The organism is Paenibacillus sp. FSL R5-0908 (genome assembly GCF_038006245.1).
Classification (GTDB): Bacteria; Bacillota; Bacilli; order Paenibacillales; family Paenibacillaceae; genus Paenibacillus_AQ; species Paenibacillus_AQ odorifer.
The window spans coordinates 691555-922240 of record NZ_JBBOUV010000001.1 but is presented as its reverse complement, the minus strand read 5'-3'; the positions used below and the strand labels follow the sequence as shown (position 1 = coordinate 922240).

Here is a 230686-nt window from a genome sequence, read left to right as displayed (position 1 = left end):
ATAAAGATATAATCCGCGTCTAAATCAGACAGCATCTCCAGCGAAATATCAGCGGACATTTCACCTTCTACCAGAGCACTTTGAGCAAAGCCTAGCTCACTCAGCACATAACCCCCGTAATGGAAGTTGCCCACTAAAAAGATTGCACGGGCATTCGCATTAATATAAATTGCTTTTTTACCGGCAGATACGCTGGCTAACTGTGCTTTAGTTGCTTCCAGCTTTGTATTGTAAGCAGCAATAGCTTCTGTTGCTTTATCCTCTAATCCTAGCAATTTCGCAATCGTTTCTGTGGCTTCCACTACATTGCCCAGTGCATTCTTAAACACGTAAGTTGGAGCAATTTGCGAGTAGTTTTCATAAACACCATTTTGTGCATAAAAAGCAGTGGGGAATATAATTAATTCCGGTTCCAAATCTACTACAGATTCTGGAGAGGGAACACCATTAGCGAAGCTGATTTCTTTTACACCACTTAACGTATCCTGTAGATACTGCTGCGGTCTTTCACCCGTGGACCATTGGGCTACTGGGGTTACACCAAGCGTAACTAAGTAATCCTCTAAACCAGGGGCATACACCTTTTGTACAGTCCCCGGAATATTTACTGTATTGCCTACTTGGTCAGTTACTACAAACGCTTCTCTAGCCGCTGCTTCCGTTTCTTGTACAGCTGGTTCATCCGTTGCAGTTGCACTCGTTTCACTGGTTGTTACTGGAGTATCTGTTGCTTGCTGATTCGCTGTATTATTGCCCCCGCAAGCTGTCAGTAGAATGGATAATAAAGCAACCATTACAACATAACTTATTGTTTTTGTATTAAACCCCTTCATGATAGACCTTCCCTCTTTCCTATATTCTCAATAATAATCATTCTCAGTATTGAGTGTATAAGAGATAGGGCGCATTGACCATGTAACATCTTATGATTAGACATGTACATTTTCAAGGTATCATCATTACTGCAACTTCCTCTAGCATCCGCTTTAAAGCTACAGGCGAATATTCAAACCAAGGATCGGAGTGAATAACATAGATTTGTTGCTGCTTAATAGCCTCTAACTGTCTGAACCCAACCTCTCTCTGCAAATGATGCCATGTTGCTCGTGACTCATCATCGGGGCAGATAATCGTAAACAGCTTATCTACCTTCAATCTACTTAACTCTTCAAAAGTAATCTCTGCATTATATAGACCGGGCTGCTCATAACTAGATTCTGCTCCCAAATCCTGAAAAAAAAGATGCTGAATGCCTGTATTACAATAAGCAAAGATTTGCTGCTGATAGATACGTATAACTAGAACTCTGGGTGGTTTAGTGGGCCAGTCTAACCTGCGCCGAACGTCTTCCAATCTTGCCCTATACTGCGTGATCCACTGTTTCGCTTCTTCTTGTTTATTTAGTCGGGCAGCAAGTTCAGTTAAGGCTACTAAACAATCTTGCTTATCATCCAGCCAATAGATTGGAAAATGATTCTCTATCTGTTTTACCTGCTCTGACGACAAATCTTTTGGAGAAATAAGCAGATCAATTGGCAAATGCAATAGCTCATTGGGGCTGCAATAATTTTTGTTTTGGGTCAAGGTTACCTTATGCTCGATTTCTTGCGCCCACAAATTATAGTAGTACGGTGTCCATTTTGCACTTAAGGGTGCAGCAAACGGGATGATTCCTGCCGCATGTAAATACCCCATCATATTCCCAGTTACAACACCGATATTTGATTTTTGCTGGCTGGAATACATCGTTGGGGAGATCCCTTCGACCTTTTTGAACACTCGGCTAAAATAAAACTCATCACTATATCCAACCGCTTCTGCTATAAACTTCAAGCGAACGTCTTCTTTTTGCAATAATTGTTTAGCCTTTTGAATCCGCAGCTGAGTAACATACTCCATTGGACTTTGTATATATTCCTGTTTAAACGCCGAGGAAAAATAACTGGAACTAAGACCAGAAAGATTAGCTAAATGTGCTAAAGACAGGTGCTTCGTGAAATTCTCTTCTATATATTTTCTAACCTCGCTTAAATCCGTCTTTTGCGATTGTTTTTGCATGCTGTCACCTCTTTACTGCTTATATAAATGCACTTAACTCTTTATTCATTCATTAATTGATAATCATTATCAATTATACTTTTGTTTTTGGGGGGTGGCAATGGTTGGGGAACGTTCTATAAAAGTGTGCTCAAAAAAGAAGACGCTCAGGGGACGAATCCCCTCGCGTCTTCTGTGTGTAACTATAGGCTGCTGCTGCCCGGAGTAAGTCTTTTATTTTGAATCTACAGCCGGAGCCGGAGCTGCAACCGCTGCTCCATTCTTTTGCAAGTTCTCCTTCACTTCACCTTGCTCTAAAGGCTGAACAGGCGCACCAATGTTAAAGCTATCAATGATTTTCCCTAGTGTAGCTTGATCAAAATCTACTTGGGAATACAACTCTACTGTATAGCCGTCCTCTTCCCAAATCACAATTCCATTTGCAAAATAAACTTTAGTCCCGTTGATTACTTCTGTCTTCACTTCTTCTGTAGTGCTGATCCCATTGTCGCCGCCCTTGGAAATTAGGAAATTAACAGCTTTATCCCCGGAATTATACTGCACTTCAACCATGCTGGTCCCCTGAAGAACACAATTCACAAACTCATAGTCTCCCATCCAGTCGGGTGCCGGGAAGTTCATGCCAAGTGCTGCACGGGCTTCATCCAGATTTAACTTAGCTGCAACCGGCAATTCAATGACCGCATTCTCCCCGCCTTGGGCATCTTCAGATGGAGTCATTGACTGTGCAGCCGATGGGATTTCCTTATCGTATTGTGTGATTTCGAGATTTCCCACTTCAAACTTTGCCATGATCGACTGGAACATGTCCTGTGCATAGGAGGTTGCAGAGAAAGCTCCACCCAAACAAATTACTGCACTGCCAATCACTATTGCATTTCTCCATCTGCTTTTTTTCATCGTTATCCCGTCCTTTATCTCTGATTGGGGGTTAAGAGCCCCATGGTCCAATTTGTATATCAAGCGGTTATAGATTCTTTCTTTGGCGGTAGTGCTGCCCTGTTCGGCATTCTCAAGCCGTTCTATGGTCTTGCTGAATTTGGTGAGATCATCTTTCTTATTCATTTTTGAACCCTCCTGCCTTTAAGGAAATATGCAGTTTTTTCAAGCTTCTATATACTACGACACCGATATTGGACTCACTAACGCCCATGATCTGTGCAATTTCGGAATTTTTCAGCCCAGCCCCATATTTCATTGCAATGATATTGCGTTCTTTCTCACGCAGCTTGGAGAGCGCCTTGAATAGTGCCTGATTATTATCCTCACGGATCGCCAGCTCCTCAGGAGACGGCTTGGGAAATATAAGCTCCAGCAACGAATCCAGTGAGGTATAGCTTCTTTTCTTCTGCGCCCGAAAGTAGTCCGTCACAGCATTTCTTACAATGGCAAACAGCCACACCTCAAAATTCGATTTTTCTTGTGAAAAACTATAATACTTACACATCACAGTCTCAAACACCTGACTGCATATGTCCTCTGCCGCGTGGTGGTTGTTAATTCGATAACAGATATATTTGTAAACACGTTGGTAGTACGTATCATACATCCGGGTAAATTCCTCTTTGGACATGATAGCTTCACGTGATCTTTCGGTATTCATGTAACGATCCACTTTACCCTGGATAACCTCCATCTCCACCCTCCTTCCACCTCACCTTCATCGAAAAGCTAAACAAATTGCGCAATTTGTTGTGAAGAAACTTACATATGTTAATACGGAGAAAAGAGCGGAGCATTAACAAAATGTTTTGATATAATCGTGGGATGGCAAGAAACCATCATATAACTTATAGTTCACCAAATGGAGACTGGGGACCTTTTTCAACGTTCGTTCATGAGATTAACAATCACAACACAAAAAACGCAACCCCGAAAGGCTGCGTTAATGTTAACCCCTAACTTCCTGTTCTCCCTAGTCTAATTAGTTATTTTTGCAGGTGCAAGCTTTAGTAATTCCACGGTTAGCCGCTGCTCCGCTTCCTCATCAATACGATACCCAGCAGCTTCTAAACGTTCAATTTGCCGATCCAAGAAATAAACCGTATTTAAAATCTCAGTAGCACCCAGTACAGATAAGACGGGTTTTAATGCATATTCAATCGCTAGAAGATGGCCTAACGAACCCCCAATAGCAATAGGTACAATTCGCTTACCAACCAGCGCTTTTTGCGGAAGGAGATCTAAATAGGTCTTCAAGATTCCCGTATAGGAGGCTTTATAGATAGGCGTTAATACGGCGACAATATCCGCTTCTTCCACTAGCGCATTAGCCCTCAGAATCTCCTCACTGACGAAATTGGCCGTAAGCAAATCGTCCGCTGGTAACTCATGTACATAGATCGAATGATGCCAAATCCCCTCTTGCGTTAGAAATCTTTCAACCTGCTGATGAATAGCAGTTAATCGAGATTTTCTAGTATTTCCTCCATTAATAATGACTGCTTTGCTCATTACACATTCCCTCCTGTACTCGCACCGGTTAGTGCTTTTTCAAGTGTTGTTACAACAGGTACAGATAGCCCTAAATTTCCTCGAAGCGTATAACTCTCATATTCAGTACGGAATAAGCCTCTACGCTGTAATTCAGGAATCACTAATTCAACAATATCGTTAAAGCCCTCCGGGAAATGGGGAGGCATCACATTAAATCCATCTGCACCATCGTTTAAGAACCATTCTTCTAATTGATCTACGATTTGTTCAGGGGTTCCAACGATTTCCCGGTGTCCGCGTGCTCCAGCGATGCGCTCATAGATTGCACGAATAGATTGCAGATTCTCACGTTTGGCGATATCACGAATAATGTTGTAGCGGATCCGCGGATTGGTGTCATCTTCAATTGAACTGAATTCCGGAAGTGGTTCTTCGACATCATACCCTGACAGATCAATATTAGTGAAAGACGACAAATACGATAGTCCTACTTCAGGTAAAATATAGCTGTTTAATTGCTGCTGCTTCAGCAAAGCTTCTTCCTCTGTTTTCGCTACAGTAATAAACACACCCGGCATAATTTTCAAGTCCTCCGGTTTACGTCCATATTTAGCCAACCGCCCTTTCACATCACGATAAAAGGTTTGCGCTTCTTCAAGCGTCTGCCATGCTGTAAAAATAACCTCTGCGGTCTTCGCGGCTAACTCTTTTCCAGATTCAGACGATCCGGCCTGAACAATAACGGGATGCCCTTGTGGTGTAGTTGATGAATCCAGTGAACCCTGTACCTTAAACCAAGCTCCCTGATGATCAACAGGATGTACCTTTTCTACATCTAAATACCGACCTTGCTCCTTGTCGATAACAAGCGCCTCAGACTCAATGGACAACCAGAGTTGTTTAACAACCTCCACAAATTCCTCAGCACGTTCATAGCGGGACGCATGCTGCAAATGTTTATCCTTACCAAACAGGAGAGCTTCACCCTCATTGGCAGATGTTACTACATTCCAGGCGGCACGCCCCTTGGACAAATGATCAATCGCTGCGAATTTACGCGCTACATGGTATGGATCGTTATAGGTAGTAGTCAAGGTCGCCGTTAGCCCGATATGCTTAGTCACTGCTGCAAGTGCTGAGATAATAATAACGGGATCTAGCTTTAATGATGATTGTGCATTTCCGGATAGCTTTTGACCTAATACATCTGCAAAAAATATCATATCGAACTTGCCGCGCTCAGCCGTTTGTGCAATCTCCGTTAAATACTCCAAATCAAATGCCCGACTTGCCCCTGAAGAAGGATGACGCCAGCTTGCTACATGATGACCAGGTAGATTAATGAATGCCCCTAATTTCATTTGTTTTTTTGTCATGTTAACCTCTCCCTATTGTTTGATTTTCTATTAAGGAAATCCGTACACAAAGGCGGACGCTCACGCTCCTACAGTTCCAAACTTCCCCTCCGCCACTCTCCCTTTTTAGATTGTTGTAGATTCAACTCATATAAAAAATTATTTAGCAAATGGATTAAATTCGTTCGTATATAACTCTTCCGGTTTCACTTGGCCTTCTTTTAGCTCCCCATTTGCCACAAGCCAATCAATCCAGACATCGTATTCCGAGGGTGTAATCACGCCGCCTTTTTCAGAGATGCCCGTACTCTTCCAAAACTTAAGATTATCCGTGGTTTCCTTTCGTTCACGCTTATTAATAATTTCCTCGAATCGTTTAATTACTTCCTCCCTAGGTGTCGTTCGGGCCCATTCAATGGCTTTTGCAACTCCATCTACAAATTGCCTGACGGTATTCGGATTATCCTTGATATACTGATCTGTAAAGAAATAATCACCCGCAGTAAACTCTGTGCCAAACACATCAATATCCTTAAAAATTTCTGCGACCCCACCTGTTGTTAAAGCCCGATCCCGGGCAATCCCGCTTAACATAACCACATCGATCTGATGATTTCGCAGAATCTGTTCTGCACTAGAACTTGGAACTGTCACTAAGGTTACTTGTTCAATTTCCTTTTCGGTCAAGTTGCCTTGGCGTAAATAATCTTTAATGACGAATTCCGAATGGGCACCAAGAATATTCACCCCTACTTTTTTACCAATAAAATCTTTAGCCGACTTTATAGCTCCCCCCTCGAGGGCATATGCACCTACATACGTATTTTTATCACTGCCGTAGGAGCCAATGACGGACTTTATTTTTACATTCTTGGCGTAGGATTTAATAATGGCTCCATTGAATGCTGCACCAAAGTCAATTTGTTTCGTCGCGGTTAATTGAATACTTTCCGGACCACCCACGCTGTCACCTATAGACTCTAACTTCAAATCTCCTAGGTAACCTAAATCGGCGGCCAGCTCTGGGAAAGAGACACTTCCAGGTGCAGACTGATATTGCAGGATCTGATCTTCTCCACTTTTGGCGGAGGACTTCCCCTCTGAGCAGCCAGATAAAATACCACTAACCAAGCCTACAAGTATAAGCAGTGCTACTGTTTTGTTCATCTCGCTTCTCCTTTTCCAAATGAATTGTATTTTTCTGAGCTACAGTTCCAAACTTCCCCTCGCCACTCTTCCTTTTTAGATTGTTTTAAGTACAATTAATATATAATTAATTCAATTTGTTTAGTTGGTATTATTCCAAAAAAATATCATTCAAAATCATCCTTCTATTCATTCACCGGTTGCTTCCATTTAGAAAATTTACGCTCGAGCATGGTCAAGCCTTGGTTGATTAGCAAACCCAACAAAGCAATGGTTAATATACCGGCGTACATTTGAGGGATCTGAAAGTTATATTGAGAATAAGTGATTAAATAGCCTAAGCCTTCTTTTGCACCTACCATTTCTGCCGCAATCAATACTAATATCGCCCCTGTTCCTGCCATTCGAATCCCTGTAAAAATAGTTGGCACGGATGCCGGCAAAATCACCTTTAGAAATAACTTAACCGACTTAATATTCATGGATTTGGCCGCTTTTATAAGCAAGGGATCAACGTTACCTACAGCAGCAATCGTATTTAGAAGAATAGGCCATGTACAAGCAAATAGGACGATCGTAATCTTGGAGGTTTCACCAATCCCTAACAGCAGCATAAATACCGGGAGTAAAGCGAGCGCAGCCGTATTTCGGAACAATTCCAACACTGGATTTAATAGCTCCCTAGCTAAGGGATACCAGCCAATTAATAAACCTAACGGGATCGCAATCACTAACGCTAATGCAAATCCACTGAACGAGCGAATGATACTCGCTAAGAAATGAGTGAATAGCTCACCTGAAGCTATCAAATTCCATAAGGCGGTGATTACCTCAGAAATAGGTGGGAAAAATGCTGCGTCAACTAAGCCCGCCCGTGGTGCGACTTCCCATAGTAAGAACAATAAGACTAAGACAATGGACTGTTTGAACACCTTAAGCACGCCGGAAAAAGAAATAGGATTTCGTTTCTTAAGCTGTAACGTTGAATGAACAGACTTAACGGATTCGATGGGAATCCCCCCCCTTTATAGATTAAATATATGCACCTTTGTATTCAGGCTCATGCAAATAACCCCATACCTCATGTCGAGCCTTCACAAAATCAGGATGTGAGCGAATATCCGCATCTTCCAATCGTGATGTTAGCGGAATATCTACAATCTTCCTCACCGTCCCGGGTCCTGGTGTCAGGACGACTACCCGCTCTCCAAGATAAACGGCCTCATCAATACCATGCGTAATAAAAATGATGGTTTTTTGGGTCTTCTGCCAAATCCGTAAAAGCTCACTTTGCAGAGATTCACGTGTTTGGGCGTCCAGTGCGGCAAAAGGCTCATCCATTAACAAGACATCTGGGTTAAAGGCAAGACTCCTGGCAATGGCTACACGCTGCTTCATCCCCCCGGAAAGCTCATGTGGATAACGGTCTCCGAAATCACTAAGCCCAACTAACGAAAGAAAATGCCCAACCTGTTCGCTACGTTCATGCTTCGGAATCCCCTTTGCTTCTAACCCAAACTCAATATTGCCACGCGCGGTCTTCCAAGGAAATAAAGCATACTGCTGAAACACAATACCTCGATCAAGCCCTGGACCTGTTATTGGGTGACCATCTATTAAAATGCGACCCTGTGTGGGGGATGATAAACCACTAATCAAATCAAGCAAAGTTGACTTACCGCACCCGCTTGGCCCCACTATCGTTATGAACTCACCTTTTCTTACGGAAAAGTCCAACTCTTTTACCGCTGTGAATTGCTGCGTTCCCTCCTTTTGCTTAGAATCTCGGACACTGAACGTTTTGGTGACACTCTCAAATCTGATTTTTTCAGCAGCAGCCATTGACTTCACCTCTTTTAATTATTAATACGGGAAAGTGATTGTTCGCCAAAAAGGCTCAGATGACAACGACTAGCGTTTGTCCCCTGAGCCTCTGGTTGAACCAGTCAGCATATTCCGTTTCGTACTCACGATCGCTAAAATTTAAACATCAATAATTTTTATTAATCTGATGGGATTACTATATTTTAATCCGCTGGGGTTGTCAACAATAAATTCATAATTATGGAATTCATTAGACAAACCTTACTTCATGTTCACTAACCTTAAATATTCCGAACTTCAACAACCTTTCCCAAGTCCACATACTGCTCATGATCCAACTTCACCTTCACTCTGCCCTTTCGGCGCTTCTCACGCCATTCACGAAGCTCTTCCTCCGTTTCTAGACGGAGCTCAGCGATCTCCAAAGCCCGGTCCAGGATGTACTTGCTCGTATAAAGCACCGTGTAGATCCCTTGTCCTCCTAGTGTGATAGGCACATTTAAACTCTTCCATTCCTCAACCGTAAATCGTACATACAGATCTTCTTCAGTACCTGGGCGACAAGGAACCTCTTTAATCTCATTACGCCGCAGCACCTTCCAATCCGCTACTTTCCCTACCCAGTGAATCCCCGTTTTTGCAGGATCAATGAACTTTTTACGGGATTGGCACATCGCTACGTATTCAATTTGCGTTAGGATCTTCTGATTTGCAAGATTCCTTAACGGCATATGATAAAAAGCTTTCTGCAGCGCCACTTCCACTTGTTCGGGTCCCCGGACAGAACCAACAAGCACATTTTTGCCCGCAAGCTGGTTGGCATAGTATTCTTTCGTGCCGCGCGGACGAGTCGAGCGTTCATAAGCTTTTTCCGGACTATCCTGAATAATCTCATCCAAGAATCGCTCCACCAGGCTTGTAGAATTCGGTAGGAATGGCAAAGCGCCAATATTCAATAGCTCGATGCTCTTGTAGAATCGGTGGGTCTTATACCGCTCCTCATCCGGGTAGGGGAATAACACATAGGCGCCAAACATACTTCGCTCATATTCTCCCGATCCCTTCTCCTGATACACAATGGCATCCCGATAACGGTGCATGGTGTTGATGTCATCCTCTTCAGGCCCAGGCTGCCTATAAGTGCGGTGATAGGAAGTCCCTTCATAAGCCGGATTTAAGCGATATTTCGCATCAAAAACATACTTATACTCTTTGATTTTGCCAGCATCCTTCTTCTTCAGTGTCAGCACATTATCCGGACGCTGGCTGAGCGTCGGGGTCCTATCCGAGCTAGGAATCGCATTATAATACAGGATGAACTGCTCTCCGTTAACTGGATTCACGTACACCATCTTAGCGCTCTGTGAGCGGTCAAGTGTAACAAAAATACCATTCCGATTCACCTTAATAATATCCTGCTTCACCAGCTTATACTTCTGACCCAGAAGCTGATTCAACTTGAGGAAGCACCAGTATTCATAGAGCTGCGCGACATCCTTCATAGACAGGCGCAGCAGATCACCTTGGATCGACAAGCCTTTGAGCAGCATGAGATAACAGCGATAGACTTCGCGGTATCCAGGGGCCATCTGCAGCACCAGTGTAACGGACATCTGCCTCAGTACTCCAACCTCACGCAAAAAATCCATCTTGAGCACCCGCTCTAGTTGAGTGAGCATGGTGTCTAACCTTTTTATAAGTAATGGATCTGGAGTTCGGTTTTTAATCTTCCAGCGACCCTTGAGCTCTTTCAGCTTTCCATGAATACGTTCCAGCATCCAGCGGATGAACCGGTTCTCAGTAGGATCATAGGCGAGGCGTCTTCGTGTCTCCATTAAATGTGTGGCTGTGTAATTTTGGCTGCCGATGGTCAAGAATCCATGGTTCATGTCTTCTCTTAATCGTTCGGGATGCTTCGCGAGCTCGCGGATGTTCTCTCTTCCGGCCTTTTTGACCCGATTAGCATCCACTAATCGGCGGTCCTGGAGCAGAGCGTAATGGGGATTCTTGTTAATCCGCTCAACCGCATCCAGAAGCTGTCTAAATACATGCTGAAGTATGGTAAAAAACTCCGTCAGGCTCTGATGCTGCGTCTCCCGCAAGCCTGTTAGTTGGTAGGTTTTGCGCAAAAAATCAAAGGCCAAATTATAAATCTGCTCATTCACTTCATTTAAGATATTCTGGTAATCCATCTTGTAATCCATTTTAGAGGGGAAGATCTCCATCTCTACCCGCAGCAAAGCCTGTCCCGAACTGCGGATCTCCCATTCCGTCAAACCGACCTCATTCCCAAAGTTCAGCACACCCGCAAGAATAGACTCACCTAGGGGCTTAATTGCCTGCCGAAGCAGCACATTGTCATGATAAAAAGAGAGGTTAGCAGCGGTCTTCCTCTGAATCACCAGCTCATACGACTGTGTCTCATAAAAACAAGGAAAGACCGACTGCCCCGGCTGCCAGTCCACCATCCCGTGGACTTCAGGGGAGAACACTTTAATCTGAACATTACCAAGCCGTTCGGAGCAAACAAGCCCAAGCTGCGCATTCACCCACTCCTGACTAGAAGAACGATGAAGCTGCAAGGTCTCCACAGTAGGATGATAAGGCCGTCCTTGCAGAAAAAGCGTAAAAAGCTCCGTTTCTACACGGAGCAATTCTACCGTCTGATTAAGAGAGCCAGTAAGAGGTAAATCCATCTTCCTCTAACCTCCTAAGCATAAAAGCCAATTTACGCGCACTTTGTGGATGTTTAGCCGTAGGTGGAGTTTGTCCAGCAGCCCATCTCATATACAGCGGAGTAGCATCATTGTCCATAAGATCTTCAATATTTACCGTCACACCAGATCCGGTACCAAGAGCCCCTTTCATCAATTTCAATAATACCCGGCGAACCGAAGAATGACTTCCTTGAATACGTGGTAGTATCTTTTGCAGCAGTTGCCAGTCAAAAGCTTCTTCCTCACTCATCAGCTTGTACCGTTCGTTATAGATCATATAGAAGCAAATCGCATCCCGTACCCGAAAACCTACATGAGCGTGGATATCCTCAAGCAAAGCATTGATCTTAACCAATCTCTCTGTCGTCCGTACAACAAGCTCTTTGTTGGTATCATAGGCATCCACTAGCTGCAAATAATCGGAACGTAGAAAAAGATGATTCAGTTCGGTAGCGTCAGAGCTATCACTATTCTCTACCTGCTCACCCAAATCCGGATACTGCTGCAGATTGATGTAATTGAATTCTAGTGTGTTGGCTCGGTCTAGTACCTTTTTGCTAAAAGGATGTGTCGTTTCGTCCATGTTCACAGTCCCAATTAAGAACACATTCTCCGGGATACCCAGGCTGCCAAACTTCACTTGATCCTCAGACGTATCCAGCATGTTAGAAGATATGAGATCCTGTGTCTGGATCTTTCCCTCCTGCCATTCCTGTGTTTCCAGCACACTTAGCAGGTCACTGAAATAATGCTCTACCCGCGCCAGATTCATCTCATCCATGCAGATAAAATATGGCTTATGCCCATTCTCCGGCTTCCGCGCCTCTACTAATACTTCCGTGAGCGGACCCGGTTTGAACCTGCCCGAAAGATCCTTGTACCCCAGCAGATCCGCAGGATCACTCCAATCCGGCCGCACTGGGATCAAGGTAAACTGGCCGTTATTCCCCGTTGCACCAAGAGCCTCTGCAAACAGCTTCACCAACCGAGTCTTCCCTGTTCCCGATATTCCTGCCAGGATGACAAAAGGCTTAGTCTTTAGCGAGAGGTAAAAGTTTTCAATAAGGTGCTCAGGGAAGAAGAAACCTTTGCGACGGATGTGGGATTGGATTTGGTGGAGGATACCTGTTACTTGTTCATCCTGTAAGGGCGCCGCTTCTTGCGTCACTACTTCCACTTCCTCATTATCAGCTACATTACCTGTAGAAGTCACAGTGTCCACATATAGACGGTAATCTTCCATCACATTCTCGAGATCTTGGATTAGTTGCTCGTCATTCGGAACGGCTCCTCTTTCATACTTGATGTAAGCGATAGTAGACACCTGATAATCTTGACCTAGACCACTATCTACCAGGTGTATATTATCATCCTTATTCATATGGTTCAGTGAAAGGAGCCCTTGTATGTCTTGTGTTCGAGATCGCAGATAGGCATAACCTTCTCTTCGCCCCTTCTCTTGAATAGGCGCCGTCACTCCTTGATTAAAAGTAAGATAGACAGCACTCATATCCTCAGCAAACAGATACACAACATACTCCCCACGCTGAGTCGTTTCCGTGATCCGCTTATCCAGTATTGCAAGCCAAGGAACTGTTGCCCAATTCCCTTGACCAACAGAACCTTGAATTTTATATTGATCATCTAAGAATGGTAACGCTTTGAGCTCAGAAGGAAGTGTCTGACGAAATAACGTACCTAGTGCATGACTTGCAAAGGTTTCTTTTTTGGCAGAAGTGTACTCCGCCATGATCTTCTCCAGATAACCTTGCAAAGAGAAATGCTGCAAAGCGGCATTATAAGACTGGAGTTCGTCATTAGCTAGTCTCTCTAATTGCGATAGCTCCTCTTCCCCTAGCTGTCTTTGAATCTGGCTATGAAAACCTATGGTTTTATCCTCCGAGTTCACAAACAAAATATGCGAGAGCGCATTAATTGGACTGTTAATAATATCTTTCAGCTGGCTTTTGGGTGCATCACTCCATAGTTCTCGACCTGGTGGCAGATCTACCCGGTTTCCACTATCCTGTTCAGCTATAAAGTAGTTAAGAAACCGCTGCTTCACGTGATCATACGATACGCGCTCCTGATGAAAGGCTCGCAGCTCTTCGATCAAGGATAGGATCAGGACCATCTTGTATGATTTTTGCTTACGCTTGAAAATCTGCGTGACTAATTCCGGTAATGGCATGTTGACCTCCAAGACTAGTTAACGATTTCTAGTAGTCATATTTTTTTACATGAAGTTTGCGAATCTTTGAGTCTGTAATATTTGCTTGGCTCAGTTGGTCATAGATCGATTCAACCTGTAATTGAGGCCTTAATATAGCCATAGTTTTGCTTTAGTGGATTATACATCTTGTAACGGTTACCCACTAACCATTGTTGATCCGTCCGCTTACCTTTAATTTCTCCATTGTAGTTTTTCGTCTTTCAATGACAAATAAGCAATACGTAGTCATCTGGATTTACAATATATTTGGTAATTCGACAATATGGGAATGTATTCCTTCCAATCATGCATATAAGAAAAAGGACTGTCGCATGGACAGCCCCAACATATAGTTAACGTATACCTTGTAATTCCGTCTTAATCCGAAAGAACAGAAGGAGCAAATGCATTAGCAAGCTGCATGCCATCCTTAAGTCCCTGTAGATATAAAAGTTCATAAACAACAGATTGCTTTAAAGAAACTTTATCCTCCCAATTTTCAAACTCTGGCTTACGTGCAATATCCATGGAGACAAATAACGCTTAGAAGGCCTTGCTCTTCTTCAAAAGAATGTCTATATAGAAAAACATTCAAATTTATAACGGCCAATATATTTTTCTTAACGGTATTAATGTCCGTGTCTCTGAATCAAATTGATCATAGTATTGTGTTACTAACTCCGCGAGCAGATCCAAGTCTATTAACGATAAAGGAATATTCGATCTTTCCGCTTCATATTTTGCTTCCTTTGTGAATCCACCACTAGATACATAAATTCCCCGATCTCCTACTCTTAATCCTCCGGTAAAACTACGTATTTGATTAGATCCCATACTGCCAGAACGGTGCTTTACTTCCACTATAATTCTGGGTTCTTCAAGCCCTAGACCATCTGGGGATGCAAAAATATCTCTTCCCCGGTCCGGCCCTTTGGGTGATATTCGTGTCTTGTAGCCCATTCCTCTAAGGATGCCCGCAACAAGTTCCTGCATTTGCTCCCAGTCTAACTTAGCAATCTTATCTTTGATAAATTCATTGGACTTCTCAATGACGTCTTCCTTAATTAGCTCTAATTCTTCGGCTTCTTCCTCCGTCTCAGCTTGCACAGACTCTATGGGTTGACTTGGTTGATTACCATCGGTCTGTCCGATTACCATTTGTTTGAGCAATTCCTTCTGAACATCATTCGGGATAGATATAATAGTCATTATGGAACCAAGCGTATTCCGGGCGCTTGCCGTCAAAACATCTCTAGATACAGTCCCCTCCCAATCTATTCTGCGAATATGAGGCTTATCCGTAATATAATTTGGCTTAAATTCATAATTCGACTTGATTCTTCCTATGTAATAGAGTCGCTCTTCAGGATTATATGTGATTACTTGGTCGTCTATTTTAAATTCACTTACAAAACGAAAAATCTGACCAGCAGTAATATTGATCTTACCCTCTTTATATCCAGGATACCGTACCTTCAAAAGCCTCTTCATCTCTTGCAGTGTATTTACCCCACCGATATCTCCCAATGGAGCCCAACCAATCGCTACAGCTTGCTTATCTTTAAATTCATTAATAAGATATGCCCTTTCTCCTGCTCGAACAAGCCACATACTTTTCATAGTGGACCTCCCTTTATTCTCTGTACATGAAGTTTGCGAATCTCGGAATCGGTAACATTAGCCTGAGCCAAACGATCATATATATTTTGGACCTGCGCCGCAGAAATAGGAGGTTCAGGGGTTCCCGTTTTTAAACTAATCAACTTCCTAGAGATAAACTCACTTAGTTCCACATCATAGACAACCAGTTCGTCCGAGTGGATTTTCCGAAGATCCGGATCAATACTGAACCGACATCTCATAGTGAATGAAATCATAGAGATAAATTTCGCTGCAGCTATATCTTGTATCAGGCTCTCGATGGCCTTGATATGTCCATAGTTTTGCTTCAGCGGATTATACATCTTGTAACGGTTGCTCACTGACCATTGTTGATCCGTTCGCCCACCTTTAATTTCCCCATTGTAGTTTTTCGTCTCAATGACAAATAAGCAATACGGGGAAATAACGATATGATCAATCTGGGTGTAACCTGTTCGAGACTTGGGATTAGGGAGCATTAGATCGCTTAACGATTTACACTCCTTAGGTAACTGGTCGAGTTGAATATTGATTTTATGCTCACCTAACTCTCCAATTCGTGTGGAAGCAACCTTCGGTTTCGACTTGGGAGTTTGTGCCTTACGCACTGCCTGTGGTGGCTTAGTGTCGGATTTTTTAAAGAGAGACAATAGCGCTTTAAACATAGCAAAACCTCGTCTGATATAGATTTACAATATGTATGGTTATTCGACAATATGGGAAGATATCCCTTCATTCAAATCATGAATGGAGGTCTGCCCTCTTTTTAGATGAACAGCATCTAAAAAAACACAAATTCCAAATATATATATAGAAAAAAAGACTGTCGCATTGACAGTCCGAAGATAAGATATGCATATATCCCATATATCCCCTTTGGTTCCGATACCTATGTGCTTCTCCGCTACCCGCAGGACATGTCTTAGTCCGAGAGAACTGAAGGGGCAGTAAGGGCATGTGCAAGCTGCATGCCATCCTTTAGTCCTTGAAGATATAGACGTTCATAAAGAACGGCTTGCTTCGATTGAAGCTTATCCTCCCAGTGCTCAAACTCTGGCATACGTGCAAAGTCCATGGAGTCAAACAACGCTTGAAAAGCTTTGCGCTCTTCTTCAAAAACATATCTAGGTTCGGATTGATGTTCAATCTGTGCGGTCACCTCATCCAATCGACCTTGAATCGTCTGTAAAAACCATGCCGGAAAGCCCACCATATCCCCTCCAAGATAGAAACTCAAACGAAACGACACTGTATGTCCGTTTTTTTCTTGGTACATCCGATTAATGAGTTCGTCAACCTTACGACTCTGAGCCTGAACCGCTTCATTGCTGCTTAACGGAATTCCCTGCTCCAGTGATTGCAGTCCGAGTTCATTCAGCTTGCGCTTTTCCTCCTCATATTTGCACATCAGATGTTGCATTGCACCCCCACCTTCCGGGAAAAGCTACATCTGTAGACGATGTATGGAAATTTTAATGCGTTTATCGGTTTATTTCATTTTAATTCGATATTCGCATTAAAACAATACTTACCTCGCATACAATTTGGTTAAATTGTGAGGTGAGACCAAAATGAGGCATCGCAAAGAGCCCCCGGGTGACAAAAATATCATTGGAACCCGAGTTGTAGCTATTCGAAAAGCTAAGCGTATGAAGCAAAAGGATTTTCTTGCCAGGTTGCAAACCTTCGGTTTAGACATCAGTCCAACCAGTTTATCGCGATTGGAAGGTCAATATAGACTTGTGCAGGATTATGAGGTGGTTGCCATTGCGAAAGCATTGGAGGTTTCTGTTGGAGAGTTGTTGGGGGAAGGTTAGTGAAGTGATAGTGGGAGATAACTCTCTGTTTTTGGAATAGATCGTTATTTTCATTTAAATAGATACTACATAGATCTGCAAATTTTTTATGCAGAATCCCTGAAGGGATTTATTATTCAGATTTAGACACGTACCTACGACGTCCAATAAAATGGAGACCTGAGGCAATATCTGACCCCCAGATTTTATCCTTCGGTCCGCTTTCAGGTGTCATTCATCGTGCTATGTAGACATCAAATAATACATAGCTAAAACAACGATATACAAACCTATCGCACGGAATTTATTCCATAGATTCAGATTAAAAGACAATCAGTAATCTGCAATTTGCAGAAACTGATCGTCTCTCTTGTCTTACGGTCCTCCTTCTCTAAATTCATACAAAAACCGAGAAAGGACACTTTATTTAAAATTGTCGATTTCTCGGTTATAGTATATTCATTCGTTATTTTAATTAGTTAGGTTGCTCTTCCATCGCTCGAATGGATTCATCCACCTTTACCATCATGGAACATTCGACTCTTTTGCGGAAGACGTCACAGCTGAAGTCATAGGTTCCGACCAAGGAACCCGTCGCGTGCAGTGCATTGGCAGGACAACCACCGCTGCAGTAGAGTTTAGCCCAGCAGTCTTTGCATTCCGGCTTCGAGTAGCAGTTGCTCTCTTTAAATTGACATTGCAGCTCTGGCTTTGTGATGCCATCCCAGAGGTTCCCCATGCTATACTCTTCATCCCCTACGAACTGGTGGCAAGGAAAAAGCTCTCCCCAAGGGGTGACAGCAAGATATTCCGTTCCTGAACCACAGCCAGTGATTCTCTTCTGGATGCAAGGTCCTTCCGAGAGGTCAAGCATGTAATGATAAAAGGTAAACCCCTTGCCTTGTTCACCGCGTCCGATCATTTCCTTAGCGAGAATTTCGTACTGGTTATATATCTCCGGGAGGTCCTCCTCGGTAAGTGCATAGGGTTCCCTTGGATCACAGATGACCGGTTCCATCGAGATTTTGTCAAAACCAAGATCTGCGATATGAAATATATCATTGGTGAAATCGACATTGTTACGAGTGTAAGTTCCCCGTACATAGTACTCTTGGTCCCCGCGCTTACGAACGAATTCCTTGAACTTCGGAAGAATATGATCGTAGCTGCCTTTTCCGTTAACCGTTTGGCGAAGTCGGTCATGAACCTCTTTTCTTCCATCCAGGCTTAATACGACATTGTACATTTCCTGATTTAAAAACTCAGTGACCTCATCGTTCAGCAGCATCCCGTTCGTCGTAAAGGTGAAGCGGAACTTCTTTTTGTATTCTTGTTCTTTGCTTCTTGCATAAGCTACGATCTGTTTAACTACTTTCCAGGCCAAAAGCGGCTCCCCGCCGAAAAAGTCGATGTCCAGGTTGCGATGATGACCCGAATTTTCAAGCAGGTAATCGATAGCTTTTTGTCCAACCTCATAGCTCATGATTGCTCGATCTCCGTTGTATTTCCCTTGGCTAGCGAAGCAATAATCGCATGACAAATTACAGGTATGCGCAACATTGAGGCAGAGTGCCTTAACATAAGTTTTTCGTTTTTTTAAATCAAGCGAGAGGTTCTCATACTCATCTTTTGTAAAGAGCTGTCCCTCATTTATAAGCGCCTCGATATCCACGATGGTTTCTCGAATTTCACTCTCAGAAATGCTGGAATCGTGCTTATATTTCTCTAACATCATTGTCACGATTTGATCGACAGAAGTTTTCTCATAATCCGCTATAATTTCATATGCTAGGTCATCAACAACATGCACCGAGCCACTATAGGTATCGAGCACGATATTGTATCCGTTTAGTTTATATTGATGAATCATACTTACTAATCAAGCTCCTTTTGCACACAAGTAGAAACGGCTTTGCCTTCCTTTAGAGGTAGCATCCATTTCTTAAAAATAGCCGCCCATCAGCAGAGCAATGGGCGGTAAAATTCCGAATCCTATCTGTTCATTGCATTTTCACACTTCTGGTTTGCAACGCCGCAGGAAGTTTTACAAGCGGACTGGCAAGAGGTCTGGCATGCGCCGCATCCACCGTGTTTTGCGGTATCCATCAGTTTGCGGGTGCTTAAGGTTACGATTCTTTTCACGTTAAATAACTCCTTCTGTAATTTCTTGTGATCACTTTCACTTAATTTCCATGGAACATCGTAGCAACATCACGCAAGTACGTCTATGATGCCCGTCACCTAACAGAGTAGAGAGGGCTTAAACATAAGTATCAACGTTAATTTTCGTGCAGTCTTTCATGCTTGTGATCGTAGGATGCGGTAGCAGGAACCAGAGTCAGGGCAATACTAAAAAAGTGAAACAAAAAAAGAGACGGCAATGATGCCATCTCTTTAACAACGATTTTTTCTCATACTTGTCCGTAAAGTCCAATAAATATAAGGATCTCATAGCACTGTATCCTTCCTTACCAGTAGAGCGACACTCTCCACATGCGTGGGTAGACAGTGTGAACAAACTTATATGAGGAGCCCTAAGACACTCTTGACAGTTTATCTGCTCTTGAATATTCAATGAAGTTATTTATTTTATAATGTACTACGCCTTAGTTCATAAAAATATTGCACAATCGGATGCTTTAACTTCATCTTCTCGCTCATGTTTAAAATCCAACCGTATTGATAGAAAGCAACTCCGAGCATAGCATCTATGGCGTGCTACAGAGGGACGAGAATAGCCCTCCTATCCATAACCGAACGGATGCTTTTTGTACTCTAAGGGGCTTGAACCGACTCTATTTTTGAACACACGACTAAAATAGTACTGGCTCTTATACCCTACCTTCACGGCCAGATCCCCGATTTTGATATTCGGCATTACGTCATCCAGAATCTCCTTCGCCTTCGATATCCGAAGCTCGGTGACATAGTCAAGGAATGAAGCACCGATTTCTTGCTTCATACGCTTGCTAAGATAGGTTTGGTTGATATGAAATAGCGCTGCTACTCGAGTAATAGACAGCTCCGGATCCTGATAATGACTGTCAATATACTCGGTCACTTTTTGGATAAGCACTGTTCCATCCCCTGTATACCCGGGAAACTCCCGCTCCTTATCCACCCTGTCTTCATGTGAATGCAAAGGATATTTTACCTGAAGATGCTCATCGATCCGATGAAGCAGCTTGTTCAGATCACTCTTCGGCACAGGTTTCAATACATAATCGAATGCTTGCAGTTGCACGGCTTGACGCGCATATTCAAAGTTATCGTACCCGCTGATGATGACAACCAGAACCGACGGGCAGCGTTCGCGCAATATATTCATCAGATCGAGCCCATTCATATTCGGCATGTTGATGTCCACAAGACATACATGTGGTGGGGCTTCCTCCACCATATTCAATGCTTCGTTTGCACTTTTCGCTTCTCCTGCAACCTCAAAAAGATACGGACTCTCCTCAATGTATTGTCGCAAGCCTTTGCGAATGATCGTTTCATCATCGACGATGACAATCTTCCACATCTTCATTCCACTCCCCGTCCAAAGGTATTCGAATGACCATAACGGTAATGCCATCTTCGCTCTTCACTGCAAGGCCATATGGCACCCCGTAAGCTAGTCGAATGCGATGGTTTACACTGTATAGCCCAAAGCCTGTGGCAGAACGATCATATGTATCATCAAGAAGGGCTTGATTCATCTGTTCAAGCTTCTCTTCCGGAATCATAACCCCATTATTTTCAACCTTAATGACCAAATAATCGGCCTGTTTATATGCTGTAATCGAAATTTTGCACTTTTGATCCCCAAGTGGCTTAATCCCGTGATAAATCGCATTTTCCACCAAAGGCTGCAGCATGAAGCGAACGACTTGGCACTGAGCAAGCTTTTCATCATATCGAAGCTCGTAGTCCAGAATCTCCTCATATCGCACACCTTGAATATGAAGATAACTCTCGACATGGTACAACTCCTGATCAAGCAGAATGTAGGGACTGCCTGTGCCAAGCCCTAATCGGAAATACGCGCTAAGCGCTTCCACCATCTCCACCACATTGTCTGCTCCATGTTCCGTTGCCATCCACTGGATCGTATCCAATGTGTTGTATAAAAAGTGCGGCTTGATCTGCTCATGAATCAGTCTGAGTTCCATCTCCTTTCGGTCCTGCTCCACAGCGTATAATTGAACAAGCATGTCATTGAAGCTTCGTCCAAGATCGCCGATCTCATCCGAGCGCGTAACATCTGCTCGTATGGTTTGGTTGCCGTTCTGCACATTTTCCATTACCTGGCGAAGCGACTGAATTGGACGAATAATGGAAGAAGCAAGCAGTACCAGAAATACGATAAGCGCACTACCGATAAGAACGCCTACCAGCAATGCAGTCCGCTGGGTTTTGATCACCGCTAACGATAGAGTTGAATTCGGTACTTTGAGTACTAACTTCCAGCCTTCTACATTTTGAATTGGAGCCTCAAATACACTCATGTTCTTCTTATCTGCTGCATCCTCCGCTCCTTCTCCTTCACCCAGCTCTCTGCAATCGACGATAAGCTGGCCTGACTGGTCATATAGCATTACATCTTGAGCAATCTCCTTCATCTTCTTGACGGAGACGGCTGCGGCAATATAAGCTACCTCATCATTCACCGATGGATTCACGCGATAAAGAATGACGACGATTTCGGCTGCATTCGCTTTGGATACGATCGGATTGCTCACCACATAATTGGTATCCGAATTCAGCAGTTTTAGATAGTAGGGTCGGTTTAGTATCGAAAAAGGCTTGTCCTTTGCTGACCAGGAATTTCCGTGAATATCCACCACGCGTATGGATTCGTACTCTACTTGCTTCTTCGCCTCGAACTTATCGATCTCTTGCAGCAATTCATCTCGTGTCCACTGATGGTCCGAAGCTAGAGAAGCAAGCATGTCTATCTCTCCAATGCGCTGATTAAACCAATAATCAATCTGGTCGCTGCGTGCAGTAACCACTTGCTGCGTTAAGTTCTTATTCAAAGGGACAACCGTATGGTTCATCTCCAAATATATTGTTACAAGCAATGCAACGAACAGCAGCAAGAAGCAGCCTCCTGCGATTAACGTGATTTTTAAGTGAATTGATTTCATTGTAATCATAGCCCTTCACAATATCCGTCTCTTACATGCCCGAAAAAGACAAAAAAACACTAATCTGTGCAAATACATAATGCTGTACTAAATCTATAATAGGTCTTGTGCATATTTTCACATGAAATAACATTCATGTCTAGGCTAGAGATAAAGGATTTGCCTAGCAAATCTTCCTCTCCCTAGGGTATGTAACCAATTCACAACAGAATGAAGGAGATATTATGCGAACTCACACGAAAAAGCTGTTATCTATTCTACTAGTCCTCAGTCTTATGTTCACGCTTGCTGCTTGCGGCAGTAAAGATGCAGAGCCCGCTTCAGATGCAAACGGAGTTCAAGTCTTTGAAGGAGTTGGGCAAGGTAAACATGGCGATATTAAAGTACAAGTCTCCTTACTAGATAACAAGATCACTGACATTAAAGTCACAGAGCATAAGGAAAATGAAGTACTTGCAGAACCTGTTTATACGCAGCTCAAGCAAGATGTCATGGCAACTAACAGCGCAAAAGTTGATGCCATTAGCGGATCTACAGTTACAAGCAAAGGATATCTCGAAGCCATTCAAGATGCAATTACGAAGTCTGGACTTACCCTTGTCGCTGGCGCTGCAGTCAGTGGAAGCAAAGACAAAGAAGAAGTCGAGCAAACCTATGATGTTGTCGTCATCGGTGCCGGGGGTGCTGGCTTTAGTGCGGCTATCGAAGCGAAGAGCGCTGGAGCTAATGTAGTTCTGCTCGAGAAAATGCCAGCTGTTGGCGGCAACACATTGATCTCCGGTGGTGAGATGAATGCGCCGGACAACTGGGTTGAACGTGCTCTTGGCATCACTGATGACACGGCTGACTTGTTCTATGATGATACGATGAAAGGCGGAGACAACCTCGGGGATCCAAAGATGGTTCGTATACTTGCCGACAATGCTCTAGCATCTGCCGAATGGCTGCGCGATGATATCAAGGTAGAGTTCTTACCTGATCATCTGTTCCAATTTGGAGGCCATTCCAGAAAACGTGCGTTGATTCCTGTAGGTCATACAGGTGTTGAATTGATTACTAAGTTAAAAGCCAAAACAGACGCTGATCAAATCACGATCAAAACGAATATGAAAGCCGAAACCTTGCTGAAGGACGAAAGCGGCAAAATAACAGGTGTAACTGCGACTTCGGGTACTGGCGACAAGATCACATTCCATGCGAACAAAGGCGTCATCATCGCTACCGGTGGTTTTGGATCCAATGTAGAGATGCGTAAGAAGTATAACCCTACAATGGATGAAAAATATATGACTACCGATACACCAGGATCTACAGGTGACGGTATCGTTATGGCAGAAACGATTGGCGCCAAACTGACAAACATGGAGAGTATTCAAACGTATCCAATCTGTAATCCTGAGACAGGTGTTATTTCCCTGGTTGCAGACTCCCGCTTCGATGGTGCGATTCTGATTAACCAAGAAGGCAAGCGCTTCGTTGAGGAATTAGAACGTCGAGACGTTATTTCTAAAGCAATTCTTGCCCAAACGGGTGGATATACGTATCAATTATGGAATCAAGGCATTGAGGATATTGGTAAAACGATCGAAGTTCATCAAGACGAATACGATCAACTCGTTAAACAAGGCTTGCTCTTTAAAGCCGATACGATTGAAGAGGCGGCTGATTTTTTCAAAATTGACGTGAACACTTTGAAAGAAACGATTAATAAAGTAAATGATTATGCGAAAACAGGTAAAGACCTTGATTTCAAACATCGCGGAGGATTGAAATCTCTTGAAAAAGGTCCTTACTACATCGAAAAAGCTGTACCCTCCGTTCACCATACAATGGGCGGCTTGGTGATCGACGAGAAGACTCGCGTATTGAATGAAAAAGGCGAGGTCATCCCTGGGCTGTTCGCTGCAGGTGAAGTAACAGGGGTCATTCATGGTGCAAACCGTCTTGGCGGTAATGCCATCGCTGATATCTTCACATTCGGCCGGATTGCAGGCAAACAAGTTGTAGCAGAGTAATCTTATTTTTTGTGTAACTGCTCTATTAATAAGGTAGACTTAAAAACGTGCAAGATAACTTGTAGAGTGCCGGTTGACTGCTAACTTTCAAGCTGCGCTCTATGACATAGCAAACCGCCCTGTCAGCAACATTGCGAACAGGGCGGTTTATTTATGTATTCGTGTCATCGTCATGAAAAAATAAGCACTGTGACTAAAAGTGTGACCACGAAGATCTTCACGATTTTTTTTATAGCGGAGCCTAGGGGCTACGCTCGTCAATTGCTACAGTATGTTCTATTATTAACGAAATAAAGTAACTTTCCAAAAAACATATTCCTCAAATGATAATATCTTGACTTGCATTACAAGTAACAATTGGATAGTATTTAATAGGTAGCTTGCAATACAAGCTACCTATTTATTTACTCAGTACCTTGTTGAACAATATAGCTAGAGGCTACGATTGGAGGAATGCTCGTGTTCACTCAAATGGTTAGAGGGGTGCTTGAGGGATGTCTTCTTGCAATCATTGATGAAGAGGAAACGTACGGATATGAAATTATGGAAAAGCTTGCTCTTAGTGGCTTCGTGTTCGCAAAGGAAGGGAGCATCTATCCCCTCTTACTTCGTCTGGAGAAAGAAAATTTTGTAGCAAGTACACTACGTCCCTCTGCATCGGGGCCTAACCGCAAATACTATCGCCTAACCCTAAAAGGAGAACAGCAGCTTCAATTATTCCGTGGAAATTGGAACGAACTAAGTAATGCGGTAAACAGTATTATAAAAAAAGAGGATGGTGCTAAATGCTGAACGAAAAAAATAAATCCCTCTTAAACGAAATGAGATTCTACATTCAGAGCAACTCTGCCGTATCGGATACCAGCGCTAGTGAGATCCTCATGGAACTCGAAGATCATTTATTAACGGCTCAGCGGGAGGGGAAATCATTCGAACAAGTATTTGGCCAAGATCCCAAGTCCTTTTGTAATGAGATCATTCAGGAGCTTCCCAAATCATCGAAATGGGAACAAATAAAAACAATTGCACCTATGGTCCCTTTGCTTCTTATTTGGCGTTTTCTAAACGGTTTCAGCGGAGACCTCACGATTCCGCTATACGAGAATATCGTATATCTAGCACTCTCACTAGCCCTGTCCTATGTTTTATTTACCATTCTTCGTGCTGGCTCTTTCTCCTCAAAGCACAAATCCTTCTGGATGATTTACGGACTAGGAATGGTCATTATACTCGTATATGTTGGATTCTTTCTTGTGTCCGATCGTATTCTGCCTGCTAGACCACATCTCGTTCTTCATGATGGCGCTGCTTATATTACTGCTACGGTCAGCCTTGTTATCATTCTCTATTCGTTATTTGGTACATTTGTGAAAAAGAAACGTTGACCGACACAATAAAGCAAAGAGTGCTACTTCGCTAGTTAGAACGAGAACACACTCATCTGTTAATCATTAAGATCAATGAGAAAAATAATTAGAATTGTAGGTAATTATATGTTCCCAAGTATCTTTGAAACTATGTTATATCTATTACTAGGTTGTATTATTTATATGGTTGGCGTCTTAACTGGAAGATGGAGTAGTAAATTTGGTTATGCAAGTGAAATTACCGGAGCTATTTTAGCAATTGGATTTATCTTCTATCAACAGGGCTTTCCAGAAGGTTTCATTTATTTTGCGTTTGTTTCGGCTGGGTACTTATCGATGTCTCTTTTAATGACGGGTCAAGGGAAGTTTGGAGAGTTAAAGGAAGAAGTCATCCAACTAGAAGTCGAGGAAATAGGAATTATTCGAAATAATCAACGGATACTTGGGGAATTGGGAATTTCAATCCTTGTATTTACTGGTGCCTTCTTATATTTGATATATGGACCCGAAAATAGCCCATTAAAATACTTAATTGTATACGGGCTGCTCATTGCTATTACCGAAATGATCAAACGTCTTGTGATCTATTTTACAACTAGCCTGTATTTTTCTAAACAACAAGGCAACTTATATATCATTTCCCGCTTGGACTCAAGAAAATTTTCAATCAAAGATATACAGGAGATAACTATCGAATCAACAGTAGACCTGTTAAAACTTCATCCATATCTTACCCTGTTCACATCAAATACCGACTTTACAACTAGCTTTAACAAAGTATTACGACTTCAATTACCAGGAGAAACAATATACCTGACAATTAAAGAAACAGAAAAGTGGAAAACTGAATTGGGAACGGGAACCAAATTTGAAAATACTATTGAAAATGAGCTTTACATTCTGCCATTTTATCATAAAAGGAATATCAAACGGCTTCTTGGCAAGTTCTATTTTGCTATAACAGTAAAGGGGGTATCCGCTTATACTGGGATGATATTGCTCCTATATTACTTTAGAACTCCTGCGTGGTTGATGGTTAGTATAGCGATTGTTTATTGGTTATTTAATATATATATATCTGATCGTGTACTAAAGGTTGCCATGGATGCTAAACTTGCAACCGATCCTGAAGTGATATCAGTAGCTGAAAAGGTATTTGCTAAAGCTAATATTCCAAACGTGAAAGTTTATGAGACTGATTCCGCACAATACAATGGACTAGCAACAGGTATGAATATTGGACGGTCAATGGTAACTTTAACAACCGCTACATTAAAATTGCCCATAGATGCTATTGAAGGGATATTAGCCCACGAAGCAGTTCATGTAAAGAAGAGAGATATCCTGTTTGGGCAACTGTATAGAGTTCTATTAATGTTAATTGTGGTTGTTGCACTTTTATTTATCTTCAAACAAATTTCTGATGTTGAAGCTTTTGCTATTCCTTTATTTTTTTTAGTTTGGTTACTCGTAATTCTATTTCCAGTATTTCAATCATTCTGTTCTCAATTGATGGAAGTGAGGGCAGATCATCTAGGCGCTTCATTTCTTGATGGAGGAACGCTGCAAATGGCTAATAGCTTAGCGACTCTTGCTACTTCCCAAGATGAAGCGAACAAGAAAACAGCAGAGTATAGTATAAAGAAAAATGATCTGAAAGAAATAAAGTCATCTCTTGCAAGGTCGCCTAGGTTCTTAAGGTTCTTGGAATTTCAAATGATGGATCATCCACCTATGTACTGGCGAGTATATACATTAAGAGTTTATGGTCATAAATGGGGAAAAGAAATTCGTAGACGTTGGTGGATCGACCGATTTAAGGAATCATTTACAAAGTGATCAATGTTCTACACAATGGACGATGCCTCGAATGACCCATATCGAAATTCAAGGCGGAGTTAACGAAATTCGCCATGCTAGACGTAAGCAACGAGGAAATCCTGAGTACCCATTCAATTTCATATGTATGCTCACCAAAGTATTCATGAAAAACAATATGACAAATAACCTTCCATTATCCTTTAATACGACAAGGAAATTTCTGGCTTCTTTATAAATTCTTTGACTGTCTCTTCGTCAAAAACCCCTTCAGGTATATATTTCATGACACTAATATTCGAATTATATTCAAGCACTGTAGGCCAATCCTTACATTCAAAACTTCGAATTATCAATCTATCCGTCATCACATGCATTGTTTTCACTCCAACCTTTATTGCACTATTCTACCTGTTCTTCAAAAAAATGAGCAACATAGTTTAACAGAACTAAAATAAACAAGATCCACCTTGCATTACACTTGGAGGATCTTGTTTGTTATTTACTCAGTCTTGTTCTTAAAATCCCCGTCTCAATTCGTCTCTAACACGAGCGAACTTTAACTTTACATCATCAAGCCACTTGGGTGCATCCACGACCTCGGAGCCTTCCAACGACCATAACAATTTCGAGAACCTATATAACTTCATTAGCCTTTGAAAATACGAAAACTGGTTAATATCCTCATTGTTCAGCGGAAATACTGAACTGTAACCTTTAAGAAACGATTTCACTTGAGAGTGAACCAAATTCATATCATCTCCAAGAAAATCATCAAGTGCAGTTACAATGTCGAGAGCGTACCAACTATAAACAGCATCATCAAAATCAATAACACTGAACACACGATTATTCTCTTCATAAAATATGTTGTCCAGTTGAAAATCATAATGGATTATTCCATAATTGGTGTTTGAAATAGGGAATGATTGAAGCCGTTCAGTAAGTATATCAAGTTCCTCAATTGCTTCTTTTTCATCTGGGTAGGCTTGTAACATAACATCAATCTTCCATAGTATATCCTGCCAATTGAATCGCTTCGTACTAACAGGCTCGTACACCTTCGATAATTGATGCAAAGAAGCAAGTGACCGTCCCCAGTCCTCGCACTGCACCTCGGTTATGTTCTCATCCAATGTGTTGCCATGGGCTGAACTAAACACAACTGCAAAATATGTTCCTTCTGACTTCAGTACTGTTTCAATATACTTTCCGTTTACTGAAAGAATAGGAGAAACACAAGGGTAATCATTAGATTTCAAATATTCCATGAATTCAAGCTCTGCTGTAATTTGTTCGATAGAACTTTCTTGATCATAGCTGAACCGCAAAAAATATTTCTCCTGCTTATTCTCGAAAGCATATACGAAGTTGGAACTGGCACGCCAGAATGTTAATGTACCTTCGTCATGCTCCCAATTTTGAATAAGACTTTTTGCAACGGCATCTGAAGCTAAACCTCTAACCATGTTACTTAACTTCATCATTTCGATGTTTTCCTCCCGTTATTTATGAGAGGACTAAACTCCATTAAGAGGCAAGCCCTCTCATAAACATACAATTTTGATTATCCTTCCTTATCAAAACACGTCACCCCTTCCATCATTTTCGGTAAGAAATAACTTCCACCAATAGGTTATCATAAAATATAACCGCTGTATGGTAAAAAATTACTTTAAGTGATTTCTCCAGCGGTGCATCCATCCTGCATTAAATGTACTGACAAGCACTCCTGTCTTATTGATTTTATGTTATATGCTGACGCATCAACATGGGTTTGTTTTTTAATATGGCGGTTTGAGTTAGGCTTACGGATCGATGCTCCCCTGCCACATTTTCATATATAAATAAAAAAGAGTAGGGATTTCTCCCCACCCTTTGCTATATCTACCAATACACCTCAACTATTAGTCTTTCCTGACCAACACTGCCACCGACTCCACATGCACCGTATGCGGGAACATATCCACCGGAGTTACCTCCACTGTCTTGTATCCGCCATCTTCGAGCACCCGCAAGTCTCTTGCTAGTGTCGATGGATTACACGACACATACACCACACGCTCCGGCTTCATTGCAAGGATCGTTTCAAGTAACCGCGGGTCGCAGCCCTTCCGAGGTGGATCGACCACGATAACATCCGCCGTAATCCCTTGCTCTTTCCAATTCGGAATGACATCTTCAGAGGCACCAACCTCGAACACTACATTCTTCATCTCATTTAACTTCGCATTCGCCCGGGCATCCTCAATAGCTTCCGGTACAATCTCCACACCATATACCTTAGCTGCATGCTGCGCCAGGAAGAGGGAGATCGTACCGATGCCGCAATAGGCATCGATAACCGTTTCATTGCCAGTCAGTCCGGCATATTCAACGGTTTTACCGTACAGCACTTCGGTCTGTGCCGGGTTCACTTGATAGAACGAACGCGCTGAGATAGCGAACTGTACATCGCCGATGTAGTCATAGATAACATCTCTGCCCCACAGGACGCGGGTTTCGCCACCGAAGATGACATTCGTACGCTGAGTGTTGACGTTCTGGCAGATGCTGACTACATCCGGTAGCTGTTCGCGGATGCTGCCGATCCAGGCGTCCAGGTGTGGGATGTCGCGGCCGTTGGTTACAAGAACGACCATCATTTCACCGGTGCGAAAAGCTTTCTTCACGACGACATGGCGCAGCAGGCCGCGGCCGGTTTCTTCACTATAAGCAGAGATGCCAAGTTCTCTGCCGATATCTTTCACCTTGCGCACAACGTCATCATTATCTTCATGCTGAATCAAGCAGGTTTCCATATCGATGATACGGTGACTTCCGCGTGCGTAGAAGCCGCCCACAAGGCCGCCTTCTGTTACGCCAATCGGCACCTGAGCCTTGTTGCGATAGCGCCAAGGCTCGTCCATGCCGAGTGTAGGGCGGACAAAAATCCCATCCGAGTGAGCCACTCCAGCGCCATCAGTCGTACCATCCGCGATGCCAACATCGTTGGCACTGTCCGTCTGACTTCTACCAGCTTCATTCTCTTTGCTCTTTCCGCTGTTCCCGCCACCAGCCACCCGAAGCTTCCCAATCCGCTCCAGGTTGTCCACCACCAGCTGCCGTTTCCACGCCAGCTGAGCAGTGTAGTCCATATGCTGCAGCTGGCAGCCGCCGCATTGGTCATAGATCTCGCAAGGCGCCGCGATGCGGGCGCTGCTCGCTTCTACTATATTCAGCAGTTTGGCGTAGCCATACTGCTTTTTGGTCTTGAGCACCCTTGCCCGGACTTTCTCTCCGGGAAGGGCTCCCTGCACAAAAAGGGTAAAGCCTTCTACGCGGCCTACCCCTTCACCTTCATGGGTCATGCCGATAATATCGAGCATAACCTCATCATTTTTATTCACAGGCAGTCCGGCGACAGGCGCCTTGCCGGCTGGGCGGCTGGTGCTGCGTCCACTGCGGTGTTTACTCATTATTTATTGTTCACTTCTTTCATTATCATCACTGTATAATCCCACTCTTACTTTTAAACAACCCTAATTATTCTGAGCAAAAATCCGCAGATGCTGCGGCAAAATCCGAAAACGACCCGGCAGCTCTCCGCCAAGTTCTCCATCCAAGTTCAATTGGACATGCCCTGGAGAAATTACATCCATTGCATCCGTACGGAAATACACAACCTTTTTATCCTGCAAATGCTCGCCACGAAGGGCCAATCTAACCAAACGGACAAACTCTGCCAGGTTGCATTTTTTAACCGCAATAACATCTAACAGACCGTCATCGATTCGAGCGCCGGGAGCAAGCTTTTCAAAGCCGCCGACAGAATTCGTATTTGCAATCAGGAACAGCATGAACTCATCATGAATAACCTCCTGCCCATTGGCACGAATGATTAGTTCCTGAGGAGATAGGCTGACCATTTTTTCAATACCTTTTAAATAGTACGCAAGCTGTCCTATCATGGTCTTCAGCTTACTGGGAACTTCATAGGTCAGTTCGGTTAGACTGCCACCGCCTGCTATATTAATGAAATAACGATCATTGGCTTTACCGATATCAATCGGACGCGACTCTTGACGAAGGATCAAATCAACGGAATCTTCCCAATTCTTCGGAATCCCCATCGCACGTGCAAAATCATTGGTAGTCCCAAGTGGCAATACGCCAAGCGGGGGGAGATTAGGTTTCTCCGCCATACCATTGATAACCTCATTTAAAGTGCCATCCCCACCGGCTGCTATGATTAGATCATAACCGCGCTCTACTGCATCCGCAGCAGCTAACATAGCATCGCCTTCTCCGGTCGTTGCATGGCAGGAGGCTTCAATGCCACCCGTATCCAGCCGGTCCAAAATGTCGGCGAGCCGCTTCTTCATTTCTTCCCGTCCAGAAGTGGGATTATAAATCAATCTCGCAGTTTTCATTACCGGAACGCCACCTGTTTTTTATAATAGAATAACCTAATTGATTATACCTAATTCGGACCACTACAATCAATGTCAGAGGACATTAATCGTAAATATTCCATTATACAACAATTCACGACACCTTATTAGGCAAAAACAACTATATATATGTCTATGCAGCAAATCCCGTATTATCCACGGAAATGGGCACTATTTTTCATGATTAAGTGGACTAAAAAGGAAGCTTTTTAACTCTTTTTTCGAATCTGTTCGAGGAGTGTCTCTACCTGTCTCTCAATCCAATGCGGAAGAAGCGGATGCGGCAAAAGCGTCTGGCCAGAATACTTATAGGTTAACCCTTTAAGTCTGTTCGGAACCACATGTTTAGTGAAATAACCTTCACTCAAAAAAAGCGGCGCCACCAACACCTCGTGACCCTGCTCCTGCCAATACTCCACTTTGCTTCTTACACTGTCCGGATTCAGCAGACCGTAATCGGCCGCCGCTACGCCGCTCACCTCACGTACACGTCCTGCCAGTGAAGAGATGCCCTGCTGCCAACGCTGGCGGAAGCCCTCATAGATGCTGCCATGACCCACCAACAGAATTGTCTCACGTTCAGGTTTCGTAGACAGCTTACGAAGCTTGTCCCAGATCATCACAGCGATGTCCGGGTCATCGTCGACAGGATAACCATAGTGAACCTTAGCCTTCACGTGGAACGGCTCTAAATCGGTCTCACGTTCAGGTTCAGGTTTAGCCCCAAGTGCATATTCTATTTCATCGACATGTGTGCTTCCCGAGGAAACGAACAATGGGATCACAATTATATCTGTGACCCCTGCATGTTCCAGTTCATTTATTCCATCTTGAATCAGACGGCCCTCTACCAGCTCTAAAAAAGAGACCACCACTGGCATCTCTTCATCTAGCGATAATTCGCTTACGGCCTCTTCCACGATCGACACCCAAACCTCGTCGCGGGAGCCGTGACTGATAATAAGTACGCCCGGTACCATAAATTAGCGTCCCAAACGTTCCAGCGTTAATTTATAACCATCATTTCCGTAGTTCAAGCAACGTTTTACACGGGAAATAGTAGCTGTACTTGCTCCTGTCTCTGCTTCGATCTGATTGTAGGTCGAGCCTTTGCCGAGCATACGCGCTACTTCCAGTCGTTGCGACAGCGATTGAATCTCGTTCACGGTGCACAAGTCATCAAAGAAAACATAACATTCTTCCATATTCTTTAATGTTAAAATGGCTTCAAATAATTGGTCTATACTTTTATCATTTAACTTCTTAAGTTGCATCAATTTTTCATCCCCTAAAAGTTCTATCAGCATTAGTTTCTCTGATTAAGCTCCGTACAAAACTAGCTCCGGAAACATCAACCTAATGTCACTATCCTGCCTTTACTATATTGCACTGGAGCGCATTTTTCAAGCATTAACGATTTCACGCTGTAAAGAACGAAAATGATGGACAAACGTCCACCCCACGCGCACACCATTTATGTACCCCAATACAAGTATTTTTCTCTACATAAGAATTATCGCCTACACTATAGTACTACAAAAGCGCCGAAAATCAAGCTCGTACACGGTTTCTTCACTACTTTAACCTGTTTATAGGCATACGCCCTTTTCCGCTCCTATCCCTATTACCCGGGCATTCGTCTATACCGTATGTTCGCCCATGACATACAGTATAGCAGACCACTAACAAAGGAATGTGATATTATGCCTGATCATTACTATAATCATTCCCGCCGGAATCAGCGTTCACTGAGCGATTCGTATAATGCCTCTGCCTACCCCGGCCTCAGTTCATATGCGCCCTCAGCTCTCCCCGGTGAGACCGGAATCCTTCCTGCTTTAGGAGCAGAAGCTGCCACCGAAACTGCGCTAGCGCTCCCTGCAGCTGAAGCTGCAACAAAAGCAAGCGGCGGGCTTGCCGGGCTGCTCAGCGGCTTAGGAGGCGGTGGCGGAATTGGTGGGAATATGGAGCAAATCAAAGGCATCATCGATCGTATGGGCGGCATTGACGGGATCGTAAACTCTATGGGTAAAGTACAAAAGGTGATGTCCGGCTTCCAGCAGATGGCTCCAATGGTTAAGCTGTTCATGGGTAGCTTCGGTAAAAACAAAGGCGCAGCAGGCGCACTAGCCGCCGAAGAGGATGCCGCCCTGTACAGTCCTAATCGCCGCAAAAAAAAGCGTTCCACCTCACCCCGTCGCAAATCTACTACAACTACTCGCCGGCGCTCTACTTCTTCCACCGGAAAACGTCGCCGCAAATAGCGGTGACGTTTTCTAGCTATGCACCAGAAAAACAGCAATTCTCGCGGGAAAGAGATTTGCTGTTGGCGCTTTCTGCTCTATTCTTACTTAAACCAGCCACTCCGTCGGAACCATCGGAACATCCCAAAACCAACTACCAGCATAAACAGCAGCACACCAAAATAACCATACTTCCACTCTAGTTCAGGCATCTTCACAAAGTTCATCCCGTAGATCCCGGCGATAAGCGTCAGCGGCATGAATACGGTCGTGATTACCGTTAGTGTTTTCATAATCGAATTCATCCGGTTGGAATTGAGTGAAATGTAGCTGTCACGCAAATCCGCGGTCATTTCCCGATCAGCCTCAATCATATCGGAGAGCTTTAGCAGATGATCATAAATGTCGCCAAAATAAATCCGTTCCTCGCCGTTGCTCTGAACATGCTGTGAATTCACGATCCGGTACATCAAATCGCGCATTGGCACAATCGTCCGCCGCATTTTGAGCAGCCTTCCGCGCACGCCAAACACTTGGCTCATCAGTTCCTCAACCGACTCACTGCTGCCGCTACTCTCCAGATCCGCAAGCTCGTCCTCTAAACTGTAGAGACATGGAAAATACTTGTCCACCAGCTTGTCCATCACCGTATAGGCAGCTGCCATCGGCCCACCCGACCAGCCTTTTCGACTATGTATTTCGCTCTTCACTTGTTCCCACGCTTCATTCATCTCTGCTTTTTCCTGATGGTGATAGGAGACAAGAAAGTTCGAGCTTAAAAATAGGTCAACCTCCTCAGCATCCAACGTCCGCTCATTCAGCGCATGCAGCACAAAAAACTGCACATTCTCATAATGATCCAGCTTCGGCCGCTGCAATACATGCATACAATCTTCTATCGCCAAGGGGTGAAAATGAAAATATTGATCCAGCAAAAGCGTTTCTTCTGGCGTAGGCGTAGCAAAATCTGCCCATATCCAAGCATAATCCTCCAGCCGGATATTTTGCAGAGGGATCTCTGTCAGCACCTCACCTTTATGTGTGACAACAAGTGTACGTATCATAAATGTTCCTCCGCTTCATCTTCTTCCACGCCTCTATTGTACAGCAAGAAGACAAGTCTTCCAAAAAGCAAAAAACATAGCCAACAGCACCGCTCAAGCTAGACTAAAAAACATTTGGTGCTTCGTCGTTCGTTAATGCTCGATTCATTTGTGTAAGGGTGGGGGCTGGGGGCGAGCTATCCTTATTCTCTGCTGTCGGTATCGGGTTTATGAGTGAGACAAATTCATAGCTGTGAATTACTATCGCTATTTTTACTAATTAGTTGGTGAAAAAGTGCTCCTTTGGGATGGTAAACAACTCTTCGATCGTAAGCAGACTGGCCTTGATTTCGCAAAAGATTGAGTCCATCGCCTAGCGTTCATTTACCGTAAGTAACATATGGTTTACTTTGGGCTGGTAGTGATTTGTGGGATTGGGATGCAATCCTTGCATCGGAACTGTGAAGTTCCGGGCAGGAATTGTGAATATAGTGATGCTCATGGACGGCAGAAAAGCAGGGAGAAAGGAAGAGGTTGGGTTGGGTTGGGTTGGGTTGGGTTGGGTTGGGTTGGGTTGGGTTGGGTTGGGTTGGGTTGGGTTGGGTTGGGTTGGGTTGGGTTGGGTTGGGTTGGGTTGGGTTGGGTTGGGTTGGGTTGGGTTGGGTTGGGTTGGGTTGGGTTGGGTTGCGTTACGATGGACTGGATTAAGGTGCGTAGGGTTCCGTTGAAATGTGTTACGCGGGGCTGGACTGAGTTAATTTGGGCTGCGTTGAGTTAGTTGGATCTAGGTTACTTTACAATGGACTGGATTTAGGTGCGCAGGGTTCCGTTGAAATGTGTTACGTTGGACTGTGCTGATTTAATTTGTGCTAGGTTACGTTACGATGAACTGGATTTAGGTGCGCAGGGTTCCGTTGAAATGTGTTACGTGGGGCTAGGCTGAGTTAATTTGGGCTAGGTTACTTTGTGCAGAGTTGGACTTCGGTGCGCTGGATTTTTGCTGAAATAAGGTAAGTTGGACTGGGCTGAGTTAATTTGGGCTAGGTTACGTTACGATGAACTGGACTTCGGTGCGCTGGGTTCCCTTGAAATGTTTTACGTTGGTCTGCTCCACCTTCATACAAGTCAGGTTTCGTCATTCTAAGACATATATGCCCTTCCTTATACTTCTTCGACGCTATTCCACGAATTGTAAGGCATTTATGCCTTTCTTTCTGCTTCTTCGACGAAGTGTCTCCAATTCTAGGGCAGTTATGCTCTTCTTTTTGTCCACCACCCTCGAATTTCGTAAATTCAGCGGGATTTATACCGTACATTTTCGCTCCAACGCCAAACTCCATCATTTCTACGGGATTTATACCGTTCTTTCTCCCTCCATCACCAAACTCCGTCATTTCTACGGGATTTATACCTTACATTCTCCCTCCATCACCAAACTTCGTCATTTCTACGGGATTTATACCGTTCTTTCTCCCTCCAACGCCAAACTTCGTCACTTCTACGGGATTTATACCGTACATTCCCCTCTAACGCCAAACTCCGTCATTTCTACGGGATTTATACCGTACATTCCCCATCCAGCGCCAAACTTCGTCACTTCTACGGGATTTATACCGTACATTCCCCCTCCAACGCCAAACTTCGTCATTTCTACGGGATTTATACCGTACATTTTCGCTCCAACGCCAAACTTCGTCATTTCTACGGGATTTATACCTTACATTCTCCCTCCAACGCCAAACTTCGTCACTTCTACGGGATTTATACCGTTCTTTCTCCCTCCATCACCAAACTCCGTCATTTCTACGGGATTTATACCGTACATTCTCCCTCCGACGCCAAACTCCGTCATTTCTGCGGGATTTATACCGTATATTCCTCCCCCTCGCCGAATTCCACCATTTCTACGGGATTTATACCGTATATTCTTCATTCTCCTCATGTCCACATAACAAAAAAAGATGTCCGCAGCCCAATGGCTAACTGACATCTTTATTAAAGGGTGTTTAAAAAATGATTTTGAAAATCAGACCTGCTAATACCGCACTGATTGGAATCGTGATGAACCAAGTGACCACAATACGTCCGGCTACTCCCCATTTCACTGCAGAGAAACGTTTGGCAGAGCCAACCCCGAGGATCGCTGATGTGATCGCATGCGTTGAGCTTACTGGCAAATGCAGCAGCGTTGCTGAGAAAATAACAGATGCCGCGGAAATATCAGCCGCGAAACCGTTAATAGGTTCGATTTTGAAAATCTTCGTGCCCATAGTCTTAATAATTTTCCAACCGCCAATGGAGGTACCGAGCGCCATAGCCGTAGCTGCAGCTATCTTAACCCACAAAGGGATAACATCCATAGTTTCTTGACGTCCTGAGGTAACGAGTGCAAAAGTAATGATCCCCATCGCTTTTTGCGCATCATTTGTACCATGTGTGAACGACTGTAACGCTGCCGTAAGGACCTGCATAGAGCGGAAACCCTTGTTGACCGTATGTGGACTACGCTTAGCAAAGATCCATTTCAGGATGGTCATGATAATATAACCGATAACAAACGCAATGATTGGGGAGAAAATCAGTCCTTCGACAATTTCCACAAACCCGCCCCAATTGATGTGTGCTGAGCCTGCTCCCACGTATACTGCACCCGCTAAAGCGCCGATCAGTGCATGAGACGATGAGGATGGAATCCCGAGCCACCAAGTAATCAAATTCCAAATAATCGAAGCAATCAGCGTGGCTATTATGATATCCAACCCATTTTCAAGCAAGGTCGGGTCGGTGATACTTCCGCCGATTTTTTTGGCCACACCTGTAAACATCAAGGCCCCAACAAAGTTCATCAGTGCTGCCATAATAATTGCTGTTCGCGGTTTTAAGGCACGTGTTGAGACAGAGGTAGCAATTGCGTTGGCCGTATCATGGAATCCATTGATAAAGTCAAACGCAAGCGCGAGAAATATAACAATTCCAAGAATCCATATAGATGTTTCCATATTCTAGTACCCCTTATGAGTTGCGCATGATGATCGATTCCAACATGTTGGCTACATCTTCACATTTGTCTGTAGTGGTCTCGAGCCGCTCATACAGTTCCTTGCGTTTAATCAGCTCAATCGGGTCTTTTACAGTTTCGAACAGGACCTTAGTACAAATACGAAGCACTTCGTCCCCTTGATTCTCAAGGTCATTCAGACGGATTGTATATTCACGGATCGCCAACAATTTCTTCTGGGAGAGCAAATGAACTGCTTTTTGGATTTCATAAGCACACTGACGAAGGATTTCGGCGAATTGTACAATGTATTCATCCGGGTCAAGAAGGTTGTACATATAGAAACGTGAGGCGGATGCCTCCAGACCATCGATGACATCATCCATGCTTGTGATCAAGTCCATAATGTCGTCACGTTCAAGCGGCGTAATAAACGTCTTGTTCAATTCTTTGATGACGGTGTGCGTGTAAGTATCACATTGGGATTCGTACTTTTTCATCTCTGCAGCGAAATTATCGACATTATTCCGGAGATCAGTGATATTCTGAGCAAAATAATCTGCAGCTTGGACAATAGTATCGGCCATATTTTCCAGCGTCTCAAAGAATATGTCCTTTTTTCTCAACTTCATTGTTTTAAACCCCTTTACATAAAATTACCGTGAATACAGAGCCATTCATATGTAAAAAGCATGAAAATGAATGACAACCCTTGTTATCTTATCATATCCGTACAAGGTATAGAAGCTATAGAAATGAACTTTTTTACACTCTATTAACACATACCCATTATTCCGAACACAAATCTGTATAACACTGGATATTCCGACTTTCTTATGTTGTACCATCCGCCCCGCCATATACCACATGACTGCTAAATGAAGGCGCATTAGGGACCACCAAAATATGGGTAATTCCTGGATACATCAGCTCTTCTTTTCCATCCCTCACAAAGCGGATCACATCCCCTGGTTCACGCGACCATCTGCCTTTGGTGACCTGTCCCCGCTGAAAAAGCAACGCTTCCCCGCCAAGCTCCACATCAATCTGAAGTCTTCCGACATCATCAAGCACTTTATGATCGGCTCCAATAACCATCACATTGGCCGCTTCCACCGGATTATCGTTATTTAGATCCAAATGAGGTTTGTCATTCACATAACGCTGATAGGTCTGACGTTTAGGATCATATTTATAGTCAACTTTATAACTTTTGAGCAGATAGTTTATGCTAAATTCAGCGGCTTTCTCTCCGTCTGCCGGTATGTAGTCTGGATTATTAAAAAGATACCCGGGCACCTTCACACTTTGCGCAAACCCAAGCTTTTCGGCACCTTCCCGCAGTTTGGCTGCGTTGCTGTACAGGTTATGAGGTGCTTTTCGCGCTTTATCCCGCCAAAAATAAGCTCCGGCACGGCCGATCTCGTCCATATCTTCTTTTTTCTCTTTTTGCAAAATGGCATACGCCGCCGGACTCCCTCCTGCATGCACCGTCACACCACCGTAGCTCTCGCCAATATCCAGCAAATAGGGGCGGATGCTGCGAATCGGTCCGATTTTCACCACACCTGTATGGCTCTGAAAAATACCAATCAACCGCGTAATGCCACCTTCGGCGAGAATCTCAAACAAAATATCTGCTTCACTAACCCCCGATTGCGGCCGGGCGGCAGGAGCATTATTTATCATTACGGCCAAGGGACGTGGAAGACTGTCTTCAGAAACTGGAAGACCTGTTAATCCGGATACGAGCTCAGCAGCGGGATCAATAGTAGGTGAGGGTTGAATCGTTTCGATAGGTGTGGGCTCTGCGGTAGGCTGCTGTGTCGGGGTGATCTCATTATTTGCACTCTGTGTTCCGCAAGCGGAGAGCAATAGGGTGATCAGTACAATGGCAGATAACAGACGGGAAGAAGAGCAATTTACTTTCATAAGCTTGTAGTTCCTCCTAAACGTTTTATGAAACTCACTGATTCCTTCCATTTAATCACAGTCAGTCCCATTTGTCTTGATCACCTTCTCCCTTTTTTCATAGCAAGCATAAGGAAATTTTATAGCATGGAATAGATAAATTCTTATATTAAAAAAAGGGTACAGCCATTGCGGCTGCACCCTGCGGGTCTCTTATTCATTCAGTTAGTCTAGCTTCCAGCAATTCAGACTTAATGTCCCATACTGATAAGCCTGAAAAATCCGCTCTGCCTTCCTGCTGCCATCCGCTGTTCCCATCGCGTAAAAGAGAGGTGCAAAATGCTCTCTTCCATAAGAAGGAACCGCATCGCGTACATGTGGAGCTTTTTTCTCATACGCAAAAAGTGAAGGCAAATCCCAGACTTCTAGTCCCTTGGCAATCCAGGCATCGAATTCAAGTGCCCAATCCTCAGGCTGCTCACTTTCACTTAGCATCCGCAAATTGTGAACAAGTCCACCGCTTCCAATCAGCAGTATGCCTTCGTCACGAAGCGGTGCTAACATCCGCCCGATATTGTACTGCTCCTTGGGAGAGCGCAGGGAATCGACGGATAAAGCAACTACCGGAATGTCGGCGTTGGGGAACATTTTTTTCAGTATCACCCAGACTCCATGATCGAGTCCTCGCCCCAGAACGGGCTGATGTGATAGATTGTTATCCTTGAAGAGCTCAGAAATCCGTCTTGTTAGGGCCGGATCGCCCGGGGCCGGATAGGTCAGCGTGTAAACTTCTTCAGGGAATCCGTAGAAGTCATGCTGTGTCTCGTGCAGTTCATCAACGGTAAGTAGCTGTTCAGGGCTATCCCAATGCGCTGAGAAAACTACTATACCGCGTGGCGCTTCAAGTTCTTGACCAAGCCGCTCCAGAAAACGGGTATACTCGTTATCCTCCAGTGCGAGGAGCGGAGAACCGTGCGCAATAAAAAATGACGGTAATTTCATAGGATGCCAACCTCCATAACCCAGTATATGGTGTGCATCTTTATTTTACCGCTTATTGCAAGTTAATGCGAATAAAAACCTTCTCCTAAATCATCCAATTCTGCCACTCTGTCTGCAGATGCTCTTGTTCATTCATCCATTCTATAGTCCGCTTAAGCAGCTGCTGCTGCGCCGGTCCAGAAGAAAAGGTGTGATCCCCTTGAAAAATGATCTCTTTATCGCACCGTCCTTCCGGACGTGTCCAGAACAGCTTCTGATAAAGAAAAGCGTAATCCACCGGAATGACATCATCAGAGGTGCCATGAATAACGAGTACATCGCCGCTAAATTTGCTCGCTTCTTGGAAGGGCTGAAAAGCCGCCAAAGAATTAAAATATACCGGCGTAAACGAGTAGCCCACATAATCGGCTGATCCATTCTTCACAGCACGATCATAAGCCTCCCGCCCTACAATTTTCACAATATCATTGAAAGGATAACCAACAGAGGCCCATAACACGAGATTCTTCACGCGGCGATCGCGAATACTTGTCAGCAGCGCCACCGCGCCACCCAGGCTATGGCCAATCAGCGTCACGCGCTGTGGGTCCACATCAGCAGAGCTAATTCCGTAATCCAGCACTGCTCTAGTCTGAGCGATCATCGATTCCATGTCTTCGCCGCCATAATTCCCGCTGCTCTCGCCGCAGCCCACATAATCAAAACGAATAACCATATATCCCTCTTGTGCCAGCTCACGAGCCGCCTTCACAAAAATCCGGTCTACACCAATCCGATTCCCCACAAATCCGTGGCAGATCACGGCTAATGGCAGTCTATCCTTGCAACGCGAAGAGGTTCCCTTCTCTTTGTTCGGGTAATGTATGCTCGCCGTCAATTCTTCTCCGTTATGCCGGATTACAATATTCCGTTCCATTGCCGCATCCTCCTATAATTATATTTATCATTTAATTTATTTTAATTTATTAGAATTCCGATTAACTTAGTATGAATTATAATCTAATTATAAAGATTTCGTTCATATTGTCAACAGCAAGGGGACAATTCTTAATAAACGCACGGAGTATTGGGCATTAGAGTCTGCACGACAAACAGGGTATCCTGTAAGTCATGAGGATGCTCTGGGGCACCCACGTCGAGTGGATTGGAACCGCCAATCGCGGGATTCAGCAGCTCTATCGGACTCGGCGGTTCCTTCGGACTCAGTAGCTTCATCGGACTCAGCAGCTCCTCCGGATTCAGTAGCTCTATCGGACTCACCTGCTTCATCGGATTCAGCAGCTCCTTCGGATTCAGTAGCTCTATCGGACTCACCTGCTCCATCGGACTCAGTAGCTTCATCGGACTCACCCGCTCCATCGAACTCAGTAGGTTCATCGGACTCAGCGGCTCCTTCGAATTCAGCAGTTCCAGCGGACTCAGTAGCTTCATCGAATTCTGCGGCTCTATCGGACTCAGAAGACCCTATTCGCAGTTTCAGCACACTTTTTGAATTCTATCGGACCCTATAGTCGCTATCACCCTGAAAAACAGCAAATACAAGCTTCTTTTCGAGCAATAGCGTCACTGGAGTCCGAAACTGTGCTGAAAAGGCGATAATTTGGCAAATAACGTCATCTGAGTCCGAAAGATGGTGGATGCTACGAAACCGGGGGTTCCGGGTTCCGGGTTCCGGGGTTCCGGGTTCCGGGGTTCCGGGTTCCGGGGTTCCGGGTTCCGGGGTTCCGGGGTTCCGGGTTCCGGGGTTCCGGGTTCCGGGGGTGCTTGGCTTTGGCTTTGGCTTTGGCTTCAGGTCGTGCGGCACCTACCATTCCCCAAATCCCCACCAAAAAACAAAAAGCAGCGATCCCCAGATCGGAGGATAGCTGCTCTGTTGTTTTTTCGAGATGAATGACCAGGGTTGTTAATCAATCGTAGCTGTCGTTAAACATCTCATGGGTTTCATGGCTGCCTTCCCAATCCTTAAGTAAGCCCTCGGGAGCATCTTCTGCGGAATCCCACATGCTGAATCCATCGGAGCCGCCCCAATCCCCCATTGAATTATTGGGCGTAGGCTCGAAACCGTTGCCCATGGATCTTCCCTGTTCTTTCTTGTTCTCATGTTCCATAAAGCTCCCAACCTTTCCCAATGCTATATTGATCAAGCAACAACATTATCAGTGTTCACTCTTCTAAAAGGATTATGCATATCGCCATAGAAATGGTTGTCCTTGCGTAGACCTGTCATGCAAACGTATACTCTAGGTTAAAGACTATACCGATTAACAACACTGGAGGTTTACATCCAAATTATGAAAGTGAAAGATATGATTAAGGAAAATAACGCCCTGCGTGAGCAGTTGACGCCCTTCAATCGCTCCTATTTAGAAGATATGATCCTTGCAATGCGGGCCAGTCGAATTGAACCCCTGCGCGGAGAGGAACTTTTGCTGGATGCGGCCAAGCTGCTGTTGAAGGAACAACGTAAAGGGAAAAATGCCAAGCAGGTTTTTGGCGAGAATCCGCACGATTATTTTAAAGAAATCATAGACAGTGTTCCCGGGCGCCCGGTGCGCAGTAAATGGAACTATTACTTGATGATTCCCTGCGCAGCTCTGACCTGTCTTTTTGGGATATTGGCAATCGGTGGACTCTTCTTCCAATGGACTGACGATTCACCTGGAATGTTCGGACAGATCAGCCTTTTCACCCTGCTCGCTGTGGGAGTAGGATCCATTATCTTAATTGAACTCATTATGAAATGGATGTCTTCCTTGTCGGAAAGCGATGCACCCAGTGCCAAGCCTTTTGATATAAAAAGCCTTGGCATCTATATTGGCATCGCAGTAGCTGCTGTATTTATCGGCATGTTCCTCGATCGGTTATTTCCGGTCATTACAATATCCCCGTGGGTAAGCTTAATTCTGTGCATCATTGGGGGGTTGGGACTGAAATTTATATTTTTCAAAAAATAAATACCTAGGCTAAAAACTTTATTCCATCCGATAGATAGGGGGAAACTTCCATGATTAAGAAGCATCATATTCTCTACTCCGTTCTAGCTATAGCCTTAGGGCTAGGCATATTGCCCAGTGCTATTCACGCCGAAGGTGCTACCAGCCCTGCTGGGGAAGGCGCTAAGGCAATTCCTCAAGCAGCTAGCAATAATCATGCAGAGGCTGTCTATAAAGCTGCATTACCGCTATTATCTACCTCTGACAAGTTACCCGAAGCCATAAAATATTTGAACTCCAATATGTATGCAGTAGGGTCGTATCGTGCAACAGTGCTGACCCTGAAGCTTGAGAATCTGCATAAAGCTGCACTGCAAGCCTGGGAAAGTAAATTCAGTACCAGCACTGTCCAGCGGAAGCTCACCGCCATTTATAAAGCAGGCGCCAGCATGTCTTCTCTTGCTGCTATTACTGATGATCTCCAGCTGCGTACACTGCTGAAAAGTGCCAGCGAAAGCGGATATAAGCTGGAGACAGCAGAGGGTACTTTTTTCCCGGTGATCGATTATGGGGCTTACCGCAAGTACAAGCTATACGTTACCAATGATATCAGCGCTTATATTACCATTATGGCCACCGAATCGGACCTGCCCTCTTCCAAGGACAACGGGCTAGTTATCGCCTGGACTGAGGTAGCAGCCAGAGCTTTATCTCAAGAGCAATTCATTCAAAATCATCCGAAATCAAACCGAATTTCTGCTGTAAAAGCCTTGTACACTATGTATGTGAATAATACGTTTTACGGCCAGAATAACACTCCTCTCTTCCATTATGACAATCTGGAAATGGATTTGGAGGCGCAAAAGGCTTACTCCAGTATTCTGACCAAAAATAATGACAACAGCCCATTTCTACAAAAGCTGGATAGCTTCATGAAATTAATGAAAGACAATAGCTATAAATTGACCGATGAGGTCGAGCAATATCGTAAGACTTCATTACCTCTCTAATAAAGAAATCACAAAAGCCCGTCCCTGAAATGAATAGGGACGGGCTTGTTTATGTTTATTAACGTGATTATTAAGTGGATAAGAGAATTAAATAAGGATGTTAAAGAGATTAGAATCCTTATTGATCTCTACATAATCGACGCCCTTCTGCTGCATCCGTTCGATGAGAGGTTCGTAGGCATCCGTTGACAATAATTCAATGCCCACAAGCGCGGGACCATTTTCTTTATCATGCTTCTTGATATACTCGAAACGGGTAATATCATCGTGAGGTCCAAGGATTTCTCCCAAGAACTCACGCAGCGCACCTGCCCGTTGCGGGAAGTTCACCATGAAATAGTGTTTTAAGCCTTCATAAATCAATGAACGCTCTTTGATCTCCTGCATCCGGTCAATATCGTTGTTGCCGCCGCTTATGATACAGACAACTGTTTTGCCGCGGATTTGATCACGATATTGATCAAGCGCTGCGATAGGCAGCGAACCTGCTGGCTCAACCACTATGGCATTCTCGTTATATAGTTCCAGAATCGTGGTACAAGCTTTACCTTCAGGCACCATTACGATGTCATCCAGATGACGGGAGCAAATATCATATGTCAGGCCACCAACACGTTTTACAGCCGCTCCGTCCACGAACTTATTAATTTCCTTCAGAGTAACCACTTCTCCAAGCTTGATCGCTTCCGTCATAGAAGCGGCTCCGAGTGGCTCCACACCAATCAACTTGGTAGAAGGACTAACTGTCTTCACATAGGTGGCTATACCCGCTGCCAGGCCGCCTCCACCAATGGTTACGAACATAAAGTCTGCAGGGTTGTCCAGACTCTCCATCACTTCCATTGCAATGGTGCCGTTGCCCGCAATGATTCGTGGCTCATCAAAGGGATGGATCAACGTCATCCCATGATCTATACAAGCTTGCAGTGCTTCATCATAAGCGTCATCAAAGGTATCGCCCTTCAGAATGACCTCAACAAACTCACCACCGAACCGCCGTACCTGCTTAACCTTCTGGTTAGGCGTAGTGCTTGGCATATAGACCTTGCCTTTAATTCCAAGCGCCTTACAGGAATAGGCTACGCCTTGTGCATGGTTGCCCGCACTTGCACAGACAATGCCTTTTGCTCTATCTTCTGCTGACAAACTACGAATCATATTATAAGCTCCGCGGATTTTGAAAGAACGTACAATCTGCAAATCCTCGCGCTTCAAATACACATCACAATCATACTTGGCTGACAGTACAGCATCACGTTGTAGGGGTGTCCGGATTATGACTTCACGCAGTACGTGATGAGCCCGCACAATATCTTCCATTCCTACGATTCGGTCTTCCTCTTCTCTCATAACCCTCTCGCCTCACTATCTATCTGTTATTCTACTTCTTGTAACATACTCTCCCGAGGACATTTTTTCAAGCATCCTAATCAGTGATAAAGAAAAAGAGACTAAAGGAACCCTATAGTCTCTTACTAATATTTGCTATCCCTACGTTATGAAACCTACTAGTCCTGTTGCTTCAGCATCCACTTCACCAGGTCTGGTAAGCTTGTCCACAAACGTGAATGTACAATAACATATTCGATAGCCTCGTTAGCGTCACCCACACCTACAAAATCAGGCAGGTTATGCGGCAATCTTTTGATACCTAACAGATAATCTGGCACATGCTTGTTCACATTCTTCGCAACGCGGTAAAGCATTTTGAGCTGGGAAGTGATCCCGTTCTTCTTATATTCTAAAACCATACGGTCATATGCTACTGTTGCAGCTGCATCCTTGCCGAACTTCTCCAGTACCTTCTCGGTCTTCTTAAGCTTATTAGTGTAAAGGTACGTTGCCGTTAGAAGGTAACGTGCACCTGTGTTATCTTCTGGGTTCAATTCTAGAATGTGCTCCAGCGTCTTTTGTGCTTCTTCTGCATTTCCGCTAAACCAGCAGGAGTCAGCGTAGCTTTTGCAGATTCGAATGTACGAACGCGTCTCGTAAAGACCCCAGAAATGTCCTTTGTTCTCAATGAAAAAGGCTTCTCCAAGCTCACGCGCACCCGCTTCCATCCCTGCTTTCAGATAAGCACGGGCATCTGCTTCATTCTCGGCTTCCTCAGCCAAAATGAGATAAGCGTCCGGACTGTCCGGATAAACTTCCAATGCTGCTTCTGCTAGCTGGATCCGACGATTGGATGCTTTAGTTTCCATTGCTTTTTGCAGCAAAGCCTGTTCCTGATCCTTCGGAGTGCCTGAAACGTTGAGCAAAAGTAATTCTTCCTCTGCCCCGCCCATGCCGTACTGTTCGATATAATTAAGCATCTCTTTAACTTTTCTGGAGATGGTAGGTGCAGTAACCTCATGTTTGATCGCTAGATCAGCTTGAGTTTGAAGGAAACCATATTCCTCAGACAAGATAAATTCGATAGCCGCGCAGAAGGAGCCCATTTTCTTCACTGCAGGCTTGATGTGACGGGAATAACCATTCCATAAAACCAGACCTTCCCAGATTAGCTCCCGGTCATAGCTGTCTCTCATGGTCTCAATAAGGTGCATAGCCAATTGTTCATGTGCTGGATGCTCCCATTTCAGATCACGTGACACCTTTTTTTTGAGCGTAGTTAGGGTAAGTTTAGCTTCAGAAATGGCTGCCGCTTCTGGTTTGTCGGCCACAGCCACAGTAGCAGCGGATTCTTCCGTTGTTACCAGTCGCATGATGGATTCCACAGCAGAAGTTTCTTTCCCTAGGCAGCATTTCTTATATTTTTTCCCGCTTCCGCAAGGACACATATCATTTCTTCCAATCTTACTCAAAACGAATTCCCCCTTAAATCTGTGAGTAGCCATTCGCCATAAGCGTATCGCTAGTATGCACTATAAGTATCAACATTTTCAGGCACGAGGCATCCTTTATAAGGTTACTGCACAAAGTCTGAAGGACTCCGATTTAAAAGGGCCTTCCCATGATCGGAAAGGCCCTTATCTGTATATATCCGCACATTTTCCCCCGTACGTGTAGTATTATAGCACTTCTTCTATCACTTGTCAGTCCTTTTTTAGGACTTAAAGCGCAAAAAATTGCTAGATACAGTGCTTTATCCTTATACCAGAGCCTTCATAGCGATGTCGCTGCGATTCTGTTTCCCGGAAAAAGAGATTCCTTCAGCCCTAGCATAGGCCGCTGAACGAGCTTCGGCAATCGTAGCACCCAGGCCTACCACGCCTAAGACCCGTCCGCCGTTCGTTACCCAGCTGCCATCTGCCCCCCGTGCTGTACCGGCATGAAAGATCAGCCCTCCTTGGCTGTCCTCAAGCCCTTCAATCGGCACTCCTTTAGGATAAGAGCCTGGATATCCTCCAGAAGCGAGAACCACGCACACCGCTGCTTCGTCGCTCCACTCAATATCGATATCCGCAAGTCTGCCCTCGGTTACTGCCAAAAAGATTTCTAACAAGTCGCTCTTCAATCTAGGCAGCACGACCTGTGTCTCCGGATCCCCAAACCGGGCATTAAATTCGATGGTCTTTGGTTTACCTTCTGGAGAAATCATCAGCCCTGCGAACAAAACGCCGCTAAACGAACGGCCTTCAGCTACCATAGCCTTTGCTGTTGGCTTAATGATGGTCTCAATCGCTTCTTGGATAATCGCCTCGTCGATATGCGGCAGAGGCGAATAGGTGCCCATTCCACCGGTATTAGGACCTTTATCTCCATCGTAAGCGGGCTTATGATCTTGAGCGGCAGCCATCGGACGCACTGTCTCTCCATCAACAAAAGCCAAAATCGACATTTCCTGACCCGCCAGGAACTCTTCAATGACAACCTGAGCGCCAGCTTCACCAAACACTTTGGTTACCATAATATCAGCTAGTGCCTGCTCGGCCTCTTCCCGTGAATAGGCAACGGTCACGCCTTTTCCTGCGGCAAGCCCATCTGCCTTGATTACGATCGGCAGCGGTTGCTCGCGTAAGTAAGCCAATGCAGCTTCATAGTCATCAAATTTTTCATAGGCTGCTGTCGGAATATTATATTTGTGCAAAAGATCCTTCATAAAGGTTTTGCTGCCTTCGATCTCAGCTGCATTCTTGCGCGGACCAAACACAGGAATAGCCTGTGCTTCAAAAGCATCCACAATGCCCCCTGCTAACGGATCATCCGGTCCGATTACGACAAGGCCAACTTCCTTCTCTTTGGCAAAAGCCGTCAGACGGTCGAACTCAAACACACCGATAGGCACACATTCTGCTAGCTGCGCGATCCCGGCGTTGCCGGGTGCGCAATAGATTTTACCAACCTTGGGGCTTTGGGACAGGCTCCAAATAATCGCATGCTCCCGGCCGCCGCCGCCAACCACTAAAATATCCATTAGAATAAAATCCTCCCAGCGTTCTAGTGTTTGAAATGACGGACGCCTGTGAAGACCATAGCAATTCCATACTCATTCGCGACCTTGATCGATTCTTCGTCTTTAATGGAGCCGCCTGGCTGAATAACTGCGGTAATGCCTGCTTTGGCTGCCATTTCAAGCGTATCTCCCATTGGGAAGAAGGCGTCAGAGGCAAGAACTGATCCTTTGGACTTCTCGCCAGCTTGTTCAATCGCAATTTTTGCAGCGCCAACGCGGTTCATTTGCCCTGCACCTACGCCAACTGTCATATCATCCGCAGCTAATACAATCGCATTAGATTTCACATGCTTAACTACCTTCCAGCCAAACAACAGCTGTTTCAATTCTTCTTCGGTTGGCTTACGGTCCGTAACAACTTGCAGATCATCCGGGTTCACAGAATGCACATCGCTCTCCTGTACAACCATTCCTCCATCAATAGAGGTAACTACGAAGCTGCTCTTACGCGCGCTAGCCGTGCTGAGATTGCCGATTTTGAGCAGACGCAGGTTCTTTTTCTTCGTAAGGATTTCCAGTGCTTCTTCCGTAAAGCCTGGCGCCAATACGATTTCGAGGAAAATCTCTTTCAGCAGATTAGCAGTGTCCGCGTCGATAATCCGGTTAGCGGCTACTATTCCGCCAAAGATAGAGGTTGGGTCTGCGTTGTAAGCTTTTTGATAAGCTTCGTATACACTTTCACCGACACCTACACCACAAGGATTCATATGTTTAATGGCTACGACAGCAGGTTCTTCAAATTCTTTCACGATTTGCAGCGCTGCGTTAGCATCGTTGATATTGTTGTAGGATAATTCTTTGCCATGCAATTGCTCAGCTGCTGTAAGAGTATCCCCCGCAGCCAAAGGCTTGCGATAGAATGCCGCTTTTTGATGCGGATTCTCGCCATAGCGCAGATCCTGAATTTTCTCATAAGTCACGGTGTAGCGCTCAGGAAGCGGTTCGCCAGTAACATTAGCCAAATAATCGGAAATTAAGGCATCGTAAGCCGCCGTATGACGGAACACTTTTGCCGCAAGACGTTTGCGTGTTTCCAGCGTTGTATCTCCACCTGCGCGAACCTCTTCAAGCACTGTAGCATAGTCGTTAGCATCTACCACTACACTTACAAAAGCATGGTTCTTCGCCGCAGAACGCAGCATCGTCGGTCCGCCGATATCGATATTCTCGATGGCTTCTTCATACGATACATCCGGTTTAGCAATGGTTTCCGCGAACGGATACAGATTTACTACTACCAGATCAATGTAGTCCAGACCAAGCTCTTTCATTTGACGCGTGTGTTCCTCATTGTCACGAACCGCTAGCAATCCGCTGTGTACAGCCGGGTGCAAGGTTTTGACACGTCCATCCATGATTTCCGGGAATCCTGTAACATCGGAAATACCGATGACTGGAACACCTTCCTTAGCCAAAAGCGTGCTTGTTCCACCAGTGGAAATAATCTCTACGCCTAATGCAGACAACTCGCGGCAAAAATCCACGATACCTTGTTTATCCGATACGCTAACTAGCGCTCTTTTGATACTCACTTTGAATAGTCCTCCTTCGGGTTGTACGTGCGATTTAATGTGATGACATCTAACAGCTTGGGAAAATACTATAAGAAAGAATCTGACTCTATTACCTACTACACGACACATAATGCCGCTTATGCAATATTTCCCGAGAAATACCCTGAAATCTCTCCGCCTGTCACCAAATGTCGATCCAAAACTTCGAATGGCTACAGTGTGGCTTACTTTTCGCGGATAATCGTCTTTCTTCCACTCAGTTCCACTTTCCCGCTGGCAAAAGCGCCAACCACTTCAGGATACAACTCATACTCAACCTTATGAATCCGTTCCGCCAATGAATCCGCCGTGTCGTTATCCAACACAACTACGCTACGCTGAGCAATAACTGGCCCGGTATCCATACCTCCATCGACAAAATGCACAGTGACTCCCGTCAGCTTCACGCCATAATCCAGCGCTTGTCCGATCGCATCCTTTCCAGCAAAAGCAGGCAGCAGCGATGGGTGAATGTTAATAATCCGACCCGCATACGGCGTTAAAAGCACTGGTGTAATGAGGCGCATATACCCTGCCAGCACAACCAGCCCGATTTCCCGCCGCTGAAGCTCTGCGACAATCTCTGCTTCGTAGAGCTCACGGCTGGCGAAGTCTTTTGGCCGCAGCAAGAGGGCGGGAATTCCCGCATCCTCCGCACGTTGTGCTACAGGCGCTTCCGGCTTGTCCGAGACAAGCAATTCAATCCTGCCGTCTCCAAGCAAGCCTGCTCTCTGTGCCTCGATCAGTGCTGCAAAATTGCTGCCCTGCCCCGAAGCAAAAACAGCGATTCGACTTGATTGCATCACACTTCAGCTCCAGTAAAGGTTACTTTGCGTTCCCCTTCTGTTACTTTACCAATGATATACGCCTCTTCTCCGCTAGCTTTAAGCAGTTCAAGAGCGCGTTCTCCATCAGCAGCGCTAACTACCAGAACAAGACCAATTCCCATATTAAAAGTAGTGAACATATCACGGTTGCTCACGTTTCCTTTGTCCTGCATCAATCCGAAGATTGGCAGAATCGGCCATGATCCGTAATTGATCTCCACGTCTACATTATCAGGCAATACGCGTGGGATATTCTCAATGAATCCGCCACCCGTAATATGAGCCATACCTTTTACCGGAAGCTGCTCCAGCAGTGCCAGCAAAGGCTTCACATAAATCTTAGTTGGTGCAAGGAGTACATCCGCCAGCGGAGCGCCAAGCTCAGGAAGCACGTCATTCAGGCCATAACCCTCTTGCTCAAGCAAAAGCTTACGCACCAGCGAGAAGCCATTGCTGTGCACACCACTGGAAGCCAGACCAATCACTGTGTCTCCAGCAGCGATGTTAGCGCCTGTTACCAGCTTCGCTTTATCAGCTACGCCCACTGTGAATCCAGCGATATCATATTCACCTGCTGAATACATACCCGGCATCTCAGCCGTTTCGCCGCCAATCAGTGCACAACCCGCTTGGTGACAGCCTTCAGCGATTCCAGCTACGATAGCCTCGATTTTCTCCGGCACCACTTTGTCGCAAGCCAGATAGTCGAGGAAAAAGAGTGGCTCTGCGCCTTGCACTACGATGTCGTTCACGCACATAGCTACAGCATCGATGCCAATCGTGTCATGGCGATCCGCCGCGAATGCGATTTTGAGCTTTGTGCCTACACCATCGGTTCCCGATACAAGCACTGGCTCTTCATATTTATCTTTATTGAGGCCAAACAGCGCTCCGAACCCACCAAGATCCGTCATTACTTCTGGACGGTAAGTACGTTTTACGTGCTTTTTCATGCGTTCTACCGCTTCATTACCAGCCGCAATATCCACTCCGGCGTTTTTATAAGCTTCCGACACTATTGGACACCTCATCTTTTAATAGTTTAGAGCGCGTTTGGGCGCATTCGGCTTTTGGGTGGTTGCAGGGGAGTTATTGCGAGGAATGTTTGGACTTCCGATCGCTGTTATGCTCGAATTCCTTTGAATTTTTTACCGCTGAGCGGTAGAAATTCGAGCATAAGCGTATGCTTACGAAGCGAGCTTTCCCTCGGAAAGCTTTCGGGCGAACGCTAACGCTTCTACAGTTCCAAACTTCCTCTCCACAACTCCCTCCAACCACCGGTTTGTCCCTACTGCAAGCCGCAGTGCGCGCCTTGCATACGGACCTCAAGACCTCAGTGCATGAGCTGCGCCATGCACCTTCTTAAGCGAGACAAGCTGCCCTCATATTTGTGAAGCAAACAGAGGGAAGCTTGGCGAGCCAGTCCCGGCGGCGGATACAGCCGGGGGGCGGAGCGCCGTAAAGCGTGTCCCGTCCGTGCGCAGCACACAGGGACAAAGCGAGCACTCGTACCCAAGTCTTCTTAGCAAGTTATAATCCAACTCCTACCGCCGAGCTTTCGGGTGGCCGGAGGGCAGAGCCCTTCGGAATCCCCCTTTGTAAGGGGGGCTTAGGGGGATGTCAACACGAGCAGCCATCTTTCTCTGCCCCGCCAAAATCCACCTGCGTCGGGTAATCATTATCAAAGCAAGAAAGGCAAAGTCCGCCTTTATAGTCATCTTTGTTGTGTCCACCAATGGAAGAGATTAAGCCTTCCGGCGACAAAAATGCCAAGGAATCGGCGTTGATCTCTTCGCACATTTCCTCAATGGTCTTGTAGGACGCGATGAGGTCGCGGCGGTCTGGTGTATCAATGCCGTAGAAGCAAGGATTCTTGAACGGTGGCGAAGTAATCCGCACATGCACTTCAACAGCTCCCGCTTCCCGAAGCAGATTGACGATTCGGCGTGAGGTCGTGCCACGAACGATGGAATCATCGATCATAACGACACGTTTGCCATCAACTACGCTGCGCACGGCGCTCAGCTTCATCTTCACACCTTGCTCACGCAGTTCTTGGCTCGGCTGGATGAAGGTCCGTCCAGTGTACTTATTCTTAATGAGCCCAAGCTCATAAGGAATTCCCGTTTGCTCGGCATACCCGATGGCTGCTGAAATACTGGAATCCGGCACCCCGGTTACGAGATCAGCATCGACAAAAGCTTCCAGTGCCATGCGGCGACCCATCCGCTTACGGGCGGAGTGCAGGTTAGAGCCGTTCATATCACTGTCTGGGCGGGAGAAGTAAATATACTCCATCGCGCACAGCGCTTTACGTTTGGGTTCGGTAAAACGGTCCTCTAAGAGGCCGTTTTTGTCGAGGACTAGCAATTCGCCAGGCTCAATATCACGAACCAGCTGTGCCCCAATGACCTCTAATGCGCAGGACTCGGAAGCAAAAATATAAGCTTCACCAATCCGTCCCATCACTAGCGGACGCAACCCATGGGAATCTGAAGCGACAATTAACTTGTCATTTGTCATAAGCAGAAAAGCAAACCCGCCAACGAGCTGCTGCAGCGCATCTTTTGCCGCTTCAACAAAATCCTTTGGCGAACGGGCAATCAGATGCGCCAGCACTTCTGTATCACTCGTAGTTTGAAAGATCGACCCGCTTTGCTCCAGCTGTTTGCGGATCAACGGTTCATTTACTATGTTGCCGTTCGTAGCAATCGCCAAATCGCCGTCACGATATTTAAATACCAGCGGCTGCGCATTGGTTAAGCGGCTGTCTCCACTAGTGGAATAACGTACATGCCCAATGGACATGTCTCCAACCAATGAGGCAATTTTGTCCTTGTCGAATACTTCTTTTACTAACCCCATCCCGCGGTGATAGTTGAAATCGCGACCGTCTGCTACGCAGATTCCCGCACTTTCTTCTCCACGGTGTTGTAAGGCGTGTAAGCCGTAATAAGACATGGACGCCGCTTCCGGGTGTCCGAAGACCCCGAAAACGCCGCATTCTTCTTTTAATGTGTCAAAAATATCTCCCGAGCCCGTTCCTTCATTGTAAAAGTCACCAGTCCACAGGATTGGAGTCTCCTGCTCTTTCCCGGTCTTTATTTCATAAGACATGGAATAGCATCCTCCCAAACGAATTTCAATTCTGCTACAGCTTCATCTAGTGCGGACACGCCGTCCAGATTTACGCGCAGTCTGTCTCCACCTACAGTTCCGATGATTTCCACGGGAACACCGCTGGCTGCAATCGCTGCTTTCAGCTCTTCCGCACGTTCAGGAGCGGCTGTCAGCACAATGCGTGATTGGCTTTCGCTGAACAATGCTACATCAGATCTAAGACCGTTAGCTGAAAGCTCAACGTTCGCTCCGATTCCGCCGCTGATACAGCTCTCTGCAAGCGCTACGGCAAGTCCACCTTCGGACAAGTCATGTGCGGAACGCACCAGACCGCCACGAATTGAGGTAAGGACTGCGTTCAGCAGTTTTTTCTCAGTAGCCAACTCCAAAGCCGGAGGACGACCCTCGGTCACACCATGAACAGCATATTGGAATTCACTGCCGCCCAGCTCAGCCTTGGTTACTCCCAGCAGAAGAATAGAATCTCCTTCTTGCTTGAACCCTTGAGTCGTAATATGATCCGTGTCCGCTACTAAACCAACCATGCCGACAACCGGCGTTGGATAGATGGAGCCCGTAGTATTTTCGTTATAAAGACTGACATTACCACCGATAACCGGAGTATCCAGCACACGACAGGCTTCAGCCATACCATCAACCGCACGCTCCATTTGCCAGAACACATCAGGCTTCTCAGGATTTCCGAAGTTCAGGTTATCCGTGATAGCCAGCGGTTCAGCACCGGAACAAACGATGTTACGTGCCGCTTCGCTGACTGCAATACGTCCACCCACTTCAGGATCAAGATGAACATAACGGCCATTACAGTCTGTAGTCATCGCAAGTCCTTTACGAGTACCATGAATGGTAACTACAGCCGCGTCAGATCCAGGGCGTACAGCTGTGCTCGTCCGCACCATGTAATCGTATTGATTGTATACCCATGCTTTACTTGCTACGGTTGGTGATCCAAGCACTGTACGCAATGCACCGCCCAGATCCGTAACTTCCTCGTAACGAAGGGTATCTACCTTTTCATTCGCAATATAATAAGCAGGAACCTCAGAAGGTTTGTTATATACTGGACACTCATCCACGAGCGCCGTTACTGGCATGTCACCAACAACCTCGCCGTGATGATACAATTTCAAGCGGCCATCATCCGTAACTTTACCGACTTTACAGCAGATAACACCCCAGCGGTCAAAAATCTCTTGTGCCTGGGCCTCATCCTTCGGCTCAACGACGAACAACATCCGTTCTTGTGATTCTGAAAGCATCATTTCGTAAGGCGTCATGCCCTCTTCACGTTGTGGCACCTGATCAAGATACAGCTCCAGACCATTGCCTGCTTTACTTGCCATCTCCGCACTAGAGCATGTAAGACCCGCTGCGCCCATATCCTGAATCCCGATAACGATGCCGCTGTCGATCAGTTCTAGACAAGATTCCATAACGAGCTTTTCCATAAATGGATCGCCGACTTGTACTGCGGTACGTTTAGCTTCTGATTCCTCACTAAGCTCTACCGATGCAAAAGTAGCACCATGAATTCCATCACGACCTGTAGGTGGACCTACATAGAAGACTGGGTTGCCTACACCCTTAGCTACACCACGTTGGATTTTGTCATGATCGATCAGACCCACACACATTGCGTTAACTAGCGGATTGCCATCATAGCTATCATCAAACATGATTTCGCCGCCAACCGTTGGAATCCCGATACAGTTACCATAACCAGCAATACCAGACACTACATGTTCGAACAAATACTTCACTCGATCACTTTCCAGCTTCCCGAAACGTAGTGAATTAAGGATTGCGATAGGTCTGGAGCCCATGGAGAAAATATCACGGATAATCCCGCCGACACCCGTTGCCGCACCTTGGAATGGTTCTACCGCTGAAGGGTGGTTATGACTTTCGATTTTGAAAACAACCGCTTGGTTGTCACCGATATCTACAATCCCTGCGCCCTCGCCAGGTCCCATCAGGACACGTGGTCCGGAAATTGGGAAACGTTTCAGGAGTGGTTTGGAGTTCTTATAGGCACAGTGCTCGGACCACATTACGCTAAATACGCCGATTTCAGTGTAGTTCGGCAAACGTCCCATAAAAGACTTGATCAGCTCATATTCGCTGTCCGACACACCGAACTGGCTGTAAATTTTCTGCTCCGCAATCTGTTCTGCGGTCGGTTCCTTAACGGATACTTGCTGCGTCATGACGATCCCTCCAAGTCTTCAGTATGGATGTAAACATTCTTTTGCCGTCTTCTGAACCAAGCAAACTATTAGCCGCGCGCTCAGGGTGAGGCATCATGCCAACCACATTCCCTTGTACGTTACTAACACCCGCAATATCGGCTACGGAGCCGTTAGGGTTATCGCTATAGGTAAACACGATCTGATTGTTAACTTTCAGCTCTGCCAAAGTCTCGTCATCACAGTAGTAGTTTCCTTCACCGTGTGCGATTGGAATGATGATTTCTTCATCTTTAGCATAGTCAATAGTAAATGGGGTTTCATTATTAACAACCTTAAGCACTGTATCGTGACAGCGGAACTTCATCGACATGTTGCGGCGAAGCGCACCTGGCAGCAAACCAGCCTCAGTAAGAATTTGGAACCCATTGCAAATGCCTAGCACGTATTTCCCTTGCTCTGCTGCTTTAGCAACTTCCGCCATAACAGGAGCAAATCTCGAAATCGCGCCACAGCGCAGGTAATCACCATATGAGAATCCGCCTGGAACCAAAATGCAATCATACGCCGACAAATCTGTCGCTGTATGCCACACATAATCGACTGGTTCGCCGAGACTGTCCTCTACCGCCTTGTAGCAATCAATATCACAGTTGGAGCCTGGGAAGACAAGTACAGCAAATTTCATGTCGTTTAGTCCTCCAATTCGTAGCGGTAATCCTCGATCACCGTGTTGGCAAGTAGCTTTTCGCACATTTCCTTAAGACGCACTTCCGCTTCAGCACGGTTATCCGTATCCAAAGTCAGCTCCATATATTTCCCGATACGCAAGCTTTCAACTTCTTGGAAGCCTACCGAATGAAGTGCTCCTTGTACTGCTACCCCTTGTGGATCAAGAACGCTTTTCTTTATGGTGACATATACCGTCGCTTTTAACATATGCTTGTAGTTCCTCCTAAATTTTAATGAGCATACCCTCTGAAACTGAAATTCTACAATGAGTACATTTAGCTTCAAAAATATATACTGAATTTATTCCCATGAGTGCACACACTATGTTGAACTATAAAGACTTGCCAGTAAGACGATGATAAATGTCCAGATAACGCCGTGTAGTTTCTTCTACTACTTCAGTCGGGAGCGGATCAGGCTTACTATTCTTATCCCAGGCAGATGCAGATAGATACGTACGAACAGGCTCTTTATCCATACTATCAATTTCAATATCAAGCGCGTATTTATCCTTAGCCCAGAAGCGGGAAGCATCCGGTGTAAAAATCTCATCGATCAGAATCACCTTACCGTCCAACAAGCCGAATTCGAATTTGCAGTCCGCAAGTATGATCCCACGCTCAGCACAATACTCTCTAGCAAAAGCGAACAGCTTTAAGCTCTTTTCCTGCAGCTCAAGCGCCAGATCAGCTCCGATTAATTCCTGCATTTTCTCAAATGGAATATCCTCATCGTGACCTACATCATTTTTAGCCGCAGGGGTAAAAATCGGCTCTGCCAGCAGCGCGTTTTTGCGGAGGTTAGCAGGAAGCTCAATACCATTTACCTTGCCGGTTTCTTGATACTGTCTCCAGCCGCCGCCAGTGATGCATCCACGCACTACGCATTCGATATCAATGCGCTCCGCTTTGCGTACCACCATGACACGGTTTCTGAGGGCCTCCTTGTCCTTAACTACGTCGCCGAGCAGATCCACATCAATATGAACGACATGATTCTCCATCAGCTCTTTAGTCTGTCCGAACCAGAACGCGCTCAGACGGTTAAGCACATTGCCCTTTTCAGGGACCGCCGGGTCCAGCACATAGTCAAAAGCAGATATCCGATCCGTAACTACGATCAGTACATTTTCTCCTAAATCGTATAGCTCACGAACCTTCCCTTTGTAGAGCAGCGGCGCATTGATGAGTTCCACGGCTGTGGATACGGCCGATGATGTCATGACCTTTCCTCCCTTGAACTAATGATCTTCCTAAGTTGGGCTGGTCTAGGAGGAAGTACTTCCGAGGAATGTTTGGACTTCCGATCGCTGTTATCCTCAGATTTCTTGATTTGAACCGCTTCTCGCGGTAGAAATCCGAGGATAAAGGCGAACGCTAACGCTTCTACAGTTCCAAACTTCCTCTACAGTGCTCCCCATCCAGCTTTGCATTTATTGCAGCGTTCCTTAGTTCACCACTAACTTATCTTTTTAGGATCTCTAAGGTCTCATTCTGAGGAATTCGTTCCTTATCGACCCAACCATTAACGCACCTATTTTTTAGAGCAGTTCTAGCTTGCGGAAGATGGTATCCACATGCTTAAGGTGCCAAGAAGGGTTAAATGCATCTTCAATCTCTTCTGGGGTGAGGACATTAGTGATTTCAGGTGTAGCTTCCACGATATCACGGAACTGCTTTTGCTCTTCCCAAGCTTGCATCGCACGTGGTTGAACGGTATCGTACGCTTGCTCGCGGCTGAAGCCTTTATCAATCAGCTTGGTTAAGATCCGGCCGGAGAAAGGAACGCCGAAGGTACGGTTCATGTTACGCTTCATATTCTCTGGGAATACAGTCAGGTTCTTCACGATGTTTCCGAAACGGTTCAGCATGTAGTTCAGCAGCATCGTTGCATCCGGAAGGATGATACGTTCCACTGAAGAGTGCGAGATATCGCGTTCATGCCAGAGCGGCACGTTCTCGTAAGCTGTAACCATATGTCCGCGAATCACGCGGGACAGACCGGAAATATTCTCGCAGCCAATAGGATTCCGTTTATGCGGCATAGCAGATGAACCCTTTTGACCTTTGGCAAAAGCTTCTTCTACTTCGCGAATCTCACTCTTTTGCAGAGCGCGGATTTCGGTAGCGAATTTGTCTAGCGAGGTTGCTACCAGAGCAAGAGCTGCCATATATTCAGCGTGACGGTCGCGCTGTAGAGTTTGTGTCGAGATCGGTGCAGGGCTTGTACCCAGCTTACGGCAGACAAATTCTTCTACGAATGGATCGATGTTGGCATACGTACCAACGGCTCCGGAGATTTTGCCAAATTGCACACCGTTCGCAGCATGGCGGAAACGCTCCAGGTTACGTTTCATTTCTTCGTACCACAATGCCATTTTCAGACCAAAAGTAGTTGGCTCAGCATGAACCCCATGTGTACGGCCCATCATCGGTGTATCTTTATAAGCAATAGCTTTATCTTTAAGGATCTCAATAAAGTTAATAATATCCTTCTCTAGAATCTCATTCGCTTGACGCAGCAAGTAACCCAGTGCTGTATCCACCACATCTGTGGAAGTAAGGCCGTAGTGTACCCATTTGCGTTCTGCGCCAAGGCTTTCGGAAACCGCACGAGTAAACGCAATTACGTCATGACGTGTTTCCAGTTCGATTTCATCAATACGTGCGATGTCGAATTTAGCATCCTTACGCAGCTTAGCAGCATCTTCATGTGGGATGACTCCCAGCTCCGCCCATGCTTCACAAGCGCAAATTTCCACTTCCAGCCACGCTTTGAATTTATTCTCCTCAGTCCAAATGGCCCGCATCTCGGGTCTGCTGTAACGTTCGATCATATTCTTTAGTTCCTCCAAAGTTTAGATTGCTCCACCCAGGATAAGCCGTCTCCGGTATCCTTGCACAGCAGATTGATATGACCCATCTTACGACCAGTCTTACTCTCAGTCTTGCCATATATATGAAGCTTAGGTACAATACCCAGCTTATTATCTTTTTCCTCATGTGTACAGGTCGCTTTAATAGCACCATCCAAATGCTGACCTAATACATTTACCATAACTACAGGTGTCAAAAGCGTTGTATCGCCCAGCGGCAGATTACAAATCGCCCGGACATGCTGCTCGAACTGTGAGGTCACGCAAGCATCCATGGTGTAATGGCCGGAATTATGCGGCCTTGGTGCCAGCTCATTGACGAACAATTCACCGTCCGCTGTGACGAACATTTCCACGGCAAGCAGTCCAACTGCATTCAGCCCTGCGATTAAAGTCTCAGCCAGCTCGCAAGCTCTGCGCTGAATGTCCGCTGACACTCTTGCAGGTACAATGGACAGATGCAAAATATTATTTACATGAATGTTCTCAGAAGGCGGGAAGCTTTTGACCTCCCCAGATGCACTGCGTGCAGCAACAACGGATATTTCGCATTGAAAAGCTACAAACTTCTCAAGCACCAGCTCCGGAATCACCTCACCAGGTGCAACCTGCCGGAAAGCTTCTTCCAGCTCTTCTTCCTGACGAATCACAGCTTGACCCTTGCCGTCATAACCGCCTGTGGCTGTCTTGAGCACACAAGGTAGTCCAAGTTCAGCCGCCGCCTCTTTTAGCTCCGCAAGGCTGTCCACCTTCCGGTACGGGGCGACCGGAACGCCCGCCGCCTCGATGGCGGCTTTTTCGCGCAGCCGATGCTGCGTGGTATATAGCAGCGCGCTGCCCTGCGGCACGTACGATTCCTCCGCCAGCAGTGCGGCTACGCCCGCGTCGACGTTCTCGAACTCGTACGTGATGACGTCCGCGCGGCGGGCCAGCTCCCGCGCCGCGTCCCGGTCGTTATACGCCGCCGTGATCTGCGGCGTAACTTGACCGCTAGGCGCATCCGGCGCAGGATCCAGCGCCACGAAGCGGTACCCCATGGCGCTGCCGGCCAGCGCCATCATGCGCCCGAGCTGCCCGCCGCCGAGCACGCCGACGGTCGAGCCGGGCAGCAGCGTCCGGACGGTGTCCGCACCGGACGCTTTTGCAGCTGGCGAAGCTGCGCCGCCAGCCTCCTGCAGCTTCAGCTCCTCCGGCCTCATAAGCTGTCGCTGCTTTCCAATACTTCATCACGGATCGCATCCCGACGCAGCTGCACACGCTGCTGCACTTCAGGGTCGAACGCTCCGATGATCTGTGCGGCCAGCAGGCCTGCATTTATAGCGCCTGCCTTACCAATAGCTACCGTTGCTACCGGTATGCCTCCAGGCATCTGCACGATGGAGAGCAGCGAATCCAGCCCATTAAGTGCTTTCGACTGCACGGGCACTCCAATCACTGGCAGAATCGTCTTTGCAGCCACCATACCCGGCAAATGGGCGGCGCCGCCTGCTCCTGCAATAATCACGCGAATGCCGCGGCCTGCGGCTTCCTCCGCATAGCGGAACATCAAGTCCGGTGTACGGTGCGCGGATACTACCTTCTTCTCATAAGACAATCCCAGCTCTTCCAGCACCCCACAAGCGTGCTCCATCGTATCCCAATCCGACTTACTACCCATGATGACAGCTACCTGCACAGACATGATTCGACCTACCTTCCAATCACTAGTATGAGATATCTTTATCTTGTAAATCCGAACAAACAGAGACTACATTCTCGTCCTTCAGGGATGACTATTGTTTTCCTTAATAATATAAGGTTGATGTATTACGTGTAACTTATTCCTTATATTAAAAAAGCCCGATGTCCATACGCATTTTGCTGCGGGAGGATCGGACTAGTAAAGGAATTAGGAAAAAACACTCCCGCTTGCCTCTCGCCAAACTGGCATTAAGCGCGGAAAGCTGCACAATGCATCACTCCATTATCTGGACTGCATTATCGCATTCTAGCATCCTATTTCCTCGTAGTCCGGTAATTTACGGTTCCCGGGTAGAAACTTCCGGGCCATATTCCCGGTTTTATACGAGCTCTTCATGACATCAGTTTAACAATCCCCTACACATGATGTCAACTCAAACACGAACATTGGTAAAATCACCATAATAAATGTTCGCTTTTGGGCGGATTTAAATTCTCAATAACCTTATATTTTGTGAGGAAAGACTTCTTTCCGTACACTCCTACCTCTAATGCGCTATGGTGTTTAAGCTCCAGAATAAGACCTGTACTTCCTTAAATTAAAAAAAAAGGAACGCTATCAGCGTCCCTTTGAACTCTATATTATTTTACAACCAGCACTGGAATACGAGCGCTTTGTACTACATTATGGCTGACACTGCCCAGAACAAATTCACGTATACCGCCAAGCCCGCGGCTGCCGATAACTATGATGTCTATAGCATTTTCCTTAGCATATTTCAAAATCACTTCCGCAGGAGATCCTTGTAAAAGCTCAACCTCAGCATTCAGACCTTCAGCCTCAAGGCGTCCCTTCACTTCTTCGGTAGTCTGCACTGCCAAATCATAATATTCTTTATTTACTGAAGCTGGTAGAGGTGCAAGAGCTTCTCCGATAAAAAATCTTGGGAATTCAAATGCGTGTACGACATGCAATATAGAACCTGGTGTGACTTTAGCGAGTTCAATTGCGCGCTCCAATGCTTGATTAGAAGCCTTTGAACCGTCATAGGCTAGCAAAATTTTAGAGAATAACATGTACGCCACCTCTTTTTCTAGTTTGTAATCCTAAAGACTATTATCTTAAAAAATAGCTGTATAAAAAGATATTCAGCAGCAGCAGAAGCGGAATTCCGATCCTGAAGGATGTATGACGCGTCTTGTGGCGCTTACGGTACATGGCAATCAGCACACCTAGTGCGCCGCCCATGGCTGCCAGCAGAAAAAGTGTTTTCTCAGGTACACGTTCCCGCCTTTTGCGGGCTTTGTTCTTGTCCTCGGACATCACTACATACCCGATAATATTAATTACCACAAACCACAACATTACAACCTTGACCATTCTCCCGGGCTCCTCCTCCTTGCTTCCTATCTCTATTATATTCCCCTTTTGAACAAAAAACCAATCATCCTTACACGCTCTGCCAAGTCTGTTAAGTTTCTTTTAGCTGCTTCTGCTTCGTATCCTTCATCCATACCCAGGATAAAATTGTAGCCAACGCCGCCGCAATCCCACCTAACCAGAATCCTCCGGTCAAGCCATATACAGAGCTCATCCAACCTGCTACGAATGGGCCTGCTGACATCCCTATCGCATAAACGGCCTGATAGAAACCCATGGCTGTAGCCCGTTTAAAGGGATCTATTTCTGATACGGATTTACTCAACAGCAGCGGAAAAATAAGTCCCTGCATAAAACCATTCCCCACCTGAGTCAGACAAAGCGCCGCTAACGTCGGCATAGAAGGAATGAGCAGCGTAAACAACGCGCTTCCCGCAAAGCCTAGCATAAGCTTCCCTCTATCACCCAGCAGCCCTCCAAACAGACGTGAACCGTAGAGTGTTGCGATGGCATGCGGAATCATAAAAGCGAGTGTTAGCCAGCCCAAGCTTTCTTTGCTTGCTCCGATATTCAGCGCCTGGTTCGGAGTATATCCGAACATCGTTATAAATAGCACACAGTGCGCCAGCACAGACAACAGCGAGACTTTTACCAGCAGAGGTTCCTTTACGACACCAGCCAGTTCCTTGATCTGTATGGCATTTTGCCGTTTTTCCTGCTTTTGTTCCGGTAACCGAAGCGCAAGAATTAGTGCCGCAATAGCTACAATTCCACCAATCAGAAAGGGGGCATTCCAGCCCCAATACTCTACCATATAGCCGCTGATCATCATGCTGGTCAATTGGGCGATTACTGTAGTAAATTGCAGCATGCCCATCGCTTTTCCAGCTTCCTCTTTTGGAAAATATCCTGCGAACATCACAGAGTACACAACCCATGCCGATGCTGCTATCCCGGATACCGCACGTGCTGCCAACGCCCAACCCGGCTGTGCTCCCCACATAAAAAGAAAACAGCTGACTCCACTCGCAATCAATCCCAGATAGATAAACGGCCGCCGCCTATTTAAATAATCTGAACCGATGCCAATGGGTATACGGAATAGGATCTGCATTAACCCATATATCCCAAGCACCATGCCCACCATAAAATACGATGATCCCAAATGCTCAACATATGGTGAAAGCACCGGCACATAAATATAAGAAGAGAACCAAAACATAAATACAATAACCAAAAAGAAAAACCTGCTGCTTCCTTGCCCCTGTGGGCGATCTGCCGCTTTCAACGGATTCGCCTGCCGCTCAGCTGCCACCTAATCACCTGCTCCACTCATTTGCTTTCCATTCTAATTCAAAGCCTATCCGTAGACCACATAAACTTACTAGGATAGAAAAAAGACTACTGAGCACACTCAGCAGCCTTCATTATTCTAATCATTCGTTTTAATTGAAGCTAACCATCCGATGACTCCTACTACTTATCCTTCTTTTGTCCTTCAAGCGCTGCTTTCAGCAGTTCCCCAAGGTTAGAACCAATGCTTTCCTGCTTACTGTATTGCTGCACCAGCTTTTGCTGTTCACGTTTATTAACATGCTTGTGATCCTTATCTAAGGTCTCTGTGATTCCACAGCCTAGACATTGTACGAACATGCCTGCTTTACCCTCTTTAAGCTCCATTTTCTTATGGCACTGTGGGCAGCGGCGATTCGATAGTCTTTTCTCACCTGCACGGGTGTAGCCACAGTTATCTGCAGGACATACCAGCAGCTTCCCTCGTTTGCTCTTCTTCTCGAGTAGTCTTGTACCGCATTCCGGACAATGACTGTTAGAGACATTATGCGGCTTATATTCTGCTCCGCTAGTTTTCACACCTGTTACCAATTCCTGTGCCATACTGCGGATACCTTGTAAAAAGAGCTCCGGTTTGCCTTGACCACGCGCTATTTTCTCCAGCTCAGCTTCCCAACGTGCGGTTAGATCCGGGGTGCGTAGCTGAGTGGATACCAGCTCGATTAACTGCTTACCTTTTCCTGTCGGATGCAGGAGATTTCCTTGCCGCTCAATCGTATCGGAGCTTACCAGCTTCTCAATAATATCCGCGCGTGTAGCCGGGGTTCCGAGGCCGTGTTTCTCCATTTGCGTCAACAGCGAAGCTTCATTATAACGCTTCGGTGGCTGCGTTCGGCCAGCACGCACCATACAGCGGCCAATCGTGACAGCAGCCCCTTCGCGCAGCTCAGGCAGCTTGATACTGCCCGCTGCCGGCTCGTCCGCAGATTCCTCCTCGTCATCACTACTCATATCTCCGCCGTATACTTCGCGCCAGCCGGCATCTTTTACTGTCGTCCCTTTGACATGGAAGCTTTCGCCTTCCACATTGACAGTTACAGCTACCGCATCATAACGAGCTGGCGGATAGAACAAGCTTATAAAACGCCGCACAATCAGATCATACAACTTACGTTCCTCAGTACTCAGACCATTTAACAATACGGTCTGTTCTGTAGGAATAATAGCATGGTGATCACTGACTTTACTATCATCCACGAGTCGCTTCGTAATCAGCAGCTGCTTGCGCAGCAATGGACGTGCTAACGCTGCATATGGACCGACCGCAACACTATCCAGTCTTTCCTTGAGTGTGCCCGTCATATCTGAAGTTAAGTAACGACTGTCCGTACGCGGGTATGTGACAAGTTTATGCTGCTCATATAACCGCTGCAGTACACTGGAGGTCTGCTTCGCGGAAAAGCCGAACTTCCGGTTCGCATCACGCTGCAGTTCAGTTAGATCATAAGCCAGTGGATGAGGTTCACTTTTCTCACTCTTCTGTACCTTAATAATACGGCCGCTGCGTCCTGTAAGCTTATCCTTTAAGCTGGCTGTCTTATCCTTTTCGAATATTCGGCCATCACCATTACTGGCCCGCCATGCCGCTTGGAAATCCCCAAAATCAGCAGTCAGCGTCTCAAAATCAATGGAACGGAAACCCGTAATCTCCTGTTCACGATCCATGATCATCCCTAATGTCGGCGTTTGTACCCGTCCCGCTGAGAGCGGCGAACCGAACTTACAGGTCAAAGCTCTTGTGACATTCAGTCCAATCATCCAATCCGCCTCTGCGCGGCAACGTGCAGATTCATACAACCGATCAAATTCCCGACCCGGACGGAGTTTTGCAAATCCCTCTTTAATTGCCTTATCAGTCTGCGAGGATATCCATAACCGCCGGAATGGCTTTTTCCACCCTGCCATATTCATAATCCAGCGAGCCAGCAGCTCCCCTTCACGGGCAGCATCTGTAGCAACAATAAGCTCCTCAATGTCCTGACGCTTCATTAGATGCTGCACAGCCTTGTATTGCTGGTTGGTCTCCCGCAGCACCTTCAGCTTGGTCTTCTCCGGCAAAATCGGCAGATCCTCCAAGGCCCAAGTTGCAAACTTTTTATTATAATCCTCTGGCTCTGCCAGGCCGACCAAATGACCAAGCGCCCAGGTAACCACATATTTTGGACCTTCAATATAACTCTTCTGTTTATTATTACATCCCATGACCCGTGCAATCTCGCGTGCAACAGACGGCTTCTCCGCCAATACTAGTGTCTTCATAATGCTCCCCTTTCCACATCAAATTTCATTATAGCATTAAATGAATGTTAGCAAATATCGTCAGGCTTTACCGTATGCCTCTGTTATACACTAGATCGTATCTGATACCCGAAAGGAGTCATAGTCAATGAATGAACAAGAAAGCTATAATATATTATCTATAGGATCGGTTAGAGGTACAGCACATAATTTGCGGCTTGAAATCAACCCGGAATTCAGACCGGCGCTTAAAGGTTTATCTCAGTTTAGTCATTGCCAAGTGCTTTGGTGGCTGCATGAGTTTGCAGATGATCATTTCCGGCAGACTACACAGATTCAGCCTCCTTATGATGCGACCTTAACTGGAGTATTTGCTTCCCGTTCCCCTATTCGCCCTAATCCAATTGGGCTTAGTGTAGCAGCAATCCTGTCCGTCGATGTAGACACTGGAATAGTAGAGGTGGCTGGGCTTGATGCCTATCCGGGTACACCGATTCTCGACATCAAAGCCTATTTTCCTAGTGCAGATCGCGTAATGGAAGTGACCGTTCCCGATTGGGCTGCTGCTTGGGGCGACTGGACAGCAAATAATTGAAGTAATCGTGCTAGACACCATTTCTATTAACTGTTATGGGAGGACATCTCTTGAACAATCGCCAACTAATCATTCAAGCCTTAGATCTCATTGAGGATCGCTTAACCACGTTTCTTCCTGTAGCTGTCCTCTCCAAAGAAATGGGATACTCCCTTTATCATTTCACCCGTCTATTTCAAGCAGTCACTGGGATAGCACCCGGCGACTATATAGCCAGACGCAAAATCACTGAAGCAGCCTTGGACATTCATCGAATGCCAGAGCGCTCCCTCCAGGATATCTCATTAGACTATAACTTTAGTAACTATGAGACCTTTACCCGTGCCTTCAAAAGAATGCTGCACACGACTCCCTCTCTGGTTCGAAAAAGGCTTACTGAAACGAAACTCCCTTTGCTCCCTAGACTCTATGAACAGGATCTACTTCAAGTCCTTTCTGATAGTGATCTCTCCCCCCAGCTCGTTGATTTCGGAGAAATTATACTTCAAGGACCCGTAATTAGAGTAGACCATGATTTCTCCGTCATTTCTGATACTTGGCCTTTGCTTTTCAATAAGGTAGCCACTATATCGGATAGAATACAGCCTGAAAAATATTATCAGCTTGGCTTCTGGCCAGATGACTATGAGAGTAATGGGTTTTCGATCATGTGTGCCTGCGAACTTAGTCCTATAAAAGCAGAGCACAATCAGACTTTCCCCCTTCAGATCTTACCACCCATACGTTATCTGAAATTCATCCATAAAGGCCGCTCTTGTGATATCCCTTCTACCTATAAATATATCTACGGAATCTGGCTGCCGAAAACAGAATACAGGATGTCCATTCCATTTGAATTGGAATATTATGGTGAATTGTACCTTGGACCAGATAACGAAAACTCGGTGAGTGAAATCTACATTCCGTTAGAATTTTTACAAGAAGAGACTATGTTGTCGTCTTTTATAGATGACAACCGTTACTCTTAGAAATATAAAGATATTATACTTTTGTAGCTTATAAATTCTCATTTTTTAACAAAAAGCCCGTATCTGCTATGCAGACACGGGCTTCTTTTTGCTTATGGGATTAATAGTTACTTTTGCTCCACCTGAATCGTTTGTTCAAGCTCCGGATAATAATGTTTAACTTGTTTTCCTTCTTCATCCCTTAATGCTTTATGGTTTTCATCAATGGAGTAAGTAAACGGCTTAACTGTAATTGTCTTTGGTGTTTGCGCGAACGGAATGAAATCTTTGTCTACCAAAGGATAGACTATAGCTGGCAAGTTAAATGACCCGCCCGATGAGAACGCATTACCTAGTTCATCAACAATTTCATAGAACATTTCAGAGGTTGTGTATCCATCCTTTTCTTTCACAGTTGGCGCTTTACCTTCTTCGCTGAGCTGTAATCTGCTTGTGGCTGGAGTTAATTCCAGCTTGGTAATCGTATAACTGAATTCTTCTGCCTCTTTTGTTTGGTTCAGATCAAGCTTGATAATTCCTTCCGTTACTTTTCTCACCGGCACCTTGATTACAAAAGGCTCTGCAATTTGTGCCACCGGCACACTGATGCTTAATTCAAATTCATCCCCCAAAACCTCTATATTATTTAGATTTCTGTAATCGTATAAAATAGCATTCTTTTTGCCCTCAACATCACCAAAAGACGACATTTGGCTCTCCAGTTTTTTCCCATTCGGCAATTTCACTTCTGCTGAACCCAACAACCCTTTTTCGGACTGGTTCATTGTCACTTTCCCATGTTGTTCTGTTAGCGATGGATCGAACTCAATCGGTTCAATAATCATCTCAGCCATCATCTTATCATTATCAATGCCTTCCCGTTCAATCGCAAAAGCCAACCGCGAGCCGTCATAATAGGCATCGGTAACCTTTAAGGTCACTCCATCATGGGTAACGCTTTGGTTAGGGGCAGTAGATAATCCTTTTTCCTCAGCAGCATTTAGACCTTTATCGTCAATTCCCTTAAAAATACTACCTACAACAGGAATCTGCTTCAACGTTTCAGCCATGACCGGGGATACAAATCCGCTACCGATTATGCCCGCACCCAACACTGCTGCTGCCGAGGCAGCCACCAATGATTTTTTCAGGAACTTATTTCCATTCTTTCTTGACGCTCGTTTTTCCATTCCCTCGTCTCCTATTCGCTTCATAATTGAATCGCTGAAACTGTCTACCGGCATTTCATGATTTAGGAATGTTTGACGAATGTGCTCCATCTTCTGACTTTCAGTTGGATCTTGCCATTTCTCCATGAGGGCTGCCTCCTTCATTCATTCTTTGCCGGACTAACTTTTTGCGTAGACGTTCAAATTTTTTACGTAAAGTAGCTGAATTACAATCCATAATCTGACCCATTTCTTCAAAGCTGTATTGCTCAACCACCTTAAGAATCAGGAGATTGCTCTCTTCGGCTGTCAGGTCATCCATAAATAACTTCTGCAATGGCTCCTCATCGTTAGGATTATAATAGGCTTTAGGCTGCTGCTCTTTATATAGCGACAACAGACGGTTTCTTCGCTTACGTTTGCGAACCTGATCCAGACAATGATGATAGGCCACTTTATACAGCCATGCACTAAAAGAGACTCGTTTCTCATAACGTCTGAGTTCCTGATACACTTTTACAAATATATCTTGCACAGCATCCTCTGCTTCTTCATGACTTCTCAAAATATAATAGCAATACATATAAATTTTTCTTTCATAGGCTTGTATTATAGTTCTATAGGCTTCGCGGTTACCCGCAAGAACCTGATCGATAGCCTCTTCAATTATTGTTTGATTCACTTGGACCCCGGGGCTGCGACGTTCCAAAGAATCACCTCCTTGTTATTGACTACAACTATATAACGAATGTGACCTCTTTAATTGTGACAGGCTCAAAAAATTTTCCAAATATGTTAGAAACACCATCCGTTTTTCAATAAAAAAAGCGACTGCCCCGATTGATGTTCGGAGAAATCGCTTTTATGATAATATTCCATATTTATAAATTACTTACTTATTCGTGCTAATGGACCCTTTTAACGCTATACATGCTTCAAAATACACAGTATCACTATTCTGACCGCGTACATATATACCATCATCCGTTACAGCTGAACGTAAAATAGTCAGTTCATCCCCAAACTTAGCTTCTTGTAGATAAGTAATCCGGAAGCGTGTGAACTCTGCATTATCCCATTCCGCTAAAGTAAGCGCATCACAACATAAATCCCCGTATCGGGCATTATTCAAATGTCCGTTGCTATCCAGCCCACTATATCTTACCTGATACTGATAAGCTTCTTCCATAGTAATATCAGAAGGGATCGTTACCTTAACAGGCATATCGCCTACTGAATCGCCATTATAGTGCTTAACCTGAACAGGAAGGGCATTCGGCCTAAGTATCTTTCTCTTCTCAATATCTACTAAAGCCCATATGGATCGTGCTGTGGCGATTTCTATATGATCTGCATCGAAAATACGATAATCCCGTTGCCATAAAGCCCCTTTAGTACCTTTACTCCAGGTATGTACGCTAAGCAGATCATTCGGGCGGGGAATACGCTTAAAATCAAGATCTAACGTAATCATCATCCAGCCCATTCCTGCATTCAGAATTTCTTCCACACTTATCCCCAAATTACCCACTGCGAAGTCTGCCGCACATTGCATGATATCCAGAATAAAGGATAACTTACCCTGCGAACGATAATCCGTGTCGCTCGCATGTACAGAAAAATCTTCTATCCACACAAGATCACTACTGTTGTCCATTGTTTATCCTCCTGCCATGCAAAATATCCTTGCATTTACTTGAAGTATCCACATATACCACTGCTCTATCCACATAAATTGGGGACTACTTTCATTTTTGAATATATTTTATTATTTCATCCACATGTTAGTAACTTTTATATTTTCGTTAATTGCCCATAACTTATCCACATTATTTAAATTAAGCGATAAAGGGAACAAAAAAGCCATTGTTGATAAATCAACAATGGCTTCGTGTGCTTGGCAACGTCCTACTCTCCCAGGACCCTTCGGTCCAAGTACCATCGGCGCTGGAGGGCTTAACGGTCGTGTTCGGGATGGGTACGCGTGGAACCCCTCCGCTATCGCCACCAAACATGCGTCTGTGAAACAGACGCTGCCGCGTGAAATTCGGTTCATCACCAGAAGTGACAATGAATTTCTAAGCGTGTTACAGGCTTAATCGCCTGAAAACTGAATCCGAAACAAATCTGCATTCTACGTATAGGATAAGCCCTCGACCGATTAGTATTGGTCAGCTCCATGCATTACTGCACTTCCACCTCCAACCTATCTACCTCGTCGTCTTCAAGGGGTCTTACTAATTGGGAAATCTCATCTTGAGGGGGGCTTCACGCTTAGATGCTTTCAGCGCTTATCCCGTCCGTACGTAGCTACCCAGCCATGCTCCTGGCGGAACAACTGGTGCACCAGCGGTACGTCCATCCCGGTCCTCTCGTACTAAGGACAGCTCCTCTCAAATTTCCTGCGCCCACGACAGATAGGGACCGAACTGTCTCACGACGTTCTGAACCCAGCTCGCGTACCGCTTTAATGGGCGAACAGCCCAACCCTTGGGACCTACTTCAGCCCCAGGATGCGATGAGCCGACATCGAGGTGCCAAACCTCCCCGTCGATGTGGACTCTTGGGGGAGATAAGCCTGTTATCCCCAGGGTAGCTTTTATCCGTTGAGCGATGGCCCTTCCATGCGGTACCACCGGATCACTAAGTCCGACTTTCGTCCCTGCTCGACTTGTAGGTCTCGCAGTCAAGCTCCCTTATGCCTTTGCACTCTGCGAATGATTTCCAACCATTCTGAGGGAACCTTGGAACGCCTCCGTTACTCTTTAGGAGGCGACCGCCCCAGTCAAACTGCCCGCCTGACACGGTCCCCGTACCCGATAAGGGTACTAGGTTAGAACCTAGATACGATCAGGGTGGTATCCCAACGGCGCCTCCACCGAAGCTTGCGCTCCGATTTCTACGGCTCCCACCTATCCTGTACAGATCGTACCCAAATTCAATATCAAGCTGCAGTAAAGCTCCATGGGGTCTTTCCGTCTTGTCGCGGGTAACCTGCATCTTCACAGGTATTAAAATTTCACCGGATCTCTCGTTGAGACAGCGCCCAAGTCGTTACGCCATTCGTGCGGGTCAGAATTTACCTGACAAGGAATTTCGCTACCTTAGGACCGTTATAGTTACGGCCGCCGTTTACTGGGGCTTCGGTTCATAGCTTCGGGTTACCCCTAACCACTCCCCTTAACCTTCCAGCACCGGGCAGGCGTCAGCCCGTATACTTCGCCTTGCGGCTTCGCACAGACCTGTGTTTTTGCTAAACAGTCGCTTGGGCCTTTTCACTGCGGCCCCCTCGTGCTATTCACACTACCGGGGCACCCCTTCTCCCGAAGTTACGGGGTCATTTTGCCGAGTTCCTTAACGAGAGTTCTTCCGCGCGCCTTAGAATTCTCTTCTCGCCTACCTGTGTCGGTTTGCGGTACGGGCACCTTCTCCTGGCTAGAGGCTTTTCTTGGCAGTGTGAGATCATGACCTTCGCTACTATAATTTTCGCTCCCCATCACAGCCCAGCCTTAACGATGTGCGGATTTGCCTACACACCAGCCTCACTGCTTAGACGGACATCCATCAGTCCGCGTCACTACCCTCCTGCGTCACCCCATCGCTCATAGCGGATTACGGTGGTACAGTAATTTCAAACTGTTGTCCTTCGACTACGCCTTTCGGCCTCGCCTTAGGTCCCGACTTACCCTGAGCGGACGAGCCTTCCTCAGGAAACCTTGGGCTTTCGGCGGATCAGATTCTCACTGATCTTTTCGTTACTCATACCGGCATTCTCACTTGTGTAGTGTCCAGCGCTCTTTTCAGTACACCTTCAACCCCTACACAACGCTCCCCTACCCCAGATGCAAAGCATCTAGCCATAGCTTCGGTGGTGTGTTTAGCCCCGTTACATTTTCGGCGCAGAGTCACTCGACCAGTGAGCTATTACGCACTCTTTCAATGGTGGCTGCTTCTAAGCCAACATCCTGGTTGTCTGTGCAACTCCACATCCTTTCCCACTTAACACACACTTGGGGACCTTAGCTGATGGTCTGGGCTGTTTCCCTTTTGACAATGGATCTTAGCACTCACTGTCTGACTCCCGGCAATAAGTATATGGCATTCGGAGTTTGACTGAGCTTGGTAATCCTTGCGGACCCCGCACCCAATCAGTGCTCTACCTCCACTACTCTTATACCGAGGCTAGCCCTAAAGCTATTTCGGGGAGAACCAGCTATCTCCGAGTTCGATTGGAATTTCTCCGCTACCCCCACCTCATCCCCGCACTTTTCAACGTACGTGGGTTCGGGCCTCCAGTGCGTGTTACCGCACCTTCACCCTGGACAGGGGTAGATCACACGGTTTCGGGTCTACGTCCACATACTAAGTCGCCCTATTCAGACTCGCTTTCGCTGCGGCTCCACCTTCTCGGCTTAACCTTGCATGTTAAACGTAACTCGCCGGTTCATTCTACAAAAGGCACGCCATCACCCATAGATCGGGCTCTGACTTTTTGTAAGCACACGGTTTCAGGTTCTATTTCACTCCCCTTCCGGGGTGCTTTTCACCTTTCCCTCACGGTACTGTTTCACTATCGGTCGCCAGGTAGTATTTAGCCTTAGCAGATGGTCCTGCTGGATTCATACGGGGTTTCACGTGCCCCGCACTACTCGGGATCCGTCTCGGAGAGAATACAGTTTAGGTTACAGGGCTTTTACCTCTATCGCGGGCCTTTCCAGACCTCTTCACCTACCATATTCCTTTGTAACTCCATGTGAGACGTCCCACAACCCCTAAGAGCAAGCTCTTAGGTTTAGGCTGTTCCGCGTTCGCTCGCCGCTACTGACGGAATCACTATTGTTTTCTCTTCCTCAGGGTACTTAGATGTTTCAGTTCCCCTGGTCTGCCTCTACATTTCCTATGTATTCAGAAATGAGTAACTGCGAATTACCACAGCTGGGTTTCCCCATTCGGACACCCCCGGATCAAAGCTTGCTTACAGCTCCCCGAGGCAGTTTCGTTGTTCGCCACGTCCTTCGTCGGCTCCTGGCGCCTAGGCATCCTCCGTGTGCTCTTATTAGCTTAACCTTGATTCTTCCGAAGAAAAATCTCACTAATAACATTTACTTGTTTGCACAAGTTGCTAAAAGATGTTCTAAAACGCAAATTCGTTTCGGTATCCAGTTTTCAAGGATCAAGTCTTACTTGAGAGCTTAAACTCTCAAAACTGAGCAACGAGTGAGTAACAGGCCTAAACCTGAGTTTGTGGAAGTTAAACTTCCGATTTGAATGTTCTCATTGCAGAGAACGATTCTCCATAGAAAGGAGGTGATCCAGCCGCACCTTCCGATACGGCTACCTTGTTACGACTTCACCCCAATCATCTACCCCACCTTCGGCGGCTGGCTCCCTTGCGGGTTACCCCACCGACTTCGGGTGTTGTAAACTCTCGTGGTGTGACGGGCGGTGTGTACAAGACCCGGGAACGTATTCACCGCGGCATGCTGATCCGCGATTACTAGCAATTCCGACTTCATGCAGGCGAGTTGCAGCCTGCAATCCGAACTGAGACCGGCTTTGATGGGATTGGCTCCACCTCGCGGCTTCGCTTCCCGTTGTACCGGCCATTGTAGTACGTGTGTAGCCCAGGTCATAAGGGGCATGATGATTTGACGTCATCCCCACCTTCCTCCGGTTTGTCACCGGCAGTCACTCTAGAGTGCCCAGCCTTACCTGCTGGCAACTAAAGTTAAGGGTTGCGCTCGTTGCGGGACTTAACCCAACATCTCACGACACGAGCTGACGACAACCATGCACCACCTGTCTCCTCTGTCCCGAAGGCCGCTGCTATCTCTAGCAGATTCAGAGGGATGTCAAGACCTGGTAAGGTTCTTCGCGTTGCTTCGAATTAAACCACATACTCCACTGCTTGTGCGGGTCCCCGTCAATTCCTTTGAGTTTCAGTCTTGCGACCGTACTCCCCAGGCGGAGTGCTTACTGTGTTAACTTCGGCACCAAGGGTATCGAAACCCCTAACACCTAGCACTCATCGTTTACGGCGTGGACTACCAGGGTATCTAATCCTGTTTGCTCCCCACGCTTTCGCGCCTCAGCGTCAGTTACAGCCCAGAAAGTCGCCTTCGCCACTGGTGTTCCTCCACATATCTACGCATTTCACCGCTACACGTGGAATTCCACTTTCCTCTTCTGTACTCAAGCCACCCAGTTTCCAGTGCGACCTCAGGTTGAGCCCAAGGTTTAAACACCAGACTTAAATAGCCGCCTGCGCGCGCTTTACGCCCAATAATTCCGGACAACGCTTGCCCCCTACGTATTACCGCGGCTGCTGGCACGTAGTTAGCCGGGGCTTTCTTCTCAGGTACCGTCACTCCGGTAGCAGTTACTCTACCGGACGTTCTTCCCTGGCAACAGAGCTTTACGATCCGAAAACCTTCATCACTCACGCGGCGTTGCTCCGTCAGGCTTTCGCCCATTGCGGAAGATTCCCTACTGCTGCCTCCCGTAGGAGTCTGGGCCGTGTCTCAGTCCCAGTGTGGCCGTTCACCCTCTCAGGTCGGCTACGCATCGTCGCCTTGGTGGGCCGTTACCCCACCAACTAGCTAATGCGCCGCAGGCCCATCCCTCAGTGACAGATTGCTCCGTCTTTCATTCTTCTCTCAGGAGAAAAAAGAAATTATCCGGTATTAGCTACCGTTTCCGGTAGTTATCCCAGTCTGAAGGGCAGGTTGCCTACGTGTTACTCACCCGTCCGCCGCTAAGTTACTTTGAAAGCAAGCTTTCAAAGTAACTCCGCTCGACTTGCATGTATTAGGCACGCCGCCAGCGTTCGTCCTGAGCCAGGATCAAACTCTCCAATTAGTATTGAAAAGAGCGATATGCTCATTTTGAAACATCTGACGAGAAAATTAATTCTCTAATTTTGGATTTCACTTGCGTGATTTCCTACTCACTCGTTGTTCAGTTTTCAAAGATCAAGTTCTCGTTGGCGCCGTTTAATGTCTCAGCAGCAACTCTTATAATATATCATGTTGTTTTCAGAAATGCAAGCTTTATTTTTCGAAGCTTTTTATCAGCCTCGTCTGTATCGCCTGTACGCTGTCTAACAACGCTTACCTATAATACCCCAACTATTAATAGAAAAGCAACCCCTAATATAAAAATAAACAACTAGCTTAATGATTAAGCTAGTTGTTTATTTAATATCGTTATGATTCTAGCGATTAATTTAATAGTATTTTGCCGCAGTATATTTGCTCGAGGCTTTAATTAAATCAGTTTTCTTATCGCTCTTTGCAAGTCCTGCATCCACTGTAGTATCAATGGTAACCCACTTCCCATTAAGCAACACTTCATTCCATGCATGATATTGCGTAACGTAGCTTGTATTCCCCATTACCAACTTAGCAGGAACATCTACACTCCGCAGCATTGCGGCAAAAAGAGAAGCGTAATCATAGCAAATCCCTTTTTTAGTAGTCAATGTCTTATCGATGCTTGGAATATAATCAGTAGTTACACTATTAGCAAGAGAGTAATCATATTGTACATTCGCAACTACATAGTTATAGATCGCTTTAACTTTCTCTTCGTCTGTTGTTTTGCCTTGTACTAATTGTTTAGCTTTGACAATCGCTTTATCAGAAGAACTCCATTTCACATTCTGTACGGAGCCCAAATATACGGAATTCGAGTCACTCATGGTTACGTCTACTACTTCGGAATATAACGCTTTGTATTTATTGCCGGTTGTGTTCTCCAGAACAGAAACCTTATAAGTCCCATTTCCTTGTTGCAAAGGGAAGTCCTCAGCTTGTCCAGAAGCATACAAGTTATAAGTATAGCTGCTGTTATCTTTGGTGATCATGAGTTTGATTCTTTTATCTTTCGGAATATCATAGTTAATACCAATAACACCTTGAGCCACTTTGGATGTAATCAACCAGCTGGCATCTGCACTTGCAGCTTGAGCTGTACTTACCGGAACTGAAGTCATTAAGACGAACAACGCCACCAGCATAAAATAAACCTTTTTCACGGATAAAACTCCTTTCGGTAGCTGGCTGCCATCCTTTCGGGAAGGCCCTTTAGCTTTGCGTCCCTACCTTTCGATAGGTTTGCCGTTATCGTATAAGCTCTATCTGTTCTAGCTTTACTAGATATAATTGATAGAATCCATTTGAAACAAACAAAAAAAGCCTCTTCATTCGGTAGCTGGCTGCCATCCTTTCGGGAAAAGGCCCTTTAGCTTTGCGTCCCTACCTTTCGGAAGGTTTGCCGTTATCGTGTTTAGCTTTTATAGTATAATACTATCATATTTATAGATGTGAACAAGACCTAATTTACTAGATTACCCATTATTTTATAGATATCTCCCGGTATTTGTGTTTTCTTGTCATTCACTATTCTCATTTTGTTAATTTGGCATGAACAATCAGCCGATGCGTTGGATTCACTAGCGGATCACATGTAATTAAAGTAAGAATCTTATCCTTGTCATTCCCGTCAAGAACAGAGACATCACTCGGATCTACAACAGAAATATCATACACCTCATAGTTAAACACCAGATCACTAGTCTTTACCGTGATGACATCCCCCACAACAACCTCATTCAATCTGTTAAACAAACGACCCGTAGTTCTAGCCCGATGCGCCGCGATTGCAGCATTTCCGATCTCTCCAAGGGGTGCCGTTTCTTTCATATGGGCTGCAGCATGTTTCATATTAGCTTTTGTAGCCCCTTCTAATACAGGCAGCTTCAATTCAATCTTATCGATTTCAATTAGTGCGATTACCTTGCCACCGACTTCAATCTCCGGTTCAGGCTTTTCTGTCTCTTGGGGTTGGGGCTGTGCCTGGGCATCCAGAACCGATTCCTCTGCTAACAGCTGAGTAACTTCAGCATACCTGCTCTTCAAATCTGGTTGGGGTGCACTATCGGCAGTGCTTAGTTCAGCCGTTTCTAATAACTTCTCCTGCTGCCTGTCGTTGTACCATTCGTTAGCTGTCGGATATAACATGATAAGTATCCCAGCCAGTATGAGTAGATAGGAGAATTTACGCAATGTTATTCACCTCCGTATATTGTTTTTATGGATATATACAAATCAAGCAGAAACAGTTACTTGCCTTTAAGCATAGCAACTCCTTCTGCCTGAAATTAATGTTTAAAATACCCATTTACGACTTCCAAAGAAATTGATGATCACCGTGATAAAGGTAACCAGCACCTTAGAGATCAAGACTTGAATACCTAGTTTGTCTGTCAACAGATGCATTAACAGCAGTGATATTCCGAGAACTACCAGATTCAGCACGATAAACTTGACCAGCTGCACGCGGTCGAAGCCTTCTTTATTCCCCCGGTTGCGATCACGAAAGGTAACTTTTTTATTCAAAATAAAGCTATTCGCCGTACCTGCACTATAGGAGATCACCTGCGCCAATGCGTATACCATCCCTAGTGAATTCAACAATGTAAAAATCACAAAATCAATCAGCGTATTGAGTAAACCTACGGCATTAAATTTGAGGAACTGTATGAATGCAGCGCGCAAGTTCTTATCTGACATCATTGTGATCCTTCCGGCGGTCCAGTTGTTCTTCGTTCTGGTAGCCTTTAGTCTCACTAACAATATATAGCGGTCTATCTTTAGACTCGTCATAAATCCGTCCGATATACTCCCCAATCACACCCAACAGCATCAGAACGATACCGTTAAAGAGCAGATTGACGCCTACAATGGAAGCCCAGCCCGGAACCGTCCAGGAGGTGAAAAATATCCTTTGAAACAAGACGAAAAATAAATAGAGAAAGCTAGAGAATGAAAGGAAGAATCCAATATACGTAGCAATCTTAAGCGGCTTATGTGAAAAAGAGGTGATGCCATCTAACGCAAAACGAATCATTTTCTTCAGCGGATATTTGGTTTCTCCGGCAAAACGTTCTTCCCGTTCATATTCCACCATAGTCTGCTTGAAGCCAACCCAGCTCACCAAACCTCGGACATAACGGTTCTTTTCTTTAAGTCCCCGCAGGACATCACATACCTTACGGTCAATAAGACGGAAATCGCCTGTATCCGTAGGAATATCCACACTTGTCATACTGCTGAGCAGGCGGTAAAAAAGCTTCGCGGTGACCTTTTTGAACATCGTTTCTCCGTGGCGCTTCAGGCGTTTCGCATATACAACGTCGTAGCCCTCTTTCCACTTCTCGATCATTTGCAAAATGACCTCCGGAGGATCCTGAAGATCAGCGTCAATAACAACAACCGCTTGACCTTCGGCATAGTCCATGCCAGCTGTAATCGCTACCTGATGTCCGAAATTACGCGAGAAGTCAATCAGCTTGACATGCTCGTCTCGTTCACAAATCTCCCGAATCATCTGGGCGGAACGATCACGACTGCCGTCATTGACGAAGACCAGCTCATAAGTATCGCCGCACTCGTCCATTACTTTTTTCAAACGTTCATAAGTATGGCTAATTACTTGCTCCTCATTGAACATGGGTACAATCACACTATATCTGGCTTTCACCTTTATTCCTCCTACAAGCTTTTTGGAGCGTTACATCCATCTATACTTCATAATAACGCTGCATACATAAACTTATTTTATAGATTTTATAAATCCTAGAAAACCCAAGTAGGGAACCAACGCAGCATATCTTTCACGTAATCTCCACTGACCTGCATCCCTGACAGTACCGGGTAGAAAGCGATAAAGAGCAGCAAAGCAACGGCTACATAGACATACTGTACGTAACGGGCCTCAGGGAATTTACTATCCAACAACTTCATTATATATACAATACCAAGAATCATAAATGGTACCATAGCAAAATAATGGTAAATAAACGTTTCTCTTGGGACAAGCATCCACGGAACATATTGCGAGAAGAAGGCGATCCAGATCATGTAGAGGTTCTTATCTTTACGTTTCAGCGTAATCCACAGCGTTGCCAGCATCGCAAAAATACCCGTCCACCAGATAAGAGGATTCCCCATAGTCACTATACTGCTGACCTGACCTTCCGGCAAACCTTCACCGCCGCTAAAGAACCAGACCGGTCTCTTCATAAACGGCCATTGCCACCATGAGGAAGCAAAAGGATGTGTAGCTACAAGTTGGCTGTGGTAGTTGTACATGTTCTTTTGGGAATCAATCAAACCTTTTATAGTGAAGCCCTCTGCTGATGCAGATAACCCCGGTACAAAAGATAAGCTATAAATAATTACTGGAATAATTACAAAGAACCCGATACAACTAGCCAACGTAATAATAGTCTTTTTCCAAAAAGAATCTACTGCTTCACGACAGGTGCCCAGCAATTCCTTGTCTTTAATCTTCCCCTCGGCCAGCAGGCGTCCGGAGGCTTGGTATTCTCTGTAGCGTTCAAAAAGGGAGATAGCCAGCATAATGGCCAGCCCTGCTCCTCCATAGAGCACAATCCATTTCGAAGCTACGCCGATTCCGAAGAATAAGCCAGACCAGAATAACGGAATTAATGTTTTTCTTAAAGGCTGCTTGTAGAAATTCATTGTGTAATACCGCTGCATAAAATAGAACATCAACATAATGAAGAATACTCCGTATACGTCAATCGTGGAGATTCTTGTCTGTGTGAAATGCATGAAATCCAGTGCAAACAATCCTGCCGCGAGGGCGGCGTATTTGCTTTTCTTAAACAAACGAAGCGCCATTACATATATGAGAGGTAACATGGCAACTCCGAACAAGGTTCCGATAATACGCCAGCCGAATGGATTGACTCCGAACAGCTCCATACCTATGGCAATCAAAAGCTTGCCAAGCGGTGGATGCGTATTCTCGTAAGGCACTATCCCGTGTGTATATTCATAAGCTGTTCGCGCATGATAGATCTCGTCAAAATAAGTGCTATTCATAAAGTTAGAATATTCCGGAATGAGCGACTGCTCGTCAAAAAGATTAGCCGCTGCTCCTCTTTTAGGAACTGCGTTAGCATCCGGTGTCACACCGGCAATAGGAAGAGGTTTTCTTTCTCCCCCCTGCTCATAAAAGGCCATTTCGTTCAAAGTGAACCCTGGAGATGTAACTGTAAACTTCACATATCTCGCAGTAACGTTCAGGGGTTGGCTTTTCCAGATGAAGACATTCCCGACATCCTCACTGACATCCATCGGACTGCTCCAGACCTCAGGATTGTCGCTGAATTCCAGCTTGAACTTCCCCGTGCCCACGCCCCCAAAGATATTGACCCGTTCCAATGGTTTACTCTGCCCCAAATCTACATAGAAGCTTTCACCACTGGCAGCAGGCTCCCATAAGGTCTCTGGAGATTTAGTAGAGCCAAGATTATATAAAGCAAGCGCTGCGTAAACGGCCGTAATAGCTATTATGCATATCCAATCTATACGCTTAAACTTCATCGTTAAATCGCCCTCCCTTCTGATGCGGTTTAATTTGCCCGACAACTCTCAAATCTTCTTCATATTGTTCTTCCGGTGTAATTGGTGCTGGAAGAGGTTTTATTCCCTTGCGGACATACACATCGTATCCGATATTCAGCATATAAAGCAGTAATGCTAGATTAGCTATAGCAGTCACTAATACGATTCCGTCTGCACCCGGGCTAACATCTGCATTCAGGTGGGACAAGGTGTACGCCACATTGATGTATTGCGTTAAGCTGAATCCGAGAAACAGCGATAAAAAGCGGCGGTCCTGACTTTCTATATAAGTAAACAAACAAAGAATAAGAGCAGGGAACATATAACGTTCATGCATTTTGGTGCCAAGCACAAAGACCACTACTATAAGCACCATCCCGATAAAATAGGATTTGGTCAGGTCCAAGCGATCCTTTTTAAAGGAATAAAATGCCGCAACAGCTACAGCCACTAAAATAAATATGAAGCCCCATACACGGTATGGAATGCCAAGCCAGGTTAGATCAAGGGATGACCACATCGGATCAGTCAGTGCATACAGATTAAATGCATTCACTGAAGAATACGGATAGGAAGATAACGTACTCTTGTAAAGATCAATAATCCCTACCAGACCTCCGTTATTCCAGAAAAATGGTGCCGCAAGCAATCCGAAGATCCCTAATCCATACAAAGCTCCGAATCCAAGCTGCTTCCAAGCGCGGTGATGATAAAAAGCAAACAACAATACCGGCGTGAATATCAACGCTTGCGGTTTAATTAGCGTCGCTAAGGCAAACAAAATTGCGGAGTGAACAAACTTTTTGTTCGCAGCGCCATGGATACTGAGCAGCAGGAAGATCAAAAAGAATGAATCCGCTTGTCCCCAAGCCGCTGAATTAATAAGTACCGCTGGATTAAACAGAAACAACAACATTAAGCCGAAAGCTATTCCGGTGCCGAGTTTTTTGCGTGACATTTGATATATGAAGTAGCCGAGCACCAAATCAGAAAGGATCGCAGGGAGCTTGAAGAGCAAATTCTCTCCACCTGAGCCCTGAGTGAATCCTAAAACGCCACGAACGGCGCTAAGCACGTACAATATGTACAAATAGCCAGGAGGATAATCGGCAAAATAACCTTCTTCATAAAATTTGCCCGGACCTAAATCCACCATACGCTGTCCCCAAGAAATAAAGGTATTCATATCATTCTGATATCCTTGCGCGGTAAGACCAATCCACACCCTCAGGATAAAAGCAATTCCGATGGCAATGCTCAGCCATTTGGAATAAATATTCTCAGGCTGCTTCATAAGCTTCTCACTACGGAATGCCTTAGTATAAAGCACTGCAAAAAACACGCTAAACAGCGCTGAGATCAGCAACATCTTAGTTGGAGATACTTTATGTGGAGTGTCTGCCTTTTTGTCGCCGGCATCTGGACTAACCGCTGCACTATCCAGCGAAATGACGTTAGCCCCTTCGGGAGCCGCGTCTAATTTTTCTACAGCAAAATCATCAAAATAAGCCTTACCTTGAATCAAGCTAGAGTAGCCGCCCAGACTTGCGCCTATGCCAAATGACTTCTGCTCCGGTCCTGTCTGGCCGATATATTCAAGATACTGCCATTCACCTGCCGTATCAGTTACGCTGGGATACCCCCCGCCTACTCCAACGGCAAGAATGTTGGCGCCCATTCCCTCGCCTGCTGTACTTACTACCTTGATCCATCCAGAGATTCTATAATAACTATTCGGCGTAGCCTCAATCGTCTGCACCCATTTCGAATGATTGGGTTCGATATTCTCAATGACTGCCGCCTTGCTGCCGGAATGGACTTCCTCCGATTGGATTGAAAGTAGGCCTGAATTATCTCCTGAAATCCACATATCCTTAGTCCAGTTAGAAGGCGCATCATCTCCCCCCTCCTCAAAGCCAGGGTTCTGTAATAGATTTCCCTCTGCATAAATGCTTGTTACAGGAAGCACAAACAATAACAGCATCAATACAGTCATTACGGCCGCACGTGTACTCTTGATCATCGTCCCAACCTCACCTCGTCCTATATTCATCTTAGTCCAGCCAAAAGCATATACCTTCTGAAAAACAGCTCCCGAATTAGTGTATTTCACCGTTGCTAAGAAATCATTTGGATTGATTTTCTCATAAAAGAGCATATAAATATAGGGCATGTTTACCTTATCTGGATCGCAAACCCTTTCATCCACAATACTCCATTCCATAGGATCGCCCTAAGCTTCAAGGCTCTTATATAGACTCTTATATAGAATAGAAGAATCGCAGTAGCTAAAGCAAATGCCGGAGCAAAAAAAACAGAGATCAGGATCAAGGTGGGGAACAAATTGGACTCTAACACCAAGGCTGCCTCGTCCTGAACATCACCTCTTCAACAATATAATCTAAAACATAGATGATGAAAAGCTAGAAACATAGACTAGCCTGAATGGTTAAGTGCCAACAAAAATATAAAAAAAGGGCCCCCTCAGTTATGAAGGAGCCTTTGAATGCACATCTGTATGCTATATATGAGTTAGCCCGCACTACCAAGAAATACATAACGGAGAATAATCAGAATAGCAAGTACCCACATCATCCAGTGAATATCGTATTTTTTCTTGCCAGCAAGGTTAGCTACACAAGCAAGGATTACATAAGTTACGATACCAAAGGAAATACCATTAGCAATATTATAAGTGAAAGGCATGATTACTAGAGTAAGGAACGCTGGAATCGCAACAACCATATCTTGAAAATCAATTTCGCGAATCGATTGTGCCATGAGCACGCCTACGACAATCAATGCTGCGGCTGTAGCAGATCCAGGGATCAGAGCAACTATTGGTGCAAGGAACAATGCAAGCAAGAAGCATACACCCGTTGTTACAGCTGTAAGACCCGTACGTCCACCTTCAGCAACACCTGCTGCACTTTCTACAAAAGCAGTAGTAGTGGAAGTACCCAATGCCGCACCACCAGCTACAGCAATGGCATCGACAAACATTGCATTACCTACACGTTTGTTACCTTCTTCAGGGTTGTCCATAATACCAGCGCGTTGAGCAGTACCTACAAGTGTACCAAATGTATCGAACAATTCTACAAAAGTGAATGTTGCGATTGCTGAAACAATACCGGTGTGCAGGATACCATCCCAGTCAAATTCGAAAAAGTTCAATTGCGTCAGGTCAGGCACCCAAGGGGTTGTCGGACTGGACAATGAGCCAAAATCAACTACACCCATCAGTATACCCGCGAGGGTTGTACCCAAGATACCGAATAAAATCGCACCTTTAACTTGCAGTACCATCAGGATGGAAATAAGAAGCAATCCGATAATTACCAATTGTACATCAGTGTTCTCTAGACTACCCATATGAATGATTGTTTCAAAGGATAGGACATCTGTGAATGTATTGGCCGAAATATCTTTACCAGCTTCGACACCAATCGTCATCAAACCACTGTTCTTAAGCCCAAGAATTGTAATGAACATCCCGATCCCTACGGTAATGGCATGCTTCAAGCTGTCAGGAATGGCTGTCAGTAAGATCTGCCGCACTCGGGTAACCGTGAGCAGGATGAAGATCAAACCGGAAATAAATACTGCAGTCAGACCCATTTGCCAAGTGAATGGATGTTCTGAGGTTGCAGAAGACAAAATTACGGAAGCAAAGTATGCATTAAGTCCCATACCTGGTGCCAATGCTACTGGAAAGTTTATAAACACGCCCATTGCAATGGTGAAAATACCTGCTGCCAGCGCAGTCGCTAGAAATACAGAGTACCAGCCCATATCGATGCGGCCAAAGGCTGTTAATGTGCTCGGATTAACCGACAGGATGTAAGCCATAGCCATGAACGTAGTCAAGCCGGCCATTATCTCTGTACGTACTGTAGTGCCGTTCTCTTTCAACTTGAAAAACCGATTCAAATTGTTCTCCCCCTAAGGTATGTTGTGGCTGACAGCAACAAAAAGCCGGTATCTGATCGACACCGGCTCGAAAAAAAGAGTAGCACCCATGACTATAGCCCTAGATTCAGGACAATACGGGTTGCTCAGCTCTTCTTAATCGTAGCCAGGTCATTACGGTGACCTCGTAGAAACTTCCAGGCCTATTCCCGGAAATATACGAAAGAATTATGTTGTTGTGCTTTATCATTTTAGGGGGACATCACATAAGTTGTCAATGAAAAAAGCGAACATTTTGGACTTTATTTTTTCTATTGTTCGTAATTCATACATTTTTATCTTTAACTTCAACCCCAAAATCCATTAAATCATGCAGCTTATTAACTATCAAAAGCCTTATCAAATGGGTATTTTTCCCTATAAAACAGTTTCAACATGCCCTAGCTTATTGGCCTTTGGAATACTGATAGCTATGCCAAGAATTAGCAAAATGCCCTATAGCTAAACAAATCACTGCAATACCTAACCAGAAAGATCTGCCCCATATAGCCGCAAATCCAAATGCACAAACAGGGAGAACTGCCATGGGAATCGGAAGAAACAATAATGGAGCCCATAATAATCTGAATGGCTGTCCCTTAACCATATAACGAATCCATAAACCGTAATAAATCGTGATAAACACAAAGATAAGTGCAGCCCAGATCCCGAATTCTACATTTTCGAAGTTATCCTTTGAAATCGCAATAATGGCTATACACCCCAACTGCCCTACTCTCTCCAAAAGGGTGTAGACGATGCCGGCATCTTTTAAACCGCTGGGAACATGATCGGGCGGAAACTTAATCATCAGTAAACTTGGGGCAAGAATAACCATAGCTATTAGTGTTCCAATAAGTGAGAATCCCATTCTAATGGCTCCTGTAAGTTTATTTTTCCCAGTTTATCACATTCTCTATAGTTGCTATATAGGGTCCGTCACAAGCTTCACGGTTAATAAAAAAACCTGCAGTACCTTAATAAATAAGGAGCTGCAGGTTTGTTATTGCTATATGCTATTCCCACTCAATGGTGCGGGTAGGGCTTATAATGCTTGTTGTTATCACATTTCTACGGTGTCTCCACTACCTTGGAGACAGTTTTGGCGCCATTCGTTTCACCGTTTGATTGCCGACAAATGAAAATTGCTTACTCGTAGCAGTTTCAATTTTGATAATGCCTGCCATTGATTCGGCGACAGCATCATCAATACCACGCCACAAATGCGCATAGTGTTTCAGCGTAATTTCTGGCGAACTATGCCCTAGACGTTTTGAGACAACCAAGACCGAAGCATTTAATTCATTGATGAGAAAACTTACATGAGAATGACGTAGTCCTTTTGCCTGTATTACTGGAGCACCTGCAAGCTTCGCATAACGAGCAATAATTCGGGCAATCGTTGATTTAATCATGGGTAAGCCATCATAGGAGAAGATGAAATCCATATTTCCGTGTTGTGTTTGTCGTTCTTTCCATACATGCAACACTTCGAGGGTATCATCATCTAATGCAAGTACCCGTTTTCCATCAACTGTTTTTGTGTGGTTCTTCCGATTGTAGTTCTTGCGACTCTTAGAAACTAGCATATGATGGACACGAAGCTGTTTTTTCTCAAAATCAACATCATTCCACCAGAGAGCTGTTCCTTCGTTTACACGAACACCTGTCATATAGTAGACCCACAACATCACAAAACACAAATGCTCATAAAATTCTTCGGTGTAAATCTTTGAGATTACTTTCTCAAATTCTTCTCTCGTCCAGTAAGCAACATCCGTTTTCGCTTTAGAAATTGGTTTCACTTGTTGAGCAACATTCTTATCAAGGTAATTGAGCGTAACCGCAAATTCAAGAATTTTCTTCAACATTCCAAAGACCAATGAAGCGTATGACTGTGAATATCCTGCCGCATCTTTATCTAGAAGCCACGTTCTGAAAAATTGAATATCGTGCAAAGTAATCTTCCGTAATGACTTCTTTCCGAATCGTTCGAGCAGAATTTTCAAAGATGGATTCCGTGACTCAAATGTATCTTCTGTCACCTCAGTCTTATAATGTGGAATGTAGACATTATTCATGAATTGTTCAAAGGTCATACCATAATCAGAATATCCCTGAGTTTGCAAGAAGTCATTTTTTACACGGATAGCTTCCGCATAGGCTTCTTTTGCTGAATCAAATTTCTTTCCAGATTGCGACTTGCGACCTTTACGCTTGATACGTTTTCCTGTGATTTTGTCCGTACCTGAGCTTACCTCATAATAGTATTGCCCATTTTCATCCTGATAGATATCTTAGTAGCTAGTTTTTGACAAATTTAATCCTCCGTTTCGGACAACTCAACATCACCGATAACGGATTTTACTGCCTGTATGGGGACAACAGAAACACGCCGTCCCTCGTAAAACTCATACCCTTGTTGTACCATATAGTGTTTTGCTTGTCTAATGATATTGGAAGCCGTGTATGGTGAGAAGCCCGCACGCTTTAAGTCTTCTGAGTTCACCATTGTTTTACTCATTGCCATCCCCCATGTCCTTATAAGTTTTCCTAGTGGGTCTTTCTGAACTGTAACGCCTTGAGTCTAGAAACCTTGAGAAGAAATACGTTTTATCTACGATTAACTCAAGCAACAAATAATCATTTTTTCTTGCGTACATTACAAGTTCTTCAAATTCCTTAAAATCATGTTCTGCTATCACATCAATAATGCTGTTCAAAAATTCACCTGTATTATGCTCAACAAGAAATTTTCCAAGTTCAAATCCACACCCCCACTCAATATCTTCAATTTTGTAGGTTGTCTTATCTGGATTTTCAGCGTGTGTGAAATACTCATACATTCCCTTTGGAGACATGACAACCTCAACATGCTTTGGAGCGTTAAGCTTTTCGCTAATCAGGCTTGAAACCTGCGAATAGCTTTTCAAAGAATCAAAGTATAGTGCACCGTGCTTGTGTGCCTTTTTAATTTCCCCTGTCTCTTTATTCACGTCCTTATCGTGCCAAGGGCTCAACACAAAGGGTATATGCATTTCTTCCAATATTTCCAAATAGTTCTTCGGGGCACTTTCTTGATAGAATATGAACGCCCATTTATTGCTTCTTTGTTCTTTTTCATAGTACGTTTTCCCCGATTATTGATTATTGATTCCACGGGGGTGGTAGTAACCCCGTGGAATATCTTTTTCTGCCATCTATCAAGAATAGCGGAGCTCCTTTGCTTCTGCCCAAGGCAGGCAAAAGCTCCGCTATTCTTTATCTAATTTTTGTTCCTTCAATTCTCAGCCAGTGTTTGTACCGATCAAAATTCGAAAAAGTAAACTTCGGAAAAAGACTCGATATTTCTTCTCGAAGAATTTCTTTTGATTCAAGGAGTAGTTTTTGTGCCTGAACATCATTTGGCAATTTAACAAAATAGGTGATCTTCTTTTCCTTAATATCTATGATGGATTTGCGGATTGCTTTATTATGCTGTTGAAGTTTGAAAATTCCTTCACCTTCATGGTCTGCCTGTCTCATTAGGAATTTCCTTAAACGGAAGCTGACCCATATTGAATAGATCCAATTCGCTAATGAGTCATGAACTATCCTTAATACCAGTTCAGGAACTACCAGTATCAGCAAAGTTGCGACAGATATCAAAATCATCCCATCCAATGTATTGCTGATTAACCCCAATACTTTAGTCATTATTCCTGTGTATTCTGTCAGGAATGGAATTGTTTCTTTTTGCAAAAGACTCTCTATCAATATGAACGAAACCCGAACTAAGAGGAGTACCAATGAAATAAGTATCAGAAGTCCGTTAATGTGGAACGTCCGAATGAAGAATGATTTCTCTATTTTTTTCATCTACATTATTCCTTTCAAGTCGTTAAATGTTGGTGTTAATAATGGAACAATTTGAAACGGGTGCTCAGAGTCAATAACCTGTATCAGTCCTGTCCCAATTCCTTGCGGTATGACTATTCCCTCAAGTGACAGGTCAGGAAATAGAAATTGTGTCGTCTTGGTATTAATGTTTCCAACCTGAATCAACACATTAAGCTGCTCTCTACAAGAAATAGGAATCGCATTGTTATCAAATCTCTGAGATACCACTAGCAAATGAACCTTTGAAGTTCTGCCAAGTAGCGATATTTGAGATAGCAAGCTAAAGAAAGCTTCTTTAATTGGCTTTGCTACACCATCACTTAATGCCAACACTTCATCAATTACCACTGTATAATGTTCAAAATCGGCTTGAGGGTTAACGTAAAGCACCTGCTGGCGTTGGTGAATCAGCTCCAAGCACTTACTAAGTTCATCATTCACACTTGAAACAAAATCGCTCTTACTCCTGGTATAGCTTGGTGCAATAACCTTGACATTGTTTTCTCTGCCCCATCTACTTGGCATATCATATTTAGGGTCAACTATCACAAGCCTTGAACTTTTTTTCAATACGCATAGGAAGTATGTAAGGGTATAAGACTTCCCAGAGCCAGAGTTTCCTGCGATAGCAATGCTTGTCACTTTGTCTAGGTTTATCGTAAAGTTTTCCATGACAGGTATTCTGTTCATCGGTAAATCAGCAACAAATTGGTCTATATCTGGAATAATCAGCCGTTTTGAAATGCCATTTTTCCATGGGAAGAAGAGCGCCCGCTTTACATGGATATCTTCTGTTGCCAAAGGAACAAAGTAGGCTCCCGCTTGCTTCAACAGAGTGAAATCAGGATATAGAGCTGCGTTACTGATAAGATAGATTTTTTGGTACAGGTCATCATCTACAACGTAGCTTGCAGGGAGACGGGGGATGAAGAAAAAGCCTTCATCCGCCACTCGAACATCAAACGAATTTGTGTAAGAAGTCTCTCCGTTAATCTGCAGAACCATGTTCAGAGCTTGGAGCAAGTAGCCTTCAAGTTCTGATTTCTTCATCATTTAATTACCCGAACCCCTTCTGAACGGAAGTACACATTTGAACGGATCTCGATTGCTTCGAGTTTATCGAGCTTAACTTCAGAAAGGAAGGGTGGAAGTATCGGCTTCTTTTCAAATTTTACAGCAAAAGGATTTACACCCTCTTGAGAAAAGAAAAGTTTGTAGCCTGTGACTTCGTCAGTGCGTTTTCCATCCATCCAGTTATATTGTGTTTCTACTTCGGAAGAAACACTGATAATTGGTTTGTCGTCAGAAATATACTTTTTTGCTGTTTCTTCGTTGTATGCGCTTTGCGAGTTTTTTGTTTTCATGATTTTCTCCTTTTTTGCAAATACGACTAGTACATATTGCATAGATTTATTTATCTCAGGACTCGCGATTCCTTTGACATTTATATTTTATTGTAATTAAGAGTGGTTGAATATATGAAATAAAATACGTATAATTCATAATATATCCTACCACCCTTAGGAGGTAATATGATTTATAAAGAAACCAAAAAGCACATTTTCTCTGAGATTGGGAAAAGAGTACATGTAAAAAAAGATGAGTTGAATTTGTCGTATTACCAATTAGCAGGATATGAAAATAAGGATGACTATGATGGATATAATGCAGAAAAAAAACAAAGATCCGCGAAATACGACCTTTCAATTATCAAAAATATTGCAGGCGGAAAAGCATATCCTAGGAAAAATCCGTATTTAATATCTGAATCGCTATTGGTACATTTAACAGAGAAGTTGGGATTTAAAAATAAACGTGAATTACTATGGGGACATTTTGAAAATAGTGACCTATCTAAAGCTTTTTTTGAGAAGCTTCTTATTGATGTTTTATATGGGGATGATGACAAATTAAAAGAAACATATAATAACATGCTATTTGACTATGTTCCGTATGCTGAATATCACTCATATTGGCAAATGTTTGTGATTGGTGAAATAGAAATGCCCAAATTTCCTAACAGTCAATTAAATATTTCTTCTCATTTTTATAATCTTAATGAGGATGATATTGTTGAAGAATATGAATCCATACAAAAAAACGCAATTGAATTTCTTTACTATAAGTGCGGAAAACAAATTCATAATTTGTTTGTAGAGTTCATAATGCAGGAAGGGGATTCTTTGAAGAAACTTGATAAGAAATTAAATAATTTCGTCTCACGTTTAACTAGGTTTCTTCAGGAATATGTTCCGAACGAGGATTCCTTGGGATTAAGGGCTCGCAATATAATTATTTCTGATTATAAGAAATTTGGGTTTTTGATAGCTAAAGAAATGAAAGATGAGTCATGGACGTTAGTTGAACATACGCTAAAATTATTGGTGGAATCCTCCTTAGCATACATTACTAAATTACAAATTGTGCAAACGATAGAGCTTGAGGTGATTAACAAATACTATTTTAGCGGAAAACAAAAAGGTGATGATGTAGACTGAAATAATTCTACACCATCACCAACGAATATTTGCAACTTTGTAAAGCGCCTGACTTCTTCCTTGATTTTTGCACAATACGTTCATTGGCTTGCTTCACACTAACTCAGAATCGCCTCCAAGATGGCCGCTCTTGCCTTCATAGCATGTTGTTCATCCTTTAAAGCGGTATTGCTCATCTGAAACGTATCATCATTGATCAGCTTACGAGTCATAGCGCGAACCAATTTCTAACTGCTCTTATTGAAGCTGCTGTGTTTTTCTGCAGGAAGCATATTTGCACATCATTCAAGAGTTAGAGAATCAAGATAACGATAAAATCGTACGGCATTTATCCGCGCTCATATAAACATCTTTTGTAAATACGCCGCCTTTAACTGTCGTAGCAGCTCAAGTTTAGCAGTTTGGGCGGCGATTTGCTCGTCGAAGTTCTCAAAAAAGTCAATGATTCTGTTTTGTTCAGAAATTGTGGGTGCTAAAACGATTATCTTTAAAAAATCCCTTTCGTGTATGCGCCACTGTCCGTACATTACACCTTGTCGAAAATGAATCATTTTATTAATGAAGTCTTTCCGTTTGGATAGTAATCCAACAAATAGACTCTCTGAATCGTTGCTTGAATAGAAAATGCTATATACGGGCGATATTACTGCCTTGCCTGTTCTATTAAGACCGATAGACCCTGTTTCTAAGTTGTTTGAACTGTATATAAAGTCATTCAGTTCGGTTTTTTTGTATTTTTTTCCATCACCTTTTACCAAAAAACTTCTGTCATACTGTTCCCCCTTGGGTACAACACCAACATTCCCTACGAACGACATTAATGGGTAATCTTCCGATTCCTCAAATTGCTCATTTCTTTCCGTAAGCATTTCCCCCAGTCGCCGCTCTTCCCAATTACCTATAAATCCTGCGAATCTTACTCTTGGCATGACTTCATCGCCTGCTGGAAACATCTGCTGTAGAAACCCGTCCTTCAGCGTTACAAGCCCATCCAGCTTACGCTGATGAAGGGTGATGAGGTTGTCGAGTTGTAAATTGAATTTCACTATATTTCTTTGCTCTTCAATTTCAGGAAAAATCATGTTAATTTCTTTTAAATCTGAATTGTGTAAATGAACAACAGATTTGCCTTGAGCACGTTTTGCCATATCTTTATTTGGTGCCCCGTTTGTAATTGCTAAAGCTAAGAAGACAGGATGAATTTGCTCGTTCGGTTTAATAACATTTAGGTCTCCACCTAATATTATTCCTGGTTTTCCAACCACTGAAGCTCTTGATATGTCTTCCGCAGACTCCCCAGAAGAGGGAACTAACACCTCGCCACCTGTGCTAACAACAGAGTTTTCCTTCTTATCCACAAAGGTATTTACATCTTCAATTAAAGTTTCGTAAGCAGTATATAGTCTACCGTATAATATAATTGGCGTGCCGTCTTGCCTTAAATCTTGTTTGGTATATCCGTTTCCTTTTGTGAAGTTTGCAAACTCCCCCAGCTTACGCTTTTCCCAAGCGTTAGTGAAGCCATTAAATCGGATTTCAGGTACTAAGTTCTGATTGTTTTCTGTCATAATCTCCACCACCTCACACAAAAATCCGCTTTGTAGCTTCGACTAGCTCTTTCGTTTCGTCAGTCAAAGCAATCTCATCAAGCAAGGCTAAGAAATCCGTTTCTTTTTGTTTTATTTGCAAATTTAAGTCCGACATTTCACGCCCAAGTGCTATAATGTCGATTTGTTCTTCTTCCTCGAATGTATCTACATAGCGAGGAATGTTGAGATTGTAATCATTCGCCACGATTTCATCAAAATTTGCTAAATGGGCGTATTTCACAATGTTCTCACGCCTTTTATAGGCATCCACAATTTTCAGAATATCTTGCTGGCGTAAGGTGTTTTGATTCTTTTGCTTCTCATAATCATTAGAAGCATCAATGAAAAGCACATCACGACTTGCACGGTTTTTCTTCAAGATAAGAACAACAGTTGGTATGCCCGTTCCATAGAAAATGTTAGCGGGCAAGCCAATTACAGCGACTATTGCGCCTATTTCTAGAAGCACCTTGCGAATGACACCCTCGGCAGCACCACGGAACAGAACACCATGCGGCAGTACAATTCCCATCGTACCACTGTCTTTTAGGTGGTAATAGCCATGGAGCAAGAACGCAAAGTCGGCTTTAGATTTTGGTGCAAGTTTTCCATAGCGTTCAAAACGTGGGTCACTTAAAAACTTATCTGAAGCACTCCAATTCGCAGAGTACGGAGGATTCATAACAACAGCGTTAAAAAGGAAAGGCTCGTTTGTCGGCCAGTCTGCATCTAAAGTATCGCCATTATTGAGCCGCATTTGCTCACGGTCAACGTTATGTAGAATCAGGTTCATTCGAGCAAGGTTGTAAGTGGTGGTGTTTAGCTCCTGTCCCTGAAAATACACCTTATCGGGATTGCTTAGAAATTGACGGATATTCAACATCAGCGAACCCGAACCCATAGCGGGGTCGTAAATATGGAAGGGTGCTAGTTCCTCTTGCCCGATACTAACAATCTCAGAAATGATTTTTGAAACAGCTTGCGGGGTATAGAACTCTCCGGCTTTCTTGCCTGCGCCTGCGGCAAATTGGGCGATTAGGTATTCATAAGCATCGCCAATAACGTCACCATCATGCCCAAACAAATCTATCTCATCTAAAGTTTTTATAACTTCCATAATGGTTGTACTTTTTTGCTGTGCGTGTGATCCGAGCTTAGTTGAGTTTAAGTCAACATCATCGAACAAGCTGATAAAACTTTCACCTTGACGAGAAAGCTCGATAAAGGCAGTCTGCAAGTCATCAATTTGAAATTCATATTTTGATGCTTTATTGCGGAGCATGTAAAACAGATATTGCGGCTCTATAAAATATCCGAGTTTGCGGCGCATGGTGTTCTTTAGTTCTTCGGCATCATCATTATACCAATCAGTAAGCTCGGCAAATTGAATATCACGAGATGGGTATTCATCGGGCTTTCCGTTTGCTTCTTCGTACACGGCGCGTAGCTCCAAATCGGAAAGATACTTATAGAAAACAAGACCGAGCAGATAGTTTTTATATTCGCTCGCATCCATTTTCCCTCTAAGAATATCGGCGCTTGCCCATAGTTGTTGCTCTAAACGACTCATATATTTACTTCCTTCCTGTAGACAGATTATTTGAAAGTTGGTTGCAGACACAAACACTAATTTGTACTTACATTGTTCGTAGACCAGTTGAATTTCTGTGCGGCACTTTTTAACTCTTCTTTCTGGGTTACATTATCTAACACGCTTGTGACTAATGTATACAGCGCTCCGAAATATTCAAGTGCATCTTCCTCACTTCCATCGCCATGTATTATTTTACTGAGTTGGCTGAAGAGTTTATATCTATTTGCCGAGAAAGACACTGGGATAATTGAGTGCTGCTCATCCACCTCTTTCAGTATTTCAGAAAAAGAGCGTCTGTTTCCATTCCCTCTATACAGAGGAATGTTATTGGCATTTGCAATGCTGTAGGTTATAGATTCATATACCTTTCTTAGATAAATAATTGCGCCTGAACCAAGTCCATCTCTGTGTGCTCGGTTTGCTTTTTCGAGCCATTCGCTAAACTCACCGTATTTCTCAGATTGTAATTTCACACGTTCGGTTAATTTTTCTCTAAAATGCAATATGCGTACTTTAGGTGACTGATACCGAATATCCTCTTCGGCTTCGACTAAATACCAAGTATGGACAACTGAACCACAATTGCATTGCAAAATGCAATCAATGCTAATTACTTGTTTATTTACAATAATTCCTCGAAGCCCTTGCTCTTTATCAGAGTTAAAAGTGCGTAAGTCCTCACATTCTGTGCAGTAGTAGTTCAGAGATACTTGTCCAGCCTCTAAAATGATATGTTGCCCAATTAGCAGGGAGGTATCATCCTCATTTTCATCACTATATTCATAGTCTTCCCTTTCTTCTGGAAACCAGAACGTGTCAACTTGTTGGTAATCCTCCGCTGGCGGTTTTCTCAATAATTTACTCAAATCCATATCATCGCCACCCTAACACTCATCTTTTAGCGGTAGTAAATTTTCATCTAAAACAGATTTCCAATACTGTTCTATAACGAGAAGACGCTTTCGGTATTTTTCGTTAAACATAGCTTCAAAATCTTCTTTGCTTAACCCTGATGCTTCGTTTATTACATTGATGAAAGGCACAACCCCGCTATTCGGGCGATATTCGTTAAAGCTGGTTCTCAGGTTAGCGACAGGCACTTTCAATATTTCAGCAGTATTCTGTAGTATATATTCAATTTCATCAGCGAAATAAGCCGTCCAATCCTTTGTCGGTCGATTGTTGTCTATGATGTCTAAGATGGCATTATATATTGCCTGAACAGATGCGGATTTTGTATTAATCTCTTTCATAATCTTTTCACGCAAATCATATTTATCTGTTTTGTCCGAAGACTTCTGATATCTGTTCAGAAGCTGATTTATGTAGAAGCTATCAATGCGTTCCTCGTGCACAGCCCTTTGTTCGCTCGTAAATTCGATGTCTTGGAGCAAGTTTTCCATCTCATCCCCAGTTTGATCCTCTAACTCGGCTCGAATTTCAGCTTTAAGATTTTCACAATGGCCCTTTTCTTCGGGAAGAACCTTCACAATATGTTCAAATTCCTCAAATTCTTCTTGATAATTCTCATAGCTTTTCATGGCTCTTTGGATTTTTTCAAGTTTTTGATAGGCTCTTACTTGTGCAATCTTGTTTTTTATATTATTGGGGTCGTCTTCCAGATTGTCTTTTGCTTGTTGAAGTTCCTCATGTGCCGTTAAAAATGCGGCTTTCACCTCAGCATATTCTTGTGGCACTAAGGCTTCCCAATTTTGCTGTTGGTTCGTAAAAAGTCGAATGGCATCCTCTACATTTTTTCGCATAGTAGCAGGTTTTCGGAACGATACCACGATGCCATGCTCTTTGCCAGGTGCAATACGATTTGTGCGTGAAAATGCCTGTAGCAGCTTTTGATATTTCAGTTCTCGGTCAACATACAAAGTCTGTATCGTAGGCGCGTCAAATCCTGTCAGCAGACGGTCAACTACAATAACCATATCAAGCCATTTTCCGTCCTTTTGATATTGAGCGTCTTTTCGTGCTAAACGGCTATTAATATTTTTGTTAAACTGATCGGTATCTGTGTAATTCGTACCAAAAACAGTGTTGTATTCCTGCATAATGGCATTGACTTCTGCTTGCGCTTCGTTCATCTCACCTTGAGTTTCGCTAGTGGAATAAGTGATTGTCACTCTCGGAAAATCAGGGTCACGAAGCGTGTGGCGTTCATCTAACTCTCGCCCATTTAACAAAATTCCACTACTTCTCATTTTTTGTAGCTTGTGATAAATACGCTTAGCTTGAGCGATAGAGTGTGTTGTTAAAACAGCACTCATAGTCGGGTATCCGTTTATCACCTTAAAACGCTCTATCACGGATTGGCGCTTGAATATTTTTTTAAGCATCGCTTCAATATATTCATCACGCTCAAATAACTCTCTGTCTTGCAGTTCCTCTTTTTCAATTTCTGTCATGTCGGCAAGTTTTTTGATAGGATCAAGCTTCGGGTATTTTTCTTTTACCGTTCTATATAAAAATTCTGCTTTGCTATCCTCATCTAATAGGCAATGGTACTCCACTTGGAAGTTCAAAACGGAGTTATCGTCCATAGCATTTTTCGTTGTGTAGGCATGGAGTAAGTTTCCATACTGTTGTTGTGTTGTTCTTGCGAATGTTCCGTTTTCTTGTTTTTGGTTTTCCTCAAAAATTGGCGTACCAGTTAAGCCGAACCATGTTGAGTTAGGCAGGAGCTTTTTAATTTCTTTCATCTGCTCATCGCTGACTGCACGATGGCACTCATCCACCACAAAAACAATATGTTCGCTTTTCAGCTTCTCGAATTTATTGTTTTCCGTTTCTTTAGCACCTCTGACAGCCGCACTCAATTTTTGAATTGTTGTGACGATAATGGTGTTGTTATTTTTATTGCTTAATAGGCTATTGCTAAGTTGACGTTGATTATCAACTCCGACAATAAGCGCATTATCTTTAACATTGCCCGATGCCAACCCTGTGTGGAACTCAGATGCAAATTTACTAAACTCATCTTTGGTTTGGCTGTCTAAATCTGTTCTATCAACAACCATAACGGTGCGGTCTACCCCGATGGATATCTGTGCTAAAAGTTTGGTTGCCACAAAACTTGTTATTGTTTTCCCTGAGCCGGTGGCATGCCAAACAAAACCTCCCTCATGCTTCGCAGCTTTACCGATAATCTTTTGAATAGCGTGGACTTGGTACGGTCTTAGAACCATTAAAAACTTTTGGTTTTTCTGATCGTCCACCAAAATAGTGAATTTGCTAATCAATTCGTGGGCAGAAGGGATACTCAAAACCTGCCTTGTGAAATCGTAAAGATTTTCAACAGGCTCATTATCCGACGTTCTCCAGTTGAACAGGAATTTCTTTGCCGCTTCAAATGCTTTAGAAGTGTTGGCTCCAGGACGTGCAAAGTATTTTGTAGATACTTTGTTACTAACTACGAAAATCTGGGTGGTCGCAAAAATGCCATCAAAAAATCCTGCTTCTGCATACCGTTGTATCTGCTCGAACGCTTGCATATAACCATCTTTGGCAGATTCAGCTTTTAATTCAACATGAATAATCGGCAAGCCATTTATCAATAGGGTTACATCGCCACGCATATCAGCATTTGCATCTGGCTTAATTTGGTTTACAACTTCATAGCTTGAAATGCCGCCAGCAATATCCTTATTACTGAATAGAACAACAGAAACCCTGCCACGTTTCACATCTTCCCGCTCAACATGAATGGCGGCAACACCATTTTCGCCTCGTAGCCATTGAGAAGCGTTAAAAGGAGTAGCTGTCAGTCTCATAAATTCAACTTTTAACTGTTCAAACTCTTTGTCTGTAAGCGGCACACCGTCCAGTCGCGCCAAGTTAATACGATTGATATGTCTACGCAAATTATCCCACAGAGCAGCTTCGGTCTTTATATCATCACGATATGTCCATTGGTTTTCCCGTTGAGTTAAGATTTCAATGAAACTCTTTTCTGTTTGGGCTTCGTGGTTCATTTGCTTAATCCTCCGTAATTAAGATTTTTCCTGAATTCTTCATCGGCAACAAAATTATCGAATAAGGAATAATAGTGTTATGCTTTATCGCTATCCCCTCATGTTTTGTGGCTCGATATCAATGTTTCGAGAGTGCAAAAACGTATATATGTCCTAGGCTACTTAAGGCTAGATGAAAGCCACCACGCCTAGCAAACAAATCTATTAATCTCATATTGTAATTCCCCCGTATCTAAGAAACTCGTTTCTGACCAAATATATTGGGAGTAATTAAATTAAGACATAACCTCTCTATAATACGACTATTGTACTACAATGAGAGCTAGATTTGGATATTACCTATTCCACATGTGTAGTAGCTGGTTTTCGAATTTCATTTTTTACATGTTTATACAATACTTCGGTAGATCCTTCTCCTGCAATCACATGTCTACACTCTGTCTACATTTTTTCCGCTCGTCAAGCCTTACGGCTGCTCCGCTACGCTTCGCCCCTTCGGGTGAGGATATCTCCTCGCCGCTCTTTGCAGAAGGGCTATTACGGGCATTTCTGACCGTCTACGTCGATCACAGGTCGAACCCCCTGCAGCTTCATCATTGAAGTCATAACTTGTATCACCCATCCAACGGACTGGACCTGCAATAGTTAGATAAATGTCTAACTTTATGGGTTCACTTCAATAGCAGGTGGTTAAATGTTTCGCGCGTTTCACGCACTCAACCGGCTTAAGCCTAAATAAAAACTCCCACCGACAATCATTCGGCGAGAGTTTTTGGCGACAATCTTGGAGACAATTCAAAAGAATTTTGGTATCAGAAAGTCATATGAGTTTTACCTAAACGGCATAAAATCAACGGTTTTCAGTGTATAGAGTGTCTCTTGCTTATTCCCACTCAATCGTTGCAGGTGGTTTCGAAGTAATGTCATACACTACGCGGTTTACATTCTCAACTTCGTTGACAATACGTACAGAGATTTTTTCAAGAACATCCCATGGGATACGTGCCCAGTCAGCGGTCATGCCATCGATGGAAGTTACTGCACGAACACCTACTGTGTAGGAATACGTACGAGCATCCCCCATAACTCCGACACTCTTCATGTTAGGCAGAGCAGTGAAGTATTGCCAAATTTCACGGTCTAATCCCGCTTTAGCAATTTCTTCTTGCAGAATGTAGTCAGAATCACGAACGATGGTAAGCTTGTCCTCTGTTACTTCACCCAAGACACGAATAGCAAGACCTGGACCTGGGAAAGGCTGACGCCATACGATCGCACGTGGCATGCCCAGCTCTTCACCGAGTTTACGAACTTCATCCTTAAACAAGGTGTTTAGCGGCTCGATCAAGCTGAATTTCATATCTTCTGGCAGACCGCCCACATTGTGGTGGGATTTAATGGTTTGCGCTGTAGCTGTTCCACTCTCAACGATATCCGTATAAAGCGTACCTTGTGCAAGGAATGAAAAATCTCCGAGCTTAGCTGACTCTTCGTCGAAGCAGTAGATAAACTCGTTACCAATGATTTTACGTTTTTGCTCAGGGTCTTCAACACCTGCAAGTTTGCTCATGAAGCGTTCGCGTGCATCGATTTTCACTACATGAATATCGAATTTGCCTACGAAAGTCTCCATAACGCTTTCTGCTTCACCTTTACGCAAAAGGCCGTGGTCAATAAACATACAAGTCAATTGATCTCCGATTGCACGGTGGATAAGCATAGCCACAACGGAAGAATCCACTCCGCCACTAAGAGCGCAGAGTACTTTTTTATCTCCGACTTGATTGCGAATATCTTGAACGGCTTCATCGATAAACGATTCCATTGTCCATTTGCCGTCGCAACCACAAACTTGGTATAAGAAGTTCGAGATCATCTCGTTACCTTGAACGGAGTGACGTACTTCTGGGTGGAATTGCACAGCGAACAGTTTGCGCTCCGCATTGCTCATTGCTGCAATTGGAGCACTTTCTGTACCTGCATCCAGCTTGAAGCCTGTTGGAAGCTCAACTACATGGTCACCATGGCTCATCCATACAGTCTGGCGGTTCTCCAATCCTGCAACTAAAGCAGTTCCTTCTGCAAAGTCAACATCAGCTTTACCATATTCCCGTTTAGCTGAACGTTCTACTTTACCATCAAGCTGATGAGCCATCAGCTGCATACCATAACAAATACCGAAGATCGGCACTCCTAGATCATAAATAGCCGGATCTACGTGTGGAGCATCTTCAGCGTATACACTGCTAGGTCCGCCAGAGAAGACAATTCCTTTAGGCGAAAGTGCTTTAATCTTGTCAACTGGCGTATTGTACGGCAAAAGTTCGCTGTATACTCCCAGATCCCGAATTCTGCGCGCGATAAGTTGGTTGTATTGTCCCCCAAAATCGAGAACGACGATAATTTCATTTGGCTTGTTCATTACGTGCCTCCCTTGATTATTGGATTCATTATACTCATGGTTAATTCTCATCGTCAAGGAAAGGAGGACACGCCTCTCATAATCAGAGAGTGATAAAACTTCATGCAGAACCTTCCTTGCTATGGCATAAATTAGATAGCGGATCTAAGCGTTCTTGGCCGTTTATGTTAAACGGAAGGTAATGAGCAGACATTCGCGGATAAACGCGGTCGCATCAGAAGCCGCAGGCTCGCCGCCAAGGCCGGGAGCGGATTTTACGGAATTGTCGCGGGCAGAGATCACGGCTGTGGAGGCCGAAGCTGGCGCGTACGCCAGAGTCTCCCACTGGCGGACGAACTGCCGGACGGCCACGTCTAGTCCGGCATCGTAAATCCGCAGGGAGTCCACATACTCCCTGCCAGTAACGCCGGGCGGCGGCGGTCCAAACCGCTCCGCCAGCCCGTGCCAAGCCAGAGAGGCCGCGCGCAGCTGCCTCTCACGGCTTAAGCTGCTGCCGCGACGCGCGGCCAGCAGCAGAGCCAGGCTGCGCCGCCAGCGCCAAGCGGCGGCGGGAAACAGCGCCGCGGCCGCGAGCGGCGCTGAAAAGGGCCCGCCCGCCAGCGGCAGGACGGGCAGTTCCGCGCTGCGCGTTGCTTGCGGTGCAATCGCCGCGGCCGCAGGCCGTGCCGGCGCGGGGAAGCCAGCCGCAAGCGCAGGACCCGGCGTCGGATCGAAAGGAACCCAACCTGCGCCGGCAAAATAAACCTCTACCCAAGCATGCGCATCCCCTTGGGTGACTAAATACTTCGCCGGCATGGCTTCCTCCTGCTGGGTTCCAGGTCCGTAGCCTTGAACATACCGCGCTGGAATACCTGTGCTTCGCAGTAATACGGTCATCGCTGTGGCAAAATGCACACAGTAACCTTGTTTGGTCTCAAACAGGAAATAATCCACAAAATCAGCCCCAGCTGGCGGAACCATGGTATCCAGCGTGTAAGAATATCCGTTTTGCAAATAATCCCGAATGGCGGTTGCGGAGTCATATCGGTTGCCCGAGGAAGCTGTGAGCTTCTCTGCCAGAGCTTTCACTCGCTCAGGTAATAAATCAGGCAGCTGCAAATATTTGTTCTTTATCTCTTGAGGATCAGCATCACCCAACCCGCGCAGCAGTACTGGATTACTCTCGGGAAGTATAGAATCAACTATATACTCAGTGATCCGAGTTGACCCCACCGAATCTGGCAGACGAAAGGTATCCCTGTCCTTATTCGCCAGAACATAACCAAGCTGGCTGCCATTGGATAGTTGAACTGTCTCAACATCCGTTATGGTGCCCGCATTGAATACAGGAATTCCACCGGAAGAGGGGCTGACAAATTGTATCCGCTGTTGCAAAGTCCGCCCCCCATTAGTAGTGGTTACCGTCGCCGGAATCTGAGGCAGGCTGGACAAGTTAAGCGGAGTAAATTCCTCACCACCTCTGATCCAACGGCGTCCGTCATAATAGGCGATGCTCTCCCCGCGCCAATAGGTACGCTGGCTGGTCAATGCTGTGAAGACTGGCTCGGTATTGCGTGATAATGGAGCCCCCAGTTCTCCATCATTTGTACTATACCCTGTTGTTCCTGCAGGTATAGCCTCATTATCTTCCGACATATGGCCCGAAGCCCATTCCTGCAGCTTTTCAAAGGTGGACTGGAGTGTAGTTTGGTTAGGCGGTCGTACTTCATATACCTGCCCACCAAACCATGCTGTCATCATGACGAATATAGCAGCCGCTAATGCCAAAACTCCCCATCGGGCATACGGCAGGTGAACGCTGCCCACCCGTTCCCGCAGACGGAGCAAACCACTCATTGCTTGCATCCATACAATAAGCCCCACTGATATTACAACATCCGTTGTCGTATTAACGCCAAAGCCAATATCCAGAACCAATAGATAAATGAGGGTCACCGCCGTAAACAGCAGCGTGCTTCCTCTGAAAAGTGCAAGCTGCTGCACCGAAGATACCAGCAGCCCCCAGCCAACTATCAAAATCAAAAGTCTGCTGATCTCGCTTAGCTGAGAGACATGCCCGGAAAAGAGCAAAATCAGATCATTTGGAATTTCTACTGCATAAATGCCCAGCCATCCTGTCCCTACGCTCTCGCTGCATAGATATAGCCAAGCCGTGCCGATCATCAAACATTGGATACTTAGCAATAGCCACCCGGGAATCTGAAGGATTCCCCACATCAACAGCACGGCAGCAGAAATCATCAGAATCTGCAGCAATCTAGCAGTATCTTCCAATGAAGTCGTTCTATATAAAGGGAGCAGCCATTCTAAAAACAGCCCCAAAATAGCCAAAGAGAACAGCATACGATAATACAGAGGTATTTTTCTCTGTTTACCGGCATGACTGTTCTCCAGTTTTTCCAAATGGAGCTGCTTGGGTTCCTTTCCACTGTGCCCATTCATAGAGAAGCTTGTGTCAACCGGTAACCGCTTACCGTAGCGTTGGTTTTCCGGATGATTCATGGTACTCTACCTCCCTGAGCCTGTAAGCTGGCAATGCATCATCCAGACAAAACATCCGTGCTCCCAGACGACCCAGACTATCCCCGACCGTTCCCCGCACAGGTTGGCGGATCTCCTGCAGCATTACCTCCGCAGGCACCGGAGCTGGCTGATCCCAAGCATAATAGAGCTCAACTTTTACACCTTGCACTAAGAACTTAGCGATAACCTTGGCGGATTGTTCCTCTAACTTTCCTGTCACAATAGCAACCGTCATTCCCGGAATCCAGCCTCTAGAAGCATCCTCCAAAAGCTCGGACAGGGTTCTTGTTCCATTCGGAGAAATATCAGTTAGAATATCCAGCACTCTCCCTGGGATTTTGCCCAGTCCTTCATGCCTAGCCATACCTTCCGGCCAGCCTCCGCTGAATAACTGGACATACGCACCTGACTGCTCAGCAAAGAGCATCAGCCCCATCGCCGTTGACACCGCCTTCTCAAATACCGGAGGCTGCTCCTCCCGACTGCCACGAGGTTTAAGTGCATTGGCTGGAATCTCATAGCTTTTGGGATCATTAGCCAACACGATACAGCTCATTCTTGCCTTTTCACGTTCTGGAACTTTGCTCTGCAAATTCCCTAGCCGGGCGCTGTTCTTCCAATGAATTCGGCTAAGCGGATCACCGGGCTCATATTCCCGCGATTCCATCGTCTCATCATTGCTGCTTCTTCCCCTTCTGGAATAGAGCGAATCACCGCTAATATAGCCGCTGTCCGGGGCTGCTCCGCCATAATATAGGGGGGCTGGCAGCACTTTAACGCTATGCTCTTCAGCAGGCTCAGATCGGCCTGTGAACCAGCCGGGCAAATCTCCCCAGGTTACTCTACAGCCCTGCAAATGATGATGTCCCCGCGGCATATTCTCAAGAAGGTAGGTGTATTCAAAAGAGCGTCTGAATCCCGGAAACAGTAGCTTGTGATGTCCTCTGTCCCCCCAAAAATCAGCGATAGTCAGCCATGGTAGTGGAAGCCGGGCAGAGAAATTCACCCGCACCTTCACAAGCAGTGTACTTCCAGCTATCGGTCTTACTGGAGTGATTGTCCGTTCAATCTTTATCGCCCGTGGACCTGAAAGTTGAACAATCAGTCCGCCAACCATGATAACGCCTACAGCGATCAGCAGAAATAAGAGTGATGCGCCTCCGCGCCATGCATATAAAACACCTATAATTCCAGCCACAGCCAGCATCCGCAACCATTCACCCAACGCACTACGGCTACGCGGATAGCTTCTAACTCTTTCAGTCTTGTTATTTAATCTGTGTTCTACTTTTTTTGAAGAGGACAATGGAACGAACACCCTTCCTTTGGGTCTAGACTTGTTCCCAGCTGAGGAACTTATTACTATCTATTCTTCCCATGAAAAAGGGTGCCCAGACATTGTTTTTTTCTTTTAAAAAAACTGCCTGAGCGCTAAATCTCAGAAGGCTATTACCCGGCGCTCACCTTCCGTCACGCTTATATTTAAAGGAGGATGATCGGCTGTCTCCAGCAGCTCACGCAGCGATACCCAGATAGAACCGCCAATCATCTCCACACTTGCACCGTTTATCTTTTGAACATGATCAGGAAGATTTAACAGGAGTTCCTTGTTCGCCACATCCGCGATGATATCTTTGCCGTTCCAGGCAATCTTCCCACTGCGACTGCCCGCATCCCAGCTAATCTGCCCTCCCAGCCGTTCGATCACAGCGCGGAGTGGCACCATATATTTTCCTTTTTGCAGAGTATATTCACCTGGCGCCAGCTTCGTCTCCAGCTTTCCAACCTCCAGCACCAAAGGTTTGCCGGGCGCAAACAGCTCTGCATTCGGTATGATATTCGAGGTGATCCAAGCTTCGGAAGGTTTCACTCTACCTAAGCTGTTTGCTTTCGAGGAGACTCTGAATTGTACAGGCTCCACCGTCTCATCTAAAAGGCCAAAGCTGTATCCAGCAGCCTTATAACGCGCAATAATATCAGGCAGTGCTTTAACACTCTCCTGATGGCCGCCGCCATCATGCAGCAGCAGAATAACCCGAGAGGACTTCAGATCCGCGGTTGACTCTTTTAAGATTTCAGACGCCGGTACCCCTTTGCGTTTGGAGTCCCCGCTGTCCACCGTCCAATCCGTAACGATATAACCGGCTTGCTTCAACAAATTGAAGTAGGTATTATCAAAGTGATCAAAGGTTCCGCCCGGGGCGCGGATAAGTTGCGGGCGAATCCCTGTAATGCCCCGAACAATTTCTTCGGTCTTTTTAATCTGGCTCCAAAATTCAGTGAATCCACTATATAAATCATGGTAATTATGATTATAGGTATGATTGCCAATAGCATGTCCCTGTTCCCATATGGCATTAATTAGCTCTGGATGGCTTTTCGCTTGATTACCAAGGACAAAAAAGGTCGCCTTCACACCTTGCTGCTGTAAAATTTTAAGAACGTTGAAGGTATTGTCACTCGGTCCGTCGTCAAATGTAATATAGACCGTTTTTGAAGCTTTCTTTGCGGCCGTAATTGCTGAATATGTTGTCGACACCTTGGATACTTGTGCCGTACCGGAATTCAATTTAACTTCTGGAGAAGCAGTCACAATGGACTCTGCTTTAGGAGGCAATTCTTGCATCGCCACTAACGGGAGATTATTCTTAACAGAGACAGACTCCGCACTTGCGGACTGTAATGAACGAGTCATCCAAGAATCTACACTCTCCCCTGCGTTCCATCCCAGCATTACGATGACGATTACAACCATAACAAGCAATCCGCTTATCAAGTTTCGGCGGCCGTGAGTGTTTTTGTTACCTTTCATCTTCTCTACCTCCAGCATTCTATTGGCTCAAAAGCCATTTGGTAGATTGTATGAAGACAAGCTTCAAAATAGAATAAGGCAACTGCCCCTTGGAGAGTGAGAATCTTATGGAAATGCTGAACTTTATACAAGAATTATTCAGCAAATATGGATATAGCGTATTGTTTTTTGGATTGCTGCTCGAATTCGTTGCCTTGCCGTTTCCCGGAGAAACTACCATGGCTTTTGCAGGTTTTCTTTCCTATACGGGAAGACTTGATTTCATAACGTTGATTCTAGTGGCATTTGCAGGGACCACAGCCGGGATGACCCTCACCTATTTTGTTGGGTTAAAAGCCGGAATGCCCTTCATCCAGCGATACGGCAAGTGGCTGCTGTTCTCCCCTGCCAAGCTGGATAAAACGCAAAAATGGTTCGAGAAATACGGCAGTATCCTTATTTCCATCGGATATTTTATTCCAGGCGTTCGTCACTTTACCGGCTATTTTGCTGGTATAGTTGCGCTGCCCTTCCGTAAATTCGCCCTCTACGCTTATAGTGGAGCATTATTCTGGGTAGTGCTGTTTCTTGGCATAGGACGGGTATTTGGTCCGCAGTGGATGGGTATTTTCCATTTATTCGAGTTATATGCACTATGGATTATCTCTGGCGGTGTAGCTATAGCTGCCCTTGTAATCCTGTATCGCTACCGCAAAAAGATAAGCATCCGCCTGTTCCCGCGCAAAGCTGCCATAAAGCTACAGACTCAGGTTAAAAAAACTTCCAAAGGACGGTGAAGCCACCGCCCTTTTTAAATGCGTTTTTTCTTGCTGCGTACCCCCGCATATCCTGCAAGCAAAAGCGCAACTATGGCAAATCCCGCTCCCCCAGCAAACCCTACCATTCTTGGTTCCACCCCTTCTAATAGCCACCCGGCGAACAGCATAGATAACCCCAGCAGCGTATTTCCTACTGCAGACAGGAGTCCAAACAGAAAGGGCTGCATAGCAGATGGCGTTTCCCGCATAACAAGCGTATCCAGACAGGCATTCCCCGTTCCCCCGGCAAATGACAGCAGAATATATAACATAAATGCTACCGCAAAATGATTGCTGACACTGATGCCCATCAATAATACACCTTCAAGTAAAAGCCCTCCGATGGCTACAATCAGCAGCCCCTTTTTTAAATAACGTGAGGTGAAAAAACTAAGGCTAAGACCGATGCCAAGCGCCGCATAAAATGCCCCCACTCCAATATCCCCCGCGTGAAATACCTGTATCGCATAGACACTGATCAGTACATTATCCAGACCATTTAGCAACGGCACCAACAGCTCATAACCGAAAATGACCTGCAATGTTAGACTTCCGCCAATTACCATTCCCAGAGCACGCAGTTGACCGTATTGTGCTTCTTTATCGGATTTTTCTAAGTCCCCCTCAGGAGAATATGTAGCCTTCTTAGCCACCGTCGCCATTTCCGTATGTAGTGGAAAATCGATACCGTAAATTAACATCGCCGCGATTAAAAAAGACACTGCATTCATAATGAACGCTGCCTCCGGACCAAACCACATCGACACCACCCCTCCACTGAACGCTCCAAGGATCAGCACGCAGCCGCTCATTAACTGCTCTAGTCCGTTGACGGTCAGCAGAGAATCTTTGGTGACGAGCAAGGGGATAGTGGACTTACGAACAGGACTGTAAATGGCTTCGCCAGCTGCCAGCAAAAAACTTGCCATATATAACAACCACAACTTCTCCTCACCATCCACCCATAAAAAGGCTAAGGCTACCGGGACCCTCAGCATATCTGTGGCTATCATGATATATTTGCGTGGAACTTTGCTGCTAAGTATGCCTCCAAGCGGGGCCAGAAATAAATAAGGAAGCAGTCTCACCCCTAACGAAATCCCTACCGCCATGCCTGATCCCGTCAACTGCAGAACCAGCGCCAGTACTGCAACGCTAGTAAAACGATCACCAATTCCATTGATCAAGCCGGCTGTGAACAATCGTGAATATCCCTTATGACTCCTAAACATCGCAACAGCTGAGTAATTATCCATAAAATAAACCTCATTTCATCTATTTATACATATATCTAATTAGATATTAATCGAATCATTAATTTATGACAATGCTTTATTTTCAAGGATTTGCTAAGATGAAATACAGCATTACTTCACGGAAATCTCCGGGAAAGAAGGAATTATCATTTGAAAATAGATCGATTGCTCTCTATCGTTATCCTGCTAATGAACCGCCGCCTAATTCAGGCGAAGGAGCTAGCCGATATGTTCGAGGTATCTGTGCGCACGATTTATCGTGATATTGAAAGCATTAACGGGGCCGGAATTCCTATCGTCACCTATCAGGGAGCTAACGGTGGGATCGGGCTTATGGAAGGATACCGGCTGGACCGCAATGTTTTGACGGATCGTGAGCTGGCGGATATTTTCACGGCTCTGCAGAGCGTCTCGTCTTATGGAGGAAATGAACATACGCTGCTCATGGAAAAGATCAGCAGCGTAATCCCGCCCTCCCAATCCGCCGCCTTCCGCAGCAAAACGACTCAGCTCATCATCGACTTCTCCCCATGGGGTCTTCAACGTATTCTCGAAGAAAAGCTTGCCACTCTAAAAGAAGCACTTGAGGAAAGCGTGACCGTAAACTTTGATTATGTGGATGCTGCGGGTCAGACTAGCCAGCGTTCGGTAGAGCCCTATACTTTAGTGCTGAAGGGGCAAGCATGGTACTTATATGGATTTTGTCTGAATCGTCAGGATTTCCGTCTGTTTAAGCTGTTGCGCATGAAAGAGCTTGTTAAGAATACCCAAGTTTTTATTGCAAAAGATGTGGATGCAAGCGAGCTGCCTTGGAGCAACGATTATCAGAGATCAACCGTAACAACAGCAACACCCATCGTTTTGCAGTTTAAGGCTGAGAGCAAACATCTAGCGGAAGAGCGGTTTGATTCTACCGAGCTACTGCCCGACGGTAATGGAGGTCACAAGGTTAACATCAACTATCCTGAGGATGGATGGCTGTATGGTTTCCTGCTAAGCTTCGGGATGCATGTAGAGGTCTTAGAGCCACCGCATATTCGGCAAAAGCTGGGGCAGCTTGCAGCAGGCATAGCAGCAAAATATACAACCTAACAATAAACCTGACGGAATGCCGTCAGGTTTATTGTTCTATACTGAACTTAAAGCGGGCGCTCGAGAGCTTGCATACCTTTAAAGGAGTGTTAAATATGGGACATGAACATGTAGAGCAAGGAGATCTTAAAATTTGTCAAAGCTGTGGGATGCCAATGCCTACGGCGGAATTGCTTGGAACGGACCAGAATGGCAACAAGATCGAAGATTACTGCGTGTACTGCTATGAGAATGGCGCATTCAAACAGCCTAATATCACGTTGCAAGAAATGGCTGACATTTGTACAGGCTATATGGTCGAAGAAGGAATGGATGAGAATGTTGCCCGTAAACTTCTCGCCGAGCAGCTGCCACATTTGAAACGTTGGAGCGATCCTGCAGCTGTGTCTCCAGCTAACTAATAGCAGCACAACAAAAAGAAGCGCCCTACGGAACCATAACGGTTCTTAGGACGCTCCTTTTCCCATTCTTTTTTAGCCCAGTTTTTTTATTGATTATTCTGCTGTGGCTGCACTTCCTCCGTCTTCAGGAAGTCTGGCTGCGGTGAAGTCTTTTTAATAAAGAAAGCCAATACCAAAGCAATTACAGTGATCCAGGTAGCAATGTTAAAGGCATGCGTAACCCCGCTAATTGTAGCCTCTTGCGTAAGCTTAAGCATCGCTGCTTTATCGTTTAACGAAACCGTTCCGCTCATAAGCGTATCAGTGATTGTGCTCTTCGTCTTATTGGTCATTAAACTGACGAACAACGCCATTCCCAGCGCGCCCCCGACCGTCCGCAACGTATTCGACATTGCTGTACCATGCGAGCTTAAACGCTGTGGAAGCTGGTTAAGTCCAGCCGTTACAATCGGCATCGATAACATCGACATGCCTAACATCCGAACCGTGTAAGTAATAATCATATGCGTATACGTCGTACTGTCTGTAAGCTGGCTGAATTGCCAAGTCGTAATTACTGTAATAATCAGGCCTACCACAGACAGCCATCTTGCCCCGATTTTATCAAATATAATCCCCGTGATTGGAGACATAATTCCCATTAGAATGGCTCCCGGCAAAAGCATAAGACCGGACTCCATTGGCGTAAAGCCACGGATCGTCTGCAAATAAATCGGCAGCAAAATCATACCCGAATATAAAGCCATCGTAATGATGATATTGATTAATGTCGTGAGTGAATACATATTGTATCTGAAAATCCGGAACTCAAGCAGTGGTGTCTCAGCCTTGAGCTCTCTCCATACGAATAAAGCCAGTGCAATCACACCCACAATGAGGCAGGTAATGACTGTTGCACTTCCCCAACCGTCGGTTCCAGCATCACTGAAGCCGTACAACAATCCCCCAAAACCAATAGTAGACAGGATAACACCCGTTTTATCCAGTTTCGGAGAGGTTGTTTGCCCTACGTTTTGCATTGTTTTCATACCTAGCAAGGTAGAAAGAATAGCCAGCGGAAGAACGATAAAGAACAATACGCGCCAAGAATAGTTCTGAACTACCCACCCTGACAACGTTGGACCTACAGCTGGAGCAAAAATCATGGCTACCGCCATTAGCCCCATCGCTTTTCCCCGCTCTTCAATTGGGAAGATGCGAAGAAACACAATATTCATTAACGGCATCAAAATCCCTGCGCCAACCGCCTGTATGACTCTGCCGACCATGATCATTTCAAAGCCTGTTCCGATTCCACAGACAAGTGTGCCTAACGAAAAAAGTGACATCGCGGTGATGAATAGCTGGCGGGTCGTAAACTTTTCCACCAGAAATGCACTAATCGGTATCAGCACACCGTTCACGAGCATAAATCCCGTTGTTAGCCACTGTGCCGTATTCGTAGCGATTTTTAGATCGTCCATTATGCTCGGCAATGCCACATTAAGAAGTGTTTGGTTCAAAAGTGCGACAAACGCACCTATTAAGAGCGCTGCAATAATCGGTCCTCTACGTATTCCCTTAGTTGCCGCTGCAGCGTTACCTGTAATTGTACTCATAAATTCTATTTGTCTCTCCCCTGCTCTAAGATCTGAATGATTTCGTTATGAATCCTAAGTAATTCACCTGCATCCTTGGCAGGTATATTGGATAGTGGAAGTAAGTGTCTTCTGAGCGATTGCTTACTTCTTTCCCTGATCTCTTTGCCCTTTTCAGTAATCGCCAAGTTGTATATACGCCGATCTACCTCAGAACGCTGTCTTGTGATCAAATCGGCTTTCACCATCCGGTCCACTACTCCGCTCGCTGCACTGTTCCCCAAATGTAATAGCTCGGCAAGATCTGTAATGCCAATATCGGGATTTGCAGATATTTTGCGGAGAACCATCAACTGTGTTGGTGTAATGTCCAGCTCTTCGGCATCCTTCCACAGCAGCTGCTGGAAGGCATGGCTAATCCGGCGAAAAGAGGAGAAAATATCATCTAATTGCTGCTCCTTATCTTCCAAATCTTCACCTCCAAAGAATTAATTAGTTAGACCATCTAATAGTTCGCATGCGTACTATTTTACACCTTAACTAAATTTCGGTCAATATTTTGCTGTAACTTTCTGAAAGGTACTTTTATATTGCAGGAAAAGCATGAAAATCATACATAAGTGCACAAAGCATAAAAAAGCGAACCAAGGTAGATCCTTGGTCCGCTTTTTCGTCTGAACAATGCTCAGGTTAAGCTATATGAACTTCCAGGTAAAGTCTGCTGCTGAGGCTTATCCGGCAGTTTTAAAATAGATGGCTTAGCCTCTTCCTGGCTGCTGGCAATTGACATCATCAGCTTAATCCGATTCGCTTGGTTGACTACGCTAACTCCAGCATCATAGTCAATCGCCACGATATTTGCACCCGGATATAATTCCTTAAGACCTTTAATCATCCCACGCCCGGTGATATGGTTGGGCAGGCACGCGAACGGTTGAATACAGGCGATGTTGTTCACACCATTATCCAACAAATCCATCATTTCTGCGGTTAAAAACCAGCCCTCACCCATCTGATTTCCTACGGACACCAGTCGGCTGGCCTTCTCGGCAAGACCATAAATATTCTCCCGTCCTTTAGCCAGCCCCGCATCCTCAAGGGCAACCTTAATCGGCTTACGGTAAATTTCCAGATAAGAGATCAGCATGGGATTGATATAGCCGAGCCGTTTGCTTTTGCCGAATTGCTCAGCTTTGTAGATCGGATTATATACACAATAGAAAATGAAATCCAGGAAGTCCGGCATTACCGCTTCCCCGCCCTCTGCCTCGATCATCTCTATAATGCGGTTATTGGCATCCGGATGGAATTTGATCAGGATCTCACCGACAATGCCTACTCTTGGTTTAGTAACACCTGTAACAGGCAGCTTGCAGAACTCTGCAACAATCTCACGAATCAGGCGTTTGTATTCTCGGAATGAAAAGTTGGATAAGCTTGCCTTGCAACGCTCCATCCCTTTGCGGAATAGATCTTCGGCACTTCCTGGAACAACCTCATGCGGCCTAAAGTGATTTAACATCCGCATCATAAGATCACCATAACAAGCGGCAGCTATCAACCGATTCGCCAGCTTAAGACTGATACGGAAACCCGGCTGATTTTCCATCCCTGAAGCATTGAGTGAAATCACCGGAATTTGTTCAAGGTCTGAATCCTTTAAGGCTTTGCGCAGCAAAGAAATATAATTCGTAGCCCGGCAGCCGCCACCCGTCTGTGACATAATCACAGCAGTACGATCCGGATCGTATTCCCCACTTTTCAGCGCCGACAGAATCTGGCCAATCGTCACAATTGCCGGATAACACGCATCATTATTAACGTATCTCAGACCTTCTTCTGTCTCTTCAGGTCCGGTCGTCTCAAGTATCTTCAGACGGTATCCGGCATCGCGAAACACCTGTTCAAACAATTCAAAATGAATAGGCGACATCTGTGGTGCAAGAATGGTATAGGTCTCTTTCATTTCCTTCGTAAATAACACATTAGCCTGCGCTTTTGGCGGCTTTTGCGGCACTACCTTACCTTTTTCACGCTCACGCATTGCCGCCAGCAATGAACGAAGCCGAATGCGCGCTGCACCAAGATTGCTGATCTCATCGATTTTGATCAATGTATATACCTTGTTATGTCTTTCCATAATATCCTGTACGGCATCACAAGTGATCGCATCGATCCCACAGCCGAAGGAAGTCAATTGAACAAGCTCCAGATCCGAGCGGACTGCAGCAAGGCGGGCTGCACGGTACATCCGGGCATGGTAGGTCCACTGATTAACAACAGCCACATCCCCTTCGCTGTGGTCCAGATGGCAGACAGAATCTTCTGTCAGCACGGCGAGTCCCATCCCGGTTATCATATCCGCTATCCCGTGATTAATCTCAGGATCGGCATGATAAGGGTGCCCGCAGAGCAGGATTCCTTTGGTTCCAGTATCAGCTAGGTACACAAGGGTCTCTTCCCCTTTGGTACGCACATCACCTTTGGCGTTATCAGCCTCTGTAAGTCCCGCCTGCACCGCGGACGCAATCTCTTCTCGCGGAATGCTGGTAAATGTCTTCACCAGCCCTTTGGTCAGCGCAGAAATATCATCAAAGGTCAGGAATGGGCTGACAAGCTTGATTCCATTGTCCTTTAACCCATCCATATTGTTGCGAATGACTTCGGGGTAAGAGGCGACCACTGGACAATTGAAGTGATTATCCGCGGCTTCATCTTCTTTTTTCTCATACACCACCGCTGGATAAAAAATAAAATCGACACCTTTACCGATCAGGCTTTGCACATGTCCATGCGCCATCTTCGCAGGATAACATATCGATTCTGACGGAATCGTATCCATTCCGCTTTCGAAAAGCTTCTTGCTGGATTTAGGGGAAAGAATCACCCGATAGCCCAGTTTGGTGAAAAAAGTGTGCCAGAACGGGTAATTCTCAAACATATTCATGGTACGCGGAATCCCTACGGTCCCCCGCCATGCCCCTGTTTCCGGTAAACTCTCGTATTCAAAAAACCGTTCATATTTATACTGCATCAGATTCGGCAGGACATTTTTCTCTTTTTTGACTCCTGCGCCACGTTCGCAGCGATTGCCGGTCACATAAAAGCTCTTATCCGGAAAACGGCTGATCGTCAGCGCACAGTTGTTCCCACAGCGGCCACAGCGGCCTGAGGAGACCTCATATTTAAAGCTGGCAAGCTCCTCTGGTCCAAGCAGCGTACTGGATCCGTTACCCCCTGCTTGCTCACGCGCAATCAGTGCACAGCCGTAAGCCCCCATTACACCAGCTATATCCGGTCTAACCACCGTCCGCCCCGTCAAGGACTCAAAGGCGCGCAATACAGCTTCATTATAGAAGGTACCGCCCTGAACGATGATATTTCGCCCTAAGTCCTCCGGATTGCGGATTTTAATTACTTTTTGCAGAGCATTTTTGATCACAGAGTAGGCAAGACCCGCCGATAAATCCGCTAATGATGCGCCTTCCTTCTGAACCTGCTTGACCTTAGAGTTCATGAACACCGTGCAGCGCGAGCCCAAATTAACAGGCTGAGTCGCTTCGAGTGCAGTTTTGGCAAATTCCTCGATTCCAAGTCCGAGGGCAGAGGCAAAGCTCTCCAGAAAAGAGCCACAACCGGCTGAACAAGCTTCATTGAGCATAAGGCTGTCTATAGCACCGCCACGGATCTTGATGCACTTCATGTCCTGACCACCGATATCCAGTATGAAATCTACTTCTGGCATGAACTTTGAGGCTGCCTTGTAGTGTGCTACAGTCTCTACTTCTCCGCCATCCGTCCGCAGAGCGGCCTTGATTAACCCCTCACCGTACCCTGTCACATATGAGCCTGCGATATGGCAGCCTTCAGGCAGAACCCGGTAGATTTCCTTCAGCGCATCACTGACCGACTGCAGCGGATTACCTTTGTTGCTGCCATAAAAAGTATAGAGAATTTCGTCAGCGGAGCCGGTCAACACGAGTTTAGTTGTGGTTGAGCCGGCATCAATCCCTAGATAACAGGGCCCACGATATAAGGCTAAATCTGATCTCGCTGCAGAGGCTTTACCGTGACGAAGCCGAAATTCTGCAAGCTCAGCGGCATTCTCAAAAAGCGGAGGCAATTCAGCATCCGCAGCTCGATCCGCAGTAAAATCAACTGCCGCAATTCGCGTGATCCAGCTCGAAAGTGGCAATACGACTGGATCAGCTTCGGAGAGCGCAGCTCCAATTGCCACGAAATACTGTGAGCGTTCCGGGAACAGGATATCCTCCTCCGCCAGCTCCAGCGTTTCCGCAAAACGCTGCCGCAAGGCAGGCAGGAAGGTCAGCGGTCCGCCAAGAAAAGCCACCCGCCCTCGAATCGGACGTCCACAAGCAAGACCGCTAATCGTCTGATTAACGATACTCTGAAAGATCGAAGCCGCCACATCCTCCCGGCGCGCTCCTTCATTAAGCAGCGGCTGTACATCGCTTTTGGCAAAGACACCACAGCGTGAAGCTATGGGATAAATTCGCTCATGCTTCTCCGCCAAAACATTTAAGCCTGCCGGATCGGTCTGCAGCAGCGCTGCCATCTGATCGATGAACGCTCCCGTTCCGCCCGCGCAGGCTGTATTCATACGCTGCTCAATGCCGCCCCGAAGATATATTATCTTAGCGTCCTCTCCACCCAGTTCAATCGCCGTGTCACATTCCGGGATCAGCGCACTAATCGCCTTCGTGCAGGCTATCACCTCCTGAATAAAGGGAACTCCACCTAATTTGGATAAAGACAAACCCGAGGAACCGCTTACAGTAAGCCTAGCTCCCCTCTCTGGGAATCTGTCGCGTACATCAGACAGAAGAGAGAGGGCCGCTTTTTTAATATCGCTATAATGTCTTACATAGTCTTGATAAACAATGATGTCCCGCTCTATGACAACTAATTTAGCAGTAGTTGATCCGATATCAAGCCCAATATGCAGCATTATCACTCCACCACCTCTTCTTGCTCCAAATTTGAAGCAATTATGAGGAAACTATATCATGACAACACCTTATATAAGCTGTTAAAAATGTAATAGACATCTATAAAAAGTAATTAGTAAAATTTATGATTCGCTTATTCCTGCTATCGTGTTTGCAACATGCCCTTTTACCCGTACCTTCCGCCATTCTTCCACTAATATCCCCTGCTCATCAATCAGAAAAGTAGATCGCACAATTCCCATAAATTCTTTGCCATAAAGTTTCTTGAGCTGCCATACGCCGAACATTTCACTTACCTTATGATCCTCATCAGACAGCAGTGGAAAGGGCAGACTATGCTTCTCTGTAAATTTAGCGTGTGATGCCAAAGAGTCCGGACTAATGCCCAGAACAACCGCACCTACCGCCGTGATTTGATCAAAAGCATCACGAAATTCGCAGGCCTCCTGCGTGCAGGCTGGTGTCATATTTTTAGGGTAAAAATATAAGATGACCTTTCGGCCCAAGAAATCACTCAAACTAACCTCATGCCCATTGGAAGAGGGAAGGGTGAAATTGGGTACTTTTTGTCCAATAGCTACTTCGATCAAGATATATCCACTCCTTCTTAAGATTGGGGAATTATTCCTAAATTGCACGTATCCCCAAAAGAAATTATAATGTAGTCAACGTGAATGCGAAAGGAAGAACGAGAAATGCCACCTAGAAAGAAAAGGCACGCAAAGACTGGTAAGTCAAAAAAGAAACCGCTGCTTTGGACGCTGGCCATTATACTCCTCCTTATTATCGGTGGGGCCATTTTCTACATTACAACCATTTACAATGAGCTTGGTAGCATGTCGAATACTGAAGATTCACCTTTTCAAAATGCAGAGACCGTTGATGTCGACACCCCTGAGCCTCCTAAGTGGGAAGGTACAGAGCCTGTTAATATCCTATTAATGGGTGTAGATGCCCGAGGTGTGAAGAAAGGGGAAATCCCCCGTTCAGATACAATGCTCGTCGCTTCTCTTGACCCTGTGAAGAAGAAAATCAGTGTATTTTCAATACTGAGAGATACTTACGTTCCGATTCCAGATCATGGCGAAAAACGTATTAATACAGCGATTATTTATGGACCTAATACTGCGATGCAGACCGTCAGCGATCTGCTCGGTATCCCAATTCAATATTATGTCTACACGGACTTCCAAGGATTCATCAAGCTGGTTGATGCCGTTGGGGGTGTGGATTATGAAGTCGAAAAAGATATGGTCTACAAAACCGTTGCAGACGGTCCGGAATATGATATTGATCTGAAAAAAGGATATCAGCATCTTGACGGCAACATGGCGCTACAATATGTTCGCTTTCGGCATGACGCTACCTCCGATTTCACTCGAACCGAGCGCCAACGCGGTTTTCTCAAGGCTGTGGCTGATAAGCTGATCAGCACCACCTCCATTGTCAAGCTGCCAAATATCCTGTCGCAGGTTACGCCTTATATTGAAACCAATATGTCAGTTAATGATATGTGGAAGCTGGCAAGCGTAGGGTATAATAGCAGTATGGGTGGCAGCGAGCAAATTCCGCCAATGGATCTGCTCACCGAGGAGACTACAAGTGACGGATCACAGGTTATCGGAATTCGTAGCGAAAAGAAGCTAAAAGAATTTATACAGGATACCCTAAATGGTCCTGAGCCAACACCAACCCCTACATCGGAGAACACCTCCAATAGCAGTTCTGGCGGGACCAATTAAGGGCCTGACAAGCAAAGTTCACATGTACACAAAGCAGTGACTTGGTATAATACGGGCGGATAACGGAAAACACCGTTGTTCGCCCGTTCCCTTGAGCACCAACAATCGAAAGGATGATCACATTATGAATCGTTCCACATCTGAACAACTTTATCACGAAGCCCTCCAGCATATCGTTGGAGGTGTAAATAGCCCCTCCCGCTCCTTCAAAGCCGTTGGCGGCGGAGCACCTGTATTTATGAAACGCGCCAGTGGATCTCACTTCTGGGATGAAGACGGCAATGAATATATCGATTATCTCCAAGCCTATGGACCGATCATTACCGGCCATGCCCACCCTCATATTACCAAAGCAATTACTACAGCAGCAGAAAATGGTGTTCTTTACGGAACCCCAACCCAGCTCGAAATTAAACTTGCTAAAATGCTAAAAGAAGCCATTCCATCTATGGATAAAGTACGTTTCGTCAATTCCGGAACCGAAGCGGTTATGACAACGATTCGTGTAGCCCGTGCCTATACAAAACGCAGCAAAATCGTAAAATTCGCCGGCTGTTACCACGGCCACTCCGATCTGGTGCTCGTAGCAGCAGGATCCGGACCTTCTACACTTGGAATTCCAGACAGTGCCGGTGTTCCAAGCAGTATCGCCCAGGAAGTAATTACCGTTCCTTTTAATGATCTGGACAGCCTGAAAGAGGCGCTGGAGAAATGGGGCGAAGATGTCGCAGCTGTTATGGTTGAACCGATTGTAGGGAATTTCGGCATGGTGATGCCTAAGCCTGGTTTTCTCGAAGGACTTTGCAAGCTGGCTCACGATAATGGCTCCCTTGTTATTTATGACGAAGTCATTACTGCCTTCCGCTTCCATTATGGTTCTACACAAACCTATGCAGGGCTGGATAATCATGAGGACATTACTCCTGACCTTACTGCACTTGGCAAAATCATCGGTGGCGGCCTACCTATCGGCGCTTACGGCGGCCGCAAGCATGTTATGGAACAGGTAGCTCCACTTGGACCGGCATATCAAGCCGGCACAATGGCTGGTAATCCTGCGTCTATCTCTGCAGGGATTGCTTGTTTAGAGGTTCTGAGTGCAGAGGGTGTATACGAAGAAATGGATCGGCTTGCAATCCGCCTCGCCGATGGTCTTCAAGCATCTGCAGACCGTCATGGCATTCCACTGACAATCAACCGCATCCGTGGTTCGTTTTCCACTCATTTCTGTAATCATCCGGTTACGAATTATGATGAGGCTCAGGATACAGACGGCGAATTGTTCGCCAGCTTCTTCCGGCATATGCTGAACCGTGGCATTAACCTTGCCCCTTCGAAATACGAAGCTTGGTTCCTGACCACAGCACATACTGATGCAGATATCGATGCTACACTTATCGCAGCTGAAGAATCCTTCCGCGCTATGGCGGCTGAGAAATAAGAATGGATTATGAAACGCAGTACTCTATAAGCTGAATAACAGCTGCATAGATCAAGGCGTTGTCCCATATAACCGCAGAAGTTAACAGAGCAGCGATTCTCCTTTATTGGAGGATCGCTGCTCTGCATTTATACTCATCCACGGCCTGCATTTGTAGCTTGTGGCAAGCTTAAGCCAGCCGATCTCAAGCGTCAATTTCTATATGCTGCGTAACAGGTGTCGCCGGACATTCTCTGTGTTTAGTACAAGGGTTAGGGAGCTTCGATAGATAATTAGGGAAATTGTACCTTAAATTCAGGGATTTCTGGTCATTAAACTAATAATTAGGGAAATCCTCCCTATAATTTAGCTAATTTAGTGGAAAACAAGGAACTTACCCCGTTTTTTAGGGAGAAAATCCCTAATTCTGTTCATTTACAGAGAATATAGGTTATTTTCAGGGAGTTTTTCCCTAATAACTCTGTAGCTCACACCGCAAAAAGCTCAAATACACTTTATCTACGGATTTCATCCGCTAACAGCGTTTGAAAATCCAAATATTCTACTGCTCTCAAGTAAAATCCACCTGCTTGTCCAACGTAATCTCAGTCATTAACGGTCTTAACATTTGCTCGCTCCCGGGGACCAGTGAAAACTCTACACCCTCCAGATGCTCCGGCAGCGTTGGGGCGACCAAGAATTGCATTTGTGTATGCGCTCCACCTCCATGACCACCATGCGGCTGCACTTCATATTCATTCTCACCCGCCACTTCAAGCGTTAAAGCCGTTCGAAGATGAATATGTCCTACAGCCTCTTTTAAATATTTAATTTCCACAGTAACTATGCTGAAGGCTTCATACTGCATAGCATGCGTAAGTATATACTCGCATTCTTCAACGACCGTCCGCTTTACAATCGGAAGCACTCCCAGCAATAAACCAGGCTCTTCCCAATATTGTCTTCTGGGTACAGCTTCATTCAGAAGGTGCAAATGCTGCACAATCTGAGTAGTGTTCATCTCGAATCTAGTTGCCCATTCCTCAAGTAGCTTACTATCAGGGGATAATCGTTTCTTGCCTGTTATAGCTTTACGTTCCTGAATCAGACTCAAAATCTGCTCATCAATCTTTTTAACCTCATCATTATATTCGTTGGCGAATCCTCTAATTGGCATTCTGCTCCAGTTCATTTAACGCCCTCCTCTTATTACTAATTTAAATCCATTAATTGTAAGGGTACATCCTTTCGATTAATTTGTAAAATATTTGAAATATCACAGTCTTGCCGATAGGTAAAAAAAAGCGACCCTCAGCTTTACGCTGTAAGGTCGCCCGCTTTTTAATTCAGAGTTACTCTCCTACTCATATAAGTTCCGGATCTCCACGCCCTGAGGCAGCTTAAACGGATTCTCCTTGTTAATTCGGTCATAGAACATAATCCCATCGAGATGGTCTATTTCATGCTGGATGATGATAGCTTGGTAGCCCTTAAATTTAAGGACAACCTCCTTGCCCTCCAGATCATAACCCTTCACCTTCACGGTTTCATACCGGGGTACAAAGCCATGCACGGGACGATCAACGGACAGACAGCCCTCGCTTTCTGGTAAGTACACCATAGACAGGGAGTGGCTTATGATCTTAGGGTTAACCCAAGCATGCTCTACAGCCCGCCCTCTCTCGTCTGTAAGATACATCGCGAACATACGCTTCTCCAGTCCGATTTGATTCGCCGACAGACCTACGCCAGAGCGCAGTTTGTATTCTTCGGAAATCTCCGGGTCCTGACTGTTCTTCAAAAATTGAAGCATACATTGCAAAGCCTCACGATCTTCTGCCTGTAATGGAAGCTCCACTGGTTGTGCTACGGTACGAAGTACGGGATGGCCCTCCCGCACTATATCATCCATGGTGATGACATATTCAGCATTATATTTTGAACTAGACAATATTCCATCCACCTTTTCCTTACGGGCATAATTTAATTTCTTATGATGTATAGTATGCAGCTTTATGGATTTATGAAAGCAGTTCGCAGTTTGCTGCTGTAATTAACATCGAATCCAAGTCCTGTCGCCAAAGCGGCAAGGGGTAAGTAGGTTTTATCCTCCTTGCCTACCTTTTGCAGAAAAGCTGGAGTATCAATAGCCACGTTCTCTCCATTTACCTTAATAAATTTCGAGCCAATGGTGATCACAACGGTTCTTCCGCCATACACGATGGTAGCGCTGGAGGTTTTGTTATCCCACTTCCCGCTTGCACCCACGGCATTTAGAATATCTTTCAGCGCCAAAAAGTTCTGGCCATTTTTAAGGATAGGCTTATTGGGTGTATTCAACTCCACGCCCTTCACTACAATCGACATCGGTACCGATGCAGTAGCCATTGTAGCTACAGTAGGAACGCGATACTCTCCCCATTGTAACTCCGCAAAGACCTTAGCAATAGTCTCGTACCCAAGCTGCGTCGGGTGAAAATCAGTTTGCCCTGCTCCAATAATATGTGTCAGCGAGCCTTCTACCCCGGCAAACTTTGCCGCAACATGAGCTACAAGCACCTTCGCTCCCTCTTGGTTCACGCTTGCAGCTACACTATCCGCTGCTTCCGTAAATTTGCCCGCAGCCGTCATTAATCTGTTGTACATTTGACCAAGCGCGACCTTAGGGGCAGGTTGATATTGATCGGCCAGTATAATCGTCGTTTGCGGACTTACCGCACGAATATTCTCCAGCACTGCCTTCACATTTGTTTGATAATCCGCTAGCCGCTGGTCCAACTGTGTTTGGAAATCCGCATCCGTCAGCTCCTTGAACTGCAAGAACAGACTGCTTACATCATTCCCACCAATCGTAATGGTAATCAGATCAGCTTCCTTAAGCTCTGCTGCGATCTGTGGAGTTAGCTTCACGAACTGCTCTATTCGTGGATCTGGGAGACCTGCCTGAACTCCTTCAGCAGTAATCACTGAACCATCCTTGATTGCTCCTGTGTAATTACGTAACCCGGCCGTAGTCAGCCCTAGAATACCATAATTAGTAAGTGTACTTCTGCCATGATACCAGCCCTGCTCAAGCAATCTCTCCGCATAGCCGTATGGCTTGATATTCACGTCCGTCATTCCTGGCTCGTAGCCAGCAGTAATGGAATCACCTAGAGCTACGATGCGAAAGACATCCTGCCCAGAGTCTTGTATTGCAGTCGTGTCAGCCGCATTTGCCGTGCCTGCTCCTACGCTAATCAGCGCAGATAACAAAAGCAGGCTGCTTATGCCAGCTGCCCAAATTTTTTTCCAATTGCCTAGCATCGTATCCCTCCCAAATTGTTCTAATTCCATTCTACCATCCCAGGGTAGCAACGCAAAAGAGCGGCCTCCTATATTCAGGAAACCGCCCCTCGCAAATCTCACTGGCTATTATTTGTCTGAATCTTCATCTGACTCTAACTTCTGCCCTGCACGCTCCAGATATTTATCATAACGGTCATCCAGCTCATATCCAATCTTACGATAACGCAATGTTTCTTCCACAATAGGATCGAGCGTAGTCTGAATACGAATTTCATATTTAGGTGAGATTTCCCGGATTTCCTTAGCCGTACGATCGCCTTGTTCCATCTCTCCATCTACCAACATTTCGCTCAGCTTGCGTTCCAAATCATCCTTCTCACTCATGCTGTATCGTCCTCCCTAAAGCTTATATCCTGTTGCTTCAGCATTCTTCAGTGACGAAACCAAATATTCGTGAATGTGGCCATTACTTGCTACTACATGGCGTGTACCAATATCATATGAACGTCCTAAGGTATCCGTAATCTTGCCTCCTGATTCAAGTACAAGCAGTACTCCTGCTGCACAGTCCCAAGGGCTTAAGCCCACTTCCCAATAGCCATCTACCCGGCCTGCCGCCACATAAGCTAGATGTAGAGCAGCCGCGCCTCCGGCACGAATACCACGAATCTGCGGAAGAATACTTTGCAGTCCGGCCATATTCACAGGTTGTGCAAACTCACGATCCGGCGGAAAGCCCATAGCGATCAGGCTGTCCCCAAAATCAGTCTCCGTAGAAACCGAGGTAGGAACACCGTGCATGTAAGCTCCCTTTCCTTTTTCAGCGACGAACATTTCATCACGAGTCGGATCATAAATAACGCCTACTGTTAGTTCACCGCGAATCACCAATGCTATGGAGACACAGTAAAAAGGAAATCCGTGTACGAAATTAGTCGTACCATCTACAGGATCTACAATCCACAAATATTCATGCTCACGAGCTTCTTCCAATGCAGCGGTAGCCGCTGCTGCTCCCGGGGAAACCCCTTCTTCCCCGAGAATGGCATGGTCGGGAAAATGTGTCAGGATCAGCCTGCGAATCATTTGCTCAACGCCTTTATCAACTTCCGTAACCAGATCTTGTGCTGAAGTCTTTGTATTCAGCTCCTTCACTAGACCCTGTCTGCTCTTTATCCATTCTCCTGCTTTGGCAGCCGCATTAATGGCCACCGCCGTATGTCCCTTGCTTGTTACTACATAGGGTTCACGTTCATTCTTACCCTCTGGATTTAAAGGACTCATATCTTCACTCCACTTTCTTGAACATAATCGCCAATGGCTTTAATTCTAAAGCAATCCTATTCACAATACCGTGCAATACGTCAAAACGTTCCCCAAGTTCCCAAAGTTCCGCCAAAAGAGGACCCCATTCTCACCTGCGAGCATAAATGCCCTAGGTCCATATAAAGACGATAAGCGATTAAAGTTTCATTCAACGTACCCTATTTCAAGTTACATATCAAGTCATGATAGGACCCGTATTCGGGACCTATCTCCTTATTTTCATTGTTTAAGGTTCAATATTCACGCTTGCCCCATTTAATAAGGAAATTCCGTTACCAGCCTCAGCCAGCTCCTTCATAGCCTCCATCAATCCAAATAACGCGCCATCTTTTAGTTTCGCCTCAATCATAACATCGACAGCAGGCGTATCTGCGGCGATACGTTTCAGAAAAGCCAGCAAAGGCGCAGGTTCCACGCCATCCGCATGGCTGCGCGGATCAGACGGGCTGCGCGGACTGGAAACATGAATCTTAGGCGGCAAAAGCTCTCCCGAAGGAACATCCTTCTGTGCTAGCTCACTTCGCCATGTCTGCAAAATGTCAGGCCACAGCTCCCAAGGGAGCTCTCCTTCATTATTCACCCATTGGTGGTGAATATCCAGCACCATCGGTAATCCTACGCTCTGACTGACTGCCAGTGTCTCCGGAGCTGTAAATGTCTTATCGTCATTCTCCAGCGTTATACGCTCCTGCAGCGCTGACGGCAGCGCGCGGAAATGCTCCTCGAATCGCTTCGCCGCTACAGGCTTGTCCCCATAAGCTCCGCCAATATGGATATTGTTCTTCGCCATGGCAGGAAGCCCCATAGCAACCAGCATGTCCACATGGTACTGCAAATCCCGTACGGAGTTTATCAGCACCTCCGGACGGGGTGTACTAAGTACTGTAAAGTGATCTGGATGAAAAGAAACACGCAGCCCGTGCTTTTTCACATATTGGCCCACTTCCGCAAATTCCTCGGCGAGCGCCGCAAACGGATTCCAGTCCTGCAAATCCGGATGCGTCGCCAGAGGAATGATTTTGGAAGTGAGGCGGTACACCATGATGTCCGAAGCCACATTATGCTTCATCAACCGCAGCGTATTATGCAGATTCATTCTAGCGATGTTCTCCAAACGCCGAAGTGCCGCTTCACGGTCATCCAGCTTCTTAAAAGAGGCCATCGTCATTGTCTTAGATGGGGAGCAGTCTTTGATAACGGTGGACATCGCTACATATCCGAAGCGGACAATCATCCCTGTGCTCCAAAAAACATTTCCTCAGCTAAAGCCGTCTGCACTCTGGACTCTTCTTCATTCAGCTTACGCACAAGCTCCATCTCTACCGCGGTAACCTCATGTCCTTGAAAATTAATCTCTGCAATCGAGGCTGAAATTTTGACAATGGCTACAGCTACGTTCTCAGGGGTGTAAGCAATGACCTTTTGACCCGTTGGATACACACGAAAGCCTTGCTTCACCATTTTGGTGCGCCCATATTCCAGCAGCTCGTACAGCTCTTGTTCACTCTTGAATTTGCAGACGGAGTTGAATTCTGTTTGAAAACCCATGTTTCTTCTCTCCTTCCAGTCGGGATATTCCCGCTATAGCTTCTATTACTCGTTGTCGTACTTAAGACCTTGTTTAAAATTATAGCGCTCCAAGGCTAACTCAATCATTCGGTCTAACAGAGCTCTATAAGATACACCCGTCTCACGCCACAATAGCGGATACATGCTGTAAGGAGTGAAACCAGGCATCGTGTTCACTTCGTTAATTAAAATTTTACCATCCGATTTCCGCAAGAAGAAGTCTGCCCGGGTAATTCCACTGCCCTCAATCGCTCGAAAAGCAACTATCGCGGACTCCCGCAAACGATCGGCCACTTCAGAATCCACTGGTGCAGGAATCATCATTTGCGATTTGCCGTCCGTATATTTGGCTGCGTAATCATAATATTCACCAGAAGAAACGATTTCACCCGGAACAGAGGCTTCTGGTTCATCATTTCCAAGCACGCCAACCTCTACCTCACGCGCATCCACAAACTCCTCAATAATAACTTTGGTATCATAGCGGAAAGCAAAATCAATGGCTTTTACAAGACTATCCTTATCTGCAGCCTTAGAAATACCTACACTTGAGCCTAGATTGGCAGGCTTCACGAATACCGGATACCCCAGTTTATCCTCTACACCAACAATCAACTCATGACGTTTTCTTTTCCAAGCGCTGATGTTGAAATAACAAAACTCGCATTGATCCAGACCGGCATCAGCGAACAGCTTCTTCATGACCACCTTATCCATACCTGCCGAAGAGGCAAGAACACCAGCACCGATGTAAGGAATATTCGCCATTTCGAACAACCCTTGAATCGTTCCGTCCTCACCATACGTGCCGTGCAGCAGCGGGAACATTACGTCCACCGTTTGGTCAGCACCGGATAATCCACTAAATACCACGTTCAGGGCTGTGCCCATATCTTCGGTCGCTTCTGCAAGCTTGAGCTGCTCCACATGGCTGTAAGGCGCTGATAACTTCTCTCCAACCTTCCACAATCCCTGTTTTGAAATGTAAAAAGGTATAATCTCATATTTATCATAATCAAATGAGTTCATCACGGCAAAAGCCGTCTGTAGCGATACCTCATGTTCTCCTGATTTGCCCCCGTACACTAGCCCTACGGTTAGTTTTGCGTTCCCCATTCCCTTAACCTCTTTCTGTACTATAAGTAGTCGTTAATATGAAAAAAACGGTATTTCGTTTGATCAGTCCATGCGTAGGAATCACGATAGTCCCAATAGCGATGACGGCTGCTAACGGTACGTGCATTCACAAGCGGCATACCTCCTGCATCAAAAGCTGTGACGATTGTGCTGTGCTGATACTGCCCGTTGCCATCCCAGTCATATTGAATGATATCGCCCAGCATCAATTGCTCCGGCCGCTCCATGACTTCCGCACGCAAGCCACTGCTCCGACTTCCGCTCAAATAGCGTTGCAGACTGTCTGATACAGCCCAGCTATAGCTCCACCATTCTTGTTTGCCTTGGTAACCTTTGTACCACCAGCCCGTTTCTCTTTTACCAGTATAGTTGATAGGTGCCCCCCCTGCAAAGAGACATTGGGAGACATAATTTGTGCAGTCCACCTCGAAGGTTTCGAACTCCGGATTGCCGTCTTTCCACCAGCGGTCGGCATACGCCACAGCTTCTTCACGGTTATAACGAACCTCTCTTGAACCCGCAATTTCTCCGAGAACATTCCGGTTTAGCAGGGGCTGTGATGGCAGCGGTGCCGGCAAAGCCTCTCCCCATTTGGATAGTCTGCCCGATAGCTCTACCTCTGCCCGATGAACCGTATTTCTTTCAGGAACACTTCGTTCCACACCAGCAATCTCCCAGCCCCCACCGTCCCGCACAAAGGTCAGCCGCTCCAGCTCGATAATATCCTCGCGGTGGTTAACGCCGCCTTTTTCATAATAAAGCGCACTATGCAGTGTAACCTCTGCTACTACCTCGGTCGGAGTCTGCCGGACGGTCCGCAAAGTCTTAACCCCTGTCTCTCCGCGCAAAGGAGTTATCCCACGTTCTTTATACCACTCAGCAAGACGTCTTGAACGCTCCCCTTGTTCTACCAGAAAACGCGGATCCTTAACGGACACGGAAACGGTATGCGATGATGACTTAGGCTCCACCCTGGCCTTATTCACTTGATCAACATATACATAAAGACTTTGCTTCCATTGTTGTTCCATTATACTCGCGCCCCTTCTTTCCCTTTTAACTGCTGTTCTATGTATATGAAAGGAAACAGGCCGCTATACAGATCGGTTGAATAGTTAAGGATGTTTCAAGCAAAATCTCTACCCCCAAGTACGACATCTCAATCAAACATCGACAACGAGGACCTTATCACCTAATGACTGAGGAAGAGAAATTCAGTGTGTATTTCGCCTAATAAATAAGTAAAACCAAGGATTCCGGTGAATTCCTTCGTATGATCTCCTTTTCATGGCTTTTTTTGAGGTAAAAAGAATATCCCGAAACGATACAATATAACAATGAAAGGGTAGCTTGGCATTTTCTCAGGCATAATTCGGGCTTTAGATGTAGGAAAAAAAACTTTACTCCCCACTTTGTAACCGTTATAATTAAGCTAGAAGCAATTTGAAATTGGGTTTCATTAGACGAAACAAGGAGGCGCATATATGCCAAGCAAGGATCATTTTTCATTGGCTCGGACCCTGGAATCAGGCGGCAAATCTTATCGCTATTATGATCTGAAGTCCCTTGAGGAACAAGGATTGGGCTCTATTTCTTCCCTGCCTTTTTCGATTAAAGTCCTACTAGAGGCTGCTGTACGTCAGTTTGACGGACGGGCAATTACTGAAGAACATGTGAAACAACTGGCCGATTGGTCAGGTGACATTGACCGTAATAAAGAAATTCCATTTATCCCTGCTCGTATCGTACTTCAGGATTTCACCGGAGTTCCGGTAGTCGTGGATCTCGCAGCTATGCGTGATACTGTTAAAAAAGCCGGAGGAGATCCTAAACAGATCAATCCGCTTGTCCCGGTTGACCTTGTAATTGACCACTCTGTCATGGTTGATGCTTTCGGTACAGCAGACGCCTTGGAATACAATATGAACGTTGAGTTCGAACGCAACGAGGAGCGTTACCGTTTCCTTCGTTGGGCACAGACAGCTTTTAACAACTTCCGTGCAGTTCCACCAGCAACAGGTATCGTGCACCAGGTAAATCTAGAGTATTTAGCTTCTGTTGCCACTACTAAAACTATCGATGGTGAAACTGTCGTTTATCCAGATTCTCTTGTAGGAACGGATTCCCATACCACGATGATCAATGGTCTTGGTGTTGTGGGCTGGGGTGTAGGCGGTATTGAGGCTGAAGCAGGAATGCTTGGACAACCGCTCTATTTTGTTACACCTGATGTAGTGGGCTTCAAGCTTACAGGCAGCCTTATCGAAGGAGCTACAGCAACGGATTTGGCATTGACAGTAACTGAAATGTTGCGTAAAAAGGGCGTAGTCGGCAAATTCGTCGAATTCTACGGACCTGGTCTTGCTAACATCAGTCTGGCTGACCGGGCAACTGTTGCCAACATGGCGCCAGAATACGGAGCAACTATCGGTTTCTTCCCTGTAGATGACGAGACACTCGCTTATCTTCGCAGCACGGGTCGTCCGGATGATCTGGTAGCGTTGGTTGAATCTTATTACAAAGCACAAGGGATGTTCCGTACCTCGGATACGCCAGACCCTGAGTTCAGCGATGTGATTGAGCTTGACTTAGCTTCTGTCGTTCCTAGCTTGGCTGGACCAAAACGTCCGCAAGACCGGATCGAACTTACGCATATGAAGGAAAATTTCGAAGGTATTATCCGTACACCTGTAGACAAAGGCGGTTATGGTCTCAGCGATGAGAAAATCGCTCAAGTCGTAGAAGTACAACACAAAAATGATACTACTAGCAAGCTCAGCACAGGCGCAGTCGTAATCGCAGCTATTACTAGCTGTACGAATACTTCCAACCCTAGCGTTATGCTTGGAGCAGGTCTTTTGGCGAAAAAAGCTGTGGAACGCGGCCTGACCAAACCAGCTTACGTTAAGAGCAGCTTGACTCCAGGATCCTTGGTCGTTACTGAATACCTGCAAAAAGCAGACTTGCTGAAGCCGCTCGAAGCACTGGGCTTCTACTTGGCTGGTTATGGCTGTGCCACTTGTATCGGTAACTCCGGTCCATTGCCTGAAGAAGTTAGTCAAGCCATTACTGATAATGACATGACCGTAGCCGCAGTCATCTCCGGTAACCGGAACTTTGAAGGCCGCGTACATGCTCAGGTAAAAGCAAACTACTTGGCTTCACCGCCGCTCGTAGTTGCTTACGCACTGGCTGGTACAGTAAATATCGATTTGCAGACTGAGCCACTTGGATTTGATCCACAAGGTGAGCCAGTATTCCTGAAAGATATCTGGCCAACCACTGCTGAAATTCGTGAAGCCATTGGTCTCTCCCTTAGTCCGGAGATGTTCCGTAGCAAATACGAAAATGTATTCACCGCTAACGAACGTTGGAATTCGATTCCTGTTCCGCAAGGCGAACTGTATGAGTGGGATGATAATTCCACGTACATCCAGAATCCGCCATTCTTCGAACATCTGGCAGACGGTCTGGGAGACATCAAGGATATCAAAGATGCACGCGTTCTAGCGCTGCTTGCTGATTCCGTGACAACCGACCATATCTCACCAGCGGGTAATATCTCTACCTCTGGTCCTGCTGGCGAATATTTGCGCGATCATGGTGTAGAACGTGCAGACTTCAACTCCTACGGCTCACGCCGCGGAAACCACGAAGTCATGATGCGCGGTACGTTCGCTAACATTCGGATTCGTAACGCAGTAGCTCCTGGTACAGAAGGCGGCGTTACTACCTTCTTGCCAAGCGACGAGGTTATGTCCATCTATGATGCTTCCATGCTCTATCAGGATGCTGGACAAAATCTGATCGTCATCGCTGGTAAGGAGTACGGTACAGGAAGCTCACGTGACTGGGCAGCTAAGGGTACGCTTCTGCTTGGCGTTAAAGCAGTTATCGCTGAAAGCTTTGAGCGGATTCACCGCAGCAATCTGGTCGGTATGGGTGTACTCCCACTTCAATTCCAAGAAGGCCACGGCTGGAGCAGCTTGGGACTGACCGGACGCGAGACCTTCAACATTACTGGTCTCGATAACAACGTGGCACCAAGTCAAGAGCTAACTGTCACGGCTACCCGTGAAGACGGCACACAATTTGATTTCCCTGTCATTGCAAGACTCGACAGCACAGTCGATATTGATTACTATCGCAACGGCGGTATCCTGCAGACTGTTCTTCGCCAGATGCTGGCAGATGCTACAGACTCTTCCGCGGTGTCGGTAGAATAGATTTAAAGTAACTTAAAAAGGGACTGTTTCACGGCCATGCGTGGCTGTGAGCAGTCCCTTTTTTATGGGGTGGTTCCAGCAGCCAATTTGTGGCGGGTGGGCTGCCTCTGACTGTTGAACGTTCACTATTGTTGCGTGAGCCTCAGGGGACGCCTAGGATTCCAGCGCGTTCGGACTCAGATGACACTATACGCTCGATTATCCGACTTTTGGCGTGCGATCGGACTCCATAGTCGCTATTGGCATAAAAAACACGCTAAAGGTGCTCGTTTGGGTTGAATAGCTGCACTGGGGTCCGAAACTCTGCCAAACTGGCTTTAAATTTGCAAATAACGTCCCCTGAGTCCGCACGCCTCAAGGGACGCTTAGGATTCAGCGCTATCGGACCCAGATGACCCTATACGCTCGATTATCCGACTTTTGGCGTGCGATCGGACTCCATAGTCGCTATTGGCATGAAAAACGCGCTAAAGGTGCTCGGTTTAGTCGAATAGCTGCAATGGGGTCCGAAGCTATGCCAAACTGGCTGTAAATCCGCAAATAGCGTCCTTTGAGTCCGAAAGCCCAGGGACATCTATATAACAACCCGAGATTACTTGTGTACGAGTTATGAGATACGTGAGTTCGTGGGTTCGTGGGTTCGTGGGTTCGTGGGTTTGCACGTTCGCGGCTTAGTGTGTTCCTAGGTTCGCGGGTTTGCACGTTCGCGGGTTTGCACGTTCGCGGGTTCCTGGGTTTCTGCATTCGTGGTTTCTGGGTTTCTGGGTTCCTGGGTTCCTGGGTTCCTGGGTTCCTGGGTTCCTGGGTTCCTGGGTTCCTGGGTTCCTGGGTTCGCGGCTTAGTGTGTTCCTAGGTTCGCGGGTTTGCACGTTCGTGGGTTTCTGGGTTTCTGCATTCGTGGTTTCTGCGTTCCTGGGTTCGTGCATTCGTGGATTCTAGCCTCCCCTCTCTGTGGCTCTGCCTTCCCGCCTATCTAGACTCTGGGTTCTAACTCTCCAGACTCAGCATTACGAGTTACTGAGGATTCCAAAGAAACGTATATTCACTGAAGCTCACCAAGGCAACGCAAGGTGGGGGAGCCGTTAGCCATTAGCTAGCCGTCAGTTAGCTGTTAATTACCCATCAGTTAGCCGTCATTCACTCATCAGTCACTCATCAGTTACCTTCAGTTACCCATCAGCCCGTCAGTTACCCATCGTTTCCTGCCACTTACCCACAATCGGCTAAGCATCTCTCCCCAAAAACAGCAAAGCAGCGATCCTCCAGTAACGGAGAAATCGCTGCTTTACTGTTAAACACGGTATGTCACTGCCAGCAAATTAAGGAATCATCATACCCATTTCACTAGCCGCTTCCTTCAATACCGCGGCATATTCCACTAGCGTATCTCGGGATAGGCGACTAACTGGGCCGGACAATGATAACGCCGCGATCACATTTCCACTGCGGCCCGTAACAGGCACCGCCACCGCGGCCGCGCCGGGCTCGCGTTCCTCGAAACTAGTGGCATATCCGAGCCGGATAATGTCATTAAGCTGCTCTTGATAGACATCCTTCTCAACGTAGTCCGGCCATCCTGAACTCTCCAGCAATTCTTTCAGCACCTCTGGAGGAGCATAAGCTGCCAACACTTTGCTTGATGCGCCTACAGATAAAGGCAACCTTGCACCGATCTGCGCCACTCGCCGGATGGCCTGCTGACTCTGAACCGCCTGAATCCGCACACGTTCTATGCCGTCGCGTAAGTATAAACTAACGGTCTCCCCTAGCCGATCCCGCAGCCGTTCCATTGACGGCAATAATACCGCTGCCGACTCATCAAAAGCAGGCAAATGCGTAGACAATTCCCAAATTCGTATACCCAGGCTGTATTTCTCAGTGGCCGGATTACGAATGAGGAAGCCCTTTTCCTCCAAGGTTGCCAGCAGCCGATGGACGGTACTTTTATGTAAATCTATCTTTGAAGCGATCTCCGTCAACCCTAAATCTCTGTCCTGGGTAAAACAAAGCAATATATCAAGCGCACGCTCTACCGCACGCACTGTAAGCTTTCGGTCCTCCATGACAATCTCCCCCTCGTGTTTCATCAAATGAAACTCGGTTACATTATAACTAACTCTATCTTAGTGCAAAACTCTATGGAAAGTCCAGTATATTCACTCCACCGGAGTTGTGCCAAAAATGTGCCGGAAAAGGTTGGGCCGCACTTTACAGTTACATTACAAAAGCGTCTAATTCATTGACTTTGTAAGGGCTTTTTCATACGATTAACATATTAAATTATCTACTGATGCTTTAGAATCATTTTTACAAATTCTTCTAGGCACTAGTACTCACATCATTCTTAGGAGGGGACCATATGGATCTGGCAACTCGCCAAACCGGCACAACCGTCTCCCGTCGACCTAAACTACCTAAACAAGGCAGTTCGTCCCGGCTATCGCTGCGGATGATTCGTGTGAAGCATATTATCGTTGCACTGCTATTATCTATTTTTTTCTTTTTAGCCTTCTGCTTTGTCTCACTTCATGGCTATATCGCCTGGGTATTATCTAATCCAACGGTCGCACCTCTGTATTCCAATCCCATGCAGGCCAAAGGTCTCGCATACGAGGATGTGACGTTTCCAGCTAAAGATGGTAGTCGGATGATGAGCGGTTGGTATATTCCCTCGGAAGGGGCTACCAAAACTATCGTGTTCAGCCATGGCTATGGCGCCAACCGGGAAGAATCTTGGGTACCTATGTACGATCTCGCTCACTATGCACACAGTCTGAATTTCAATGTCGTGATGTTTGATTACGGCTTTGCTGCCCAAGGCAACAAGGATATTGCAACCGGAGGTAAAAAAGAATCCCAGCAGCTTCTAGGCGCTATTGATTTTGCTAAGGAACGTGGAGCTGAGGAGTTAGTGGTATGGGGCTTCTCCATGGGAGCAGGCACAGCACTGCAAACAGGATTAGTATCAGAGGACATTGACGCGATGATTCTGGACAGCACCTTTTTGTTAGAGCCAGATACGCTGTATCATAATATTAAGCAAAATATTGATCTGCCCCGCCAGCCTTCCTTGGCGATTATGGAAATGCTGTTCCCAGTTCTGAACGGTACGGGGCTGAATCAAATTCCTTATGCGAAGGTCAAATCCGAAGATTATCCTTTCCCTATTCTACTCATGCATGGAACCGAAGATGATAAGGCTCCTTATCCTATTGCTGAAAAGCTGGCCGCGAACCAAAGCAATCCGTTCTCAGATTCCTGGGTCGTAGAGGGCAGCCATCATGAATTGCTGTTCCGTGAGCACCCGCGTGAGTATTTGCGGCGAGTCTCTGCTTTCTTAGGAAATGTTCAACTAGCCAAAACCTACAATGGCAACCAGCCGGCGATGGCAAGTAACTAGTTAAGCACTACAATCCGCCTCTGTCCCCTGATGGGTCAGCTGCTTCAACCATTTACCACGGCGAATACGCATGTAACCTATAACCAATCGAACGGCCTCTTCCAGGGACAGAAAGAAGTATACCCAGGGAAGAGGCTGTTTCCATCCCCATGACAACAGTAGCCCTAGAGGCACCCCAAGCAACCAAGTTGTGGAGGCTTCCATAATAAAGACGAATTTACTATCACCACTACTCTGAAGGATCCCTCCCGCAATCATCATATTACCTACCTTTATCCATAAAAAAAGAGCGAAAAAGCAGATAACGGAAGTTGCCATTCGGCGTTCTTCCACTGTTAAGTTAAAGGCGGAGACGTAGAGCGGGGCTAGAACAGCAATAAAAACACCAAGCAGCAATGAAATCCCTACTCCTATTCGAACAAAAAAACAAGCATACTGAAAAGCACCGGCATTATTATTCTCTCCCAGCTTATGTCCGACCATAATACCAGCTGCACCAGAGAGTCCTGCCAGAAGCCCAATCGTCAACCCCTGCAGCGGAAAGGTCACTGTCATAGCAGTCATCTCTTTTGTGCCCATACGGCTATATATTACGGAATAACAAGCTTCACCTAAGACCCAAACCAATTCCGTTAAAACAATAGGCGCTATTGTTCTTAAAAAGGGTATGCACAGCACTTCAGAAAACGAACTTAGTTCCTTAATACCTCCGGCACCCGGCAGCTTTCCACGATATACGGCTCCGACAATCAAGGCACTTTGGATATCGGAACCGCTAATTTTAACAGCTGATTATAAAATTGATTTTTCTCAAGCTTGTTCATACCCTCATCTCATTTCTCAAATTTTTTCTACTACCCCAAAGGATTTCATTAATCGGTCCACACGACAAAAAAGGCACACCCTCCTTTTCGCGAGGTTGTACCTTTCGGTATTATTTCCTTTATTTTCCTGTATTATTTCACCCTATCAAACGGTTGTCGACGATATTATTATTGCGTTCTTATGCTCTTCATAAGCTATCATGAGCCCACATATAATGAATGATGAAGACATATCACGGGAGGTTTTCTTGGAATGTTATATGTATACGGGCCGATGCTGCCAGTACGTATTTTAGAAGAAATCGTATTCTGGAAAACACAAGAGAAAGAGCATACCGAGGTTATCAAAGCAATCGTACCTAACCTGGAGGAGCCCTATGTAAAGCTGCTGGATGAATGGGCGGTGGTCTTCGGTGCCACAGAGATGGCCGCTCAGCAGTTATTGAATTCTGCCCTCTCTGCTTCTCCACCAAGTCAGGCTAAACTCACTGCGGAAACGGAAAAGCTGCTGCACATCTCCTGTACCCAATCCCAAGAATTTGTTCGGCAGCTTTTTGCCATCATGGAAAGCAGCGCAGCCGTCAAAGCCGTCCCCCTTGCTACCACTGTGATCCTGCATATTATTCGCGAATCAGAGTATTTCCTTGCCGTACTACACACTTTGAGCTCGCCCGGACAGCTCACGCAAATTATGAGAGATAATACAGCAGCCGACTATGTCGTAAGAACAGAAGAGGACAATGTCACGCGGAATGAGGGACTTATTCCTTCTACAGATACTATCCTTGATATTCGTGAAATGAGTGCTGTGCCAATTGGCGGGCATACGCTGCCTCCATTGCCTTATGCTTATAATGCGCTGGAACCATACATCGATGAGAAAACCATGCGGATTCATCACGATAAACACCATCAAAGTTATGTAGATGGACTAAACAAAGCGGAAAACAAGCTGGCCGAGGCTCGCAAAAAAGGAGATTTCGATCTCGTTAAGCATTGGGAGCGGGAGCTAGCCTTTAATGGGGCAGGCCACTATCTCCATACAATCTTCTGGAACGTAATGTCTCCACAAGGTGGCGGGCGTCCAACTGGAGCCTTACTGGAAGCCATTGAACAAAGCTTCGGCAGCTATGACAGCTTTAAGAAACAGTTCACAGAAGCTGCGAATAAGGTTGAAGGTGGTGGCTGGGCTATTCTCGTCTGGAGTCCACGCAGTCATAGACTGGAGATTTTGACTGCGGAGAAACATCAGAACCTGTCACAATGGGACGTGGTTCCGTTACTGGCTCTGGATGTATGGGAGCATGCTTATTACCTTAAACATCAGAATAATCGGGCCGATTATATTGAGGATTGGTGGAAGGTCGTTAACTGGCCTTACGTCTCAGAACGTTATGCTGCTGCCAGTAAACTGGCCTGGAAGCCCTTTTGATATTATTTCAATTCACAGTGAACATCACTCTTATTCCCACACCCTGACCAAAAAGGACCCATCATTCACATTACGTGAACGATGGGTCCTTTCAATTTCGAGGTATGCACCCCGATATTTATTCCTTAATCAAGCTTAGAAACTCCGCACGAGCGGCGGCATCCTCACGGAAGACCCCTCTAGTAGCCATAGTTACCGTTTTGCTGCCTGGCTTCTTCACTCCGCGTGCACACATACACAGATGCTCTCCCTCCACAACGACCATAACACCGTGGGGGCCTAACACCTCCGTCATAATATCAGCAATTTGCGCCGTAATGCGCTCTTGAACCTGTAGACGCCGGCTTACTGCTTCAACAAGCCGAGCTAATTTGCTGAGGCCAGCAATACGTCCGCTCGGAATGTATCCTATATGCACTTTACCAAAGAAAGGAGCCATGTGGTGTTCACATTGGCTGTAATAGACGATATCCTTAACGATCACTAGCTCTTCATGAGACTCATCAAAAGTAACGCCGAGCGCCTCGCGGGGATTTATCGAATAACCGCCGAATATCTCCTCGTACATCCGCGTAACACGTGCCGGTGTTTCCAGCAGTCCCTCGCGGCCGGTATCTTCACCGATTAATTCTAATATTTTCTCAACGTGATACTCGATTTGCTCACGGTTCTCTGCAACTTTACCGTTCACATATTCCTTGATGTTCCCCATGATGTCTCCCCCTTCCGCACCCGTATACATGTTATCCGGACCCGGTTACTTACTTCTACGTTTATTCCCTTTAGCTGCTCCTGGGCGCGCACCTGGCTGTCCCTGAGTCTTCATCATTTGCTGGGCACGCTGCATTTGCTTTCCGTTCAGGTTATAACCCATTTGCTTTGCAACCTTTTGCAGCATTTCAGGATCATTCTGCATGTTTGTCATTTGTTTGCGCAGATAATATACACCGATGAAAAAACCACCGATGAGACCTACGACCAATGTAATAATAGGTAATGCGATACTCATCTAAAGCCCACCTCTACACTCTATTGTCTGCATCGCCATATGGCACGCGAATCTATCATAGCATTTCAGGAACTGGACAGCAATTGGCAATATGCAACCTGTCTATGAACTTTTTCCTCCATTAATATCACTGTCCTCCCGTGCCTTCTTCCCGGTAAGGAGCACATCCTGCGCCCGGCTTAGCATTTCCCTCACCGTGCCATCCTCCTCGCGCTCTAAACCCGCTTCTACAGCCGCTAGAGCCTCATCACCGCCAATACGTCCAAGCGCCCAAGCAGCAGTGCCCCGCATCTCTGGCCGCGGCTCTTTTAGAACAATTTCTGATAGCTTTGGCACAGCCCCGGCTTCCTTGAAATTGCCTAGGGCAATGATCGCATTTCGCTGCATCGGCTTTTTACCTCTCCAGGCTGCTGAGCTATTGCCGAATTTCTCTTTGAACTCACGATTGCTCAGATCAAGGATCGGCAGCAGCAGCGGCTTCACGATTTCAGGATCAGGTTGCATCTGAGGGCGATGATTCCAGTTCTTACCTCTATTCTTGGGACATACAATCTGGCAAGTATCACAGCCGTATAGACGGTTGCCGATCTTGGTCATATACTCCTCGCTGAGAAACCCTTTAGTTTGCGTCAAAAAAGAAATACAAGCCTGTGCGTTAAGCTGACCCGGACCCACCAGCGCTCCGGTAGGACAAGCATCAATACACTTAGTACACTCCCCGCAGCCTTCTTCAACAGGTTCATCCGGAGCAAAAGGAATGTTGGTAACCATTTCCCCAAGATAAATCCATGATCCCCATTTGGGCGAGATGATAGAACAGTTTTTGCCGCTAAAGCCTATTCCCGCTCTTTCCGCTACCGCTCTATCTACTAGAACACCAGTGTCCACCATGCTTTCCAGCACAGCCTCCGGTACACGCTCGTGAATAAATTCCTCTAGCTTACTTAAGGCTTCCCTCAGCACATGGTGATAATCCCTGCCCCAAGATGCCCGGGCGAGGATGCCTCTACGTGCACCCGGCTCAGATTTAGGAGGGTTCTCCATTTTAGAAGGGTATGCCACTGCAATCGAAATAATAGATAACGGCTTGTCTCCAGAAGACAATGCTGGAACTGTCCTTTTATCCAGATCGGGTTCCTCGAAGCCAGATTCATATCCTTTGTCCCGGTGGTCTTGCAGTATATTTTTTAAATATAAAAAAGGTTCTGCTGTTGTAAACCCGATATCATCAATACCGAGTGATGTCGCAGCCTCCTGAATCTCTGCTTTAAGCTGTGCCCACTTGGAAGGCGGGGGAGCATACGATGACTGAAATGTATTGGTCATTTCCGCCTTCTCCTTTCATATCTTCGCTGACTTTCTTATAATCTATTCAGTTTTGACAGAGGCCACCATATATAATCAGCCCTGCCGACAATCATATCCTGTGAAATAGAGCCGAAGTAACGGCTGTCCTTGCTGGCTGAAGCATGACGGTTATCGCCCATTACAAAATAATTGCCATTTTCCACGGTTAACGCTGCAAAATCCGGATCTTCAATCTCAGTATCGATATAGGGCTCATTCACTATTTTTCCATTTACGTATAACTGATGATTCCGTACCTCTATGATATCTCCAGGTATGCCAATCACTCGCTTCACTAAATACTCCTTATGGCTAGGTCCGGTACTTGGATCATGAAGAATGACAACATCACCATGTTTTGGATTTACGAACAGCAATGAAATTTTATTAATGAAGAGTCTCTCACCTTCCCAGAGCGTTGGCTGCATAGACTGACCTTTAACCGTTGATATATTGAACACAAAAACATTAAGAACAGACATCACAGCAAAAACAATCACAGCTGTAAGCAGCCAATCCTTCATTTCTGAGACCAAACGACCGCCCAGGGTAGTCTTGGATCTGGAGGATCTATATCTTTGTTTCCTATTTCTCGTGTAATCTACTTGGGGCTCCTGATTCAATATGTCACCTCTTATTCTCAATAATTGAAGTTTATACTTGCAGATATTATAACAATAAAAAAGCATATCTCCCAGCCATTAGCAATGGACTTCTGGGAAATACGCTCGAGTATGAATGAAACAGACTATATCGTCAGCTATAGTTCTTTTTTCTAGAAAATGTTTCCGCTTTCGCAGCTGAGTGATCAAAATTACCCAACAATGCTCAGCTTCCGGACAGATTTGAAGATTTGATTCTCGCTATATCCCATAGCTTCATACAATGGCAAAGCAAAAGAATTATGCTCATCGACGGCTACATAGATACCACTGACTTTACGAGCTTGAAACCTGGATTCCATAGCCGATACCAGACTTCTGCCGACTCCTCTGCGGCGATAATCAGGATGTACAGCAATCCGGAAATAACAACCGTGGTTTTTCTCAATCGTACCAATCAGTGCTCCAACAATTTCTTCTTCATCTTCCGCAACTACAATGAGATCTGAATCCCAAGAAAGCTGCCTGGAGAAAGGCTCGATAGTGTTCTCGAAACACTCTTCCGATAATGCGGTTTGCAGCAAATCAGTCACAGGGCTAACGTCGCTTAATTGAAAGGAACGAACGTGCATTCTTTAAAATCTCCCTTGTCTATGGCTTATGAATTTAACAAAAAGAAGGGGTTCCCTTAACATAGAGAAAATAAAAAAAAGCATCAAATACCGAGGAATACCTGCTTTTAAATCTATTAAAGCACACTTTTCTCGTGATATCATCATTTTTCTTTTGAAAGCGCTTAATATCAAGCGTTTACATTTTGAGCTGGGTTCATTTCTTCATTAAAAGGGTATTAATAAGGATATATGTCTATAGGTTGGGGACTATTTATTTTAACATTCTAAATACAATTGTAAAACCCATTCCCTCTCCAATTATACTTTATAAACATTTATGTTTGTTTAGTGTTGCATTATTGGTCTAGATACGGTTTAATTAAAGTATCCTATCGGGCGAAACCCTATAGTACATATTTACAATAAAGGATTTTGACGTTAGTTCGCCAGAATTCTTTATCAATAACAAAATTCTAATATAACTCAGGAGGGATTTTTCCATGGCATTTCAATTACCGGCACTTCCTTATCCGAACAACGCACTCGAACCACACATCGACGCATTGACGATGGAAATTCACCATGACAGACACCATAACACATATGTAACTAATCTGAATGCAGCTTTGGAAAAAGCACCTGAATTACAAAGCAAAAGCATTGAAGAGCTTCTTACAGATCTGAACGCTGTACCTGAAGCTATCCGTACTGCTGTTCGCAACAATGGTGGCGGACACGCTAACCACACTTTGTTCTGGGAAGTTATCGGACCAAACGGCGGCGGCGCACCAACTGGCGCATTGGCTGAAGCTATTGATAAAGAACTGGGCGGATTCGAAAAATTCAAAGAAGATTTCGCAGCAGCAGCAACTACTCGTTTCGGCAGCGGCTGGGCTTGGCTAGTTGTTAAAGATGGCAAACTGGCAGTAACAAGCACACCTAACCAAGACAACCCAATCAGCGAAGGCGCTACTCCAATCCTCGGACTGGATGTATGGGAGCACGCTTACTACCTGAACTACCAAAACAAACGCCCTGATTACATCAAAGCGTTCTGGAACGTAGTAAACTGGGAAGAAGTTGGCAAACGTTACGCAAGCGCAAAATAAGAAATTCCATTTGGCTTATGCCATTTAACTAAAAAAGAAGGTATCTCAGAGCCGAATAGGCTAAGGGATACCTTCTTTGTTTAGGTTGGAGATATAGAGAGATAAAGATAAAGATTGATTGATTGATTGATTGATTGATTGATTGATTGATTGATTGATTGAGATCCTCCCAGACAGTGCATTTCACGCCGCTTACGTCGCTTAAATGGATGCACTGGATCGGTATAGATCAGAATAGCTCGGTATAGATGAGAACAAATCGGAATAGATCGGAATAGATCGCAATAAATCTATACTCGGCTTACCAGAATCTGCGTTTGGAGTCGCTGAGCAATAGATTAGGGAATAACTCCCTGAAAATCTGCGATATACTCCATAAACACGAGTAATTAGGGAAATACTCCCTAAAAAATCATCCGTTATGGGCATAAACCCGATTTTTGCCCAATTATTAGGGAGGTTTTCCCTAAAATGATCAATCACATGCCAAATCGACCTATTTTTAGGTAATAATTCCCTAATTAAATTTCACTCACTCTCGTAGCATAGAACACCAGAAGAATTTAGTTGGAACAAGACTGAACTAGTCTGAGCCAAATAAACAAAGATTTGCTACGAAGAGACTGAAGCATACGACCCTACTTAGAGCATACGACCCTACTTAGAGCATACGACCCTACTTAGGTGCATACGACCCTACTTAGGTGCATACGACCCTACTTAGGTGCATACGACCCTACTTAGAGCATACGAAACTACTTAGAGCATACGACCCTACTTAGGTGCATACGACCCTACTTAGAGCATACGACCCTACTTAGGTGCATACGACCCTACTTAGGGCATACGACCATGCTTAGGTGCATACATCAAACTCAGGTTTTTTACAATTAGTACTTTAGCAACACAACACAGCGAATCCCCTACGGCTCTAACTTCGCCCGCTCTTCCTGCTCATCAAAATAAAGGTTCAGTAGCTTCAGAAAAACGTTAGGGAACGCATAGTTCGCCATGTCTTCGCGGCTGATCCAGCGCACAGCTCCGCCGTCCTCTGGACTAGCGGTTCCGTCCTCAAATCTCTCGATAGGCATGCTGCTGTCGATTCCTGAGAACAAGTCCGCGTCCGCGTTGTACACCGCCCGTCCTTCTGCCGCTATCGGCAGCGGAAGGGCGTCCTCTTCGCTGCAGCGGTACACCTGCAGCGTCCACACGATATGGCTGAAGATATGCTCAGCAGCCATCCAGTGCTTCTCAGGCCGGGCAGAGATCCCGGCCTCCCGCAGTGACCGGCGCAGCCGGTCCAGCGCCGCTGCTTCCGGCAGCCGCGCGCCTTTGGCGCCGCCTTCCACAGGCGGCGCCTGCCAGTGCGGCAGCTCCCACATGCGGGCTAACAGCCCGCTTTGTGGCCGCTGCCGGATGAGCACTTGGCCCGCGTGGGCACCGCGGCCCTCAATTAAGGCCGCCAGCCGCTCCTCAGGGCGCGGCGGCTTGGCCTTGGTCTTGACGGGCAGCGAGGTCTCGCAGCCCGCCAGGCGCGCAGCGCAATGCTCCATCACCGGGCAGGTTAAACAGCGCGGTGACTTAGGAGTGCATACGAGCGCCCCAAGCTCCATCAGCGCCTGATTAAAAGATGATGCTTCCCCCTCCGGGATCAGCTCAGCTGCCAGGCGCTCCATTTTTACGCGGGTGGGTCCCTTGGCGATATCATCCTCTATCAGAAAGTATCGGGACAACACCCGCATCACATTGCCGTCGACCGCTGGCTCTGGCCGATTGAAAGCAATGCTAAGGATAGCCCCTGCCGTATAAGGTCCCACTCCCTTTAAACTGAACACAGCCTCGCGATCATTCGGCACCTGCCCGCCATACAGCTCTTTGACCTGTTTGGCCGCATGCTGTATATTGCGAGCACGAGAATAATAACCTAAGCCTTCCCAGCACTTAAGCACGTCCTCTTCTGGTGCATCGGCGAGCGACTCTACGGTAGGAAACCTTTCGATAAACCGATTGAAATACGGGATTACCGTATCCACCCTTGTCTGCTGCAGCATTATTTCAGAAATCCAAATATAATAAGGATTGCGGTGCCGACGCCAAGGCAAATCCCGTTTCTGCCCTTGATACCACTCCAGCAAATGATAGCTGAAATATTGCTTAGCCTCCTGCAGCTCCTGTTCGTCTTGAACTTGTAGATCTTGTTGTGTCATTATAACGCTCCTTGCCCTTCTATAATCAGGGTTCAATTTATGAACCTGGCCCTTCCACGACGGCAAAAGCCGAAGCCAAATCACGGCCATGTGTTATCGTAAGATGAATGGTATACCGCTGTCCATCTGGCAGATCTAGTCTGCTCCAGGCTTCACACGATAAAGTTACCTCTGGTTTTCCTTTAACATCAGGCAATATCTCAATATCCTGAAACCCAACTACATTGCCGATGCCACAGCCTAAAGCCTTTACAACTGCTTCCTTGGCAGCAAAACGCCCGGCTACGAACTCAGCCAACCTCCCGCTTCGCTCTTCAGCAAGTTGATATTCTTGCTCTGTTAAGACCCGCTGGTTAAATTTCTTACCCAGTCCTCTATTTATTACCTCTGAGATTCGTTCAATTTCTAACACATCATGTCCGATTCCGTAAATCAACACTTCACGCTCCTTATGGACGTGTATCCCATTTTGCTTCAATAATGGTATGATCAATCATATGAAGTATTATTAAAAGTAATAGTCCTGCAAGATTCTTTCTGCTATCTTAAAAGAAAATGCGCTTTAAGTCTAATAAGACTATCCAGCGACTTCATGATAGACTAGCTGATTTACTTCATTTTTATATATGGAGAGGGGATTACCCTATGAATCATCGTAATTTTGAAATACCTGCCGGAGACGGAGCTGTTCTCCGCTGCTCACACTTCCCAGCCCAAGGCAAAGCCAAAAGCGTTATAGTTATAGCCCATGGCTACAAAGGTTTTAAAGATTGGGGAATGTTTCCTTACATAGCCACAACTCTCAGCCAAGAGCATGAAGTAATTACTTTTAACTTCTCTCATGCTGGCATCGGGGAAGATCTGCTGCATTTCACAGAGCTTGAGAAGTTCGCCCGCAACACCTATCGCCGCAGCTTGAAGGACATGGAAATCCTGTTGTCCTATCTTAGCCAACACCCGAAATTCGGCAGCCTGCCCTTATTCCTTCTCGGCCACAGTCTCGGAGGGGGAATTTGTTTGGTCTACACGCTTGATCATCCCAATGAGATCAGCGGAGTAATCTCCTGGAACGGGGTTACGAAACTCGATTTGCTGACGGAAGAACAAAAGCAGCAGATGAAGGAAACAGGAAGAACCTATGTCCTTAATGGACGGACTGGCCAACAAATGCCGCTGGATGCTGTAATTTTAGAAGATATGAAGAACAACAAAGAACGCTATAACATCCTTGAACGCATACAGAAAGCGTCCTTCCCAGTTGTTCTTATTCAAGGCAGTCAAGATGGATTACATCTCCGCCAAGGGTCTGAGCATCTCATCAAACTTCGGCCAGATATTAGCTGGGTGCAGGTTCCTGAGGGTAATCATACGTTCAACACTGTGCATCCTTTTGCTGGCACGACTCCGCCATTAGAGCTCGCGATTGCTGCGACAACTGATTTTATCAATCAGACACTTACGCTTACAGAATAATTATTCTTCTTAGTCTATCCAGCTATCCAACTCACAAAAACCGCCACGAGCTCTGCTGCTACGCAGACCCGTGGCGATTTCTAGTTCAACCTATTCTAAATCCCCGGAATAACATTACGCTTATGCGCCGTTCTCCGGTAATAATTTTCAAGCTTCTCAGCTACCTCAGGATTAACCTGTTTACCTTCCAGATAGTCGCTGTTATCGTCATAAGTAATGCCCAACTCGGTTTCATCCGTCTGCCCCGGCCATAAGCCCGCCGTAGGTGCTTTTGTGACAATATCCGCAGGCACACCTATATGTGCAGCCAACTGACGTACCTGACGTTTATTAAGTGTGGATAGTGGTGTAATGTCTACAGCGCCATCGCCCCACTTCGTGTAGAAGCCGGTAATTGCTTCAGAAGCATGATCCGTTCCTACTACAATCAGATTGTTCTCAAAAGCGAGTGCATATTGCATAACCATACGTGTTCTAGCTTTAACATTTCCTTTGCCTTGATGCGTCATATGGCGGTGTTGGCCTATTGATTTCAGACCATGCTCAACTTCAAGGGCAATTTCATTTACCGCTTCCTCAATGTTGGTCTCCACAGTATGAGTCAGATTAAAAGCTTTGGCAACATCATAGCTGTGCTCGATATCTTCCTGAACCCCATAAGGCTGGAATACTCCAAGTGTCATATACTCTGTGCCTTTTTCTGCCGACAGCTCGTCCGTAGCCTGCTTACAAAGACCCGCGGCTACCGCACTGTCCACTCCACCACTAATGGCGATCAATAATCCTTTAGCCCCTGCGTTCAGCACGTACGACTTTAAGAAATCAACCCGTTTGCGTGCCTCAACTTCTACATCAATCGTTGGCTTCACGCCAAGATCCGCAATAATTTCCTTCTGTAAACTCACCAAACACACCTCGTTCCATCAGAAATGGTTCCATATCCATCAAAATATCCACCCAAACGAAGCTCATGCTTCTAAGCATATTCTATCCCATTATTGCTCTTATATTTTGAAAAATCCCGCATGCAGCCGATTTACCGGCTGATGCGAGATTATATGGAATAACTGTTTTTACTGGCACAAACGATTGAAGACTTCTTTCAATTCAGCAGCAATTTCAGCAGCCGAACGATCTTCTACGCCATGACGTTCAATAAAGTGAACGAGTTCTCCATCCTTCATCAGTGCGATGGAAGGTGAGGATGGCGGATAAGGAGCAAAATATTCACGTGCTTTAGCAGTAGCTTCTTTCTCTTGACCTGCAAACACTGTGAACAAGTGATCCGGAGTGATTTCATTTTGCAAAGCCTGAGCTACACCTGGACGACATTGTCCAGCGGCACAACCACAGACCGAATTTACGACTACAAGCGATGTTCCTTTTGCGGTTGGAAGAGTAGCTTCCACCTCTTCTGGAGTCATAAGCTCCTGAAACCCGATACTTGTCAGGTCATCACGCATAGGCTGAATTGAATCTCTCATATATTGATTAAAAGACATGGACATTTCTCTGCACTCTCCTTCACTTTTCAACTGTTTGTCAGATAATATTACAGCAGTACTTACTAACTTTATTATACATTCATACTCTGTGAAAGCAAGAGATGCTGTAGAGGGTGATTCAATCTACGAGCGAACCCCGCTGGGTTCCTCCTTATCCAATGGGAAGGAAATCGTAAATACCGTACCCTCTCCTTCTACAGACTCTACATTTATTTTACCGTTATGCCGCTCCACAATACTTAGGCACAAGGATAAGCCTAGACCTGTGCCCTGAATTTTCGTCGTAAAAAAGGGTAAAAACAGCTTCTCGCGTTGACTTTCTGACATACCAACGCCGCTATCGGTGACAATCAACTCTACTTTATCATGAGTACTACGTGTCTCCAGCGTCAGCACCCCCTTGGGCCCCATAGCCTCCATACCATTACGTCCTAAATTGAGAATAAGCTGCTTGATTTCCCGGACATTTAGTTCCAATTCATGCAGTGATGGGCTCAGCTTCAATTCAACACTTTGACCGCGAAGATTAGCATCAGCCCACAGCAATGGACTAACTTCTTCTATAATATGGTGCAGCAGCACCTTCTCTTTATCAGAAACCCGGCTCTGTGCCAAGGATAAAAAATCATTAATAATACTATTAGCGCGGTCCAGCTCTTCCATCACAATCTGATAATAAGAATCCAATTCTTGAGCACTCTTTTCTCTCATCAGCTGCAAAAAACCCCGAACTACCGCCATAGGATTACGAATCTCATGGGTAATTCCAGCAGCCATCTGCCCGACCAAGCTCAAACGCTCCACATGATCCAGCTCTACACGTAGTTTTTCCTCATTGGTCATATCCTGCACAATAATTACAGCACCACTTGTTACCCCTGAGCTCTTATGCATTAACGGCGCTGAATAAATCTGATAGATGCGCGACTCATGAATCATTTTTTCACTGGAACGCCGTTTAGAGCGGATATTATCACTTACCCGCATATATGCCTGTGTATCCACTGAGCTGTGAAAAAACTTTTTTACCGGCTCGTCAATAATATCCTCTTTTCGTAAATTGGGATAATGAGCCCGCATCATTCCTAGCATACAATCATTAAGATCAGTTACAACTCCGCGTTCATCCAGAGACATAATACTCAGAGGAACTACATTGGTAATCTGCTGCAGCTTCTCGGACTCCCACTGGAAACTTTCACTGATATTCTCCATCTGTACTTTATCCTGCAATCTACTTCTAACCATCTCAACATAATATACAAAAATACCACCTAAAGCGATGGTGAAAAACAGATATACCGTAATTAGAAATGCTTGCACGGAATTAGATTCATATATATTTTTCCCGCCTATAATAGGGACTAACGCAATAAATAGCATGCTTGGACAAAGAATCATCCATAACATACCGATCTTCTCAACTACTGTACCTTTCTTAAAAGGTTTGGCCAGTCCAAACAGCAGCGGATATAATAAAACCCCTGAATTCAATATCACATTACTGATTCCTGTGGGCTCCGCGATGATTACATTGCAGATAAGCAAAAAAATGGACAGTAAAATGCCCGAACGGGTAGTTCCATATAAAATACCAATATACGCAGGGATTAATCCTAAATTTAAATAGGCTACACCAAACAAAGTTGTCGAAAGAAGAGAGCACAGGATAAGACTAAACGTACACGCCAAAATCAAAAAGGTCTGATCATTTGGGAGCTTCCCCTTTTTCCGAGTCACAAATCTACGGTCCACCCACCACTGAAAAAGAAAAAGAAAGGAGCATGCTGCCGATATTTGCAATAAGATATCCTTAACCGCACCAATAATTACAATCACACCCCAAAATGGACAAATTACCCTACATGCTTAGATTAAAGCACAGGATTACTCTCCTGACAACGATAATCACCTAATGATTGGACAAGACTGGTTACATGTGAATCAGAATGGTATGATTCCGTTAGGAATACCCGCGGAATAGGCTTCCGTGTCTTAACATGTAAAGGAGTAAAATTTCATGAGCAATTACGATGTGATCGTCATTGGGGGCGGCCCTTCGGGTCTAATGGCAAGCGTGGCCGCTGCAGAACACGGGGCATCCGTCCTGCTAATCGACAAGGGAGCAAAACTAGGCCGAAAGCTCGGAATATCTGGTGGCGGACGCTGCAATGTTACCAACATCAAGGAAAGAGACGAGCTAATCGCCCATATTCCAGGAAACGGGCGTTTTTTGTATAGTGCCTTCGACCATTTTAATAACCAGGATATCATCGCCTTTTTTGAAGGTTTAGGCATTGCATTAAAAGAAGAAGATAACGGGCGGATGTTTCCCGTTTCCGATAAGGCCTCTAGTGTCGTCTCTGCCCTAATCAGCAAAGTACGGAGTCTAGGCGTGCAGATTATGACCGACAGTCCCGTCTCAAGAATAATCTATGACGAAGGGGCTGTTAAGGGAGTCCAGCTGAGCTCGGGCAAGACGATCGCCTGCACTGCTGTTATCATCGCCACCGGAGGCAAGTCTGTACCACAGACCGGCTCCACTGGAGATGGTTACCCTTGGGCAGAAGCCGCAGGGCACACGATCACCGAGCTGTTCCCGACAGAGGTGCCGATTCTTTCACGGGAAGAATGGATTAAGTCCGGCGAGCTGCAAGGCCTGTCGCTACGTGATGTAGCCCTTACTGTGTGGAATCCTAAAGGAAAGAAGGTCATCTCTCATCGAGGGGATATGATATTCACCCATTTCGGATTATCAGGACCCATTGCACTGCGGTGCAGCCAATTTCTGAGACAAGTCCAACGTAAATCCGGCACAGATACGGTGGAGATGTCCATCGATCTCTTCCCTGATCTGAACGCACAGGAAGTAGAATCTATGTTGCAGGATAAGCTGGATCAGGAACCAAAGAAAGCGATCCGCAATTCGCTGAAAGGGCTGTTGCCAGAACGTCTCATCCCCCTCTTGCTGACTAAAGCTGACTTAGATGGAGATACAACCGGTCATCACGTCTCCAAGAATGGATTGCTTCTAATGGCTGGGATTTTGAAACGGATGCCGGTTTATGTGCATGGCACCCGTTCTCTATCCGAGGCCTTTGTTACCGGCGGTGGGGTAAATCTGAAGGAGATCGATCCCAAAAGAATGGAATCGAAGCTTATGCCGGGGTTATTCTTCTGCGGCGAGGTACTCGATATCCATGGATACACTGGAGGCTACAATATAACGGCAGCCTTCTCAACAGGTTATACAGCAGGCAAGCATGCTGCTGACATTCGACTGGGATAATCTCTAGTGCAACGTGATATCCTCTAAGCAGCTTGCTACTTTGAAAATGGCGGTCCGCGCGATTCTCTCATTAACTGGAGAATCGCACCTCTATTTTGGGTTCGTCAGCTGCTATGTGGAGCGTCTGTCCTAATCAGCTACTGCTGCTTCGGACCCAGATGACGTTATTTGTGAATTTATCACCTTATGGGCAGGGTTTCGGACTCCAACGACACTATTCCTTATAATGAGGCTCATATAGGGTGTTTTTCATGGCAATAGCAACTATGGAGTCCGTTAGCATCCCAAAAGTGGAATAATAGTATGTTTAAGGGCAGCTGTGTCCCATAGGCTAGCTAGGTACCTCGTACGTACGTGCGCACAATAGATCGAATCAAATCAACAAAAGAAGAGTGCCCCAGCAGCCTTTTCAAGGCATATGGGGCACTCTTCCGTTCTATTTATATCTTTATTTCGCTAAGCGAAATGTTCCAAATATTCTAGAGCTAAACAGTGCAACGATATAACCTAGCGGGATGAACAGGATAATCCCAAACCATCCATATAAGGAAATACAGATCAGCGCAGAACAAATGATTGAAAAAGGAAGCAGTAAGATAGGGACCGCACGCAGCCCTGCTTCGGCTTTTTGTTCCTTCGTAAACGGCAGAATTCCGATGTAATCATCTCCCACGAATAACGACCAGAACGACAACAGCCAATTGGTCATGAGAGAAACTAAAACTATAAAGCCCAGCCATTTGAACCCTGACGGGATGATAAATATCGCTAGAAGGGACACAGCAGTAAACGATAAGTAGAGCTTTAAATGGGCAGGATTCCGTACAAGTGCCTTAATCGCTGCCGCAGAGAAACGGCTCTCGGCAGTTTTTGATTTTAGCAAAGGCTGTGATTTCCGGAAAATCCACGGCTTATGGCGGGTTGGACGTGGCTTATCCAGTACGCCGCGGAGTAATAGGGCCGCTATTTTCATCCGCTGCTTATAATCTTCACGCACATCGTTCATGAACGTCCCACGCATCACTATACGCCGCTGAAGAGCGATTACCGCTACGACTGCAAAGAGTGCTGCAATCAGCAGCATAAAAACTGGACTGTTGTTCCAAAACGTAGCTGCACGGAAATAAATCCCACAAGGAACGGAGATGGCTAGGATCAGCCATAGCCAGCGCCGCCAGCCTTGCTTTTGTACTTTTACAATATGCCCCAGTAATTTAATGCACCAGCTACATGCCAGAGTCAGAGCGAACAGTGCCCATACCTCGGATGACAGCATTCCATATCCCCGAACCAGAAAAGGTAATAACAGCACAAAAGCTACACAGAACTTCAACGATGTTACGATCAGGCTGTACAGCAACCCGCGAAACATGATCGTATTTATCCATCGCTGTCGTTGTCTAAGAAATAATAGATCGCCTTCCTGCAATAATAGCACCAGTCCCCCTCTACAGAGCAGGAGCACTAATACTGAAGGAATCAACATAAACGGCAAATCTGCACTCCAAGCTGGCAGTGCCTCGTTCCAGAACCCGTAATATAACCGTCCTCCCAGAAATCCCCCGGGAATCAGTATATATAACAGCACAGTCCAATCGGCAGCCGTACGAATAATAGCAGATTGCTCACGCCAATGAGAAAATAATCGCCGCCAGAATAGCTTTTTGGAGGTAGGAAAAGCAAACCCTCGCTGCTTCTGCTTACTCATGTCAGTTCGTCGAAGCAATCAAACAACGACGCCTCCGGCAGCCCAGCATAATCACGTATATCTTCGAGCGTTCCAGCAGCGGCAACCCTGCCACCCGAGATCAGCACAAAATCATCGCAAATTTTCTCAGCAGTATCCAATACATGCGTAGACATTAATACACCAGCCCCGCGCTGCCGCTCCGCTTCCAGCAGCCGCAGGAAATCTTTGGTGGCCCGAGGATCCAAGCCGATAAAAGGCTCGTCCACAATATAAACATCCGGCTGTACCAAAAAGCCAAGCATCAGCATCATTTTCTGTTTCATACCCTTAGAGAAACCAGCTGGAAGATCATCACGGACATGGTTCATACCGAACTGCTTCAGTAACCTCTCCGCCGTTTCTTGAAACTGCTCATATTTTAGTCCATAAGCAGCAGCAGCCAAATCTAAGTGCTCCCATAAGGTCAGATCCTCATAAAACACCGGTTGCTCTGGTACATAAGCATAGGATTTATTAACTCCATTAAAGGAGACCTTAGCTTTGGTATTCTTAAGCAAACCGAGCAGTGTTTTGATTGTAGTACTTTTCCCCGCACCGTTTGGTCCGATTAGTCCGAGCAGTTGTCCACGCCGCACCTGAAATGAAATATCGAATATGCATGGGGCACCTGCTTCATAGCCTGCTTCATCGATCTCAACATCGAGTACAATCTCTTCGTCGCTCTCGGTATCCCCTGTTATTTCTACATTCTCCATATTCGCCAACTCCTAAATATTTCTAATGAATATTATTATCGAAATCCCAATCCAGAAAGATAGCTTCTCTAATCGTACTATATATACTTTCTCCAAGGAAGCAAACTGATTTTTTCACAGCTAAGAGAACTACTCTCATATTTAAAAAGAAACCTCCCATTAAAGAGAGGTCTGCCCGAGAAGCTCTAGGTTATTTGTTGCTGAAATTTCTTCTTCACGTTTAATTACCGCTTCATCTCTACGCTCGATTTTACCACGCAGCATTAACAGTAACACTCCGAGCAGGGCTGTAAGTAAACCAGAGAGAATGAAAGCCGGGACAGGTCCTGACGCTGTAACTAAAGCCCCACCGGCTACAGGTCCCAAGATAACAGCCGCACTTGTTAGACTGCCTATAGTTCCAAATACACGACCCGTGTATTCCGCAGGGGTCCGTTGTTGGAGCATAGAATTGAAGGGAATAAACGCAAGGCCTGCCCCCACACCAGCAAACATAAAAGAACCAAACAAAGCGATGTTCATCCATAGTCCAGCCTGACCGTGGGCAGTTACAATTCCTGCACTTGAGAAAACAACCCCCATAATTACAGCTCCCAATCCCATGAAGACGAGCGTATGTTTACCACTGCCTATACGGCTTACAAGCAGGGCTGACAGTAAGGTGCCAAGACCACTGGCTGCCACACACCAACCCAGCAGATCACCGTTCACACCCGGAATCTCCCGGAATAACGTTACAATCTGCGAATCACCAATTTGCAGCATTAGCAGCACTAGCACCAGCATAGCAATCCCGCATAGTACTACAGGCATTCCCACGATCACCTGCAGACCCGCCGACATTTCTTGGCGAAAAGACTTCCGAGCACCATTCTCCCCTGCGCTATCCTTGGCTGCATCTTTCTTCAGTGCAGCCGCACGCGGCAGTCCTATTAAGATGACCGCCGATAAAATGAAGGTAGCCGAGTCAATCACATAACAAGCGGCAATACCAAATGCGGCAACCAGCAGTCCACCGAGAGCAGGACCTACAATTTTGGTTATTTGTTCAATAGATGAGCTAAGCGCCATGGCTTTATCCATCTGGGCCGCAGGGACAAGCTCCTTGAGCTTTCCGCTTTTGGCTGGTGAAAAGAGTACATCCATGATCCCTTTAGCTACCAACAGGACATATACCTGCCAGAGAGAACCTGCAAATACCAAACAAACAACGATTCCTGCACGAGCTAGATCGGAACCAATCATCAGCGCCTTGCGGTTAAAACGATCACTTAAATAACCTGCAAACGGTCCTCCTAAGAGCAACGGTACAGCCATACATAAAGATATAGCCGTAATTTCCCACGGTGTAGCATTCCATTTAAAACCTACCATTGTCAGTAGCGCTAGTATATGCAACCAGTCTCCCACATTCGATACAAGCTGTGCGGCAATAAGCAGCATAAAGGGCTTATTCGCCGTCAGCTTTCCTTCTTTTGAATCATGAGCCAGTTGTTCCTCCATCTTACTTCACTCCCCGTTACTATTTCTCGATGAAGTAATAGTAAAATATTGGAGAACATCAATCATCCGTCTGGAGGCGTAAATAGCGCTTGAACCTAAGGCTGAAATTCTTATCCTTTCAAAGACTGAAATCAAAAAAACCTTCGTTTTTATCGTATTTAAAAAATTGTTTGATTTTTAATAATTAAAAGTGTGCTCATTGTGACAAATCACATGTTCTTCATTCGCTCTTTCACGTATTCTAAGGTTATCTCAAGGTTCGTTGCACAGGTAACCCGTGCACTAATGACTATTGATTGCAAACTGTGCGATGAGTTCACACATGATTAACGATAGAGGGTGGAGAAGCATGATACAATCTTACGAACGTGATACGCAATTAACACTACATTTGTACCGGGTATTTGCCAAGTCTTTTAAGAGCATTAATGAACATGCTGTTACCGGCAGCAAAATTGAAGGTTTTAATCCGACTGCCTTTGCCGTTATGGAAGTGTTGTACTATAAGGGACCACAACCCATTCAACAAATTGGCGCCAAGCTGCTGCTGCAAAGCGGCAACGTTACTTACGTAATCGATAAGCTTGAGGAACGCGGCTATTTGCAGCGTAAGCCTTGTCCGAGCGACCGCCGTGTGATTTTTGCGGAGCTGACTACGGAAGGTGAACGTCTCATGAATGAGATGTATCCGAAATATTCAGAACGCCTGCATCTTGCTTTCAGCGGTCTGAATGATGATGAGAAGGAACAAATGATTGTTCTGCTCAAAAAGATGGGTCTACAAGCTGAGAAGCTATCCCCTCTTCCTCGTAAGTAAGAGTCGCTTATTTATGTGTTACAGACAAGCTATTCTTGATTTCTGTTAATGGTAAAAAGAAAACCAATAGGCGATTCTCCGATTTATTTGAGAATCGCCTATTGGTTTTTTTGTTCTGCGCCGTCTTACTTGAGCAGATGATCGGTAAGTCGATGCCGAAGACGGACTTTGAGGTCCGCTATTGGCAAACCTCGGATCATAGTCATCCTTATTCGACAGGACTTGCGAGCACGCTTCCGATTGGACTTGGCGAGCACACTTTAGATTGGATTTCCCTTCTAGCTGACCGTAACTATCACTCTCAGTAAAATCCACTTTCGGTAAAACCGACTTTTGATATAACCCGCTATATTTTCAGCGCCCAATCTTGATGAACCTGAATAATAACTTAGGGAATAACTGCATTCTGTACAGCTATTTCGTATGCAAATCGGATTATTCTAACTTTAAGTGTATTCTGTACAATTAAAAACCAGACAAACCACCCCTAGGCGAGTAAATCAAGAAAATAGATGTACTAAATACAGCTATATTCATTGAAGAGTTACCTACAGGATTATAGTTGTACGAAATACAACTAAACGCGTCTATCTACTACTTCCATCGACTCTCTACTCTCCACTCTCTACTCTAGAGGTTACATCAATCTGGCGTGCCCCTCCGTCCGCTATTCCGTGCGTGATTTCATGTGCTCCCCCGTGCGTCTCTCCATGCGTCATTCAATGTGTCATTCCGTACGCCCCTCCAAGAGTTAATTCGTAAGGTTCATTCAATTTAAAAAGCCATCTACCTATTAAGTTATGCCTTTTTCAAGGACGATGAAGCATCCTCTACTGAAGGCACACCCTTGCGCAAACCCCAGGAAATTATCAGCGACAAAACAGCGAAAACTGCCATTACGATAAATAATGAATGAAGACCACCTTCAAGGGCATCACGCAGACTGTTTGATACTTCCCCAGACAGGTTAGTTCCTGCATGCGATCCAAGCAGCTTATTAATATCATCCCCTGAGATGTTCGAATCCGGTTGTTTTCTTAACAGCTTATCAATATTCAAGTTCAGCCAGGAGCCAAAAATAGCCACCCCAACAGTCTGTCCTAAAGAACGCGTGAACGCATTAAGCGCTGTAGATGCTCCCCGTTGCTCATACGCAACAGAGGACTGCGCAATAATCGTAAAGACTGTAGAAGAATACCCAAAGCCAACTCCACAGACCAGCATCAAGCATAAAAGCAGCAACTGTGAAGACTCCCCTGTTAAGAAAGCCAGGCCAATAGCCCCGGCAGCGATCATAATCAATCCAAGCATTGCGGTTCGACGCGAACCTGCTTTTAGAATCATCCGCCCTCCGGCGATCGAACCAAACATCCAGCCTACCGACATCGGCGCCAGTAGCAAACCTGAGATGGCGGCGCTTTTTCCGGATACACCCTGCACCCATAATGGCACATACGTAGAAAGCCCAATAATTAATGTGCTTACCAGCAGGTTAGCGCCTGTAGACACCGCTATGTTGCGGTTCGAGAATAGACCCAGCGGCAACATAGGTTCAGGAGCACGACGCTCCACAAAGAAAAATAAGACTAGCAGGATAACAGCCACACTTAGAGTTGCGATTAGCAGTGGGGATGTCCACTCCAGATTCTGTCCTCCTGTAGAGAGACCGAAGAGTAATGCGCCCATACCAGCAGCGAACAGCAGCACCCCTGCCACATCAATTTGTGCTTTCCGACGTACCTTCTCTTCCTTCAAATAACGGGCAATAAATACCATTGCTAATAAACCAAATGGCAGATTAAAGACAAATACCCAGCGCCAGCTTAGGTAATCTACAACATATCCTCCAAGAAGAGGGCCTACTAAAGAGGAAATCCCCCATACAGAGCTAAGTAATCCTTGTGTCTTCGCTCTCTCCTCAATACTGTAAATATCCCCGATGATGGTAAAGGTCATTGGAATGAGCGCACCCGCGCCAATCCCCTGTATTGCCCGGAACAGGATCAGCTGTTCCATACTTTGCGAAATACCGCATAATAATGAGCCTAATAAAAAAACAGCTGCCCCCCACATGAACACCGGCTTGCGTCCAAAGAGGTCACTGATTTTGCCGAAAATAGGAGTAGTAATAGCCATTGCCAGCAAATAAGAAGTGAATATCCAGCTAAGCCACTGCATCCCCTGAAACTCACCTACGATAGCTGGACCCGCTGGGCCTGTTACCGTTCCTTCAATCGCAGCCAGAAAGGTAGCTAGCAGCACCCCTATCAGTATTAATTTACGTTCTAAATCCCCTGTTGACTTCAATGTTCCAAACCCTCTCTTTATGTAATCAAATCATTGCCATTCCCCACGCAGAAGCGCATGTAGGGTCACATCCTGAAAGCCGGAAGGGGTCTGGCGATATTGACGCAGTATACCTTCCTTCTGAAAGCCGAGCGTTTGAACCAGCCTCTCCGCACGATTATTATCAGGATGACACAGCGCTTCTATCCGATTCAGCCCCATCCTATTGAAGCCGAAGTTGAGCACTAAACCAAGCGCTTCTTTCATATATCCAAGCCCCCAAAAGGCAGGCGCCAGATCGCAGCCAATTTCCCCGCGGTAAGCTCCCTGTAACTGCCAATAGTTATACCCGCAGCTCCCTATAACTTCACCACCGGGTCCTACAATACTCCAGCGTAAGCTGTCCTCTTCCTGAGCCATCTGTGATAAAAATGCAATCAGTTGCTTAGTCTCTTCGATAGAGGATAATGCTGGAGCCCCCAGCCAGCGGGTGACCTCTGGATGAGACCAGACCTGATATAATGCTGAAGCATGTTCAGTAGTCATAGCACACAGCTTCACTCTACTGCCGACCAGTGTGGGTATCACTCCATTGCAGATATACAAGTCTCTGCCCCCCTTCAACTTATCAATTATACATCATTCAAGAGTATATCCTTAAGATAAAAGTTCTAAATTCTTTAACATTGAAAAGAACAAATTCTACGCGTTAACGTAAAAAGACGTCTGCAGCAGGGAGCAAACACTCCCTAATACAGACGCTTTTTATTTAAACTTAACTACAATGATTTCATTCCGCTTCATGAATAACTTCACTGCATAACACCTGAAGTTTGGCTCGAATATCCTTGAACTCTTCAATTCCAGTCCCCGTAATACTGTACCCTTCGGTATGGGCAGTCAGAAAGTTGTCCAGTGTCAGCTTTTCCAATTCCTGTTTCACTTCGCGTTCTCCTACACGATACCCCAGATCTTCAAGTCCGAGCAGCATCTCTGAGATCGTCACATCTTTATCCCGTGCACAATAAAGCATATGAATTCCTATGAACAAGTTCTGTACATCAGCGCGCATATTCCACCTCTTCCGGCTATATAGCCTTCGGTATTTATACTAGCATTACCCTCTGACCGATCCTCGGAAACATTATTGTAGCTGTTCCGCATTTCATGGACTTCAAGGAACATTCCATATTGTTACAGATTGGTATTGTCGCTTGACGTATCATGTCTAGCTGTACTATGTTGATAATTACAGTTAGGAGTTCATATTTGAATTTAAAGTACAGGAAGGTGATGCTTCATGTTTCAAGCTATGCCTTACGATGGAACACGCAACGAGCAGTTTGAAGCGGTTCTAATCCAACTAGAAGCATTAGTAAAGGACGAACCAAGTGCTACGGCCAACCTGGCCAATGCTTCGGCACTGCTTAAACACGCTATGCCGGATACGAATTGGGCCGGTTTTTATTTATTTGATGGCAAGGAGCTTGTGCTCGGGCCTTTCCAAGGTCTTCCTGCCTGCATCCGCATCCCGTTGTCTCGTGGAGTCTGCGGAACGGCTGCTGCGGAACGACGCACGTTAGTAGTTGGAGATGTGCATGCATTCCCGGGACATATCGCCTGTGACGCCGCTTCAAACAGCGAAATTGTTGTCCCGCTGATCAAGGATGATCGTTTGCTTGGCGTACTCGATATCGACAGTCCGCTGAAGGATCGTTTTGATGATGAGGAACGCCGGTTCCTGGAGCGGTTCGCAGCCCTGGTATCGGAAGTTATCTAAAGCAGCTCTGCTCTATAGAGCATAAGAAATAGGCTGTCTCATTTGTAGGAATCTCCTACCTATAAGACAGCCTATTCTTGTTAAGCCTATAGCCGTACCGGACTGATATTCCAAATCTCCGCGGCGTAGCGGCTAATCGTGTTATCGCTAGAGAATTTACCGGAATGACCAATATTTATAATAGACTTCTTCAGCCATTCCTGACGGTTGCGGTATGCCCGGTCAATCTCGACATGAGTCTCGACATAACTTGCGAAATCCTTAAGCACAAAGAATTCATCGTTATTATCCAAAAGAGAATGGAAAATGGTCTCAAACTCCGCACCATGACAGCATATAGGTCCCGGATTAACCAACTGATCCAATACTTCCTTCACACGGCTATCCCCATTGTAAATATCACGTGCGTGATAGCCGCCATGCTGATAATAATCCATTACCTGCTCAGCACGAAGACCGAACAGGAACATATTGTTGTCCCCTACCATCTCATGCATTTCCACGTTAGCGCCGTCCATCGTACCTACGGTTAATGCACCGTTCATCATAAACTTCATATTCCCCGTGCCGGAGGCCTCTTTACTCGCAGTAGAGATCTGTTCACTAATATCCGCAGCAGGAATGATCTTCTCGGCCAAGGATACCGAATAATTCTCAAGGAAAAAGATACGGATCTTGCCTTTAACATCCGGATCCTTGTTGACAGCCTCCGCCACAGTATTGATCAGCTTGATAATCCGCTTCGCCAAATGATAGCTTGGTGCCGCCTTTGCTCCGAATATAAACGTGCGGGGTACCATATCCATCGAAGGATTATCTTTGATTTGGTTGTACATATGCAGAATATGCAAAATATTTAGCAGCTGCCGCTTATAAGCATGCAGGCGCTTCACCTGAACATCAAAGATAGAGTCGGGGTCTACATGTACCGAATGCTTGCTGTAAATGTATTCAGCCAACTTGAGCTTATTCCTCCGTTTAATGCTGGCTACTTGTTCCTGGAAGGAAGCATCCTCACAATATTTAATCAAGCCAATCATCTCTTGCGGATGGCTCATCCAGCGGGTTCCTATCGATTGATTGATAAGGTTAGCCAGATCCGGATTGGCATGCATCAGCCAACGCCGGTGAGTAATCCCATTCGTCTTATTATTGAAGCGGTGCGGGTACATTTCATTAAAGAGCCGCATTTCGCGTTTCATCAATATTTCTGTATGCAGCGCCGCTACCCCATTAACACTATGGCTCGCCACAATCGCCAGATGGGCCATGCGAACCTGATCGTCATGAATAATCGCCATCTGTGAAATCCGGTCCTGATCACCGGGATAACGACTCATCAGCTCGCCGCAGAAGCGGGCATTGATCTCTTCAATAATAAGAAAAATACGCGGAAGCAAGTCCCTGACCATTTGAATAGGCCATTTCTCCAGGGCTTCGCTCAAGATCGTATGATTAGTATAGGAAACCATACGAGTTGTAATACTCCACGCTTCATCCCATCCTAAGCCATGTACATCCATCAGAATCCGCAGCAATTCAGGAATTACAAGCGTCGGATGTGTATCATTGATATGAAGCGCAACCTTGTCGGGCAGCGATTGTATAGGGAGTCCAAGCTTTCCAAAGGTTCGCAGAATACTTTGCAGGCCAGCACTGCAGAGGAAGTATTGCTGCTTCAACCGCAACAGCTTGCCTTCGTATTGAGAGTCATCCGGATACAAGAACTCTGAGATGGATTCTACAGAACGCTTATATTCCAGGAATTTATGATAGTCTGATCCGGCAAAAGAGCCAAAGGTTCTGGTTGGCTGAGTGATGGACTCCGCACTCCAGTTGCGCAGTGTATTCACATGCCGCCGATCTGCACCAATGATAGGCACATCATACGGAACTGCACGAACGGCCTCATATTGACTATGCTCAAAGATAAGCCGCCCGTTCTCCTCGCGAGTCTCAATCACACCCCAGAACCTTACTTCTACCTGCTTGTCTTCACGACGCACTTCCCATACATTATCATTTTGCAGCCAGTAATCGGGCAGTTCCACCTGATACCCGTCAACGATTTTCTGCTCGAACAGGCCGTATTTATAACGTATACCGCAACCATGCCCCGCATATTGCAGGGAGGCCAGTGAATCCAAGAAACAAGCAGCTAGACGTCCAAGTCCTCCATTGCCAAGCCCAGCGTCGGCTTCTACCTCCTCAATATCCTGCAGCGAGAAACCAAGATCGGCCAATCCCTCACGCACGACCTCCAGCACGCCCATATTCAGCAGATTGTTCCCCAGAAGTCTTCCGATCAGAAACTCCATAGAAAAATAGTATACCTGCTTATCCTTATCCGTCTTGTACTTTTGATTGGTATCCGCCCAATTTTTCCCGGCATTCTCGCGAATCATGTTGCCTAATATTTTATAGACATCAGCATTCGAGGCTTCCTCCAAAGGTTTGCCCAATTTACTGATGAGCGTCTCGCGAAACACCTGTTTGAAAGTTTCTTTATCGTTAAACAACAGCAGGTTCCTCCTGACAAAAGCTTTTTTTAGGGATGCATTAGACTATGCCTGTAGATCAGATAGGTTATACTGTTTCGTTTCATCTAATCCAGTTGGTTTATATTTTGCTGCTCTTGGCGATGACGAAGGGACGTTTACTATCCCCGACGAGAATTCGATTCTTACTTAATTGTACGTCCTTATCCATGATCACATTCTCAATAACAGCATCTTCTTCTATAATGCACTTCTGCATAATTACAGAGTTGATGATCTTCGCTCCTTTACGTACCTGAACCCCTCGAAAGATCACGCTGTTCTCCACCGTTCCAGCTATAATGCAGCCGTTAGCCACCAGTGAATTGCTGACATTTGCGCTCTCTAAATATCGGGTAGGAGCCTCATATTTAATCTTCGTCTGCACTGGACTTTCTTTGAACAGACTAAAGTAATTCTCCTGCTGAAGCAGCTCCAGACTATTCTTATAATAGCTTTCCAATGAATTAATTACGGCATGATAGCCATGATACTCATAAGCAGCGATTTTGAATTTATGGCGGTTTTTCTGGATCACATCACGGAAAAAGTAACTCTCCCCATGTGCAATGCAATATTCCACCTGCTCCAGGAACAGTTTTTTCTCCATAATGAAGATATCGAGATATAAATTGGGATGATCCTTCTCATGATGGATATTGGTCACATTATTCTCTTCGTCCACTTCAATACGCTGGCATAACTCATGCTCTGGCTGCAATTGCTCTATTTTTTTGTATACTACTGTAACATCGGCACCCTTCTCCAAATGGTAGCTGTACAAGTCCTGAAGATCGATAGTATTAATGTGCTGGCTGCCGGAAAACACAATATATTTTGCAGATCCCCGTTTAAAAAGATCCATATTATTATGATAATGCTGAAGGTCGCCAAGAGAAGTATCGGTGGGATCATTCCAGTCCGGAGGCAAAATAAATAGTCCCCCATGCTTGCGATTCATATCCCAAGATTTCCCGTCACCCAAATGGTCCATTAAAGAACGGTATTTACGGCGAACAAACAGGCCCACGCTCTCCAGATCCGCACGCATCATATTGGAAAGCACGAAATCTATCAACCGATAACGACTGGCAAAAGGTACGGCTGCACCACAGCGGAAATAAGTGAGTTCATTTAGTTTATCTAGTTCATGATCCAGATTAATTACACCCATGAGTTGCTTCATCGGAATCCACCGTCCTCTTATAATTTATAAGAAAGTATAAGTTTCACGATATACTTTATCCTTATAAATCTCGCATAAACGCTTACCGTCCCTAGAAGGACGCCGAAGGCGTTTTAGCTTGATTATATGGTTTTGGCCACAGCTGATTTACGTTTTTTGCTTTTATTGTCGATCAGCAGAATTTCGTTCTCGTTCTCCCGCTCGATGCCTATTTCCATATAATCGTCGATTACCGTATTCTCACTAATAATTGCTTTATGAATGCGTACGTTCTTACCAATCTTAACCTTAGGCATAATTACGGAGTCCGTAATCACACTGCCTTCCCCTACCTCTACGCCATAAAAAAGAACCGAGTGCTTCACTTCACCATGCACAATGCAGCCTTCATTAATAATGCATCCTGACACTTTCGCCCCAGGTGCGACATATTGGGCAGGTTGATTCGGATTGCGTGTAAATATACGCCAGCTGGGATCATTTAGATTAAGCGGTGGATTATCGCTCAGTAAATCCATATTCGCTTCCCACAGGCTTGCTACCGTACCAACGTCTCTCCAATACCCTTCAAAAGGGTAGGCAAATAAAGAGTTTCCGTCTTCCAGCATCAAAGGAATGATATCCTTACCAAAATCGTGAGATGACCCTATATTCTCTCCGTCCTCCAGTAAATGCTTGCGGAGAATTTCCCATTTAAAGATGTACACACCCATAGAAGCTAGCGTGCTTTTTGGCTGTGCAGGCTTCTCTTCAAATTCGTAAATTTTCAGATCGTCCTCCGTATTTAAGATTCCAAATCGACTTGCTTCCTCCAGCGGAACGTCAATCACAGAAATTGTGCAATCTGCATTTCTCTCCTTGTGGTATTGCAGCATAGCATGATAATCCATTTTATAAATGTGATCACCGGATAGAATAAGAACATGCTCAGGGTCAAACTGATCTACAAATTTAAGATTTCGATAAATCGCATCGGCTGTTCCCCGATACCAGCTGCTTCCATTCTCACGTTCATGCGGTGGCAATACAAATACTCCACCATTCTTACGGTTCAAATCCCAATCACTGCCTACTCCGATGTAAGAATGTAGTATAAGTGGCTCATACTGTGTCAATACACCGACAGTATCAATACCCGAGTTGGAGCAGTTACTTAAAGGAAAGTCGATGATCCGATAAGTGCCCCCAAAATAGACAGCGGGCTTGGCAAGCGATTTGGTTAAACCTTTCAATCTTTTGCCTTGGCCTCCAGCCAATAGCATGGCTACCATTTCTTTTTTCTTCATGGAAAAGCCTCCCTTGACTTATGGGTAATATAAAGTTCAGCAAACCTAGGATGAATGAACAGAATTCCAGAAAGAAGTGAATTAGAAAAGAAATACACCAGAAAGAAATGAGCCTTGATAGGAAGATGACAAAGTTGAAAAAACGAGGAAGGAAATTTTACACGTTCGGATGATCTAACCTAAAATAGGGAGAGCATTCTCCAAAATCAGGAGCCTGAATCAGGAGATTATCCTTATTGTAAAGTGTTCTATATTCTTCGTCAAAACCCTTTATCGCAATTCCGAAATTCCGGAATTTTTAACCCTGTTTGTCATTAAACACGTTAATATTCCTTATAACTAGATTAACCAATTTAAAGCCATGTGAAAGAAATTCACTCATTTATTCTAGAAAAAGAATCATCCGGTCTTCAGCAAACATTCAACCGGATATGGCATAATGAAGCTATCTATCACCGATTTGGAGGAACCTATGATGAAAGCAGTACAAGGAGTTCGACTTCTGCTCGTAGATGATGAGCCTCATATATTACAGTTCCTGGAGCTGGGTCTCCTTAACGAAGGTTTCGAAGTACGAACCGCGTCGGACGGGCTAAGCGCCATTTCGATTGCAGCTGAATTCAAGCCCCATGTAGCTATCCTGGATGTTATGATGCCGGGTATGGATGGGTTCGAGGTATGTCACTATCTGCGCTCGGAAGAGACAGAGGTAGCTGTCATCATGCTTACTGCAAAAGACGAAGTGGATGATCGCGTAAAAGGACTATCTATTGGTGCTGACGACTATATGGTCAAGCCCTTCAGCTTTGATGAATTACTAGCGCGGATCCAAGCGCGGCTGCGGAATCAGTTTCCGGGGCTGCTGGGTGAGGTCCGCTGCGGTCCTTTCCGAATTGACAGTCGGCGAAAGGAAATCCGCTTCAGGGAGGAAGTACTTGAGCTCTCCCCTACGGAATACGAGTTATTGCAGTATCTCGTTATCAATCACGGCCTTGTACTCAGCAAGCCTATGATTCTTGATAAAGTGTGGGGCTATGATTTTGGCGGTGAGGAAAATATTGTTGAGGTCTATATCCGTTCGCTTCGTGAGAAGCTCGGAGATAAGGAGCACCGTATTATCCGTACCCTGCGGGGCGCAGGCTACCGGGTGGATCTATGAGCACTCCCATCTTCAGATGGCTTCGTAGACTGCCTGCACCACGTTCCTTGCGAAAACAGCTGCTTGCCACATCGCTGCTCATTCTATCAGGATTGCTGCTGCTGATTGGAGTCTTACAATATATCCTTATGCGAGATTTTATATACAGCAATAGAGCGGAGTCTATGGAAGCGCAAATACGTTCTGTCCCCCGTGAGATGTTTTTTAACTTTTTTAATTCCTATGACGAGGACACCACAGGTATTAATGAAACGAACAAAGAGTTTAACAGCAGTTTCCCGTTGGAAAGAGAAGACATGAATAAAATGCCAAGTGGGCTGCGAACTGGCGAGAACCGGCGTCCGCTTTTGCTTGATGCCCATACAACTCTCGCCATGTACAGCTCGGATGGCACCTTCAGGGATTTACAGCAATTAACCCTCTCAGATATAGCAGCACCCAGGCTGACCAATGAGCAATACGATGCGCTGCTGATTCACACCACGGATAGGGCGACAGGAAATTACAAGCTCATCCAAGCTGAAGACGGAACTGAACATCTAGCCATATTCATGAATCTTTATAGGCCTGGAAATACTAGATTGCTGCTGCAAATGAGTGTGAGCACGGGGCCATTGACGGATGTGATAATGCAGCAGCTGCTGATCTACGCAGGTTTGTCAGTGATTGCTTTATTGACTGGATTATTCCTATACTTGCCGGCCCTGCGCAAGACGTTAGTTCCTCTATCTAATATGGGAGAATCGGCTGAGATCATTAATGCCGGTAATTTGGACATTCGGTTTCCAGTTGACCAAGGACAGGCCGAGATCGACAAGCTTGCTCATTCATTCAATGGTATGCTCGAACGTCTCGAAATATCCTTTCATAATGAACGGGAGGCCAAGGAGCAGATGCGCAGGTTCGCTGCCGATGCTTCCCACGAGCTTAGAACTCCGCTTACCTCAATACACGGTTTTCTTGAGGTCTTGCTGCGGGGCGCCGCTGATAATAAAGAACAGTTATATAACTCGTTGCGAAGCATGCATGGTGAATCGAAACGGATCAATAAGCTGGTCGAGGATCTGCTACTGCTCGCTCGAATGGACGGAGCTCCACAGCTGCAGATGACTGATCTGATTCTCAGCGAGGTGATTCACGAAATGAAACCGCATCTGCTTTTGCTGGCGGATCAACGTAAAGTTACATTTGATATCTCCTATGGCATCCGTGGTAAATATGATCCCTATAAGCTCAAGCAGGTGATTCTGAATCTGTTCCACAATGCAGTTCAGCATACCGATGCCGCGACAGGGAGCATTCATCTCTCTTTACAAGCGGAAGGAAATCAAGCTCTATTAAGCGTGCGGGATAATGGCTACGGAATTCCCGGAGAGCATCTCCCACATATCTTTGATCGATTCTACCGCAGTGACTCCTCTCGCACACGTAAATACGGCGGATCAGGTTTGGGTCTCTCCATTACAAAATCTATTGTCGAGGCACATCACGGCAAGATTAGTGTAAATAGCACCGTTGGCGAGGGCACAACGTTTACGGTTAGCCTGCCTTGCGAGGAAGGATTAGCCAAGGAAGAGTAACAACCGTTATAATTAAGAGGAACTGGAGCATCGCTCCACAAAACCAAGCGTATGCTTTCGTTGCCAGTTTTGCTATGTAGTCCATTCTAAGGAGCATCGCTCCACAAAACTTTTAGGAGGTAAATACATGTACGAAATCGCCGTAATTGGCGCCGGTCCTGCCGGTGCAAGCGCAGCCCTGTTCGCCGCCAAGGCGGGCAAAAAAACGCTGCTGATCGACAACGATAAGGGCATGACCCGCAGAGGTTGGTTTGAGAACTTTTATGGAATTTCCGAAGTAGGTGGTCCTGAGCTGGTCGAAACCGGGCATAAGCAAGCCGTTAAATTTGGCGCTGAGCTGGTTTCCGAGCAGGCTATCAACCTCACCTCCAGCGGCAATGGTTTTGTCATTGAAACTGAAGATGGAATTATCTATGAAGCAAAACATGTCATTCTTGCCACAGGCGCCCTTACAGATCTAGCTGCCAAAGCTGGTGTAGAGACTAAGGATGGTACAGAGCCAAGAATCAAAACTGTAGTAGCCGTTGATGCTGAAGGCAAAACGAATATCGCAGGCATTTGGGCTGCTGGTACTGTTGCTGGAGTAAGTGTACATGCCATTATTACCGCAGGCGATGGTGCGAAGGTAGCTATTAATGTAATTAGCGAGTTAAATGGTGCGCGTTACGTTGATCATGATGTGCTAAAAGCTTAAACTATACTCAAAACATAAATCCGGAGGATGATTCTTAGGAATCGGTCTTTCGGATTTTTTCGTCCCCAAGGAGAAACAAGTTACGAAATTTAATAATAACTGCACTTGATGCAGCTATTTCATACAATAACACCCACATGGCTGTTTTAAGTGTATTTTATGCAACTAAAAACAGGCTAACTGAGCATTCTAGCTAAAATGTGAAGATATAGATGTATCAAGTGCAACTAAATCGATTTGCAGCTGTCCCCCCATACTTTTAATTGTATAAAGTACACTTATTTGCTCGTTCCTCACCGCCCTTGGAGCGCCGCACGCAAAAAACTGCTTCAAAACCTCATCCCACCGCCGAAGCCGGTGTTATGATCGTTTGAAACAGTTCCTCTCCCTCAACTGTGTATACTCCAATGCAAGGAGTCCACTTCTTTTTCTCTTCCCTTAAGACTAGCAGCCAGCTCCTGCAAATACGGAACCAATAATGGGCGCAAATCCTCCCGCATCAAACCTACCTCCAGCGTGGCTTTAATGTAACCAAATTTATCACCAATATCATAACGTTTGCCGATTAAATCCAGCGCCAGCAATCCTTCTTGCCGGCATACCTCGTGCAAAGCATCCGTCAGTTGATATTCACCGCCCGCTCCACGTTCGAGGTTAGCCAGTACTGAGAATATCGTAGGCTCCAAAATGTATCGCCCCATAATGGCGTACTCTGAAGGAGCCGTTTCAGGCGAGGGCTTCTCTACCAATCCTTTTACTTCATGAACTCCATTTAGTGAGCCGTTGGAGGAGATAATCCCATATTTGTTAACCTCCGGCCGTGGCACCTGCTGCACACCGACGATAGTCTGCTCCTCTTGCTCATACAATCTCATCATCTGCAGCAGCGCCGGGTCCTCCGAGACCATAATATCGTCACCAAGCAGAACAGCAAAAGGTTCATCACCGATAAATTGTTCCGCACAAAGGATGGCATGGCCCAGTCCCAGCGGCTCTTTTTGCCTAATGTAATGGATGCTCGCTAGCTCACTAATTAGCTGGACTTCACGAAGTAGATCCTCTTTCCCTTTTTCCAAAAGCGTCTGCTCCAGCTCCACCGATTTATCAAAATGATCTTCAATCGACTTCTTATTGCGGCCGGTCACGATGATAATACTTTCAATACCAGAGCGGACGGCTTCTTCTACGATATATTGAATCGCTGGTTTATCCACAATGGGCAGCATTTCTTTTGGCTGAGCCTTAGTGGCAGGCAGAAAACGAGTGCCTAAGCCCGCGGCGGGAATGACAGCTTTTCTAATCTTCATCAGGAATCCCTCCCTTGCAGTTTATTTACGGAGATGGGTCACAGGGTGCTCACGAATGTTCTTTTGCTGCCCCTTACCTTCATAGAACTCTTGAACAATATAAAGCGGACGTCCCTTAGTTTCGTCATAAATCCGGCCGACATACTCACCTAGTATTCCTAGCATAATGAGTACAAATCCATTGAAGGTCAGCGTAATTCCAATCATCGAAGCCCAGCCCTTAACAACTGAATCTGTAAAAATCACCAGGTACAAGACATACATAAGGTACAGAAAACCAGAAGCCGACAGCAGTGCGCCCAAATATCCTGCCAGCTTCAGCGGCTTATAGGAAAAGGAGGTGATTCCGTCCAAAGAGAGCTTGATCATACGTTTTAGTGGATATTTAGTTTCCCCCGCCAGACGTTCATCCCGTTCATATTCAATCGCCTTCTGACGGAAACCAACCCAGCTGACCAGTCCGCGCACGAAACGGTTTTTCTCCGGTAGACGTTTGAGCTCTTCGCAGACCCTACGATCTATAAGCCGAAAATCACCCGTATCCACAGGGATAGAAATATCGGTTGAATAACGCAGAATTCTATAAAAGAGGCTGGCCGTCCACTTTTTGAATAAGGATTCACCATTACGCTTCACCCGTTTAGCATATACAACTTCATACCCCTTCTTCCATTCCGCAATCATGTCCAGAATCAGCTCAGGCGGGTCTTGCAAATCAGCATCAATAATGACAACTGCATCCCCAAGGGCATAGTCCATTCCGGCAGTAATAGCGATCTGATGTCCAAAGTTACGTGACAAATCGATCAGCTTCACACTCTCATCCCAGTAGCTATATTCCTCGATCATCTGGGCACAGTTGTCGGTGCTGCCGTCATTCACGAAGATCAGCTCATACACTTCCTCCGTCATTGCCATCACTTTTTTAATACGGCGATACGTTTCCTGAATGACTGCCTCTTCATTAAACATCGGTATAATAATGGAATAGCGCACGTTGATACTCATGAGCAGCTCCTCCTTTAATTTGAATGCTGAAGCGTGCCTGCAAATGTATGAGCACGCTTCGTATCCTGAAACACTGAACTAGTTAACTGTAACTTTGTATAACGTTCCGCTGTTGCCAGCATCGTTCCCTGCCCAATCCGCTGCTGGAACCTCTATGCCATTGTCGGTAATCCAAGTAGATAGCGTAGAGTTTCCTCCACGCCCACCACCCATACCGCCGCTGCTCAGCAGGAAGTATTTCACCTTTCCACTCTCTACTAACGTTTTAAGGGTATCTGTGGTATATACTGTGTCCGAATTGGAAAACCCGTTCAGAATAACAACCGATGCCCCCTTATCGACGATATAAGGAGCTGCTGTACCATAATCCAATACGGCAAACAGATAAGGCTCTCCAGTATTGTTTTCCTCCAGATAGGACAACAGACTCTCATTCGCACTTGTGGCGCTATTACGCCCAAAGTTGCTAGAATTACCGCCCATTCCTCCTCTGCCCTCACTGCTGCCTGGTCCTGCTTCAGGGGTTTGGCTGTTCAGGCCATAAGTAATTGGGGTAGCTGCCCAGTAGAGCGGGCCAATTAACAATACTAGTACAGCAACAATACTTGCCGAGAAAACAAATGGCTTCTGCTTACCTTTAAGAACGACCAGCACCAAAGAAACAACTATACCGGCAGCCAGAATGCCAATCGACCAGCCCCTGCCAATCGTATCGTCATAAGGACGAATAATGTACCACTGAAAAGCTGCTGTAACCAGCGTCGCAACTGGCAATAGCCATGACAGCCAACCAGAGTGCTCGCGATACAGACTCCAGAGCTTTGACCAGCCTGCACCGACCAGCGCGGCTATCGGCGGAGCCATCATCACCAGATAATATTGATGGAAGAATCCCGCAATACTGAAGAATCCCATCACCGGCACCAGCCATGCTAACCAGAATAGAGCTTCTTTATGCCCTTGCGTAAAGTTCCTTCTCCGCAGATTAGCGAATAATCCAATACAACCAAACAATACAAAAGGCAGCATCCAGCTGGCCTGACCTGACAGCTCTGATTGGAACAGGCGCAGTGGACCTGCGGTTCCAGTATTGAACATTCCACCTCCGCCGCCATTCATGCCGCCGCGTTGTCCTTGACCCCCACCTTCACCACCAAATTGCCGGTTTTGATTATCTGTTCCACCGCCGGGTGGTTGCCCTGGAGAACCTCCATCATCGGCGCCATTTTGACTGTCTGAGGTTGAATTTATGCCTTGCCGACCCGAAAATACTCCACGTCCGCTATCCGTACCATTTTCAGCATCTGCCCCGTTCATAGCGGGTCTTTCACCATTCATAGCTGGCATCTCGCCATTCATATTCGGCATCTTGCCACCATTCATTGAAGGCATTCCACCTCCGCCACCACCTGTCCCCCGATCACCCGTCAATCGCGCGACACCATTATAACCAAAGGCAAGATTGAGCACGGAGTTAGTACCGCTGCTGCCGATATAAGGTCGTTTACTAGCGGGAATCGAATCCACTATCACTGCCCAGGATAACGAGACCACGAGTAATATAGCTGTCGAGGCCGCTAATACTCCAGTTTTTCGCTTCCAGTTCACTTTCGCAGCCAAGACATAAAAGAGATAAAAAGCCGGCAAAACCATATAAGCCTGCAGCATCTTCTCATTAAACCCAACACCGATTAAAGCGAATGCGGCAAGGAGACTGCCCAGCTTATTACTCTTCGTTCCTTTAAATAAAAACCAAACCGCCAACAGTATCGTGAATACTAACAAAGCATCAATGTTATTCGTCCGGCTAACAGCCGCCGCTACTGGAGTTGTTGCCATGGCCAGCGCTGCTAAACGTGCTGCTGCTTTACCAAAGGTAGGTTTAACCAGAAGGTATACGAGCAACACGGAGCCCATGCCCCCAAGCGCCTGAGGCAAAATTACACTCCAGCCATGCAGCCCGAAGATGAGTGCGCTAAGAGTCTGAATCCAAAAGGTGACTGGTGGTTTATCCACCGTGACTGAACCCGCAGAGTCGAGTGAAGCGAAGAAGAAATTATGAAAGTTTTGCAGCATACTTCCCACGGCAGTGGTGTAGTATGTATTCACATAGTGGTCATTCCAAACTCCATAACCGTACAAAAAAGCAGCGAGTATTAAAATGAGCCACAGTATAAGATCCGAGCTTATTTTTCTAGCAAAACTCATCTCCATTCACTCCTATCCCTTAATCGTTCTATATGCCGGCAGTTCTGTAACTCCGGCCCAAGCTTTCCGTAGGTGTATTATTTCATCCATACCTTAACTCTCAATGAGTGCAAGCTGAATGTTTGCTGAATAAATGAGGCTGCCGGCACGCAAAAAAAGACCCCACAATGTGGAGCCTTTCGGTACCCTTTTCAATCCAAACTAAGTTATTCCATCTTGCCTATGGCAACAAGCTTATTCACCGTGTTCCAGTTGCGTGCGGTAATGGGCATCCCGAGTATTTTGTCAAAAGGGACTTTAAAAAGCGGCGATTGGCTCACACTGACCTCATATAATATATACATCTCTCTGCCGACAAAACGCACTTTATCCGGTCCATTCTCATAAGTGCGCAGTTTATCCAATGCTTCCGCTGAAGGCTCGGCTGGTAAAAAAGTAACATACCATCTTTTGAATTCCTCTGGCTCGGACAGCTGAAAGGGATCGTTAGCGATCACGTTCTCCATTTCTGCTAAAGTGCGGATAATAACAGAGACCTCGAATCCAAAAACCTCATGAATCTGACGTTCAATGACTCCGCTAAGCAGGCCCACCGAACCTTCATCATTCTCAAAAACGACATTTCCGCTCTGTATATACGTTCGTACATTTGCAAATCCAAGAGCTTGAAACATCGCCTTCAGGTCCAACATTTTTATAATTTTGTTCCCGCCGACGTTAATTCCACGCAGCAGCGCAATATAGGTAGTCATAGAATACGCCTCCTCTTTTGTGCCATGATCAGCTTACCTCTACGGCTAAGGTGTGTAGACGTTTACGGACTTCTTTTACCAGCAGCTCCTTCTCTGGAGGCGAAAGCCCTTCCACCAGACGTGCGGCAGCGATCGGCAAAATCCAGCGGTCTACGTCCTCATAAGTGTGTCCTGATAATCTGAGATACTCTTGAATGTATCCCTTAGTTAATCTTTTTCTTATAAAACCTATCATTAATTTGGAGAAGGCAGAAGCTCCCGGAGGCATAGCTCCCAAACTGAACATCACTACGGAACGCGCAGCATCTCCAGCAGGTTCTCCTACTACACCTGTCATCCAGTCGATCACCCAGAGCTGTTCATCCATAAGCACATTGTCGGGATGAAAATCCCCATGACATAAACGAGTGCCTTCCGGCAGCTTCTCCAGATACTTCAAAATGACGGATTTTTCCTCTTCGCTCAGCATTGGGGCAACCATGATCTGACTTTTCAGCATATCCTTTTGCTGGCCGATTTCCTCTGTAGTTTCAAGCTTATGCAAATCACAATGAAGCCCCGCCATCAGCCTGGCATATTGGGTAACTTTCCAAGGCTTCTCCCCCATCACCTTTAGTAAAGAAGGACCCTGAATTTGTTGAAAAACGATACCTTGTCGATTCTGTTGAGAAATAAGCTCAAAAGGCTGAGGGGTCCGAACACCCCGCGCATGTACAAACTGGCTGATTTTATATTCCCGGCTGACATGTTGCTCTGCTATATCCTCCCGGTACAATTTAAGAATCCTCTGATCGTCATGCTGCCAGATCTCCGCTGTTCTGCCTTCCCCAACAAGCTTCGCCTTCATTCGGCATCCTCCATTTAGTCCAGATTAATGCGGGTAAAATGCTCAACTACCGGAAATGGGTCGTAGTAATGGTGAAGGAGTGCTTTCCATTCCTGATATTGGCTAGATTCTCTAAAACCAACAGTGTGGTCTTCAAGCGTTCTCCACTTCACCAGCAACAGATACTTATGATCATCCTCCAAGCAATGTTGTAATTCATGGCCCATATAACCCTCTATCGAGGAGATTAAGCTTGATGCCTCCTTGAAGCTTTGCTCAAATTCAGTAGTCAAACCAGGCTTCACTTGCAGCATCGCAGCTTCCAAAATCACACTCATCATCTCCTAAAGTTATTAATTTAACGCATCCCGGAAAAATTCATGATAGAAATTAATGATAACCAGCAGTATTGCTAGTGACTCATTGACACTGCCAACCTCCAGCGAATGATTGGCATCATCGATTCTATACACCTTCAAATGATTCAGCCCACTAATTTCACCAGAATGCTCTTCACCAAATAAGGGGTCACTGCCACCATAAATTACAGTACCCCGGCTCCGCTGAATTAGCGGCACCGCCTCAGGCAACGGGGTGATATATAGATGAGACGTCTTCTTCTGTATTTCTAGCTCCTCAGCTATTCTACCTGCAATAACAGCCCCCATGCTTTTACTTATAAAAAGAAATCTCTTATAATCGGGAAGAGAAGCGATCACCGCTTTACATTCCTCAATGATAATACTCATTTCTTCACGCTTGAAATCCACCCTTGCACTCTGGTAACCATATTCTAAAAGCAGAACATCACAATTATGCTCCCGGGCAGCCTTAGCCGCATAATCCAGCAGAGAGCGATCAGCTGAATAATTTTTACCCGGAAAAATAACAGCCAGTGCCTTGGACCCTTGGGTGATATATTTATGTTTAACCTCTCTACCCCAATAAGAGGACATAATGATATTGCTAACGTTCATACATGTTTCCCCTCTTCTACTCCTTAGACGGATTTAAAATGTTTAAAGAAATCTATCGTTTCTTGCAAATCTGCCTCATCTTTATAGATACTCATTACCCGCCCAATTTCAAGCGCAAAATCTACATATCCATTCGGCTTAGCGGTAATGATTGTTCCATCGACAACGACGTTAGATACGCCGGATTCATTGTCCACATAAACCTTACCATCCAGTACTCCGGCAGCCTTAAGAATGGATACCCCACCGCAAATGCCCGCAATGACTTTGCCTGCCCGATTCAGGCTTCTGATTAAATCTAATAGAGCCTCCTGCCCTATTAAATTATCTGTTTCCCCACCAGGGATAATCAATAAATCTATGGAGCTAACGTCCACATTTTCAACCAATACTGATGGATTCACAGAAAAACCCTCGCAGGAGATTAACGCCTTATCTTCCAAGCTCAAGGTATAAACCTCGCCCTTTGTTTTCATAAAATAAGCTGCCAATGTAACCTCAAACTGTACAAAGCTATCATATATAAGAATATATGTATTCAATGATGGATCAGCTCCCCTGTTCTCAAAAAAAGTAATCTCTATTCTATGTATCTATCATTATAGCATCATCGCCCTCTCCTGAAACTTACGGACTCAGAGGACGCTAACCAATAACAACTATGCGCTCCGCTAAGATTCCGAATGTAGGATTTCACCTAATTGCTCATAACAAAAAGGACACAAGCATCCCAATAGCCAGTTTTTATGGCTTACGAGACACCTGTATCCTCCTATTTAGAGCTATTGCTGCGACTGCGGCGCTATCTGTTTATTTTTACCTCGGCTCACAACAATTTCAGCGCAAATCCATAATATCAACGGAATAATCACCTGGAAAGGAAAAGCGTATATTTTATATATATGGTAAGAAAAATAGTAAATTTCCATAATATTCTTGTACACAAAATCCGCAAAATAGATCATGAGTAGTCCCATCTGAAGCACAACAGAGCGGTAACTCTTGAGCTTAAATACTTTAGCTACTCCAATACAAGATACGTAAAGGCATAAGCTTCCTTTAATAAATGTTGTGATTACAAAAGCCACTGCCGATGACGCTTCAATACGGGTCAAAAAATCTCCTACATTAATACGTCCTGCAGACACATAAGCTGGAAAATATAAACTAGATAGAACTTCAGGACCCAGCATCAATAGGTTCCGTAGGGTGGCCATAATAATAATTGTCCCAGCAATCGCTACGCTACCAAATAACACCTTCCTCACTGAGCTCTTGTTCGATAAATTAGCGAATGCTCCCAGAAAGACTATAATCTCGGCAAATGGAAATGAAAACGTGCCTAGGGTATCGTTAAATAATGGCTTCCAGCCTTTGTCTAGCAGAGGGAGTAAGTGATGATATTCCATTTTGGAAAAAGCTAATGTGACAATAACTAGATTAACAAATAATCCGAACAGTAACAGCAGATTAGAACTTCTCCCCAGTACTTCAATCCCCGCCTTAACTATCCAAACACACAACAATCCAAGGCATAGCATAGGCGCTAGCATTGGTGTTTCGGTTAAGGTAACGGATCTACTGAATTCTCCAAAAACCCTGAGAATTAGTGTCCCTAGATGGAAGGTATACCAAATATAGAGACAGGAGATGATTCGACCTAAGACGCCTCCGAACACGGTAATCAACATATCAAATAAATCCTTACCCGGTAATAGGACGTGGAGTCTGGCATATATCAGCAGCAGTGGGACCACCAGCACCATGGCTAATAATACGGCGATCCAGTTACTGTTACCGGATTCACCCGGTACGCCCATAAATATTGAAGTCCCCATAATAAACAAGACAGCAATACTAATAGCATGCCCTGTTGATATGATCTCTTTATTCATACTCGATTCTCCCTTTAGGCTTGTCCCCTAAAATAGCATCTTAATACAGTGTTCCAGGTATGGTGAAGGACTAGGGAGTGACCATCTCATTGCCAATGCAAAAGCAATACAGAATGAAATCAGACATAGTGCGGAAGAAACATAACAATCCCGCTTCATCCCCTGCTTCCATAGACCATAAGGATCGATCAAAACAATTAACGCATAGATAAATATGATCACAACAACCAATTTTATCACCTATTTTTGATGAATCTTGATAGACCTTGATGTTTGTGCACTGCTCTCAATAATCACCTTGGAATTCACTACTATCTCTACGTTAGAAAATTCCTTCCCCCAGTTTTTCTCGATTTTCTCCCAGGTCCGCGGCATTTTCTCATGAAGAAGCTCGCCAAACCCAAAAATATCTGCATGGTATTCCTTCTGAACCTTATGAATAATGGAGAGAATCTGCTCCTCCAGTTCTTTTTCAGCCCACCTTTCTATGGTTTTCTTGCTGTCTAGATTATTGAATTCTCCCGAAGACTTGACCTCATCCAGTCCGGTATGTGTCAGTGTATTAAGTTTTATTTGGAGCTTACCATTTACCCATACAGGTTTTATTTTTGTGCGATTGGATAAAATTTCGAGAGAAAAGTTAGGCTCTCCACTCTCATCCTTTACGATTAAAACGCCTCCCTTGATTTGATTGTTGGCAAACAGCATGTATTTCGTTTCTTCGCCACTGATCATACCGATCATTTTATCCATTTTGAATATAGCTGTTCCGCTAACTCGTGCATTCTTTATCTTATTTTGTTCATGAACATAAATTAACGGAGCGATAGCATATTCTCCAGAAGCCTCAAGCTTATCTATGAAATCCCAAATTTCCACAACCGGCGCTGTACTGACATTTTTCTCAGTCCTCATCTGCTGTGCAAGTGCATAAGACATAATACTCTCAGTCGAACTGCTTAGACTTATGATTTCTTGAGCCGACTTCTCTTTAGCAACAAAAATATACACATCCGATCGGGTTTCCGTATCCCTGTTGTACCAATCTATTACTTTAGTAACCCCCTCCCTTGCAATCTCTTCACTGAGGATAATCGCCTTAGAATGGCTCCAAAATAACTTTTTTCCAGTAATCGAGATCATTCCCCGCACAATATCAAACATGGTCTCGCCCGCGAGTGTAATCATTTTGAAGCCAGCCTGACTTGATTTCATCCCTTCCTTCGTATCTACAATCTCTGTTGTCACCAATAACTGGCCGTCTTTTTTCCCCTTATCAATTGCGACCCCAGCAACAATCGACATATCATCAATTTCAAAGTAGTTCCAGCAGCCTGTATTACAGATCAGAAGCATCATGGATATAACAATCAAAAGTATCCTTTTCAGCTTGCTCATGGTCTTCTCCTTATTTTATTGGAACCTTTTCTCCTCATATTTCGCGCTCCAATCAACGCCGGACGTAGATACATATGCCACCACGGTGCCCTGATCGCTGTATCTTTAATATCCTGAGGACGAATTGAGCCTACTCCAAGCATGTATGGAACTCCAAAGCTACGCAGACTCATCAAATGCACCACTAAACCAAGCATGCCAAGAAAATAACCGTATATCCCCAGGAAAAAACTCGCGCCCAGCAACAATGTTCTTACGATAATTAAAGGACCCGTCAGCCTTGGATTAAGTAGCGTCATGATCCCTGTTAAACCGACTACAATAATCATTGGAGCACTAACTATTCTGGCCTCCACCGCGGCTTGTCCTAACACAAGAGCGCCTACGATACTGATAGCCTGCCCTATATAGGTAGGTATCCGCTCTCCAGCCTCTCTTAGAATTTCAAATATAGTTAACATGAATAAAGCTTCTACTATTGTAGGAAAAGGGACTGCTACTCTTGCTGTAGAAATACTGAGCAATAACATGGTGGGGATCATTTCCTGGCTATAAGTAACTAAAGCTACGTAAAGAGCAGGAATACTGATCGACAAAAAAGCTCCAAAAACTCTTAACATTCGATTAAACGAACCAAAATAAAAGTTAATGTAATAATCCGAGCTGGCTTGAAAATTCTCTACAAATACATAGGGAACGGTCATTGCAAACGGGCTGCCTTCTATGAGCACGGCAACTCTGCCCTCCATCATGTTACTGACTACGGCATCCGGTCGCTCTGTACTTCCTGTCATCTCAAAGGGCGAATAGGGTTCGTCTCTAATTAACTCCGCCAGAGATGCCGTGTCCAGAATAAGATCTATGTCAATCTGTTCAATTCGGTTCTGTAATTCTTTGAGAATAGCCGGGGATGCCAAGCTTTCCATATAACAGATACATATCGGGGTTTTGGAACGTGTTCCCAGTGAACTAAAAACAAACTTTAACTCGGAATCTTGCACCCTGCGCCGAATAAGGGTGAGATTCACTAACAGTGATTCCGTAAACCCTTCTCTCGGGCCTTTGACACTTTTTTCGGTCACCGGTTCCGCAAGAGCCTTCGTCTCCCAACCCTGCGCACCAATGTTCAGAACACCCGCAAAGCCGTCCATTAGCAGTAAGGTCTTGCCAGCTATAATCGCGTAGATCATTTCATCAAAATTCTCAGAGACAACCACATCACTAATACTAATGACCTGCGTCCGGATGTTCTCCATCAGCTCGGCTTTATTGCCACAATTCTTTTTGGTAAAATCAAAAGCCATAACAGGCTTAATAATCCCTTCCTGGATCAAATGCTTGTCAACCATTCCGTCAACATAGACTAACCCAAAGCGAAGACTATCAGTAAACATGTTGCTAAACACTCTGATTCTAAGCGTTGCATCGTCCTTGAATATGTTTCGAAACAAAGTCATCATTTCATCCAGTGACGTACTCAGAGTCTGCTCAGATTTTGTGTTTTTTTTAGACGTATTGCTGTTTCCACCTGCTGGCCGTTCCTCCACAGTAGTCACTCCTGTCAGAATTAGGTTCCTAGAAATTATCCCCCGTCTCTCCAAATCCTATCCACCAAAATTATACTGAAAAGGGATCAACAAGAAAGATACGAGACTACTCCATACGCCGGGTTCGGCAGTTAAGTAACCCAATCTCCCTTGGGGTCACGCCAATAGCGACACACCGAGTACATCTTCAGACGCTTACGGACTCAGCCACGATAACACCGAATACATCACGATAACACCTATTAGATCCTCAGGCGCATACGGATCTAGGTACGATAACACCCACTACATCATTAGGCGCTTGCGGACTCAGCCTCGATAACACCGAATACATCATCAGGCGCTTGCGGATCTAGGACGATAACACCGAATGCATCCTCAGGCGCTTGCGGATCTAGGACGATTACACCGAATGCATCCTCAGGCGCTTGTGGATCTAGGACGATAACACCGAATGCATCCTTAGGCGCTTGTGGACTCAGGAGACGTTATTTGCATATTTATCGCCTTTTGGGCACAGTTTCGGACTCCAGCGCAGCTATTTCATCAAAAGTGGCTCAAACCGGGCGTTTTTCATGCCAATAGTGACTTTGGGGTCCGATAGCACACCAAAAGTCGATAAATGCAACGTTTAGGGGCTACTGGGTCCGTTAGCGCCAAAACACCCTCTCCCCGGGGAGCTTACGGACCTAGCACAATAACACCGAACACATCATCAGGCGCTTACGGACCTAGCACAATAACACCCAACACATCATCAGGCGATTTCGGGATCGGCCACGATAACACCGCATGCATCCTCAAGCGCTTTCAGCTCAGCCACGTAATACCGAATACATCCTCAGACGCTTAAGGACTCAGGAGACGTTATTTGCTCAATTATCGCCTTTTGCGAACAGTTTCGGACTCCAGTGCAGCTATCTCATCAAAAGTGGCTCAAACCGGGCGTTTTTCATGCCAATAGTGACTTTGGGGTCCGATAGCACACCAAAAGTCGATAAATGCAACGTTTAGGGGCTACTGGGTCCGTTAGCGCCAAAACACCCTCTCCCCGGGGAGCTTACGGACCTAGCACAATAACACCGAACACATCATCAGGCGCTTACGGATCTAGGACGATAACACCAGTACATCCTCAGGCGCATACGGATCTAGGTACGATAACACCCAGTACATCCTCAGACGCTTAAGGACTCAGGAGGCATTATTTGCTCAATTATCACCTTTTGCGCCCAGTTTCGGACTCCAGTGCAGCTATCTCATCAAAAGTGGCTCAAACCGGGCGTTTTTCATGCCAATAGTGACTATGGGGTCCGATAGCACACCAAAAGTCGATAAATGCTGCGTTTAGGGGCTACTGGGTCCGTTAGCGCCAAAACACCCTCTCCCCGGGGAGCTTACGGACCTAGCACAATAACACCGAACACATCATCAGGCGCTTACGGATCTAGGACGATAACACCAGTACATCCTCAGGCGCATACGGATCTAGGTACGATAACACCCAGTACATCCTCAGACGCTTAAGGACTCAGGAGGCATTATTTGCTCAATTATCACCTTTTGCGCCCAGTTTCGGACTCCAGTGCAGCTATCTCATCAAAAGTGGCTCAAACCGGGCGTTTTTCATGCCAATAGTGACTATGGGGTCCGATAGCACGCCAAAAGTCGATAAATGCAACGTTTAGGGGCTACTGGGTCCGTTAGCGATCTCTTGCGTGCAAATTACATACCATGAAGCAAAGTTTGTTTTAAGAGCTTGGTGGATACGAGCATGAGATTAGGTTTGGGGTTGGCAGCTCCGAGATAGCAACTTTGATCTAGTCCTTTAGGGTTAGCATCTCTATGCTAGCAACTCTGATCTACGCTTTTGGGTTGGCATCTTGTTCTAGTAATTTGGCACTGGCACCTTTAAGCTAGCAGCTTTGAAATAATAAAGCTGGCGTTCGGGACATACGACGGACAACAAAAAAACAGATGCCCCAGTAGTCATGATCATGACTACGGGACACCTGCGTCTTTTTTATATCTTGCATTGCTGCATGATTTTTTATATCTTGTATTGCTGCACGATTATTGAAGCTGCTCAAACAGTCGGAAGATTACTGTCGCTGCTTGCGCTCTTGTAGCCTTGCCGTTTGGTCCAAAATGGTTGGATGTCATACCGTTAATAATTCCACTAATACGCATCGCTTCTACAGCTTTGGCTGCATCCGCGGACAGCTGGTTCACATCAGAGAATGCTTCACCAGAGGCATTTGTTCCGTCAGTCAATGGGATATTAATCGTCTGAGCCAAACGATAAATCATAACCGCCATTTCCTGACGAGTAATCTCCTCACTTGCACCAAAGTTGCCATCTGCTTTGCCTTTAACAATACCGAGTTTTTGAGCGCTCGCAATTGGACTGGCATACCATACCCCATCCTTAACGTCTGTAAATGTGCTTACAGCCGTCTCATCTAGTAAATCAAAAGCGCTCACCAATATTTTAATAAATTCTGCACGGGTCACATTTCCACTTGGGTTAAAGTGTTCAGCATCCATCCCTTGGATTGCGCCTCGTGCTGCGAGTGCTTCAATGCTGTTTACCGCCCAATTAGCTGTAGCGATATCTTTGAATGAAACATTCGAGTGAACCACTACATAACTGCCAAGCTGCGGCAAATTCAACTCAAGCATCTGTGTTCCTATATTAAATCTTCCGTTCTTAACGGTCTCTAGTTGCTGATTACTGTTCAAGTAATAAACCACTACTTTATGAGCTTTCTCACCAGCCTTCAGCGTATAAGGAAGTGCCAGCTTGATCCCCGATGTCTTCAGTACATCGCCTGGAATAACCACACCATCTACGCTAAGACTGATGTTTTTAATTGTACCTGCATTCAACTGACTGCTTACCGAAAGTGGCAATCCGGATACATCTCCAGTGCCCACAATAAGCTTAAGTTTACCGTTTTTAGCATCTTTGTAAGTCTTCAGGAAACTTTCCGGCAGCATTATGCTTGCTGTTCCTGTATCAATCTTGAGGGATTTAACATTCCCCGCTGCTGCCAGTGACTGCAGTGGCAGCTCAACTACAATTTGTTTCGCGTTTCCGGCAGGATTCACGACAATGGACAGCATACCATCCTTTGCATCCTTGGCTGCCTTTTCAATATCTGCGGCAGTGAGTTCAGCCAATGCTTTTCCATCTGCTCCGATGACCGTCTGGACAACGATTTTACCACTGCTTACAGCAGGGGCAGCTGTCGCAGACGCGCTAGGCGACGGTTTGGCCGTGGCTACCGGCACATAAGTACCCGGTGCCTCTGTTGGTTTCGGCGTTGACGTTGACGTTGGCGTTGGTGTCGGTGTCGGTACAGGTGTTGATGTTGGCGTAGGTGTTGGCGTAGCTTCTGAAAGCAACTTCAGGCCCGCAACCGCCGCAGTAAGCTGACTTAATGCCTCATCAATGTCTGCCTGAGTGGCAGTTCCACTCTCCAGCAACATCACTGCACGGGCTACCTCTTTCTCAAGAGTATTCCAGCTCTCCTCTACATAAAGGCTCTTATCCAGAGCCTCTATTGCTTTAAGCTTCTCCTCCAAAGATGCCGTTATGAGAGGTGGATTTACAGAAACTAATGTTAAGGTATACGTTCTCGTCGTTGTTTTATCCAGTGCCGTCACAATGACCTTGTAACCCGTTTGGATTTCTCCCGCAATAGTAATGCTATCGGGTTCGTACACAGCGAAGGTAACCCCTACCGGAACAGTAAGTCCTTCCTTCAGCTCATCAAGCGTAGTCGTATCCGGTAAAATAATTTCTTTGGCTACCTGATCAATAGATCCGCCCGGAATTGTGATTCCGCTGATCGTTGCATCATGAGCTTCGACAGGCTGTAAGGCTTCAAAGGCATTTTTCAAATTGGAATATGCCACATTAATATCACCATCGGTAGCACCGTCATTTGCATAAGTGGCTTTAGCAGCCTCTAGTGCAATGCGTAGTGCCTCCCATTGCTCAGGCGTTCCGGTATAATTCTCTTCATTAACCGAAGGATCTTCCGCTGTATCAATGGCTGCTTTAAGTTTAGATTTATCGTACCTCACACTGATGCGGCAGCTGGCAGCAATATCGGTGCCTGCCACTTTACCAAATATAGTGAAGTCTGTAGCAATGGTAAGTTTGTTAAGGGGAATTTCCTCCCATACCACACTTGCCAAGCCTGTAGTTTTATCGGCGTAAGTTACAGTAACCTTAGCTGGAAGCGTAGGCACGACGTTAACTGTCGTACTCACCGCAATCTGTTCAATGCTCACAATCGCACCATGGTCGCCGGGAGCAGGAACTTCTCCTTCTGGCTTAGACGAAATTGCCCGCCATTCCTTAACGCCTGTCCAAATACTAGTGGACTGCTTATTAAGAATCAAACGGAGTTTATCCGTTTTCACCTCGTCAAAGGTTACCTCGTTAAATGTATTTCTTGCTTTGCCTTTCTCGCTCAAGCCCGTTACCGGTACATATTTTCCAGCATCCTTATCCCAATATTCGAAGTTGTAATCTCCCGGTACCTGCACACCGCCTTCATCATCATAGAAGTACACGGAGCTGCCTGACAAAGTCACTGGCTCCTTCCAGGTCAGTTGCAGCCAGTGGCTTTCACCGGGACCGCCCCAGTTCCCATACTGAGTTTCTGCTTCGCTATTGTAAATACTTGCTGAAGTATAAGGGATATACCCATCATTAATGCCATACACAGACTCCCATGCCGAAGTGTAAGAGGCACTAGGGGTAGCCAAAAGGGCAGCATTTCTGTATCTAAGGTTGTCCATCGCCATCCGCATTTGATCCGTTGCCACTTTGATCTCTTCCAGTGTATATTCTCCCTGAGCCAGTAATGCCTTGGCAGCAGTCAGCGCAGCTTGCAGCTCTTGCCATGTTGCCGCAGTAAAATCGTCCTTATTCCGGACAAGTCTGCCGGAATCCCGATCCGCAAACTTCGCGATCATCTCGGTCAGTTCCGCAGTAGCCACAAATACGGTGACTGGAACCTTCACGACAGTTTCCAGTTCCCCATCGCTGACAGTCAGGCGGTATTCGTATTCACCAGTCTCCTTAAAGGTTGCTTGCAGCATGGCTTTATCAAGCCCTGTCTCCTCTACTTCGCCTTCACCTGAAATCTTCTCCCAGGTATAAGTCAGCTTGCCACTTGGCAATCCATCATCAACGATTTGCGGCATAATCGTCAGAGGAACATTTTGCTCAACCTTCAATGGTGTTTCTAGATAAACCCTTGGTGCCTGATTGGCAGCCGCTTTAACTTCCAGATTATTGTTGTAGATCTGAATCTCCTTGATGGCGGTCGCAAGTTCCAGCGAATGTGTCACATGAATGCGAATCGCTGCAGTGTTAACCTTTTGGAACTCCACATTGTTATAGTTGGAAGCAATATACTCCGGATAGCGGAATTGTCCCTCCACTGGTTTCCAGCTTCCATCAGCATCCTGATATTCGACACCAAATGTCTGTGGTGTACCATAACCGTTCAGAAGCCGGTCATTATAGAAATAGACTTTTACATTGTCCACAGCCTGGACTCCATCAAATTTGAACGTAACCGTATCGACGGAATTCGGCGAACCTCCGAATAAAGCTGTGTTTGACGTATGATTAATCGATGCGATTGTCGAATTGTCCGCCAGGTTGCGGATGTTCGAACCGCTCTTGATATAAGTCGATTCAACAGTAGTGCCTGAGGCAACAGCCAGATTCGTACTGTCATTAACAATATCTACGCCTGCTTTATTAAACATATCGACAGTCTTCTCATTGCTGGCCAGGGATGTTTGATCTGCCGCAGCAAGCGCCGTAGCACTGCCTTTTTCATATAACACCTGTGTCTTCGAGTTGTCGCCAACAGCCCCAGTTACATCACCTGAAGGTTTTTCCACCTTACCAGTAGCTGTATCATAAATCAGATGGGACATTTCGTTAGTTGTCATTACGAGTTCATCATTAATGAAGAGCGAATAACCTGCTGGAATACCTTGATAATGAGGATTGTCACTGTATTTAGCAGGATCCTGCCATACGATAGATAAGTTAGCATCATGATAACGCACGTTATCTACAGCAAAATAGTCATAATCAACATTAATCGGCCATAGCTCGATTTTGTCATCTGTCCGTGGCTGAATACCCGCCATATCTTCAACCACAGTGTAATTCATCATGCCAAGCGTATCGTGGTGAATCCATGCCCGTACCATATCTCCACTAGGGTTAGGAGGATTGTCTTTTGTCCATGGCGTACCGAAGAAGTAATCCTCCAGCCAGAAAAATTCATTAGAGTCCAGGTGGTCCGTATTGCCCGGCTCCACTGTATGCAACCAAGCGCCCCAATCAAACAGTGTTTTGTAAACGTCACTACTGATGTTATCTATAGGATAATAGCGCAGAGAGGCACGAACGGTATTAATATAGTTGCCGAAGTTACACCATGCGAACTGGTCTGTACCGAAGGCATCCGTCTTGCCATTCTTGAAATCTTCCACCCGCTTCATAATGCTGTTCTGATCCGCTGTAAAGAAAGGAAAGATCGGATAATAATTCGGATCTGCGTAATCAGACAACTGGGATAAATATTTCGGCTCATATCCTTCTTCACCTTCAGTTGGTACTACACCAAAGTTAAAGACAAACATGTTATTATCCCGCCAAGGGTTGAATACATCGGTACCGCCCACAACTTTTTTGTGCAAAAAGCTGCCGGTACCATTCGTATCTGCCACACCATCACCATCAAAGTCAGCCTTGTCGTACCACATCTCATTCAGAATTGAATTCTTAATATTCTGCGCTACAGTGTTCATTTTAGCTGCACCCGCAGTATCTCCAAGCTGCTCGTACATCTTCGCTGTTGCCACTGCATTAGCGTAGGTAGTAGAAGAACCATCCAGCCGGGCATAGTTACCACTGCCATTCCAGTGCATGGATACGGTATCTCCGTCATTACCTGTAATCGGACCATGGTTATAATAAACAAGATTTGGATTAGTGCCTTTAAAATGTTCAAGTGTGCCGGTAACATCAGTGGCGGAAAAATCAGCGAACTTCTTCAATATTTCCTGACCACCACCGTAAATCTTGTAAGCATCCCAGCCAACTTGAGACGTGTTCTGCATCATATCCCAAGTCCAGATGTTAGGACGTCCGGGATTATTTTTATAGTTCTTATTCTCGGAATATTCCCCTTGAGCCAACCAAGTTCCATACAAGTAGGAAGGATCACGCAGCCATTTCAGATCCTGCATCGCCCAAGGTACACTGACCGTAATCCCGTTGTTGTAGCCGAGAACGCCCTCCATGTTCATTGGGAACTGCCAGTCATTGCCCGGAATGTTGGCATCCAGCAAATTAAAGCGGTTACACCACCAACGATAATAAAGTACCTTCTTCACATTCTCATCGGGAACATCGATATATGGAATGTTCTCTGCCCACCACTCGTTGTACTCCCGCACCTGTGCAGAGAAGGCTGTATCATTGCTGCCAGCAGCCTTAAAGCTCTCATAATGCAGCTTTGAGCCCGGTATTTCATCCGCGAGCCAACCCATGACCACCTTTTGGTCAACGGAACCACCGGCGGGCACTGTAATCTCTCTAACCAGTTCATTTCCGGAAGGACTCATGTCATTTCCGCTCAGGTGAACATCCACGTAGGACATTGCTTCAACTACCTTTTGCCCGGCCTTGCCCACCATTAGCGGAGCAGCCACTCTGTAACCAACCAGCTCATCCCCCTCCGCTGCTGAGACGAAAGGTGATTTAACCTTCATCGTCAACGTTATATCGCTGGCCGTAGGATTCTTCAACTGAAGCAGTGTTACAGCACTGTTATAGCTGGAAATAAATTTCCGCTGGTTAATCTCCAGGCCTCCGCTTGTGTAGGTCTGATTCTCATGACTTGGGTAGTTCTTCCGCACATTTTTCTGTTCCGCCAAGTCTCCTGTAGAAAGGGTGATGTTATACATCGTGTCCTTGTTCAAAGTATCCGCGTAATGCACCGTTCCCACAAAACCCAGCTTGGTATTATCCTGAGTCTTCATGTACAAAGCGCTTCCCCGGCTGAACAAAGTATTGGCGCTAACTTCATCGTTGACATCATCCGGAATGACACCTTCGTTAACAAGCAAGGCATCAAGCCAAGGCAAATCAGAATTATCTTTTGCAAAAGCCTCAAAATCAAAAGCTTCAATCGCCTGCATCATTTCTCCGACGGTGACATCGCTGAAATTTACGCCTTCCTTAACAATAGAATTATCCTTCCACTTTGCCTGCCCATAATCGGTGCCTACGCCTTCATGATAGAAATCAGTCGTGTAGTTAGCCGATACGGGAACAATCCCTGCATTTAATACCACCGCCGCGCATAATGCCGCTACAGAAGCTCTTCTGGGCCATTTATGACTTGTCATTTGGATGAATTCCTCCTTTTTATCCCTTGATTCCTGTTAATGTAATACCCTCAACAAAATATTTGTTGCCGATCAAGAAAAATACTAGACAAGGAGCTGTAACGACGAGCGCCAGTGCCATGACCTGTTCATAGTTCGGAATGCGCATCCCGTTCACAATATACAAGCCCATAGGCAGCGTATAATCTGCTTCAGTCTTCAAATAAATCATGGTGTAGAAAAATTCATTCCAACAGTTGATAAAGCTGAACAACGCCACAACAATCATTGCGGGACGTATAAGCGGCAGCATGATGCGGGAGTAGATACGGAAGTAACCCGCACCGTCAATCTTGGCAGCTTCACTGAGTTCTAGCGGAATCGTCATGAAAAATTGCCGGAGCAAAAAGACAAAATATGCGTTGCCGCCTGCACAGAAAAAGGCCGGAATAATAAGAGCAGGTTTGCCAGCCAGTCCCAACGAAGTGTACAGAGAATATTGTGGCAGCAGGGTTACGGCACTAGGCAGCATCATCGTACTGATGACCAGCACGAACCACATCCCGCGCAGCGGAAAGTTCAGCTTAGCAAAGGCATACCCAGCAAAGCTTGTCGTCAGCACCGTCCCAATCACATAAGGAACTACAATCGAAACTGAATTCCAGAGCTGCCGCAGGAACTGAATACGTTCCAACCCAAGCCGAAAATTATCGACATTTAGTGACTCAGGGAAAAACACAGGCGGCCGCGCCAGTATTTCTGTATGGCTCACAAAAGCACCTCGCAGCAGCCAATAGAGCGGAAAAGCAAATATCACTGCGAGCAGACAGGAGAGCAGAATCAGCCCGGTATTGATGGCTTTAGCTCTTTTCTTTTTTTTCTGGATACTTGTATAATTCATAATTGCGGTAGCCGCCATTATCTCGCCTTCTTTCTTTTGCCCATCGAATCGTCCCTTTTAAATGCGCCCTGGAAGTAGAACAGCACACCAGTAATGGCCATAGTGATTAGGAAGACGACCCATGCCTCAGCAGACGCCAAACCGCGCATCCCTACCTGAACAAATGAATGGTCATAGATCATAACGTTGATAAAATAAGTCATCCGATCGGGTGCACCATTTCTGGACAACACCACACTTTGCGTATAAATCTGGATAGAGGTCATCATGCACATAATCAGTTGGAAAAAGAGTACAGGCTTGATCGTCGGATAGGTTACTTTGAGGAACTTGTGCCAAGCATTTCCCCCGTCCATCTCGATGGCTTCCAGCAATTCTCCCGGAACATCCTGCAGCGTAGCGATGAACACAACAATCGTCCCACCACAGGTCCACAAGCTCATGATAAACAATGTCTCAAAAATACGGATGGGATCTGTCAGGAAATCAACAGGGGCTATTCCTATCTGCAATAAAATCCAGTTAAGCAGTCCACCCTTGGCTTGGTTCTGTAGAAGCATCTGCCACACAATCGTTGTCGCCAGCATCGGAACTACAGACGGCAGAAAGAATATAGCCCGCATTAAGTTTCTGCCGATAAATTTACGGTTTAATAAGAGTGCAACAATCAGACAAAAGGTGATTACAAGCGCCACGTTAATGAAGGCATAAATCAAGGTTACCGTTATGGATTTCTTGAATTCGGAGCTGGTATTGGTGAATATGTACCGGAAATTATCCAGCCCAATCCACTCCATTACTTGGCTTCCGCTCATAATCGTTATTTTATGAAAGCTGTAAAACAAACTGGCCAGCATCGGATAAAGCGTCAATACCAAAAATCCAATAATGGCCGGTGCTGCAAACAAATATCCAGCCACCGCCTCTTTGGTGACACCTCTGGCATGCTTTTTAACATAGACCGCAGCCGTTTCGGTTTTGCTCTCTGGGTTCATAAGCAATAGCCCTCTTTTCAAATATAAGCTCTAATTAGGAAACCTTGCCGCTCTCGAACAACTGCTTGATCGCTGGCATGATCGCATCATAGACTTCTTTAACACTTTTCTTACCTGCCAATGCCTGATCAATAGATTTCTCATATTCAGTATTCATCTTGAGGTAGGCAGGAACGTAATATGCAGGCCATTGTGCGATAGAGTCTTTCGTTGTCGAATAACTAAGAATAGTTTCTTTTGCACTTTCTGGAAGATCGGAGGTCCATTTTTCAACCAAGGTAGGATCGGTATACCAATCTGCCTGGTTTGGCAACCACGCACCACTCTTCAGCAGCTCCAGACTGTTCTCAGGGTTAACCATGTAAGCATAGAATTTCTTGGCTTCCTCAATGTGCTTCGATGTATTGTACACAACAAGCGGAGCACCACAGTTCATCGTTACTGCCTTTTCCATCTTAGGCAAAACCCCAACGCCGATATCTTCATTTCCTTTGATATTAGCTAGATCCCAAGAGCCGCTGATCGCCATGGCATAACCACCACTCAAAGCGTCTACCGCAGAACCAATTCCGGAATTCCAAGTGTAATTGAAAGCGGAGGCAACCTTGTCTTTGTTAACGAGGTCAGCTAGCTTCTGGATGGCATCAACCGTTTTGGGAGAATCCCATTGAAATTCCTTTCCATCCGGGGAAACAATCCCTCCGCCGTTGGCATAAGCTGCCCAGAAATGGTGGAACTCCCGTCCCGCTGTCATACCAAGCCCGTAGTTCTCGGTGAGAGCAGCATCAAAGCCTTCATCTGCCGCTGTTTTTCCTTTAGTATCTGTCGTTAGCTTTTTCGCGTTTGTTACGAATGTATCCCAATCCCATGCATTTTCAACTTTGGAGGGTGGATATTCAAGGCCCGCTGCATCAAATTTAGACTTGCTATAGTAGAGCAGCTCCAACTGGTTGGATAGGCCGACTCCGATCACTTTTTGCTCAGGTGAATGGATTGTTATCGCTGATAGTTTTTCAGGAATACTTCCGTCCGCTAATAAATCGCTGATATCTTCGATAATTCCCATTTCATTGTACTTTTGGATATCGCCTTCACCCATATAACTGATGTCTGGAAGTTCGCCGGATTCGAGCCGGGTCTGAATAAATGTATCGAAGGAGCCGTCCGCTGGAAGCACTTGTGCATTGATTTTCACTCCGGTGTCGGCTGTATATTTTTCTGCTGCCGCTTCAACCAGCTTTTTCTGCACATCATCACCCCAATACAATAATTCCAAGGTTACGTCTTTATCAGACGTAGTTTCTTTGTTGGCTGCTCCAGACCCTTCAGATGCCTTTGGAGCCGCGTTATTGGAATTGCCCGAACAGCCTGCCAGTGCGGAAAAAACCATCATTGATGCTAAAGATAGAACTAGAGTACGTTTTCCAAACTTCATGTTTGTTGCCTCCCTTTTTTTCATATCTATTTATTTCAAGCCAAGCATTTAAAGCTTTAGCCTAAAATCATCATGGTTTGTCACTCTTAGCAATTACAGGCAAGGACTGAATATTCCGCCTGCCAGTCTTACGTGAGGCTCTAGTATCCCCTCAGTTGTGCGATATTCAAGCTTATCCTCAAGCAGTACATATCTTGATGGATATGCAGCGTAACTTGTTACGATCCAGCCCTCCGAGTCTTCTTCAATATAGCCGTTAATACAGCGCATCTTTCCGCGTGGATCCCTGTACAAATATGTGGTTGTCCCGAAGCCCATTAGATAGGCCACTAGCTCCTCCCCCATATCCCAATCATCTCCTGTCACACCCGAGAACAGCGAAGCAAACAAGGAATCACTTGCCCCCACAAATACGGATTGCCCAAAACGGTTTCGCGACAATTCTGGCATGTTCAGGTTAGGAGCTGCCACACTATATGTAGAAGCTGCCTCTCCAGGCAACAAACGTCGTGGAGTAGAGCGTACATTCCAATCGTAACAATTGAATACTGCCATCGTAGAACGGTAAGCGGCTTCCAAATATTCAGGGTCTCCAAGGAATTCATAGGCAACCCGGGATGCTCCTGCTACCAATCCACCCCAAAGGGAATGAATCATATAAGACAAAGCTTCCCACCAGCGATCCGGATTCTGCACTCTGTAATCATTGCTGAATCCGATATTTGCCAGAATTAGTTGTCCATAACGCTGAGCCTCCTCTTTATTTCCAAGGTGACACAACGTTTCACAGGTAGGACCAAATCCTGCATTATCGTAAAAATGCTCCGTTATAGCTCCCTCATACTGCTGTATCCCTGTCTCGAGATTTCTGCCAAAGTGCTCCCATAAGGTAAGTAGACGTTTATACTCTTCTGAAAGACCGCTCTCCTTCAGTGCTTCTAATAAATCAAGAATATAGAGCACAAATATACCGTTTAGACGGCTCTCATCCTGCTCGCGCTGGCCACTGTGCCGATCAGGGTCTAGGCGAAGGCACATGATTTCAGCAGCCCATTGTAGATATTTTCTAGGAGAATGAATTTTTAGTAGTGAACCATCCATTCGTGACAATAGATAAAAGACATGCCCAATATAATCCAGATCATAAATGCGGTAGAATTCTCCATACAAGGGACGCGGATGATTGAAATCTCCGCCTTCAAACCAATGCTCCTTCACATCCAATACTGCGGCAATCTCGGCCTTAGCTACTTGTTCTGGGACAGCCTTAGCCATGCTATTCTTCATCAGAAGAAAAGCAACCTTACCCAGCGATTCTCCCTGATTCGATAGCGGACGGAAGGCATATGGCCTCTCAGCCTCCCCTGTCCCTCCAAAGTTGTTATTTACCAACCACTCGGCTCTCTTTTCCAGAATCCGGTCAATCGACTCCAGTACATTCCAGACCAGGATATCGGTCCGTCCATCTTCTAGCACCAGCTCCAGCTTATGTTCTCCCGGCTCCAAACGCTGTAAAGATATGTTATAGCTGCTGCCTGACTCCAACCGTACAGCTTCGTCCGTAATATTCTCCTGACGGATCAGCTCCGTTGCCGGTGAAGTGCTATACAAACGCAGCTCACGTAGAGCTTGGCCCTGCGGCAGATCAACAACAGCTTCGAATCTTCCTCCCCGGGTTAATACAGGCGTATAGCTCCAGCGCGGATGTCCATAGGCCATACCCTGCCTATAGAAATCATCTCGATTCTGACAGGGATGGATTATGTATTCCCAACTGGAGGTCTCTCCAGCGTCAAGATCCAGCGGACTGTAAGCGCCACCATATATCCAGTCGGCAGCTGCAGATTCGGTCATAGATGATCCGTCTTCCACCAACGATAGCCGATGATACAGCAGACCATCCAAAGAAGGGGAAACCTGCTCAAGAAAACGATTCTTATAACTACAATAAGTACCTACGGTTACTGTTCTGCCCTGAGTACCATAAACACCCAGATGTGGTGCTTCGTTGCTCCGTCGAATGGCAGCAATTTTAGCGAAATCTCCTCCAAGATGGGGGAATACTGCACAGGACTGTCTCATATTGCGCTGCACATTTTCATCTCTGTACATGATATAAGCGAACGAAAACCACACATGAAGTCCATTAATTTTTACAGACTGTGTTGAGCGGTTCGTAGCTTCAATAGTCCATCTTAGCCGCTCATCTTCCAAAGAATATGTAAGTCTGATTGCAATCGGCGGGCCTTCAAAATCCACAATTACACGGTGTTTTCCTTCTGGCGTGATTTTGGGCAACAGATCAGTGCTTTTTATGATATTCCCGTCTAGCTCTATTGTCCATTCTCCGAATAGCTTATCTGTATCCGTATAACCTGCCTCTTTCAAATAAGACGGATCAATTACCCAATTCATTTCACTAGGGTCGCCCTGTAATATCAGAGACTGAAGTGCTCCGCGGTCGCTTAGCTCCATCCTGAAATTTTCGTTGCCTAGAATCGTCATTGCCTAGCACCTCTTAAATATTTTAAGTTAAACGTTTAGATTTATGAGGAAAAAGGAGCTGTGAAACTTATTTTTGTTTCACAGCATTTTTTAACGTAGCCACGGAATCACGTTCGATCAACCGGCACTCCGGCATGATCAATGAATCCATCTTCGTCCCCTTGATTAAATTGAACAAAACCTCAATAGCTTGATAGCCCATCTCATGTAGCGGAAGTCCCATTGTTGTTATACGCGGGCGTAAGTAATCACTGAATTCACGATTATCAAAACCGACAACCGACAGATCATCCGGTATTTTAAACCCTTTTTCCTCTGCCGCCTGCAAAACACCTACAACCATTACATCATTCATGGAAAGAATCGCGGTTGGAGGCTCCGGCAAAGCGAGCAACTCGGAGGTAAGGCGATACCCTGATTCCCTCTCCCAGTCTCCCATCTTAATTAATAGTGGATCGAACGGTAGTTGATATTCAGTAACTGCCTTGTAATAACCGTTCAGTCTTAATCTGGAAGGGATAGAATCCATCAAACCACTGATTACAGCAATTCTGCTATGTCCTTGGTTAACCAAGTAGGACATGGCTTGGTAAGCAGCTTGCTCATCATTATACTGGATAGAGATATCGTCCTGTGTGTAAGAGTAGGTATACACAATAGGCTTACCCTCCGTATCGATTAAACCCGTTAAATCACGGGGATGAACACCGATATAAATAATCCCATCCACTTGATTACTGAGCAGTTCGGCAACCGCATTAGCGGCATACTTTCGATAGTCTTCCGTATTCGAGAAGTTACGGCCGATACGCTTGTCCAAACGAAGATTCACCAGTAAAATATGCAAATCATTACGATCTCCAAAATCATTAATTCCATCGATAATATCGGGGGTGTTAAATACCGTCACATCTTCTGCAATAACACCTATTGTATTCGTACGGTTGAGTTTAAGACTCTTCGCAATAGCATTCGGCTTATAATTCAACTCCTCAATGGCTGCAACAACTCGTTCCCTTGTATCGGAACGTACATTGCGGGTACCATTAAGCACATAGGAGACTGTAGCAATCGAAACATTAGCCTTTGCGGCTATGTCTTTAATGCTGGTTTTCCTCATTACACCTTCTCCTATCTTATTATGGGAAATCTTTTAATCACGTTGTTAAACGTTTAGATTATTTTTACAGTTAGAATATACCACGCGTATTTATTGCTTTGCAACCCTTTTTTTGCTATCCTCAAAAAATCCTAATGTTCGTCCCCCTTTTCGTTTAGAATTGATTTATCTGTTGAACATTGGATAAAAATAAGATATAGGAGCTTGGGCTTATTATGACACCATTTACTGAGAGAGTTATTCATATCATACAGTCTATACCAGAAGGTAAAGTGATGACTTACGGAGGAGTTGCCCGCGCGGCAGGCAGCCCAAGAGGAGCAAGGCAGGTCGTTCGCATCCTTCACTCTATGAGCAAAAAATATAAGCTGCCCTGGCACCGGGTCATTAATGCTAAGGGAATGATCGCACTAACTGAGGATGAGTCTAACTCCCTCCAGAGGCTCTATCTACAGGGAGAGGGAGTTAGTTTTAATGAAAAAGGTGTGGTAGATCTGAAGCAATTTCAGTTTGAGCCGGAGTGTGCCGATTAGTACCCTCCGGTAACTCTTCGTCTTTCTCCGGTGCCAAGAGCATTGAGTAGACAATACATCGTCGCGTAAATGACCAGCAGGACAAAGGCAATGAACAAACTGAAAAACACGGACTGGAGATTCAGGCTATCCAGAACAAGTTGATACAACTGATGCCTGTCCGTCAGGACGTCCCAGCTATTGAGTCTGTAGACTCGGCCAAGCAGTACACCATATCCCCCGAGCATACATGCCGCAAGCACGAATACCCATGACCACAGCAGGTTGCTTTTGCGATAAATGACCGTCTGGAACTGATACAATGAGAAGAACCCGGTCAACCATCCACTCCAGGTGAACAATAAAAGAGTAACCAAGTCATACCAGTAGCGATTCTGAATGGCTCCCTCCACGATATATCTACTTTTTCTTACCGTTAAATGCACCAGGTCAGTCATGAGATAAGGCGCGTTTGGAAAGAACAGCAGCCACGCGACACCCAAAGGAAGAAGTAATAAACCGCCTATCTTCCTTTTGTCTAGCTCATAAGCAGCCATGGAGAATAAAAACGGAATCCAAGCTAAGAACAAATTCCAAATTAAAAAACCGTAAAACGAATCCGTCTGAAGTGACACTACACGATATACCGCCAATGTAGCGACAGACAATCCCGCCAAGAGCATAAACACCTTCGGATAATTCAATTCCTTCATGAGCTTATATTCTCCTTATCGATATTAATTACATTAAACTTATACCCAATTGTACAAATTCAGAATTCCGAAGTCCAATTTTAATACAAAAGCCCAGACGCAAGAATAGCGCCCAGGCCGACTTTATTTATTAAAATCAAGTACCGCTGATTAGTTCAGAGGCAATGCTGGTTTCTTGCGTCCTGTCAGACCTCGTAGTCCACCTGCATCCTCCTGACAGGATAATGCCGTACACTCCCTAAACGCCGCATGACTGCATCCGATACATTTGTTGTGATTAATACTGCTAAGAGCTTCATTGATCGCTTCACCGGTATGATGATAGAACTGTGCCGCTCCTATTTTGTCATATAGCCCGGTTCTCTTAAGTAGCTCAAGCGGCTGCGGCTGAACACCGGAGATCATCAGTTTCCCTCCAACAGCATGGAGATGCCGCACCAGCTCCGCCAGATTGGATTCGCCTGTAGTATCCATGAATGGCACTTTTCCCATCCGCATTAATATAATTTTCGGCTGATCTGAGCCATAACCCGGCATGGTGTCATCAAATCTATACGCAGCGCCAAAAAACAGCGGCCCTTCCACGGTATAAATCCCAATCTGCGGACAATCATGACTCTCCGTTACCATATGTGCTCCTACCTTGACGGAATTAGGATCAGGCAATACTTTGGATACCAGATGAACCTCTCCCATCCGTTTCACAAACAAAATCACTGCAAGAATCAATCCCACCTCTACAGCCAGCGTTAAATCTGCAAATATCGTTAACAAGAAGGTGATGAATAACACCAAAGAATCACCTGTTTTGATTTTAAGCAAATGAAGAAATTGTTTACGCTCACTCATATTCCAAGCTACCACCATCAAGATAGGAGCCATCGCTGCCAACGGAATACTAGAAGCATAGGGTGCAAACAACAGAAGAATTAGGAATACCACTCCCCCGTGAACGATCCCTGAGATCGGAGAAACTGCGCCGCTTTTGATATTTGTGGCGGTTCTGGCAATGGCACCTGTGGCTGGAATTCCTCCAAACAATGGAGCTGCAATATTGGCGATTCCCTGACCAATCAGTTCACGGTTGCTGTGATGGCGGCTGCCCGTCATCCCATCAGCTACGACTGCTGACAATAAGGATTCAATAGCACCCAACATCGCGATGATAAAGGCCGGACGAATCAGCAGTGTAATCCGCTCCCAGGTAATGGTCGGAAAACGGAAGCTTGGCAGTGTATTAGGGATATTCCCATAGGCCAAACCAATCGTAGTCACCTTACCGCTAAAAAATAACGCTGCTATGACAGTCGCACAAAGAAGGCCGACCAATGAGCCCGGCACCTTCGGAGCGAAGCGAATCGCTAGGATAACAACGGCCAGACAAATCGCGGCGGTCAGGATACTATATCCATTGATCGTCGATAGATGAAGTCCAATCTCTTTCATGTTATCTACAAAGCTCTCGTGCCGTTCAATATCCCTTAACCCAAGGAAATTAGCAATCTGTCCGGTGAAGATAATAACCGCTATTCCTGCTGTGAAACCAATCGTGACCGGCTTCGGAATAAATTTAATCAGTACACCCAGCCTTAACAATCCCATGAGGACTAAAATAACCCCCGCCATCATCCCCGCTAACAGCAGGTTCTCATAACCATACTGCATCCCAATGGCGAACAAGATAGGAATAAATGCACCTGTCGGTCCACCAATCTGAAATTTCGATCCCCCGAACAATGAAATACATATGCCGGCAACGATTGTCGTATAAATGCCATATTCCGGCTTTACACCAGAAGCAATAGCAAATGCCATCCCTAAAGGAATGGCAATAACCCCGACGATTGTCCCTGATATTAAATCCTTGCGAAAAGCGTTCATGTTGTAGCCTTTATAACGACCCCGCCCTGTCATGTTCAAACCTTCTTTTCTTTAAATATCTGATTATTTGAATATAAGAAGAACATTACTCTAGGACGCGACTGTTGTCAACGCCAAAATAACGTTAATCTATTCCATATTCACTCACCGCGCATGCCTTCCAGCAATGAAATGGTATTCACGAGATGGTTATCAAATATTTGTTTGGCCACGACCAGAAGGTCCTTGATCAGAGGATCACGTAAGGCATAAATGACTGTGGTGCCTTCCTTCACACTAGTTACTACATTTTTGGCGCGTAAAACAGCTAGCTGCTGGGATACAGCAGAACCTTCCGAGCCGAGAATAGCCTGCAGTTCATTCACATTCTTCTCACCTTCGCTAAGCAGCTCCAGAATACGAATACGCATCGGATGAGCCAGCGCCTTGAAGAATTCGGTCTTAAATTGCTGAATTTCGGTGTTCATAGCTTTCTACTCCTCATGCTTAACTTTCTGAATCTAATGTTATCTTTGTATGTTATCTTAGTCCCTAAGAAGCGTCAAATACTGAAGGGATAGATTCGCACATCACGGACCTGCAATTCTACGAACACTCCCAGTGCCATAGGTTCACCGAGACACTCGAACATCACTAACCCTTCACCTATTCGTAAAAATCCTGTGCCATCTTCTTCAATATTCTCCAACACGCCCGTAAAAATAACCTTATCCTGTTCGAGCCTGATATTGAACTCACCTGCAGGTACAGGATGGATATCCACCCACCTCATAAGCAGCTCCGAAAGCTCGAATTCCACATCCATTTCTGCCCCTGGATTCACAGGAGCACCACACCAGATTCCCCGGCCCTCCCCATATTCTGTGAGAAAGAATACCTCGTCCTTTTTCAAACCACTTTTTGTAATTTTGATTTGCATAGCCAATACTCCACCCTAATGATTTATAACGATCATTATATCATGAGAATTAGCCCAGTTTATCAAGTATAATTCTGGGTTGCCTTATTCAGATAAGTACTAGGGTGTAACCAAGGATGCTTAAAGAACTCACTTTTACTGGTAATCTTCCGCGAGACACTCAGGTCATAATCGATCATAGACTTTATCTGCTCTGCAAAGGCCTCCCCTTTTACCAGCATTCCCAGCTCAAAATCGTGGCAGGCACTTCTTTCGTTGATATTATATGAACCGTGAAAAACGGCTTGTGCTCTATGGTCATAGGTGATTTTCCAATGGGAAAATCGACCGGTGGCACTATAGTCATAGAAGGAAACACCGTTAATAAACGGCATATACATATTGCCTCTTACCGCCGCGCGATTTGTAGGATGATCATTGACCTCCAGCGGGTTACAAATGTTCAAATTACACGAGCATTCCGGACCAAGCAGCCCGAGCCGATCCCAAAAATCCTGATCAATCAAATAAGGATTCACGATGATCGTCTCTTCAGCCGCGTAAGTAATTAAATCCAGATAATATTGTTGAATCAGGTTAACCGGGTTACCTGGAAAGCTTGCTAACAGCGTACATTCTTCCTCACCAAAATGATAATCCACATCAGGATAATAAAAGACATCATTCACATCAAAATGATCTCCGCCTAGAAGCAGCCAGCGAGAATAGAACATTGCATTCAAAGGCTGCGCTGCAGCGCCGCGAATCCGGAAGCAGCCATCATGCCACTCAGCCTCTTTACTAGGAATGCCCTGTGGATGTCCATCTATACTCATTGCAGAGGATGCCTGCACTGGGGTCTCATACGTATATTGGTCACCAATATTTACACTGCCTATAATCGAGGTTACCCCATCTATGACCATAAACTTCCGATGATCGATGACATTCAGTCCTGTGACCTCAACATCCTCTTGCACTTTATCCTGCAGAAACAAGATACTTTCCGGCACTCCCTCTTGCTCCAGCGCCTTTCGTTTCACCCGCCATTCAATGGCTGTATAATACGAATTGAAGGTATTCAGCAGCTTGGCGCCTGCATTCTCAAGCCGATCAGCAATCTTGGCGAACTGGCCGTACTCCAGATTATTTCCGTACCCCAAAGCCGTCAATGTGTAATTGACCATAACCCTTACCTTAACGCCACGCTTAAGAGCATAAAACAGTTCATCTGCAACCAGATTCCCCGAGCGATCGTTAAAGAAAAGCATGACAGACAGGTGGATATAATGCTGCGCTTTTCTGATCTCCTCTAATATCATTCCTAGACACTCTGGACCATTCACGTAAGGTGTTACTTGATTATTCCACGTAGTCTGCGGAGCCAGAGCCTTTAGCTTGCCTGAGTCTAGTCTGCCCAATACTTCAGTAAGTTGTTCCAGTAAGCTTGGACTAAAACCAGGTAGCTGGGCTAGCTGCTGACTTGTCGTAATGACTCCGCCAAGCGTCTGACGATAGGCTCTGGCAGCCTCTAGATCTATCCCCTCAAGCTTACGCTCCACCTCTTCTCCTGCTACATCCATAATACGGGCAAGCGATCCGCCGGATAGATAATAATTCAAGAAATCAATCATATTTCTCTGTGTCTTCATATGTAAAGTCCCCCATCGATTATATTGCATGCCTTTGAATCAAGGTAAGGATAGATACCCTAGATCTCCTTTTTATAAACGGGGTGAAATGCAAAACAGAGATGCCCCACAGCCTTTATGGCTATGGATCATCCCTGTTTAGGATTAAAAAAATTCGCTAAGAATGGAGACAGCTTATTTTACCTGTTCTGCGCTAAATACTTTAACATCTAGAGGAGCAGCCAAGAATTCGCCGGCTTTAGCTGAGAAAGCAGTGAAATGAGCGCTCGTATTGTGGCTGGATACTGCATCAGCATCACGCCATTGCTCAAGCATAATAAATGAGTTGGCTTCTCCAGCATTCTCATATAGCTCATAAGAAAGGTTACCCTCTTCAGCATGAGTAGCAGCCAGTAATGCTTTAGACTCCGTCAAAAACTGTTCACGACGCTCTGGATTAACTTTAAGTACAGCATGAATAATGATCATTGTATATTCCTCCTAAGATTAGTGTTTATGGTAGCACGTTGGCTTACTAACTTTATAATTATTTCCACTCAGCAACTTTATCGATAGGCAGACGAACAGAGGGGTAACCTGCATCAACAGCTTTACCAATGGAGAGTAGCATTACAGGAACATAACGATCTTTTTCCATACCAAATGCTTCAGCGATTTGTTCTTTTTCAAATCCACCAATTGGGTTTGTATCGTAACCATGTGCACGAGCAACCAGCATCAGCTGCATAGCAACAAGTGCGCCGTCGATAAGCACGGTGTCTCTGTTAATTTCCCGTGGCAGGTTAGCGAAATGAGCGGATAATCTGGTTAATTGATTTTCTTTTACTTCAGCAGGCATAAGTCCACGTTCAACAGCAGTACCGTAAATTTCCTCAGCATAATCAAAGTTGTTCAGATCACCAAAGATGGCAATCATAGCTGCAGAAGTCTCTACTTGTACGTTATTAAAACGAGCGAGAGGCGCTAAAGTAGCTTTAGCTTCGTCACTTTCAATGACCAGAAAACGCCAAGGCTGCATGTTCACTGAAGATGGAGCAAGTGTAGCTTCGGTAAGAATCTGTGTCATTTCTTCTTTGCTGATCTTAACGGATGGATCATATTTGCGAATAGAGCGGCGTCCTGTAATAATTTCTTGAAAATCATTTGTTTGTGTAGCGTTCATATGATTAATTCTCCTTTGAGTGTGTTTTGTAAGTTACAACAGAATGATATTAGATTGCAGACGATTGAGCATATCAATGAGCACTGCTCTCTCCTGATCGTTAAAACCTGTTAGCAGAGTAGCGATAAACCGCCTTTTCTCTTCGCTATATTGAACCATTCTTTCCCGACCTTGATCGGTTAATGAGACCAATGTGACCCTGTTATCGGCTGGGTTATTGCGGCGAGCGATCATGCCACTCTCTTCCAATCCCTTCAGATGACGTGTGACGGCTGCCGCATCAATATCCATTTCCTTTTGCAGACTGATTTGGCTGACTTCATCTACCCGAAACAGTTCATGCAGGAGGCGAAGCCGTGTGGGACTGATCCCTGCACAACGTTCAAATTTTGGAGAGATTCCTTTGTTTAAGACCTGCAGCAGTTCAAATATATGTTCTTCCTCAGGACAGTACTCCGTCAAAATATACCTCCTCTCTAAATTTAATTGCATGCAATTGTTTTGTATGAAATTATACTAACGCATAATCATTGACCCGTCAACTAATATATCAAATCATTTTTAAAAAATCAACATTGCTTATCCTTATCTGGTGCTATACGCTTGAACAAAAGAGGAGGATACCTATGAGAATATCCCTGATTCAGCTGGATATAGCATTTGGCAATCCCGCTATGAATTATGCTGCCGTAGCCCAAAAAATAAGTGAAGCTGCTTCCGCAGCCCCTGATTGTCTGATTCTCCCTGAGCTATGGACCACTGGTTATGATCTGACTCGCTTAGAAGATATTGGCGACCCAGAAGGGGAAATTACCAAGGAATTTATCTCCAGATTGGCTAAACAATACAGCATCAATATCATCGCTGGTTCTGTAGCTAACCGAAATGATGCTGGTGTAACCAATCGTATGTATGTATTTAATCGATCAGGTGAGCTCGTCGGACAATACAGCAAGCTGCATTTGTTCCAGCTGATGGACGAACATTTGTATCTGCAACCGGGAGAAGCCAAAGGACTATTTACATTAGACAATACGTTATGTGCAGGGCTAATCTGTTATGATATCCGTTTTCCGGAGTGGGTTCGCGCCCATACCGCACAAGGGGCGGAAATCCTGTTCGTCTGCGCTGAATGGCCACTGCCCAGATTGTCCCACTGGCGGGCGTTATTGATCAGCCGGGCCATCGAGAACCAATGTTATGTTGTAGCCTGCAACCGTGCAGGCAGCGATCCTGCCAATATCTTTGCTGGGCATTCAATGATTATTGATCCTTGGGGAGATATTGTGTGTGAGGCGTCTGAAGAGGAACAAATTCTAACCGGAGAGATCGATTTACATCGGGTGCGTGAGATTAGGAAACAAATTCCGATTTTTTCGGACAGACGTCCTGAGTTGTATAATTAAAAAAGCGGCATTGTTGAATATTAAAAAAAGACGTTACGTAGGCTGGCTCTAGCCAGCTTTCCGTTACGTCCTTTTTTAACAGACTCCACCCCATGCTCAGCCCTCAGGAATACCGCTCGCGAAGCACCCTCGTTGCATCGAGCACACGTGGATCATCATAGTCCAAGCTGTATCCTGTCTCTTGCTGCAAAATGCAGGATGCTCTAAGCGATACTCCACGACGAATTAAAGCCTGAATAATTCCCTCCACAAACACTTTCGCCACTTCAGGTCCACCGAGTTCACCAAGTCCAGCAATCGTCTCTGGACGAACCCGTGGATAAGATAATGAGGAGTCTCCTCCGGAGGCTTGCGCATAGAAATTCCGAATTTGTTCACCGCGTTCTTGACCCGAGCCAGAAACTACGACAAAAGCATGTACAAAATAGGCATTGTTCTGCCTACGTTGAGCAATACCACAAAACTTCCGGCCACCAATGGCCAGATCGAAATCACCCGGGCAGTAAGAACCAACAATCTCACCAGCCTCAATTTGCGCCGCAGCCTGTGGATGACTTATGGCAACCCCTTCAGTGATCAAAGCAGCCAAGAGCTTAAAGTCATCATGAAAATCCAGCTTTCCTCGTCCTTTGGGCAGAACTAGAGAAACATTAATGATCCCTGCATCCAGAGGCACCGCAGCCCCGCCGGAATGCCTAACCGCCGTTCTAATCCCTTGCTCCTCAAGCGTAAGCATCGCCTGAGCTGCACACGGTAGCTTACTGTCCCGAAGTCCAAGCGCTACACCACCAGAATGACTCCACAGATGTAAGCTGGGAGGTATAAGGCCCGCTCCAACATCCCGGCATAAGGTTTCCTCAAAAGCGAATGGGACCAACATATCCTCTAAGCTCCCTGCTTCTGTACCTTTACTCTCATCCCTTCCACTCAGATGTTGAAAGAGACCCATTTCTGAAGGAAGTTTACTAAATATTGAATCATACTCACGAGTATCCACCAAAGCCCCTCTTTCCCGAATATGAGCCACGAGACCTGCTATTCTCTACCAGCTAAAGCTCCAAGCCTATCCGTATAAATAATGATAGTAATATTGTAACCGATCTGTCTCCCTGCTGTGAGTAGAGAATTGAAATGAGGTTATGATAACGCTATTCTTATAGTAAATGGACTTGCCCCAGAGCATAATAGGGGAAGACCTAAATTCATGCTATCCCAAACGTTAAGGAGTGATGCTGCATGACAGGAGACAAGCTGACACAAGAACGACAGCTAACCAAAACAAAGCAATGGGAACAAGCCCTTAACCACCTTTATATCAACTTTTGGGATTACAGCCATGACGCATTAAATAAATTCGCTGATGAAGATATCCACCAGGCAAGAGTGAACTGCCGTAAGCTGCTAAGTCTATTATCCATTCTTGATCCGCGGCACACTTCAGGCCTGTACCCTATTTTCAAAAAAGCGCAAAAGAGATTAGGTAAAGTGAGAGATGCAGATGTTCTAATAGAGTCTTTCAAGATCAAGCGCAAGCAAGCGAAGGAGAACGGAGATTCCAAAACTGCAGACCTGTTAAAGGCAGTGATCGCTTACCAAAAGGACAAGCGCAAAACTTACCGCAAGAGGCTCGCTAATGAGCTGCCTGAACTAATCAATGAAGACCTCGAGGAAAAGTGGAAGACCTTCCTAAGCGAGCAGCTTGAAGCCCTGGTCGCAAAAAAGAATGTTAACGTTGTTATGCGTGAGCTTGAGATCGCTTATGAGCAGAAGAAAAAAACCTGCAAAGCTATTTTCCATGAAGACAATGCCGAATCTACAGAAGCCTTCGACGCTTTGCACCAGCTAAGAATTGCTGCTAAAGAACTGCGTTATACCGCGAGTGCAGCCGATTTTGCGTTAAATCAGAAATTTCATGCGCATGAGGAGATCTATAAAGAGATTCAAGATCAACTTGGGCTGATTAACGATAAACGTCTATGGCTGGAAACACTGAATGCTATTGGACGTGAAGAGCTGGACATCGGTAAAAAAGCATGGAATGCCTTCACGTCGCAATTAAAGGATGAAGTGCTCGATGCACTGCATCATAATGACGTCATTCCCATCCAGACACAAACGAAGTAGCTCCATACAATATTGCAAATGTTCCTTTCTATTCAGCCGATGTATCTGATGCACCATACTCTTCAATATTTAATTTCACTTCATAGGTAATCGGAATCTCGCTAAAGGTTTCATCCCAGTTATCCTCTACGCTCCGCCATACGGCTGGATGTTGAATACGCAAAGCGTTGCCGAAACCTGCAACCTCTGTATGTAGCTCCTTCTGCATTTTTTTCACAGTGACCTGAAGCATGTCTACGACATGCTTCTCTAGCACTGCTTTATCCTCCTTTACAATGCCGTCATGCAACTTCTTCGCACTCTTGGCAAAAGCCTCACCATATCTCCCCGTAGATTCTATTTTCACATGAAAAGAGATCTTCCCATCCTTCACAGTAGCCTTATACTTGCTACCCAGGGATTTGATTTCATAGGTAATAAGCTTATTGTTAGACGGGTCGTATGCTTTGAGAGCACCCCCCTCTCCCTTTCCAGTCAGCCAGACCATTCCTTCCAGCTCCGATGCATCAAAAAAACCAACGAGCTTTCCCGTTTTCCCTTTAATTACGCCTGCTCCATCCAGCTTTGTCTCCTTCTCTTTTTCTAAAGAAATTACATTCTGCAACATGAAACTTCTTTTACCATGCAAAGGACCCGCTACTTTAGCTATTGAAACCGGCTCCCATATCCTCGTGCTCCGACTTCTATTCACAAAAATCCCCTCTAAGACAAATGAAGGGGTTTGGCCCGGCAGCGCATTTTCCAATACATCTTTGGCTTTTCCCTTGCTGACATATAGTAGAACACTGGGACGGATATCGTTGTCCCTGCTAAAGAAATCAATTAACTCAGAAAACTTGGTAGAGCGCGCAAGCTTCTCACCGATCACAATGACCTTAAGGTGATGTCCGATCGGAGTACGTCTAGTACGCAGTGAAAGTGCCCGTAACGCTTCAAACATCGAATCACTTACTTCACTCATGTTATAGTAATTTCTGGTTGAGGATGGGGAAGCCCCAGACTTCATACCTGACCCTCCTGAGCCTTGAGGAATCGTAAACTGATAGGTACTCATTATTTGGGCAGGCATGGGATTTCCCCCGCCTCCTTGCTGGGTTGCCTCCTCATCCCCTGTCTCCTCCGCACTGTCCAGGGCAACACCAATCTCCATACTTAACTCTTCAACAGGTGTGCTGCTCCAGCAGCCGGTCAACAGAATACATAATATAAGAAATGTAATCGACACTCTCCATTTTTTCATGAAGCCGCCCTCCGGAAATGTGCGATGATCAACAGCGGCAATGGAATTAATCCAAATAAAACGATCATCCAATTCCCCACAACTGTCCCTAATGCAAACAGAGCATTCACATTTGGAGGCGTTCTGGAAACTACATAGGCTACTGGAAGTATAGCCAATAAGCAGCTATTAAATCGTTTATGAAATATTTGCGAAACTCCCAAAGCAGCAGCATAAATAGTGATGCAGAAGGTGCAAAAAATTTGCATAATCCAGATTACAAGCAGCAGCGATTCAAACCTCTCAAAAATAAGATAATTCACCTCAAAGCTTCTCACTAGATCAAGAAATGGCCAAGTTCTTGTGACCACTCCATCTATAGAAAACGCACCAATAGTCATTACAACGGCTAAAAGATAAAAGAACGTTGATATACATGATCCAGCAATAATTACCTTTACTGCTTTTTGTGGCTTATCCATAAAAGCCACAATGAACAGCATTGCTTCACCAGCAGTAAAAGTTAGAATGGTTGGCCTGATGCCCTTCCATACCGGTTCTAGCCCATCTCCAAGAAAAGGCCGCAGATTATCGATATCAAAAACTTCAACACTAAGCAAACTTACTCCAACAAAAATTGTCCATGCAATTGGAACAATCAGCCTGCACATGCTAGTTATGGCATTAAGTCCTCCTCTGCACAGATAGAAGGCTATCCAAATAAACACGGCAACAATCGCCCAAGGTGGGGTTCCCTCCAGCAGAAAAAAAGAGGTCACTTCCTGCACGGAACGTGCTTCAAAACTGGCTATGCACAGAAAATACACAATTACTAATATAGAGAGAATCACTCCAAGTGGCTTGCCAATGATTTTCCCGCTAAATTGAAAGATGGTTTGACCTGGAAACCGTTGACTAAGTTTCACTATAATTAAACCTGTAAAAAAGGTAAGTACTCCCCCTAAAAAAACGGAGATCCATACATCTGGAGTTTCACTAGCCTCTACAATCGTCCGAGGAAGTGTAAGTATCCCTGCCGCAATAGTATAATTGGCTAATATGATCGTCGCTTGAACAGCAGTAATTCGGTCCTTCACCTCGGTACTCATATTCCCTTCCTCCTTTACTTAGATCTCTCATCCTTTGCGTCGGGGGTCCTTCGGCTTCAACAGCGTAGGGCGGCCTGTTAGAAATTGCAGCGGCATACGGAATATAAAATCTTTCCAATCCTTAATCTTATACGGGATAAACATGCCAAGATAAGGCATGCCAAAGCTTTTTAGCTTGATTAAATGGGCACTCAGGAAAAGGAAAAATAACACAACTCCATATAATCCAAAGACTGCTGCAGAAAACATAGCTATAAAACGGAGCATACGCAGCGTCATTCCCGCACTATACATAGGGATGGTGAAGGAGGAAATTGCTGTAACTGAAACAACGATGACTAGAATCGGACTTACAATTCCGGCTTCTACCGCGGCTTGGCCGATGATAAGACCGCCAACAATCCCCATCGCAGGACCGATAGGTTTAGGCAGCCGGAGTCCAGCCTCCCGCAATATTTCGATGGAGGTCTCCATGATCAAGGCTTCAATTAATACCGAAAAGGGTACACCTTGGCGGGAACTGATGATTGAAATAGCCAACTTTGTCGGAATCAATCCTGGCTGAAAGGAGAGGAAGGAAATATATAGTGCCGGTGCAAACATTGATATTAATGCGGCGAGAAAACGCAGCAAGCGCACCAATGAACCCACCATCCACCGATCATAATAATCCTCTGGGGATTGCAGCAGCATCCCGAAGGAAACTGGCATGATCAAGGCAAAGGGTGTGCCATCCAGTAGGATAGCGACTCTTCCTTCCAATAACGATGCCATTACGCGGTCAGGTCTTTCCGTATTCTGAATCTGCTGAAATGGAGTGAAGCTATTATCTTCGATTAATTGCTCCACATAACCAGATTCTTGCACATCATCTATATCAATCGTCCTGATTCTTCGTTTGACTTCTTCGACCAGTTCATCATTCGCGATGTCTTTGATATAAGTTAGAACCAGATCCTTCTTCATCCTCTTGCCTACAGTAAAAGAAATCATGGCTAGCTCTGTGCTCTGCCCGTGTCTGCGCAGTAATGCCGTGTTGTCACTTAACGTCTCATTAAATCCGCTTCGTGATCCCCGCAAGACAGCTTCTGATTCAGGCTCCTCTATCCCTCTTGTATTCCCCTTCGGGGTGCTGAGTACAATAGCCTCCGGTATCCCTTCTACTAGCAGCACTACAGAGCCGAACAATACCTTTTGAAGGGAGAGCTTCACATCATCTGTAAACTCAACTTCCGAAATAAGCACGATCTCATGAATGAGAATATCTTTTAGATCCTTTGCTTCCGGTATCGTATGGGGATCCTTAAAAACCTTATAGGCATTCATTAAAGGCTTCAGAATATTCCGATCCATTTTATCTTTATCTGTCAGTCCATCTACAAATATAAGGGCCGCTTGCAGCTTTATACCTCCGATACGTAACTCCCGAAAACTCACATCATGCATATCTGTGCTCATCTCTTTAAATCTTTGCAAATCCTCCCGAAATTGACCACTATAGCTTGCTCCTGTAGAAGATTCTTCACTGATTTCAACGGAATCGTCCACCTTAGCAACCTTTTTTGTATTGCTAGAACCTAGAGAGGCTTCTCCGTAAGGAACACCCCCACCTATGCTGCCGGTAGCCTTTGTTGCTCTAGTACTTATCGTATCTTCCTTTACATTAGCCCAACTCATCATCCGGATTAGAATAAACGGAACGAAAAAAATCATAATAGCTTGGAAAATCACGCTCCATTTAGGAATTATCTCAAGAATACTGTTCCACACCTTCATCACCTCCTTTATAGCTGTGTTCGTATTTTTTACCGAAGATGGGTAAATCATGCACGCAAAAAAGACCCCACAATATGGAGTCTCCCTATTTTCATCTTTAGAATTATCGCCTTATGCTTGAAGAACCTTGTTCAGTATGCCTTGGTAGGCTGCTTTCGGACGCAGACCGACCAGCTTTTCCAGGGGTTGCCCCTCTTTATATACAATAACTGTAGGCATCCCCATAACACCAGCTTCTCCAGCCAAATCCGGCAGTTCATCACAATTCACCTTAACAATAGAAACATCGTCTCCATATTCCTGGTGAAGATCCTCCAGAACAGGCAGCAGCACCTTACAAGGGGGGCACCATGGGGCACCATGGCGCACCATAATCCACCAGTACCGTTCCTCCACCACGTATTTCTGCCCGCACCCAATCCGCGCTTTCGGCATTTATAATAGACATTTGCCATTCCTCCTCTATTTTGCATCACCAGCAGTACTATTCCGAGTTCTTCAGTGTACACGTACCCAGCTTGCTCTCATCCTGCTCCTGCAGAATAGATGCCATTCGTTCTTCCAAATTCCTCTTGATCTGATTCAGCTCTACAAGCTGACGTTCAATATCTTCCAGTTTACTGCGGTATAGTGGCATCACTTCTGCGCAGAAAGCTTCTTTGTTCTTCAAGACACAATGTAGAAAGCCCGCGATCTGCTCTGTCGACAGACCCAGGTTTAAATATAGTTTAATCGTTTCTACCGTTTCTACAGCAAGTGAAGAGTACTCCCGATATCCGTTGGCCTGACGGATTGGCGAGATTAATCCCTGACTCTCATAGTAACGAAGTGAACGGACGCTTACGCCCGTCAGTTTAGCAAGCTCACCTATTTTCATAGCATTCCCCCGGGGTTCATGAGAATTGTTCTACTCCAGTATAAACCCTGACACCAATGTTAGAGTCAACAAAAAAAATCCAACCGCGGCTAACCCGCAGTTGGACTCGTGTTTTATGTTACAACAAATATATCCGCTTATATCCTACAATAATCCTGCCGCCCAAAGTCCACCTCTACGAATCATCTGGCGAAAAGGCTCTACGGAAAAAGAAGGCAAATGATGACCAGGCATTAAATAAACAACCCGGCCTAGACCAAATTCATGGCACCAAGCCGCCTGCCTCATTGCCTCATCATGAGGATATTCCATAAGCACAGTTGTTTCGAAATAGGGATGCTGCTCAAAATAATAAGGCTCATCATCGATCACAAATTCTTCGATTCCCTGCATAATGGGATGCTCCTGTACCGGTATGGACATCTGGAGCGAAGTGAATTCTGGATGATGAGTGAAATGCGCTCCCAGCATGGCGCCTAGCTCCTGATTACGCTGTAAGGAGATTCCGTTATGTACCACTAGTAATCCGCCACCGTTAGCCACATAGGAGAGCAGTGCGCTGCTTTGTTCCGCTGGTATTTTATCATCGGAGAATTCGGTATAGGAGACTACCAGCTTGTAGTCAGATAATGTTTCTTTATTAAGCAGCCCATAATTCTCCGAGGAGAATACCTGCAGTTCATTGGCAAGTATCTGCTCAATCTCCCGGTCTACTCCCGTAAATGGGTGATATTTAACCTCCGAATAACTTCCGAGTGCCAGTGCTTTTAGTGTAGACATCCTATCATCGCCTTTCTTCGTGTACTTTTTTGATTACGGGAAGCCCATCTACCAAGGCCATGTATTTCCATCCACATCAAGATAGGCCGGCTCATCCCCCAGATACTTTTTATACTCCATAACCTGACTTATAATCTGGTCTGCAGACACATCGGGTGAAATATCCGCTTGCTCATTTTTTTCGCCATGCATATAAGTCTTCATCCAGCCTGGGTGAAACACCATCACTTGACCCCCAAGCGTCTTTAGATGATTGTGCATCAGGGAGGATTGCATATTGAGAGCCGCCTTAGACATGCAGTAGCCATACATATTAATACGTTTATTTCTGCCGATGCTGCCCGCTTCCGAAGAAATATTAACAATCAATTTATCCTTACTTTGCAATAAAAGTCCCATAAGTGCATTGCTGACTCTCAACGCGCCTAGCGTATTCACATTATAAATCTCTGCCATACTGTCATCATCCATATCTACCAGCATCGTAGCATCATCTGCAGAATGAATAATTCCGGCATTATTAATAAGAATATCAACATGCCCAGTTCTGCTGGCGATAGCCCTTGCTGCCTGCTTTACACTATCCTTACTACCAATATCGAGTGGAATAAGTTCCAGCTGTACCGGATACTTCTCTTTAAGCGCTTTCAATTCATCTGCGGCTCTCATGTATTGTCCAGCAAATACTGAGAACTGTTTCTCTAAAAGAGAGTGTACAAGAGACAATCCAAGACCCCGATCAGCTCCAGTCACACATGCGACTCTGTTCATTCTTTTCAACACTCCTACCTAGTAAGGATTATTGAAGCAAGTTGTCTTCCTTTCACCTTAGCATGCCGTCCTCTTTTTTTCAACGCGCTAAAATGAGGGTTTGGTCATCCTTGGATTAGCTGCTTCAGAATCCTTTTTGTTTTAAATTTAATATATGTTACAATCATGATTACAGGTTGTTAACAACACAATGGTTAGTAAAATAACGATCCCAGGAGGGTGATATCTATGTCTATTCAACAACTTCATACATTGGAAGATCTTGAGCAGTATGTGGCTAAACCTGGCAAGAAGCTGCTGTTCAAACACAGCACTACCTGCCCGATTAGCGCCAAAGCTAATGAAGAGTTCCAGGCTTATCTAAAGGATGCGGATACTACAGCAGCAGTAGTTCTAGTCATCGAGGATCGTCCAGTTTCCAATCAAATTGCCGAGGATTTCGGGATTAAGCATGAATCTCCACAGCTCTTCCTGCTAGAGGATAATGAGGTTCGCTGGAACACTTCCCACTGGAAGATCACAAGAGATGCTATCAAAGAGGCTGTGAACCAATGAGCCAGCAAGTGATTGTTTATTCAACAGCAGGCTGCAGCGATTGTAATCTGGTCAAACAATATCTTACCGAGCAAGGTATCCCTTTTGAAGTAAGAGATGTTATGACTAGCACAATCTATCAAGAGGAAGTCGAAAAGCTTGGTTTCATGGGTGTTCCTGTTACAGTAGCAGGGGATCACGCCACCAAAGGATTCAATCTTCCCGAGCTGAAAGCACTCCTCGAAGCTGCTCAGTAATTCATTCGTTTAATCATTTAGCACTTGATATATGCTTACAAAAAAGGGGATTCCAACAGCCAATCGGCAAGGAATCCCTTTTTTTCATTGTTCTAAAGCTTAGGGTTCCTCACGCATAAGATTTGCCACGACCAGTACATCTACATTTCTGGCCGAACGCAGAATCTGCTTAGTGACATCCCCACGCAGCCATTTACGCACCCATGAGCGTTGGGACTGGCCGATAATAATCTGTGTGCTCTGTAAGGCTTGAGACCTTTCAAGCAACAAGGAAGACACTCGTGCGGGGAGCACGTTAGGAATCATCTTAAACGTTCCACCCAGTCGTTCCGTCAATTCTTTCAAATCATTAATTCGTTTATCGTAAGAAGGCCCACTCTGCTTATATTCCTGTACGTACGTAACATACCAGCAAGCTTTTAGACGATAGGCAATCCGAAAACCGCGCCGAATCAGACGCTCCGCATGATCTCCTAAGGTGATGCACACATAGATCACTTCCTGCCGCCGCCAAGGTCCCCGCAGCGACCCGACACGTTCCCAGGCCTCCAGACGTTCATCCACATCATCAGCAATTTCCCGCAGGGCCAGTTCACGGAGGGCGATTAGATTGCCGATTTTGAAAAAAGCCCCCAGCGCCTGATCTACTTTGGTCATCGCATATATTTTTCCATCCTTCATCCGCTCTTGCAGTGTTTTTGGGGATACATCGATAAGTTCAACCTCGTCGGCCCGTTGCAGAATGCTGTCTGGGAAAGTCTCTCTCACTCTAACTCCGGTAATTTGTTCTACTGCATCATTCAAGCTTTCTAAATGCTGAACATTCACTGTGGAGATTACAGAGATCCCCGCATCCAATAGCTCCATAACATCCATATACCGCTTCTTATGTTTGCTGCCCGGCATATTGGTATGTGCCAGTTCATCTACCAGTACGACCTCCGGATTACGCTTAATGATAGCTGCCGTATCCATTTCCTCAAGGATAGTCCCCCGATAGTCAATACTCAGTCGCGGAAGGATCTCCAGCTCACCGATCTGTTCAAGGGTTTCTTTACGTCCATGCGTTTCTAGTAATCCAATAACAACATCGATCCCTCTCTTTAAGAGATCATTTCCTTCTCGCAGCATCTTATAAGTCTTGCCCACCCCGGGAGCAGCACCAATGTACACTTTAAATGTGCCCCCACGAATCGCATCGATTTTATCCTTTACTTCCTGAGTGCTTAATCTGTGATAGGCATCGGCTTTCCGCTCATTTCGGCTCTGCCGGGTAGGAAGAACACGCTCTCCCTCACGCTCAGCACGATCAGCCACGAAAAACACATCTACTCCGCGGATTTGCTTTAACAATGAGTTAGCAATCGAACCCTTCCACAGCTCCTGCCACGCCGTTTGCTTGGAGTGTCCCATAACGATACGGGTAATATTATGCTGGATAGCGTATTTCACTAGAAGTCCCGGAATCTCCCTCTTCGAGCGAAAAGAAATCTCCTCCATCGAGGCCCCAATCTTCTCAGTCAGCTTCCATAGGGATCGCTTGAAGGTTGCTGCTTCCTTAGAGGGCGTCAGGCCCTGCTTCCAGAAGGATACCACTGCCAGATCTCCGTTTAACCGTTTAGCGATTTGCTGTCCACGGCGGATATGAATCGAGCCATTCCAATAATACTGTGCGGACACCAACACTTTTTCGGCAATCCCCGAAGCCCCCAGCAATCCTTGCTCCTCCCGATGCTTCTCCAGCGAACCATTAACATCCTCCGCAACCATTCTCAGCGCCAGCTCCCGCAGCTTGCTTAGATTCCCTTTGTTAAAAAGCGAAGTCCGCTGCTTCTTGCCCAAATGTCCTTCGGACAAACGTTGAAGTATCTTTTCCGGAGTCACATCAATTAGAACGATATCATCTGCAAGGGTGAGCACTTCCGCAGGCAAGGAATATTCCACCTCAATCCCCGTCCACTTCCGCGCTAGATCTGCTGCGCCCTCCAGCTCGTATACGTTTACAGTTGTGATGACACTAATTCCACAGCCCAATAAATATTTGATATCCTCCAGCCTAGTTGATCTCTCCGCACCCTCGCGATTATGATGAGCCAATCCATCGGTCAGTACAACCTCTGGATTACGCGCCACAATGGCCTTCACATCCAGATCCTTCTTCTCGATCTCCTTCTGAAACCAATGAATACTTGGAATCCGTTCCAAGTCACCCAGCTGATCCCTTGTTTCTGGACTCTGGTTGGTTGAAACCGCACAGATTACAACATCGATGCCCTGTGCTTTCAGCGCCTGACCCTCACGCAGCATCTGATAGGTCTTGCCTGATCCACTGACCGGACCTATATAGATCTTCAGGCGTCCACGATGCAGCTCATAAATAGAGAGCAGCATTTCCTCCGGCGTCTTCCTCCGATATGTTCCCATCAAGACCACTCCTTAATAACCCGATCATCCATGCACTCTTCTATGCCAGAAAGCAAGATATCCCTGACCCAATGTGAACAATCGGGCAGGGATATTAGCTATATTTATTTGTTCGTTAATTTCTGCAGCTCCATGTTCAGCTTCAGAACATTTACCCGCTCTTCACCAAACAGCCCTAGATCGCGACCTTCGGTCTGCTTATTCACTAGCTCTTCCAGCTGCGTGGCTGGAAGCCCGGTCAAATTACTGATCCGGGGAATCTGCACGATTGCTGACGCAGGAGTGATATGCGGATCAAGACCTGAACCTGAGTTGGTTACTAAATCAACCGGCAGCTTATTTACAGGCACATCCGGATTATCCAGCTGCCACTGTGTGATGGAATCCTTCGTCCGCTGCAGCATATCCGGGTTGGATGGGCCGTAGTTATTGGAGCCTGAAGCTTCCGCTTTATAATCAATGCTGGATACACGGCCATGGAATACCGCCGGATCCGTAAAGCTTTGCCCGATGAGTTCTGAGCCCACAACTACTCCCGCGTCATTCTTCAGCTGACTGCCGTTTGCTTGCGATGGCATCAGAACTTGAGCAATCGCTGTAGTAGTCAGCGGATAAATCACTCCGCAGAGAACAACAAACACTAGACATAGCCGTAATATGATAAAGAAATTAGCACCCTTCGATGATGACAACTGTTCTTCAGCGTCCGCAATCGACTTTCTGTTATTCACGATGCTCTCACCCTTTCAATGATTAGTCAATCCGTTGTTATATCCATACACTTACGAGCAAATCAATAAGTTTGATGCCCGCAAATGGAACGACTACCCCACCTAAACCATAGATAAAAATATTACGTCCCAGCAGCTTCGTAGAACTCATCGCTTTATACGAGACACCTTTCATAGCCAATGGGATCAGCAGCGGAATAATAATCGCATTAAATATTAATGCAGATATAATTGCCGAGCTAGGTGAACCCAATCCCATGACATTCAGGGCTTCCATTTCAGGAATAGCGAGCATGAACATTGCCGGAATAATTGCGAAGTATTTAGCGATATCATTCGCAATACTGAACGTTGTCAACGCGCCCCGCGTCATCAGTAGCTGTTTACCAATAGCTACAACCTCAATGATCTTCGAGGGATCGGAGTCCAGATCAACCATGTTTGCTGCTTCCTTAGCGGCTGTAGTCCCACTGTTCATCGCTAAGCCCACATCAGCTTGGGCAAGGGCAGGTGCGTCATTTGTACCATCGCCAGTCATTGCCACCAGCTTGCCTTCGTTCTGCTCACGGCGGATAACCGCTATTTTATCCTCAGGTGTACTTTCTGCAATAAAATCATCTACCCCTGCTTCACGGGCAATAGTAGCTGCGGTCAGCGGATTGTCCCCTGTACACATGATAGTCTTGATTCCCATTTTTCGCAGCTCATCAAACCGCTCTTTCATGCCTGGCTTAACCGTATCCTTTAAGTAAATAAGTCCATAAATCCGGTTGTCTACCGCAACAGCAAGCGGGGTCCCCCCCATCCGAGCGATAGCATCGGAATTACTGTCGAGGTTCGCGGGAATGACTCCGCCCTTCGACTGTACCCATTTCTTCACGGAATCGACTGCCCCTTTACGAACAGATCGTCCATCACGTAGATCTATGCCACTCATACGGGTCTCAGCCTTAAACTCTACGAACTCTCCGCCTTCAGCAAGTTTGCTGTCATAGCTGCGTTCCAGCTTCTTAGCCAGCTCAATAACAGAACGTCCCTCCGGAGTCTCATCCTTTAGCGAACTAATAGCTGCCCAAGCCGTAAGCTCAGCTTCCGTTTCATCTCCAACAGGCACAAAATCACTCGCCATCCGGTTTCCGAAAGTAATCGTACCGGTCTTATCTAGAATCATTGTATTAATGTCGCCGGCAGCTTCAACAGCCTTCCCTGACATAGCAAGGACATTAAACTGTGTGACGCGGTCCATCCCTGCTATCCCGATAGCGGAGAGCAGTCCCCCGATTGTGGTCGGGATCAGACAGACCAGCAGAGCGATCATAACAGGAATATCTAGATCAACGCCCAGATAAGTCGCAATAGGCCGCAAGGTCACTACTACAATCAGGAAAATCAACGTCAGACTGATCAAGAGTGTATTTAATGCAATTTCATTGGGTGTCTTTTGACGTTTCGCCCCTTCAACGAGGGAGATCATCCGATCCAGGAATGACTCACCGGGATCACTGGTAATTTTGACTTTAATCTCATCACTGACTACCCGGGTGCCGCCTGTGACTGAGCCAAAATCTCCGCCAGCTTCCTTAATAACAGGTGCAGATTCACCTGTAATTGCCGATTCATCTACGGAGGCCAGCCCTTCAATTACTTCACCATCGCCAGGGATAAGTTCTCCCTGACTAACGATGACGATATCTCCTTTACGAAGCTCGGAAGAAGAAACGGTCTTCACAGACCCTCCAACGAGTTTGTTAGCTGTGATATCCTGTTTCGTTTTCTTGAGTGAATCCGCCTGGGCTTTCCCGCGGCCTTCAGCCAGCGCTTCAGCAAAGTTGGCAAACAACACTGTGAATAGCAAAATGAACAACACTGTGATATTGAAGCCTACCGATTTCTCTGCATTAAAATATCCGGGGGCCAGTACCATAAGCAATACAATAATCGTACCGATTTCGACTACAAACATGACCGGATTTTTGATTAACGTCACCGGGTTAAGCTTAATAAAGCTATCCTTTACAGCGCTTAGGAGTATGGGTCCCGTCAGCAGCTTTTTTCTTTTTACAGTACTCATCTTGTTCTCCCTCTTCCTACCGTAAGGTCAAATATTCTGCAATCGGGCCGAGCACAATGACCGGCAGAAACGTCAGCGCACCGATAATTACTACGGTACCAATCAGAATTCCGGTAAACAGACCATTGTCTGTGCGGAATGTGCCAATCGTCTCAGGAACTGGCTTCTTCTGGATCAGTGAACCTGCAACTGCCAGCATCGCGATTATAGAGACATAACGGCCAAGCAGCATTACGATCCCAGTTGTAACATTCCAAAAGGTGGTGTTGTCCGCAAGCCCTTCAAATCCTGAACCATTGTTCGCGGCAGAAGAGACATATTCATATAACACTTGGCTAAGTCCATGGAATCCGGGATTCGTAATGGAGCCGTTGCCCAAGTCCGTTAAGAACGCACCTGCTGTTGGTACAAGGATAATGAACGGATGCACAAGGATGGCAATCGCAATCAGCTTCATCTCCTTGGCTTCTATCTTTCGCCCGAGAAACTCTGGTGTTCTGCCGACCATTAATCCACATAAGAAGACGCCCATGATGGCATACATCAGCATATTGATTAATCCGACACCTTTTCCCCCGAAGACGTTATTGAGCATCATTAGGGCCAGAGGGGTAATGCCACCCAGCGGTGTCAGCGTATCATGCATATTGTTAACACTACCTGTCGTAGCTGCCGTTGTTACCGAAGTGAACAGCGAAGATTGCGGGATCCCAAAACGCACCTCTTTACCTTCCATGCTGCCTTGCGAAGACTCGATCCCCAGCGCATTAATAGCGGGATTGCCTTTAGTTTCCGCATAATAATTCAATCCCAGCAGCAGAACGAACAAGGTCATCATTGCTGTGAAAATCACCCAGCCCTGACGTTTGTTCTTAGCAAACAATCCGTACATATATGGCAAAGAGGCTGGCAGCATCCACATAGAGAGAATCTCCAGAACGTTCGTAAGTGGATTAGGGTTCTCAAAAGGATGCGCTGAATTGGCTCCGAAGAAGCCGCCACCATTCGTACCTAAGTGTTTAATTGATTCCAAAGAAGCGACTGGACCGATAGCGATTTGTTGCGTCTGCCCTTCGAGTGTAGTGACCTCAAGCGATGGCTTGAGCGTTTGTGGCACATGCAATCCTACCAGCACCAATGAAACTAGCAGAGCTAATGGAATGAATACACGAATATGTGCTTTTACAAAGTCCTCGAAAAAGTTCCCGACTGATTTCTGTCCTGTAATCCCTCTGACAAAAGCAACCGCAACAGAAAATCCGCTCGCTGCAGACGTGAACATCATCATCGTGATGACTGCCATTTGTGAAAAATACGATAGCCCCGTCTCCCCGCTATAATGCTGCAGGTTCGTATTGGTCATAAAGCTGATCACCGTATTGAATGAAAGCGTCTGTTCCATATCGGCAATTCCATTCGGGTTCAGCGGCAATCCCCGCTGTAATCTTAGGAAAATATAACTGAAAGCAACCAGTACGATATTAGTTAAAACAAAGCTGAGTGCATACTTCTTCCAGGACATTCCGTCCCGTTTTTTCAGGCCGATCAGCTTATAAATACCTTTCTCTGTGCCTGCAAACCAGCGATCCGTACGATTCGGTTCGTTAGAAAATACATGATATAAATACGTCCCCATCGGCTTGACCAGCAAGATGAGAATTACAATTACGACGACTATTTGCAAAATGCCCATGAATGCCCCTCCTTAAAATTTCTCAGGATGAATCAACGCGTAAACCAGATATATAAACAACAGTAGGGTAACAGCGATTACTAGAATCACAGCTTATCCCTCCCCGTATCCTCAACTACACCTGCGCACCAGCGCATAAAGCCATAAAACAACCCGTAAATTACAGCTAACGAAGCCACCATATACAGATCCATCATATCTTCCGCACTCCTTCCATTATCCTTGATGAGGTGATCTATCGATTAGAAAATCAGCATCACCACTATGGGAATAGATTACATAGCTCGCACCAAGTCTTTTATAGACCAATCTAGGATTTATTGAACTTGTAATCACAAAAATTGGCTGTGTCGTCCAGGTACGGCACATCTGGATATAGCGGCAGCAAAGCGGAAAGCTGCTCTCAAACAGATATACCCTGCCTACCGGGAACGACGGGCGAAACCAAGTGCTTTGATGGCGAGTATCCACTAGAATAACCTGCTCAATCCCGAGCTCCTCAAGTAAAGCTTTCTCAGCCACATTGTTGGTTAATCCCGCCATCTTAATACCCCTGAACTTCAGAAGTTTAATGAAATGTTCTCCCGCCTTTGTAGGCGCACATACAAGCACATATTCATTCTGATCCGTCATCTTTTTTTCTCCTCCTGCTCATTTACAACAAGGAGGCAACGAAAATCTCCGAAAGGATGTTGACCTATCGTCATTTTCGGGCACAACCTAAAGCTCGGTTGTGTCACGTCATTAGACGCTGCCTAACAAATACCGCTAATGATGAATTTAGCGACCTCTTAGGGGAGGCCTCCATAAATGCTTTGCTTCTAAGAGCACAGCAAAAAGCCACAAAGGATCTCCTCTGTGGCTCGCTAGCGGTCACATTGCACTCATCCTCTCTCCATACGCTTACGAGGTTAGCTGTCGGATTCGGGCGGTGAGAGTCGCCCTACCTGTATAGATGCGAGCTCACTCGCACCCTCTACAGGATTCACCCCATAATCGGCTTCCGACTCTCACATCGGCTGCCGATTGTTGGTTCCCCCGCTTTCCTTATCGGAAATTAAGCGGATCAAATATTCGATTGTCGTTGAAACAGGAGTAATCATACTCTTATGCACGAAGACTTGTAAAACCTGAATGATGCCAAAATAATGCAAATTAAAAACTATTTTCCCATTAGATAGCGCTTACTTGATATCTAATCTCTCTATATCTCTTGTTTACTCGAGTTTCGGGCGTTTAATCGCTATCTATAACCCATGTGATTTTATTCACCTTTTTAGAGCAAAAATACTGTAAATTCCCTTTATAGGTAGAAACGCAAGAAGCTGAGGTTGAGCGAGAAAGAGGCGCGATAACACGCCATAAATACCTATTTACCTCATTTTTCAGTCGTAGTCGGCAGGATATGGTTAAAATTGCTCTAAAAGAACATTTTCCGTTTTTTACAGAAAATCTTGAAAAGAGTATGATTCGGGTTGAATCTAATTCATGAAAAACAATCAACGCTGAGTTCCTGCATTTGCAGGGAACGGGGGAACCATCAGGCCGTCTGGCCTACTTGGGGTGAATCCAAAGGAGACTGCGTAAGTCTCAATAGGTAGGGCGACTCTCACCGTCCGAATCCGACAGCTAACCTCGTAAGCGTAAAGAGAGAGACCCTTGATCCGCCACGCTTTGGCCCAGGTATATCTGCCTGTAATCCAAAACCGCAGCAGAGGTCCTCCTCTTGCTGCGGTTTTTGCGTTACCTGAGCCTATTAGGTGATAGCACGCTGGATGGGGTGAATGTTTTGAAGCACTATTATTTAGGGATACATCAAGGGCTGCTTGAGCCGATAAGTCTAAATTACGTTTGTTTCGGGGCCTTGTGGTTCGAAGAAAATAATCACAGGTACATTGTAGGCTATGCATTTGGCCAGAACCAGATCCAAGCCCTTCGCCAGTTCAGCACACCTTCTTCTTGTAAAGACTGTTTAGACTCTAAGATTGTATATGAAATATATAAAAAAATTCGAGAACAACAGCAGCAGCAGGATTGGTCATCGCACCAAAAACTCCCGTGGTTTACAGCCTTCAAGGAGCCTTGGAAAGATGTAAGCGCCGGTTGGTATGTCTTGAGATCCCGCAGCACCTTTCCCTTACATCTATCTGTTATACGGAAAGAGAAGTTCCGACTATGGTTAGAGCATACCGCAGTCTGTGAGAATAAAATGGAAATGCTCGCTTGTGTAGAAAAGGCTAGTGTCACTCATCATGTTGACTTAAAGCTTTTGGAAATCTAAGGAGGAACCCTACTATGGACCAGCGCAGACTATCCCGCATTGAAGTATTTGTATTGGATGAACCCGAGCCTATCCACTATGGAATGGAAGGGGCTGAAGGCTGCCGTTATGGTATTCTGAAGCTCACTTGTAAGGGAGGATGCAGCTGGGGGGCTTGTCTGATCTCTGCCAACACCAAAAATTTCGATCTCATTAAATGGAGCTCTTTTTTACGGGCTATCTGTCATTGCCGTCTTGAGGAAGCGCTGGATAAGGTCCGCCGCGAAGGTTCAGATTGGGAGCAGGTTAAGCTTGAGCTAGTTCAGGGTGCTTTGCAGGATTTAAAGGCCAAGCTCCAGGGCAAATCCTTGGCAGGGCATATTCAGCAGGGGCGTCTGTACAGTGTTGCAGCTGGGGGGAGCAATTCCAGAAGTGAACGGCTCTACTACAAACCTTCCAAAGCTTTATCCACTGCCTCCCAGCAGAAACACAGTTGCCCGGAACCAGACACCGCCGATCTTATCAATAAATCCATCTCTTATTTTTCTATATTATAGATTCAAGCAAATCTCTCATTCTGAAAGGATCGTGTTCACCATGCCTGACCCCTTACCTTCCGTGTCCACCTACAGTACTAAATTTGCAGAGTGTGTTAAAAAGTATACTAATGAAGTCTACGTACTTAGTTCCATGTTGTTAGAACAATCTAATGAGGCAGACAAGATTACTATCTGTACCTTCACAGAGCTTCATAAAATATATCGTCAGGATGACTTCGACCCTCAGTTATTCTCTATCCACGCTTACCGCACTTGTATTCGCCAGTGTGCTGATTCTTTTGCCCGTCGCTCGCTTCTATCGGCTAAGGCATTACCTTGGGAGGAACAGCTTGTGAAGGTATTGTGGTACGGCTTAAAGCTGCCTCTTTCTCAAATAAGCATTATTCTGCAAAAAAGTGTTCCCGCACTGAAAGCACAGCTTAGAGCTGTACGGGAGCAGATGACCGCCCAAGCGGATATACTAACGAGCGCAAATCTTTCTATAATTTAGTCTCTGACTAGAATTCAAACGATCTTTGAGCGCATGAAGCGACTAATGGACTCAGGAGCCTTTAATTGAAGCTTTTACTCAAATATAGCCGGCGTTTGGACTCCAGTAGAAATCCCGAGCGATGAGCGTCTCGGATCGTCTTAAAGCAAGCCCTAATCATCTTCCACCAAGGCAAGGCTTACGGACCCAGATGACGTTACTTGCACGTTTATTGCCTTTTGAGCATAGTATCGGACTCCAGTGCAACTATTTGGTTAAAAGAGCTACTAATTCACCCTTTTTCATGCCAATAGCGACTATAGTGTCCGATATCTTGCTAAATCTCGATGATTGTTGCATTTAAGTACTGCTGGGTCCGTTAGCTAGATCAGCTCGTATACAAAGAGTTTGCCAACTCAAAAACGGGGATATCCCAGCAACCATAAATGGCTGTTAGGATACCCCCGAAAATTCAGTGCCTACTATTATTACACTTTACTCTTACGCGCCTTACCGTACATCCACAATCCTGCCAACATCCCCACTATAGCAACACCGGTCAATACGCCTTGAACGAAATCCATAAAAGTGGAGCCATCCGGAAGCATTCTACTAACCGTAGCCAGCGATACCGAACTCATTAAAAGCATAATGGTATATTGTTCGCTTGTAGACATCATTAGCACTCCTTAAAAGTTATTATGAGGTCATCTTAGATCTTGTAAGCTTTCATTGCTTTTCTGATTTCTTTAATACTTGGGCGTTTGCCGTACATCAGTACGCCGGTACGATAGATCTTGGCCGCCAGCCATCCGAAGATGAAGGTAGTCACAAGCAGGATCAGCAGCGATACAATGACTTGCCAGATCGCCACCTCGCCGACACCAATTCGGAGCAGCATCGTCAATGGTGAGGTGAACGGCACATAACTCGCTATCTTAACCACTAGAGTATCTGCATTGGAGATACTGAACAGTGGAACATAGAACGCTACGAAGCCTAACATCATGATTGGCATTACCGCCTGACCGAGATCCTCCGTACGGCTGACAATCGAACCTACAGCCGCATACATCAAGGCATAGAGGAAGTAACCTAATACGTACAAGACAAATCCATAGAGCAGCAAGTTAATATTGAGCTGACCTAAATCGAGATCAAAATCAGCCAATACAGTCGCATTATGCGGGAGCGTCAAATTGACGACGATCGCTGCGACAAAGATCCCAATTTGTAGTATTCCTACTAGGAAAACACCGATAACTTTACCGAACATTTGCGCTAAAGGTGAGGCACTTGTAATCAGAATTTCCATAATCCGCGAGCTTTTCTCAGAGGTTATCTCAGCGGCAATCATGTTGCCTGTCATCATAATGGACATAAAGAACAACATAAGCATGGCATATACGATAATGTAGTTAATGGCCGGAGTGTCCTCCTGAGAGTTTTCACTGCCACCGCCTGCGTTAAGCTGTTGTGTAGTAATCTGCACTGGTGTTGACATTGCAGCAATCTGTTCAGAGGTCAGCTTGTCACCAACGATATATTGTGTGTTTGCTTGCTGAAGTGCATTTTGAAGATAAACTTGAACATCTCCGTTTAGTTCTCCATCATTACTATGATAAGTAACGGGTGGAAGCCCTTCACCAGTAGGTTCCGCAAAAGTAACATAACCTTCTACTGTCTCTTCATCTAATGCTTTCTTTAACTCGGCATCCTCCGCAGAAGCATATTGTACTATCTTAGCCTGTGGCATGCCCTCTGGCGCAGTATAAGCCTTCAACAATTCTGCAACCTGATTTCCCTCTTCAGCAATCACAGCAATTTGAGTAACTTCACTTTTGGCCGAATCACCCTTAAACTGATCGATGATATAGGGAAGATTCATCCCTATGCTGAGCAATAATACTAGAATCAAAGTAGTAATCATAAATGATTTCGTTCTAACTTTATTTTTAAAGGTAAAGCCGATAATTGTCCCCATCTTATTCATTAGATTCACCCACCGCTCTGATAAAGATTTGGTTTAACGTAGGTTCCTTGATTTCAAAATGCTCCACTTCACCCTGTGCTATCGCCTGCTGTAAAATACGCTGTGCTGCACCGATCTCACTGATCGATAACAGATACCCACGCTCCAGCCGTTTCACTGCTGTAACACCTGCGATGGACTCCAGACCTTTTACCTCATTAGCTGTACGCAGCAATACTTCTTCCCGCGGGTAGCCATTCTTGATCGTGCGGATATCCCCTTGAACGACCGTATTGGAACGATCGAGAATCGTAATGTTACGGCATAGCTCTTCCACATGCTCCATCCGGTGCGTAGAGAAGAGGATACTTGTTCCCGAATCACGCAATTCTTTGACCGTATCTTTCAGCAGCTCCACGTTTACTGGATCCAGCCCGCTGAAAGCTTCATCTAGAATCAGAATCTGCGGCTTATGAACGACAGCGGCGATAAAGCCCATTTTTTGCTGATTTCCTTTGGAAAGCTCTTCTATTTTTTTATTGTAATAATCCGGAACCTCGAATCGATCCAGCCAATAGCGCAGGCTCTTATCTGCATCACTAGCTGACATCCCACGCAGGCGGGCCAAGTAAACGATTTGATCGCTGATCTTCACCTTAGGATATAGTCCACGTTCTTCGGGCAGATAACCCATAAGTTGCTGCAGTTCACTGTTGAAAGGCTTCCCGTTATACAAAATCTTGCCCTCATCAGGGTAGATTAGGCCGAGTACCATACGCATCGTGGTTGTTTTCCCCGCGCCGTTCGCCCCCAGTAATCCGTAAATTTCCCCTTTACCTACGGTTAGGTTAATTCCGTTTACTGCGGTTTTTTCTCCATATTGCTTAACTACACTTTCCAGCTTTAAGGCTTCCATTTCTCTAGTCCCCTCTCTTGTGGTCAATTAGAATAGGACGATGACCCTGTGTCCATAAACTTAATATTTCGTCCAGTTCCAAACTGCGGCTCTTGATAACCTTTACGCCCAAGTCATGAATGCGTTTCTCGTTTTCAGAAAATTGTTCTATGATAAAAGAAGCTACACCCGGTGTATCCATGGTAAAGTGCAAGCCTCCTGGCAACTCAGCCGATAATTCCGCAAGCTCCTCTTCATCCGCAGCATTCACCCAAACCTCGGTCCAAGCACCGAACAAACTGTCTTTTTCAGCCATGCCCAGCAGTTCACCCCGATGCATAAGGACGATATAATCTGCCAGCCGTCGCACCTCATCCACAATGTGTGTGGAGATGATAATCGTTGCGTTGTGCTCATCCATATATTTACGAAGTGTCTCGATCATAATCTTCCAGGCAAAAGGATCAAGACCCGATGAAGGTTCATCCAATAGCAGCAGACTTGGCCGCGCCGCAAGTGCTGCAGCAATTTCGAATTTCCGGCGTTCCCCTTTAGACATCTTCGAAAGTCTCATATGATACGGAACCTCAAAGCGATCCATCAGCTCCTGAAAATACTGATCGTCCCAATTGGGATACCAATACTTCCGAAATCGAGCTGCCTCCTCTGCATTCCAGTGGTTCTCCTCAGTAATTGACGTTTCAGGAACATAGGCAATGGTCTGGCGAAGCTCCAGAGACAACCCGCTATCATACCTGTTCTCGAACCAATATATCTCGCCTTCCTCTGGATTAGTCAGCTGCATCAGCAGATTCAGCAGCGTGCTTTTGCCGGATCCATTCTGACCTACCAAAGCTGTAATATATCCTTTAGGCAGATTCAGGGTCAGCGGTCCTATCGTCTTGTTTCGTCGCCGTTTAAGTACATTCCGCAATTCTATAGCCATCTGTACCATATGAGTAAGCGCCCCCTCTCAATCCTTTTCTCTATACTTGCGTTCTACAATCTCCATAAAAATCTGTTCAAGTTCATCCTTGCTGCAATGTACCGATCGGGCGATATCCACTGCACTTTCAAGTGCTTTGCCAACCGTTTCACGTTTATATTCTTCCATTGCTCCGTCACCTACATGGGATACAAAGGTACCTGTTCCTTGTCGCGTTCGCAGCAACCCTTCGTTCTCCAGATCCTGATATACGCGCCGCACTGTAATTACACTGCATTTCAAATCGCCTGCGAACTCACGAATCGAGGGCAGTAGCGTTCCTTCCGTAATGACTCCGCTAATGATTAATGATCTAAGCTGAGTCTCTATTTGATGATAGAGGGGCTCTGCACTATTTTCGTTGATTTGTACCGGTATCCACATTATTTACACCTCGCCTTCCACTCTAGCGTGCTAGAGCGCAATCCTTGCCATTTCCGATTTTTTATACGAGATTGCGACTTTTCAGCCGATGTATAGTCCATTTAGAGAATAACTGCACAGATATTGTTCCCAGCAGAAGTGACCCCCACATGATCGGAGATAACAGCCCCCACTCCTTGGAATAGGAGATACTGTATAAGAACAAACTGCCTCCGCCCAGTGTAACTAGGAACGAAGTTGCCCACGATAAAACTACGATAAGCAATGTTAGCCATAGATAAGCTTTGCCGCTAAAAAGATACTCAATAAAAATATATAGACCTGAGACCATAAATCCGAAGCCGAGCCAAGTAATCGCAAAAGCTATATACGAAGGAACCGCCAGTTCTGCCCGGAAATTCTCTCCTAACAAGTAAATAATAACGAAGAATAACGTACCATTTAGAGTAAAGGAGCCCACACCCTGAAGTTTCCTCCGCGATAATATTACTGCAGCTGGGATCGGTAAAGTTCGTAAGTAAACCAACATTTTTGTGTAAGAGTCTTCACTCCAATATTTCATGGAGCGGCGAGAGAATGTTAATCCCAATAAGGGGATAAAGGAGAGAAATAAGAAATCCGCTAACATCGTCCGATCCTGCTCACCTAGTACATCATTTGCTATCAGGCTAGTCAGTCCACCAAGATAACTCATAAAAACAACTGTTATTACGAGGGTCCCTAATATTTTTAATTTGTCTCCGCGAAAATCAGAGCGCAACATAAACCATGAATCTTTTAATGTTCTCATTAATGCTAACCTCGCTTTACAATGTCTTCAGCGTCTAGCAGAAGCAGGTGTTCATATCCCTGTGCTTACTGTATATATCTATATACACAGTATATGACCTTGGTTTTTCATTGTCAATCCTGTAACTGGAAATTATTCAAAAGAAATAGGAGGTTTGGGCAACCTCATACTTCAAGCTTATGAAGATACTCTCAAACGTTAGGTAACGCTTATTTATTGAGATTAACTACAATGAGGGGGAATTGAGCCAGAATTGAGGCGGAATGCTACGGGGCGAATGTAACTGGGATAATTGAGTTTATTAGATAATTCATTCAGGGAATGAAGTAGTACGAGCTCACTCTCTGCTTCTATGCAGCGTGTTGGTGTGAAGTGCGTTGAGGGAGGCGGGTGCAGGGTGGTGAGTGCGAGCGGATACTGGTGCGGGTTAGGATGCTGGTGCAGCTGTGGTGCTGGTTCGGGGGTGTGATGTGTGCGCGGCGGATGATGCGGTTCCGATTGTGTGATGCGGGCGCGGCGGATGGTGCAGTTCCGATTGTGTGATGCGGGCGCGGCGGATGGTGCAATTCCGATTGTGTGATGCGGGTATGGCGGAGGTGCAGTTCCGATTGTGTGATGCGGGTATGGCGGATGATGCGGTTTCGGGTGCGGGATACCGTTTCGGCTGCTATTGCAGTTTCAGGTGTGGGATATGGGCGACTGCCGGACGGAATAGCAACATTAGGGAAAAACTCCCTAAAATCTGCCCAACCGAGCTTAGATTATTAGTTTTTAGGGAAATCCTCCCCAAAATTTCAGCTATTACTCCGTTATTGAGCTAAATCCATTCACTTTCAGGGAGGATTTCCCTAATTATGGCCTTTTTTAGCTAATTTCGTGCATTATCAGGGAGGTTTTCCCCAATTACTTCTTTTTCGTGCTAAGTTAGTTCAATTTCAGGACAGATCCCGAAGCTCCACAAACGAAAATAAGCCCATCACCCGCAATCCCTACTCAGGAACATGCAGATATATAGGCTTATTTCATAACTATTTACGACTCTGCTACTCTAGTGCTGTTCATTCGCTCAACGCACTAAACTCTGTGCTCTATTCAAGCACTTATTTTACGCACCCAAAATAACTTCCCACACCGGCTTGGTATGTCCACCTGGATACAAAACATACAACAGCACGTACACCATAACGCCTGTAATCGCTGTGATAAACCAAATTATCGATGTCACTCTGCCCCACTTACGGTGCTTGGAATACTTCGCCTTGAAACCAAGAGTTAACGTAGTAAGTCCGAATACCGCAGCTACGGTTGCCAGAACGATATGGAAGATCAAAAACACTTGATAAATTGTCTTCAGTTCATCCGGGCCGCCCCATGAGGTATTCCCCACAAACAACGTTCTCGATACGTAAACAATAAAAAACAGCAGCGCAGCGATAGCGGCAGCAATCATCGTTTTTTTATGCGCCTCGCGTTTGCCCTTGATAATGAGCCACCAACCTATAGCCACCAGCACCGCGCTGATCACGATGAATGACGTACTAATAGTCGGAAACACTGTGAAAATATCCATGATTCTCCCCCTCGGCAGTCTACCAGTTATGCACGGTTCAAGTTGCTCTCCTGAAGTGTTGAGGATGGCGTCGACAATTCATCGTCGTCTTGTCCGTTCTCTTTTTTATACCAATGATAGAACACATAAGCAAGCATAGAGGCAAAAATAAATTCCTGAATG

At 45.4% G+C, this 230686-nt stretch carries 198 protein-coding genes, 3 rRNA genes, 4 pseudogenes and 6 riboswitches (2 of these 211 running past the window's edge); of the genes and pseudogenes, 37 read left to right on the top strand and 168 right to left on the bottom strand.

The features are described 5' to 3' along the window. From MKZ09_RS04210 to MKZ09_RS04135, 16 genes are all read right to left on the bottom strand, one after another. On the bottom strand, nt 1-833 hold the 5' portion of the coding sequence (locus MKZ09_RS04210) for an ABC transporter substrate-binding protein (protein WP_076207597.1). The gene continues 184 nt to the left of window position 1, outside the view; only the first 833 of its 1017 coding nucleotides appear in the window; it begins with the start codon at nt 831-833; the stop codon falls past the left edge of the window. Between the two features lie 112 nt (nt 834-945). Continuing rightward, nucleotides 946-2058, bottom strand: a complete 1113-nt coding sequence (locus MKZ09_RS04205; RefSeq protein WP_076207595.1) for a helix-turn-helix domain-containing protein — start codon at nt 2056-2058, stop codon at nt 946-948. A 213-nt stretch (nt 2059-2271) separates the two neighbouring features. Further along, nucleotides 2272-3123 carry a hypothetical protein gene (locus MKZ09_RS04200; RefSeq protein ID WP_076207593.1) on the bottom strand — a complete coding sequence of 284 codons (852 nt, stop codon included), beginning with the start codon at nt 3121-3123 and terminating at the stop codon, nt 2272-2274. After that, on the bottom strand, nt 3116-3694 hold the full coding sequence (locus MKZ09_RS04195; protein ID WP_081389069.1) for a sigma-70 family RNA polymerase sigma factor: 579 nt from the start codon (nt 3692-3694) through the stop codon (nt 3116-3118). Before MKZ09_RS04195 ends, MKZ09_RS04200 begins: the two co-directional genes overlap by 8 nt. Before the next feature lie 284 nt (nt 3695-3978). Continuing rightward, nucleotides 3979-4512: an NADPH-dependent FMN reductase gene (gene ssuE / locus MKZ09_RS04190; RefSeq protein WP_076207591.1), complete on the bottom strand. Its 534-nt coding sequence runs from the start codon at nt 4510-4512 to the stop codon at nt 3979-3981. Then, entirely contained in the window at nt 4512-5870 is a 1359-nt protein-coding gene (locus MKZ09_RS04185; protein WP_076185146.1) for an LLM class flavin-dependent oxidoreductase, read from the bottom strand. The genes ssuE and MKZ09_RS04185 overlap by 1 nt, the downstream gene beginning before the upstream one ends. Nucleotides 5871-6008: 138 nt before the next feature. Next, nucleotides 6009-7016: an ABC transporter substrate-binding protein gene (locus tag MKZ09_RS04180; RefSeq protein ID WP_042184836.1), complete on the bottom strand. Its 1008-nt coding sequence runs from the start codon at nt 7014-7016 to the stop codon at nt 6009-6011. Nucleotides 7017-7180: 164 nt separating this feature from the next. Further along, nucleotides 7181-7951, bottom strand: a complete 771-nt coding sequence (locus tag MKZ09_RS04175) for an ABC transporter permease (protein ID WP_256719289.1) — start codon at nt 7949-7951, stop codon at nt 7181-7183. 76 nt (nt 7952-8027) lie between these two features. Continuing rightward, a complete protein-coding gene (locus MKZ09_RS04170; protein ID WP_081394383.1) occupies nt 8028-8837 on the bottom strand; it encodes an ABC transporter ATP-binding protein in 810 nt (269 codons plus the stop codon). A gap of 263 nt (nt 8838-9100) precedes the next feature. Next, entirely contained in the window at nt 9101-11515 is a 2415-nt protein-coding gene (locus MKZ09_RS04165; RefSeq protein WP_076207586.1) for a restriction endonuclease-like protein, read from the bottom strand. After that, nucleotides 11487-13727 carry an MrcB family domain-containing protein gene (locus tag MKZ09_RS04160; RefSeq protein WP_076207583.1) on the bottom strand — a complete coding sequence of 747 codons (2241 nt, stop codon included), beginning with the start codon at nt 13725-13727 and terminating at the stop codon, nt 11487-11489. Before MKZ09_RS04160 ends, MKZ09_RS04165 begins: the two co-directional genes overlap by 29 nt. 110 nt (nt 13728-13837) lie before the next feature. Further along, nucleotides 13838-13945, bottom strand: a complete 108-nt coding sequence (locus MKZ09_RS04155; protein ID WP_081382388.1) for an NERD domain-containing protein — start codon at nt 13943-13945, stop codon at nt 13838-13840. Between the two features lie 181 nt (nt 13946-14126). Beyond that, nucleotides 14127-14276: a hypothetical protein gene (locus MKZ09_RS04150; RefSeq protein ID WP_176462595.1), complete on the bottom strand. Its 150-nt coding sequence runs from the start codon at nt 14274-14276 to the stop codon at nt 14127-14129. Nucleotides 14277-14345: 69 nt separating this feature from the next. Beyond that, nucleotides 14346-15368, bottom strand: coding sequence for a restriction endonuclease (locus MKZ09_RS04145; RefSeq protein ID WP_076098730.1), 1023 nt, complete (start codon nt 15366-15368; stop codon nt 14346-14348). Continuing rightward, nucleotides 15365-16054 carry a nuclease-related domain-containing protein gene (locus tag MKZ09_RS04140; RefSeq protein WP_076207581.1) on the bottom strand — a complete coding sequence of 230 codons (690 nt, stop codon included), beginning with the start codon at nt 16052-16054 and terminating at the stop codon, nt 15365-15367. The genes MKZ09_RS04145 and MKZ09_RS04140 overlap by 4 nt, the downstream gene beginning before the upstream one ends. Before the next feature lie 257 nt (nt 16055-16311). Beyond that, on the bottom strand, nt 16312-16809 hold the full coding sequence (locus MKZ09_RS04135) for a hypothetical protein (protein ID WP_076207578.1): 498 nt from the start codon (nt 16807-16809) through the stop codon (nt 16312-16314). A 151-nt stretch (nt 16810-16960) separates the two neighbouring features. On the opposite strand from MKZ09_RS04135, the gene MKZ09_RS04130 reads away from it, so the two are divergent. Continuing rightward, nucleotides 16961-17206, top strand: coding sequence for a helix-turn-helix domain-containing protein (locus MKZ09_RS04130; protein ID WP_036684794.1), 246 nt, complete (start codon nt 16961-16963; stop codon nt 17204-17206). Nucleotides 17207-17660: 454 nt separating this feature from the next. On the opposite strand, the gene scfB is transcribed toward MKZ09_RS04130, so the two are convergent. From scfB to MKZ09_RS04110, 5 genes and pseudogenes are all read right to left on the bottom strand, one after another. Further along, nucleotides 17661-19055, bottom strand: a complete 1395-nt coding sequence (gene scfB, locus MKZ09_RS04125; protein WP_076207576.1) for a thioether cross-link-forming SCIFF peptide maturase — start codon at nt 19053-19055, stop codon at nt 17661-17663. A 122-nt stretch (nt 19056-19177) separates the two neighbouring features. Continuing rightward, nucleotides 19178-19327 carry a six-cysteine ranthipeptide SCIFF gene (gene scfA, locus MKZ09_RS04120; protein ID WP_076098734.1) on the bottom strand — a complete coding sequence of 50 codons (150 nt, stop codon included), beginning with the start codon at nt 19325-19327 and terminating at the stop codon, nt 19178-19180. A gap of 447 nt (nt 19328-19774) precedes the next feature. Then, a pseudogene (locus MKZ09_RS34360) lies at nt 19775-19855 on the bottom strand (SF0329 family protein); the annotation flags it as partial. Between the two features lie 73 nt (nt 19856-19928). Then, nucleotides 19929-20711 (bottom strand): response regulator transcription factor, encoded by a 783-nt coding sequence (locus MKZ09_RS04115; RefSeq protein ID WP_076207574.1) that lies wholly within the window; start codon nt 20709-20711, stop codon nt 19929-19931. Further along, nucleotides 20686-22272 carry a cache domain-containing sensor histidine kinase gene (locus MKZ09_RS04110; protein WP_076207572.1) on the bottom strand — a complete coding sequence of 529 codons (1587 nt, stop codon included), beginning with the start codon at nt 22270-22272 and terminating at the stop codon, nt 20686-20688. The genes MKZ09_RS04115 and MKZ09_RS04110 overlap by 26 nt, the downstream gene beginning before the upstream one ends. A 272-nt stretch (nt 22273-22544) precedes the next feature. Between MKZ09_RS04110 and MKZ09_RS04105 the strand changes: the two genes are divergently transcribed. The 4 genes from MKZ09_RS04105 to MKZ09_RS04090 all read left to right on the top strand — a co-directional run bounded on the left by MKZ09_RS04105 (nt 22545) and on the right by MKZ09_RS04090 (nt 27541). Further along, entirely contained in the window at nt 22545-24335 is a 1791-nt protein-coding gene (locus tag MKZ09_RS04105) for a flavocytochrome c (RefSeq protein WP_076207569.1), read from the top strand. A gap of 453 nt (nt 24336-24788) precedes the next feature. Beyond that, nucleotides 24789-25127 carry a PadR family transcriptional regulator gene (locus tag MKZ09_RS04100; protein ID WP_076207566.1) on the top strand — a complete coding sequence of 113 codons (339 nt, stop codon included), beginning with the start codon at nt 24789-24791 and terminating at the stop codon, nt 25125-25127. After that, nucleotides 25121-25720 carry a DUF1129 family protein gene (locus MKZ09_RS04095; RefSeq protein WP_076098738.1) on the top strand — a complete coding sequence of 200 codons (600 nt, stop codon included), beginning with the start codon at nt 25121-25123 and terminating at the stop codon, nt 25718-25720. The genes MKZ09_RS04100 and MKZ09_RS04095 overlap by 7 nt, the downstream gene beginning before the upstream one ends. A 108-nt stretch (nt 25721-25828) precedes the next feature. After that, complete coding sequence (locus MKZ09_RS04090) at nt 25829-27541, top strand: M56 family metallopeptidase (protein WP_076207563.1); 1713 nt, start codon at nt 25829-25831, stop codon at nt 27539-27541. Nucleotides 27542-27647: 106 nt separating this feature from the next. Here MKZ09_RS04090 and MKZ09_RS04085 read toward each other — a convergent pair. From MKZ09_RS04085 to MKZ09_RS04060, 6 genes and pseudogenes are all read right to left on the bottom strand, one after another. Next, nucleotides 27648-27897 (bottom strand): annotated as a pseudogene (locus MKZ09_RS04085) (GNAT family N-acetyltransferase); the annotation flags it as partial. Nucleotides 27898-28038: 141 nt separating this feature from the next. Beyond that, entirely contained in the window at nt 28039-29007 is a 969-nt protein-coding gene (locus tag MKZ09_RS04080; RefSeq protein ID WP_076207560.1) for a phosphotransferase enzyme family protein, read from the bottom strand. A gap of 420 nt (nt 29008-29427) precedes the next feature. Further along, nucleotides 29428-30978: a 23S rRNA (uracil(1939)-C(5))-methyltransferase RlmD gene (rlmD, locus tag MKZ09_RS04075; RefSeq protein WP_076207558.1), complete on the bottom strand. Its 1551-nt coding sequence runs from the start codon at nt 30976-30978 to the stop codon at nt 29428-29430. A 63-nt stretch (nt 30979-31041) separates the two neighbouring features. Further along, complete coding sequence (locus MKZ09_RS04070; RefSeq protein ID WP_036680719.1) at nt 31042-31932, bottom strand: diacylglycerol kinase; 891 nt, start codon at nt 31930-31932, stop codon at nt 31042-31044. A gap of 230 nt (nt 31933-32162) precedes the next feature. Further along, nucleotides 32163-32933: a sirohydrochlorin chelatase gene (locus MKZ09_RS04065; protein ID WP_076207556.1), complete on the bottom strand. Its 771-nt coding sequence runs from the start codon at nt 32931-32933 to the stop codon at nt 32163-32165. 3 nt (nt 32934-32936) lie between these two features. Then, nucleotides 32937-33227 carry a YerC/YecD family TrpR-related protein gene (locus MKZ09_RS04060; RefSeq protein WP_019913624.1) on the bottom strand — a complete coding sequence of 97 codons (291 nt, stop codon included), beginning with the start codon at nt 33225-33227 and terminating at the stop codon, nt 32937-32939. A 429-nt stretch (nt 33228-33656) separates the two neighbouring features. On the opposite strand from MKZ09_RS04060, the gene MKZ09_RS04055 reads away from it, so the two are divergent. Then, nucleotides 33657-34217 carry a hypothetical protein gene (locus MKZ09_RS04055; RefSeq protein WP_038568686.1) on the top strand — a complete coding sequence of 187 codons (561 nt, stop codon included), beginning with the start codon at nt 33657-33659 and terminating at the stop codon, nt 34215-34217. An 83-nt stretch (nt 34218-34300) separates the two neighbouring features. Here MKZ09_RS04055 and corA read toward each other — a convergent pair whose 3' ends face one another. Then, nucleotides 34301-35260: a magnesium/cobalt transporter CorA gene (corA, locus tag MKZ09_RS04050; protein WP_036680727.1), complete on the bottom strand. Its 960-nt coding sequence runs from the start codon at nt 35258-35260 to the stop codon at nt 34301-34303. A gap of 513 nt (nt 35261-35773) precedes the next feature. Between corA and MKZ09_RS04045 the strand changes: the two genes are divergently transcribed. Beyond that, nucleotides 35774-35947, top strand: a complete 174-nt coding sequence (locus MKZ09_RS04045; protein ID WP_341040617.1) for a hypothetical protein — start codon at nt 35774-35776, stop codon at nt 35945-35947. A 332-nt stretch (nt 35948-36279) separates the two neighbouring features. Here the strand turns inward: MKZ09_RS04045 and MKZ09_RS04040 are convergent, their stop codons facing one another. From MKZ09_RS04040 to MKZ09_RS03995, 10 genes are all read right to left on the bottom strand, one after another. Next, on the bottom strand, nt 36280-36633 hold the full coding sequence (locus MKZ09_RS04040; protein ID WP_076208507.1) for a hypothetical protein: 354 nt from the start codon (nt 36631-36633) through the stop codon (nt 36280-36282). A gap of 113 nt (nt 36634-36746) precedes the next feature. Beyond that, entirely contained in the window at nt 36747-36938 is a 192-nt protein-coding gene (locus tag MKZ09_RS04035) for a hypothetical protein (protein ID WP_076208506.1), read from the bottom strand. Between the two features lie 18 nt (nt 36939-36956). Continuing rightward, nucleotides 36957-37172 carry a hypothetical protein gene (locus MKZ09_RS04030; RefSeq protein WP_076208505.1) on the bottom strand — a complete coding sequence of 72 codons (216 nt, stop codon included), beginning with the start codon at nt 37170-37172 and terminating at the stop codon, nt 36957-36959. Nucleotides 37173-37245: 73 nt separating this feature from the next. Next, a complete protein-coding gene (locus MKZ09_RS04025) occupies nt 37246-38238 on the bottom strand; it encodes an inorganic phosphate transporter (protein ID WP_036686873.1) in 993 nt (330 codons plus the stop codon). Nucleotides 38239-38251: 13 nt separating this feature from the next. Next, nucleotides 38252-38869, bottom strand: a complete 618-nt coding sequence (locus tag MKZ09_RS04020) for a DUF47 domain-containing protein (RefSeq protein ID WP_036686871.1) — start codon at nt 38867-38869, stop codon at nt 38252-38254. Between the two features lie 202 nt (nt 38870-39071). After that, nucleotides 39072-40169, bottom strand: a complete 1098-nt coding sequence (locus MKZ09_RS04015) for a DUF3048 domain-containing protein (protein WP_076208504.1) — start codon at nt 40167-40169, stop codon at nt 39072-39074. A gap of 204 nt (nt 40170-40373) precedes the next feature. Further along, nucleotides 40374-41150 carry a DODA-type extradiol aromatic ring-opening family dioxygenase gene (locus tag MKZ09_RS04010; RefSeq protein WP_076208503.1) on the bottom strand — a complete coding sequence of 259 codons (777 nt, stop codon included), beginning with the start codon at nt 41148-41150 and terminating at the stop codon, nt 40374-40376. Nucleotides 41151-41235: 85 nt separating this feature from the next. Next, nucleotides 41236-42066, bottom strand: a complete 831-nt coding sequence (locus MKZ09_RS04005; RefSeq protein WP_076195105.1) for an alpha/beta hydrolase family protein — start codon at nt 42064-42066, stop codon at nt 41236-41238. A 131-nt stretch (nt 42067-42197) separates the two neighbouring features. After that, a complete protein-coding gene (locus MKZ09_RS04000; protein WP_076208502.1) occupies nt 42198-42581 on the bottom strand; it encodes a hypothetical protein in 384 nt (127 codons plus the stop codon). A 476-nt stretch (nt 42582-43057) separates the two neighbouring features. Beyond that, nucleotides 43058-43258 (bottom strand): hypothetical protein, encoded by a 201-nt coding sequence (locus MKZ09_RS03995; protein ID WP_036680885.1) that lies wholly within the window; start codon nt 43256-43258, stop codon nt 43058-43060. Nucleotides 43259-43441: 183 nt separating this feature from the next. Here MKZ09_RS03995 and MKZ09_RS03990 point away from each other — a divergent pair, with 183 nt between their 5' ends. Continuing rightward, nucleotides 43442-44104, top strand: coding sequence for a DUF1129 family protein (locus tag MKZ09_RS03990; RefSeq protein ID WP_076208500.1), 663 nt, complete (start codon nt 43442-43444; stop codon nt 44102-44104). Between the two features lie 50 nt (nt 44105-44154). Next, entirely contained in the window at nt 44155-45093 is a 939-nt protein-coding gene (locus tag MKZ09_RS03985) for a hypothetical protein (protein WP_081389072.1), read from the top strand. An 87-nt stretch (nt 45094-45180) separates the two neighbouring features. Here MKZ09_RS03985 and ilvA read toward each other — a convergent pair whose 3' ends face one another. The 18 genes from ilvA to MKZ09_RS03895 all read right to left on the bottom strand — a co-directional run bounded on the left by ilvA (nt 45181) and on the right by MKZ09_RS03895 (nt 67476). Further along, nucleotides 45181-46443, bottom strand: coding sequence for a threonine ammonia-lyase IlvA (gene ilvA, locus MKZ09_RS03980; protein WP_076104158.1), 1263 nt, complete (start codon nt 46441-46443; stop codon nt 45181-45183). Between the two features lie 158 nt (nt 46444-46601). Further along, a complete protein-coding gene (locus tag MKZ09_RS03975; RefSeq protein WP_038568669.1) occupies nt 46602-47897 on the bottom strand; it encodes an SEC-C metal-binding domain-containing protein in 1296 nt (431 codons plus the stop codon). A gap of 287 nt (nt 47898-48184) precedes the next feature. Further along, nucleotides 48185-49450, bottom strand: coding sequence for a phosphoribosylamine--glycine ligase (gene purD, locus MKZ09_RS03970; RefSeq protein WP_076136908.1), 1266 nt, complete (start codon nt 49448-49450; stop codon nt 48185-48187). A 23-nt stretch (nt 49451-49473) separates the two neighbouring features. Then, nucleotides 49474-51021, bottom strand: a complete 1548-nt coding sequence (gene purH / locus MKZ09_RS03965) for a bifunctional phosphoribosylaminoimidazolecarboxamide formyltransferase/IMP cyclohydrolase (protein ID WP_036680898.1) — start codon at nt 51019-51021, stop codon at nt 49474-49476. A 206-nt stretch (nt 51022-51227) separates the two neighbouring features. Beyond that, nucleotides 51228-51845: a phosphoribosylglycinamide formyltransferase gene (gene purN, locus MKZ09_RS03960; RefSeq protein WP_076104161.1), complete on the bottom strand. Its 618-nt coding sequence runs from the start codon at nt 51843-51845 to the stop codon at nt 51228-51230. Then, on the bottom strand, nt 51845-52885 hold the full coding sequence (gene purM / locus MKZ09_RS03955; protein WP_076136912.1) for a phosphoribosylformylglycinamidine cyclo-ligase: 1041 nt from the start codon (nt 52883-52885) through the stop codon (nt 51845-51847). The genes purN and purM overlap by 1 nt, the downstream gene beginning before the upstream one ends. Before the next feature lie 604 nt (nt 52886-53489). Continuing rightward, a complete protein-coding gene (gene purF / locus MKZ09_RS03950) occupies nt 53490-54986 on the bottom strand; it encodes an amidophosphoribosyltransferase (protein ID WP_076208499.1) in 1497 nt (498 codons plus the stop codon). Then, a complete protein-coding gene (gene purL, locus MKZ09_RS03945; RefSeq protein ID WP_036680907.1) occupies nt 54971-57217 on the bottom strand; it encodes a phosphoribosylformylglycinamidine synthase subunit PurL in 2247 nt (748 codons plus the stop codon). Before purL ends, purF begins: the two co-directional genes overlap by 16 nt. After that, on the bottom strand, nt 57195-57884 hold the full coding sequence (gene purQ / locus MKZ09_RS03940) for a phosphoribosylformylglycinamidine synthase subunit PurQ (protein ID WP_076208498.1): 690 nt from the start codon (nt 57882-57884) through the stop codon (nt 57195-57197). Before purQ ends, purL begins: the two co-directional genes overlap by 23 nt. A 5-nt stretch (nt 57885-57889) precedes the next feature. Beyond that, on the bottom strand, nt 57890-58135 hold the full coding sequence (purS, locus tag MKZ09_RS03935) for a phosphoribosylformylglycinamidine synthase subunit PurS (protein WP_036680912.1): 246 nt from the start codon (nt 58133-58135) through the stop codon (nt 57890-57892). A 124-nt stretch (nt 58136-58259) separates the two neighbouring features. Further along, entirely contained in the window at nt 58260-59150 is an 891-nt protein-coding gene (locus tag MKZ09_RS03930; RefSeq protein WP_036680914.1) for a phosphoribosylaminoimidazolesuccinocarboxamide synthase, read from the bottom strand. A gap of 318 nt (nt 59151-59468) precedes the next feature. Further along, nucleotides 59469-60764, bottom strand: coding sequence for an adenylosuccinate lyase (gene purB / locus MKZ09_RS03925; RefSeq protein WP_076136915.1), 1296 nt, complete (start codon nt 60762-60764; stop codon nt 59469-59471). Nucleotides 60765-60769: 5 nt separating this feature from the next. Beyond that, nucleotides 60770-62002, bottom strand: coding sequence for a 5-(carboxyamino)imidazole ribonucleotide synthase (gene purK / locus MKZ09_RS03920; protein WP_076208497.1), 1233 nt, complete (start codon nt 62000-62002; stop codon nt 60770-60772). After that, nucleotides 61999-62484: a 5-(carboxyamino)imidazole ribonucleotide mutase gene (gene purE / locus MKZ09_RS03915; protein ID WP_076136919.1), complete on the bottom strand. Its 486-nt coding sequence runs from the start codon at nt 62482-62484 to the stop codon at nt 61999-62001. Before purE ends, purK begins: the two co-directional genes overlap by 4 nt. Nucleotides 62485-62789: 305 nt before the next feature. Then, nucleotides 62790-62891: riboswitch (purine riboswitch) on the bottom strand. A gap of 234 nt (nt 62892-63125) precedes the next feature. Beyond that, entirely contained in the window at nt 63126-63560 is a 435-nt protein-coding gene (locus tag MKZ09_RS03910) for a universal stress protein (RefSeq protein WP_036680923.1), read from the bottom strand. 40 nt (nt 63561-63600) lie between these two features. Then, entirely contained in the window at nt 63601-63864 is a 264-nt protein-coding gene (locus MKZ09_RS03905) for a DUF1294 domain-containing protein (protein ID WP_036680925.1), read from the bottom strand. 91 nt (nt 63865-63955) lie between these two features. Further along, on the bottom strand, nt 63956-65179 hold the full coding sequence (locus MKZ09_RS03900) for an MFS transporter (protein ID WP_081394445.1): 1224 nt from the start codon (nt 65177-65179) through the stop codon (nt 63956-63958). Nucleotides 65180-65340: 161 nt separating this feature from the next. Beyond that, on the bottom strand, nt 65341-67476 hold the full coding sequence (locus MKZ09_RS03895; RefSeq protein ID WP_076208496.1) for a DNA topoisomerase III: 2136 nt from the start codon (nt 67474-67476) through the stop codon (nt 65341-65343). Nucleotides 67477-67603: 127 nt separating this feature from the next. On the opposite strand from MKZ09_RS03895, the gene tsaA reads away from it, so the two are divergent. Both tsaA and MKZ09_RS03885 read left to right on the top strand, forming a co-directional pair. After that, on the top strand, nt 67604-68050 hold the full coding sequence (gene tsaA / locus MKZ09_RS03890; protein WP_076208495.1) for a tRNA (N6-threonylcarbamoyladenosine(37)-N6)-methyltransferase TrmO: 447 nt from the start codon (nt 67604-67606) through the stop codon (nt 68048-68050). Nucleotides 68051-68100: 50 nt separating this feature from the next. Beyond that, a complete protein-coding gene (locus MKZ09_RS03885; protein WP_076208494.1) occupies nt 68101-69018 on the top strand; it encodes an AraC family transcriptional regulator in 918 nt (305 codons plus the stop codon). Nucleotides 69019-69125: 107 nt separating this feature from the next. Here the strand turns inward: MKZ09_RS03885 and MKZ09_RS03880 are convergent, their stop codons facing one another. The 21 genes and pseudogenes from MKZ09_RS03880 to MKZ09_RS03785 all read right to left on the bottom strand — a co-directional run bounded on the left by MKZ09_RS03880 (nt 69126) and on the right by MKZ09_RS03785 (nt 91797). Next, complete coding sequence (locus MKZ09_RS03880) at nt 69126-70313, bottom strand: DUF4179 domain-containing protein (protein ID WP_076208493.1); 1188 nt, start codon at nt 70311-70313, stop codon at nt 69126-69128. Continuing rightward, a complete protein-coding gene (locus MKZ09_RS03875) occupies nt 70288-70875 on the bottom strand; it encodes an RNA polymerase sigma factor (RefSeq protein ID WP_076208492.1) in 588 nt (195 codons plus the stop codon). Before MKZ09_RS03875 ends, MKZ09_RS03880 begins: the two co-directional genes overlap by 26 nt. 183 nt (nt 70876-71058) lie before the next feature. Beyond that, complete coding sequence (locus MKZ09_RS03870; protein ID WP_076208491.1) at nt 71059-71823, bottom strand: acyl-[acyl-carrier-protein] thioesterase; 765 nt, start codon at nt 71821-71823, stop codon at nt 71059-71061. A gap of 238 nt (nt 71824-72061) precedes the next feature. After that, nucleotides 72062-72178: ribosomal RNA gene (rrf, locus tag MKZ09_RS03865) — 5S ribosomal RNA — on the bottom strand. A 129-nt stretch (nt 72179-72307) separates the two neighbouring features. Continuing rightward, a 23S ribosomal RNA gene (locus tag MKZ09_RS03860) occupies nt 72308-75233 on the bottom strand. 233 nt (nt 75234-75466) lie between these two features. Further along, nucleotides 75467-77024, bottom strand: a 16S ribosomal RNA gene (locus MKZ09_RS03855). The 16S, 23S and 5S rRNA genes sit together here, the layout of an rRNA operon. Before the next feature lie 367 nt (nt 77025-77391). Next, complete coding sequence (locus MKZ09_RS03850; RefSeq protein ID WP_038568647.1) at nt 77392-78201, bottom strand: transglutaminase-like domain-containing protein; 810 nt, start codon at nt 78199-78201, stop codon at nt 77392-77394. 13 nt (nt 78202-78214) lie between these two features. Beyond that, a riboswitch (cyclic di-GMP riboswitch) is annotated at nt 78215-78295 on the bottom strand. Nucleotides 78296-78369: 74 nt separating this feature from the next. Beyond that, nucleotides 78370-78452: riboswitch (cyclic di-GMP riboswitch) on the bottom strand. A 119-nt stretch (nt 78453-78571) separates the two neighbouring features. After that, complete coding sequence (locus MKZ09_RS03845) at nt 78572-79231, bottom strand: class D sortase (protein WP_232061134.1); 660 nt, start codon at nt 79229-79231, stop codon at nt 78572-78574. A gap of 102 nt (nt 79232-79333) precedes the next feature. Continuing rightward, nucleotides 79334-79741 carry a GtrA family protein gene (locus MKZ09_RS03840; RefSeq protein WP_076130538.1) on the bottom strand — a complete coding sequence of 136 codons (408 nt, stop codon included), beginning with the start codon at nt 79739-79741 and terminating at the stop codon, nt 79334-79336. Then, nucleotides 79728-80708: a glycosyltransferase family 2 protein gene (locus MKZ09_RS03835; protein ID WP_036679898.1), complete on the bottom strand. Its 981-nt coding sequence runs from the start codon at nt 80706-80708 to the stop codon at nt 79728-79730. Before MKZ09_RS03835 ends, MKZ09_RS03840 begins: the two co-directional genes overlap by 14 nt. 95 nt (nt 80709-80803) lie before the next feature. Then, entirely contained in the window at nt 80804-82582 is a 1779-nt protein-coding gene (locus MKZ09_RS03830) for a phospholipid carrier-dependent glycosyltransferase (RefSeq protein ID WP_076207475.1), read from the bottom strand. Then, complete coding sequence (locus MKZ09_RS03825; RefSeq protein WP_076207478.1) at nt 82572-84827, bottom strand: glycosyltransferase 87 family protein; 2256 nt, start codon at nt 84825-84827, stop codon at nt 82572-82574. The genes MKZ09_RS03830 and MKZ09_RS03825 overlap by 11 nt, the downstream gene beginning before the upstream one ends. A 308-nt stretch (nt 84828-85135) precedes the next feature. Then, nucleotides 85136-86536 carry an NCS2 family permease gene (locus tag MKZ09_RS03820; protein WP_036679893.1) on the bottom strand — a complete coding sequence of 467 codons (1401 nt, stop codon included), beginning with the start codon at nt 86534-86536 and terminating at the stop codon, nt 85136-85138. Between the two features lie 122 nt (nt 86537-86658). Next, nucleotides 86659-86758, bottom strand: a riboswitch (purine riboswitch). 202 nt (nt 86759-86960) lie between these two features. Then, nucleotides 86961-87425, bottom strand: coding sequence for a hypothetical protein (locus MKZ09_RS03815; RefSeq protein ID WP_076207481.1), 465 nt, complete (start codon nt 87423-87425; stop codon nt 86961-86963). A 214-nt stretch (nt 87426-87639) separates the two neighbouring features. Further along, nucleotides 87640-88848, bottom strand: a complete 1209-nt coding sequence (locus MKZ09_RS03810; RefSeq protein WP_218643140.1) for a tyrosine-type recombinase/integrase — start codon at nt 88846-88848, stop codon at nt 87640-87642. Between the two features lie 26 nt (nt 88849-88874). Next, nucleotides 88875-89078 (bottom strand): DUF3173 family protein, encoded by a 204-nt coding sequence (locus tag MKZ09_RS03805; RefSeq protein ID WP_076207484.1) that lies wholly within the window; start codon nt 89076-89078, stop codon nt 88875-88877. Next, nucleotides 89071-89340, bottom strand: coding sequence for a hypothetical protein (locus MKZ09_RS34355; protein ID WP_445323461.1), 270 nt, complete (start codon nt 89338-89340; stop codon nt 89071-89073). The genes MKZ09_RS03805 and MKZ09_RS34355 overlap by 8 nt, the downstream gene beginning before the upstream one ends. Beyond that, nucleotides 89326-89661, bottom strand: a pseudogene (locus MKZ09_RS34350) (replication protein); the annotation flags it as partial. The pseudogene MKZ09_RS34350 and the gene MKZ09_RS34355, both read right to left, overlap by 15 nt. A 154-nt stretch (nt 89662-89815) precedes the next feature. Further along, nucleotides 89816-90412 carry a hypothetical protein gene (locus MKZ09_RS03795; protein WP_081394377.1) on the bottom strand — a complete coding sequence of 199 codons (597 nt, stop codon included), beginning with the start codon at nt 90410-90412 and terminating at the stop codon, nt 89816-89818. Continuing rightward, a complete protein-coding gene (locus MKZ09_RS03790) occupies nt 90413-91486 on the bottom strand; it encodes a cell division protein FtsK (RefSeq protein WP_256719283.1) in 1074 nt (357 codons plus the stop codon). Next, entirely contained in the window at nt 91483-91797 is a 315-nt protein-coding gene (locus tag MKZ09_RS03785; RefSeq protein ID WP_076207489.1) for a hypothetical protein, read from the bottom strand. The genes MKZ09_RS03790 and MKZ09_RS03785 overlap by 4 nt, the downstream gene beginning before the upstream one ends. 168 nt (nt 91798-91965) lie before the next feature. Between MKZ09_RS03785 and MKZ09_RS03780 the strand changes: the two genes are divergently transcribed. Further along, the gene (locus tag MKZ09_RS03780) at nt 91966-92931 is read left to right on the top strand and encodes a hypothetical protein (RefSeq protein WP_076207491.1); all 966 of its coding nucleotides are present in this window, start codon (nt 91966-91968) and stop codon (nt 92929-92931) included. 98 nt (nt 92932-93029) lie between these two features. On the opposite strand, the gene MKZ09_RS03775 is transcribed toward MKZ09_RS03780, so the two are convergent. From MKZ09_RS03775 to MKZ09_RS03735, 9 genes are all read right to left on the bottom strand, one after another. Further along, nucleotides 93030-93155 (bottom strand): hypothetical protein, encoded by a 126-nt coding sequence (locus tag MKZ09_RS03775; RefSeq protein ID WP_341040608.1) that lies wholly within the window; start codon nt 93153-93155, stop codon nt 93030-93032. 114 nt (nt 93156-93269) lie between these two features. Beyond that, entirely contained in the window at nt 93270-94499 is a 1230-nt protein-coding gene (locus MKZ09_RS03770; RefSeq protein ID WP_076207494.1) for a restriction endonuclease subunit S, read from the bottom strand. Between the two features lie 13 nt (nt 94500-94512). Further along, nucleotides 94513-96090, bottom strand: a complete 1578-nt coding sequence (locus tag MKZ09_RS03765) for a type I restriction-modification system subunit M (RefSeq protein ID WP_076207497.1) — start codon at nt 96088-96090, stop codon at nt 94513-94515. 56 nt (nt 96091-96146) lie between these two features. Beyond that, nucleotides 96147-96986 carry a hypothetical protein gene (locus tag MKZ09_RS03760; RefSeq protein WP_076207499.1) on the bottom strand — a complete coding sequence of 280 codons (840 nt, stop codon included), beginning with the start codon at nt 96984-96986 and terminating at the stop codon, nt 96147-96149. A 12-nt stretch (nt 96987-96998) separates the two neighbouring features. Continuing rightward, the gene (locus MKZ09_RS03755) at nt 96999-100094 is read right to left on the bottom strand and encodes a type I restriction endonuclease subunit R (protein WP_076207502.1); all 3096 of its coding nucleotides are present in this window, start codon (nt 100092-100094) and stop codon (nt 96999-97001) included. Nucleotides 100095-100977: 883 nt separating this feature from the next. Continuing rightward, nucleotides 100978-102516, bottom strand: a complete 1539-nt coding sequence (guaA, locus tag MKZ09_RS03750) for a glutamine-hydrolyzing GMP synthase (RefSeq protein ID WP_076101410.1) — start codon at nt 102514-102516, stop codon at nt 100978-100980. 162 nt (nt 102517-102678) lie between these two features. Further along, nucleotides 102679-105018, bottom strand: a complete 2340-nt coding sequence (locus MKZ09_RS03745) for a transglutaminase family protein (protein ID WP_076207504.1) — start codon at nt 105016-105018, stop codon at nt 102679-102681. Further along, on the bottom strand, nt 104987-106345 hold the full coding sequence (locus MKZ09_RS03740; RefSeq protein ID WP_143767371.1) for a DUF58 domain-containing protein: 1359 nt from the start codon (nt 106343-106345) through the stop codon (nt 104987-104989). The genes MKZ09_RS03745 and MKZ09_RS03740 overlap by 32 nt, the downstream gene beginning before the upstream one ends. A gap of 132 nt (nt 106346-106477) precedes the next feature. Then, entirely contained in the window at nt 106478-107851 is a 1374-nt protein-coding gene (locus MKZ09_RS03735) for a polysaccharide deacetylase (protein WP_076207509.1), read from the bottom strand. A gap of 107 nt (nt 107852-107958) precedes the next feature. On the opposite strand from MKZ09_RS03735, the gene MKZ09_RS03730 reads away from it, so the two are divergent. Then, nucleotides 107959-108627 (top strand): DedA family protein, encoded by a 669-nt coding sequence (locus MKZ09_RS03730; protein WP_076106058.1) that lies wholly within the window; start codon nt 107959-107961, stop codon nt 108625-108627. 14 nt (nt 108628-108641) lie between these two features. Here the strand turns inward: MKZ09_RS03730 and MKZ09_RS03725 are convergent, their stop codons facing one another. Continuing rightward, the gene (locus MKZ09_RS03725; protein WP_076207512.1) at nt 108642-109904 is read right to left on the bottom strand and encodes an MFS transporter; all 1263 of its coding nucleotides are present in this window, start codon (nt 109902-109904) and stop codon (nt 108642-108644) included. Nucleotides 109905-110054: 150 nt separating this feature from the next. On the opposite strand from MKZ09_RS03725, the gene MKZ09_RS03720 reads away from it, so the two are divergent. Together MKZ09_RS03720 and MKZ09_RS03715 are read left to right on the top strand one after the other, a co-directional pair. Next, nucleotides 110055-110996, top strand: a complete 942-nt coding sequence (locus tag MKZ09_RS03720; RefSeq protein ID WP_076207515.1) for a helix-turn-helix transcriptional regulator — start codon at nt 110055-110057, stop codon at nt 110994-110996. Between the two features lie 95 nt (nt 110997-111091). Next, complete coding sequence (locus MKZ09_RS03715) at nt 111092-111397, top strand: zinc ribbon domain-containing protein (RefSeq protein WP_052096752.1); 306 nt, start codon at nt 111092-111094, stop codon at nt 111395-111397. A gap of 86 nt (nt 111398-111483) precedes the next feature. Here MKZ09_RS03715 and MKZ09_RS03710 read toward each other — a convergent pair whose 3' ends face one another. The 4 genes from MKZ09_RS03710 to bcp form a co-directional block, all read right to left on the bottom strand. Then, the gene (locus MKZ09_RS03710) at nt 111484-112995 is read right to left on the bottom strand and encodes a DHA2 family efflux MFS transporter permease subunit (RefSeq protein ID WP_076138424.1); all 1512 of its coding nucleotides are present in this window, start codon (nt 112993-112995) and stop codon (nt 111484-111486) included. A 5-nt stretch (nt 112996-113000) separates the two neighbouring features. Then, nucleotides 113001-113444: a MarR family winged helix-turn-helix transcriptional regulator gene (locus MKZ09_RS03705; protein ID WP_076207518.1), complete on the bottom strand. Its 444-nt coding sequence runs from the start codon at nt 113442-113444 to the stop codon at nt 113001-113003. A 215-nt stretch (nt 113445-113659) separates the two neighbouring features. Continuing rightward, a complete protein-coding gene (locus MKZ09_RS03700; RefSeq protein ID WP_256719285.1) occupies nt 113660-117943 on the bottom strand; it encodes a 2-hydroxyacyl-CoA dehydratase in 4284 nt (1427 codons plus the stop codon). A 123-nt stretch (nt 117944-118066) separates the two neighbouring features. Beyond that, nucleotides 118067-118534 carry a thioredoxin-dependent thiol peroxidase gene (gene bcp / locus MKZ09_RS03695; RefSeq protein ID WP_076186308.1) on the bottom strand — a complete coding sequence of 156 codons (468 nt, stop codon included), beginning with the start codon at nt 118532-118534 and terminating at the stop codon, nt 118067-118069. A 105-nt stretch (nt 118535-118639) separates the two neighbouring features. Between bcp and MKZ09_RS03690 the strand changes: the two genes are divergently transcribed. Continuing rightward, nucleotides 118640-119686, top strand: a complete 1047-nt coding sequence (locus MKZ09_RS03690; RefSeq protein WP_036679863.1) for an LCP family protein — start codon at nt 118640-118642, stop codon at nt 119684-119686. A 124-nt stretch (nt 119687-119810) separates the two neighbouring features. Then, complete coding sequence (locus MKZ09_RS03685) at nt 119811-121127, top strand: glutamate-1-semialdehyde 2,1-aminomutase (protein ID WP_076207520.1); 1317 nt, start codon at nt 119811-119813, stop codon at nt 121125-121127. Nucleotides 121128-121677: 550 nt separating this feature from the next. Here MKZ09_RS03685 and MKZ09_RS03680 read toward each other — a convergent pair. The 9 genes from MKZ09_RS03680 to MKZ09_RS03640 all read right to left on the bottom strand — a co-directional run bounded on the left by MKZ09_RS03680 (nt 121678) and on the right by MKZ09_RS03640 (nt 129457). Beyond that, the gene (locus MKZ09_RS03680) at nt 121678-122298 is read right to left on the bottom strand and encodes a hypothetical protein (RefSeq protein WP_076106047.1); all 621 of its coding nucleotides are present in this window, start codon (nt 122296-122298) and stop codon (nt 121678-121680) included. Between the two features lie 168 nt (nt 122299-122466). After that, nucleotides 122467-123018 carry a peptide deformylase gene (gene def, locus MKZ09_RS03675; RefSeq protein WP_036679906.1) on the bottom strand — a complete coding sequence of 184 codons (552 nt, stop codon included), beginning with the start codon at nt 123016-123018 and terminating at the stop codon, nt 122467-122469. A 101-nt stretch (nt 123019-123119) separates the two neighbouring features. Further along, nucleotides 123120-124412 carry a stalk domain-containing protein gene (locus tag MKZ09_RS03670; RefSeq protein WP_076138435.1) on the bottom strand — a complete coding sequence of 431 codons (1293 nt, stop codon included), beginning with the start codon at nt 124410-124412 and terminating at the stop codon, nt 123120-123122. 108 nt (nt 124413-124520) lie between these two features. Beyond that, nucleotides 124521-124778, bottom strand: a complete 258-nt coding sequence (locus tag MKZ09_RS03665; RefSeq protein ID WP_036679858.1) for a hypothetical protein — start codon at nt 124776-124778, stop codon at nt 124521-124523. A gap of 15 nt (nt 124779-124793) precedes the next feature. Next, nucleotides 124794-125678: an inositol monophosphatase family protein gene (locus MKZ09_RS03660; protein ID WP_036679857.1), complete on the bottom strand. Its 885-nt coding sequence runs from the start codon at nt 125676-125678 to the stop codon at nt 124794-124796. A 268-nt stretch (nt 125679-125946) separates the two neighbouring features. Then, entirely contained in the window at nt 125947-126954 is a 1008-nt protein-coding gene (gene uvsE / locus MKZ09_RS03655) for a UV DNA damage repair endonuclease UvsE (RefSeq protein ID WP_076138420.1), read from the bottom strand. Then, on the bottom strand, nt 126951-127268 hold the full coding sequence (locus MKZ09_RS03650; protein ID WP_036679853.1) for a hypothetical protein: 318 nt from the start codon (nt 127266-127268) through the stop codon (nt 126951-126953). Before MKZ09_RS03650 ends, uvsE begins: the two co-directional genes overlap by 4 nt. 45 nt (nt 127269-127313) lie before the next feature. Then, the gene (locus tag MKZ09_RS03645; protein WP_076138419.1) at nt 127314-128405 is read right to left on the bottom strand and encodes a D-alanine--D-alanine ligase; all 1092 of its coding nucleotides are present in this window, start codon (nt 128403-128405) and stop codon (nt 127314-127316) included. 20 nt (nt 128406-128425) lie between these two features. Further along, nucleotides 128426-129457, bottom strand: a complete 1032-nt coding sequence (locus tag MKZ09_RS03640; protein WP_080742388.1) for an amidase domain-containing protein — start codon at nt 129455-129457, stop codon at nt 128426-128428. Between the two features lie 453 nt (nt 129458-129910). On the opposite strand from MKZ09_RS03640, the gene acnA reads away from it, so the two are divergent. Then, the gene (gene acnA, locus MKZ09_RS03635; protein WP_038568617.1) at nt 129911-132652 is read left to right on the top strand and encodes an aconitate hydratase AcnA; all 2742 of its coding nucleotides are present in this window, start codon (nt 129911-129913) and stop codon (nt 132650-132652) included. 1319 nt (nt 132653-133971) lie between these two features. Here the strand turns inward: acnA and MKZ09_RS03630 are convergent. Continuing rightward, entirely contained in the window at nt 133972-134715 is a 744-nt protein-coding gene (locus MKZ09_RS03630; protein ID WP_036676839.1) for an IclR family transcriptional regulator, read from the bottom strand. Nucleotides 134716-135011: 296 nt separating this feature from the next. On the opposite strand from MKZ09_RS03630, the gene MKZ09_RS03625 reads away from it, so the two are divergent. Next, nucleotides 135012-136052 (top strand): alpha/beta hydrolase, encoded by a 1041-nt coding sequence (locus MKZ09_RS03625; RefSeq protein WP_139329954.1) that lies wholly within the window; start codon nt 135012-135014, stop codon nt 136050-136052. On the opposite strand, the gene MKZ09_RS03620 is transcribed toward MKZ09_RS03625, so the two are convergent. Beyond that, entirely contained in the window at nt 136053-136730 is a 678-nt protein-coding gene (locus MKZ09_RS03620) for an MATE family efflux transporter (protein WP_341041819.1), read from the bottom strand. It abuts the gene before it with no gap. A 399-nt stretch (nt 136731-137129) separates the two neighbouring features. Here MKZ09_RS03620 and MKZ09_RS03615 point away from each other — a divergent pair, with 399 nt between their 5' ends. Continuing rightward, a complete protein-coding gene (locus MKZ09_RS03615) occupies nt 137130-138308 on the top strand; it encodes a Fe-Mn family superoxide dismutase (RefSeq protein WP_076207528.1) in 1179 nt (392 codons plus the stop codon). A 118-nt stretch (nt 138309-138426) separates the two neighbouring features. Here the strand turns inward: MKZ09_RS03615 and folE are convergent, their stop codons facing one another. From folE to MKZ09_RS03590, 5 genes and pseudogenes are all read right to left on the bottom strand, one after another. Continuing rightward, on the bottom strand, nt 138427-139020 hold the full coding sequence (folE, locus tag MKZ09_RS03610; RefSeq protein WP_076207531.1) for a GTP cyclohydrolase I FolE: 594 nt from the start codon (nt 139018-139020) through the stop codon (nt 138427-138429). Between the two features lie 45 nt (nt 139021-139065). Continuing rightward, a complete protein-coding gene (locus tag MKZ09_RS03605) occupies nt 139066-139317 on the bottom strand; it encodes a YneF family protein (RefSeq protein WP_036676828.1) in 252 nt (83 codons plus the stop codon). 129 nt (nt 139318-139446) lie between these two features. After that, nucleotides 139447-140643 (bottom strand): annotated as a pseudogene (gene queG, locus MKZ09_RS03600) (tRNA epoxyqueuosine(34) reductase QueG); the annotation flags it as partial. A 35-nt stretch (nt 140644-140678) separates the two neighbouring features. Then, the gene (gene lepB, locus MKZ09_RS03595) at nt 140679-141287 is read right to left on the bottom strand and encodes a signal peptidase I (RefSeq protein WP_076207534.1); all 609 of its coding nucleotides are present in this window, start codon (nt 141285-141287) and stop codon (nt 140679-140681) included. 191 nt (nt 141288-141478) lie between these two features. After that, entirely contained in the window at nt 141479-141898 is a 420-nt protein-coding gene (locus tag MKZ09_RS03590) for a GNAT family N-acetyltransferase (protein ID WP_036676822.1), read from the bottom strand. Nucleotides 141899-142380: 482 nt separating this feature from the next. On the opposite strand from MKZ09_RS03590, the gene MKZ09_RS03585 reads away from it, so the two are divergent. Beyond that, nucleotides 142381-142989, top strand: coding sequence for a superoxide dismutase (locus MKZ09_RS03585; RefSeq protein WP_076138413.1), 609 nt, complete (start codon nt 142381-142383; stop codon nt 142987-142989). Nucleotides 142990-143912: 923 nt separating this feature from the next. On the opposite strand, the gene mutY is transcribed toward MKZ09_RS03585, so the two are convergent. Together mutY and acpS are read right to left on the bottom strand one after the other, a co-directional pair. After that, nucleotides 143913-145196 (bottom strand): A/G-specific adenine glycosylase, encoded by a 1284-nt coding sequence (mutY, locus tag MKZ09_RS03580; protein ID WP_076138412.1) that lies wholly within the window; start codon nt 145194-145196, stop codon nt 143913-143915. Nucleotides 145197-145233: 37 nt separating this feature from the next. Then, nucleotides 145234-145632, bottom strand: coding sequence for a holo-ACP synthase (gene acpS, locus MKZ09_RS03575; protein WP_076138411.1), 399 nt, complete (start codon nt 145630-145632; stop codon nt 145234-145236). A 209-nt stretch (nt 145633-145841) separates the two neighbouring features. On the opposite strand from acpS, the gene MKZ09_RS03570 reads away from it, so the two are divergent. Beyond that, on the top strand, nt 145842-146669 hold the full coding sequence (locus tag MKZ09_RS03570; RefSeq protein ID WP_076207537.1) for an alpha/beta hydrolase: 828 nt from the start codon (nt 145842-145844) through the stop codon (nt 146667-146669). Between the two features lie 95 nt (nt 146670-146764). Here MKZ09_RS03570 and nadE read toward each other — a convergent pair whose 3' ends face one another. The 3 genes from nadE to MKZ09_RS03555 all read right to left on the bottom strand — a co-directional run bounded on the left by nadE (nt 146765) and on the right by MKZ09_RS03555 (nt 149914). Further along, a complete protein-coding gene (nadE, locus tag MKZ09_RS03565) occupies nt 146765-147574 on the bottom strand; it encodes an ammonia-dependent NAD(+) synthetase (RefSeq protein ID WP_036676815.1) in 810 nt (269 codons plus the stop codon). 168 nt (nt 147575-147742) lie between these two features. After that, on the bottom strand, nt 147743-148177 hold the full coding sequence (locus MKZ09_RS03560) for a BrxA/BrxB family bacilliredoxin (RefSeq protein WP_036676813.1): 435 nt from the start codon (nt 148175-148177) through the stop codon (nt 147743-147745). A gap of 120 nt (nt 148178-148297) precedes the next feature. Continuing rightward, nucleotides 148298-149914: a two-component system sensor histidine kinase NtrB gene (locus MKZ09_RS03555; protein ID WP_081389167.1), complete on the bottom strand. Its 1617-nt coding sequence runs from the start codon at nt 149912-149914 to the stop codon at nt 148298-148300. A gap of 280 nt (nt 149915-150194) precedes the next feature. On the opposite strand from MKZ09_RS03555, the gene MKZ09_RS03550 reads away from it, so the two are divergent. Further along, a complete protein-coding gene (locus MKZ09_RS03550) occupies nt 150195-151463 on the top strand; it encodes a BaiN/RdsA family NAD(P)/FAD-dependent oxidoreductase (protein ID WP_076207540.1) in 1269 nt (422 codons plus the stop codon). Nucleotides 151464-151911: 448 nt separating this feature from the next. On the opposite strand, the gene MKZ09_RS03545 is transcribed toward MKZ09_RS03550, so the two are convergent. From MKZ09_RS03545 to MKZ09_RS03535, 3 genes are all read right to left on the bottom strand, one after another. Then, complete coding sequence (locus MKZ09_RS03545; protein WP_143767372.1) at nt 151912-153189, bottom strand: ABC transporter permease; 1278 nt, start codon at nt 153187-153189, stop codon at nt 151912-151914. Further along, nucleotides 153168-153908: an ABC transporter ATP-binding protein gene (locus tag MKZ09_RS03540; protein ID WP_036676805.1), complete on the bottom strand. Its 741-nt coding sequence runs from the start codon at nt 153906-153908 to the stop codon at nt 153168-153170. Before MKZ09_RS03540 ends, MKZ09_RS03545 begins: the two co-directional genes overlap by 22 nt. Nucleotides 153909-154067: 159 nt before the next feature. Then, nucleotides 154068-155411 (bottom strand): MFS transporter, encoded by a 1344-nt coding sequence (locus MKZ09_RS03535; RefSeq protein ID WP_076207543.1) that lies wholly within the window; start codon nt 155409-155411, stop codon nt 154068-154070. Nucleotides 155412-155760: 349 nt separating this feature from the next. Between MKZ09_RS03535 and MKZ09_RS03530 the strand changes: the two genes are divergently transcribed. Together MKZ09_RS03530 and MKZ09_RS03525 are read left to right on the top strand one after the other, a co-directional pair. Continuing rightward, nucleotides 155761-156228 carry a MarR family winged helix-turn-helix transcriptional regulator gene (locus tag MKZ09_RS03530; RefSeq protein ID WP_036676802.1) on the top strand — a complete coding sequence of 156 codons (468 nt, stop codon included), beginning with the start codon at nt 155761-155763 and terminating at the stop codon, nt 156226-156228. 101 nt (nt 156229-156329) lie between these two features. After that, nucleotides 156330-156536, top strand: a complete 207-nt coding sequence (locus MKZ09_RS03525) for a hypothetical protein (RefSeq protein WP_143767373.1) — start codon at nt 156330-156332, stop codon at nt 156534-156536. Nucleotides 156537-157026: 490 nt separating this feature from the next. Here the strand turns inward: MKZ09_RS03525 and MKZ09_RS03520 are convergent, their stop codons facing one another. The 3 genes from MKZ09_RS03520 to MKZ09_RS03510 all read right to left on the bottom strand — a co-directional run bounded on the left by MKZ09_RS03520 (nt 157027) and on the right by MKZ09_RS03510 (nt 159586). After that, a complete protein-coding gene (locus MKZ09_RS03520) occupies nt 157027-158535 on the bottom strand; it encodes an MDR family MFS transporter (RefSeq protein WP_076124409.1) in 1509 nt (502 codons plus the stop codon). A 30-nt stretch (nt 158536-158565) separates the two neighbouring features. After that, the gene (locus tag MKZ09_RS03515) at nt 158566-159120 is read right to left on the bottom strand and encodes a GNAT family N-acetyltransferase (protein WP_076138403.1); all 555 of its coding nucleotides are present in this window, start codon (nt 159118-159120) and stop codon (nt 158566-158568) included. A 184-nt stretch (nt 159121-159304) separates the two neighbouring features. Beyond that, nucleotides 159305-159586 (bottom strand): hypothetical protein, encoded by a 282-nt coding sequence (locus MKZ09_RS03510; RefSeq protein WP_036676794.1) that lies wholly within the window; start codon nt 159584-159586, stop codon nt 159305-159307. Nucleotides 159587-159814: 228 nt separating this feature from the next. Here MKZ09_RS03510 and MKZ09_RS03505 point away from each other — a divergent pair, with 228 nt between their 5' ends. After that, complete coding sequence (locus tag MKZ09_RS03505; RefSeq protein ID WP_036676791.1) at nt 159815-160294, top strand: GAF domain-containing protein; 480 nt, start codon at nt 159815-159817, stop codon at nt 160292-160294. Nucleotides 160295-160380: 86 nt separating this feature from the next. On the opposite strand, the gene MKZ09_RS03500 is transcribed toward MKZ09_RS03505, so the two are convergent. From MKZ09_RS03500 to MKZ09_RS03490, 3 genes are all read right to left on the bottom strand, one after another. Then, the gene (locus tag MKZ09_RS03500) at nt 160381-162813 is read right to left on the bottom strand and encodes a glycogen/starch/alpha-glucan phosphorylase (RefSeq protein WP_036676789.1); all 2433 of its coding nucleotides are present in this window, start codon (nt 162811-162813) and stop codon (nt 160381-160383) included. 100 nt (nt 162814-162913) lie between these two features. After that, the gene (gene glgD / locus MKZ09_RS03495; protein WP_076138401.1) at nt 162914-164017 is read right to left on the bottom strand and encodes a glucose-1-phosphate adenylyltransferase subunit GlgD; all 1104 of its coding nucleotides are present in this window, start codon (nt 164015-164017) and stop codon (nt 162914-162916) included. A 122-nt stretch (nt 164018-164139) separates the two neighbouring features. Beyond that, nucleotides 164140-165303 (bottom strand): glucose-1-phosphate adenylyltransferase, encoded by a 1164-nt coding sequence (locus MKZ09_RS03490; RefSeq protein ID WP_038568594.1) that lies wholly within the window; start codon nt 165301-165303, stop codon nt 164140-164142. A 475-nt stretch (nt 165304-165778) separates the two neighbouring features. Between MKZ09_RS03490 and MKZ09_RS03485 the strand changes: the two genes are divergently transcribed. From MKZ09_RS03485 to MKZ09_RS03475, 3 genes are all read left to right on the top strand, one after another. Then, the gene (locus MKZ09_RS03485) at nt 165779-166462 is read left to right on the top strand and encodes a response regulator transcription factor (RefSeq protein ID WP_038568592.1); all 684 of its coding nucleotides are present in this window, start codon (nt 165779-165781) and stop codon (nt 166460-166462) included. After that, nucleotides 166459-168042, top strand: coding sequence for a sensor histidine kinase (locus tag MKZ09_RS03480; protein WP_076138399.1), 1584 nt, complete (start codon nt 166459-166461; stop codon nt 168040-168042). Before MKZ09_RS03485 ends, MKZ09_RS03480 begins: the two co-directional genes overlap by 4 nt. 127 nt (nt 168043-168169) lie before the next feature. Further along, nucleotides 168170-168736 carry an FAD-dependent oxidoreductase gene (locus MKZ09_RS03475; RefSeq protein ID WP_036676776.1) on the top strand — a complete coding sequence of 189 codons (567 nt, stop codon included), beginning with the start codon at nt 168170-168172 and terminating at the stop codon, nt 168734-168736. A 389-nt stretch (nt 168737-169125) separates the two neighbouring features. Here MKZ09_RS03475 and galU read toward each other — a convergent pair whose 3' ends face one another. The 17 genes from galU to MKZ09_RS03390 form a co-directional block, all read right to left on the bottom strand. Beyond that, nucleotides 169126-170046: a UTP--glucose-1-phosphate uridylyltransferase GalU gene (galU, locus tag MKZ09_RS03470; RefSeq protein WP_197740360.1), complete on the bottom strand. Its 921-nt coding sequence runs from the start codon at nt 170044-170046 to the stop codon at nt 169126-169128. A gap of 18 nt (nt 170047-170064) precedes the next feature. After that, nucleotides 170065-171051 (bottom strand): glycosyltransferase family 2 protein, encoded by a 987-nt coding sequence (locus MKZ09_RS03465; RefSeq protein ID WP_076138397.1) that lies wholly within the window; start codon nt 171049-171051, stop codon nt 170065-170067. Between the two features lie 78 nt (nt 171052-171129). Continuing rightward, complete coding sequence (locus tag MKZ09_RS03460; RefSeq protein ID WP_076138396.1) at nt 171130-173259, bottom strand: glycosyltransferase family 39 protein; 2130 nt, start codon at nt 173257-173259, stop codon at nt 171130-171132. Nucleotides 173260-173465: 206 nt separating this feature from the next. Beyond that, nucleotides 173466-174011, bottom strand: coding sequence for a DUF1697 domain-containing protein (locus MKZ09_RS03455; RefSeq protein WP_076138395.1), 546 nt, complete (start codon nt 174009-174011; stop codon nt 173466-173468). Nucleotides 174012-174039: 28 nt separating this feature from the next. After that, on the bottom strand, nt 174040-174858 hold the full coding sequence (locus MKZ09_RS03450) for a phosphotransferase family protein (RefSeq protein WP_076138394.1): 819 nt from the start codon (nt 174856-174858) through the stop codon (nt 174040-174042). 14 nt (nt 174859-174872) lie between these two features. Beyond that, on the bottom strand, nt 174873-175169 hold the full coding sequence (locus tag MKZ09_RS03445) for an antibiotic biosynthesis monooxygenase family protein (RefSeq protein ID WP_036676767.1): 297 nt from the start codon (nt 175167-175169) through the stop codon (nt 174873-174875). Nucleotides 175170-175190: 21 nt separating this feature from the next. After that, entirely contained in the window at nt 175191-175814 is a 624-nt protein-coding gene (locus MKZ09_RS03440) for a hypothetical protein (protein WP_076138393.1), read from the bottom strand. Nucleotides 175815-175837: 23 nt separating this feature from the next. Continuing rightward, complete coding sequence (locus MKZ09_RS03435; RefSeq protein WP_076138392.1) at nt 175838-176356, bottom strand: DJ-1/PfpI family protein; 519 nt, start codon at nt 176354-176356, stop codon at nt 175838-175840. Nucleotides 176357-176596: 240 nt separating this feature from the next. Beyond that, complete coding sequence (locus MKZ09_RS03430; RefSeq protein WP_076207545.1) at nt 176597-177709, bottom strand: GerAB/ArcD/ProY family transporter; 1113 nt, start codon at nt 177707-177709, stop codon at nt 176597-176599. Between the two features lie 240 nt (nt 177710-177949). After that, a complete protein-coding gene (locus tag MKZ09_RS03425) occupies nt 177950-179107 on the bottom strand; it encodes a Ger(x)C family spore germination protein (RefSeq protein WP_076138390.1) in 1158 nt (385 codons plus the stop codon). Further along, nucleotides 179104-180654, bottom strand: coding sequence for a spore germination protein (locus MKZ09_RS03420; protein ID WP_143767374.1), 1551 nt, complete (start codon nt 180652-180654; stop codon nt 179104-179106). The genes MKZ09_RS03425 and MKZ09_RS03420 overlap by 4 nt, the downstream gene beginning before the upstream one ends. 2073 nt (nt 180655-182727) lie before the next feature. Then, the gene (locus MKZ09_RS03415) at nt 182728-189114 is read right to left on the bottom strand and encodes an S-layer homology domain-containing protein (protein ID WP_076138270.1); all 6387 of its coding nucleotides are present in this window, start codon (nt 189112-189114) and stop codon (nt 182728-182730) included. A gap of 19 nt (nt 189115-189133) precedes the next feature. Beyond that, nucleotides 189134-190012 (bottom strand): carbohydrate ABC transporter permease, encoded by an 879-nt coding sequence (locus MKZ09_RS03410; RefSeq protein WP_081389160.1) that lies wholly within the window; start codon nt 190010-190012, stop codon nt 189134-189136. Further along, on the bottom strand, nt 190012-190989 hold the full coding sequence (locus MKZ09_RS03405) for a carbohydrate ABC transporter permease (protein ID WP_081383334.1): 978 nt from the start codon (nt 190987-190989) through the stop codon (nt 190012-190014). The genes MKZ09_RS03410 and MKZ09_RS03405 overlap by 1 nt, the downstream gene beginning before the upstream one ends. Before the next feature lie 34 nt (nt 190990-191023). Continuing rightward, a complete protein-coding gene (locus MKZ09_RS03400) occupies nt 191024-192424 on the bottom strand; it encodes an extracellular solute-binding protein (RefSeq protein WP_076138269.1) in 1401 nt (466 codons plus the stop codon). A 93-nt stretch (nt 192425-192517) separates the two neighbouring features. Next, nucleotides 192518-194929, bottom strand: coding sequence for a hypothetical protein (locus MKZ09_RS03395; protein ID WP_076207408.1), 2412 nt, complete (start codon nt 194927-194929; stop codon nt 192518-192520). A 67-nt stretch (nt 194930-194996) separates the two neighbouring features. Beyond that, nucleotides 194997-196049: a LacI family DNA-binding transcriptional regulator gene (locus MKZ09_RS03390; RefSeq protein WP_076138267.1), complete on the bottom strand. Its 1053-nt coding sequence runs from the start codon at nt 196047-196049 to the stop codon at nt 194997-194999. Nucleotides 196050-196264: 215 nt separating this feature from the next. Here MKZ09_RS03390 and MKZ09_RS03385 point away from each other — a divergent pair, with 215 nt between their 5' ends. After that, nucleotides 196265-196582: an MGMT family protein gene (locus MKZ09_RS03385; RefSeq protein WP_076124439.1), complete on the top strand. Its 318-nt coding sequence runs from the start codon at nt 196265-196267 to the stop codon at nt 196580-196582. Here the strand turns inward: MKZ09_RS03385 and MKZ09_RS03380 are convergent. The 8 genes from MKZ09_RS03380 to MKZ09_RS03345 form a co-directional block, all read right to left on the bottom strand. Next, nucleotides 196579-197274 carry a DUF1361 domain-containing protein gene (locus MKZ09_RS03380; RefSeq protein ID WP_076138266.1) on the bottom strand — a complete coding sequence of 232 codons (696 nt, stop codon included), beginning with the start codon at nt 197272-197274 and terminating at the stop codon, nt 196579-196581. The two genes, MKZ09_RS03385 and MKZ09_RS03380, sit on opposite strands and share 4 nt — an antisense overlap. A 150-nt stretch (nt 197275-197424) precedes the next feature. Continuing rightward, complete coding sequence (locus MKZ09_RS03375; RefSeq protein ID WP_076207410.1) at nt 197425-199188, bottom strand: SulP family inorganic anion transporter; 1764 nt, start codon at nt 199186-199188, stop codon at nt 197425-197427. Nucleotides 199189-199295: 107 nt separating this feature from the next. After that, nucleotides 199296-199622, bottom strand: a complete 327-nt coding sequence (locus tag MKZ09_RS03370) for an ArsR/SmtB family transcription factor (protein WP_036676741.1) — start codon at nt 199620-199622, stop codon at nt 199296-199298. 74 nt (nt 199623-199696) lie between these two features. After that, a complete protein-coding gene (locus MKZ09_RS03365; RefSeq protein WP_076138264.1) occupies nt 199697-200074 on the bottom strand; it encodes a hypothetical protein in 378 nt (125 codons plus the stop codon). A gap of 62 nt (nt 200075-200136) precedes the next feature. Further along, entirely contained in the window at nt 200137-201705 is a 1569-nt protein-coding gene (locus MKZ09_RS03360; RefSeq protein WP_076138263.1) for a phospholipase D-like domain-containing protein, read from the bottom strand. Nucleotides 201706-201879: 174 nt separating this feature from the next. Next, nucleotides 201880-202173 carry a putative quinol monooxygenase gene (locus MKZ09_RS03355; RefSeq protein ID WP_076207413.1) on the bottom strand — a complete coding sequence of 98 codons (294 nt, stop codon included), beginning with the start codon at nt 202171-202173 and terminating at the stop codon, nt 201880-201882. 58 nt (nt 202174-202231) lie between these two features. Further along, nucleotides 202232-202867: a nitroreductase family protein gene (locus MKZ09_RS03350; protein ID WP_076207415.1), complete on the bottom strand. Its 636-nt coding sequence runs from the start codon at nt 202865-202867 to the stop codon at nt 202232-202234. 33 nt (nt 202868-202900) lie between these two features. Next, a complete protein-coding gene (locus MKZ09_RS03345; protein WP_232061128.1) occupies nt 202901-203329 on the bottom strand; it encodes a MarR family winged helix-turn-helix transcriptional regulator in 429 nt (142 codons plus the stop codon). Nucleotides 203330-203493: 164 nt separating this feature from the next. Between MKZ09_RS03345 and MKZ09_RS03340 the strand changes: the two genes are divergently transcribed. After that, the gene (locus tag MKZ09_RS03340; RefSeq protein ID WP_076207419.1) at nt 203494-204273 is read left to right on the top strand and encodes a carbon-nitrogen family hydrolase; all 780 of its coding nucleotides are present in this window, start codon (nt 203494-203496) and stop codon (nt 204271-204273) included. Nucleotides 204274-204376: 103 nt separating this feature from the next. Here the strand turns inward: MKZ09_RS03340 and MKZ09_RS03335 are convergent, their stop codons facing one another. Next, entirely contained in the window at nt 204377-205270 is an 894-nt protein-coding gene (locus MKZ09_RS03335) for a lipoate--protein ligase family protein (RefSeq protein WP_076207421.1), read from the bottom strand. Between the two features lie 239 nt (nt 205271-205509). Between MKZ09_RS03335 and MKZ09_RS03330 the strand changes: the two genes are divergently transcribed. Continuing rightward, nucleotides 205510-206397 (top strand): CHAD domain-containing protein, encoded by an 888-nt coding sequence (locus MKZ09_RS03330; RefSeq protein WP_076138259.1) that lies wholly within the window; start codon nt 205510-205512, stop codon nt 206395-206397. A 28-nt stretch (nt 206398-206425) separates the two neighbouring features. On the opposite strand, the gene MKZ09_RS03325 is transcribed toward MKZ09_RS03330, so the two are convergent. The 7 genes from MKZ09_RS03325 to MKZ09_RS03295 form a co-directional block, all read right to left on the bottom strand. Then, complete coding sequence (locus MKZ09_RS03325) at nt 206426-207637, bottom strand: Ger(x)C family spore germination protein (protein ID WP_076207423.1); 1212 nt, start codon at nt 207635-207637, stop codon at nt 206426-206428. After that, nucleotides 207634-208725, bottom strand: a complete 1092-nt coding sequence (locus MKZ09_RS03320; RefSeq protein ID WP_076138257.1) for a GerAB/ArcD/ProY family transporter — start codon at nt 208723-208725, stop codon at nt 207634-207636. Before MKZ09_RS03320 ends, MKZ09_RS03325 begins: the two co-directional genes overlap by 4 nt. A 27-nt stretch (nt 208726-208752) precedes the next feature. Beyond that, nucleotides 208753-210501: a spore germination protein gene (locus MKZ09_RS03315; protein ID WP_076207425.1), complete on the bottom strand. Its 1749-nt coding sequence runs from the start codon at nt 210499-210501 to the stop codon at nt 208753-208755. Nucleotides 210502-210612: 111 nt separating this feature from the next. After that, complete coding sequence (locus MKZ09_RS03310; RefSeq protein ID WP_445323449.1) at nt 210613-210897, bottom strand: thioredoxin family protein; 285 nt, start codon at nt 210895-210897, stop codon at nt 210613-210615. Between the two features lie 88 nt (nt 210898-210985). Next, entirely contained in the window at nt 210986-211378 is a 393-nt protein-coding gene (locus MKZ09_RS03305) for a MerR family transcriptional regulator (protein ID WP_076207427.1), read from the bottom strand. Nucleotides 211379-211522: 144 nt separating this feature from the next. Continuing rightward, nucleotides 211523-212158, bottom strand: coding sequence for a ThuA domain-containing protein (locus MKZ09_RS03300; RefSeq protein ID WP_076207429.1), 636 nt, complete (start codon nt 212156-212158; stop codon nt 211523-211525). Nucleotides 212159-212206: 48 nt separating this feature from the next. After that, on the bottom strand, nt 212207-212929 hold the full coding sequence (locus MKZ09_RS03295) for an SDR family NAD(P)-dependent oxidoreductase (RefSeq protein WP_076138253.1): 723 nt from the start codon (nt 212927-212929) through the stop codon (nt 212207-212209). A gap of 228 nt (nt 212930-213157) precedes the next feature. Here MKZ09_RS03295 and ytxJ point away from each other — a divergent pair, with 228 nt between their 5' ends. Together ytxJ and MKZ09_RS03285 are read left to right on the top strand one after the other, a co-directional pair. After that, nucleotides 213158-213484 (top strand): bacillithiol system redox-active protein YtxJ, encoded by a 327-nt coding sequence (gene ytxJ / locus MKZ09_RS03290; protein ID WP_076138251.1) that lies wholly within the window; start codon nt 213158-213160, stop codon nt 213482-213484. After that, entirely contained in the window at nt 213481-213720 is a 240-nt protein-coding gene (locus MKZ09_RS03285; protein ID WP_076138249.1) for a glutaredoxin family protein, read from the top strand. Before ytxJ ends, MKZ09_RS03285 begins: the two co-directional genes overlap by 4 nt. A gap of 99 nt (nt 213721-213819) precedes the next feature. Here MKZ09_RS03285 and MKZ09_RS03280 read toward each other — a convergent pair whose 3' ends face one another. From MKZ09_RS03280 to MKZ09_RS03260, 6 genes are all read right to left on the bottom strand, one after another. After that, the gene (locus MKZ09_RS03280) at nt 213820-216144 is read right to left on the bottom strand and encodes a histidine kinase (protein ID WP_076207431.1); all 2325 of its coding nucleotides are present in this window, start codon (nt 216142-216144) and stop codon (nt 213820-213822) included. 104 nt (nt 216145-216248) lie between these two features. Further along, complete coding sequence (kdpC, locus tag MKZ09_RS03275; protein ID WP_370511185.1) at nt 216249-216836, bottom strand: potassium-transporting ATPase subunit KdpC; 588 nt, start codon at nt 216834-216836, stop codon at nt 216249-216251. 76 nt (nt 216837-216912) lie between these two features. Further along, nucleotides 216913-218946: a potassium-transporting ATPase subunit KdpB gene (kdpB, locus tag MKZ09_RS03270; protein ID WP_076138246.1), complete on the bottom strand. Its 2034-nt coding sequence runs from the start codon at nt 218944-218946 to the stop codon at nt 216913-216915. Between the two features lie 16 nt (nt 218947-218962). After that, a complete protein-coding gene (kdpA, locus tag MKZ09_RS03265) occupies nt 218963-220639 on the bottom strand; it encodes a potassium-transporting ATPase subunit KdpA (protein WP_076141854.1) in 1677 nt (558 codons plus the stop codon). 12 nt (nt 220640-220651) lie between these two features. Continuing rightward, a complete protein-coding gene (gene kdpF / locus MKZ09_RS34345; RefSeq protein ID WP_076101420.1) occupies nt 220652-220729 on the bottom strand; it encodes a K(+)-transporting ATPase subunit F in 78 nt (25 codons plus the stop codon). A gap of 126 nt (nt 220730-220855) precedes the next feature. Then, nucleotides 220856-221272 carry a hypothetical protein gene (locus tag MKZ09_RS03260; RefSeq protein ID WP_076124472.1) on the bottom strand — a complete coding sequence of 139 codons (417 nt, stop codon included), beginning with the start codon at nt 221270-221272 and terminating at the stop codon, nt 220856-220858. 251 nt (nt 221273-221523) lie between these two features. Beyond that, nucleotides 221524-221713, bottom strand: a riboswitch (cyclic di-AMP (ydaO/yuaA leader). A 419-nt stretch (nt 221714-222132) separates the two neighbouring features. Next, a riboswitch (cyclic di-AMP (ydaO/yuaA leader) is annotated at nt 222133-222297 on the top strand. A gap of 68 nt (nt 222298-222365) precedes the next feature. On the opposite strand from MKZ09_RS03260, the gene MKZ09_RS03255 reads away from it, so the two are divergent. From MKZ09_RS03255 to MKZ09_RS03245, 3 genes are read left to right on the top strand one after another with little or no spacing between them, the layout of a single operon-like run. Further along, entirely contained in the window at nt 222366-222920 is a 555-nt protein-coding gene (locus MKZ09_RS03255) for a hypothetical protein (RefSeq protein WP_036676704.1), read from the top strand. Between the two features lie 14 nt (nt 222921-222934). Continuing rightward, entirely contained in the window at nt 222935-223456 is a 522-nt protein-coding gene (locus MKZ09_RS03250) for a hypothetical protein (RefSeq protein WP_051490930.1), read from the top strand. 40 nt (nt 223457-223496) lie between these two features. Beyond that, the gene (locus MKZ09_RS03245; protein WP_076207433.1) at nt 223497-223949 is read left to right on the top strand and encodes a hypothetical protein; all 453 of its coding nucleotides are present in this window, start codon (nt 223497-223499) and stop codon (nt 223947-223949) included. A gap of 467 nt (nt 223950-224416) precedes the next feature. Here MKZ09_RS03245 and MKZ09_RS03240 read toward each other — a convergent pair whose 3' ends face one another. The 8 genes from MKZ09_RS03240 to ctaG form a co-directional block, all read right to left on the bottom strand. After that, nucleotides 224417-224608, bottom strand: coding sequence for a hypothetical protein (locus MKZ09_RS03240; protein ID WP_143762355.1), 192 nt, complete (start codon nt 224606-224608; stop codon nt 224417-224419). 32 nt (nt 224609-224640) lie between these two features. Beyond that, complete coding sequence (locus tag MKZ09_RS03235; RefSeq protein WP_076138237.1) at nt 224641-225921, bottom strand: ABC transporter permease; 1281 nt, start codon at nt 225919-225921, stop codon at nt 224641-224643. Then, nucleotides 225914-226816, bottom strand: a complete 903-nt coding sequence (locus tag MKZ09_RS03230) for an ABC transporter ATP-binding protein (RefSeq protein ID WP_036676693.1) — start codon at nt 226814-226816, stop codon at nt 225914-225916. Before MKZ09_RS03230 ends, MKZ09_RS03235 begins: the two co-directional genes overlap by 8 nt. A 4-nt stretch (nt 226817-226820) precedes the next feature. Continuing rightward, nucleotides 226821-227750 carry an ATP-binding cassette domain-containing protein gene (locus MKZ09_RS03225; protein WP_076138235.1) on the bottom strand — a complete coding sequence of 310 codons (930 nt, stop codon included), beginning with the start codon at nt 227748-227750 and terminating at the stop codon, nt 226821-226823. Between the two features lie 18 nt (nt 227751-227768). Continuing rightward, a complete protein-coding gene (locus tag MKZ09_RS03220; RefSeq protein WP_076124482.1) occupies nt 227769-228164 on the bottom strand; it encodes a GntR family transcriptional regulator in 396 nt (131 codons plus the stop codon). Nucleotides 228165-228225: 61 nt separating this feature from the next. Further along, complete coding sequence (locus MKZ09_RS03215) at nt 228226-228954, bottom strand: hypothetical protein (RefSeq protein WP_076138231.1); 729 nt, start codon at nt 228952-228954, stop codon at nt 228226-228228. Between the two features lie 1105 nt (nt 228955-230059). After that, nucleotides 230060-230524 carry a DUF420 domain-containing protein gene (locus MKZ09_RS03210; RefSeq protein WP_076124485.1) on the bottom strand — a complete coding sequence of 155 codons (465 nt, stop codon included), beginning with the start codon at nt 230522-230524 and terminating at the stop codon, nt 230060-230062. A 26-nt stretch (nt 230525-230550) separates the two neighbouring features. Continuing rightward, on the bottom strand, nt 230551-230686 hold the end of the coding sequence (gene ctaG, locus MKZ09_RS03205) for a cytochrome c oxidase assembly factor CtaG (RefSeq protein ID WP_076138229.1). It continues 785 nt past the right edge of the window; the window shows 136 of its 921 coding nt (coding positions 786-921); the start codon falls outside the window, past its right edge — the gene reads right to left on this strand; the stop codon is at nt 230551-230553.

What these genes read in the sequence shown, in the direction of transcription:
- MKZ09_RS04205 (WP_076207595.1), bottom strand. Translation starts at nt 2,058, where the DNA reads ATGCAAAAACAATCGCAAAAGACGGATTTAAGCGAGGTTAGAAAATAT.
- MKZ09_RS04200 (WP_076207593.1), bottom strand. Translation starts at nt 3,123, where the DNA reads ATGAATAAGAAAGATGATCTCACCAAATTCAGCAAGACCATAGAACGG.
- MKZ09_RS04195 (WP_081389069.1), bottom strand. Translation starts at nt 3,694, where the DNA reads ATGGAGGTTATCCAGGGTAAAGTGGATCGTTACATGAATACCGAAAGA.
- ssuE (WP_076207591.1), bottom strand. Translation starts at nt 4,512, where the DNA reads ATGAGCAAAGCAGTCATTATTAATGGAGGAAATACTAGAAAATCTCGA.
- MKZ09_RS04185 (WP_076185146.1), bottom strand. Translation starts at nt 5,870, where the DNA reads ATGACAAAAAAACAAATGAAATTAGGGGCATTCATTAATCTACCTGGT.
- MKZ09_RS04180 (WP_042184836.1), bottom strand. Translation starts at nt 7,016, where the DNA reads ATGAACAAAACAGTAGCACTGCTTATACTTGTAGGCTTGGTTAGTGGT.
- MKZ09_RS04170 (WP_081394383.1), bottom strand. Translation starts at nt 8,837, where the DNA reads ATGGCTGCTGCTGAAAAAATCAGATTTGAGAGTGTCACCAAAACGTTC.
- MKZ09_RS04165 (WP_076207586.1), bottom strand. Translation starts at nt 11,515, where the DNA reads ATGGATTTACCTCTTACTGGCTCTCTTAATCAGACGGTAGAATTGCTC.
- MKZ09_RS04160 (WP_076207583.1), bottom strand. Translation starts at nt 13,727, where the DNA reads ATGCCATTACCGGAATTAGTCACGCAGATTTTCAAGCGTAAGCAAAAA.
- MKZ09_RS04150 (WP_176462595.1), bottom strand. Translation starts at nt 14,276, where the DNA reads ATGGATATTGCACGTAAGCCAGAGTTTGAAAATTGGGAGGATAAAGTT.
- MKZ09_RS04145 (WP_076098730.1), bottom strand. Translation starts at nt 15,368, where the DNA reads ATGAAAAGTATGTGGCTTGTTCGAGCAGGAGAAAGGGCATATCTTATT.
- MKZ09_RS04140 (WP_076207581.1), bottom strand. Translation starts at nt 16,054, where the DNA reads ATGTTTAAAGCGCTATTGTCTCTCTTTAAAAAATCCGACACTAAGCCA.
- MKZ09_RS04135 (WP_076207578.1), bottom strand. Translation starts at nt 16,809, where the DNA reads ATGCAACATCTGATGTGCAAATATGAGGAGGAAAAGCGCAAGCTGAAT.
- MKZ09_RS04130 (WP_036684794.1), top strand. Translation starts at nt 16,961, where the DNA reads ATGAGGCATCGCAAAGAGCCCCCGGGTGACAAAAATATCATTGGAACC.
- scfB (WP_076207576.1), bottom strand. Translation starts at nt 19,055, where the DNA reads ATGATTCATCAATATAAACTAAACGGATACAATATCGTGCTCGATACC.
- MKZ09_RS04115 (WP_076207574.1), bottom strand. Translation starts at nt 20,711, where the DNA reads ATGTGGAAGATTGTCATCGTCGATGATGAAACGATCATTCGCAAAGGC.
- MKZ09_RS04105 (WP_076207569.1), top strand. Translation starts at nt 22,545, where the DNA reads ATGCGAACTCACACGAAAAAGCTGTTATCTATTCTACTAGTCCTCAGT.
- MKZ09_RS04100 (WP_076207566.1), top strand. Translation starts at nt 24,789, where the DNA reads ATGCTCGTGTTCACTCAAATGGTTAGAGGGGTGCTTGAGGGATGTCTT.
- MKZ09_RS04095 (WP_076098738.1), top strand. Translation starts at nt 25,121, where the DNA reads ATGCTGAACGAAAAAAATAAATCCCTCTTAAACGAAATGAGATTCTAC.
- MKZ09_RS04090 (WP_076207563.1), top strand. Translation starts at nt 25,829, where the DNA reads ATGTTCCCAAGTATCTTTGAAACTATGTTATATCTATTACTAGGTTGT.
- MKZ09_RS04080 (WP_076207560.1), bottom strand. Translation starts at nt 29,007, where the DNA reads ATGATGAAGTTAAGTAACATGGTTAGAGGTTTAGCTTCAGATGCCGTT.
- rlmD (WP_076207558.1), bottom strand. Translation starts at nt 30,978, where the DNA reads ATGAGTAAACACCGCAGTGGACGCAGCACCAGCCGCCCAGCCGGCAAG.
- MKZ09_RS04070 (WP_036680719.1), bottom strand. Translation starts at nt 31,932, where the DNA reads ATGAAAACTGCGAGATTGATTTATAATCCCACTTCTGGACGGGAAGAA.
- MKZ09_RS04065 (WP_076207556.1), bottom strand. Translation starts at nt 32,933, where the DNA reads ATGGTACCGGGCGTACTTATTATCAGTCACGGCTCCCGCGACGAGGTT.
- MKZ09_RS04060 (WP_019913624.1), bottom strand. Translation starts at nt 33,227, where the DNA reads ATGCAACTTAAGAAGTTAAATGATAAAAGTATAGACCAATTATTTGAA.
- MKZ09_RS04055 (WP_038568686.1), top strand. Translation starts at nt 33,657, where the DNA reads ATGCCTGATCATTACTATAATCATTCCCGCCGGAATCAGCGTTCACTG.
- corA (WP_036680727.1), bottom strand. Translation starts at nt 35,260, where the DNA reads ATGATACGTACACTTGTTGTCACACATAAAGGTGAGGTGCTGACAGAG.
- MKZ09_RS04040 (WP_076208507.1), bottom strand. Translation starts at nt 36,633, where the DNA reads ATGACGGAGTTTGGTGATGGAGGGAGAAAGAACGGTATAAATCCCGTA.
- MKZ09_RS04035 (WP_076208506.1), bottom strand. Translation starts at nt 36,938, where the DNA reads ATGACGAAGTTTGGCGTTGGAGCGAAAATGTACGGTATAAATCCCGTA.
- MKZ09_RS04030 (WP_076208505.1), bottom strand. Translation starts at nt 37,172, where the DNA reads ATGAAGAATATACGGTATAAATCCCGTAGAAATGGTGGAATTCGGCGA.
- MKZ09_RS04025 (WP_036686873.1), bottom strand. Translation starts at nt 38,238, where the DNA reads ATGGAAACATCTATATGGATTCTTGGAATTGTTATATTTCTCGCGCTT.
- MKZ09_RS04020 (WP_036686871.1), bottom strand. Translation starts at nt 38,869, where the DNA reads ATGAAGTTGAGAAAAAAGGACATATTCTTTGAGACGCTGGAAAATATG.
- MKZ09_RS04015 (WP_076208504.1), bottom strand. Translation starts at nt 40,169, where the DNA reads ATGAAAGTAAATTGCTCTTCTTCCCGTCTGTTATCTGCCATTGTACTG.
- MKZ09_RS04010 (WP_076208503.1), bottom strand. Translation starts at nt 41,150, where the DNA reads ATGAAATTACCGTCATTTTTTATTGCGCACGGTTCTCCGCTCCTCGCA.
- MKZ09_RS04005 (WP_076195105.1), bottom strand. Translation starts at nt 42,066, where the DNA reads ATGGAACGGAATATTGTAATCCGGCATAACGGAGAAGAATTGACGGCG.
- MKZ09_RS04000 (WP_076208502.1), bottom strand. Translation starts at nt 42,581, where the DNA reads ATGAAGCTACTGAGTCCGCTGGAACTGCTGAATTCGAAGGAGCCGCTG.
- MKZ09_RS03995 (WP_036680885.1), bottom strand. Translation starts at nt 43,258, where the DNA reads ATGGAACATGAGAACAAGAAAGAACAGGGAAGATCCATGGGCAACGGT.
- MKZ09_RS03990 (WP_076208500.1), top strand. Translation starts at nt 43,442, where the DNA reads ATGAAAGTGAAAGATATGATTAAGGAAAATAACGCCCTGCGTGAGCAG.
- MKZ09_RS03985 (WP_081389072.1), top strand. Translation starts at nt 44,155, where the DNA reads ATGATTAAGAAGCATCATATTCTCTACTCCGTTCTAGCTATAGCCTTA.
- ilvA (WP_076104158.1), bottom strand. Translation starts at nt 46,443, where the DNA reads ATGAGAGAAGAGGAAGACCGAATCGTAGGAATGGAAGATATTGTGCGG.
- purD (WP_076136908.1), bottom strand. Translation starts at nt 49,450, where the DNA reads ATGGATATTTTAGTGGTTGGCGGCGGCGGCCGGGAGCATGCGATTATT.
- purN (WP_076104161.1), bottom strand. Translation starts at nt 51,845, where the DNA reads ATGCAATCAAGTCGAATCGCTGTTTTTGCTTCGGGGCAGGGCAGCAAT.
- purF (WP_076208499.1), bottom strand. Translation starts at nt 54,986, where the DNA reads ATGTCTTATGAAATAAAGACCGGGAAAGAGCAGGAGACTCCAATCCTG.
- purL (WP_036680907.1), bottom strand. Translation starts at nt 57,217, where the DNA reads ATGACGCAGCAAGTATCCGTTAAGGAACCGACCGCAGAACAGATTGCG.
- purQ (WP_076208498.1), bottom strand. Translation starts at nt 57,884, where the DNA reads ATGAAATTTGCTGTACTTGTCTTCCCAGGCTCCAACTGTGATATTGAT.
- purS (WP_036680912.1), bottom strand. Translation starts at nt 58,135, where the DNA reads ATGTTAAAAGCGACGGTATATGTCACCATAAAGAAAAGCGTTCTTGAT.
- MKZ09_RS03930 (WP_036680914.1), bottom strand. Translation starts at nt 59,150, where the DNA reads ATGACATCATCGGCCGTATCCACAGCCGTGGAACTCATCAATGCGCCG.
- purB (WP_076136915.1), bottom strand. Translation starts at nt 60,764, where the DNA reads ATGATCGAACGTTACAGCAGACCCGAGATGCGGGCCATTTGGACTGAG.
- purK (WP_076208497.1), bottom strand. Translation starts at nt 62,002, where the DNA reads ATGAGGCCGGAGGAGCTGAAGCTGCAGGAGGCTGGCGGCGCAGCTTCG.
- purE (WP_076136919.1), bottom strand. Translation starts at nt 62,484, where the DNA reads ATGTCTGTGCAGGTAGCTGTCATCATGGGTAGTAAGTCGGATTGGGAT.
- MKZ09_RS03910 (WP_036680923.1), bottom strand. Translation starts at nt 63,560, where the DNA reads ATGTTATTCTCTAAAATTTTGCTAGCCTATGACGGTTCAAAGGCTTCT.
- MKZ09_RS03905 (WP_036680925.1), bottom strand. Translation starts at nt 63,864, where the DNA reads ATGGTCAAGGTTGTAATGTTGTGGTTTGTGGTAATTAATATTATCGGG.
- MKZ09_RS03895 (WP_076208496.1), bottom strand. Translation starts at nt 67,476, where the DNA reads ATGAAGACACTAGTATTGGCGGAGAAGCCGTCTGTTGCACGCGAGATT.
- tsaA (WP_076208495.1), top strand. Translation starts at nt 67,604, where the DNA reads ATGAATGAACAAGAAAGCTATAATATATTATCTATAGGATCGGTTAGA.
- MKZ09_RS03880 (WP_076208493.1), bottom strand. Translation starts at nt 70,313, where the DNA reads ATGGAGAAATGGCAAGATCCAACTGAAAGTCAGAAGATGGAGCACATT.
- MKZ09_RS03870 (WP_076208491.1), bottom strand. Translation starts at nt 71,823, where the DNA reads ATGGACAACAGTAGTGATCTTGTGTGGATAGAAGATTTTTCTGTACAT.
- MKZ09_RS03840 (WP_076130538.1), bottom strand. Translation starts at nt 79,741, where the DNA reads ATGATGTCAGATAAGAACTTGCGCGCTGCATTCATACAGTTCCTCAAA.
- MKZ09_RS03830 (WP_076207475.1), bottom strand. Translation starts at nt 82,582, where the DNA reads ATGAAGTTTAAGCGTATAGATTGGATATGCATAATAGCTATTACGGCC.
- MKZ09_RS03825 (WP_076207478.1), bottom strand. Translation starts at nt 84,827, where the DNA reads ATGGAATGGAGTATTGTGGATGAAAGGGTTTGCGATCCAGATAAGGTA.
- MKZ09_RS03815 (WP_076207481.1), bottom strand. Translation starts at nt 87,425, where the DNA reads ATGGGATTCTCACTTATTGGAACACTAATAGCTATGGTTATTCTTGCC.
- MKZ09_RS03805 (WP_076207484.1), bottom strand. Translation starts at nt 89,078, where the DNA reads ATGAGTAAAACAATGGTGAACTCAGAAGACTTAAAGCGTGCGGGCTTC.
- MKZ09_RS03795 (WP_081394377.1), bottom strand. Translation starts at nt 90,412, where the DNA reads ATGAAAAAAATAGAGAAATCATTCTTCATTCGGACGTTCCACATTAAC.
- MKZ09_RS03790 (WP_256719283.1), bottom strand. Translation starts at nt 91,486, where the DNA reads ATGATGAAGAAATCAGAACTTGAAGGCTACTTGCTCCAAGCTCTGAAC.
- MKZ09_RS03785 (WP_076207489.1), bottom strand. Translation starts at nt 91,797, where the DNA reads ATGAAAACAAAAAACTCGCAAAGCGCATACAACGAAGAAACAGCAAAA.
- MKZ09_RS03780 (WP_076207491.1), top strand. Translation starts at nt 91,966, where the DNA reads ATGATTTATAAAGAAACCAAAAAGCACATTTTCTCTGAGATTGGGAAA.
- MKZ09_RS03770 (WP_076207494.1), bottom strand. Translation starts at nt 94,499, where the DNA reads ATGACAGAAAACAATCAGAACTTAGTACCTGAAATCCGATTTAATGGC.
- MKZ09_RS03765 (WP_076207497.1), bottom strand. Translation starts at nt 96,090, where the DNA reads ATGAGTCGTTTAGAGCAACAACTATGGGCAAGCGCCGATATTCTTAGA.
- MKZ09_RS03760 (WP_076207499.1), bottom strand. Translation starts at nt 96,986, where the DNA reads ATGGATTTGAGTAAATTATTGAGAAAACCGCCAGCGGAGGATTACCAA.
- MKZ09_RS03755 (WP_076207502.1), bottom strand. Translation starts at nt 100,094, where the DNA reads ATGAACCACGAAGCCCAAACAGAAAAGAGTTTCATTGAAATCTTAACT.
- guaA (WP_076101410.1), bottom strand. Translation starts at nt 102,516, where the DNA reads ATGAACAAGCCAAATGAAATTATCGTCGTTCTCGATTTTGGGGGACAA.
- MKZ09_RS03745 (WP_076207504.1), bottom strand. Translation starts at nt 105,018, where the DNA reads ATGAATCATCCGGAAAACCAACGCTACGGTAAGCGGTTACCGGTTGAC.
- MKZ09_RS03735 (WP_076207509.1), bottom strand. Translation starts at nt 107,851, where the DNA reads ATGAAAGGTAACAAAAACACTCACGGCCGCCGAAACTTGATAAGCGGA.
- MKZ09_RS03730 (WP_076106058.1), top strand. Translation starts at nt 107,959, where the DNA reads ATGGAAATGCTGAACTTTATACAAGAATTATTCAGCAAATATGGATAT.
- MKZ09_RS03725 (WP_076207512.1), bottom strand. Translation starts at nt 109,904, where the DNA reads ATGGATAATTACTCAGCTGTTGCGATGTTTAGGAGTCATAAGGGATAT.
- MKZ09_RS03715 (WP_052096752.1), top strand. Translation starts at nt 111,092, where the DNA reads ATGGGACATGAACATGTAGAGCAAGGAGATCTTAAAATTTGTCAAAGC.
- MKZ09_RS03710 (WP_076138424.1), bottom strand. Translation starts at nt 112,995, where the DNA reads ATGAGTACAATTACAGGTAACGCTGCAGCGGCAACTAAGGGAATACGT.
- MKZ09_RS03700 (WP_256719285.1), bottom strand. Translation starts at nt 117,943, where the DNA reads ATGCTGCATATTGGGCTTGATATCGGATCAACTACTGCTAAATTAGTT.
- MKZ09_RS03690 (WP_036679863.1), top strand. Translation starts at nt 118,640, where the DNA reads ATGCCACCTAGAAAGAAAAGGCACGCAAAGACTGGTAAGTCAAAAAAG.
- MKZ09_RS03685 (WP_076207520.1), top strand. Translation starts at nt 119,811, where the DNA reads ATGAATCGTTCCACATCTGAACAACTTTATCACGAAGCCCTCCAGCAT.
- MKZ09_RS03680 (WP_076106047.1), bottom strand. Translation starts at nt 122,298, where the DNA reads ATGAACTGGAGCAGAATGCCAATTAGAGGATTCGCCAACGAATATAAT.
- def (WP_036679906.1), bottom strand. Translation starts at nt 123,018, where the DNA reads ATGGATGATATAGTGCGGGAGGGCCATCCCGTACTTCGTACCGTAGCA.
- MKZ09_RS03670 (WP_076138435.1), bottom strand. Translation starts at nt 124,412, where the DNA reads ATGCTAGGCAATTGGAAAAAAATTTGGGCAGCTGGCATAAGCAGCCTG.
- MKZ09_RS03665 (WP_036679858.1), bottom strand. Translation starts at nt 124,778, where the DNA reads ATGAGTGAGAAGGATGATTTGGAACGCAAGCTGAGCGAAATGTTGGTA.
- MKZ09_RS03660 (WP_036679857.1), bottom strand. Translation starts at nt 125,678, where the DNA reads ATGAGTCCTTTAAATCCAGAGGGTAAGAATGAACGTGAACCCTATGTA.
- uvsE (WP_076138420.1), bottom strand. Translation starts at nt 126,954, where the DNA reads ATGATTGTCCGCTTCGGATATGTAGCGATGTCCACCGTTATCAAAGAC.
- MKZ09_RS03650 (WP_036679853.1), bottom strand. Translation starts at nt 127,268, where the DNA reads ATGGGTTTTCAAACAGAATTCAACTCCGTCTGCAAATTCAAGAGTGAA.
- MKZ09_RS03645 (WP_076138419.1), bottom strand. Translation starts at nt 128,405, where the DNA reads ATGGGGAACGCAAAACTAACCGTAGGGCTAGTGTACGGGGGCAAATCA.
- MKZ09_RS03640 (WP_080742388.1), bottom strand. Translation starts at nt 129,457, where the DNA reads ATGGAACAACAATGGAAGCAAAGTCTTTATGTATATGTTGATCAAGTG.
- acnA (WP_038568617.1), top strand. Translation starts at nt 129,911, where the DNA reads ATGCCAAGCAAGGATCATTTTTCATTGGCTCGGACCCTGGAATCAGGC.
- MKZ09_RS03630 (WP_036676839.1), bottom strand. Translation starts at nt 134,715, where the DNA reads ATGGAGGACCGAAAGCTTACAGTGCGTGCGGTAGAGCGTGCGCTTGAT.
- MKZ09_RS03625 (WP_139329954.1), top strand. Translation starts at nt 135,012, where the DNA reads ATGGATCTGGCAACTCGCCAAACCGGCACAACCGTCTCCCGTCGACCT.
- MKZ09_RS03615 (WP_076207528.1), top strand. Translation starts at nt 137,130, where the DNA reads ATGTTATATGTATACGGGCCGATGCTGCCAGTACGTATTTTAGAAGAA.
- folE (WP_076207531.1), bottom strand. Translation starts at nt 139,020, where the DNA reads ATGGGGAACATCAAGGAATATGTGAACGGTAAAGTTGCAGAGAACCGT.
- MKZ09_RS03605 (WP_036676828.1), bottom strand. Translation starts at nt 139,317, where the DNA reads ATGAGTATCGCATTACCTATTATTACATTGGTCGTAGGTCTCATCGGT.
- MKZ09_RS03590 (WP_036676822.1), bottom strand. Translation starts at nt 141,898, where the DNA reads ATGCACGTTCGTTCCTTTCAATTAAGCGACGTTAGCCCTGTGACTGAT.
- MKZ09_RS03585 (WP_076138413.1), top strand. Translation starts at nt 142,381, where the DNA reads ATGGCATTTCAATTACCGGCACTTCCTTATCCGAACAACGCACTCGAA.
- mutY (WP_076138412.1), bottom strand. Translation starts at nt 145,196, where the DNA reads ATGACACAACAAGATCTACAAGTTCAAGACGAACAGGAGCTGCAGGAG.
- MKZ09_RS03570 (WP_076207537.1), top strand. Translation starts at nt 145,842, where the DNA reads ATGAATCATCGTAATTTTGAAATACCTGCCGGAGACGGAGCTGTTCTC.
- MKZ09_RS03560 (WP_036676813.1), bottom strand. Translation starts at nt 148,177, where the DNA reads ATGTCCATGTCTTTTAATCAATATATGAGAGATTCAATTCAGCCTATG.
- MKZ09_RS03550 (WP_076207540.1), top strand. Translation starts at nt 150,195, where the DNA reads ATGAGCAATTACGATGTGATCGTCATTGGGGGCGGCCCTTCGGGTCTA.
- MKZ09_RS03540 (WP_036676805.1), bottom strand. Translation starts at nt 153,908, where the DNA reads ATGGAGAATGTAGAAATAACAGGGGATACCGAGAGCGACGAAGAGATT.
- MKZ09_RS03535 (WP_076207543.1), bottom strand. Translation starts at nt 155,411, where the DNA reads ATGGAGGAACAACTGGCTCATGATTCAAAAGAAGGAAAGCTGACGGCG.
- MKZ09_RS03530 (WP_036676802.1), top strand. Translation starts at nt 155,761, where the DNA reads ATGATACAATCTTACGAACGTGATACGCAATTAACACTACATTTGTAC.
- MKZ09_RS03510 (WP_036676794.1), bottom strand. Translation starts at nt 159,586, where the DNA reads ATGCGCGCTGATGTACAGAACTTGTTCATAGGAATTCATATGCTTTAT.
- MKZ09_RS03505 (WP_036676791.1), top strand. Translation starts at nt 159,815, where the DNA reads ATGTTTCAAGCTATGCCTTACGATGGAACACGCAACGAGCAGTTTGAA.
- glgD (WP_076138401.1), bottom strand. Translation starts at nt 164,017, where the DNA reads ATGAAGCAACTCATGGGTGTAATTAATCTGGATCATGAACTAGATAAA.
- MKZ09_RS03490 (WP_038568594.1), bottom strand. Translation starts at nt 165,303, where the DNA reads ATGAAGAAAAAAGAAATGGTAGCCATGCTATTGGCTGGAGGCCAAGGC.
- MKZ09_RS03485 (WP_038568592.1), top strand. Translation starts at nt 165,779, where the DNA reads ATGAAAGCAGTACAAGGAGTTCGACTTCTGCTCGTAGATGATGAGCCT.
- MKZ09_RS03480 (WP_076138399.1), top strand. Translation starts at nt 166,459, where the DNA reads ATGAGCACTCCCATCTTCAGATGGCTTCGTAGACTGCCTGCACCACGT.
- MKZ09_RS03475 (WP_036676776.1), top strand. Translation starts at nt 168,170, where the DNA reads ATGTACGAAATCGCCGTAATTGGCGCCGGTCCTGCCGGTGCAAGCGCA.
- MKZ09_RS03465 (WP_076138397.1), bottom strand. Translation starts at nt 171,051, where the DNA reads ATGAGTATCAACGTGCGCTATTCCATTATTATACCGATGTTTAATGAA.
- MKZ09_RS03460 (WP_076138396.1), bottom strand. Translation starts at nt 173,259, where the DNA reads ATGAGTTTTGCTAGAAAAATAAGCTCGGATCTTATACTGTGGCTCATT.
- MKZ09_RS03455 (WP_076138395.1), bottom strand. Translation starts at nt 174,011, where the DNA reads ATGACTACCTATATTGCGCTGCTGCGTGGAATTAACGTCGGCGGGAAC.
- MKZ09_RS03450 (WP_076138394.1), bottom strand. Translation starts at nt 174,858, where the DNA reads ATGAAGGCGAAGCTTGTTGGGGAAGGCAGAACAGCGGAGATCTGGCAG.
- MKZ09_RS03440 (WP_076138393.1), bottom strand. Translation starts at nt 175,814, where the DNA reads ATGAACGTTAGCAATATCATTATGTCCTCTTATTGGGGTAGAGAGGTT.
- MKZ09_RS03430 (WP_076207545.1), bottom strand. Translation starts at nt 177,709, where the DNA reads ATGAATAAAGAGATCATATCAACAGGGCATGCTATTAGTATTGCTGTC.
- MKZ09_RS03425 (WP_076138390.1), bottom strand. Translation starts at nt 179,107, where the DNA reads ATGAGCAAGCTGAAAAGGATACTTTTGATTGTTATATCCATGATGCTT.
- MKZ09_RS03415 (WP_076138270.1), bottom strand. Translation starts at nt 189,114, where the DNA reads ATGACAAGTCATAAATGGCCCAGAAGAGCTTCTGTAGCGGCATTATGC.
- MKZ09_RS03410 (WP_081389160.1), bottom strand. Translation starts at nt 190,012, where the DNA reads ATGGCGGCTACCGCAATTATGAATTATACAAGTATCCAGAAAAAAAAG.
- MKZ09_RS03405 (WP_081383334.1), bottom strand. Translation starts at nt 190,989, where the DNA reads ATGAACCCAGAGAGCAAAACCGAAACGGCTGCGGTCTATGTTAAAAAG.
- MKZ09_RS03400 (WP_076138269.1), bottom strand. Translation starts at nt 192,424, where the DNA reads ATGAAGTTTGGAAAACGTACTCTAGTTCTATCTTTAGCATCAATGATG.
- MKZ09_RS03395 (WP_076207408.1), bottom strand. Translation starts at nt 194,929, where the DNA reads ATGACGATTCTAGGCAACGAAAATTTCAGGATGGAGCTAAGCGACCGC.
- MKZ09_RS03390 (WP_076138267.1), bottom strand. Translation starts at nt 196,049, where the DNA reads ATGAGGAAAACCAGCATTAAAGACATAGCCGCAAAGGCTAATGTTTCG.
- MKZ09_RS03385 (WP_076124439.1), top strand. Translation starts at nt 196,265, where the DNA reads ATGACACCATTTACTGAGAGAGTTATTCATATCATACAGTCTATACCA.
- MKZ09_RS03380 (WP_076138266.1), bottom strand. Translation starts at nt 197,274, where the DNA reads ATGAAGGAATTGAATTATCCGAAGGTGTTTATGCTCTTGGCGGGATTG.
- MKZ09_RS03375 (WP_076207410.1), bottom strand. Translation starts at nt 199,188, where the DNA reads ATGACAGGGCGGGGTCGTTATAAAGGCTACAACATGAACGCTTTTCGC.
- MKZ09_RS03370 (WP_036676741.1), bottom strand. Translation starts at nt 199,622, where the DNA reads ATGAACACCGAAATTCAGCAATTTAAGACCGAATTCTTCAAGGCGCTG.
- MKZ09_RS03365 (WP_076138264.1), bottom strand. Translation starts at nt 200,074, where the DNA reads ATGCAAATCAAAATTACAAAAAGTGGTTTGAAAAAGGACGAGGTATTC.
- MKZ09_RS03360 (WP_076138263.1), bottom strand. Translation starts at nt 201,705, where the DNA reads ATGAAGACACAGAGAAATATGATTGATTTCTTGAATTATTATCTATCC.
- MKZ09_RS03355 (WP_076207413.1), bottom strand. Translation starts at nt 202,173, where the DNA reads ATGATCATTATTCATGCTGTACTTAAAGTTAATCCAGAGCGTCGTGAA.
- MKZ09_RS03350 (WP_076207415.1), bottom strand. Translation starts at nt 202,867, where the DNA reads ATGAACGCTACACAAACAAATGATTTTCAAGAAATTATTACAGGACGC.
- MKZ09_RS03340 (WP_076207419.1), top strand. Translation starts at nt 203,494, where the DNA reads ATGAGAATATCCCTGATTCAGCTGGATATAGCATTTGGCAATCCCGCT.
- MKZ09_RS03330 (WP_076138259.1), top strand. Translation starts at nt 205,510, where the DNA reads ATGACAGGAGACAAGCTGACACAAGAACGACAGCTAACCAAAACAAAG.
- MKZ09_RS03325 (WP_076207423.1), bottom strand. Translation starts at nt 207,637, where the DNA reads ATGAAAAAATGGAGAGTGTCGATTACATTTCTTATATTATGTATTCTG.
- MKZ09_RS03320 (WP_076138257.1), bottom strand. Translation starts at nt 208,725, where the DNA reads ATGAGTACCGAGGTGAAGGACCGAATTACTGCTGTTCAAGCGACGATC.
- MKZ09_RS03315 (WP_076207425.1), bottom strand. Translation starts at nt 210,501, where the DNA reads ATGAAGGTGTGGAACAGTATTCTTGAGATAATTCCTAAATGGAGCGTG.
- MKZ09_RS03305 (WP_076207427.1), bottom strand. Translation starts at nt 211,378, where the DNA reads ATGAAAATAGGTGAGCTTGCTAAACTGACGGGCGTAAGCGTCCGTTCA.
- MKZ09_RS03300 (WP_076207429.1), bottom strand. Translation starts at nt 212,158, where the DNA reads ATGTCTACACTAAAAGCACTGGCACTCGGAAGTTATTCGGAGGTTAAA.
- MKZ09_RS03295 (WP_076138253.1), bottom strand. Translation starts at nt 212,929, where the DNA reads ATGAACAGAGTCGCATGTGTGACTGGAGCTGATCGGGGTCTTGGATTG.
- ytxJ (WP_076138251.1), top strand. Translation starts at nt 213,158, where the DNA reads ATGTCTATTCAACAACTTCATACATTGGAAGATCTTGAGCAGTATGTG.
- MKZ09_RS03285 (WP_076138249.1), top strand. Translation starts at nt 213,481, where the DNA reads ATGAGCCAGCAAGTGATTGTTTATTCAACAGCAGGCTGCAGCGATTGT.
- MKZ09_RS03280 (WP_076207431.1), bottom strand. Translation starts at nt 216,144, where the DNA reads ATGGGAACATATCGGAGGAAGACGCCGGAGGAAATGCTGCTCTCTATT.
- kdpB (WP_076138246.1), bottom strand. Translation starts at nt 218,946, where the DNA reads ATGAGTACTGTAAAAAGAAAAAAGCTGCTGACGGGACCCATACTCCTA.
- kdpA (WP_076141854.1), bottom strand. Translation starts at nt 220,639, where the DNA reads ATGGGCATTTTGCAAATAGTCGTCGTAATTGTAATTCTCATCTTGCTG.
- MKZ09_RS03260 (WP_076124472.1), bottom strand. Translation starts at nt 221,272, where the DNA reads ATGACGGATCAGAATGAATATGTGCTTGTATGTGCGCCTACAAAGGCG.
- MKZ09_RS03250 (WP_051490930.1), top strand. Translation starts at nt 222,935, where the DNA reads ATGGACCAGCGCAGACTATCCCGCATTGAAGTATTTGTATTGGATGAA.
- MKZ09_RS03245 (WP_076207433.1), top strand. Translation starts at nt 223,497, where the DNA reads ATGCCTGACCCCTTACCTTCCGTGTCCACCTACAGTACTAAATTTGCA.
- MKZ09_RS03240 (WP_143762355.1), bottom strand. Translation starts at nt 224,608, where the DNA reads ATGATGTCTACAAGCGAACAATATACCATTATGCTTTTAATGAGTTCG.
- MKZ09_RS03235 (WP_076138237.1), bottom strand. Translation starts at nt 225,921, where the DNA reads ATGAATAAGATGGGGACAATTATCGGCTTTACCTTTAAAAATAAAGTT.
- MKZ09_RS03230 (WP_036676693.1), bottom strand. Translation starts at nt 226,816, where the DNA reads ATGGAAGCCTTAAAGCTGGAAAGTGTAGTTAAGCAATATGGAGAAAAA.
- MKZ09_RS03225 (WP_076138235.1), bottom strand. Translation starts at nt 227,750, where the DNA reads ATGGTACAGATGGCTATAGAATTGCGGAATGTACTTAAACGGCGACGA.
- MKZ09_RS03220 (WP_076124482.1), bottom strand. Translation starts at nt 228,164, where the DNA reads ATGTGGATACCGGTACAAATCAACGAAAATAGTGCAGAGCCCCTCTAT.
- MKZ09_RS03215 (WP_076138231.1), bottom strand. Translation starts at nt 228,954, where the DNA reads ATGAGAACATTAAAAGATTCATGGTTTATGTTGCGCTCTGATTTTCGC.
- MKZ09_RS03210 (WP_076124485.1), bottom strand. Translation starts at nt 230,524, where the DNA reads ATGGATATTTTCACAGTGTTTCCGACTATTAGTACGTCATTCATCGTG.